206 protein-coding genes, 6 tRNA genes, 1 other RNA gene and 5 pseudogenes (2 of these 218 only partly in view) are annotated in these 230,686 nt (G+C 58.4%); 103 read left to right on the top strand and 115 right to left on the bottom strand.

What is annotated here, in order from left to right; translation table 11 throughout:
• The 8 genes from purL to AC1EJZ_RS02315 all read right to left on the bottom strand — a co-directional run.
• On the bottom strand, nt 1-2,065 hold the 5' portion of the coding sequence (gene purL / locus AC1EJZ_RS02350; protein ID WP_058237315.1) for a phosphoribosylformylglycinamidine synthase subunit PurL. Its footprint begins 335 nt before the window's first position; only the first 2,065 of its 2,400 coding nucleotides appear in the window; it begins with the start codon at nt 2,063-2,065; its stop codon lies off the left edge, out of view.
• A gap of 156 nt (nt 2,066-2,221) precedes the next feature.
• Nucleotides 2,222-2,956: a phosphoribosylformylglycinamidine synthase subunit PurQ gene (purQ, locus tag AC1EJZ_RS02345; RefSeq protein ID WP_257525574.1), complete on the bottom strand. Its 735-nt coding sequence runs from the start codon at nt 2,954-2,956 to the stop codon at nt 2,222-2,224.
• Nucleotides 2,957-2,964: 8 nt separating this feature from the next.
• Entirely contained in the window at nt 2,965-3,243 is a 279-nt protein-coding gene (locus tag AC1EJZ_RS02340; RefSeq protein WP_058237317.1) for a phosphoribosylformylglycinamidine synthase subunit PurS, read from the bottom strand.
• A gap of 58 nt (nt 3,244-3,301) precedes the next feature.
• The gene (locus tag AC1EJZ_RS02335) at nt 3,302-4,201 is read right to left on the bottom strand and encodes a phosphoribosylaminoimidazolesuccinocarboxamide synthase (RefSeq protein WP_058237318.1); all 900 of its coding nucleotides are present in this window, start codon (nt 4,199-4,201) and stop codon (nt 3,302-3,304) included.
• Between the two features lie 46 nt (nt 4,202-4,247).
• Nucleotides 4,248-5,585, bottom strand: a complete 1,338-nt coding sequence (purD, locus tag AC1EJZ_RS02330; RefSeq protein ID WP_058237319.1) for a phosphoribosylamine--glycine ligase — start codon at nt 5,583-5,585, stop codon at nt 4,248-4,250.
• Nucleotides 5,586-5,746: 161 nt separating this feature from the next.
• The gene (locus tag AC1EJZ_RS02325; RefSeq protein WP_092648848.1) at nt 5,747-6,937 is read right to left on the bottom strand and encodes a hypothetical protein; all 1,191 of its coding nucleotides are present in this window, start codon (nt 6,935-6,937) and stop codon (nt 5,747-5,749) included.
• Nucleotides 6,927-7,925 (bottom strand): VWA domain-containing protein, encoded by a 999-nt coding sequence (locus AC1EJZ_RS02320; protein ID WP_092648849.1) that lies wholly within the window; start codon nt 7,923-7,925, stop codon nt 6,927-6,929. Before AC1EJZ_RS02320 ends, AC1EJZ_RS02325 begins: the two co-directional genes overlap by 11 nt.
• A 295-nt stretch (nt 7,926-8,220) precedes the next feature.
• Nucleotides 8,221-8,946 (bottom strand): TetR/AcrR family transcriptional regulator, encoded by a 726-nt coding sequence (locus AC1EJZ_RS02315; protein ID WP_058237322.1) that lies wholly within the window; start codon nt 8,944-8,946, stop codon nt 8,221-8,223.
• A 111-nt stretch (nt 8,947-9,057) separates the two neighbouring features.
• Here AC1EJZ_RS02315 and AC1EJZ_RS02310 point away from each other — a divergent pair, with 111 nt between their 5' ends.
• Nucleotides 9,058-10,605, top strand: a complete 1,548-nt coding sequence (locus tag AC1EJZ_RS02310) for a carboxylesterase/lipase family protein (protein WP_480293875.1) — start codon at nt 9,058-9,060, stop codon at nt 10,603-10,605.
• On the opposite strand, the gene AC1EJZ_RS02305 is transcribed toward AC1EJZ_RS02310, so the two are convergent.
• From AC1EJZ_RS02305 to AC1EJZ_RS02280, 6 genes are all read right to left on the bottom strand, one after another.
• Nucleotides 10,602-10,733 (bottom strand): hypothetical protein, encoded by a 132-nt coding sequence (locus AC1EJZ_RS02305; RefSeq protein WP_480293874.1) that lies wholly within the window; start codon nt 10,731-10,733, stop codon nt 10,602-10,604. The genes AC1EJZ_RS02310 and AC1EJZ_RS02305 overlap by 4 nt on opposite strands.
• Entirely contained in the window at nt 10,718-11,773 is a 1,056-nt protein-coding gene (locus AC1EJZ_RS02300) for a vWA domain-containing protein (RefSeq protein WP_480293873.1), read from the bottom strand. The genes AC1EJZ_RS02305 and AC1EJZ_RS02300 overlap by 16 nt, the downstream gene beginning before the upstream one ends.
• Nucleotides 11,770-12,228, bottom strand: coding sequence for a hypothetical protein (locus AC1EJZ_RS02295; protein ID WP_058237325.1), 459 nt, complete (start codon nt 12,226-12,228; stop codon nt 11,770-11,772). Before AC1EJZ_RS02295 ends, AC1EJZ_RS02300 begins: the two co-directional genes overlap by 4 nt.
• On the bottom strand, nt 12,218-13,111 hold the full coding sequence (locus AC1EJZ_RS02290) for a DUF58 domain-containing protein (protein WP_058237326.1): 894 nt from the start codon (nt 13,109-13,111) through the stop codon (nt 12,218-12,220). The genes AC1EJZ_RS02295 and AC1EJZ_RS02290 overlap by 11 nt, the downstream gene beginning before the upstream one ends.
• A 21-nt stretch (nt 13,112-13,132) precedes the next feature.
• Nucleotides 13,133-14,131 carry an AAA family ATPase gene (locus AC1EJZ_RS02285; protein WP_058237327.1) on the bottom strand — a complete coding sequence of 333 codons (999 nt, stop codon included), beginning with the start codon at nt 14,129-14,131 and terminating at the stop codon, nt 13,133-13,135.
• A gap of 218 nt (nt 14,132-14,349) precedes the next feature.
• The gene (locus tag AC1EJZ_RS02280; protein WP_058237328.1) at nt 14,350-16,179 is read right to left on the bottom strand and encodes a phosphoenolpyruvate carboxykinase (GTP); all 1,830 of its coding nucleotides are present in this window, start codon (nt 16,177-16,179) and stop codon (nt 14,350-14,352) included.
• 320 nt (nt 16,180-16,499) lie between these two features.
• Between AC1EJZ_RS02280 and AC1EJZ_RS02275 the strand changes: the two genes are divergently transcribed.
• The 3 genes from AC1EJZ_RS02275 to AC1EJZ_RS02265 all read left to right on the top strand — a co-directional run bounded on the left by AC1EJZ_RS02275 (nt 16,500) and on the right by AC1EJZ_RS02265 (nt 18,925).
• Nucleotides 16,500-17,129 (top strand): DUF47 domain-containing protein, encoded by a 630-nt coding sequence (locus AC1EJZ_RS02275; protein WP_058237329.1) that lies wholly within the window; start codon nt 16,500-16,502, stop codon nt 17,127-17,129.
• Nucleotides 17,130-17,133: 4 nt separating this feature from the next.
• Nucleotides 17,134-18,198 (top strand): inorganic phosphate transporter, encoded by a 1,065-nt coding sequence (locus AC1EJZ_RS02270; protein ID WP_070727788.1) that lies wholly within the window; start codon nt 17,134-17,136, stop codon nt 18,196-18,198.
• A gap of 238 nt (nt 18,199-18,436) precedes the next feature.
• Entirely contained in the window at nt 18,437-18,925 is a 489-nt protein-coding gene (locus AC1EJZ_RS02265) for a septum formation family protein (protein ID WP_058237331.1), read from the top strand.
• Between the two features lie 188 nt (nt 18,926-19,113).
• Here AC1EJZ_RS02265 and pstB read toward each other — a convergent pair whose 3' ends face one another.
• The 7 genes from pstB to AC1EJZ_RS02230 all read right to left on the bottom strand — a co-directional run bounded on the left by pstB (nt 19,114) and on the right by AC1EJZ_RS02230 (nt 27,657).
• Entirely contained in the window at nt 19,114-19,893 is a 780-nt protein-coding gene (pstB, locus tag AC1EJZ_RS02260) for a phosphate ABC transporter ATP-binding protein PstB (RefSeq protein ID WP_058237898.1), read from the bottom strand.
• Nucleotides 19,894-20,028: 135 nt separating this feature from the next.
• Nucleotides 20,029-21,015, bottom strand: a complete 987-nt coding sequence (pstA, locus tag AC1EJZ_RS02255; protein ID WP_092648851.1) for a phosphate ABC transporter permease PstA — start codon at nt 21,013-21,015, stop codon at nt 20,029-20,031.
• Nucleotides 21,015-21,983: a phosphate ABC transporter permease subunit PstC gene (gene pstC, locus AC1EJZ_RS02250; protein WP_058237332.1), complete on the bottom strand. Its 969-nt coding sequence runs from the start codon at nt 21,981-21,983 to the stop codon at nt 21,015-21,017. Before pstC ends, pstA begins: the two co-directional genes overlap by 1 nt.
• Before the next feature lie 14 nt (nt 21,984-21,997).
• The gene (gene pstS / locus AC1EJZ_RS02245; protein ID WP_092648852.1) at nt 21,998-23,140 is read right to left on the bottom strand and encodes a phosphate ABC transporter substrate-binding protein PstS; all 1,143 of its coding nucleotides are present in this window, start codon (nt 23,138-23,140) and stop codon (nt 21,998-22,000) included.
• 232 nt (nt 23,141-23,372) lie between these two features.
• Nucleotides 23,373-24,416 carry an NUDIX hydrolase gene (locus tag AC1EJZ_RS02240; RefSeq protein ID WP_058237334.1) on the bottom strand — a complete coding sequence of 348 codons (1,044 nt, stop codon included), beginning with the start codon at nt 24,414-24,416 and terminating at the stop codon, nt 23,373-23,375.
• A gap of 121 nt (nt 24,417-24,537) precedes the next feature.
• Nucleotides 24,538-27,000, bottom strand: coding sequence for an RNA degradosome polyphosphate kinase (locus tag AC1EJZ_RS02235; RefSeq protein WP_092648853.1), 2,463 nt, complete (start codon nt 26,998-27,000; stop codon nt 24,538-24,540).
• A gap of 21 nt (nt 27,001-27,021) precedes the next feature.
• On the bottom strand, nt 27,022-27,657 hold the full coding sequence (locus AC1EJZ_RS02230; protein ID WP_092648854.1) for a hypothetical protein: 636 nt from the start codon (nt 27,655-27,657) through the stop codon (nt 27,022-27,024).
• Nucleotides 27,658-27,830: 173 nt separating this feature from the next.
• Here AC1EJZ_RS02230 and AC1EJZ_RS02225 point away from each other — a divergent pair.
• Nucleotides 27,831-27,906: transfer RNA gene (locus tag AC1EJZ_RS02225), tRNA-Lys, on the top strand.
• 867 nt (nt 27,907-28,773) lie between these two features.
• Here the strand turns inward: AC1EJZ_RS02225 and AC1EJZ_RS02220 are convergent.
• The 4 genes from AC1EJZ_RS02220 to AC1EJZ_RS02205 form a co-directional block, all read right to left on the bottom strand.
• Nucleotides 28,774-29,031, bottom strand: coding sequence for a GlsB/YeaQ/YmgE family stress response membrane protein (locus AC1EJZ_RS02220; RefSeq protein WP_058237337.1), 258 nt, complete (start codon nt 29,029-29,031; stop codon nt 28,774-28,776).
• 214 nt (nt 29,032-29,245) lie between these two features.
• On the bottom strand, nt 29,246-30,175 hold the full coding sequence (locus tag AC1EJZ_RS02215) for an EamA family transporter (protein WP_480293872.1): 930 nt from the start codon (nt 30,173-30,175) through the stop codon (nt 29,246-29,248).
• Nucleotides 30,175-30,555 (bottom strand): peptide-methionine (R)-S-oxide reductase MsrB, encoded by a 381-nt coding sequence (gene msrB / locus AC1EJZ_RS02210; RefSeq protein WP_070727990.1) that lies wholly within the window; start codon nt 30,553-30,555, stop codon nt 30,175-30,177. The genes AC1EJZ_RS02215 and msrB overlap by 1 nt, the downstream gene beginning before the upstream one ends.
• A gap of 133 nt (nt 30,556-30,688) precedes the next feature.
• Nucleotides 30,689-32,797, bottom strand: coding sequence for a mechanosensitive ion channel family protein (locus AC1EJZ_RS02205; protein ID WP_480293871.1), 2,109 nt, complete (start codon nt 32,795-32,797; stop codon nt 30,689-30,691).
• Nucleotides 32,798-32,925: 128 nt separating this feature from the next.
• Here AC1EJZ_RS02205 and AC1EJZ_RS02200 point away from each other — a divergent pair.
• The 3 genes from AC1EJZ_RS02200 to AC1EJZ_RS02190 all read left to right on the top strand — a co-directional run bounded on the left by AC1EJZ_RS02200 (nt 32,926) and on the right by AC1EJZ_RS02190 (nt 33,246).
• Nucleotides 32,926-32,998, top strand: a tRNA-Glu gene (locus AC1EJZ_RS02200).
• 73 nt (nt 32,999-33,071) lie between these two features.
• Nucleotides 33,072-33,145: transfer RNA gene (locus AC1EJZ_RS02195), tRNA-Asp, on the top strand.
• Between the two features lie 25 nt (nt 33,146-33,170).
• Nucleotides 33,171-33,246 (top strand) — tRNA-Phe (locus AC1EJZ_RS02190).
• 59 nt (nt 33,247-33,305) lie between these two features.
• Here AC1EJZ_RS02190 and AC1EJZ_RS02185 read toward each other — a convergent pair.
• The 3 genes from AC1EJZ_RS02185 to AC1EJZ_RS02175 form a co-directional block, all read right to left on the bottom strand.
• On the bottom strand, nt 33,306-34,697 hold the full coding sequence (locus AC1EJZ_RS02185; RefSeq protein ID WP_480293870.1) for a DUF2254 domain-containing protein: 1,392 nt from the start codon (nt 34,695-34,697) through the stop codon (nt 33,306-33,308).
• Nucleotides 34,698-34,998: 301 nt separating this feature from the next.
• Complete coding sequence (locus AC1EJZ_RS02180) at nt 34,999-36,759, bottom strand: ABC transporter permease/substrate binding protein (protein ID WP_480293869.1); 1,761 nt, start codon at nt 36,757-36,759, stop codon at nt 34,999-35,001.
• A complete protein-coding gene (locus AC1EJZ_RS02175; RefSeq protein WP_092648858.1) occupies nt 36,759-38,063 on the bottom strand; it encodes a quaternary amine ABC transporter ATP-binding protein in 1,305 nt (434 codons plus the stop codon). The genes AC1EJZ_RS02180 and AC1EJZ_RS02175 overlap by 1 nt, the downstream gene beginning before the upstream one ends.
• 524 nt (nt 38,064-38,587) lie before the next feature.
• On the opposite strand from AC1EJZ_RS02175, the gene AC1EJZ_RS02170 reads away from it, so the two are divergent.
• Nucleotides 38,588-39,556: a Sir2 family NAD-dependent protein deacetylase gene (locus AC1EJZ_RS02170; RefSeq protein ID WP_117394373.1), complete on the top strand. Its 969-nt coding sequence runs from the start codon at nt 38,588-38,590 to the stop codon at nt 39,554-39,556.
• A gap of 44 nt (nt 39,557-39,600) precedes the next feature.
• Here the strand turns inward: AC1EJZ_RS02170 and AC1EJZ_RS02165 are convergent.
• A pseudogene (locus AC1EJZ_RS02165) lies at nt 39,601-39,819 on the bottom strand (YdeI/OmpD-associated family protein); the annotation flags it as partial.
• Here AC1EJZ_RS02165 and AC1EJZ_RS02160 point away from each other — a divergent pair.
• The 4 genes from AC1EJZ_RS02160 to AC1EJZ_RS02145 all read left to right on the top strand — a co-directional run bounded on the left by AC1EJZ_RS02160 (nt 39,760) and on the right by AC1EJZ_RS02145 (nt 41,669).
• The gene (locus AC1EJZ_RS02160; protein WP_480293956.1) at nt 39,760-40,134 is read left to right on the top strand and encodes a hypothetical protein; all 375 of its coding nucleotides are present in this window, start codon (nt 39,760-39,762) and stop codon (nt 40,132-40,134) included. The pseudogene AC1EJZ_RS02165 and the gene AC1EJZ_RS02160 overlap by 60 nt on opposite strands.
• A 289-nt stretch (nt 40,135-40,423) precedes the next feature.
• Entirely contained in the window at nt 40,424-40,912 is a 489-nt protein-coding gene (locus AC1EJZ_RS02155) for a phage holin family protein (protein ID WP_082628598.1), read from the top strand.
• Entirely contained in the window at nt 40,909-41,217 is a 309-nt protein-coding gene (locus tag AC1EJZ_RS02150) for a DUF3618 domain-containing protein (protein WP_058237341.1), read from the top strand. The genes AC1EJZ_RS02155 and AC1EJZ_RS02150 overlap by 4 nt, the downstream gene beginning before the upstream one ends.
• A gap of 173 nt (nt 41,218-41,390) precedes the next feature.
• Nucleotides 41,391-41,669, top strand: a complete 279-nt coding sequence (locus AC1EJZ_RS02145) for a DUF3073 domain-containing protein (RefSeq protein WP_058237904.1) — start codon at nt 41,391-41,393, stop codon at nt 41,667-41,669.
• 536 nt (nt 41,670-42,205) lie between these two features.
• On the opposite strand, the gene purM is transcribed toward AC1EJZ_RS02145, so the two are convergent.
• The 8 genes from purM to AC1EJZ_RS02105 all read right to left on the bottom strand — a co-directional run bounded on the left by purM (nt 42,206) and on the right by AC1EJZ_RS02105 (nt 52,624).
• Nucleotides 42,206-43,423: a phosphoribosylformylglycinamidine cyclo-ligase gene (gene purM / locus AC1EJZ_RS02140; RefSeq protein WP_058237342.1), complete on the bottom strand. Its 1,218-nt coding sequence runs from the start codon at nt 43,421-43,423 to the stop codon at nt 42,206-42,208.
• A 27-nt stretch (nt 43,424-43,450) separates the two neighbouring features.
• Complete coding sequence (gene purF, locus AC1EJZ_RS02135; protein WP_480293950.1) at nt 43,451-45,196, bottom strand: amidophosphoribosyltransferase; 1,746 nt, start codon at nt 45,194-45,196, stop codon at nt 43,451-43,453.
• A gap of 152 nt (nt 45,197-45,348) precedes the next feature.
• Nucleotides 45,349-45,702, bottom strand: coding sequence for a monovalent cation/H(+) antiporter subunit G (gene mnhG / locus AC1EJZ_RS02130; protein WP_058237344.1), 354 nt, complete (start codon nt 45,700-45,702; stop codon nt 45,349-45,351).
• Nucleotides 45,702-46,181, bottom strand: coding sequence for an MrpF/PhaF family protein (locus tag AC1EJZ_RS02125; RefSeq protein ID WP_070727812.1), 480 nt, complete (start codon nt 46,179-46,181; stop codon nt 45,702-45,704). Before AC1EJZ_RS02125 ends, mnhG begins: the two co-directional genes overlap by 1 nt.
• Complete coding sequence (locus AC1EJZ_RS02120) at nt 46,178-47,236, bottom strand: Na+/H+ antiporter subunit E (RefSeq protein WP_480293868.1); 1,059 nt, start codon at nt 47,234-47,236, stop codon at nt 46,178-46,180. The genes AC1EJZ_RS02125 and AC1EJZ_RS02120 overlap by 4 nt, the downstream gene beginning before the upstream one ends.
• A complete protein-coding gene (locus AC1EJZ_RS02115; RefSeq protein ID WP_480293867.1) occupies nt 47,233-49,146 on the bottom strand; it encodes a Na+/H+ antiporter subunit D in 1,914 nt (637 codons plus the stop codon). The genes AC1EJZ_RS02120 and AC1EJZ_RS02115 overlap by 4 nt, the downstream gene beginning before the upstream one ends.
• Nucleotides 49,143-49,661, bottom strand: coding sequence for a Na(+)/H(+) antiporter subunit C (locus AC1EJZ_RS02110; RefSeq protein WP_070727822.1), 519 nt, complete (start codon nt 49,659-49,661; stop codon nt 49,143-49,145). Before AC1EJZ_RS02110 ends, AC1EJZ_RS02115 begins: the two co-directional genes overlap by 4 nt.
• On the bottom strand, nt 49,661-52,624 hold the full coding sequence (locus AC1EJZ_RS02105) for a Na+/H+ antiporter subunit A (protein WP_480293866.1): 2,964 nt from the start codon (nt 52,622-52,624) through the stop codon (nt 49,661-49,663). The genes AC1EJZ_RS02110 and AC1EJZ_RS02105 overlap by 1 nt, the downstream gene beginning before the upstream one ends.
• Nucleotides 52,625-52,878: 254 nt before the next feature.
• Between AC1EJZ_RS02105 and AC1EJZ_RS02100 the strand changes: the two genes are divergently transcribed.
• Nucleotides 52,879-55,170, top strand: a complete 2,292-nt coding sequence (locus tag AC1EJZ_RS02100; RefSeq protein WP_480293865.1) for a (Fe-S)-binding protein — start codon at nt 52,879-52,881, stop codon at nt 55,168-55,170.
• Between the two features lie 27 nt (nt 55,171-55,197).
• On the opposite strand, the gene AC1EJZ_RS02095 is transcribed toward AC1EJZ_RS02100, so the two are convergent.
• Together AC1EJZ_RS02095 and dcd are read right to left on the bottom strand one after the other, a co-directional pair.
• Complete coding sequence (locus tag AC1EJZ_RS02095) at nt 55,198-56,541, bottom strand: PRTRC system protein E (RefSeq protein WP_480293864.1); 1,344 nt, start codon at nt 56,539-56,541, stop codon at nt 55,198-55,200.
• Entirely contained in the window at nt 56,534-57,127 is a 594-nt protein-coding gene (gene dcd / locus AC1EJZ_RS02090; protein ID WP_058237351.1) for a dCTP deaminase, read from the bottom strand. The genes AC1EJZ_RS02095 and dcd overlap by 8 nt, the downstream gene beginning before the upstream one ends.
• A gap of 66 nt (nt 57,128-57,193) precedes the next feature.
• On the opposite strand from dcd, the gene AC1EJZ_RS02085 reads away from it, so the two are divergent.
• On the top strand, nt 57,194-58,078 hold the full coding sequence (locus AC1EJZ_RS02085) for an HhH-GPD family protein (protein WP_070727830.1): 885 nt from the start codon (nt 57,194-57,196) through the stop codon (nt 58,076-58,078).
• Between the two features lie 85 nt (nt 58,079-58,163).
• Here AC1EJZ_RS02085 and AC1EJZ_RS02080 read toward each other — a convergent pair whose 3' ends face one another.
• The 3 genes from AC1EJZ_RS02080 to AC1EJZ_RS02070 are packed head-to-tail and all read right to left on the bottom strand — an operon-like array spanning nt 58,164 to nt 61,529.
• Nucleotides 58,164-59,591, bottom strand: a complete 1,428-nt coding sequence (locus AC1EJZ_RS02080; RefSeq protein WP_480293863.1) for an ABC transporter permease — start codon at nt 59,589-59,591, stop codon at nt 58,164-58,166.
• The gene (locus AC1EJZ_RS02075; RefSeq protein WP_480293949.1) at nt 59,588-60,496 is read right to left on the bottom strand and encodes an ABC transporter ATP-binding protein; all 909 of its coding nucleotides are present in this window, start codon (nt 60,494-60,496) and stop codon (nt 59,588-59,590) included. The genes AC1EJZ_RS02080 and AC1EJZ_RS02075 overlap by 4 nt, the downstream gene beginning before the upstream one ends.
• A gap of 1 nt (nt 60,497) precedes the next feature.
• Nucleotides 60,498-61,529, bottom strand: coding sequence for an efflux RND transporter periplasmic adaptor subunit (locus tag AC1EJZ_RS02070; RefSeq protein WP_092648870.1), 1,032 nt, complete (start codon nt 61,527-61,529; stop codon nt 60,498-60,500).
• Between the two features lie 454 nt (nt 61,530-61,983).
• Between AC1EJZ_RS02070 and AC1EJZ_RS02065 the strand changes: the two genes are divergently transcribed.
• From AC1EJZ_RS02065 to AC1EJZ_RS02045, 5 genes are all read left to right on the top strand, one after another.
• Nucleotides 61,984-62,745, top strand: a complete 762-nt coding sequence (locus AC1EJZ_RS02065; RefSeq protein WP_480289527.1) for a hypothetical protein — start codon at nt 61,984-61,986, stop codon at nt 62,743-62,745.
• Nucleotides 62,746-62,757: 12 nt separating this feature from the next.
• On the top strand, nt 62,758-64,017 hold the full coding sequence (locus tag AC1EJZ_RS02060; protein WP_070727842.1) for an aspartate aminotransferase family protein: 1,260 nt from the start codon (nt 62,758-62,760) through the stop codon (nt 64,015-64,017).
• Nucleotides 64,018-64,193: 176 nt separating this feature from the next.
• On the top strand, nt 64,194-65,057 hold the full coding sequence (locus AC1EJZ_RS02055) for a transketolase (RefSeq protein WP_058237357.1): 864 nt from the start codon (nt 64,194-64,196) through the stop codon (nt 65,055-65,057).
• 1 nt (nt 65,058) lies between these two features.
• Nucleotides 65,059-66,063 carry a transketolase family protein gene (locus AC1EJZ_RS02050; protein ID WP_092648872.1) on the top strand — a complete coding sequence of 335 codons (1,005 nt, stop codon included), beginning with the start codon at nt 65,059-65,061 and terminating at the stop codon, nt 66,061-66,063.
• 11 nt (nt 66,064-66,074) lie between these two features.
• On the top strand, nt 66,075-66,860 hold the full coding sequence (locus AC1EJZ_RS02045) for a hypothetical protein (protein WP_070727851.1): 786 nt from the start codon (nt 66,075-66,077) through the stop codon (nt 66,858-66,860).
• Nucleotides 66,861-67,549: 689 nt separating this feature from the next.
• On the opposite strand, the gene ald is transcribed toward AC1EJZ_RS02045, so the two are convergent.
• Nucleotides 67,550-68,668: an alanine dehydrogenase gene (gene ald, locus AC1EJZ_RS02040; RefSeq protein WP_058237360.1), complete on the bottom strand. Its 1,119-nt coding sequence runs from the start codon at nt 68,666-68,668 to the stop codon at nt 67,550-67,552.
• Nucleotides 68,669-68,686: 18 nt separating this feature from the next.
• On the bottom strand, nt 68,687-70,099 hold the full coding sequence (locus AC1EJZ_RS02035) for an aldehyde dehydrogenase family protein (RefSeq protein WP_092649151.1): 1,413 nt from the start codon (nt 70,097-70,099) through the stop codon (nt 68,687-68,689).
• A gap of 310 nt (nt 70,100-70,409) precedes the next feature.
• On the opposite strand from AC1EJZ_RS02035, the gene AC1EJZ_RS02030 reads away from it, so the two are divergent.
• Nucleotides 70,410-71,165 carry a trimeric intracellular cation channel family protein gene (locus AC1EJZ_RS02030; protein WP_480293862.1) on the top strand — a complete coding sequence of 252 codons (756 nt, stop codon included), beginning with the start codon at nt 70,410-70,412 and terminating at the stop codon, nt 71,163-71,165.
• Between the two features lie 8 nt (nt 71,166-71,173).
• Here AC1EJZ_RS02030 and AC1EJZ_RS02025 read toward each other — a convergent pair whose 3' ends face one another.
• On the bottom strand, nt 71,174-71,971 hold the full coding sequence (locus AC1EJZ_RS02025; RefSeq protein ID WP_480293861.1) for an SDR family oxidoreductase: 798 nt from the start codon (nt 71,969-71,971) through the stop codon (nt 71,174-71,176).
• Between the two features lie 128 nt (nt 71,972-72,099).
• Here AC1EJZ_RS02025 and AC1EJZ_RS02020 point away from each other — a divergent pair, with 128 nt between their 5' ends.
• The 6 genes from AC1EJZ_RS02020 (at nt 72,100) to AC1EJZ_RS01995 (ending at nt 77,217) form a co-directional block, all read left to right on the top strand.
• Nucleotides 72,100-72,513, top strand: a complete 414-nt coding sequence (locus AC1EJZ_RS02020) for a hypothetical protein (protein WP_070727864.1) — start codon at nt 72,100-72,102, stop codon at nt 72,511-72,513.
• Nucleotides 72,514-73,305 carry an SDR family oxidoreductase gene (locus tag AC1EJZ_RS02015; protein ID WP_070727867.1) on the top strand — a complete coding sequence of 264 codons (792 nt, stop codon included), beginning with the start codon at nt 72,514-72,516 and terminating at the stop codon, nt 73,303-73,305.
• Between the two features lie 162 nt (nt 73,306-73,467).
• On the top strand, nt 73,468-74,499 hold the full coding sequence (locus tag AC1EJZ_RS02010; protein ID WP_083314555.1) for an ABC transporter ATP-binding protein: 1,032 nt from the start codon (nt 73,468-73,470) through the stop codon (nt 74,497-74,499).
• Nucleotides 74,496-75,323, top strand: coding sequence for an ABC transporter permease (locus AC1EJZ_RS02005; RefSeq protein ID WP_092648878.1), 828 nt, complete (start codon nt 74,496-74,498; stop codon nt 75,321-75,323). The genes AC1EJZ_RS02010 and AC1EJZ_RS02005 overlap by 4 nt, the downstream gene beginning before the upstream one ends.
• 5 nt (nt 75,324-75,328) lie before the next feature.
• Entirely contained in the window at nt 75,329-76,612 is a 1,284-nt protein-coding gene (locus AC1EJZ_RS02000; protein WP_480293860.1) for a sensor histidine kinase, read from the top strand.
• Nucleotides 76,609-77,217, top strand: coding sequence for a response regulator transcription factor (locus AC1EJZ_RS01995; RefSeq protein ID WP_092648880.1), 609 nt, complete (start codon nt 76,609-76,611; stop codon nt 77,215-77,217). The genes AC1EJZ_RS02000 and AC1EJZ_RS01995 overlap by 4 nt, the downstream gene beginning before the upstream one ends.
• A gap of 94 nt (nt 77,218-77,311) precedes the next feature.
• Here the strand turns inward: AC1EJZ_RS01995 and AC1EJZ_RS01990 are convergent, their stop codons facing one another.
• From AC1EJZ_RS01990 to AC1EJZ_RS01970, 5 genes are all read right to left on the bottom strand, one after another.
• On the bottom strand, nt 77,312-78,763 hold the full coding sequence (locus AC1EJZ_RS01990; protein WP_480293859.1) for a DUF4232 domain-containing protein: 1,452 nt from the start codon (nt 78,761-78,763) through the stop codon (nt 77,312-77,314).
• Nucleotides 78,764-78,875: 112 nt separating this feature from the next.
• Nucleotides 78,876-80,093, bottom strand: a complete 1,218-nt coding sequence (locus tag AC1EJZ_RS01985) for an ABC transporter permease (protein ID WP_058237370.1) — start codon at nt 80,091-80,093, stop codon at nt 78,876-78,878.
• A complete protein-coding gene (locus AC1EJZ_RS01980; protein ID WP_082628600.1) occupies nt 80,077-80,841 on the bottom strand; it encodes an ABC transporter ATP-binding protein in 765 nt (254 codons plus the stop codon). The genes AC1EJZ_RS01985 and AC1EJZ_RS01980 overlap by 17 nt, the downstream gene beginning before the upstream one ends.
• Nucleotides 80,838-81,992 (bottom strand): efflux RND transporter periplasmic adaptor subunit, encoded by a 1,155-nt coding sequence (locus AC1EJZ_RS01975; RefSeq protein ID WP_480293948.1) that lies wholly within the window; start codon nt 81,990-81,992, stop codon nt 80,838-80,840. The genes AC1EJZ_RS01980 and AC1EJZ_RS01975 overlap by 4 nt, the downstream gene beginning before the upstream one ends.
• Before the next feature lie 5 nt (nt 81,993-81,997).
• On the bottom strand, nt 81,998-82,564 hold the full coding sequence (locus AC1EJZ_RS01970; RefSeq protein ID WP_070727886.1) for a hypothetical protein: 567 nt from the start codon (nt 82,562-82,564) through the stop codon (nt 81,998-82,000).
• 248 nt (nt 82,565-82,812) lie between these two features.
• Here AC1EJZ_RS01970 and AC1EJZ_RS01965 point away from each other — a divergent pair, with 248 nt between their 5' ends.
• Entirely contained in the window at nt 82,813-83,481 is a 669-nt protein-coding gene (locus AC1EJZ_RS01965; protein WP_058237373.1) for a response regulator transcription factor, read from the top strand.
• Nucleotides 83,478-84,677 carry a sensor histidine kinase gene (locus tag AC1EJZ_RS01960; protein WP_480293858.1) on the top strand — a complete coding sequence of 400 codons (1,200 nt, stop codon included), beginning with the start codon at nt 83,478-83,480 and terminating at the stop codon, nt 84,675-84,677. The genes AC1EJZ_RS01965 and AC1EJZ_RS01960 overlap by 4 nt, the downstream gene beginning before the upstream one ends.
• 105 nt (nt 84,678-84,782) lie before the next feature.
• On the opposite strand, the gene AC1EJZ_RS01955 is transcribed toward AC1EJZ_RS01960, so the two are convergent.
• From AC1EJZ_RS01955 to AC1EJZ_RS01920, 8 genes are all read right to left on the bottom strand, one after another.
• Nucleotides 84,783-85,508, bottom strand: a complete 726-nt coding sequence (locus AC1EJZ_RS01955; RefSeq protein WP_285016335.1) for a hypothetical protein — start codon at nt 85,506-85,508, stop codon at nt 84,783-84,785.
• A complete protein-coding gene (locus AC1EJZ_RS01950) occupies nt 85,505-86,011 on the bottom strand; it encodes a hypothetical protein (protein ID WP_070727900.1) in 507 nt (168 codons plus the stop codon). Before AC1EJZ_RS01950 ends, AC1EJZ_RS01955 begins: the two co-directional genes overlap by 4 nt.
• Nucleotides 86,011-86,559 (bottom strand): MFS transporter, encoded by a 549-nt coding sequence (locus AC1EJZ_RS01945; protein WP_070727903.1) that lies wholly within the window; start codon nt 86,557-86,559, stop codon nt 86,011-86,013. Before AC1EJZ_RS01945 ends, AC1EJZ_RS01950 begins: the two co-directional genes overlap by 1 nt.
• A gap of 198 nt (nt 86,560-86,757) precedes the next feature.
• Nucleotides 86,758-87,885, bottom strand: coding sequence for a hypothetical protein (locus AC1EJZ_RS01940; RefSeq protein ID WP_285016337.1), 1,128 nt, complete (start codon nt 87,883-87,885; stop codon nt 86,758-86,760).
• Nucleotides 87,882-88,199 (bottom strand): hypothetical protein, encoded by a 318-nt coding sequence (locus AC1EJZ_RS01935; RefSeq protein ID WP_070727911.1) that lies wholly within the window; start codon nt 88,197-88,199, stop codon nt 87,882-87,884. The genes AC1EJZ_RS01940 and AC1EJZ_RS01935 overlap by 4 nt, the downstream gene beginning before the upstream one ends.
• Nucleotides 88,200-89,298: 1,099 nt before the next feature.
• The gene (locus AC1EJZ_RS01930) at nt 89,299-90,360 is read right to left on the bottom strand and encodes a YPDG domain-containing protein (protein ID WP_480293857.1); all 1,062 of its coding nucleotides are present in this window, start codon (nt 90,358-90,360) and stop codon (nt 89,299-89,301) included.
• Between the two features lie 28 nt (nt 90,361-90,388).
• Nucleotides 90,389-94,846, bottom strand: a complete 4,458-nt coding sequence (locus AC1EJZ_RS01925) for a G5 domain-containing protein (RefSeq protein WP_480293856.1) — start codon at nt 94,844-94,846, stop codon at nt 90,389-90,391.
• A gap of 335 nt (nt 94,847-95,181) precedes the next feature.
• A complete protein-coding gene (locus AC1EJZ_RS01920) occupies nt 95,182-95,364 on the bottom strand; it encodes an LPXTG cell wall anchor domain-containing protein (RefSeq protein WP_480293855.1) in 183 nt (60 codons plus the stop codon).
• A 131-nt stretch (nt 95,365-95,495) separates the two neighbouring features.
• Between AC1EJZ_RS01920 and AC1EJZ_RS01915 the strand changes: the two are divergent.
• A pseudogene (locus AC1EJZ_RS01915) lies at nt 95,496-96,656 on the top strand (IS3 family transposase).
• On the opposite strand, the gene AC1EJZ_RS01910 reads toward AC1EJZ_RS01915, so the two are convergent.
• Nucleotides 96,653-97,291, bottom strand: a complete 639-nt coding sequence (locus AC1EJZ_RS01910) for an IS3 family transposase (RefSeq protein WP_480293947.1) — start codon at nt 97,289-97,291, stop codon at nt 96,653-96,655. The pseudogene AC1EJZ_RS01915 and the gene AC1EJZ_RS01910 overlap by 4 nt on opposite strands.
• On the bottom strand, nt 97,288-97,767 hold the full coding sequence (locus AC1EJZ_RS01905; RefSeq protein WP_480293854.1) for a helix-turn-helix domain-containing protein: 480 nt from the start codon (nt 97,765-97,767) through the stop codon (nt 97,288-97,290). Before AC1EJZ_RS01905 ends, AC1EJZ_RS01910 begins: the two co-directional genes overlap by 4 nt.
• 163 nt (nt 97,768-97,930) lie before the next feature.
• Here AC1EJZ_RS01905 and AC1EJZ_RS01900 point away from each other — a divergent pair, with 163 nt between their 5' ends.
• Nucleotides 97,931-99,298, top strand: coding sequence for a glycoside-pentoside-hexuronide (GPH):cation symporter (locus AC1EJZ_RS01900; protein ID WP_480293853.1), 1,368 nt, complete (start codon nt 97,931-97,933; stop codon nt 99,296-99,298).
• The gene (locus AC1EJZ_RS01895) at nt 99,295-101,202 is read left to right on the top strand and encodes an alpha-glucosidase (protein WP_480293852.1); all 1,908 of its coding nucleotides are present in this window, start codon (nt 99,295-99,297) and stop codon (nt 101,200-101,202) included. Before AC1EJZ_RS01900 ends, AC1EJZ_RS01895 begins: the two co-directional genes overlap by 4 nt.
• 453 nt (nt 101,203-101,655) lie before the next feature.
• Here AC1EJZ_RS01895 and AC1EJZ_RS01890 read toward each other — a convergent pair whose 3' ends face one another.
• The gene (locus AC1EJZ_RS01890; protein ID WP_480293851.1) at nt 101,656-102,549 is read right to left on the bottom strand and encodes a TIGR01777 family oxidoreductase; all 894 of its coding nucleotides are present in this window, start codon (nt 102,547-102,549) and stop codon (nt 101,656-101,658) included.
• 549 nt (nt 102,550-103,098) lie between these two features.
• On the opposite strand from AC1EJZ_RS01890, the gene AC1EJZ_RS01885 reads away from it, so the two are divergent.
• From AC1EJZ_RS01885 to AC1EJZ_RS01825, 13 genes are all read left to right on the top strand, one after another.
• Nucleotides 103,099-105,099, top strand: a complete 2,001-nt coding sequence (locus AC1EJZ_RS01885; protein WP_480293850.1) for a SpaA isopeptide-forming pilin-related protein — start codon at nt 103,099-103,101, stop codon at nt 105,097-105,099.
• Nucleotides 105,100-105,768: 669 nt separating this feature from the next.
• Entirely contained in the window at nt 105,769-105,978 is a 210-nt protein-coding gene (locus AC1EJZ_RS01880) for a type II toxin-antitoxin system Phd/YefM family antitoxin (RefSeq protein ID WP_006548061.1), read from the top strand.
• Nucleotides 105,968-108,016 carry a type I restriction-modification system subunit M gene (locus AC1EJZ_RS01875; protein ID WP_480293849.1) on the top strand — a complete coding sequence of 683 codons (2,049 nt, stop codon included), beginning with the start codon at nt 105,968-105,970 and terminating at the stop codon, nt 108,014-108,016. Before AC1EJZ_RS01880 ends, AC1EJZ_RS01875 begins: the two co-directional genes overlap by 11 nt.
• Complete coding sequence (locus AC1EJZ_RS01870) at nt 108,017-109,300, top strand: restriction endonuclease subunit S (RefSeq protein WP_101486030.1); 1,284 nt, start codon at nt 108,017-108,019, stop codon at nt 109,298-109,300.
• Nucleotides 109,297-112,326: a type I restriction endonuclease subunit R gene (locus AC1EJZ_RS01865; protein WP_480293848.1), complete on the top strand. Its 3,030-nt coding sequence runs from the start codon at nt 109,297-109,299 to the stop codon at nt 112,324-112,326. The genes AC1EJZ_RS01870 and AC1EJZ_RS01865 overlap by 4 nt, the downstream gene beginning before the upstream one ends.
• Before the next feature lie 69 nt (nt 112,327-112,395).
• On the top strand, nt 112,396-112,773 hold the full coding sequence (locus AC1EJZ_RS01860) for a helix-turn-helix domain-containing protein (protein ID WP_004010839.1): 378 nt from the start codon (nt 112,396-112,398) through the stop codon (nt 112,771-112,773).
• A complete protein-coding gene (locus tag AC1EJZ_RS01855) occupies nt 112,770-113,441 on the top strand; it encodes an ImmA/IrrE family metallo-endopeptidase (protein ID WP_480293847.1) in 672 nt (223 codons plus the stop codon). Before AC1EJZ_RS01860 ends, AC1EJZ_RS01855 begins: the two co-directional genes overlap by 4 nt.
• Before the next feature lie 414 nt (nt 113,442-113,855).
• The gene (locus AC1EJZ_RS01850; protein ID WP_480293846.1) at nt 113,856-114,635 is read left to right on the top strand and encodes a sigma factor-like helix-turn-helix DNA-binding protein; all 780 of its coding nucleotides are present in this window, start codon (nt 113,856-113,858) and stop codon (nt 114,633-114,635) included.
• Entirely contained in the window at nt 114,632-114,886 is a 255-nt protein-coding gene (locus tag AC1EJZ_RS01845; RefSeq protein ID WP_480293845.1) for a hypothetical protein, read from the top strand. Before AC1EJZ_RS01850 ends, AC1EJZ_RS01845 begins: the two co-directional genes overlap by 4 nt.
• Nucleotides 114,883-115,290 carry a hypothetical protein gene (locus AC1EJZ_RS01840; protein ID WP_480293844.1) on the top strand — a complete coding sequence of 136 codons (408 nt, stop codon included), beginning with the start codon at nt 114,883-114,885 and terminating at the stop codon, nt 115,288-115,290. The genes AC1EJZ_RS01845 and AC1EJZ_RS01840 overlap by 4 nt, the downstream gene beginning before the upstream one ends.
• A complete protein-coding gene (locus AC1EJZ_RS01835; RefSeq protein ID WP_480293843.1) occupies nt 115,283-116,419 on the top strand; it encodes a DUF2800 domain-containing protein in 1,137 nt (378 codons plus the stop codon). Before AC1EJZ_RS01840 ends, AC1EJZ_RS01835 begins: the two co-directional genes overlap by 8 nt.
• Before the next feature lie 18 nt (nt 116,420-116,437).
• The gene (locus tag AC1EJZ_RS01830; protein WP_480293842.1) at nt 116,438-116,992 is read left to right on the top strand and encodes a DUF2815 family protein; all 555 of its coding nucleotides are present in this window, start codon (nt 116,438-116,440) and stop codon (nt 116,990-116,992) included.
• A 78-nt stretch (nt 116,993-117,070) separates the two neighbouring features.
• A complete protein-coding gene (locus AC1EJZ_RS01825; protein WP_480293841.1) occupies nt 117,071-119,038 on the top strand; it encodes a DNA polymerase in 1,968 nt (655 codons plus the stop codon).
• On the opposite strand, the gene AC1EJZ_RS01820 is transcribed toward AC1EJZ_RS01825, so the two are convergent.
• Nucleotides 119,035-119,979 (bottom strand): Abi family protein, encoded by a 945-nt coding sequence (locus tag AC1EJZ_RS01820; RefSeq protein WP_480293840.1) that lies wholly within the window; start codon nt 119,977-119,979, stop codon nt 119,035-119,037. The two genes, AC1EJZ_RS01825 and AC1EJZ_RS01820, sit on opposite strands and share 4 nt — an antisense overlap.
• 481 nt (nt 119,980-120,460) lie before the next feature.
• Between AC1EJZ_RS01820 and AC1EJZ_RS01815 the strand changes: the two genes are divergently transcribed.
• From AC1EJZ_RS01815 to AC1EJZ_RS01780, 8 genes and pseudogenes are all read left to right on the top strand, one after another.
• Nucleotides 120,461-121,225, top strand: a complete 765-nt coding sequence (locus tag AC1EJZ_RS01815) for a phage antirepressor (RefSeq protein ID WP_004010830.1) — start codon at nt 120,461-120,463, stop codon at nt 121,223-121,225.
• Nucleotides 121,222-121,659 carry a DUF7768 domain-containing protein gene (locus AC1EJZ_RS01810; RefSeq protein ID WP_004010829.1) on the top strand — a complete coding sequence of 146 codons (438 nt, stop codon included), beginning with the start codon at nt 121,222-121,224 and terminating at the stop codon, nt 121,657-121,659. The genes AC1EJZ_RS01815 and AC1EJZ_RS01810 overlap by 4 nt, the downstream gene beginning before the upstream one ends.
• Nucleotides 121,656-123,916: pseudogene (locus tag AC1EJZ_RS01805) on the top strand (phage/plasmid primase, P4 family). Before AC1EJZ_RS01810 ends, AC1EJZ_RS01805 begins: the two are co-directional and overlap by 4 nt.
• 135 nt (nt 123,917-124,051) lie before the next feature.
• On the top strand, nt 124,052-124,330 hold the full coding sequence (locus AC1EJZ_RS01800) for a VRR-NUC domain-containing protein (RefSeq protein ID WP_101486025.1): 279 nt from the start codon (nt 124,052-124,054) through the stop codon (nt 124,328-124,330).
• The gene (locus tag AC1EJZ_RS01795) at nt 124,311-125,687 is read left to right on the top strand and encodes a DEAD/DEAH box helicase (RefSeq protein WP_285321200.1); all 1,377 of its coding nucleotides are present in this window, start codon (nt 124,311-124,313) and stop codon (nt 125,685-125,687) included. Before AC1EJZ_RS01800 ends, AC1EJZ_RS01795 begins: the two co-directional genes overlap by 20 nt.
• Nucleotides 125,678-126,136, top strand: coding sequence for a hypothetical protein (locus AC1EJZ_RS01790; protein ID WP_004007626.1), 459 nt, complete (start codon nt 125,678-125,680; stop codon nt 126,134-126,136). Before AC1EJZ_RS01795 ends, AC1EJZ_RS01790 begins: the two co-directional genes overlap by 10 nt.
• Before the next feature lie 143 nt (nt 126,137-126,279).
• Complete coding sequence (locus AC1EJZ_RS01785; protein WP_004010825.1) at nt 126,280-126,657, top strand: HNH endonuclease; 378 nt, start codon at nt 126,280-126,282, stop codon at nt 126,655-126,657.
• 246 nt (nt 126,658-126,903) lie between these two features.
• Nucleotides 126,904-127,476: a P27 family phage terminase small subunit gene (locus AC1EJZ_RS01780; RefSeq protein WP_278614583.1), complete on the top strand. Its 573-nt coding sequence runs from the start codon at nt 126,904-126,906 to the stop codon at nt 127,474-127,476.
• A 22-nt stretch (nt 127,477-127,498) separates the two neighbouring features.
• Here AC1EJZ_RS01780 and AC1EJZ_RS01775 read toward each other — a convergent pair whose 3' ends face one another.
• Nucleotides 127,499-127,708 carry a hypothetical protein gene (locus AC1EJZ_RS01775; protein WP_251451831.1) on the bottom strand — a complete coding sequence of 70 codons (210 nt, stop codon included), beginning with the start codon at nt 127,706-127,708 and terminating at the stop codon, nt 127,499-127,501.
• A gap of 115 nt (nt 127,709-127,823) precedes the next feature.
• Between AC1EJZ_RS01775 and metK the strand changes: the two genes are divergently transcribed.
• The 7 genes from metK to AC1EJZ_RS01740 all read left to right on the top strand — a co-directional run bounded on the left by metK (nt 127,824) and on the right by AC1EJZ_RS01740 (nt 134,584).
• Nucleotides 127,824-129,014: a methionine adenosyltransferase gene (metK, locus tag AC1EJZ_RS01770; protein ID WP_285445075.1), complete on the top strand. Its 1,191-nt coding sequence runs from the start codon at nt 127,824-127,826 to the stop codon at nt 129,012-129,014.
• Entirely contained in the window at nt 128,986-130,242 is a 1,257-nt protein-coding gene (locus AC1EJZ_RS01765; RefSeq protein ID WP_480293839.1) for a site-specific DNA-methyltransferase, read from the top strand. The genes metK and AC1EJZ_RS01765 overlap by 29 nt, the downstream gene beginning before the upstream one ends.
• Before the next feature lie 3 nt (nt 130,243-130,245).
• Nucleotides 130,246-131,772 carry a DNA cytosine methyltransferase gene (locus AC1EJZ_RS01760; RefSeq protein WP_285445076.1) on the top strand — a complete coding sequence of 509 codons (1,527 nt, stop codon included), beginning with the start codon at nt 130,246-130,248 and terminating at the stop codon, nt 131,770-131,772.
• A gap of 82 nt (nt 131,773-131,854) precedes the next feature.
• A complete protein-coding gene (locus tag AC1EJZ_RS01755) occupies nt 131,855-132,070 on the top strand; it encodes a hypothetical protein (RefSeq protein WP_072509750.1) in 216 nt (71 codons plus the stop codon).
• Nucleotides 132,064-132,513, top strand: a complete 450-nt coding sequence (locus tag AC1EJZ_RS01750) for a virulence protein (RefSeq protein ID WP_278614601.1) — start codon at nt 132,064-132,066, stop codon at nt 132,511-132,513. Before AC1EJZ_RS01755 ends, AC1EJZ_RS01750 begins: the two co-directional genes overlap by 7 nt.
• Before the next feature lie 106 nt (nt 132,514-132,619).
• Complete coding sequence (locus tag AC1EJZ_RS01745; RefSeq protein WP_048707996.1) at nt 132,620-132,904, top strand: Nmad4 family putative nucleotide modification protein; 285 nt, start codon at nt 132,620-132,622, stop codon at nt 132,902-132,904.
• A 75-nt stretch (nt 132,905-132,979) separates the two neighbouring features.
• The gene (locus AC1EJZ_RS01740; RefSeq protein ID WP_278614602.1) at nt 132,980-134,584 is read left to right on the top strand and encodes a terminase large subunit; all 1,605 of its coding nucleotides are present in this window, start codon (nt 132,980-132,982) and stop codon (nt 134,582-134,584) included.
• Nucleotides 134,585-134,587: 3 nt separating this feature from the next.
• Here the strand turns inward: AC1EJZ_RS01740 and AC1EJZ_RS01735 are convergent, their stop codons facing one another.
• The gene (locus AC1EJZ_RS01735; RefSeq protein WP_143484522.1) at nt 134,588-135,262 is read right to left on the bottom strand and encodes a hypothetical protein; all 675 of its coding nucleotides are present in this window, start codon (nt 135,260-135,262) and stop codon (nt 134,588-134,590) included.
• 30 nt (nt 135,263-135,292) lie between these two features.
• On the opposite strand from AC1EJZ_RS01735, the gene AC1EJZ_RS01730 reads away from it, so the two are divergent.
• The 7 genes from AC1EJZ_RS01730 to AC1EJZ_RS01700 are packed head-to-tail and all read left to right on the top strand — an operon-like array spanning nt 135,293 to nt 140,192.
• A complete protein-coding gene (locus AC1EJZ_RS01730; protein ID WP_048707984.1) occupies nt 135,293-136,606 on the top strand; it encodes a phage portal protein in 1,314 nt (437 codons plus the stop codon).
• On the top strand, nt 136,603-137,472 hold the full coding sequence (locus AC1EJZ_RS01725; protein WP_480293838.1) for a head maturation protease, ClpP-related: 870 nt from the start codon (nt 136,603-136,605) through the stop codon (nt 137,470-137,472). The genes AC1EJZ_RS01730 and AC1EJZ_RS01725 overlap by 4 nt, the downstream gene beginning before the upstream one ends.
• Nucleotides 137,473-137,497: 25 nt before the next feature.
• On the top strand, nt 137,498-138,715 hold the full coding sequence (locus AC1EJZ_RS01720) for a phage major capsid protein (protein ID WP_480293837.1): 1,218 nt from the start codon (nt 137,498-137,500) through the stop codon (nt 138,713-138,715).
• Nucleotides 138,716-138,744: 29 nt separating this feature from the next.
• Entirely contained in the window at nt 138,745-139,062 is a 318-nt protein-coding gene (locus AC1EJZ_RS01715) for a head-tail connector protein (RefSeq protein WP_101486012.1), read from the top strand.
• A 16-nt stretch (nt 139,063-139,078) separates the two neighbouring features.
• A complete protein-coding gene (locus AC1EJZ_RS01710) occupies nt 139,079-139,411 on the top strand; it encodes a phage head completion protein (protein ID WP_465245940.1) in 333 nt (110 codons plus the stop codon).
• Entirely contained in the window at nt 139,411-139,848 is a 438-nt protein-coding gene (locus tag AC1EJZ_RS01705) for an HK97-gp10 family putative phage morphogenesis protein (protein ID WP_048707968.1), read from the top strand. Before AC1EJZ_RS01710 ends, AC1EJZ_RS01705 begins: the two co-directional genes overlap by 1 nt.
• Nucleotides 139,845-140,192 carry a hypothetical protein gene (locus AC1EJZ_RS01700; RefSeq protein ID WP_048707966.1) on the top strand — a complete coding sequence of 116 codons (348 nt, stop codon included), beginning with the start codon at nt 139,845-139,847 and terminating at the stop codon, nt 140,190-140,192. Before AC1EJZ_RS01705 ends, AC1EJZ_RS01700 begins: the two co-directional genes overlap by 4 nt.
• Here the strand turns inward: AC1EJZ_RS01700 and AC1EJZ_RS01695 are convergent.
• Both AC1EJZ_RS01695 and AC1EJZ_RS01690 read right to left on the bottom strand, forming a co-directional pair.
• On the bottom strand, nt 140,189-140,941 hold the full coding sequence (locus AC1EJZ_RS01695; RefSeq protein WP_101486040.1) for a GIY-YIG nuclease family protein: 753 nt from the start codon (nt 140,939-140,941) through the stop codon (nt 140,189-140,191). The genes AC1EJZ_RS01700 and AC1EJZ_RS01695 overlap by 4 nt on opposite strands.
• 161 nt (nt 140,942-141,102) lie before the next feature.
• On the bottom strand, nt 141,103-142,326 hold the full coding sequence (locus AC1EJZ_RS01690) for an MFS transporter (protein WP_048707963.1): 1,224 nt from the start codon (nt 142,324-142,326) through the stop codon (nt 141,103-141,105).
• 93 nt (nt 142,327-142,419) lie between these two features.
• On the opposite strand from AC1EJZ_RS01690, the gene AC1EJZ_RS01685 reads away from it, so the two are divergent.
• Entirely contained in the window at nt 142,420-143,121 is a 702-nt protein-coding gene (locus tag AC1EJZ_RS01685; RefSeq protein WP_048707960.1) for a TetR/AcrR family transcriptional regulator, read from the top strand.
• 312 nt (nt 143,122-143,433) lie between these two features.
• Here AC1EJZ_RS01685 and AC1EJZ_RS01680 read toward each other — a convergent pair whose 3' ends face one another.
• Nucleotides 143,434-143,946, bottom strand: a complete 513-nt coding sequence (locus tag AC1EJZ_RS01680) for a VanZ family protein (RefSeq protein WP_038109038.1) — start codon at nt 143,944-143,946, stop codon at nt 143,434-143,436.
• A gap of 60 nt (nt 143,947-144,006) precedes the next feature.
• Between AC1EJZ_RS01680 and AC1EJZ_RS01675 the strand changes: the two genes are divergently transcribed.
• Together AC1EJZ_RS01675 and AC1EJZ_RS01670 are read left to right on the top strand one after the other, a co-directional pair.
• Nucleotides 144,007-144,615, top strand: coding sequence for a major tail protein (locus tag AC1EJZ_RS01675; protein ID WP_101486039.1), 609 nt, complete (start codon nt 144,007-144,009; stop codon nt 144,613-144,615).
• A 15-nt stretch (nt 144,616-144,630) separates the two neighbouring features.
• Entirely contained in the window at nt 144,631-145,056 is a 426-nt protein-coding gene (locus AC1EJZ_RS01670; RefSeq protein ID WP_024058997.1) for a polysaccharide deacetylase family protein, read from the top strand.
• Between the two features lie 190 nt (nt 145,057-145,246).
• On the opposite strand, the gene AC1EJZ_RS01665 is transcribed toward AC1EJZ_RS01670, so the two are convergent.
• Nucleotides 145,247-145,870 carry an alpha/beta fold hydrolase gene (locus AC1EJZ_RS01665; protein ID WP_048707946.1) on the bottom strand — a complete coding sequence of 208 codons (624 nt, stop codon included), beginning with the start codon at nt 145,868-145,870 and terminating at the stop codon, nt 145,247-145,249.
• The gene (locus AC1EJZ_RS01660; protein WP_048707943.1) at nt 145,867-146,052 is read right to left on the bottom strand and encodes a hypothetical protein; all 186 of its coding nucleotides are present in this window, start codon (nt 146,050-146,052) and stop codon (nt 145,867-145,869) included. Before AC1EJZ_RS01660 ends, AC1EJZ_RS01665 begins: the two co-directional genes overlap by 4 nt.
• A 77-nt stretch (nt 146,053-146,129) precedes the next feature.
• Here AC1EJZ_RS01660 and AC1EJZ_RS01655 point away from each other — a divergent pair, with 77 nt between their 5' ends.
• From AC1EJZ_RS01655 to AC1EJZ_RS01585, 15 genes and pseudogenes are all read left to right on the top strand, one after another.
• The gene (locus tag AC1EJZ_RS01655; RefSeq protein ID WP_480289136.1) at nt 146,130-148,805 is read left to right on the top strand and encodes a phage tail protein; all 2,676 of its coding nucleotides are present in this window, start codon (nt 146,130-146,132) and stop codon (nt 148,803-148,805) included.
• A 2-nt stretch (nt 148,806-148,807) separates the two neighbouring features.
• Nucleotides 148,808-149,500, top strand: coding sequence for a hypothetical protein (locus AC1EJZ_RS01650; protein ID WP_072510116.1), 693 nt, complete (start codon nt 148,808-148,810; stop codon nt 149,498-149,500).
• A 71-nt stretch (nt 149,501-149,571) separates the two neighbouring features.
• A pseudogene (locus tag AC1EJZ_RS01645) lies at nt 149,572-152,169 on the top strand (phage tail spike protein).
• 16 nt (nt 152,170-152,185) lie between these two features.
• Nucleotides 152,186-152,608 carry a DUF1617 family protein gene (locus tag AC1EJZ_RS01640; RefSeq protein WP_101486037.1) on the top strand — a complete coding sequence of 141 codons (423 nt, stop codon included), beginning with the start codon at nt 152,186-152,188 and terminating at the stop codon, nt 152,606-152,608.
• Nucleotides 152,605-152,826, top strand: a complete 222-nt coding sequence (locus AC1EJZ_RS01635; RefSeq protein ID WP_072510114.1) for an acetyl-CoA carboxylase — start codon at nt 152,605-152,607, stop codon at nt 152,824-152,826. Before AC1EJZ_RS01640 ends, AC1EJZ_RS01635 begins: the two co-directional genes overlap by 4 nt.
• Nucleotides 152,827-152,906: 80 nt before the next feature.
• Nucleotides 152,907-153,362, top strand: a complete 456-nt coding sequence (locus AC1EJZ_RS01630) for a phage holin family protein (protein WP_101486036.1) — start codon at nt 152,907-152,909, stop codon at nt 153,360-153,362.
• Complete coding sequence (locus tag AC1EJZ_RS01625; protein ID WP_072510112.1) at nt 153,362-154,177, top strand: N-acetylmuramoyl-L-alanine amidase; 816 nt, start codon at nt 153,362-153,364, stop codon at nt 154,175-154,177. The genes AC1EJZ_RS01630 and AC1EJZ_RS01625 overlap by 1 nt, the downstream gene beginning before the upstream one ends.
• Before the next feature lie 532 nt (nt 154,178-154,709).
• The gene (locus AC1EJZ_RS01620; RefSeq protein WP_062614106.1) at nt 154,710-154,919 is read left to right on the top strand and encodes a hypothetical protein; all 210 of its coding nucleotides are present in this window, start codon (nt 154,710-154,712) and stop codon (nt 154,917-154,919) included.
• A 46-nt stretch (nt 154,920-154,965) separates the two neighbouring features.
• Nucleotides 154,966-156,216 carry a recombinase family protein gene (locus tag AC1EJZ_RS01615; protein ID WP_480293836.1) on the top strand — a complete coding sequence of 417 codons (1,251 nt, stop codon included), beginning with the start codon at nt 154,966-154,968 and terminating at the stop codon, nt 156,214-156,216.
• On the top strand, nt 156,213-157,790 hold the full coding sequence (locus AC1EJZ_RS01610) for a recombinase family protein (protein WP_101486043.1): 1,578 nt from the start codon (nt 156,213-156,215) through the stop codon (nt 157,788-157,790). Before AC1EJZ_RS01615 ends, AC1EJZ_RS01610 begins: the two co-directional genes overlap by 4 nt.
• A gap of 85 nt (nt 157,791-157,875) precedes the next feature.
• Nucleotides 157,876-159,663 carry an ABC transporter ATP-binding protein gene (locus AC1EJZ_RS01605; protein ID WP_101486034.1) on the top strand — a complete coding sequence of 596 codons (1,788 nt, stop codon included), beginning with the start codon at nt 157,876-157,878 and terminating at the stop codon, nt 159,661-159,663.
• Nucleotides 159,660-161,408, top strand: coding sequence for an ABC transporter ATP-binding protein (locus AC1EJZ_RS01600; RefSeq protein WP_062613093.1), 1,749 nt, complete (start codon nt 159,660-159,662; stop codon nt 161,406-161,408). The genes AC1EJZ_RS01605 and AC1EJZ_RS01600 overlap by 4 nt, the downstream gene beginning before the upstream one ends.
• A gap of 36 nt (nt 161,409-161,444) precedes the next feature.
• Complete coding sequence (locus tag AC1EJZ_RS01595; RefSeq protein WP_072510107.1) at nt 161,445-162,041, top strand: MptD family putative ECF transporter S component; 597 nt, start codon at nt 161,445-161,447, stop codon at nt 162,039-162,041.
• Nucleotides 162,034-162,720 (top strand): energy-coupling factor transporter transmembrane component T family protein, encoded by a 687-nt coding sequence (locus tag AC1EJZ_RS01590; protein ID WP_035757771.1) that lies wholly within the window; start codon nt 162,034-162,036, stop codon nt 162,718-162,720. Before AC1EJZ_RS01595 ends, AC1EJZ_RS01590 begins: the two co-directional genes overlap by 8 nt.
• Entirely contained in the window at nt 162,717-164,108 is a 1,392-nt protein-coding gene (locus AC1EJZ_RS01585) for an ABC transporter ATP-binding protein (RefSeq protein WP_072510106.1), read from the top strand. The genes AC1EJZ_RS01590 and AC1EJZ_RS01585 overlap by 4 nt, the downstream gene beginning before the upstream one ends.
• Before the next feature lie 149 nt (nt 164,109-164,257).
• On the opposite strand, the gene AC1EJZ_RS01580 is transcribed toward AC1EJZ_RS01585, so the two are convergent.
• Nucleotides 164,258-164,331, bottom strand: a tRNA-Gly gene (locus AC1EJZ_RS01580).
• A gap of 128 nt (nt 164,332-164,459) precedes the next feature.
• On the opposite strand from AC1EJZ_RS01580, the gene AC1EJZ_RS01575 reads away from it, so the two are divergent.
• From AC1EJZ_RS01575 to trxA, 3 genes are all read left to right on the top strand, one after another.
• The gene (locus tag AC1EJZ_RS01575; RefSeq protein WP_480289135.1) at nt 164,460-164,897 is read left to right on the top strand and encodes a (deoxy)nucleoside triphosphate pyrophosphohydrolase; all 438 of its coding nucleotides are present in this window, start codon (nt 164,460-164,462) and stop codon (nt 164,895-164,897) included.
• Between the two features lie 114 nt (nt 164,898-165,011).
• Nucleotides 165,012-165,782 (top strand): TetR/AcrR family transcriptional regulator, encoded by a 771-nt coding sequence (locus AC1EJZ_RS01570; RefSeq protein ID WP_480289134.1) that lies wholly within the window; start codon nt 165,012-165,014, stop codon nt 165,780-165,782.
• Between the two features lie 161 nt (nt 165,783-165,943).
• Nucleotides 165,944-166,309 (top strand): thioredoxin, encoded by a 366-nt coding sequence (gene trxA, locus AC1EJZ_RS01565; RefSeq protein ID WP_058237418.1) that lies wholly within the window; start codon nt 165,944-165,946, stop codon nt 166,307-166,309.
• 92 nt (nt 166,310-166,401) lie between these two features.
• Here the strand turns inward: trxA and AC1EJZ_RS01560 are convergent, their stop codons facing one another.
• The 10 genes from AC1EJZ_RS01560 to betT all read right to left on the bottom strand — a co-directional run bounded on the left by AC1EJZ_RS01560 (nt 166,402) and on the right by betT (nt 177,192).
• Nucleotides 166,402-167,481 carry an aspartate-semialdehyde dehydrogenase gene (locus tag AC1EJZ_RS01560; RefSeq protein ID WP_480293835.1) on the bottom strand — a complete coding sequence of 360 codons (1,080 nt, stop codon included), beginning with the start codon at nt 167,479-167,481 and terminating at the stop codon, nt 166,402-166,404.
• Nucleotides 167,478-168,794, bottom strand: a complete 1,317-nt coding sequence (locus tag AC1EJZ_RS01555; protein WP_058237420.1) for an aspartate kinase — start codon at nt 168,792-168,794, stop codon at nt 167,478-167,480. Before AC1EJZ_RS01555 ends, AC1EJZ_RS01560 begins: the two co-directional genes overlap by 4 nt.
• 101 nt (nt 168,795-168,895) lie before the next feature.
• The gene (gene recR, locus AC1EJZ_RS01550) at nt 168,896-169,492 is read right to left on the bottom strand and encodes a recombination mediator RecR (RefSeq protein ID WP_092648896.1); all 597 of its coding nucleotides are present in this window, start codon (nt 169,490-169,492) and stop codon (nt 168,896-168,898) included.
• 9 nt (nt 169,493-169,501) lie between these two features.
• Nucleotides 169,502-172,474, bottom strand: coding sequence for a DNA polymerase III subunit gamma and tau (locus tag AC1EJZ_RS01545; protein WP_092648897.1), 2,973 nt, complete (start codon nt 172,472-172,474; stop codon nt 169,502-169,504).
• A 68-nt stretch (nt 172,475-172,542) separates the two neighbouring features.
• An RNA gene (ffs, locus tag AC1EJZ_RS01540) (signal recognition particle sRNA small type) lies at nt 172,543-172,638 on the bottom strand.
• A gap of 129 nt (nt 172,639-172,767) precedes the next feature.
• On the bottom strand, nt 172,768-173,328 hold the full coding sequence (locus tag AC1EJZ_RS01535) for a TetR/AcrR family transcriptional regulator (protein WP_480293834.1): 561 nt from the start codon (nt 173,326-173,328) through the stop codon (nt 172,768-172,770).
• 709 nt (nt 173,329-174,037) lie between these two features.
• A complete protein-coding gene (locus AC1EJZ_RS01530) occupies nt 174,038-174,271 on the bottom strand; it encodes a hypothetical protein (RefSeq protein WP_070725231.1) in 234 nt (77 codons plus the stop codon).
• 4 nt (nt 174,272-174,275) lie between these two features.
• Complete coding sequence (locus AC1EJZ_RS01525; protein WP_070725233.1) at nt 174,276-174,512, bottom strand: hypothetical protein; 237 nt, start codon at nt 174,510-174,512, stop codon at nt 174,276-174,278.
• Between the two features lie 110 nt (nt 174,513-174,622).
• A tRNA-Ser gene (locus AC1EJZ_RS01520) sits at nt 174,623-174,707 on the bottom strand.
• Nucleotides 174,708-174,894: 187 nt separating this feature from the next.
• Entirely contained in the window at nt 174,895-177,192 is a 2,298-nt protein-coding gene (gene betT, locus AC1EJZ_RS01515; protein ID WP_480293946.1) for a choline BCCT transporter BetT, read from the bottom strand.
• Between the two features lie 244 nt (nt 177,193-177,436).
• On the opposite strand from betT, the gene AC1EJZ_RS01510 reads away from it, so the two are divergent.
• Together AC1EJZ_RS01510 and AC1EJZ_RS01505 are read left to right on the top strand one after the other, a co-directional pair.
• Nucleotides 177,437-177,820 (top strand): hypothetical protein, encoded by a 384-nt coding sequence (locus AC1EJZ_RS01510; RefSeq protein WP_480293833.1) that lies wholly within the window; start codon nt 177,437-177,439, stop codon nt 177,818-177,820.
• Between the two features lie 61 nt (nt 177,821-177,881).
• Nucleotides 177,882-178,556 (top strand): LytR C-terminal domain-containing protein, encoded by a 675-nt coding sequence (locus AC1EJZ_RS01505; protein ID WP_480293832.1) that lies wholly within the window; start codon nt 177,882-177,884, stop codon nt 178,554-178,556.
• Nucleotides 178,557-178,654: 98 nt separating this feature from the next.
• Here the strand turns inward: AC1EJZ_RS01505 and AC1EJZ_RS01500 are convergent, their stop codons facing one another.
• Nucleotides 178,655-180,127 carry a uracil-xanthine permease family protein gene (locus AC1EJZ_RS01500; RefSeq protein ID WP_480293831.1) on the bottom strand — a complete coding sequence of 491 codons (1,473 nt, stop codon included), beginning with the start codon at nt 180,125-180,127 and terminating at the stop codon, nt 178,655-178,657.
• A 281-nt stretch (nt 180,128-180,408) separates the two neighbouring features.
• On the opposite strand from AC1EJZ_RS01500, the gene AC1EJZ_RS01495 reads away from it, so the two are divergent.
• Genes AC1EJZ_RS01495 through AC1EJZ_RS01485 form a run of 3 tightly spaced genes read left to right on the top strand, consistent with a single transcriptional unit; the run spans nt 180,409 to nt 182,504 of the window.
• On the top strand, nt 180,409-180,861 hold the full coding sequence (locus AC1EJZ_RS01495) for a hypothetical protein (RefSeq protein ID WP_480293830.1): 453 nt from the start codon (nt 180,409-180,411) through the stop codon (nt 180,859-180,861).
• Between the two features lie 57 nt (nt 180,862-180,918).
• On the top strand, nt 180,919-181,656 hold the full coding sequence (locus tag AC1EJZ_RS01490) for a glutamine amidotransferase-related protein (protein WP_480293829.1): 738 nt from the start codon (nt 180,919-180,921) through the stop codon (nt 181,654-181,656).
• On the top strand, nt 181,656-182,504 hold the full coding sequence (locus AC1EJZ_RS01485; RefSeq protein WP_480293828.1) for an SIR2 family NAD-dependent protein deacylase: 849 nt from the start codon (nt 181,656-181,658) through the stop codon (nt 182,502-182,504). The genes AC1EJZ_RS01490 and AC1EJZ_RS01485 overlap by 1 nt, the downstream gene beginning before the upstream one ends.
• 4 nt (nt 182,505-182,508) lie before the next feature.
• Here the strand turns inward: AC1EJZ_RS01485 and AC1EJZ_RS01480 are convergent, their stop codons facing one another.
• The 4 genes and pseudogenes from AC1EJZ_RS01480 to AC1EJZ_RS01465 all read right to left on the bottom strand — a co-directional run.
• Nucleotides 182,509-182,946, bottom strand: coding sequence for an MFS transporter (locus tag AC1EJZ_RS01480; protein WP_480293945.1), 438 nt, complete (start codon nt 182,944-182,946; stop codon nt 182,509-182,511).
• A 12-nt stretch (nt 182,947-182,958) separates the two neighbouring features.
• Complete coding sequence (locus tag AC1EJZ_RS01475) at nt 182,959-183,612, bottom strand: MFS transporter (protein ID WP_480293827.1); 654 nt, start codon at nt 183,610-183,612, stop codon at nt 182,959-182,961.
• Nucleotides 183,613-183,757: 145 nt separating this feature from the next.
• Entirely contained in the window at nt 183,758-184,615 is an 858-nt protein-coding gene (locus AC1EJZ_RS01470) for a beta-galactosidase trimerization domain-containing protein (RefSeq protein ID WP_480293944.1), read from the bottom strand.
• A gap of 57 nt (nt 184,616-184,672) precedes the next feature.
• A pseudogene (locus tag AC1EJZ_RS01465) lies at nt 184,673-185,854 on the bottom strand (beta-galactosidase); the annotation flags it as partial.
• Nucleotides 185,855-185,995: 141 nt separating this feature from the next.
• On the opposite strand from AC1EJZ_RS01465, the gene AC1EJZ_RS01460 reads away from it, so the two are divergent.
• Nucleotides 185,996-186,982, top strand: a complete 987-nt coding sequence (locus AC1EJZ_RS01460) for a LacI family DNA-binding transcriptional regulator (RefSeq protein ID WP_092648903.1) — start codon at nt 185,996-185,998, stop codon at nt 186,980-186,982.
• An 82-nt stretch (nt 186,983-187,064) separates the two neighbouring features.
• Here the strand turns inward: AC1EJZ_RS01460 and AC1EJZ_RS01455 are convergent, their stop codons facing one another.
• The 4 genes from AC1EJZ_RS01455 to AC1EJZ_RS01440 form a co-directional block, all read right to left on the bottom strand.
• Nucleotides 187,065-188,009, bottom strand: a complete 945-nt coding sequence (locus AC1EJZ_RS01455) for a variant leucine-rich repeat-containing protein (protein WP_092648904.1) — start codon at nt 188,007-188,009, stop codon at nt 187,065-187,067.
• Nucleotides 188,010-188,126: 117 nt separating this feature from the next.
• The gene (locus AC1EJZ_RS01450; protein WP_480293826.1) at nt 188,127-188,951 is read right to left on the bottom strand and encodes an anaerobic ribonucleoside-triphosphate reductase activating protein; all 825 of its coding nucleotides are present in this window, start codon (nt 188,949-188,951) and stop codon (nt 188,127-188,129) included.
• Nucleotides 188,948-190,801 carry a ribonucleoside triphosphate reductase gene (locus AC1EJZ_RS01445; RefSeq protein WP_480289122.1) on the bottom strand — a complete coding sequence of 618 codons (1,854 nt, stop codon included), beginning with the start codon at nt 190,799-190,801 and terminating at the stop codon, nt 188,948-188,950. The genes AC1EJZ_RS01450 and AC1EJZ_RS01445 overlap by 4 nt, the downstream gene beginning before the upstream one ends.
• 330 nt (nt 190,802-191,131) lie before the next feature.
• Nucleotides 191,132-192,169 (bottom strand): phosphatase PAP2 family protein, encoded by a 1,038-nt coding sequence (locus AC1EJZ_RS01440; RefSeq protein ID WP_480293825.1) that lies wholly within the window; start codon nt 192,167-192,169, stop codon nt 191,132-191,134.
• A gap of 279 nt (nt 192,170-192,448) precedes the next feature.
• Here AC1EJZ_RS01440 and AC1EJZ_RS01435 point away from each other — a divergent pair, with 279 nt between their 5' ends.
• From AC1EJZ_RS01435 to AC1EJZ_RS01410, 6 genes are all read left to right on the top strand, one after another.
• Nucleotides 192,449-192,922, top strand: a complete 474-nt coding sequence (locus AC1EJZ_RS01435) for a type III secretion system chaperone family protein (protein WP_480293824.1) — start codon at nt 192,449-192,451, stop codon at nt 192,920-192,922.
• Between the two features lie 2 nt (nt 192,923-192,924).
• Nucleotides 192,925-193,413 carry a YbjN domain-containing protein gene (locus tag AC1EJZ_RS01430; RefSeq protein WP_058237450.1) on the top strand — a complete coding sequence of 163 codons (489 nt, stop codon included), beginning with the start codon at nt 192,925-192,927 and terminating at the stop codon, nt 193,411-193,413.
• 71 nt (nt 193,414-193,484) lie between these two features.
• Nucleotides 193,485-193,940: a hypothetical protein gene (locus AC1EJZ_RS01425; RefSeq protein ID WP_058237451.1), complete on the top strand. Its 456-nt coding sequence runs from the start codon at nt 193,485-193,487 to the stop codon at nt 193,938-193,940.
• Nucleotides 193,937-194,416 (top strand): YbjN domain-containing protein, encoded by a 480-nt coding sequence (locus tag AC1EJZ_RS01420; protein WP_058237452.1) that lies wholly within the window; start codon nt 193,937-193,939, stop codon nt 194,414-194,416. The genes AC1EJZ_RS01425 and AC1EJZ_RS01420 overlap by 4 nt, the downstream gene beginning before the upstream one ends.
• The gene (locus AC1EJZ_RS01415) at nt 194,409-196,979 is read left to right on the top strand and encodes a DEAD/DEAH box helicase (protein ID WP_074026218.1); all 2,571 of its coding nucleotides are present in this window, start codon (nt 194,409-194,411) and stop codon (nt 196,977-196,979) included. The genes AC1EJZ_RS01420 and AC1EJZ_RS01415 overlap by 8 nt, the downstream gene beginning before the upstream one ends.
• Before the next feature lie 309 nt (nt 196,980-197,288).
• A complete protein-coding gene (locus AC1EJZ_RS01410) occupies nt 197,289-198,173 on the top strand; it encodes a hypothetical protein (protein WP_058237453.1) in 885 nt (294 codons plus the stop codon).
• Here the strand turns inward: AC1EJZ_RS01410 and AC1EJZ_RS01405 are convergent.
• The 25 genes from AC1EJZ_RS01405 to AC1EJZ_RS01285 form a co-directional block, all read right to left on the bottom strand.
• The gene (locus tag AC1EJZ_RS01405) at nt 198,170-198,838 is read right to left on the bottom strand and encodes a CDP-alcohol phosphatidyltransferase family protein (RefSeq protein ID WP_257590319.1); all 669 of its coding nucleotides are present in this window, start codon (nt 198,836-198,838) and stop codon (nt 198,170-198,172) included. The genes AC1EJZ_RS01410 and AC1EJZ_RS01405 overlap by 4 nt on opposite strands.
• 216 nt (nt 198,839-199,054) lie before the next feature.
• A complete protein-coding gene (locus AC1EJZ_RS01400; protein WP_480293823.1) occupies nt 199,055-199,627 on the bottom strand; it encodes a hypothetical protein in 573 nt (190 codons plus the stop codon).
• An 82-nt stretch (nt 199,628-199,709) separates the two neighbouring features.
• The gene (locus tag AC1EJZ_RS01395; protein WP_480293822.1) at nt 199,710-202,421 is read right to left on the bottom strand and encodes a hypothetical protein; all 2,712 of its coding nucleotides are present in this window, start codon (nt 202,419-202,421) and stop codon (nt 199,710-199,712) included.
• A gap of 2 nt (nt 202,422-202,423) precedes the next feature.
• The gene (locus AC1EJZ_RS01390; RefSeq protein WP_193599953.1) at nt 202,424-202,774 is read right to left on the bottom strand and encodes a hypothetical protein; all 351 of its coding nucleotides are present in this window, start codon (nt 202,772-202,774) and stop codon (nt 202,424-202,426) included.
• 179 nt (nt 202,775-202,953) lie between these two features.
• Nucleotides 202,954-203,796: a prephenate dehydratase gene (locus AC1EJZ_RS01385; protein WP_480293821.1), complete on the bottom strand. Its 843-nt coding sequence runs from the start codon at nt 203,794-203,796 to the stop codon at nt 202,954-202,956.
• A gap of 123 nt (nt 203,797-203,919) precedes the next feature.
• On the bottom strand, nt 203,920-205,197 hold the full coding sequence (locus tag AC1EJZ_RS01380; protein WP_058237458.1) for a zinc-binding dehydrogenase: 1,278 nt from the start codon (nt 205,195-205,197) through the stop codon (nt 203,920-203,922).
• Between the two features lie 31 nt (nt 205,198-205,228).
• Nucleotides 205,229-206,269 (bottom strand): SDR family NAD(P)-dependent oxidoreductase, encoded by a 1,041-nt coding sequence (locus AC1EJZ_RS01375; RefSeq protein WP_092648911.1) that lies wholly within the window; start codon nt 206,267-206,269, stop codon nt 205,229-205,231.
• A gap of 43 nt (nt 206,270-206,312) precedes the next feature.
• Nucleotides 206,313-207,626 (bottom strand): PHP domain-containing protein, encoded by a 1,314-nt coding sequence (locus AC1EJZ_RS01370; protein ID WP_480293820.1) that lies wholly within the window; start codon nt 207,624-207,626, stop codon nt 206,313-206,315.
• A 139-nt stretch (nt 207,627-207,765) separates the two neighbouring features.
• Nucleotides 207,766-210,216, bottom strand: coding sequence for an alpha-ketoacid dehydrogenase subunit alpha/beta (locus AC1EJZ_RS01365; RefSeq protein ID WP_480293819.1), 2,451 nt, complete (start codon nt 210,214-210,216; stop codon nt 207,766-207,768).
• Between the two features lie 42 nt (nt 210,217-210,258).
• Nucleotides 210,259-211,629 carry a dihydrolipoyl dehydrogenase gene (lpdA, locus tag AC1EJZ_RS01360; protein ID WP_480293818.1) on the bottom strand — a complete coding sequence of 457 codons (1,371 nt, stop codon included), beginning with the start codon at nt 211,627-211,629 and terminating at the stop codon, nt 210,259-210,261.
• Nucleotides 211,630-211,634: 5 nt separating this feature from the next.
• Nucleotides 211,635-212,984 carry a dihydrolipoamide acetyltransferase family protein gene (locus AC1EJZ_RS01355; RefSeq protein WP_070725277.1) on the bottom strand — a complete coding sequence of 450 codons (1,350 nt, stop codon included), beginning with the start codon at nt 212,982-212,984 and terminating at the stop codon, nt 211,635-211,637.
• 11 nt (nt 212,985-212,995) lie between these two features.
• Nucleotides 212,996-213,748 carry a DeoR/GlpR family DNA-binding transcription regulator gene (locus AC1EJZ_RS01350; protein ID WP_058237464.1) on the bottom strand — a complete coding sequence of 251 codons (753 nt, stop codon included), beginning with the start codon at nt 213,746-213,748 and terminating at the stop codon, nt 212,996-212,998.
• Nucleotides 213,749-214,023: 275 nt separating this feature from the next.
• Nucleotides 214,024-214,455, bottom strand: coding sequence for an RbsD/FucU family protein (locus AC1EJZ_RS01345; RefSeq protein WP_058237465.1), 432 nt, complete (start codon nt 214,453-214,455; stop codon nt 214,024-214,026).
• 13 nt (nt 214,456-214,468) lie between these two features.
• Complete coding sequence (locus AC1EJZ_RS01340) at nt 214,469-215,509, bottom strand: LacI family DNA-binding transcriptional regulator (protein WP_257525584.1); 1,041 nt, start codon at nt 215,507-215,509, stop codon at nt 214,469-214,471.
• Nucleotides 215,484-216,890, bottom strand: coding sequence for a rhamnulokinase (locus AC1EJZ_RS01335; RefSeq protein ID WP_480293817.1), 1,407 nt, complete (start codon nt 216,888-216,890; stop codon nt 215,484-215,486). Before AC1EJZ_RS01335 ends, AC1EJZ_RS01340 begins: the two co-directional genes overlap by 26 nt.
• A 154-nt stretch (nt 216,891-217,044) precedes the next feature.
• Nucleotides 217,045-218,811 (bottom strand): L-fucose isomerase, encoded by a 1,767-nt coding sequence (locus AC1EJZ_RS01330; protein WP_058237467.1) that lies wholly within the window; start codon nt 218,809-218,811, stop codon nt 217,045-217,047.
• A 178-nt stretch (nt 218,812-218,989) separates the two neighbouring features.
• Nucleotides 218,990-220,009, bottom strand: coding sequence for a substrate-binding domain-containing protein (locus AC1EJZ_RS01325; RefSeq protein ID WP_480293816.1), 1,020 nt, complete (start codon nt 220,007-220,009; stop codon nt 218,990-218,992).
• 76 nt (nt 220,010-220,085) lie between these two features.
• Nucleotides 220,086-221,108, bottom strand: coding sequence for an ABC transporter permease (locus AC1EJZ_RS01320; protein ID WP_058237469.1), 1,023 nt, complete (start codon nt 221,106-221,108; stop codon nt 220,086-220,088).
• Nucleotides 221,105-222,622, bottom strand: coding sequence for a sugar ABC transporter ATP-binding protein (locus tag AC1EJZ_RS01315; RefSeq protein WP_058237470.1), 1,518 nt, complete (start codon nt 222,620-222,622; stop codon nt 221,105-221,107). The genes AC1EJZ_RS01320 and AC1EJZ_RS01315 overlap by 4 nt, the downstream gene beginning before the upstream one ends.
• 372 nt (nt 222,623-222,994) lie before the next feature.
• Nucleotides 222,995-223,381 (bottom strand): Rv3654c family TadE-like protein, encoded by a 387-nt coding sequence (locus tag AC1EJZ_RS01310; RefSeq protein WP_058237471.1) that lies wholly within the window; start codon nt 223,379-223,381, stop codon nt 222,995-222,997.
• Complete coding sequence (locus AC1EJZ_RS01305) at nt 223,381-223,698, bottom strand: hypothetical protein (protein ID WP_070725288.1); 318 nt, start codon at nt 223,696-223,698, stop codon at nt 223,381-223,383. Before AC1EJZ_RS01305 ends, AC1EJZ_RS01310 begins: the two co-directional genes overlap by 1 nt.
• Nucleotides 223,699-223,793: 95 nt before the next feature.
• Nucleotides 223,794-223,979 (bottom strand): DUF4244 domain-containing protein, encoded by a 186-nt coding sequence (locus tag AC1EJZ_RS01300; protein ID WP_058237916.1) that lies wholly within the window; start codon nt 223,977-223,979, stop codon nt 223,794-223,796.
• Between the two features lie 264 nt (nt 223,980-224,243).
• Entirely contained in the window at nt 224,244-225,407 is a 1,164-nt protein-coding gene (locus AC1EJZ_RS01295) for a type II secretion system F family protein (RefSeq protein WP_141757239.1), read from the bottom strand.
• 86 nt (nt 225,408-225,493) lie between these two features.
• Entirely contained in the window at nt 225,494-226,639 is a 1,146-nt protein-coding gene (locus tag AC1EJZ_RS01290) for a TadA family conjugal transfer-associated ATPase (RefSeq protein ID WP_480293815.1), read from the bottom strand.
• Nucleotides 226,636-227,616 carry a hypothetical protein gene (locus tag AC1EJZ_RS01285; RefSeq protein ID WP_058237474.1) on the bottom strand — a complete coding sequence of 327 codons (981 nt, stop codon included), beginning with the start codon at nt 227,614-227,616 and terminating at the stop codon, nt 226,636-226,638. Before AC1EJZ_RS01285 ends, AC1EJZ_RS01290 begins: the two co-directional genes overlap by 4 nt.
• A 126-nt stretch (nt 227,617-227,742) precedes the next feature.
• Here AC1EJZ_RS01285 and AC1EJZ_RS01280 point away from each other — a divergent pair, with 126 nt between their 5' ends.
• Nucleotides 227,743-228,546 (top strand): HAD family hydrolase, encoded by an 804-nt coding sequence (locus AC1EJZ_RS01280; protein WP_480293814.1) that lies wholly within the window; start codon nt 227,743-227,745, stop codon nt 228,544-228,546.
• Between the two features lie 14 nt (nt 228,547-228,560).
• Here the strand turns inward: AC1EJZ_RS01280 and AC1EJZ_RS01275 are convergent, their stop codons facing one another.
• Nucleotides 228,561-229,277 (bottom strand): hypothetical protein, encoded by a 717-nt coding sequence (locus AC1EJZ_RS01275; protein ID WP_480293813.1) that lies wholly within the window; start codon nt 229,275-229,277, stop codon nt 228,561-228,563.
• A 3-nt stretch (nt 229,278-229,280) separates the two neighbouring features.
• Between AC1EJZ_RS01275 and AC1EJZ_RS01270 the strand changes: the two genes are divergently transcribed.
• Together AC1EJZ_RS01270 and AC1EJZ_RS01265 are read left to right on the top strand one after the other, a co-directional pair.
• The gene (locus AC1EJZ_RS01270; protein ID WP_157886403.1) at nt 229,281-230,450 is read left to right on the top strand and encodes a hypothetical protein; all 1,170 of its coding nucleotides are present in this window, start codon (nt 229,281-229,283) and stop codon (nt 230,448-230,450) included.
• A gap of 85 nt (nt 230,451-230,535) precedes the next feature.
• Nucleotides 230,536-230,686: the start of an MFS transporter gene (locus AC1EJZ_RS01265; protein ID WP_480293812.1), read on the top strand. 1,070 nt of this gene lie beyond the right edge of the window; the window shows 151 of its 1,221 coding nt (coding positions 1-151); it begins with the start codon at nt 230,536-230,538; the stop codon falls past the right edge of the window.

Genomic DNA, 230,686 nt, shown 5'->3' with positions numbered 1-230,686 from the left:
GGATCAGACCACCATTCGACAGATCATGTGCCGCGCGGATCAAAGGCTGTCCATCAGGGCCGTCAGCCGCAGACAGTGCTTCCAGGACTCGGCCCAATGCCATCTCGGCTTCCAGATCAACCTTCGGGGGCAGGCCACCGAGGTGATCATGCACGATGCGTGCCCACGCCGACCCGTCCAGCTCATCGCGGGTGGAGCCGAGCAGCACCACAGCCAGCCCTTCAGCGGTCCAGCCAGACGGATTTGCGCGACGCACGTCATCCATCACGCCCAGCAAGCCGACCACCGGGGTGGGGTTGATCGAGGAATCAAACTGACCTTTTTCCGTTCCCGAGGAGTTGTACAGGGAGACGTTTCCGCCGGTCACCGGCACACCCATCTCCACGCAACCGTCAGCCAGGCCTTCCATCGCGGTGACCAGCTGCCACATCGCGTCCGTATCCTCCGGATTACCGAAGTTCAGGCAGTTCGTGATTGCCACGGGGCGAGCACCCACCGTCGCGACATTGCGGTAGGCTTCCGCGAGCGCCTGGCGGGCACCCTCGTACGGGTCAAGTTTGGTGAACCAGCCGTTCGCGTCCGTTGACAGCGCCACGCCCGCACCGGTTTCTTCGTCGACGCGCACCACGCCGGCATCATCGGGCTGCGCGAGCGCCGTGTTGCCCTGCACGTAACGGTCGTACTGATCTGTCACCCACGCTTTCGACCCCTGGTTGACGTCCGACAGCACCGTGCGCAGCGCCTCATCCAACTCGGCGGCAGTCTGCGGGCGCGCCAAGCCGGCTGCCTCCACAGTGTTGTCCTGCAGCTCGTCCTGCCATGCGGGACGCGCGTACGGGCGGTCATAGACCGGTCCTTCATTCGCCACGGTCTTGGGATCCACATCCACGATGCGCTGGCCGAAGTGGTCGATCGTCAGGCGGCCATCACCGGTGACCGTGCCGATCACGGCGGCTTCCACGTCCCACTTGTCGATGATTTCGAAGAAGCGCTCACGATCTTCAGGGGTCACGATCGCCATCATGCGTTCCTGCGATTCGGACATGAGGATCTCACCGGCTGTCAGGGTCGGGTCACGCAGCAGCACGTTCTCAAGATCCACATGCATACCGGAATCGCCGTTGGCAGCCAGTTCCGAGGTGGCGCACGAGATTCCCGCCGCGCCCAGGTCCTGAATGGCCTGCACCACGCCTGCGTCGAACAGCTCGAGGCAGCATTCGATCAGCACTTTTTCCATGAAGGGGTCACCGACCTGCACCGAGGGGCGCTTAGTGGGCATGCCGTCGTCGAAGGTTTCCGACGCCAGAATCGAGGCGCCGCCGATGCCGTCGCCACCGGTGCGTGCACCGAACAGCACCACCAGGTTGCCTTCACCGGACGCGTTCGCCAGGTGGATATCGTCGTGACGCAGCACGCCCAGGCACAGGGCGTTGACCAGCGGGTTGCCCTGGTAGGACGGGTCGAACTCGGTTTCGCCGCCGATGTTCGGCAGGCCCAGGCAGTTGCCGTATCCGCCGACACCGGCCACCACGCCGTGCACGACACGGGCGGTGTCCGGGTGGTCGAGTGCGCCGAAACGCAGCTGGTCCATCACGGCTACCGGGCGTGCACCCATCGACATGATGTCGCGGACGATGCCGCCCACACCCGTGGCAGCACCTTGATAGGGTTCCACGAATGAGGGGTGGTTGTGCGATTCGACTTTGAATGTCACAGCCCAGCCGTTGCCGACGTCGACGACGCCGGCATTCTGTCCCATGCCGACCAGCAGGTGTTCGCGCATGTCGTCAGTGGTTTTCTTGCCGAACTGTTCGCCCAGGTGTTTCTTCGAGGACTTGTATGAGCAGTGCTCGGACCACATCACCGAGTACATGGCCAGTTCCGCGTTGGTGGGGCGGCGTCCCAGGATCTCGCAGATGCGCTGGTATTCGTCGTCTTTCAGGCCGAGTTCGCGGTAGGGCATCGCTGTGTCGGGCGTGCGCGCGGCGTCCTCAACGGTGTCGGGGGTTTCGACCGGGATAGGCGCGCCTGCCGCGCCGCGGTCAGCGTCATGTGTGGGGGTCATGTCAAGCTCCAGATTCTCAGTTGTCCACAGGCTGTGTCCACATGCTTGTGGACGGTGGCGCCGTCGCGCCTGCTTCCCTGTGGATCAAATTGTGTATGGGTTGTGGATAGCGGGGTCATGGACGAGGGCGAACGCCGCTGCGTCGTCATGCCTCACTTACCCCACCAATGTGGCCAGTGCGGAAGCGAACAGTGTCAGGCCGTCGGTGCCGCCATGTCCGGAAACCTCAACGGAGCCGTCCCCGCCGAATGATTTCGAGCGCTGCGCGCGACGAACCGGTCCGAAACCGCTTTCCACGGCGTGCTCGGGGTGCGGCATGAGGCCAACAACGTTGCCCTGCTTATTCGTGATGCCGGCAATGTCGTGAGCCGACCCGTTCGGATTGACATCCACGTAGCGGAACACGACGCGACCCTCATCCTCAAGCCGCTTGATCGTGTCGGCGTCAGCCTGGAAGCAGCCTTCGCCATTCTTGAGTGGGACTGTGATCGTCTGTCCCTGCGTCAGGCTCGAGGTCCACGCGGTGTCCGCGTTCTCCACACGCAGCGTCTGATCGCGGCAAATGAACTTCTGGTGCGTGTTGCGGATCAGTGCGCCTTCCAGCAGGTGTGACTCACACAGAACCTGGAAACCGTTGCAGATGCCCAGCACCGGCATGCCTGTGCGGGCCGCGTCAACGATCGGCCCCATAATGGCGGACACCGCTGCAATGGCGCCGCACCGCAGGTAGTCACCGTAGGAAAAGCCACCGGGCAGAATTACTGCGCCCACGCCCTGCAGGTCCGTGTCCTTGTGCCACAGGCGCACCGGCTCACCTCCGGCCAGACGCACAGCGCGAGCCGCATCCTGGTCATCGAGCGTGCCCGGGAAAGTCACGACTCCGATTTTCACCTTCGGACTCATTGCGCATCACCGTGAGCGCCCTCGTCAACGAGAAGTTCTTCGACGCGCACGACGTCCTCAATAATCGGGTTTGACAGGACTTCTTCAGCGGCGCGGCGTGCCTGGGCGAGGTGCTCATCCGTGACGGCGCCCTCCACATCCAGGTGGAAGCACTTGCCCTGACGCACAGATGTGAAACTGGAAATTCCCAGTCGCGGCAGTGCGGATCCGACTGCTTTTCCTTGCGGGTCAAGGATTTCTGGTTTCGGCATCACTTCAACAATGATTCGGCCCACTGGGTCCTCCTGGTTTCTTAAGGTGTCGGCGGTTAATGTGGTAGCTCTGTCAAACGGTTCACTGACGTGGCTGGTTGCCCGGTTCCGGTGCCTGACCGGTGAGCAGCGTGTACGCATCGACGTAGCGTTGACGTGTCGCCTCAACGATCCGGTCAGGCAGGCGCGGCGGCTGCTCGCCACTGGCGCGATCCCACCCGGATTCTGCGGAGGTCAGCCAGTCGCGCACATACTGTTTGTCGAAGCTGGGGGTCACCTGGCCTTCAACCCACTGGTCGGCGGGCCAAAAACGCGACGAGTCCGGCGTGAGTGCCTCATCAGCCAGGACCAGCTCGCCACTGTCAGGATCCACACCGAACTCGAACTTGGTGTCAGCGATGATGACGCCGCGCTCGCGAGCGATGCGCGCCGCCTCCGAATACAGCTTGATGGACGTGTCGCGCAGCGCTGCCGCCACGTCGCGCCCCACCATGTCGGCTGCACGCTCGAAGGAGATGTTTTCGTCGTGTTCACCCAGTTCAGCCTTGGCTGCGGGGGTGAAGATCGGTTCAGGCAGTTTCGAAGCTTCGGTCAGGCCTTCCGGCAGGCGGATCTCGCACACTGTGCCGGACTGCTTGTATTCCGCCAGACCGGAGCCGGTCAGGTATCCACGCACCACGCATTCGATGGGATACATGGTGAGCTTCTTGCACACTACTGCGCGCCCTGCGACCTGGGCGGGCACCGGCTCATCAAGCAGGTGGTTCCCCACAATCGAATCGAGCTTGTTCATCCACCACGTCGACAGTCCTGTCAGCACCAGGCCCTTGCCGGGGATTTCGGTGGGCAGAATATAGTCGTAGGCGCTGATACGGTCCGACGTGACCATCAGGAGTACGCGCCCGTCCTCACTTTGGTACAGGTCACGCACCTTGCCAGAATTAACGTGTGTCCACCCGTCCAGTTCGACTGCCTCACTCATTTTCTTCTCCCTCACTCCTTGCGCTGAACTGCTGATATGCGTGCGCCTAGGCGCTGAGTCCGTCTGGCCATTGCGCGATGTCGCGCCGGAATTGACATTCAGGAAAGTCAATGCGCCCGATTGCCTCGTACGCTGCGCGCCGCGCCTCGTCAATGGTTGCTGCACGCGCCACGACGTCCAGTACGCGTCCCCCATCAGCGACGAGGGTGGCGTGCGCTTCACTGTCCTGCGCTGCGCCGACACTTTTCGTGCCGGCGTGGATGAGGTGGACTCCGGGGAGTTCCTCTGCGGCTTCGGCTCCGCGGATCGTTTGGCCGGTGCGCGCACGAACGGGGTATCCAGGTGAGGCCAGGACGACGGTGACTGCCGCATCGTCACTCCAGGTCGGGGCCGCGACTTGGTCAAGGGTACCGCGCGATGCTGCGTCGAGCAGGTCAAGCAGTGGGGATTCGAGGCGCTCCAGGACGACCTGTGTTTCCGGGTCACCGAAGCGGACGTTGAATTCGACGACACGCACTCCGTTCGAGGACATCGCCAGCCCGCAGTACAGCAGACCGGTGAACGGCGTACCGCGCTGCGCCATGCGGCGCACCGTTGGTTCTGCGATGGTGCGAACAACCTCGTCGGCAAGTCCGTCGTGGAGCCACGGCAGCGGCGAGTAGGCACCCATTCCACCGGTGTTCGGCCCTTCATTGGCGTCCTGAAGGCGTTTGAAGTCCTGTGCCGGAACCAGTGGGACGACGTGTGTACCGTCGCTGATGCAGAACAGGGAGACTTCCGGCCCATCGAGGTAGTCCTCGATGACAACGGCACCGTCGGGACGATCCAGACAGTGGCGCGCATGTTCGCGTGCAGCGTCAGAGTCAGCGGTAACCAGCACACCTTTGCCTGCGGCCAGTTGATCGTCTTTGACAACGTGAGGGGTGGTGCATGTGCGGAGCGCCTGGTCGACCTCATCCATTGTTTGACAGGTGAAGGAGCGGGCAGTGGCGACGCCGGCCTCGTCCATGACAGTTTTGGCAAAAGATTTTGATGCTTCGAGGCGGGCGGCTTCCTTGCCTGGGCCGAAGCATGCGATGCCCTGCGCGCGAACCGCGTCAGCCAGTCCGGCGACGAGGGGGGCTTCCGGTCCGATGATGACCAGGTCAGCGTTCAGGTCGCGTGCGCGCTGCGCGATGGCGTCCGAGCTGTTCGGGTCAGCGGGGTTGGCATCACCGAAGTCCACGGGCGTGGCGATGCGGTCGATTCCGGGGTTTCCGGCTTGAGCGAACAGTTCAAGCGGTGTGCCGCGTTCAGCCAGAACACGGGAGTGTGCGCCAGTACGGATCAGTGCGCGCGCGATGGCATGTTCGCGCCCACCATTGCCAATGAGCAGAACCTTCACACCTTCAGCCTACCGAACTGTCAGGCCGTAAACGACGCCTCAGTCCCCTACTTTCGGTTAGACCAGTCACCCCCACAGGCTTTGTCATGTCCTATGTCGAGTACATATGACCGGACAAATACGGCGGAGCCTGTACGCGATCTCTGTCTAAGCCGGTCGCGTCACCACTTGCCATTCGGCCTGGTGTCGCGGCTGCCATCCAACGGGTCGACGTCACTGTTGGTTTCCTTCGAGCGCCGGTTGAGTTCCTCGCGGCGATCCTTCTCCTCCTGGGTTTCATCCGCGTACGGATCTTCGCGCTTTTCTGGAGCAGGCGTGGAGTTCGGATCATTGCCTTGATCGGGCTTCGGCTGGGGCTGACGGGTGCCGCCACCCTGGCCATCAGAATCGTCCTGTTCCCCGTCCTTTCGATCCTTCTGACCGTCAGGCAGCTGGTCATTCGCACGATCGCGCTTAGGTGAAATGCGGTCATTTGTCTGATCCGCCGGCGAGGACTGCTGATCGGACTGCGAATCAGAACCGGAATCAGAGTCGGAATCTGAATCTGAGCCGGAGTCCGAATCCGATCCGCCACCGCTTTGCGACTGGTCGCTGCTTTGCGACTGGTCACTGCTCTGGGACTGATCACCGCTTTGGGAATTATCGCCACTTTGTGACTGATCGCTTTGCGGCTCGTCACCACTTTGAGACTGGTCACCACTTTGCGGCTGACTGGTATCATCGGGCGCCCGGCAGATCTGAATCAGTTCGAGCGCCTCGTCGTAGGTATCACGCGCGCCCAGATGATCACCCTGAGCTTCCAGCCCGTCAGCCATGATCTCTTTTCCAACGGCCAGGTTATTCCTGACCATGCATTCATAGGAGTAAGGCTCGATCGTGCCGTCCTCGTTCTTGACGGCCTTGGGCACCAGCTCGAACGCAGTCGACAACTGAGAAACACCGCCGTCAACCTCGCCTTCAGCCAGGAAAGTCGTGCCCTTGTTGTAGAACGCAAGCCACCGCTCCGGTCCGCGCTGAGTGACCGTCATCTGACCGTCGTAGCCGCCCATCGCTTTGTCGTAATTTCCGGAGCGGTATGCCACCCCAGATGCGTGCGACCACAGTGTCAATCCGATCAGGAATGCCGCTGCCAGCAAGACGATCAGCATGAGCGGCAACGTCCACCACAATAATGCGAGCGACCCGCGGGCACGGGTCTTCGACGCAGCTTTACCGACAGAGCGCCCACCGTGCGACGACGCACCTGCACGCGAAGGATGCGCGCTGGCATCGTCATGTGGAGCCTGCGCACTGGCGCCGCCCGCAGAGGATTGCGGACGAGCAGAGTCGTACGGTGGCTGATCAGATGACATGAGCCCTCCTCATCTTGCGCATGCGGGCCACGATTGCCGAGGCTTCCCATGCCAGCAACACGGCAAACACCAATGCGAACGGCCAGACGTAGTAGCGGTACACCTCAACTGTGTCACGTGACTCCGATATCAGCTTGCCCTCAGAGTTGAACTGAGCAGCATGGTCAATAATCGACCCGTTATCGGGCGAATGGACATAGTCAGCACCGAGCTGACTGGCGACCTCACGCAAGGCACCTTCATCCGCAGATGAGATCCCGTCCCTGGAAGGGTCCTGTGGGTCGGGGATGTAGCCGGACTGGGATTGATCGAGTGAACGCGCCTTCATCCGGCCCCCCTCGGCAGTTCCATACCCGATGACCAGCGCACCGTCACATGCCTCTGCCACTGAACGCCAGTCCCCAACTCCCTGCGAGGCATCCTCGGTGTTCTCCCCATCGCCCATGACGACGACATAGCGCGAGTTTCCGCCGCGCGATTCCTGAGCCTTGGTGAGGTAGCTGCGCAGGTCACTCACAGGGCGCGCCAATGATGAGCCCTGGGACGAGGAGGACAGTTCCTGGCCCATGCTCTGCATGTACGAGTCGATCGCGCCGATGTCGCTGGTGACGGGCAAAACCCGCTCAATGTCACGATCCCACGTGAAGATTGAGAACCTGGCGGCAGGCATGTGGTCAACGATCGTGGCAATATCCGCTTTGACGCCGTCGAGGCGCGGCAAACGGTCAGGACCATAATCTTCGGCCGCCATCGATCCGGTGCGGTCGATAACGAACCACAGTTCAACATCCGAGGTGGTGCTGTGCGACTCCTGCTTGATGGACGGGCCGGCAAGCATGAATGTCATGAGTGAGACGATCAGAAGGCGGCGAACCAGATTCACGCGCGAACTCATCGCACGTCTGCGAGCGCCCCAGACGCACAGTGCCACGCATGCAATAAAGAAGATGGCGAGGACCCACAGGGAGACAATGGGGCGGAAAATCACGCGTCTATCTCCTTCGCCTCAGCTCGGTTGCCTGGTGCGCCGACCCGTTCCCACAAGTGGAAACCTCCTGCGAAGAATGCTCCCCGTGAAGATCGCTTCCGCCACAGGGGACTTCTCGCGCAGAAACTCAGGTCTGCAAGTACCACAGTAGCGGAAATCTGAAAATTGGAACATCCATCACGACCCATGATGCTCAAGTCGTTTTCCATCCGTTACGCTCGTGTCATCACATGTGCCTCACCCTTGCGCGAGTACATTGGGGCGACCCACAAAGAAGCGCCCGACCAGTTTCGACTTACATGCCCCACGTACTGCGAATAGCCTGGGCAAGCATGCGGGTTTCGGTGACCAGGTCCGTGCCGAACACGGTGGCCTTGTCTTTGTCGTGGCACGCTCGGGCCGCCAGCCACTGCACCTGCAGCCCGTCAGAAAGAGCTACCAGACAGCGCGCGAGAGATCGAGACGGCGCATCCGGTCTTACAGTTCCCGCTTTCTTCCCCTCATCAAAAGCGCGGGTCAACATTTCAATCGTTGTGGCGAGGTGACCGGTAAACCATTCATGAGCCGGATGCTCATCGCTCACGGCAGCGCCACTCATCACCGAGTAGAGCGCCACCCCGGTGGGATCCTGCACATTCCGTTCAATCAGGTGCACCCACTGGTCAAGGAGCTTCCACGGGTCGTCGGTCGAATCGAGGAGGAATTCCTCGTGAGTTTTCTGGTCACGCTGGGTCAGAACGGCCGCGAAAAGCGCATCCTTGGACGGGAAGTAATGCAGCAACCCGGCTTTGGAGATCTCCGCTGCCCGCGCGATCTCCGCCAGAGATGTTCCCGCATATCCCTGATGAGCGAAAAGCTCGACCGCCTCGTGCAGGACTCGGGCGCGCTTGTCTTCACTGCCGGCGGGAGGACGTCCCGGCTGACGGCGCTTTCGTGGTTCTTCGCGTGTGGCCATAGTGTGATTGTTCCCCGAGGATGGCTCATTTTCAATCACCATGCGCAGCTCACCGGTTTTCGACATGCTGTCACGCTACAAAACAGCAACAAAGCGACCATATTGCGGGCGCCAATGCCTCCTCACGCTTCACGCTGACACAATGGGAACGTCCCACATGAAGGAGTGACACTGGCAATGAGTCCACGTGACACCATGATCGTCGATGCACCGTGCGGCCCCGTGCAGGGTATCTGCCGGCCAACATCCCACCCTGGATCCGACTCGTGGGCGTTCTACGGCCTTCCCTTCGCGCAGCCACCGACCGGTCCTCTGCGTTTCCTCGCCCCACGGCGCCGCTCACCCTGGGAGCAGCCCATCGACGCCACGCGCCCCGGCGCCACTGCGCAGAGGCATGCGCTCCTTGATGTCACCACCATCCCTGAACCGTCAATCGCCGGCGATGACACGCTTCTGGTCAACGTTTTTACGCCTCATCCCGGCCGCACCGATGCGCGCGCACCCGTCATGGTGTGGATCCACGGCGGTGGATACGTCGCAGGGTCTCCCTCGTCCCCCTGGTACGACGGGAACGCCTTCAACCGCGACGGCATCGTGACGGTCAGCGTGTCGTATCGCCTTGGCTTCGACGGTTTCGGCTGGGTCGACGGCTCCGATGCGCCCACGAACAGAGCGCTGCTCGATCTGATCATGGCGCTGACCTGGGTGCGAGACAATATCGCGAGCTTTGGCGGTGACCCCGATAACGTCACCGTGGCGGGTCACAGCGCGGGAGCAGCCTGCATCCACGCACTCATGGCATCCGGGCAAGCCGAGGGACTATTCCACGCCGCCATCTGTCAATCTCCCCTGCCCATCACGCTGACCGTTGACGACTCTCACGTCACGGCCGTACACATGGCCCTCGCAGCGGGTATCCCCGCCACCCTCGACGGTTGGTGTTCCCTGAGCGAGGAAACCATCTACTCCGCTCAACAGCACCTCATCATCGCGCTAGGCGAGACGGCGCAGATGCAGGTTGACGCTGACGGTTGCGATCCGCTCACCATCGAATGCCCGCAGCGTTCCCCCTTCGGCCCCGTCATCGGAGACCCGGTCCTGCCTGATCATCCAGCCGCAATTGCGCGCACGCCCGGCCACGCCTCGGTGCCACTGCTGATCGGTTCGACGGCGCACGAGTTCGCAGGTGAAAACGACACAGGCACTAACCCGGCCACCACCGAGCAGGCCGCAGCCATTGCCTCCGCTCTGCAGACGTGCGGCTGGACCGCGGACGATGCCCGCCGATTCGTCGCACGCTGGAGCGCCTTGCGCGACCCTCGCCAGATCCTGAACCAAGCGATCAGCACCGAGCCGCTCGTCCACGCCCCGCTTCGTCGCTGCCTGCAGTCCAGGGACGAGGGTGGCGCTGCTACCTGGCGCTACTGTTTTCAATGGCCGTGGCCGCGTCAACTCTCCCAGCACTGCTTCGATCTGCCGTTCTCATTCGATGTGCACCACAATCCAGAAGCTCAGACCGCGTTGGTACGCTTCCCCACTGACATCGAGCCGCCGCAATCCGCGCTCACCACGCTGCACAACAGTTTCGACGCGCCGGTTTATGACGGGGAACTGGATGAGGACAGTCTCTCCATGCATGAGGACTGGGTGTATTTCATTCGCCACCACAGTGCGCCATGGCCGCGGTGGGATCCGCATTCCGCGCAGGTGCGCCTGTACTTCTAGCGACCGGCAGCGTCCACGTTTTCAGCGCCATCTGCGCCCGCACTCTCAGCAACCACACGTGACAGTGGCGCCGCGGTCCCCTCGTCAATGACCCTGACGAGCGGTAGTGGTGCTAGATGCGCATCCATGCCGCCAATGCAAGCAGGCCGAGCAGGCACCAGCCGCCGAACGACAAAGCACCTTCAGGCCGGTCCGTTTCCACAACCTCACCCGTTGACAGTTCGGCGGTCTGCTCATCCTCGATCTCCTGCACCACCGAATCTGTCAAGCTCGGGTCACCCAGCGCGTACATCTGCCCACCGGTGCGTTCGACCTGCTCCTGCATCTCTTCTGCTTCACCGAAGCTCAGGGACAGGTCCGGGTACAGGCCCGTGACAGTCACGCCGTACTCGATCGCCAGGTCAGTGGCCTCCTGCAGGGTATACAAAGGCGTGCCCTGAATCATGTTGTCGGTGGCGAACAGGACCGTGCGTGAGCGCTCCTTGTCTGTGTGGTCGAAGCCGTACACACAGGACGCCAGGCCGTCACCCGACTGCGAGGAGACGATGTCGGAGGTGTCCGGATCAGGGTCGTTGGGGTCAATATCCCAGATCTTCGGGTCATTGATGTGGCGGAATAAACGCTCCACCTCCGGTGTCATGACCCAGAAACTGTCCGGCATGTTGAAGTTGCCGGAATCGATCGTGTCAATAATCTCGGCAAAGACTTCATGCACCATGTCGTAGTCATCGGTCAGAGGAAACACAATCCAGGAACGGCCCGACCACAGCTGCAGGGAGACACGCTCGCCGGCAAATCCCGACACAATCGAATCGAAGGTTTCAATGATCTGCATGTCGTATGGCAGCATCGACCCTGACGCATCCAGGCACATGATCATGTCACGAGACTGCACGCTCTGGTTATCCACTCGCCGATCAACCGGCGATGCCGCCACCACGGCAGTGCTCAACGTCAAACCCAGCAGCAGCATCACCACACCCAGCAACGCCAGGCGCGAAAGGTTTTGCAGCTGGCGGTACTTCGGCAACGTCCGCACGAACCCACTGTTGGCAACCCACGCTTCGTGGCGGTGAGCGCGCGACCGGTCACGAAAGAAGATCCAGCTGGTCAGCGCCCCTAAAACGACAATGCCGATGACGACGGCAATAAACAGTGGGAATTTCATGAGTCCACCACCCGCCGCGCCTGAGCAATCACGGCACGCGTGTCAGCCTGGTTCTCCTCCTGGAACGAGGGGTCTTCGCACGCGTTCAGCACGTCAGCCAGCTCTGTCCACGTGGGCACCAGCTGGCGGATCTCTTCAACGGTGGCCACTTCCAGGTCACGCCCCGTTCGCTGAGTTCCCAGCGCACGCATCAAACCGGCAACGGCCAGGTGCACGCCGCGTGTGTCCAGGTCGCCCTCGTCCTGCCGGGCGGCAATCTGCGTGAGAAGTTCGTTGTAGCGTTTCTTTTCGGCCTGTGAAATCGTCATCAGTTCGGGGTGGTCCGCTTCGCGCGCATTGCGCCACCTCCACAGGCAGATCGACAGCCATGCAATGACCAGCAGGATCAGGACGCAGCCGGTGATCCACATCCAATGCGGGTAGGTCAGCGTATCCTGCAGCGAATCAGTGGGCACGACCGCTCCTTTCAAGCGCTGTGACAAGGGCACCAGGCACCGCCGCAACCGAATCCATCGACACCTGAGTGACCCCCACTCGCGCCAGCATCTCCGACACTGCCTGCTTGCGTTGACGCGCCACGATCGCGGCCTGCTCCGCCAGTTTCTTGTCACCGATGACGAATTCAGGCAGCTGACCGGCGTTGACGTCGATCACTTCAGTCCCTTTCGGCAAGGATGCCGCCAGCATGTCCCCCACCTGCATGACGATCACGCGGTGACGCACTGTGAGGCGTTTCAGGGCCTGCTCATCGGACAACTGCGGGCGCGTCTCATCTGTCACGATGACGATCAGGGATCGGCGGCGGGTTGCGGCGAACGCCCTCGTCAATAGCCTGTGCATGTCCGAGGGAGGCGCTGTCAGGTCGATGTTCGCCTTGAGCTGGCGCAAAATCATCTCCGCATGCTGGTTGCCGGAGCGAGCGGGCACGTGCCGCAAACGACGTGAATCGCCCGCAACCATACCTACCTGGTCGCCGCGCATGGAAGCCAGCCACGCGACAATGCGGCACGCTTCCAGGGCAACTTCGTTCTTTGACTCCCCCGAAGGTGCGAGGGCGCCCATGGATCGCCCGGCGTCGACCACCAGCATCATCTGCACGTTGGCGGTTGCTTCACGACGCTTGACGATGGGTTCCCCGGCTCGGGCGGTCGCTTTCCAGTCAATGTCCTTGACATCGTCGCCGCGCTGGTAGACCGCCATGTCACGAAACTCCATGCCCCGCCCGGTTCGTTCGGACGAGTGCCGACCTTCCATCACCGACAGGAGACGCCGCATGACAGGCAATTCGACGCGAGTGCCGATTGCCTGGAGCGTGCCGCGAGACGTGCCTGATGCCATGATGCAGATCCTTCTGGGTGTTTACGGCACCGGGACGGCGTTGAAGACAGAATCGATCAGGCGATCCACGTCCACACCGTCAGCGATCGCATCATAGGTGCGGATCATGCGGTGACGCAGCACTGCATGGCGCATCGCTTTGATTTCCTCAGGGGTGACGTAGTTGCGACCTGACATCAAGGCGAGGGCCTGAGAGACGCGCATCAGGGCGATACCGCCACGCGGGGAGGCTCCTACGCGCAGCAGTTTGCTCACCGGCTCGACGTAGCGAGGACCCTGGCCGCGCGTGGTGTTGATGATGTCAACGATGTAAGCCTTCAGGGTGTGGTGAATGAAGACGCGGTTCGTCATCTTCTGCAGCGTTGTCAGATCCTCGAGGCTGATCGGTTCTTCCTGGATCTGCGCATCCATCGTGCCCGCGTCGATGCGTTCGAGGACTTCGAGTTCTTCACGAGGCTGAGGGTAGGTGATAATCTGCTTCATCAGGAAGCGGTCCATCTGAGCTTCGGGCAGAACGTAGGTGCCTTCTTCTTCGATGGGGTTTTGCGTAGCCATGACCATGAAGGGTTTGGGCAATGGGTAGTTCACGCCGCCGATCGTTGTCTGAGCTTCCTGCATGGCCTCGAGCATGGCTGACTGGGTTTTCGCTGAGGAACGGTTGATTTCGTCCAGGAGCACGAGGTTGGCGTGAACAGGTCCGAGCTGCGTGACCATTTCGCCTGTCGCCTGGTTATAGACCTGCGCGCCGATAATGTCATTGGGCATGAGGTCAGGTGTGCATTGGATACGCCTGAAGGATCCGGATACTGCTGAAGCCAGGGTCTGGGCTGCTGTTGTCTTGGCCAGGCCAGGGACGGATTCAAGCAGGATGTGCCCGCGTGCCAGCAGTGACGCGATCAGTGCACGTCGCAGGTCATCCTGTCCCACCACACGGGAAGCGAAAATGCGTTCCACCCGAGACAGCAGGTCTCTGGCGTGGGAGAGTTCCTCGTCAGTCAGATAGTTCGGGCTCTGGCTCATGAACAGTATCTTTCTTCTTCAACTGTGCGATCGACGCACTCATTGTCTCACTTTGGTTGATGCGCCGCTGAGGCTAGTCTACGTTCGAGAAGATCACGATGGCTAGATAAAGACGAAGGGGCCCGTCCGGTTTCCCAGACGAGCCCCTGAACGTTCAGGCTGCGAGTCTCACTGGGAGACTACGCACCACCGATCTGCGGGTTCTGCAGATCGCATCGTCACTTGGCAGCTGCAATGCGATCGCGGAACTTCTTGAGCTGCTCGGTAATTTCTGCCGGCAGATGATCACCGAACTGTTCGAAGTACTTCTCGGTATCATCCATTTCGGCTTCCCACGCCTCAGGATCGATGAAGAACAGCTTGTCCCAAGCCTCTTTGTCAAGATCGAGTCCTTCAAGGTTGAAGTCCTCGAACTTCGGGTACAGGCCGGTGACGCCTTCGATGGCTTCGACCTCGCCGGCTGCGCGGCGAACGATCCAGTCGAGAACGCGGGAGTTGTCGCCGTATCCCGGCCACATGAACTTGCCGTCCTCGTCCTTACGGAACCAGTTGACCTGGTAGACCTTCGGGAACCTGTCGCCCAGTTCCTTCTGCATCTCCAGCCAGTGGCCCCAGTAGTCAGCCATGTTGTATCCGCAGAAGGGCAGCATAGCGAATGGGTCGTGGCGCAGGGAGCCGACTGAACCTTCAGCAGCAGCGGTCTGCTCGGATGCAACGGATGCACCAATGAACACACCGTGTGCAGGCTCGTACTGCTCAGCAACCAACGGAACGTTGGAAGCGCGGCGGCCGCCGAACAGGATTGCGGTGACCGGCACGCCTTCTGGTGCTTCCCAGTCGGGGCAGATGATCGGGCACTGCGATGCTGGAACCGTGAAACGTGAGTTCGGGTGTGCTGCCGGTGCATCGGACTCCGGCGTCCAGTCCTTGCCGTGCCAGTCGATCAGGTGCTCAGGCACGTCGCCGTCGATGCCTTCCCACCACACGTCGCCATCGTCAGTCAGTGCAACGTTGGTGAAGATGGAGTTGGCCTTGGCGGTTTCCATTGCCATCGGGTTGGTCTTGTAGGACGTTCCGGGGGCAACACCGAAGAAGCCGGCTTCCGGGTTGATGGCGCGCAGGGTGCCATCGGGACCGGGGCGCATCCATGCGATATCGTCACCGACGGTCTCAACCTTGTAGCCGTCAATGGTCGGCTGCAGCATAGCGAGGTTGGTCTTGCCACATGCTGACGGGAAGGCAGCGGTGATGTGGTACTGCTCGCCGGTCTTCTCAGAGGTCAGGCGCAGGATGAGCATGTGCTCCGCCATCCAGCCGTCGCGGCGAGCCATCGTCGATGCAATACGCAGCGCGAAGCACTTCTTGCCCAGCAGAGCGTTGCCGCCGTAACCGGAGCCGTAAGACCAGATCTCGTTGGTCTCAGGGAAGTGCGTGATGTACTTTTCGTCGTTGCACGGCCACTCGGTATCAGTCTCGCCCTCGGCAAGCGGCTTGCCGACGGAGTGAACTGCAGGAACCCACGGCTTGCCCTCGTTGATGAGGTCCATAGCCTTGGCACCCATACGGGTCATGATGCGCATGTTGCACACAACGTACGGTGAGTCGGTGATCTCAATGCCGAGCTGAGAAATCGGGCCACCCAGCGGTCCCATGGAGAACGGCACCACGTACATGGTGCGTCCCTTCATCGCGCCGGTGAACTTCTCCTTCAGAGTTGCCTTCATCTCCTTGGGATCTGCCCAGTGATTCGTCGGGCCGGCGTCTTCTTCCTTCTCGCAGCAGATGAATGTGCGGGATTCGACACGGGCGACGTCAGACGGCAGAGAACGAGCCAGGAAGGAGTTGGGGCGCTTCTCTTCGTTCAGACGCGTGAACATGCCTGAGTCAACCATCTGCTCAGTCAGACGATCCCATTCTTCCTGGGAGCCATCAGAGAACTCGATGGCATCAGGTGTGGTCAGAGCAGCAATCTCGGCCACCCAACTCACGACGTCTTCGGGAGCATTTGATGGCGCTGCGGAGCGGACATCTTGTTCGGTCACGGACATACTTTTGCCTCCTGAGGCACTCGGTACTCCAGGGCGCGGTCACGCCCTCGATCTACGATCCCATCATCTCGCACCATAGGGGTTTTCGCTAGGGCGAATAGTCCCACCGCTGGTGTGTCCGACTCCACATTCACCGCCGGTTTGGCGCACGATTCCGCGCCAGCCTTAGAATAAACGCGTGCGAAAATCCTTATTTAGCTCGCCAGCACACCTGCACGTATGCGCGAGGATTTCGCGAAATTAACTGCTTGTGTGAAACTTGCAGCGATTTGCCCTAATGTTAACTATGTCTGACAGACATGTGAATACTGGGAGTCCGTATGCCTTTACGTAAGTCCGATGGGCCGTCGTTTTTCGATCTACTCACTAAGCAAGCAGCACTTTTAGTATCAGCTGTCGATCTTCTGGGATCCATGCTCGGCTCACTGCCCCTGGAGCGAGTCGCCCTCCGCGACAAACTTCACGAAATTGAACACGAGGCAGATGAGCTTAACCATGCGTTAACGAAAAAGCTCAATATGTCGTTCGTGACCCCGTTCGACCGTGAAGACCTCGGCTTCCTTGCCGGTCGGCTCGACGACTGCATGGACTACATGGACGAGGCTGGCGACCTGATCGTGCTGTACGGCCTCGACGACATTCCCGAGGACGTTGCCACGCTCCTCGCAGCACAGATCAACGTTCTGGTGCGCTGCGCAGATCAGACCGCGACCGCTCTGCCCGGCCTGAAGTCTCCACTTGACCTGCGTGACTACTGGGTGGAGATCAACCGCCTCGAAAACGAGGGTGACAAGGCCTACCGTCACACTCTGACAGCACTGTTCGACTCCTCTCTGGATCCAGTCACCATCATCAAACTCAAAGACGTCGTGCAGGTTCTTGAGCGAGGAACCGACGCATTTGAGGACCTCGCCAACGGTATTGAAGCCATTGCCGTGAAGGAGTCCTGAAGCGGTGGATCTCAATCTGATCCTTGTCGTAATGGTGATCGTCATCGCCCTGATTTTCGACTTCACCAACGGATTCCACGATGCTGCCAACGCAATCGCGACGTCCGTGTCGACCCGCGCGCTGACCCCCCGCGTCGCCTTGATCATGGCCGCCGTCATGAACATCTTCGGCGCGCTCATGGGCACGGAAGTAGCCAAGACTATCGGTGAAGGCATCATCGACATCTCTCACTACTCTCTGTCAACGGATACGGGTCTGCAACGCGAGGGCCTCGTCATTGTTCTGGCAGCCCTGGTGGGGGCCTGCACGTGGAACCTGATTACGTGGTGGTTTGGGTTGCCGTCCTCGTCATCGCATGCGTTGATCGGCGGTCTGGTCGGTGCCGGGCTTGCGTCCGCGACTGCCGTGAAGTGGACCGGCATCGTGCAGCACGTCATCGTCCCCATGTTTGCCTCCCCCGTCATTGGCTTCCTGCTGGGTTTCATCCTCATGAAGATTGTGCTGTGGCTGTTCGCAAACTTCCCGTATCACCGAACGATGCGTAACTTCCGTCTGGCGCAGACACTGTCAGCTGCAGCAATGGCATTGGGTCATGGTCTGCAGGATGCTCAAAAGACGATGGGTGTCATCGTCATGGCCCTCATTGCGGGCGGCTACGGTGAGACCCACCAGGTGTTCGACCCTGCCACCGGCGACATGCAGATTCCTCTGTGGGTCAAGCTCGCCGCTGCAGGCGCAATCTCGCTGGGCACATACTCGGGCGGCTGGCGCATCATGCGCACCCTGGGCCGCAAAATCATCGACCTGGATCCTGCACGCGGTTTCGTTGCGGAGACCATTTCTGCCGCCGTGCTCTACCTGTCGGCGTTCGTCTTCCACGCACCGATTTCGACGACGCACACCATCACCTCGGCAATTCTGGGCGTGGGTTCAACCCGGCGATTCTCAGCGGTGCGCTGGGGCGTGGCTGGAAACATCGTGATCGCATGGTTCCTCACACTGCCCGCTGCGGCGGCAGTGGCGGCAGTGATGTTCTTCGCCATCCACGGTCTGGTTGGCATCGTCTAGAAGCACGTACGCTCGCTGCGCAGCCCCCGCCGAATCACACGTGCTCGCGCTGAGCGTCCGCGCTGCGTTTTTCGACGAGTTCGCGCCGGTTTTCGTCGAAAATTCTCTATCTTTTTCATGCCCCGTTCGATACCATGAAAGTGTCCTGACAACTCAGCTGTCGCCTCCGTTGCAGGTGGCGTTTTCCTCTCATCCACTCATTTACGAGGGCGACTGCGCGACGCTAAGTGAGAACGATATGCTGAACTTTCAAGACCTTTCTTCTTCGCATCGCCCGACATCACGAACCGTGTGTGCAGCATTGAGTGCATGCGGGTTCGCAGTGGCGGCATCCATGCTGGCCGGGTGTTCGTTCCTCGGATCGGGTAACGACACGTCAGCTTTTGACCTGAAGGTTGGCCAGTGTATCGAGGCCCCGCCTGAAGATGAGATCGTGGAATCCCTGCCCGTGGTTGAATGCTCGGAACCCCATGTCGGCGAAGTCATGTACGACTATGAGATTGACGCCCCGGAGTACTCTGAGTCGCTGTCGGATGAGGCCACCGTTGAGTGCGCGAAGCACTTCGAAGAATATGTCGGTGTCCCTTTGGAAGCCTCGCAGTTGGACGTGGCGCCGTTGAGCCCATCTGAAGATTCATGGAAAGAAGGCGACCGCGTGGTTTCCTGCCTCATTTTCCACGAGACTGGCCAGACACTGAATCAGTCAGTTAGGGATTCCAAGATGTAATGCTCCGCGTAAAGGTTGAAAACGCGATAATCGTGGGGCGCCCTCGCCAGTGATTGACGTGGGCGCCCCACGGCATACAAAACCCGGCGGGCAACCCCTCACCCTATGTCTGACAGTAGGCCGCGAGGCCTCATAAGTGGTGAGAAGCTGCCCGCCGGAAGCATTGCCGGGCCAGGAAGCCCGCGATCTTATCCGAAGCGTCCGGAGATGTAGTCCTCGGTCGCCTGCTTGGACGGATTCGAGAAGATCGTCTCGGTGTCGTCGAATTCGACGAGCTCGCCGGAGCCGCCCGTTTCCTTCAGGTTGAAGAAACCGGTCTTGTCCGACACACGCGATGCCTGCTGCATGTTGTGCGTGACGATAACGATCGTGTACTCCGACTTCAGCTCGTTCATCAGGTCCTCAATGGCGAGCGTGGAGATCGGGTCGAGAGCCGAACACGGCTCGTCCATCAGAAGGACCTCGGGGCGCACCGCGATGGCGCGTGCAATACACAGACGCTGCTGCTGGCCACCAGACAGTGAAGATCCCGGGATGTCCAGCCTGTCTTTAACTTCGTTCCACAGGTTCGCACCGCGAAGTGACTTTTCAACGATCTCGTCCTGCATCGCCTTGTTCATACGTCGCGCGTTGAGCTTCATGCCAGCGAGCACGTTCTCACGAATCGACATCGTGGGGAACGGGTTGGCGCGCTGGAACACCATGCCGACATGGCGACGCACCTGGACGGGGTCGATCTTCTTGTCGTAGATGTCGACGCCTTCCAGCTCAACTTTGCCTTCCACATGCGCACCGGGGATCACCTCGTGCATGCGGTTCAGGGAACGCAGGAATGTCGACTTGCCACATCCTGATGGGCCAATCAACGCGGTGATCGCGTGGCGTGGAATTTCCACCGTCACATCTTTCACGGCAAGAAAATCGCCGTAGTAGATCTGTTCATCGGTGATATTGAAACACGTCGTCATCGTTTTAACTCCGTCTTTTTTCACTGTCAGATTTGAAGGCGACGCGTCACGTGGCTCATCGTGAGCGCGTTCCGTCTGCGTTGCCACGGCTGTCTGTGTGCCCTGCCCCGCGGGATTATCCATTGTGCTCATCGTTTAGCGTCCTCCCTTGGGAGCAAAAATCTTGGCGATCACTCGGGCAATCAGGTTCAGAACCATCACCAACAGGATGAGGACGAGGGCGGCCGCCCACGCGCGTTCATAGTTGATGGTGGGTACGCAGTTAGCGACACCTTCTCGACAGGTGGCCAGGCCCTGCGAGTACTGTCGGTAGATGTACACCGGCAGTGTCGCCATGCGGCCGTCCATCACATTGACGTTCATGCGTCCAATGAAGCCTGCGGTGATCAGCAGCGGGGCTGTTTCACCGATGACGCGGGCGATAGCCAGCATGACGGAGGTAGTCAGGCCTGCTGCAGCGGTACGCAGTACGACTTTCACCACGACACGCCACTTTGGCACGCCCAGAGCGTAGGCAGCTTCACGCAGTTCGTTAGGAACCAGGCGCAGCATTTCCTCACTGGAACGCACCACTGTCGGGATCATCAACACCGACAAGGCGATCGCGCCGATGATGCCTGCTCGATAGGAGGGGTCGTACAACATGAAGATCGAGGCGGCGAACAGACCAGCAACGATCGAGGGGATGCCGGTCATGACGTCGACGAAAAATGTCGTGGCCTTCGACAGGAGCCCGTTGTTACCGTATTCGACCAGGTAGATTGCCGTGAAGATACCGATCGGCGCAGAAATCAGTGTCGCCCACAGTGTCACGAGTGTGGTTCCGACCAGTGCGTGGGCGATACCGCCGCCCACTTTACCGCCGAACATGCCGACCATATCGCTGACGAGGAAGTCCCACGTGGTGCGCAGGTAGCCATTACTGATCACCGTGACCAACACCGTGACCAGCGGAATCATGGCAAGAGCGAATGCGACAGTCACCAGAACTGTCACGAAGCCATTGGTGAGTTTTCTTCCGATTGGCAGCGACTCATGGATCGGGCTCTGATGGCCGCGATTGTTGTCTGAATCGGAAACGTCCTTCGGCGAAGTGTTCGTACCAAGTGTTGCTGTGCTCATCAGTTCGCTCCTGAGAATGCGGCTCGACGCGAGACGATCCAGCGCGCAATCGAGTTGACGATGAGGGTGATCGCGAACAGAGCAAGACCCGTTGCGATCAGAGCCGACGAGTTGATGCCCGTTGATTCGGGGAACTGCAAGGCAATGTTGGCCGCAATCGTGGAGTGCTGACCTGCCTCGAGGATGTGCCATGAAATATTGCTGCCGACTGACAGCACCATGACGACAGCCATTGTTTCACCAAGAGCTCGGCCAAGGCCCAGCATGGACGCTGACACGATACCGGAGCGTCCGAACGGCAGAACGGCCATCTTGATCATTTCCCACTTCGTGGCACCAAGGGCCAAAGCAGCCTCTTCGTGCAGGCGCGGGGTCTGCAGGAAGACCTCTCGCGACACGGAAGTAATGATGGGCAAAATCATGACAGCAAGGATCACCACCGCGGAGGCGAGTACACGGCCCGTTGGGGACACTGTGCCGGCGAAGAGTGGGAACCAGTCGAAGTACTTACCCAGGAAGTCATAGAGCGGCATGAGGATCGGGATCAACCAGATCGCACCCCAGAGGCCGTAAATAACGGACGGAACTGCCGCAAGCAGGTCAACGAGGTATCCAAGAACCTGGCTGATACGCGGAGGTGCGTAATGGGAAATAAAGAGGGCGACACCGACTGCAACAGGAACGGACAGGAGCAGTGCCAGCACTGCTGCCAGGATCGTGCCGAATATCTGCGGCGCCGTGAACTTCCAAATCGTGACTTCCTCAGCCGACCCCATCATCTTGAAACGCAGGGAAGGGTCGGAAATCGCGGGCCACGCCCGCAGCAGTAGGAAGATCGCTACTGCTGCGAGCGTGCACAAGATTAACGAAGCAGCGGCGGTTGAGAGGCCAGCGAAAACCTTGTTACCGATTCTCCCTGGCGTTCTCTCCCAGCTCTTATTCTTCGTTGTTGTAGGTGTCGTAACCAACGCGAACCTGTACCTTACTTGATCTGGTCCAGAACGCCGTTGATTTCACTGCGCATTGCTTCGGAGATGGGAGCCGCACCAGCGTTGTCGGCTGCCATCTGCTGGCCTTCCTCGGAAGCCTGGTATCCGATGAATGCCTTGATCAGTTCGGCCTCGTTCGCATCCTCGTAGGTGGAGCACACGATTGAGTAGGAGATCAGAATCAGCGGGTAGGAGTCGTTCGTCTCGGGCACGCGGTTCACGGACAGTGCGATGTCGTTGGCATCGCGATCCGCAACGCGCTCAGCCGTTTCAGCGGCCTTGGCTGCTGTCTCAGCAGAGAAGGAGACGTAGGTTCCGTCGGCTGCTGCCAGTGCGACAGTTCCGAGGTTGCCGACCTGAGAAGCATCGGCGTAGCCGATGGTGCCGTTACCGGCCTGGACGGCCTGGACAAGTCCAGAGGTCTTGTCACCGGATTCGCCACCGGAGACTGGCCATTCCTTGCCTGGATCCGTCGGCCATGCCTCGGGAGCAGCTGAGTGCAGGTAGTCGGTGAAGTTCTCGGTCGTACCTGACTTGTCGGAACGGTGAACAGGGGTGATGGCGAGATCTGGGAGCTTCGCATCCGGGTTTGCCTTGGCAATTGCCGGATCGTTCCAGTTGGTGATTTCGCCGGCGAAGATCTTGGCGATGGTTGCGGCATCCATGTTCAGGGAGTCGACACCCTCAAGGTTGAAGATAACGGCAACCGGGGAGATGTACACCGGAAGGTCCCATGCAGGTCCACCACAGCGTGCTTCGGCTGCTGCGATCTCGTCGCCTTCAAGCGGGGCGTCCGATCCGGCCCATGCGACCTGCTTGCTGGTGAACTGTGTGATACCGGTACCTGAGCCAACTGCCTCGTAGGAAACAGTCACATCAGGGTTAAGTTCGTTGAAGCCTGCCTTCCAAGCTTCCATCGCGGCTTCCTGGGAGGACGCACCCGAACCGGCAACCGAACCTGAGAGGTCAGTCGCAGGTGCAACTTCATCCTGAGCTGACTGAGAGTCGCCGGATGCTCCGTTGTCCGCGCCTGTGCTTTCCGCTTTGTCTCCGCCGCCGCAAGCAGCCAGAGCGAGCGTCATGGTGGTGGCACCTGCCAGAGTGGCGAGAAGCTTTGTACGAGCATGCACTGTCATTGATCATCTTCCGTTCTGCCGCCACTGTGGCGGCGCGTTGACGATAGACCCGGAATGTCCCGGATATTGCTCACGCTAAGAGGGGGAAGTGACAGCAAAGCCGGTTAAAGATGAACAAATGGTGAACTTGCACGTGAGGGTGCCCACACAGTTATAAAGTTGTAACCTTTGCCCGGTTTTTAGGGCCTGAAATTCATTCAAACGTGACAATTCCGGACGCGATTTGCGCCCATCAGAGCGTCGCCAGCTTGGTGAGAGGGCGATACGTTTCCACGGCAACAACGCACGGGCCGCCCTCGTGCATGACGATATGAGCCAGGAGCATCTGAGCAGTCTTGAGCCACGGCGACTCCGCTGGGAACGCGGCGTGCAACGATGAGGGCGAGTACGAGCGTATCGGCTCAAACAGGGCAGGCAGCGTGGGCCTGTGCGCGCAGATAATCGTCGGCGCGGACCCGGGGTTTTCAATTGCTTCATTGACGAGGGCGGAGCCTGCGGCCGGGTTGTCTGTCATCGCGCTTTCATCCAGCTCGTCGAACAGCTCCATGCCGATGCCGGTCAGTGACGCGTACGGTCCGACGGTGGACGCACAGCGTCGCCACGACGAGGACAGGACCTTCGTGATGCCAAATGCTGACATGAGATCGATCAAGTCGATGCTCTGGCGAACGCCGATACGCGCTAGGGGGCGATCCGCATCCGACCCTTCCCAACGCCCGCGCTTCACGGCCTTTGAGTGGCGCACAATGGCCAGCGTGGAGCTGACAAGTCCACCGCTTTCAGCCAGAGCTACGAGCTCATCCAGCAGACGACGATCGCCTCGGCGGGTCAACGTGCGGCGTGCAAGTGACGGGCTCACCCAGCGCGTATTGTCGATCTCGCGGCGGGAGGCCTGATGGACAGGCGGGCGGCTGAGCAGTGCTGGAGAATCGGGCTGGCAGGCCTGTCCGACCCAGTAGTGGACCTCCTTGATGTGGCCCGCGCCAAGTCGGTAGCGCTGAATGGTCAGTGGCGCTCCCAGCGTGACCGGCAGGCCGGTTTCTTCTTCCACTTCTCGCACGGCGGCCACCGGCAGCGGCTCGTTGAGTTCAGTCTTACCTTTGGGCCACGACCAGTCGTTGTAGCGCGGCCGATGGACCAGCAGGACCTCTATGTCATCGGGATCAATGACGTCACCGAGGGTGGCGTCGCGGTCAGACTGCGTAAATCTCCACACCAATGCACCGGCGGCTCTGACTAGCCGGCTCGGTATCGGTGACGGATGGGAACGGGACACGTCATAAGCGTATCTGACCCAGTGCCATGATGCCGACGATGGGCAAAAATACGATCGACTCCACGCGGTGGGCGGGCCGCCGAGGCTGCGCGCTGTGGCGCAAACCCCGTCCGCGTGTCCCTTAGCTGCGGCCGACGACGCGGGCAGATGCCTCCGCCATCAGTGTTTCCTGCAGATCCTCCAGACGGTTGCCCTCGTCATCGCGGTTGTGCCGCTTCCACGTGCCGTCAGCTTGCAGATGCCATGAAGAGGTTGTCGACGCCACGCCTCGACGCACCAGGTCAGCAAGATAACTAACCTGCGACGGATCCACGATACGCACCAGAGCCTCCACGCGGCGATCCAGATTGCGGTGCATCAGGTCAGCCGACCCGATCCACACTTCCTCTTCGCCTTCCGGGCCAAACGCGTAGATACGCGAATGCTCCAGGAAGCGACCCAGGATGGAGCGAACCCGAATATTCTCCGATAAGCCGGGCACTCCGGCCTGAATTGCGCAGATACCTCGAACCAGCACATCCACCTGAACACCGGCCTGGCTGGCGCGATACAGAGCATCGATCACTGCTTCGTCAACAACCGAATTCACCTTGAAACCGATCCAGGCAGGCTGACCGTTCCGCGCGCGCTCAATCTGCTGGTAAATCCGCTCGATCAAACCGGGTCGGATTTCCAGCGGTGCGACCAGCAGGCGGTGGAACGTGGAGCGTGGCGCGTAGCCGGACAGCTGGTTGAACAGTCGCGTCAGATCCTGACCCACATCGCGGTTATAGGTCAGCAACCCCAGATCCTCGTAGCCGCGCGCCGTCTTCGGATGGTAGTTACCGGTTCCCACGTGGCAATAGCGTCGCAGCTGATCGCCCTCCTGACGCACCACCAGTGACAGTTTGCAGTGCGTCTTCAGACCCACCATGCCGTAGACGACGTGCACTCCGGCGCGTTCAAGCTTGCGCGCCCACTCGATGTTGGCTTCCTCGTCGAAACGGGCCTTGATCTCCACGATCGCGACCACCTGCTTGCCGTTCTCGGCCGCTTCGATCAGCGCCGACACAATCGGAGAATCGCCCGAGGTGCGGTACAGCGTCTGCTTCATGGCCAGCACATTGGGATCACGCGCAGCCTGCGTGATGAAGTTCTGGATGGAGGTGGCGAAAGAATCATACGGATGGTGCAGCAGCACGTCGTGCGACCGGATCGCGCCGAAAATATCCGTCGGGCGCGCCGATTCAACCTCTGCCAGTCCGGCAGGAGTCACCGGCACATACGGTTCATACTTCAGGCGCGGAATATCGAGTGCCTGCAGCTCATTGCACAGCGTCAGGTCAAGCGGTGCCGGCACCATAATCACGTCAGCGGGTGTGATTTCCAGCTTGCTGATCAGAAAGTCCAGTACGAAGCGTGAGATCGTATCCTCAACTTCGAGGCGAACCACCGGCCCAAACTTTCGGCGCAGCAGTTCTTCTTCCATCGCGGTCAGCAGGTTTTCCGCATCATCCTCTTCTACTTCGAGGTCCTCGTTACGGGTCAGTCTGAACGAGTGTGCCTCGACAATCTCAACACCTGGGAACAGGTGGTCCAGGTGCGCGGCAATGACTGATTCGAGGGTGATGAACGTGGCGCCCTCATCAGTGTCGACATAACTTTCCGCGTTCCCCTCGCCCATTGCGGAGTCGATGTTGATCAGGCGCGGCATCGACGGCGGCACCTTGATGCGCGCGAAGTGCAGCTTCGAGGTAATCGGGTTGCGCACCACGACCGCGAGGTTCAGTGACAGCCCCGAAATGTATGGGAAGGGGTGCGACGGGTCCACGGCAAGTGGCGTGATGACGGGGAAAATCTGCCTGCGGAAGTAGGTCGTCATCTTGGAGCGCTGGTCATCTGTGAGCTGATCCCACCCGCGCAGATGAATCCCTTGCTCGTCCAGCTTGGGCAAGATGTCGTTCTGGAACTCGCGTGCCTGACGCTCGCTGAGTTCGCGCGTGCGCATCTGGATACCGTCCAGGACCTGACGCGGCGACAGACCAGCGGCAGACGGTTTGGCGATGCCGGCGTTGATGCGGCGCTTCAGTCCGGCCACACGCACCATGTAAAACTCATCAAGATTGGAGGAGAAAATCGCGGAGAACCATCCGCGTTCCAGCAGCGGCAAATCCTCATCTTCACTTTGCTCCAGGACGCGTTCATTGAACGCCATCCACGACAGTTCACGGTCTGCGAAGCGTTTGTCCGGCAGCTCGCCGAAATCTTCAACGGTCGAGGCTGGTGCGGCGCTGGCCTGGGCATCTTCAGCGCGCTCCTCATAGGAGTTCGCGTCGGCGCCCACCGTGATGTGCTCACCATCCTGGATGCCGTCGGTAGCTTCGTCTTCCTCGTCGTATTCGGAGTCTTCGTGTTCGACACCGACGAGCTGTTCATTGTCGGCAGGGATCACCAATTCGCTCGCCAGGGCAGCTTCAACCGCGCTGCCACTGGTGACGTGAGCGCTGTGAGCGTCACCCTCGCCGTTGGTGTCGTCTGCTGGCCAGTGTTCATCTGGCGCCGAGAATGGTTGGTCCGAATTGCCTGCATGTTCCGGGTTCGTCATCATTCTTCCTCACACTGGCGACTAGTTGAGCGCACCGATGTGCGCTTCTTCAGCTGATCGGTCAAGTTCATCTGCGGTCTGAATCAGCGCGCGGGCGCGCGTGGTGACGGGGTATGCCAACGGGTCCCGCGGGTCGACGATCCATTTGCCGCCCTCGGCGTCTCCAGCTGCAACGATCCGCATCGCCCGTGACGTTGCAGTAATGATGTCAGCCAGGTCGTCGTCGTGGCGGCGCCCTTCGAGCAATTGGTCAACCTCGTGTACCACGTGCTCCAGATCGGGAATGTCAACGGGATGTTCAAGGCCGGGGATGATGTCCGCATGGCTTCCGCGCACAAAACGGTCGCGCACCAACGCAGTGTCGCGGTGGTACCAGCGCGACCACAGGTAGAGTCGCCACAAGGCTCCGGGCAATGTGAATTCCGGGCTGCGTGACCACATGTCGGCCAGCACGTCCACGCCTTCCGTGCGCACGGTGGTGCGCAGGCGTTCGATTTCGTCAGGCCCGAAGTCGTCGTCACTGACTCCCATCAAAGCCCATGCTGACGAGTGCGCAATCGCAGACATTTCCGCAGGGTCGGAGTCGCCGACGATTTGTTCGGCGTCGGCTGGGTCCAGCATTGCTGGCCGACGAGGGCGACGCTGTTGGCTGTTCATCTGTGACTCCTTCTCGGTGATATGACGAGCCTACCGCCTGAAGGTGAACGGCGTTGATCAAGTAGTTGAACGGAGTGGGCACCCTCGTCAATCCTGATCCGAGGAGGATCGTGGTTTTTCCCACGTCACGTTGATTAGTGCAACGTGGGACTGATGCATTACCATGCTCTCATGGGCCTATAGCTCAATTGGCAGAGCAACGGACTTTTAATCCGTGGGTTGGGGGTTCGATTCCCCCTGGGCCTACCATTATGATGTGTCGGGGCATCGTTGACAATCAGTTAGCGGTGTCCCGGTCTTTCACTATATGGCCGACCTTGCCGCGTATGCTCTAACCGCAGGTCACTCGGTGGAATGCGACTGCGGTCCGGCCACAACACACCAGAACGCGCACAATCCCCTAGATTTAAGCCCTCCGCGTGCACATACCCCTAGTTCTAACCTCGCCTCGTGCACATACCCCTAGTTCTAGCCCCGCCTCGTGCACATACCCCTAGATTTAAGCCCTCCTCGTGCACATACCCCTAAAAAGTCTTGTAAAAATGCACAATCCCCTAGATTTAACGCGTGAGGCTCGAGGCCGCCGGAAGCTACTGGCGGCTGACCTGCGGAAATAGGTTTTGTCCTTTTGGGGTGCCGACTTTAGCTAGGGGAATGTGCACCAAAGCAGGGAAGATCTAGGGGAATGTGCGCGGTCACGCCTAAGATCTAGGGGAATGTGCACAAATGCGCGTCTATTTGAGGGGATGTACACCGAGCTGTTTAAAGCGGAGAAAAGAGTACAACCTGCGCGCAGTGCTCCAAGACGGAGACGGCATCAATCCGAGACAGAGCCAGGCATCAATCCGAGATGCGGCCGAACGGACGCAGACGCCAAGGCCACACGCAGGTACAAAGCTTCGGAAGGTACGGCGATGCAAACACTCATACAGAAGCTCGCCAAACGAGCTTAATCGTCAGGCGAGCTGAAGCGCCATGCAGACGCCACGCGGGCTTAAGCATCGAACAGACGACAAGCAGGCTTAATCGCCAAGCGACCTCAAGCGGCGAGCAGACATAAAGAAAGGCCCGGCCATTTCTGAGCGAGCCTTTCCACAGTCTGCGGATCCGCTAACGTTACTTCGTCAGGGAGTTCGACTTGCCCTGAATTGCGAGGAAGACACCGATAAGCAGGAATGCCACGACTGCGCCGATGATCCAGCGAAGCACTGTGCCCACTCCAAGCGCACCAGCGATCCATCCGGCGATACCGTAACCGGCAGCACCCAAGATAATAGTCCAGATGATGCCCATACCCTCGTCGCCCTTCATGAAGACGCGAGCGATTGCACCGATAACGGCGCCGGCAATAATCATCCACAAGATGTCCAACATGATCGTTCTCTCATTCTGTTGATCAGCAGAGACATCTTCATGATCTCATACGTTTTGCGTCAATGCGAGACCGAATACGGCCAGTTCTGGTCTAGCGGACATCTCGCCCGCATCTGCCCCGTCAAGTCGGCGTTGACGCAAGCTGCTCGCGCTGCAAGGTCACAGCAAGGCAGTCGACCTGGAACAGCTCAGGCAGGTAGTAGCGGCGCTAGCGTCACCCTCGTCGATGAAGCGGCTGAGGCGGGTAGGAGGCGAGCCCGACAGCAACTGAAATCAACACAAGACCCACCAGAGACCAGGCACTGGGCAGTTGCCGCAATGTCACCGCACCGATCAGCGCCGACGTTGCCGGCAACAGGGAGTTGAACAGGGCAAACATGGCGGCACTGAGGCGGCCCATGGCGAGCGCCTCCAACGAGTACGGGATCACCGTTGACAAGACTCCGACACCGACCGCCATGACGACCAGTTTCGGTGAATTCAACGCGCTGACCGCTCCGACCGAAAAGAACGGGGCGAACACAAGTGCGGCAGTGCCACAGCCCAGCGCCAGATTCGTGATGCCTGAGCGGCGCGACGCGATCGACTGCCCCATCACGATGTACCCCGCCCATAGGGCTGCAGCCCCGAGCACCCAGGCCGCACCAACGAGCTGCTTGGTGTCGCTCAGATCCAGTCCGAGGCCACCGATGCAGGCCACTCCGGCAAAAGCCAGCGCTCCTGCGATACGTCCGGACCAGCCCCCGGAGGTCACCACCGCAACCGTGACCGGGCCGAGGAACTCTAAGGAGACCGCCACGCCCAGCGGCAGAATGTGGATCGCCTCGTAAAAGCAGATATTCATGCCGCCCAGCACGATGCCGAACAGGGCCGACGCAGCCAGGTCACGCGGATTGAAGCGCCATATACGAGGGCGGCGCCACGCCAGCAGCACAACCGCACCCGTTGCGATGCGGACCCATGCTACTTCAGCGGGTGTCATGACGGCGAACAGGGTCACTGCCAGCGCTGCACCGAGGTACTGCGTGAGCCCCGATCCGACCAGAAAGAAAGGCGCGGGAATCGCGATTGAAGCAGCTCGCAGAGCGGAGCCTTTACCTCGGGATGCAGGTCGGGGTGCCGGTAATGGTTCCGGTCCCGGCATCAGCGCTCTTCAAAGTCGAGGCTGACAGAGTTCATGCAGTAACGCAGCCCTGTTGGCTGACGGGGAGCATCGTCAAAGACATGACCCAGGTGAGAATCGCAGCGAGCGCACCGCACCTCCGTGCGCACCATGCCGTGTGAACGGTCCTCACTGGTGGTCACAGCTGCATCTTCTGGCTGATAGAAGCTCGGCCAGCCGCACAGAGAATCGAACTTGGTGGTTGAGCGGAACAGTTCCGCGCCGCACGCTTTACAGCGGTAGATACCCTCGCGATCCTCGTGGAGCAGTGCACCGGTGTGCGCCATCTCAGTGCCGCCCTCGCGCAGGACGTGGTATTCCATGGGGTCGAGTATGCGGCGCCATTCTTCCTCGCTGCGCACTACCTTGCCGTTAGTGTCGGTAACCGCTTTGCCGTTACTGTCAGCAACCGCTTCGTCGGCGTTGCCATTAACCGCCCCGCCGTCGTTGTCACCGCTCTCCCGCAGGTCGCGGGCGCCTTGATCATTCTGCGTTTCACTCACGGCTCGATCCTCCCAGTAGTCCTGAGCCCTTTTCCTGGCGGATCTGCGACTCACGTTTTCTTTCTTCCAGTACTTCCGGGTCAGGGCCCGAAAATGCGGCACTGCGCTCTTCCGCGTCGGGCGAGCCGGAAAAGACCCGCTCCCCCGTCGTGGTTGTCTCATCGTCCGAGTTTGCTCGACCAGTCGCGTCTGCCACTGCACCGTCGGGGTCGCTGCCGACCTGGTTCGCACTGGCCAGATCCACACTCGTATTGTCCGCACGTGCAGGGCTCGCATCGCCAGCCTGTGCACCGCTGGTGGGCGCACTACTGCCCGCTTCCGCGCCATCGTCATCGGCCTGCTTCTTGGGCTTGCCATCTGCCCCAATGGCCGGCATCACGGCAGTTTCCGCTACGCCTGACGCAGAACGAGCTATCTGAGCCGCTCCCTCTGCAGACGCTGCTTCCGACGCCTGGTTAGCCTGACCAGGAGCCCCGCTGCCAGCATCGGACTTGACACGCAGATGCCCCTGCGCCTGCGCAATGATCTTGTCAACCTCTTCTGGCGTGAACACGTGGGTCGTGCCCGTGCCGTTCGTCTGAGTAGCATCCGCTGCAGCGTTCGTTCCCCCGCGGCCAGTCCGTTTCACAGCTGCTGTTGGTCCGTCCTCCGCTCCAGACCCGGCGTTCTCTGCTCTTTCGAGGCGGTCGCGGTTGCGCTGCGACATGGCCCGTCGACGCGCCATCTTCGCGCGTTGGCGCGCCGCCAGCATACGAGCAGCGTGCACAGGGTCGAACGGGTCTCGCTTGTCACCATCATGCGTAGCAGCATCGCCGTGGTCACCCTCGTCAGTCTTGGTGTCCGAGGGGGACCCACCGGATGTATCTGAACCTGCAATACCGGATAGTTCAGTGGCCAGGCGCGCGATCAGTTCCTGGGACTCATCCTTCGTCACTTCCTTGACCTCGCGCGGCTGAATGATGCGGGCGGAACGCGCCCACGGGTATTCCTTCGAGATCCACGCGATGAGCTGCTCGCGCATGAAGCAGCGCAGATCCCACAAGTTGCCCGAATTCGACGCTGACAGGGAGACCCTGACGGTGACGGTCTGATCAGTCGAATCAGTCACCTGCACGGCCCAGGAGCGGCGATCCCACAGATCCGTGCTGTTCAGGAGCTGCTCAACTTTTTGACGCACCACCGCCACCGGCACTGCCCAGTCGGTGTAGATCTCAACCGTGCCGAGGAGCTTGGTGGCTTTGCGGGTCCAGTTTTCAAAAGCAGACGACGTGAACTTCGAGGACGGCACAATCAGGCGGCGATCATCCCAGATATGCAGGACAACGTACGTCAGAGTGATCTCCTCGACCACACCCATCGTTCCCTTGTCCCCCACGACGACAATGTCATCAACGCGGATGGCGTCCGTGAAAGCCAGCTGCAGGCCGGCGAACACGTTGCCGAGCGTGGACTGGGCAGCAAGACCGGCGATCACGGAGACAATGCCGGCCGAAGCAAGCACCGTCGTCAACGCCTGCTGAGCCCCGGGGAATGTAAACAGGACTGCGGCACACCCGAGGATCCAGACCACGACCTGCAGGACGCGGCGCAGAACCTGAGCCTGAGTCTTGAATCTGCGCGAGCGTCCGTGATCGGAGCGGTTGCGCACGTGCGCGGCGTCTTCGATCACCCACACGGCGGCGGCAACGACCCATGTCGTTGCCAGGAGTGCGAGGATCAACAACCCGTGGTCGAGATATTTCACCCACGTGGGCTGATTGCTGACATCGGTGCTTCCCAGCGCAACAGCGCATCCGGCAAGCGCGCCCCACGCCATGAGTGCCCAGTACGAAGGCGCGTGGATGCGGCGCTGTAAGGCTTTCAGCAATCGAAGTTTGCGGAGCGCAAATCGGCTGACGCGCGCAAGAATGAATGCGACCACAATTCCGACGAGGATGCCGACAACAATTCCGAGGAATACGCCAGCCACGTCGAATGCGGTTTCAACAGCTTCGGCAGGTGCAGAGGGGTCCCCGATCGGCATAATTGTGCCGAAAACGAGGCTTGACTGCGCGCGGCAGCCCGTGAGAACGGCGGAGAAATCAGGTCCGAAAACTGTCATACCCCTAGCCTAGAAGCTTCCAGGCTCATTTGCGTTCGGTGAGAGGCTTCACATGGATCCGTTTTGCACTCGGAGGTCATTCCTGCTTATTATTCTACTCGTCGCCGAACGACAAGTTCGTGGACAAGGCCCCCATCGTCTAGAGGCCTAGGACACCGCCCTTTCACGGCGGCGACACGGGTTCAAATCCCGTTGGGGGTACGATCCGTGTCAGCCCTGCTGGGACGGGTTCAACAAGTGAATAAGGTAGACTTTTCAGGTCTCACTTTTTCGAGGCCCCGTAGCGCAGTTGGTTAGCGCGCCGCCCTGTCACGGCGGAGGTCGCGGGTTCAAGTCCCGTCGGGGTCGCTGACCCACCTTTTGGTGGGGTTTTGGCTCTGTAGCTCAGTTGGTAGAGCGTTCGACTGAAAATCGAAAGGTCACCGGATCGACGCCGGTCGGAGCCACCACTGCTTCAGCTCGCGAGATTTACGCGAGTTTCTTTCTGATAATCAAGCGCCATTTCACGTCAGTCTTCATCGTCTTGCGCTTCCTCGTCGTCAATGATTTCTTCACGAGGTCCCTCAACTCTGAGCATGGAACGCACACTTTCGACGGAAGTCAGTTGCTGTGCGAGCTCCACATCGTGTTGATGAACGAATCCCTGCTCCGCCCCTTCGATCAGTCGCTGGCGTTCCTCCTCGACAAATTCCTGCACCTCTGCAATATCAACACTCGAATCTTTCTCCAGCGCTTCTTCAATGATGATCAGCAGTCTCAGCAGTTCGAATGTGACATCCGGGCTGGGAGAACAGAACCTTCGGATGGGAACGACAAAATCTTCCAAGAAATCTCGCACAGTCGGGGTCGGCACAGATGCAACGGGCTGCCCCTTATCGTTCAGAATCACCTCATGATTCGGAGGTGAGACAACCAGGCCTCGCAGCACCGGTGTTGCTCTGGTGATCACGTGTCGCCCAGTTGACGGATCGTTGGTTCCAGGGGACAAAGCTCGCACGACGATGTCTGCCAACTGGTGAAAAGACAAGCGCAAATCCTGGTCGGACACGCGTTCAGCTTCAACAGAGACCGCCGAGTCGGCCAGTTTGCGAAGCTCGTCGCCGCTGAGCTCACTGTCTGAGGAGTCAGCAGCAGATGTCCCACGTCGTTCGGCCCACGCCCACGCGTAGGTATGTCCGGCACTGACTGCATCGCCGGGCGCGACGGTGAACACGACGCGCTGTCCGTGTTTGCGAGCCCACCTTGCCGCCGCTTCCACATCAATGGAACGCACATATCCCGAGAAGTGCCCACGAACGTCGCGCGCGTGCGGTGGGATCTCGGGGATCTGGCAGGCGACGTCCCATTTCTCTCGGTGCGCATCCAGGAGACGTTCTGCACGCGTGGCTACCTGCTCAATAATTGCGTCCACTCGCACCATTCGCACCACCGCGCTGACATACCAGACGAAGGTCGCGATAGCCAGAAATACCAGCAGCATTGCGATCGCCATTGCGAGCTGCGGAGGGGTCTCGCGTGACTCGGCTGATACCGAGCGTTGCAACACAACAACGTAGACGAATACGCCGATGAATACGCCAAAGATTCCCTTCACAGCCCGGGACTGGATGTAGTCACGCAGCAACTGGTGCGAAAACTGACCAGAAGCCACCTGCAACACGATCAGTGTCATGGAAACCGTGGTCGTCAGCACCGTCAGCATGGAGGAGGCGATGAAGCCCAACAGAGAGGATGCTGCCGAAATATCTCCGGGCCAGAAGATTCGAGAAATGAGCCATTGAGTGGGCCATGAGATCGGTGCCAGGACTCCCGCCGCTATCGTGGCAAGGAGGGCGGCTACGAGCGGGGGCACCCACAGCTGATTCGATACCAGATACTTGATGCGGCGAAAGAAGGTCATAGCGCAATAGTAGTTAGAGACCGGATTGCGCCGACTTACATTGACCGAGCTTCGCTCAGACCACTCTGGAGGACGGCACATGAGCGAATAACTGCATGCTCGATATCCTGATGACGTCGAGTAACAGCTGCAACGTCAACACACAGCGTAGGCGATCACGTTGCCACAGATAGTACTGCGGCGGCACAGCCCCGGCACAACGCCGTGAGCCATACCGCCGCAGCAAACAATTCCCACGTCCACAGTTCAGTGAGCCAGACTTCCACTGCCAAGTGGACCTAGACTGCTCATGGACAAATCGTTACTGCTCCACGCGGAACAGATCCATCACGTCCGGATTATCCTCAAGCCACGCCTGAGTATCCCCGACCAGGTTCTTGCCTTCTTTCTCGTTCAGGACATAGTTTTCCAGCGAGTACAGCTGTTCGTCCGTCAACGTCAGGTCACGGATCATATCCGCGATTTCGGGGAACTCGTCGGAGAATCCGTCACGGGAGAAGGAGTGAACCTCCTCTGCACCGCCCAGCGCCTCATTCGGGTCCTCAAGATCACGGATGTCGAACGCGTCGTATGCCCAGTGAGGCGACCACAAGGTGACGACAATATCGTCTCCGGAATCCATTGCCCCCTTAAGGGCACCGAGCATGGTGGCGGTCGAAGAAATCTTGAAGTCCATTCCCTCTAGGCCGTACTGTGGGATGACCTCATCCTCAGTGACCTGAGTCAGGCCGGCACCGGCATCAATTCCGATGATCTCATTGTTGAAGACATCAGCATTGTCAGCCAGCTCCTCAAGTGACTGGATCGGAGCATCTGAGTTGACCGCGATGGTGAGCTTGGCGTTGTCGTACCACACGCCCAGGTCTTCAATTCGGTCACCATACTTTTCGACATAGTCGGCGTGTGTGATTGGCAGCCAGCCATCCATCAGCAGATCGAAATCGCCCTCGGCCAGCCCCGTGAAGATGACGCCGACTTCCGCGTCCTGCAGCTCGACGTTATAGCCCTGTTCTTCGAGGGCGACCTTAGCGAGGTTCGACATGACGATTCCTTCATCCCAGCCGGACGGAACGCCGATGCGGATGGTGTCACGTGCCGTCGCCGATGAGCCACCGGCAACGGTACCAACGATTGTCCACCCGAATGCGAGGACGAGGGAGGCGATCAGCGCTATCGGCTTCACCAGACGATCAGTCAGGCTTCTGGGTGCCGCATCTGACTGTGCGTGCCGCCCGCTACGCGACCCCGTGACCCTGTCAAGGAACATGGCTAGAATGACGACCGACAGGCCTGCTTCAGCGCCGAGAGACATGTTCACTCGGTTCAGCGCGGTCACCACGTCAGCACCGAGGCCGCCCGCACCGACCATGCCGGCGATGACCACCATGGACAGTGACAACATGATGACCTGGTTGATGCCACCCATGATCGTTTGCTTAGCCAGGGGCAGTTGTACCTGGAACAGCACACGTCGTGGAGTCGCGCCAAAGGCGTAGGCCGACTCGACAACTTCCTTGTCGACCTGTTTGATGCCTAGTTCTGTGAAGCGGACTGCCGGCGCGATTGCAAACAGGATCGTCGCCACGATCGCTGGCACGACGCCCACCGAGAAGAGAACCACGAAAGGAATCAGGTACACGAACGCAGGCATTGTCTGCAGGAAGTCCAAGATGGGTCGCAGCGTATAGGAGGCCCGTTTCGATCGAGCCGCCCAAATACCCAGTGGAATGCCGATCAGAACGGCGATCGCTGATGCCAACAGCACCAGTGACAGCGATTGCATGGCATTGGTCCATTGATCAATACCCCACACAATGCTGAAGCCAATGAAAGTGCCAAGGGCCAGCTTCCAGCCTTTGGCCCACCATCCGAGCAGCGTGAAGACCAGGAGCCAGACCCAGAACGGCGGGGTGAGCAGAATCGTCTGGAGAAGTTCGTTAATCGACTGGAAGATCCACGAAACAACGCTGAAGAATGCACTCCAGTTCGCGATCATCCAATCAACGGCGTCAGCAACCCAGCGTCCAAGCGGGATGCGGATCGATTCGAAAAATTCCACCATCAGTGTTTACCTCCCTGCTCGCTTGCAGGTACAGCATGGGCCGCATCAGCCATTTCAGTTGCCTGAGTGGCTTGTCCCGTCCGGTTTGCATCACTGGTGATGGGCACGCTCGTGTCTTCTTTTCCAGCGCCCTGTCCTAGTGCGCGCAGCAGCGCGACACGTGAAATGACGCCAAGCAGCTGGCCGTCATCTGCCACCACGGGTACGGGTATGGGTCGCGTGGCGGACGGCATGATGATGTCCGACAGAGACGTGTCCGGCGAGATTCCAGGGTGCGTGGGGTGCACGAGGTCGCTGATAGTTCGCAGCTGCGGATCATGGGCGAGGGCCGCTGCAATTTCATCGGCTTCCACGTATCCATGCAGATGGCGGTCCCCTGAGGAAATCACCCAGCCGCCCTGCAGATCCACTTCTTCGAGCTTGTGCAGCACGACGCGTGGACCGTCGTCAAGGTAGATGCGTGCAACCGGTTTGTTCATAATGGCCGACGCGGTGATCACGCGCGAGCGGTCCACGTCGCGCACGAAGCGCGCCACGTATTCGTTGGCTGGTTGCGTCAGAATCTCTTCAGCTGTGCCGACTTGGACGATTTCACCGTCACGCATCACGGCGATGCGGCTGCCCAGCAGCATGGCTTCGTTCAGGTCGTGAGTAATAAAGACGATGGTGCGCTGAGAACGTGCCTGAATTTCAAGAAGAAGTTCTTGCATATCACGGCGAATCAGCGGATCGAGGGCGGAGAAGGCCTCGTCCATGAGCAGGATGTCGCCGGGAGCGCACAGCGCGCGAGCCAGGCCCACTCGCTGCTGCATGCCGCCTGACAGTTCAGACGGATAGAAGTGTTCGCGGCCCTCCAGACCAGCGATCTTCAGCTCTTCCATAGCTTTTTCTTCGCGTTCCTGCTTGCCTACTCCGGCGATTTCAAGCGGGTAGGCAGCATTCTCCAGCACTGTGCGGTGCGGCAGCAGTGCGAAGTGCTGGAAGACCATGGACATGGATTCGCGGCGCACATCTCGAAGTTCTGCCGGTTTCAGTTTCGTGATGTCAGTGCCTTTGACTTTGACACTTCCCGCAGTGGCGGGTCCAAGGCCGTTTAGGGTTCTTAACAGTGTTGATTTTCCAGAACCGGATAGTCCCATGACGACGAAGATTTCGCCTTCTTCAATGTTCAGGGACACATTATTCACTGCGACAGTTGCATGTGTGATGGATGACGGATCTGCACCATTTCGTAGTTTGTCAACTACCTGCTGCTTATCTCGTCCGAATATCTTATAAACATGATCACATTCGAGGATACTCATAGTTCCCTTCGAGTAAGAGCCAGCTGCTCGAATACTGCTCGCACAGACGTGTCGGGGCTTCAGCCAGCTGATGGGCATTCAGTTTCCAGGCGCTAATGACCACCACCTTCCATTTCGTCAGGTACACAGATCCTTTCGAATATTTCAAAGAAATGTGCCTGCTTCAAACGCAAAACTGTCGCCACATACGCAGACGAATCGGACGAGTTCTCACGATCCAGGCGGCATGAAAGAGAACAAATTCACTGCTCCTGGGCGGTAAACTCCTAGGAGCGCAGTCCTGCCACACGGCGCTTCAGTGACTGATATTCACCTCCTCAAATGTGACAGATGCAACAGATTCCGATTCGAAAAGACACGATGTACTTTATCCTCATTGTGCTGATCAAACACGGTCCGTGTCCTTCGTGGGCAAACCGCCTCACACGCTAGGACCAGTCGTTGAACGGCTCCTGACGCATCCTGTTACGCCACGTAAACACTTCGAAATCACGCCTTCTGCTCACTCGCGATAGTCTGACAGCGTGGCTCACCATTCGATTGAGGATTACTTCCCCGACGGCAACATCCCTAACCTGCGGATCAAGAACACGCCCGTGCCTCCGGCTGAAGATGCGCGACCCGATCCCACGGATGTGTCGGCCGCCCTCGAACCTGTTGTCGAACTGCTCGACGGTAAGCTCATCGCGGTGATCACCGGTGCGGGAATTTCCACGGACTCCGGCCTGCCGGATTACCGATCCCCCGGCGCAGTTGACCGGCACCCTATGACACTGCAGCAGTTCATGTCAGATGAGTCGTACCGCCGTCATTACTGGGCGCGCAACCATTCCGGCTGGCTCGCGCCTCTGCGCGCACAACCCAACGCCGGCCACCTCGCCCTGGCGCAGATGGAACGTGACGGGATCATCGACGGCGTCATTACGCAAAACGTCGACATGCTGCACGCCCGAGCCGGCACCCACTCACTGGTCAACCTGCATGGCCGCTTTGACCGCGTCATGTGCACCAGTTGCCACAGAATTTTTCCGAGGGCGGCCCTGCACAAGCGCCTCGTTGAACTCAACCCCACGTGGCAGATCAGCATTGACGAGGGGGACGTCGCGCCCGATGCCGATCTGGATGTGGGCGACACAAGTGGTTTCGTCATCGCCAACTGCCCGGCGTGCGGCGGCATTTTGCGAACTGACGTTGTTTTCTTCGGCGGCACCGTCCGTCCACATATTGTCCGCGCGGCGCGCACCCTGGTTGAGAAAGCTGATGCGCTGCTGGTGGCAGGCTCATCCCTTGCCGTAGGCTCAGCGATGCGTTTCGTGCGCCAGGCTCATCACGAGGACAAGCCCATCGCGATTATCAATCGCGGCGCGACGCGCGGGGATCGTTTCGCGCAGGTGAGGGTCAACATAGGGACGTCAACGGCGCTGCCGTATCTGGCTGAACGGCTCCACGCTTCTGCCGCCCCGCGCCAGGCGCGGCCTGTTTTTTCGCGATGAGGGCACCCCGGCCAACAACACATGCGGCGTTTGCCTTCATCAAGCTCTTCAAGAGTGCGTCGGATGCGTCGCTGGCGCGTAGCTTCCTGCTTCGCACTGGTGACCCAGCAGATGAATTCGTTTCGCGCAAGGGTGGTGATGTCACGCCACGCGGTTTCAGCCGTAGCGAGAATTTTGCGACCCTTTCGGGGCACAATAGGTCTATGTCTGATTCGCGCGGCTTTCGGAAGCGGTGGTGGCGGCCCTGTTCGTGGTTCCGCCATTCATCAGTGGATCAGTCCGCAACCGACGATACCGCGTCCGAGTCGTCGACGCTGGAGCTTGAGCCGGACGGGTCATCGAACACGGAAATGGACGAGTCAGTTACCCCTTCGAGCAAAGATGGCGACTCGCCCAACCACCCTCGTCAATCTGACGATGCGGATAGTGGAGCGGGCGGCGACGGTGGTGAGCTGTCTGCGGCCGATCGCAGCACCCACAATCATATGAGCGAGTTGCCTGAGGAAAGCCGGCGCGTCCTTGAGAAAGCGCAGGAAGTCTTCTCGCAGCTGCCAGGGCCTATCGCACCTGAACGCTGACGCAGCAACCGCTCTGGCTGCCGGCGCCTGGCCTGGCTCTCGGTCGCGGATCGCCGCCTGCACACGAGCTGTCTCCCGGCCGCAGAGTACTCCCGCACAAGGCTTAGATCTCGCTTAAAACCCGCCGCCCGCGCACGACCTACCTCCCGTTGCGCGCATGGAGGAAATCCGGTCGGATTTTACTGTCCACTGCACCAAAAGGCTCCAAATCTGCAACACTTGGGTTTATACACTTCTAACAGGCGAGTTAGAAGGCCGAAATCACTGACGGCGCGAAGGAGAATCATCCATGTCGACGAACCGCTTCCGCTCGAACTCGAGCGCGCAGCCGGTCACTTCGACGTCCGATACAACCCGGACGTCCTATACAGCAACCGACGCGAATGCATCACGAAAATCAGGGCCGACCATCGGTGAGCTCTTTGCCACCCTGTCCGCTCAGCTCACTACGTTGGTGCGTGGTGAGATTGAACTGACGAAGACGAAGGCAACCGCATTCCTGGGAAAGATCGGCATGGGTGGCGGCCTGCTCGCTGGAGCAGCCGTTTTCGCCCTGTTCATGCTGGGCTGGATTTTCCACACGATCGAGCTCGGCATTGCACAAGCTCTGCCTCGTTGGGCGGCATCGCTGATCGTTGTCGGAATTCTCCTCATCATCGTGTTGATTCTGGCGCTGGTTGGTGTCTCCGCCCTGAAGAAGGCAAAGGAAGACACGCCTGCTCCTCAGGAAGGCCTGAAAGATGACGTCGATGCGCTGAAGAAGGGATTGGGTAAATGAGCCAGTCAGAACCCCGCAAAGCTGAAGGTCGTTCCCCCGAGGAGATTGAGCGCGAACTGGAGCGCACCCGCGCACAGATGAGCGTCACCGTTGACGAACTGGTGAAAACCATCAGCCCGTCCAACCAGGCTCGCCTCGCGAAGGAAGCTGCACAGGAGAAGGCCAAGGATTACCAGGCCAAAGCACAGTTACTGGTCGACGATGCCCGTGCGGGTGATTCAGACGCCATCATGAAAGTTGCGGCGGCAGCGGTGGGCGTGAGCGCCCTCGTGGGCCTCGTGATCTTCAGGATCGTCAAACGCTGAATCGCCACGTCATCCTCGTGTAGAGGTTCTCGGCCCGCAGGCGACACGATGTCTCATGTCACACGAATAGGTGACATGGCTTTGAACACGCTATGATGTGGACACGACAGAATTTTGACCAACATAGGACACCGCTTTACGCGGATCCGCACACCGTGGAGGGGGTCGACGCCATGGGGCGCGGCCGTCAGAAGGCCAAGCAGACGAAAGTCGCACGTAAGCTGAAGTATTTCAGTCCCGATACTGATCTGGAAGCCCTCCAGAGAGAGCTGGCTGCCGAGCGTAAGGGAGCCGATCCAGATGACCCATACGCAAAATACATCGACGATGACGATCAGCAGGATGATTCCTATGAGGATCTGTACGAAGACCGTTACGCCGACATGTTCGCGGATGAGGATGACGAGGACGACGACTACGGCGCATACGAAAGCGACCAGAGTTCACGCTGAGTGACGTCCACTGTGACGTACGTTGTTTCACACGATTGACGAGGGCGGCGCGCTACGCACCGTCCTCGTTTTATGTTTGCGCGCGACGCGGCGCCCGGAGTCCGCGGATTGACGGCACATTTCCCTTGGATCTAACTGAGCTGTGTGCACAACCCCCTGGATCTAAGCCACCGGCGTGCACGAACCCCTAGTTCTAACCCGTTCGCGTGCACAATCCCCTAGATCTTCCGATTTGCGTGCACAACCCCCTAGATTTAACCGGAGTTCATTTCTCGAGTTTTACATATGCGCAGGTCAGGAGCCAGATGTACTGCCGCGCGCATCCGCAGGTGGGGTTTATCTAGGGGATCGTGCACAAATCACTTTAGATTTAGGGGATTGTGCGAGAAAACTGTTTAAATCTAGGGGGTTGTGCATAGGGTGCAGCGAACGCGGGGCCTGGTGTGCGACAACCGGTGGACGACGGCCTGCACGCGGTGCAGCGAACGCGGCGCACTCCACCATAGCCGCTGGCATCAGCCTGCTACCGAAGCCGCTCAGCTCACGCGATAACTGCCGGATAGCGCCACGGCCCCGGCATCGACTCCCTTGGCACCGCAGATCAGTCGCGGCTGGGACGTGCTCAAGGCGGCTCCCGTTGTGGCATGGCCCGCTGCAGCAGTGCGTTCTACGGAAGAGCCTTCAGCAGCGGTGCGTTCTGCAGCAGGACGTTCTGCAGCGGAACCCTCTGAGGCGATGACCTCGCCCAGCACCCACGCCTCTATCCCAGCGTCGGCAGCGAGCGACATGCACTGGTCAGCAGTGGACTGCCCGACTACAGCGACCATGCCAACACCCAGGTTCAGTGAATCCTCCAGAGCTTCCCATGTCACGTCACCGTTGCGGCGCACCCACTCGAACACGGCAGGCACAGTCCATGAACCACGATCCACAGTCGCGCACAAACCGCTGGGAATGACTCGGGACAAGTTGGCTCCCAATCCCCCGCCGGTGACGTGGCTCAGGGCGTGCAGGCCACCCTCGTCAACACCAAGAGAATCCAGCATGTCGAGGCACACACGGGTGTACAGACGTGTGGGTTCAAGCAGTTCCTCCCCCACTGTTCGACCGAAGTCGGCGCACTGCGATTCCAGAGAGGTTCCGGAGATGTCCAGAACGCGTCGCACCAGCGAATAACCGTTGGAATGCAGGCCAGATGATGCCAGAGCGATCACGGCGTCACCCTCGCGCACGCGGTCAGGGCCGATCATCTTGTCCGCGTCCACCACGCCGGTTGCAGCACCGGCGATGTCGTAATCGTCCGGATCCATCACTCCGGGATGCTCAGCAGTTTCGCCGCCCACCAGCGGGCAGTCGACTTGTTCGCACGCCTGGGCGATGCCGTGCACGATCGCCGCGATCTTTTCCGGCACAACCTTGCCGCACGCGATGTAATCAGTCATGAGCAACGGCCGCGCACCCACAACGACGATGTCATCAACGACCATGCCTACCAGGTCTTGGCCGATGGTGTCGTGAATATCCAGCGCCTGCGCCAACGCAATCTTCGTGCCCACACCGTCAGTAGAGGTGGCCAGCAGCGGGCGCGTCATTCCGAGCAGAGCGCTCGCATCAACCATGCCGGCGAACCCGCCGGTTGCTCCTACAACGGTGGAGTTATGCGTGCGGCTGATGGCGTTCTTCATCAGTTCCACCGCGCGGTCACCGGCCGCAGTGTCCACGCCTGCTGTCGCGTAATCAAGATGCTCGCTCACAAGATCCTCCGAGTTGTAGCTGTGTGACTAGACCGTTGCGCCCGGCGTGCCGGGGATGGGTGTGCCGCGTGTGACAGGTTCGGGGTACGCGCCGGTGAAACACCCTACGCACAGGTTATCGCCTTGCCCGGTTGCGCGGACCATGCCGGGAAGTGAGAGGTAGGCCAGCGAATCAGCACCAATGGAGCGGCAGATTTCGTCCACATCCATCGACGAGGCAATCAGTTCCGCCCTCGTCGGAAAATCAATGCCGAAGAAGCAGGGCCACAGCACCGGCGGCGAGGAGATACGCACATGAACTTCCAGCGCGCCGGCTTCGCGCAGCATACGCACCAACGCGCGCTGAGTGTTCCCGCGCACGATCGAATCGTCGATGACGATGAGTCGTTTGCCGGCGATAACTTCCTTGAGCGGGTTGAGCTTGAGTCGGATACCCAGCTGACGCAGCGACTGCGTGGGCTGGATAAACGTGCGGCCCACATAGGAGTTCTTCACAAGTCCCTGCGCAAAAGGGATGCCTGATTCTTCGGCGTACCCGATCGCAGCGGGTGTTCCCGATTCGGGTGTCGGCATGACCAAGTCGGCCTCGGCCGGATTCTCCTTAGCTAGGATTGCTCCCATTTGCCGACGAGCCGCCACGATCTGACGATCCCCGATCACCGTGTCGGGGCGCGCAAGGTAGACGTATTCAAAGACACATGTTGCGCTGGCGGCCTGCGCAAACGTGTAGGAACGCACTCCAGAAGAGTCAATGACCACCAGTTCGCCCGGCTTGATTTCTCGCACGAACGAGGCGCCCACCAGATCCAGTGCAGACGTTTCCGAGGCGAGCACCCATCCGCGCGGCAGGCGTCCCAGCACGAGTGGGCGGTATCCGTGCGGATCACGCGCACCATACATGGCGTGCTCGTCCATGAACACCAGTGAGAATGCGCCGCGCAGCAGTGGCAGAACCTTGAGCGCGGAGGGCACCAGTGAGCCATGATCCTCATCGTCGCCGGCTTCCCTGGCCTGGCGTATCGCCTCTGACAGGGCGCCCGGATCGATTTCTCCGGATGCGCGGCGTGCGGCCTGGAATGCGGCTTCAGAAGGGCGGCCGGGCTGCGCGTTGTCTGCTCCTGCGGGCGCGGTATCGGCTTGTGCGGTGGGCGTGGTGGGCTCGGAGCCGAGCGCGGTCCGCGCGGCAGGCTTGGCAGAGGCTGGTGCGGTAGTGGGTGCAGCGGACGTGGCCGCGTCGCCCTCGTCCACATCTTCGACAGCCCCTTCTTCGCCGCGCCACGGGGCGGGCAACCGGTCAGCTTTACCCAGCAGGTCAGTAATGATCGAGGTGTCAGTGGTCGAATTTCGGTCTGCCCGGCGTTCACCATGACTGATTTCATCGACGAGGGTGCTCAGCGCAGCCGTGTTGATCAGGTTGCCGTTATGTCCTAGCGCGACTGTGCCCCACGGTGTCGGGCCGAGCGTGGGCTGGGCGTTGTGCCAGTTGTCTGCACCGGTGGTGGCGTAACGGACATGTCCGAGGGCGATGTGTCCACGCAGACCTGTCAGGGTTTGCTCGTTGAACACTTGGTTGACCAGGCCCTGATCCTTGTACACGAGGATGTTGTTACCGTCAGAGGCGGCAATACCCGCCGACTGCTGGCCACGATGCTGCAGCGCGTACAGGCCAAAATATGTCAGGCGTGAAACATCTTCGCCTGGCGCCCACACGCCGAAAACGCCGCAATGGTCGTGTGGATGATCGTCAGTGTCGTCAGGAAGCGACATGCTCATAGTCACGCCTCTACTGTGTCATATCCACTGGTCGCAGAGCCAATCTTCAGACCATGAGATTGCACCCTTTTTAGGACTGTCGGAGCGTGGCTGAAGTTGGCGGGACGCCAACCCATTCTGAGAGCAGGCCGAGGAAGCTCGACAGGAAACGATCAGGGCGCGTCAATCATCGACGAGGAGGACATGTCATCGGTCAGATCATCGACCAGAAGATGCTCTGAATCCCAATTCCCCGTGAGATAGGTCGCTCGACCCACGAGGTGCGACGACACGGGCGCGGTAATGACCTGCAGGACGAGGACTGCGACGGCGAGCACTGCCCAGCGCCAGTTATGTAATTCGACCGCCATGCCAACGCAGATGAACATCAGTCCGAGCAGCTGAGGTTTTGATGCCGCATGCATGCGCGTGAACAGATCCGGCATGTTGATCAGGCCGATCGCTGCAATCAATGTAAAGGCCACGCCGATAAAGACCAGGATGGCGCCGATCCATTCCATCACCATCAGTGTTCCTCCTGCGTGCCGTGTTCGGGGTCATGCACCAGTTCCAGGTCGTGCGCTGCGTCAACGGCTCCCGTCTGGCGGGCATCGTGCACGCTGCGCTGAGCGTCCTCAGTTTCTTCACGCTGAGCTTCTTCAGCCTGCCGCTCACGTTCAGCTACCTGCTCCTGGGCCTCTTCCTCACTCAGGATGCGCTGCTGGCTGCGGTCGATACGTGTGGCGAAGCGTGAGACCACGACGCCGGACATGAATGCGGTCAGCGCCAGAATGATGAGCAGGACGCTCAGGTCGTAGCGATGCCACCACACGATCATCACGGCGATCATCCCGATTCCCGCGGCCGTCAACACGTCGAATGCGACGGTTCGGTCCAGCAGACCGGGGCCTTTGGCAATGCGGATCGTGGCGAGTACTGCCGCGAGCACGGTCATAAGTCCTGTCAGGGCATGCAGGAGGTCAAGCGCTGAAAAGTCGCCGATCATTGATCCTCCTCACCGCGCGCGCCAGGTTCACCGGCAGTGTCCGAGGGATAAGCATCACCGGGCTCTTCGGCATTGCCCGAGGCATGGGCATCGCCAGGTTCACCGGCAGTGTCCGAGGCAAAAGCATCACCCAAGCCTTGACCCTCCCCAGACTTCGTCGTCTCTGTTACGTCCAGCCCACGCTCTTCTTCCGGCACGACCTTTGTCAGATCCACCATGCCGGAAATGTCTCCCTGCGTGGCATCGCGCAAAGCCTTCGCGTGATCAACAGTGTCTCGAACATCGTCGCCGTGATTCCTCTGCGTCCCTTCGCCGGATGCGGGTTCTTCATGATGGTCCTCGCCGGTGGGCGTCACCTCACGCAGCGGCGGCTGAGCCTGAGTCGTCTCAACTGTGTCTTCGACGGGAACGCACCTCTCCGAGGCAGTCGGAGATTTCTTGCTCCACGACCAAATCGGCTTCACCGGCAGGTCAATCCCCCACTGCTCCAGGTGCTCGCTGGCTGCAATGGCACGCAGCATGCGTGCTTCCTGAGCGCGAATCGACTCTTTGACCCCGTCGATACCGCCCTGAGCCGGAACGTCAAGCACATGCAGGTACAGCCCGGCTGAAAGCCTGTCCACGCGCAGCACGACGGTCCCTGGCACCAGTGACGTCATTGCCGACTGAATCGTCAGGTGTACCGGGTTCGATGATCGCAGATCGACTCGCACGATCGCATTGTCCACGCGCTTATTGAGCAGCACGACTTTTGACACCTGCAGCCCGGCCACGATGACATCGCGCGTGAAGGTCAGCAGCACCCACAGCACGTACAGCGGACGGATATGCCACAGGCGAGTGATGTGCGGCAGTGGGAACGTCACCTGGACGGCGAGGGCGACCAGCACACCTGAAATAATCGTCAACCAGTCAAAATGTCCAAAGATCAGGCACCACATGATCGTCAGCCACAGCGTCATCGCGATGGAGAGGCGCTTACCCAGGGGGGTGTGGCGTCGTGACACGTGCGGTTCCGGCCCGGCCGGGTTCGACGAGGTTAGTGAGGCTGTCATGATCGCCTCCCATCCTGCGATGTACCAACCTGCCCACGCGTTTCGCCACTTTGGTTACCGGCATCTGACTGGCCGCTTTGACCCGATTGTGCATCGCGCCCGGACTGGGCCGAATCCGACTGAGAATCGTGATCCGACTGAGGCGCGTCGCCCTCGCCCTCACTTTGCTGATCTTCAATGGGTGAAGCCGTGGGGTCAGGTGAGGGAACGACCGGCGTGGTGCCGCCCGATTCCGTATCTGACGTGCCGCTACCGCGCCCGTCGCCTCCCAGAACGGCGTTGATGTAGGGCGTGCGTGCCAGCTGGTCGCGCGCGCCTTCTTCCACATAATTCCAGATCGGTCCGGACAGTGCGGCCATCGCGATCTGCACGCCGACAAGGACGGCCACGGTTGCCGACATCAGTCGTGAGGTTCCTCCAGACTTCGCTTCCGCTTCAGTCAGCGCGGATCGAGCCATTTCCTGAGAGTGCTGGAGGGAGCTGCGCATAGTGCGCTGGGCTCGGTCAAACTGGCGTGACAGGCGCGACGAGCTATTCGATGACATACCCGGAATGGGCAGAGATGAAGCCAATGCGAGCGGCGCATCATCTTCTGTTTGCCAAAACGCCTGATGCCACCATTTGATGACGACGTACAGCGTGAGGAACGAGGTGATGATGCCGCCTGCCAGCAGTGCCCATGCGCTGAACGTGCCCGCTTCGACAGATGCCTGCGCCAGGGCGAACTTCCCGATGAAACCGGTCAGGGGCGGAACACCCACCAGGTTGACACCGGCGATGAAGAACATGATCGACACGATGGGGGCGCTCCTGGCAAAACCGGACAGTTTGGCCAGCGATGTCGTTCCCGCTCGTCGTTCGATAAGACCAGCAATCAGGAACAGTGCCGTTTGCACCAGAATGTGGTGGGCCGCGTAATAAATGACTGCCGCGACACCCACACGCGAGGAGATCGCCAGGCCCCACACCATGAAACCGATGTGCGAGACCAGCGTGAAGGACAGCAGACGTTTAATGTCATCCTGGGCAACAGCCCCCAGGATGCCGCCGATCATGGTCGCAATGCCGATGACCGTCAGTATCGGGGCGAAGCGATCACCGGGGAAAAGCAGGACTTCAAGCCTGATCAGCGCGTACACGCCTACCTTCGTCATCAAGCCGGCGAACACTGCCGTCACGGGCGCCGGTGCCGTCGGGTAGGAGTCAGGAAGCCAGGCCTGCAGTGGGAACAACGCTGCCTTGATGCCGAAGGCCACCAGCAGCAGCATGTGGATCATCGTGGCCACGTTCTGATCGATCTCCGGTAGGCGCAACGCCAGTTGCGCCATGTTGACCGTGCCGGTGGCAGCGTAGGTCAATGCGATGCCGGCCAGGAAAATCGACGATGACAGCAGGGAGACGACCACGTACACAGCGCCCGCACGCACTCGCCCTCGCGTGCCGCCCAACATGATCAGGACGAACGAGGCGGCCAGCAGGATCTCAAAACCCACGAACAGGTTGAACAGGTCACCGGTCAAAAATGCGTTAGCCACGCCTGCTGACAGAACCAGGAACGTCGGGAAGTAGATGGCGATCGGCATGTTCGGCTCGTCGTCAGCCAGATTCTGAGCCAGGGAATAGACCAGAACAGCCAGCGTCACGATCTGCGAAACCACCAGAAACGCGCCGGAAACCCGGTCAACGACCAGCGTGATGCCGATGGGAGCAGCCCACGATCCCACGTCGAGCACGACGCGACCGGTGTGCGCCGCACCTGCCAGAACGACCGATGAAACGGTGGTCAGTGACAATGCGACCAAGGCGATGAGCTGTTGAATCTTGGGGTGCCGTGACAGCGCCAGCGCCAGTCCTGCGCTCAGCAGTGGCAGCGCCACGGGAATGGGAACGAGCCAGTCCAGGGAGGTCATGGTCGGGCCTCCTCAGCGTCGTCAACGTCATCAACGCCGTCAGCGTCGTCAGTGCCGTCCGCGTCATCCTCGTCAGATTGGGAATCCTCATCGTAGTTAATGTCTTCGTCCTCATCACCGGAGGAGGCCACATCCTGAGCCTCGGTAATTTCAGCTTCGGTGCGGCGCGCCAGCAGGCGGTCTTCCACATCATCGACCACTTCATCGTGTCCGAGCAGTCGCCAGGAGCGGTACGCCAGTGCCAGGCCGAAAGCAGTGGTGCCCAACGAGAGCACGATGGAGGTGAGGATCATAGCCTGCGGCAGTGGATCAGCCATTGCCGTCGGGTCTTCACTGCCCAGCAGGGGTGGGCGTCCGGCTGCTCCACCGCCGGACAAAATCAAGACATTCACGCCGTGTGTGATCAGGCTCAGGCCGATGAAGATACGTGACAGGGTGCGCTCAAGCAGCAAGTACACGCCCGTGGCCACCAGAACTCCGGCGATCACCAGCATCGTCAGGGAAGCAACGCTCATCAGTGTTTCCTCCCTGTCTTTTGCTGTGAAATCGGGGTCGGAGCCTGCTGATCGATTTCAGCACCGGCAGAGGCCACCAGGTCCAGCACCAGGCCGACCACCAGGATGTACACGCCGACATCCAGGATCATGGCGGTGGTGAAGTGAATGTCGCCCAGCACGCCGACGTCAATGGTCAGCGGCGTGGATTGGAGCACCGAGTTGCCATACAGCAATGGCATCAGCGCACCGCCGGCAGCCACGAACAGGCCCGTGCCCAGGACGCGGCCCGCTGGAATCGGGATCGCTTCAGCCAACTCATAGCGCCCACCTGCCAGGTAGCGCAGGACAAACGCCAGGCCTGCGACCACACCGCCAGAGAAGCCACCACCCGGATTGTTGTGACCGATCAGCAGCAGCCACAACGACACGACAATCATGGTCGGGAACAGCAGGCGGGTCACTACTTCCAGAACAGTTGAGCGATCCTGGGAACGCAGGGCGGTTGCTGCAGGCAGGAAAGAGGCGGACTCCCTCGTCAAGTCACGCGGGGCACGCTCCACCCGTCCGACACGTGAGGACACGTAGATCAGCGAGGCGACACCTGTTGCCGTGACCAGCAGGACTGACAGCTCACCAACCGTGTCCCAAGCGCGGATATCCACCAGGATCACGTTGACGATGTTCTCGCCGTAGCCGAATTCGGAGGCCTCGTTAGGCATCAGCTCCGACACTGCGGAGTGGATACGCGCAGACGAGGCATACAGCCCGACAAACACAGTGCCGATCCCCATGAGCAGGGCGACGATGAAACGCCACCAGCGTGAACGTGCCAGCGGCCTGTCGGAGAAGAAGCGTGGGAGGCGGCGCAGCACGAGCACGAAAATCACCATCGACACCGATTCAACAACGATCTGCGTCAATGCCAGGTCAGGTGCGCCCTGCGATGCATACAGCACCGCCACACCCAGGCCCACACCACCGAGCGCGAAGACGGCACGCATGCGTCGCCTGGAGCGGGCGGTGAGCAGAGCACAGATAATGATGACAATACCGATGCCGACCTGCAGTATGGAGTCCCACGGACGAATGACGTAGGTGCTGGGTCGGAAGATCAACACCGCAGAGCCCACACCGATCAGCATTGTCACGACGATTGTCGACAGGTCCCAGGGCAGCGAACCGCGCTGGATAAGTCGGGTGACGCGTGTTGCGATGATTTCCAGTTCACGCACCGACCAGGAGTAGATGTAAATGGCGGACAGCGGGGAGCGTGGCTTGGGTGAGATTAGCCCACTCGAATATCCAAACGCTGCCAGCAGCGCGCCACCTGCGAAAATGGCGAGTGTGATCAGTGCCGGTTCCCAGCCCGACCACCAGGCCACGTGTGCCGAGCCGTCCAGGTCGTACGCCCCGTGTAGTCTGAGCACGTCTTCCAGCCCGGTCGGCGCCAGCCCGATCAGTGCGCCGAGGGAAAGCAGACAAATCGGGATCAGCATCAACAACGGGACGGGCTTGACGCGCACCAGCTGACCGTTCGCATCAACCTCAGGGGCTGATTTCTGGGTCACAGCAGCTGATCCTTCGGTGTTTTTCTTCTGCTCGGTCGGGGTCAGTGTGCGCGTCCCGAATGCGCCCCACCATGCGCGCCATGAGTATGCGACAGTCAGCATCGATCCGATTGCGATCACGGCAAGAACAATGAGGTCAAATAGGGTTGGCCCCGAGTATGCGGCCTGCGCCCCCGTCCACGGCGCTCCTGAACCTCCCAAAAGGGTGGAGATCATGGATTCTTTGCCGACATATCCCACTGTGATGGGAACACCCGCCATTGACAGGCATGCCAGCGCGGCAGCTACGGCAAGCACGGGAAGGCGTCGCGCCAGACCGGTCAGACGGCGAAGATCGCGCGTGCCGGTCGAGGATTCAACCGCACCGACTGTCAGGAACAGCGTGGATTTGAAGCACGAGTGTGCGATCAGCATGATCAGTCCTGCCACCATTGCGCCGTGACTGCCGAACCCGACTGTCGCTGTGATCAGCCCCAGTTGCGAGACGGTGCCGAATGCCAATACGAGTTTGAGGTCTGTTTGACGCAGTGCGCGCCACCCGCCCAGAACCATCGTGATCAGTCCAATAGTCACGATCAGCGGGGACCATAAAGCGATCTGGGTTGCACCGGGTGTCAGGCGGGCAACCAGGTACACACCTGCTTTGACCATTGCCGCCGCGTGCAGGTATGCGGACACAGGTGTGGGTGCAGCCATCGCGCCGGGCAGCCAGAAGTGAGCAGGGAAGAGCGCGCTCTTTGTGAATGCGCCGAGCAGGACGAGGACAGCCGCGGTCGCCACAAGCGGCGATCCGGCATCCATCGTGCCGTCGGCCAGGTTCGCGGCCAGCTCGGACAGGCGGAAGGAGCCACCGGGAGCCAGACCCCACATGACGAAGCCTGCGAACATGGCCAGTGAGCCTGATGTGGTGATCAGCAGTGCCTGCCGGGCTGCAGCTCGTGCAGGCCGGCGGTCAAAGTGGTGCCCAATCAGCAGGAATGACAAAAGCGATGTGGCTTCCCAGAAGGTGTATAGGCCCATCGTGTGATCAACGGTGACCACGCCGAGCATCGCTCCGGCAAAGCCGACAAAGACTGCTGCGAATCGCCCGCTTCCAACCGCTGAGTGCCCAAAATACCGTGACGAGTACAGCAGGACGAGGGCACCCATGCCTCCCACGATCATCGTCATCAGCCACGACAGCATGTCCATGCGGAACCAGATGTCCAGATCCAGTCCCGGAACCCACATCACGTGTTCAGCTGGAATCGTGTCAGCATTGCCCGACAACACCTGGGAGGTATGGACCAGTGCCCACACGAACGCTGATCCTGGCACCAGGGCCAACAACATGAACGCAGTGCGATGCAATCGCCCGACAAGCCACGGCGCTACAATTGCCGCGCATATATGCGCGGCAAGCAGCGTAATCATTCAGGACCTCCGCAGCGGTCGTCGTTCTCAGCGGGCAGATGGGCGCCGTGCGCGGGGCAAGCACACAGGTACGTCCCGCATTTACGAACGGTCACTTCTAGGATAATGCACCTGCTGATAATCTGCGTGCCCTGTCCAATAGGCCTCAGCCACAGGCAGAGCTGATCGGTCGCATGCGCGAGGGGCTCTGCGTGAGAGGATAATGAGACACATCAGGATCAACAGACCGATCATTCCAGGAGGAAAAAACTCACATGGCTTCTCCCGTCATCGTCACGGTTTCATGGGTTTTCGCCTGGCTGGTTACTCTGATTGCCCTGGTGTCACTAGGCCGAGGCATCGCCCATCTGGTTCGCCAGTTCTCACAGGGCCAGCCCGATCATACGAGGATGCGCCCTGTCGGGAAACGCCTGTGGACGATGTTCTCCGCGATCATCACACACCGCGAGTTCACACACAAACCAGTCGTGAAAGTCGCGCACTGGTTTGTCATGGTTTCCTTCCCCCTGCTTTTCCTGACTTTGATCAGTGGCTATGCGCATCTGCGCAACCCTCGCTGGTCGCTGCCGCTGATCGGCACGTGGGCGCCGTGGCAATGGCTCGTCGATATTTTTGCATGGGCCGGGTTGCTGGCGATCATCGTGTTGATGGTGATCCGTTACCGGAGCGAACACCGCCCCAAGCCGCTTCCGGCCGACACACCATTGCGTAAGCGCACGTCCCGTTTCTTCGGTTCGACCCGCTGGCAGGCCCTTTTCGTTGAATGGGTCATTGTCATCGTGTGCGGGTGCGTGGTGGTGTTGCGCGGATTGGAGGCCGCCCTCGTCGTTGCTGATGGAGGCGATGCGTCGTGGTGGCACTATCCGCTGACCGGTTGGATTGGATCGTTGGCGTCCTCGGCGGCTCCTTCCACGCTCGCCACGGCAATTGTGCTGGTCAGTCTGCTGAAGATTCTTGTGTCGATGCTGTGGATGATCGTGATCGGCGTGCAGACGTCAATGGGTGTGGCATGGCACCGCTTCCTCGCCATCATCAACCTGTATGCGCGGCGCAACGCCGACGGCGCGAAGTCACTGGGGCCGGCAGCACCGATGCTCGTTGATGGCGAGCCGCTCACTGACCTGGACCGCCTCGACGACCTGCCTGATGACGTGCCGCTCGGCGTGGGAACCGCGCTGGACCTGACGTGGAAGCAGCGTCTGGACCTGTATTCGTGTACCGAATGCGGCCGCTGCCAGGAATTGTGTCCGGCGTGGAACACGGAAAAACCGCTGTCGCCTAAGCTGCTCGTCCTGGCGTTGCGCGACCATGTGGAATCTGTTTCCCGCGTGGAACTGACCGACATGGACGTGCCTGAGGAGATTGATCCGGGCGAAGACAAGACCCTGATCGAAAAGGGCGTCCTTCCCTCCCCGCACACCAGCGACGTCCTGCATGCCTTGTCGTCCTCCGGTGCGACCGGTCCGCTTGGGGTGCGCGACACCGACGGGCCGCTCGTTCCCGACGTCATTGACGAGGGTGTCCTGTGGGACTGCACGATGTGTGGTGCGTGTGTGGATCAATGCCCGGTCGATATTGAACACGTTGACGACATCTTGAATCTGCGACGCCACCGGGTGTTGATGGAGTCAGCATTCCCACGCGACCTGGCGCGTCCGTTCCGCGGGATGGAAAAGAAGGGGAATCCGTATAACCAGTCGGCTCGCAAGCGCATGGAGTGGGCGAAGAACCTGGACTTCGACGTGCCGGTGATTGGAGAGGATATTGACTCTGCCGATGACGTGGAGTACGTGCTGTGGGTCGGATGCGCGGGTGCGTACGATGATCGTGCGAAAAAGACCACTGCCGCGCTGGCGGAATTGCTGCACACCGCTGGCGTGACGTTCGGGGTGCTTGGATCGGCTGAGTCGTGTACTGGGGATCCGGCGCGCCGTGCGGGCAATGAAATCTTGTTCCAGATGCTGGCGAGCGCCGCCATTGACACGTTGAACGAGGCTCACGCGAGGAAGATTGTGGTGACGTGCGCTCACTGCTTCAACACGATTGCCGGAGAGTTCCCGCAGCTGGGCGGTACTTTCGAAGTGATCCACCATACGCAGTTGCTGAACCGTCTGGTGCGCGAGAACAGGCTCACTCCCCTGCCGCCCGCACCCGGCGAGCAGCATCAGACGATTACGTATCACGATCCCTGCTTCCTGGGCAGGCACAACCGTCTCTTTGAGGCACCGCGGGAGCTGCTGGGATCACTGCCGAGTGTGGACATGGTGGAGATGCCGCGCAATCGCGAGCGCGCACTGTGCTGTGGTGCAGGTGGCGCGCGGGCGTGGATGGAGGAAACACGTGGCACGCGCATTTCGGATAACCGCATGGATGAGGCGCGTGAAACCGGAGCACACGTCGTGGCAACTGCGTGCCCCTACTGCTCGCAGATGCTGGGATCGGCGCACGGTGAGAATATGCCTGAAGTCAAGGACGTTGCAGTCCTGCTGCTCGAGGGCGTCCACCGCCACCGCGACGCAGCCGGAGACGACGGCGCCATCAGCTAACACCAGTAAAACAGGTCTGCAGGTGTGTCAGCTGTCCTGGTCGCTCATGGCGACCAGGAAGTCATCCTCGTCAACAACGAAGCCACCCACTGCGGAGACGATCAATCCGGCGGCGCGCTCAATGTCGCGTGCGGAACGTGCCCGCTCAAGCCTGGCTGTCCGGGTGAGCATATTCGTCGGCGCATGCACTTTCAGATCCGCATGGTTCAACCAGTGCAGCCTGTAGCAGATCACCGACTGCGATTCCCATATTTCCCAGCGCAGGACTCGAGGAATGTCGCGCGTGACGGTGACTTCGCAGGAAAACTCAGACCGGTTACCAGCCGGCGCGACCAGGCAGTAACCGTCAAGCACCTGGTCGCGGGTTGCCGCCTCGGCTCGGTCGCGTTTGAGTCTCTGAGCGATGTCTTCTCTCAATGCCGGCGTTGAGCTCTGGATCGCGCGCGCAGCTTCAACTTCACGCTGTGTCAGGCGGCGCTGCTGCCTGACACCCAATTCCCGCGAGTCAACCACCGTTGGGAAATCCCTGTGCAGCAGCTCCATCAGTTCATCGGGGTCCAGCCAGCGCCTCGAATACAGGGTCAGCCCCACTGCCGAATCCGGGTCAGGCTGAATGACATCACCGGACGTGTCGGTCGCGATGCGCAGCGCACCACCCAGGCGTCGAGCCATGCGATACAGGACCAGCAAGACTTTGTACTCCAGTCCTATCGGCATGCCGTCTGGGAATGCGCGCGCCCACCTGTCACGCTCTTTCATGTCCTCATCTGGAGCTTTCCCACGTGACGCGGGACAATTGAGGATCCACGCACGCGTCAGGTCCGCGCCTGATCCAAGCTCGGCGCGAGTCGCCGCATCCACGCTCCACGGGCCATTGAGCCGCGCGGACTGGCACAGCGTCAGGTTTCCTGCCCCGGCCCATCCGGCGTCATCCCACACAGAAATTGCCAGCGCTTCGAGTTCTTCGGGGTCGACCTCCGGGCTGAGCAACAGCACATGGTGCTCACGCGCACTGTCCACGTCGAGTGGGTGCGGGTCCTCCAGGCGTGTCAGCGGCGCACTGATCGGTGCTCCCGAGTCATCGCGGGCCGCGCGGCCCCCCTCGTCAATGCGGAACGAATCCGTCAAAACGTTCAGGCCGCTCAGCGCCGTCAATGACGTGTCAGCCAGAAGGCTGGGTGCCTCGCGCTGCGCGGCCCGTTCACTTTCGGTCGCGTCGGCAGCCTCCCCCTGCTGCTCTGCACGCTTTTCAACACGGCGGTCCGCCTGGGCGAAGCGGTCATGAATTGAAATGCGCGTGGGTCGGCCAGGCGCAGTGTTGTGCGACGAGGGTGCCTCTGCGCTACTGTCAGGTGATGACGTGTCAGTCATCAGCCCCACGCTCGATTCTGGTGCGGGTAAAGCGCACATGTGTGCGGGAGGGTGTTGGCCCGCGTTGGCCCTGATAGTGGGAGCCGGCTGCGGCTGAACCATACGGGTTCTTCGCGGGCGACGACAGATCAAAGAAACACAACTGTCCGACCTTCATGCCCGGGTGCAGCAAAATCGGCATCGTCGCCGTGTTCGACAGCTCCAGGGTCACATGGCCACAAAATCCGGGGTCAATGAACCCTGCAGTCGAGTGCGTCAGCAATCCGAGCCGGCCCAGCGACGACTTGCCTTCCAGGCGCGCGGCGATGTCATCAGCCAGGGTGACCTGCTCGTAGGTGGCTCCCAGCACAAACTCGCCGGGATGCAGCACGAAGGGGTCGTCCGGTCCCACATCAATCAGGTGCGTCAGGTCTGACTGGTCGGCCGCCGGATCGATCACCGAATAGCGGTGGTTGTTGAACAGGCGGAAGAGCCGGTCGAGGCGCACATCGATACTGGCGGGCTGAATCATCGAGCGGTCGAGCGGATCGAGATTGATCCGCCCCGAATCCAGGCTGGCAGCAATGTCACGGTCACTCAGGAGCATGTGTTGATTGTCCCACGTCGGCGCCCCAGCTCCAACTGAACGACAACTTGCCCGTAGGCTGTAGTCATGTTTGACGCGGTAACGACCTGGTACAGGCACAATCGGCGTGACCTTCCGATGCGTTCTGACCATGTCAGCCCGTGGGCCACCCTGGTTTTTGAAGTGATGAGCCAGCAGACCCCGATACCGCGGGTCCAGCCGATCTGGGAGCGGTGGATGGAACGCTGGCCCACGCCTGTTGATCTGGCCCGTGCCAGGCGCTCCGATGTTCTGGTGGCGTGGGACCACCTGGGCTACCCGTCGCGAGCCCTGCGTCTGCATGCATGCGCTCAGGTGATCGCCAACCGCCCCGGTTCGCGTGTACCGGCCGATATGGATGCCCTGCTGGAACTGCCGGGAATCGGCCCCTACACCGCTTCAGCTGTCGCATCCTTCTCCTTCCACCAACGTGTCCCTGTATTGGACACCAACATTCGTCGGGTCCTCACCCGAGTCTTTGACGGCCGCCAGTTCGCCCGCAAATCGGCTCCTTCACGGGCCGAACGTGAGCGCGCATGGTCATTGCTTCCGGACGAGGGCGACGCTTGCGCCTTGTGGAACGTGGCCATCATGGAGCTTGGCGCACTGGTGTGTACGCAGCGCGCACCGCTGTGCGATCAATGCCCGATCAGTGAGCGGTGCCGATGGCTTGCTGACGGTCAGCCTGCCGATGCGGTCAAACCGCGCGGCCAGGCGTGGGCGGGAACCGACCGTCAGGCTCGTGGCCGCGTCATGGCGCTGCTGCGTGATGCTCACGCTTCTTCAGCGGAGCGCGTCGGCCGCGATGCAGTCATTGAAGCGGCCACCTTGCCCGGCGCTCCAGCCGACCAGGCAGTGCAAGTGGTGGATGCCCTCGTCAATGACGGGTTGATCGAAGTGGATCGACGCGGAACGTATGGCCTGCCTGACTAGGGTGCGGACCGCCCATTAGAGGGCGCGCAATGGCCTCTCTTCTGGTCAGGACGGCCTGCGCACGAGCCAGTCCCTTGGTAGCTAATTAGTAGCGAATCGCGTCGATCGGGCGCACCCGGATGGCTGCCACTGCCGGAATAATGCCGCACAGAGCGCCAACTGCAGATGCGATCCCGACGCCGGCGGCGGCCGCGGAAGTGGGGAACGCCGGTCGGTCCTGCAATATGATGTCCATTGACTCGAGCGGAATGAACTGCAGGATCACGATCGCAATGCCTACCCCGATTATGCCTGCAACAAAGGTCGCGACCACTGATTCCATGAACACGGCGAAGAAGACTCTGCCGGCCGAGGCACCCATTGCGCGTCGGATGCCGATTTCCCGGATACGTTGACGCACCGTCACGATCGCCACGTTCAGCAAGCCCAATGCGCCCAGGGAGATGACGATCGCGCCGATGATCATGACTATCAGGCGCAGCGTCTGAGTCTGGTCCTGCACACTTTCGAACTGCTCGCCGCCACTCACATCCACGCGCCAGCCCTGACCCAGAATCGCACTCAGAGCCGCGGGCAGCTCGGTGCGTGCCTGGTCGACCTGGTCTTCACCGCTCCACACCAGCATCGTCGGAAAACCTCCGATGCCTCGTGCCATTGTCGGGTCGGCCGTGTCCTGTGGTTTGGTCAGCTGCCAGGCGTCGTAGTGCATGTAGATGATGGGCTGATCCCAGGCGGATTTCGCCCTGACCACTCCGACTACACGCAGCTGCTGTGTCTGCTTGCCGGTCACGTTCAGCACAATCGGGTCAGCAATGTTGGGCTTGCCCAGGTATTCCCACAAAATACTGTTGATAACAACAGGGCTGACCCGCTGGTTGATGTCACTGTCCTGCAGCCAGCGTCCCTGCACCGGCTTCAGGCGGAACAGCACCTGATAATTCGGATCCACCGCCTGCAGTGCCAATCCTCCAAATCCGTATTTAGGCTCCACAACCGGAACCCCGCGGAACGACCCGGTTTGCTGGGCTCGATCGACTTCTTCGATCTGAATGGAGGAATCTTCCAGTCGTGACCAGTACGGAATTGAGAAGCGGTCCGCCAGCGTTTTCATGGCGGTAGACACCGGGTCGGCCACGATACCGGTCGCCTGAGCGGACCAGCCCATCTGGTCCTGGTCTTCCGGCTCAGTTGAATCCGGTACCGCGTCTTCGGCATACGCCACGGCGCCACCGCTTCCCACGACCATGCCGCCACCAGGTGGCGCGCCCGCAGTGTCGCCACCGCCGTCTCCGGTTTTTTGCGGCATGAGCCGCAGCGTAATATCCCGGCCGTCGAACGCTTCATTCATTTCCTTGTCCGCCTGTCCGACGATGTCACCCAACGCAATTACCGTTGACATGGCGGCAACAGCTGCCACGACACCCACCAGGGAGAGGATCACGCGCGCTTTCTGCACGCGCACCTCACCCCACGCCTCGACGAGCGCGCCCACAATCTGGCTCAGGATCCTCATGGCGTCACCTCATTTCCACGGGGTTCCCCGTCCTCCGTGACGGTCACTTCCTCAATGGTGGCTGTGTCTGTTTCTTCGTCGCACAGTTCAGGCGCAGCCGAAGCCTCACCCTCGTTGCTCATTGGCATGTTCGAGGGCGACTGGGGTATTTGACTGCGATCAGCATCCTGCGACATGACGGGCACCCCGTCTGAAACGGCGGCAACGGTGTGCTCAGACAAATCGTCAACATTGTGCAGGATGCCGTCGTAGAGGGAATACGCGCGGCTCGCTCGCGCCGCCACATTCATGTCGTGCGTAATGACGATCAGGGCGGCATTGTTTTCCGCAGCCACGTCTTCGAGCAGTTCCATAATGATGCGGCCGGTGTGCGGGTCCAGTGCGCCCGTCGGCTCGTCGGCCAGAATGACGCGCGGCGTGCGCACCAAAGCGCGCGCAATGGCGATACGTTGCTGCTCACCGCCCGACATCTGCGTGGGATAGGAGTCAAGGCGGTCGCCCAGGCCCACGCGCTCGAGCATGTCAGCCGCCAGGTTGCGACGGTTCCAGAACTGGCGGCCTGCCGCATACAGCAACGGGACTTCCACGTTCTGCAGCGCTGTTCGAGCATTGAAAATGTTGAACTGCTGAAAGACAAAGCCGAAGGACGATCCTCGAAGTGCTGATCGTTTCCCCTCGCCCAGGCCCGATGTATCAACACCGTCGATGCTGTAGGTCCCACTGGTCGGCTTGTCCAACAGTCCAATAATGTTGAGCAGCGTGGATTTGCCGGTTCCTGATCGCCCCACGATGGAGACGTGGTCGCCAGGCTCCACAGTCAGATTGACACCCCTGAGGATGTGGAGATCATCCCCATCGGGCAGCGTGACTGTCCGTGTGACGTCATGAATGTCGAGCAGTGCCACGTCAGCACCCTTCACCTGTCATCGGGTCACACATGTCCTGTTCCTGCTGCTGGCCTGGGATGAATTCGAGAACTTCCTGATCCTCGGTCAGGCCCTCGACGATCTGCACGCGTTTGCCGTCAGTGATTCCCAGCTTGACTTCCACCTTCGTCGGGTTCGCCGGATCATCTGTCGGCATGTAGACGTAGCCGTTCTGGAAGCGTCCCTCAACTGCGGTTGCCGGCAGCGTCATCACGTCAGCTGCTTCACCGGCAACCACATCCATCGTCACCTGCAGGCCGGCAAACACCTTCTGGTCACCGGGAATGGTGCACGTGGCGCGAATGCCTGACTGAGTTGAACCTGAATTGCCATCCATCTTGGGGACAGACCCGGAATCCTGTCCCGATGCCTTGGGCGTATCGATACGAAGCCCCGTGCATTCGAACGGTGCCGGACCGTTCTTGATCGTGATCGTCGCCTTTTCAGGTGTTTGCTGCATCCGGTACATCTGGTCGGGTGTGAGGCTCGCGCTGGCAACAAAGGTAGGCGGCTGAATGGAGCCGATCGGATCCCCCACGTTGAACTGCTGTTCAACCAGCGCATTCAAGGCGAGCGCACCGTCTGCCGGCGCATAGACCACTTCGCTCTTCCAATACTTTTCACCCGGGATGACGGTCGGATTGCCTTCTTCATCGACGCCCTGCTGGTCTTCACCCGTTTCTTCGCGTTGAATCAGCAGAATCGGATCGCCTTTGGCAACGTTTTGGCCATCTTGCACGTATACCTCAGTCACTTCGCCCATCATGGTGGCTTTCACCGGCGTGGCAGCGACCGGTTCGATCGTGCCTTCCAGCGACAGCGTGTTCGTGATCGTGCCCTTTTCGGGCAGAACTGTCATCTGCCCGTATTGCGCGCCAGGATCCAGCGCGTCACCCTCGGGCTTGTTGGCCGAGGGGAAGAATGCGAACTTCACGAATGCGACGGCGATTACCACCCACGCCAGGACTTTGATGATTGAAAGCACCAACGCGCCTTTGGACCGGCCTGCCATATATCCTCCTTGAGACTTGGCACGTCAGCCCCGGCTCAAGATCCCCGTGGCGTTGGTGCGCATTATGACGAAACTGAGTGTAGAACGCGCGGAGGATCACCCTCGAACATTCTGCGACCCCCCGCCCAAAATCAGGGTTTTTTCAGGGACGGCTCAGGGATGAGGTGACGCCACGGTCACACACAGCGTCCGTGAGCGGTCGCGCCCGGCGACCTCGTACCCACCTGCACCCGCGCGCACCCGTCGCGGAAAATTCGTCAACTTTTTATTTTCAACTTGCCGTGCCGAGGGCGCCCGGCAGTGTAGTCTGAAACGAAGCGGCATTGAGTTCCCACTCATTCCACGGTGGGGGCTTGCCGGAGACGCCCTCGAACATGCGACAACTGGATACAAGACCTCCTGTGCTAGGAAGTCGTCAGGAATGGGCCTGAGTGATTTCAACGATGAGGTGACTATGACTAATCAGCAGAAAGTGAAGGCGGCGGTTTATCTTCACGCTGTCTTGCGAAATATTGAGCAGCTGTGCGAGCTCGACTCGCGCGCACGCTCCATCGTGGCGAACTCTGATACGAGTGTCGATTTCCACATCCCCGGTATTCAACCACTGACTTTGATCTTCGACCACGGATCCTGCACCGCAACGACCAAGCCGAAAACAAAGCCGACAATTTCGCTGGTGTTTGCATCATCCAAGCACTTCAACGGCATGATTGACGGGAAAGCGAACCCGATCCCCATCAAGGGCTTCACTCATATCAAGTTCCTGACGGACGAGTTCATGCAGATCACCGATCGGCTCACGGAGTTCCTGCGCCCCACACCCGAAGCTCTCAAGGACCCGGAATTCTCACGAATTTCAACGATCCTGACGGCCAACGTCGCCTTCTCAGCGCTCGGCCCGATCGCCCGATACGACGATCACGGTAAGAAGAACGCGGGGCGCATCCCCGATGGCAACATTCTGGTCCACGTTGAGGACGGCCCCGAACTGACGATCCATGCCGAGGGTGGCGCGCTGAGCTTGAGCCAGGGTCGGATCCGCCCCATCAGCGCACTGATGTCGTTCGATTCGATTGAGACAGCTCAGGGCATTTTGAGCGGTGAGCTCGACTCATTTGCGTGCCTGGGGAAGAGTCGCCTGAAGATTCGAGGGCGAATCGCCATGATCGACAATCTCAACAAGCTGCTGGGCCAAGTCCAGACATATCTGGCGTAGGAGGAGCACCCGATGAACACATATGAATACCCCAAGAGCCACGAGCTGTTCGACCGCGCCACAAAGGTGATTCCCGCCGGCATCTACGGACACCTCGGTCCTTCCGAAGGTTGCTTCATTCCGATCGAGGACTACCCGTTCTACGCTGATCATGCCCAGGATTCCTACATCTGGGACGTGGACGGGAACCGCTTCATTGACTACATGTGTGCGTACGGCCCCAACGTACTGGGCTACAACCATCCAAAAGTCAACGAAGCCTTCATCAAGCAGCTTGAGCAGGGCAATTGCACAACGCTTCCGACCACCCGCATGATCGAACTTGCTGAACTGCTGGTCGATGAGGTCGCCAGCGCCGACTGGGCGTTCTTCGCCAAGAACGGTGGCGACGTGACGAATATGGCGGTCCTGACCGCGCGCGCCGCAACCGGGCGTGACAAGATCATCCGCTTCTTCGGTGGCTACCACGGCGTGGCGCAGTGGATGCAGTACGTTGGGTACGCCGGCATCACCGACGCTGACCTCGCCAACGTCATTGACCTGCCGTTCAACGATATCGACGCCCTCGAAAAGACGATCGCGAAGTATCCGAACCAGATCGCCGGCATCATTTCCACGCCGTACTATCACCCTACGTTCGTGGACAATGAGCTTCCGGCACCGGGATACTGGCAGAAAGTTCGCGAGCTGTGCGACAAGCACGGCATCGTGCTGATTATCGACGACGTGCGATGCGGTTTCCGCCTGGATGAGCGAGGCAGTGACTATCACTACGGTTTCAAGGCTGATCTGATTTGCTTCTGCAAGGCTCTGGCCAACGGGTTCAACATTTCCGCGCTGTGTGGATCTGACGAGCTTAAAGCCGCAGCTTCCTCCGTGTTCTACACAGGCAGCTACTGGTTGTCGGCAGCACCGATGGCTGCTGCGATCGAATGCCTGACAATCATGAAGGAAATCGACGGTGCCACGGTCATGAAAGATAAAGGTCGCAAGTTGACCGAAGGCTTAAAGAAGGTCGCTGAGGAAGAAGGCTACAAACTGGTCGTGACCGGTGAGCCGTCCATGTGGTTCATGCGCCTGGATAATGACCCATCGTCAATGCTGCACCAGGCGTTCGTCGGCAACTGCGTCAAACGCGGAGTCTTCTTCACCAACCACCACAACCACTTCATCAACTGCTCACTGACCGATGAGGACATTGAGTTCACGTGGGACGTTGCCAGAGAAGCATTCAAGGAACTGCATACCCAGGAAGATGAGTTGATCCTGTAGGCAAGCCCATCGGCGCGGACGGACGCGGCCCGCCTGGCCATGCAGCCAGCACCCGCCCGCCTGTCCGCACCGGCGGCCTGTCTTCAGAAACACCTGATCTTCACCCGTTTACCTGCACGTCTGAGGCAGGCGTGCAGACTGACAGCACATATGAGAAAAGTAGTAAAGGAGCTACGATGCCCGTATCACTAGACGAGCTCAAGCGACTCGAGGATAAAGCAAATTTCCTGCGTCACGATATCGTCGATACCGTTTACCACGCGCACTCCGGCCACCTCGGCGGCGCACTCTCCATGATCGATGCAGTCACAGTGTTGTATTACCACGTGATGAACATTGATCCGAAGAATGCCAAGTGGGAGGATCGTGACCGTTTCGTCATGTCGAAGGGGCATGCAGGAATCGGATTCGTCACGGTTCTGGCCGACCTGGGATTCGTTGACCACGACGAGCTGAAGACCTTCAACCTGACAGGATCAAAACTCGGCATCCACCTGGACTGCAACAAGGTCAACGGCCTGGATGCTTCCACCGGATCGCTCGGCCACGGCCTGTCGATCGCGCTGGGCATGGGTTTGGCGGCAACGCAGCTCAAGAAAGATTTCATGACCTACTGCATGCTCGGTGACGGCGAATGCAACGAGGGGTCCATCTGGGAAGCCGCAATGGCAATCGCCAACTACAACGCGCACAACGTTGTCGTGATGGTGGACCGCAACAAGGCCATGATTGACGGCCCAACCGAGGACGTCATGAAGCTCGAGCCCTTTGCCGACAAGTGGACAGCCTTCGGTTTCAACACACTGAGCATTGATGGTCACGATCACGCAGCCATCATCGACGCCCTCGAAACGGCGAAGAACACAACAGACAAGCCCACCTGCATCGTGCTGAACACGGTGAAAGGCCAGGGTGTTGATTTCGCTGCCGGTGACTACAAGTGGCACTACGGCGCAATCAACGACGAGCTGCGCGATCAGGCGTTCGCCAGCCTCGACAAGTATCACGCCGAACGTCTAGCCAAGTTGGAGGAGAAGTAAGATGGCAGGCCTTGTTTACACCAGTATTGACACCACGAAACTGTCAACCGCTGAAGTTTACGGCGCGATGCTGTCCAAACTTGGCGAAGACGATCCCAGGATTGTTGTTCTGACCGCTGATCTGGCCAAATCCACCAAGATCGGCACGTTCATGGAATCATTCCCAGATCGCTTCTACAACCTGGGCATCGCTGAGCAGAACATGTACGGCGTGGCGGCCGGCATGGCGAGCTGCGGACTGATTCCGTTCACGTCCTCGTTCGCGATCTTCAACTCGTGCCGCGCCCTTGACCAGGTGCACACCGATATCTGCTACCAGAACCTCAACGTCAAGATGATTGGCTCCCACGCGGGCACCTCGTTCGGCCAGGCCGGTTCCACGCACCACTCGATCGAGGACATCGCGATCATGCGGTCGCTGGCGAACCTGACCGTGCTGGTGCCTGCTGACGGTATGGAGACGGCGAACGCAGTCAAGGCCGCTTACGAGATGGAAGGCCCGGTCTACATCCGCATCAACCGCGGATTCGACCAGATCGTGTACCGCGAGGCGGACTACGGCTACGAGATCGGCAAGGCTGTTCAGCTTGCCGACGGCTCCGACGCGACGATCATTGCGTGTGGCTGCACAGTCTTCTCTGCGGTTCAAGCAGCCCGCGAACTGGCCGCTGACGGCGTGAAGGTGCGCGTGTTGGACATGCACACGATCAAGCCGCTGGACGAGGAAGCGGTACGCAAAGCCATTCACGACACTCGACGCATCATCACCGTGGAAGATCACTCGATCATCGGTGGTCTGGGCGGCGCGGTCTCAGAGGTCATCGCATCTGCCGGTATGGGCTGCGCGTTCAAGCGTCTGGGAATTCCAGACCAGTTCTCCCCCATTGGCCTGCAGGAAGACCTGATGGCCTACCACGGTATCGATACTGCCGGCGTCGTCACGGCGGTCCATGAACTGCTCAAGATGGACTTCGAAGAAGACGACGACTGGGCGGATGAGATTTAGGGCGACACTCCATGGATAAAGAAGCTATTTACACTGCGAAGATCTTCCTGAACAGTGCGATCCCCTTGCTGAAAGTCATCATCGAGGAGACCTCGCTGCACAAGATGTTCGCCAAAAAGACCGGTATCGTCCAGTTTTCCTTCCCGCACGAGGGCGACAAGTGGGCCACTCACCTCGTTTTCGACGAGGGTGACATCTCGGTGAAGCTTGGACCCAGCGAGGACGAACCGACTGTGGAGTTGGCGTTCAACGATATCGATCACTTCAACGCCTTCTTCAAAGGCACGTCGATGAAGTTGCCGCAGTTCCGTCATGTGCATCACCTGAACTGGGTTGTTCCCGTAGTCATGGGGTTGCTCAAGATGCAGAAACTGCTCAGCGCTTCGGAACCGCCGGCCGATGAGGAAACCAAGGCGCTGATGGTCAAGCTCATGTTCTACCTGCTGCCGTCGGGTATCAGCCAGCTCAATAAGGCTGGACACCCGGAGGTGGCGAAATGGGCGAAGATGTCACCTGACCGTGTCTACGCCCTGGTGGTAGATGGCCGCGATGACCTGGCGGGCTACATCCGTGTAAAGGCGGGCAAGACCCGTTCTGCGCGCGGCGCATACAAGCGGTCGCAGCCCTTCTTCACGATGCGCTTCACTGACCTGGATGCGGCGCTCGGCGTGCTGCTGCAGACAGCGGACATGCTGGCGTTGACGGCGCAGAAGCGTCTGATCATGGAAGGTGCGCCTGAGTTCGGTGCTCAGATCGGTGATTTCATGATGCTGGTCGGGCAGTACGCCCAAAAGTAGCCGCACGCTCAGACTCGGCTGAGCAGCTGCTCTGTCCAGTCGAGACGGGCCAGCCAATAATCTGCAGCCCGGCCGGGCTGCTCCCAACGCCTGAGTTGCGCGAGGTGCCGGTGTTCGGATCATTCCGAACGCCGGCACTACTGCGTTGAGACCGCTTATCTGTTCATGTGACGCGCACGAGGCTCCAGATCGAAGCCGTTTTATGCACGAAGCCCTAGATTTAAGCCCTCGTAGTGCACATTCCCCTAGATTTAAACCCTCATAGTGCACATTCCCCTAGATTAACCGCGCTCCCCGACGCCCGCGATCACACACACCCTCTCTGACCTGCAGGTTTGCAAATCGTCTCATGAGAACTCCGTTTTTTTCTAGGGGTATGTGCACGCAGGGCGCTTAGATCTAGGGGATTGTGCACGTGGGCCTCTTAAATCTAGGGGCATGTGCGCGCGGTGCCTTGAGATGTTGGCGGTCGTTCGCGCAGTGCGTTGAGATTCATGGGGGCGCGTACGCGGGCCTCGAAAATCTAGGTGCTCGTGCAGGCACAGTCGCTTAGGCGAGGCCTTCGTGCGAGCCGACCCGGCATGATCTATTACGTGTTCGTCCACACTCATACATAGAAAGGGGCGGGTGTGCGGACAATTCTAAGCCCGCGCACCCGCCTGGCTGGAACCGTTGAGGTGGAATCCTCTTTACGCTCCGACGATCTCCTCCGCACTGGCACATTCCATGTCGAATGCCTCGGCAACGCCGGGGAAGGTGATCTTCCCGTCGAAGGTGTTCAGACCCTGACGCAGCGCCACATCATCGGCCAGAGCCTTCTTCCATCCCTTGTCCGCAATCGCATGGATATAGGGCAAGGTGGCGTTGGTCAGTGCCTGCGTCGAAGACACCGGGACAGTGCCCGGCATGTTCGTCACACAGTAGAACGTGGTGTCGTGCACCCTGAAGGTGGGCTCCTCATGAGTGGTGGGGTGTGAATCCTCGAAACAGCCACCCTGGTCAATGGCGATATCAACCAGAACAGATCCCGGCTGCATTGATGCAACCATCTCATTGGTCACTAGCTTGGGAGCTTTCGAACCTGGGATCAGAACCGAGCCGACCACCACGTCGGACTTCTTGATCAGGCGCGAAATTTCCAGCGGCGTGGAATAACGCGTGCACACGCGCCCTTCCCAGTGGTTCGTGATCTGGCGCAGCTTGTCGATATTGTTGTCGACAACCGTGACATCCGCGCCCAGTCCCACTGCGCCCGCAGCGGCGTTGATTCCGGCGGTGCCGCCACCGATGACCAGTACGTGTGCATCTTCCACGCCGGTCACTCCGCCCATCAGGACGCCTTTGCCCCCATGCGGCTTCTGAAGGAAATACGAGCCGACCTGGGGCGCCAACCGCCCAGCGATCTCTGACATCGGAATCAGCAGCGGCAAACGGCCGTCAGGCAAACGCACCGTCTCGTACGCAATGCCAACCGCTTTAGCTCCCAGCAGCGCATCCGTGCCGGGCTTGTCCGCAGCCAGGTGTAGGTAGGTGAAAACGATCTGGCCTTCACGGATATGACCGTACTCAGATTCGATCGGTTCTTTGACTTTCACGATCATGTCGGACTGTGCCCACACCTCGTCGGCACCGTCAACGATGGTGGCGCCCACCGCGGCATAATCCTCATCGGAAATTGCAGATCCGACACCCGCGCCTGCCTGAACCAGGACTTCGTGGCCGCCGTGCACAAGTGCAGAGACGCCACTCGGGGTCATTGAAACTCGGAATTCGTTGTTCTTCGCTTCGGTTGGAATTCCTACGCGCATTGAAACCTCCCTTGTGTGTTAACCCAGTATCTTTTTGAGGAATGAGAAGGACTTGGAATCATAGGGGTGGTGCCGCACCGGAATGTCGAAGCACCAGCTCTTATGCAGCACCGTTCGCTCGTGGCTCAGGGTTCTGAAGCCCGAGGCCCCGTGGTAGTTGCCCATGCCGGAGTTCCCGACTCCGCCAAAGGGCGCTTTCGATGAGGACATGTGCAGCAACGTGTCATTGATGCACACGCCGCCGCTGGATATCGCCTCGACAACGCGCTGAGCAAAGCGCTTCTTCCTGGTGAAGATATACAGCGCCAAAGGCTTGTCGCGATCCTGGTAGTCCGTCAGCACGTCCTCAATATCCGTGAACTCCTTGATCGGCAAGATGGGACCGAAGATTTCTTCCTGCATGACGGGGCTGTCCCATTCGGGGTCGTCGACCAACACCGGGATGATCTGCTGCGTATCCTCCAGCGTCACATCGGCCGGCTTGGCGTCGCGCGACTTCGACGTGATCAGGCGCTGCCCTTCCAGCAATCCGGACAGACGCTTGAAATGCTTGGGGTGAATCACCTTGGCGAAGGAGTTGCGACGATACTCCTCGGTCGGCAATGCGCTGTCGATCCCCCGCCTCAGCGCCTCGATCAGTTGGTCCTTGACGTCGCGGTGAACATACACGAAATCGACGCCCACACAGGTCTGCCCGCCGTTGGTCAGCTTGCCGAACAGGATTCGCTTCGCTGTCTTTTCGATGTCAGCGGTCTTGTCGACAAAGCACGGGGACTTGCCGCCCAGCTCCAGGACGACGGGCGTGAGGTGCTCCGCCGCAGCGCGCATCACCACTTTGCCGACGTTCGGGGAGCCGGTGAAGAAAATAAAGTCGAATTTTTCATCCAGCAGTGCCGAGTTCTCCTTGCGCCCACCTTCGATGACGCTCACGTAGCCGTCCTCGAAAATCTCCTCGCACATCTGTCGGATGAGGCGGGATGTGGCCGGCGAGTAGGCGGACGGTTTGATGACCACGGTATTGCCCGCTGCGATCGCCGCGGCGAGGGGACACATTGTCAGCTGGAAGGGGTAGTTCCACGGACTCATCACCAGTGCCACGCCAAATGGTTCATACGTCACGGACAGCACGCCGGGCATCTGCGAAAGCGCGGGAATCTTGTAGTGCGGCGCTGCCATGCATGACAGGTGCCGGCGCATGAACTTGATTTCATCCAGGACCAGCGAAATTTCCGTCATGAAGCTTTCGGTGTCCGACTTGTTCAGGTCAGCGTGCAGCGCATCCAGAATGTCACGTTCGTGGGCGCGTACTGATTTTTCAAATGCGGCCAGCGTGCGTTTGCGGTAGCTGAGGTCACGGGTTTTCCCAGTGAAGAAGAACTCCCGTGCGCGCGTGACTGCCTCGTGAATTTCCTCTTGTTTTGTGCGTGCCATATCCATCCTCTGATACTCATCATTGAATGACACTCATCAGTGAGCGACTACTCACATGCTACTAGCGAGGAACGCACGGCGCTGGGTCTTCCAGAGAATTTCCTCAAGGTTTTTCCGGTTCCGCTCCATCAGCGTCCCTACTCCCTTTCTGGGTTATAGCTCCGACCAGTTTCCAAGAAGGAAAAACTATGTCTTCAAGATATGCACGGAGGAATAAAGCAGGTGAGGAGCGCAAGTATCCAGCAGGCGTTGCCTCGCACTCACAGGCAGGGTTGTTAGAGTACATTGCATGTGGCTGACGGTGCTCTTTATGATTGGAATCACGGCCGAGGCCATGACAGGCGCCCTGTCAGCGGCCCGCGAGCGCATGGACCTGTTCGGCGTGATGATGGTGGCCGCAGTGACCGCCATTGGCGGTGGCTCCATTCGCGACGTTTTGCTGGGACACTACCCCCTCACCTGGGTGAAGAACCCCCACTACGTGGTCATTGTCGTGTGTGCCGCGGTGATTTCGGTCCTGATTCCCTCATTGATGAAGCATTTCCGCAAGCTGTTCCTTGGTCTCGACGCACTTGGCCTGGCGGTGTTCTCCATTTTCGGCACACGCATCGGCTGGGACGTCGGCATCCAGCAAGGCCCCACCCAGGCGTTCATCCTCGCCTGCGTCGCCTCAGTGATTACCGGCGTGATGGGCGGCGTGCTGCGAGACCTCCTGTGCGACCGCATCCCCCTGGTATTCCTGAAAGAGCTGTACGCCGCGGTGTCATTCCTCGCCACCTGCACGTACGTCACACTTTCCGAACTGGGCGTGCACGATGACTGGGCTGTGACCATCACGCTGATCGTCACCTTCGTCTTCCGCATTCTCGCGATTCGCTTCAGCTGGCACCTGCCTGTCTTCGACTATCAGGAACAGCACTACGAGCGCAGTCAGTCGGTGCGTCCCCGCCTATTCATCCACCGCCTCAAGCAGTGGAGGCCAAGGCGCCCTCGTCAATTCATCAGGAAGAACTCGAAGCCTGTGCGACCAGATTCCACCGCCCCCACCATCGACGAGGGTGACTAGTGGACCGCCTACTTACCCAATTTGCTGCGCGGCACGACCGGGCGAATTTCGAGGTTCTCCACCATTGCTTCCTCACTCGCGTCCACTGCCATGCGCACCGCGGCGGCAACTGACTGCGGGCGCAGGTGATCGCTGGGGCGGTAGGAGCGGCCGGCGCGCTGCTGAATGTCCACCTGCATATCTGTGTCAACACGACCCGGATGCACGGAAGTGACGCGAATCGTGCCGCGCTCCTGCTCACGCAACGCGTCAGTGAAGGCACGCAGGGCGAACTTGGAGGCTGAGTACACCGCGTTGTCAGCGCCCACGCGATAACCGGCTCCGGAGTTAATCGCAACGACCTGGCCACCGGCAGCGCGCAAAGCCGGCAGCAGCAGGCGTGTCAGCTCGGCTACGGCAACCACGTTCAGGCGCAGGACTCGGAGCCACTCGTCAGGCATGGTTTCGGCGATTGTACTTGAAGGCGCCATTGTTCCGGCACTGTGCACCAGTATGTCGAGGCGCTCCAGGTGCAGGTCTTCGACGGCTTGGTGCATCTGTTCGAAATCACTGAGGTCTGCGACAAATGGACGGACCGTGGCTGCTGCGTCTCGGCTGGAGGTGTCCGTATTACTGCCAGTGGCAGCTGCCTGGCGTGCTGCGATGAGCCTGTCGCAGGCGGCCGCCACCGATTCGTCCGAACTGCCACCAACGATGATGGTGTGTGTGCGGGACAGTTCCTGGGCAATGGCTGCACCTATACCGCGCGTTGCGCCGGTGATCAGGGCAATGGGTCGATCTGTCGAAAGCTCGTGCGTAATCGTCATGGGGTCAGCTTATCGATTCGGGCAATGCCTGTTCACCCCCTTCGATACACTGGACGCACGACACTCCTGTGTCGACTTGGCAATGATCGAGCACCAACAAGACGATCCTTTCAAGCGAGGAGGCCCCCATGAAACTTGCATCCGGCATCATGCGCACCATCACCGGCGCTTACATTCTGAACTCAGGTATCGGCAAACTGCATCTGGATGCCGAGGCCGCTGCCGGACTGCAGGAAATGGCCGCCACAGGCATTCCCCAGCTCGGTGAACTTGACCCGGAGGTATTCGGCAAGTTCATCTGCGCATCGGAAATCGGAATTGGCGCATCGCTTCTGACACCGTTTATTCCTCGCAAACTCGCCGGATTGGCGCTGACAGCATTCGCCTCGGGCATGCTCACCATGTACTTCCGCAACCCTGCGATGACCGAAGCAGACGGAATCCGCCCCTCGCAAGAAGGCCTGATGCTCTCAAAGGATGTCTTCATGCTGGCGATCGGTTTGGCTCTGATCACCATGAAGAAAGGCAAGAAAGCGCAGTAAATGCCTCGTGATCAGTTCCCGCTGGCCGGCCGAGTCATCGTCATCACGGGAGTGAGCCGGCGGGCAGGGATCGGATACGCTATTGCCCGGCGCGCCGCCGAATGGGGCGCTGACTTGGTATGCCACCACTTCAGCACCCATGACGACAAACAGCCGTGGGGCAGCGATGACATTGCAGCCGTGTGCGCCGGCATCCGATCCCACCTTCGGTCCGGCGCCCGCATGATCGACGTCGGTGGTGATTTAACTGACGAGGGAGCCCCCGCAGCACTGATCGATACAGCGCGCAGCGAATATGGCCGCGTTGATGCTGTTGTGTGCAACCAGGCGCTGTCTGGCAATGACGGCGCACTCAGTGACATCACAGCGGACGATCTTGATGCCCACTGGCGTGTCAATGCGCGCACGTCAATCCTGCTGGCGCAGGCCTTTGCGGCCGTTGCCGGCGACCAGGGGTCGATCGTGTTCATGACATCCGGGCAGGCGATGGGGCCGATGCGCGGCGAAATCGCCTACGCCGCCTCAAAAGCAGCAATCACAGGCATCACGCTGACACTGTCAGATGAGCTTGCGGCCAGGAACATCCGCGTCAACACTGTCAATCCTGGCCCTGTTGACACCGGCTACATGACGGACGAGGTGCGCCGGCATGTGCTCGAGCAGTTCCCCGGTGGCCGGATGGCCACCCCTGATGATCCGGCACGGCTGGTTGTATGGCTCCTCAGTGATGAGTCTCAGTGGGTCACGGGTCAGGTGATCAACACTGAAGGCGGGTTCTCACGCTGGAAGTAGCGCCACGCTCACCGCTGCCAGGCACCAGTGTGCACACCACCAGGAAGCACGGTGGCGAAAACAGGGCACGAGAGTGTCCGCACCCACCCCATGACATTTGTGATAGATAGATCGTGACAATCGCTCTATCCACATGCGGGTAATCATTTGTACTGTGAAGACATGAACACAGATGAGATTGCCACCACACGTGGCTCCACAGTGCGATCCGAAAACGCTCACACAGCACAGACGTCATCGCAGGCATCATCGGCGGCGCCTACACGCGCACCACAATCCGCTCCACCAGCAATCGACCTCGTCGACATTCACCGCTCGTTCGGCAAAGTCCACGCAGTCGACGATGTCACTCTGCGCGTTGAACAAGGTGAACTCGTTGCACTGCTGGGACGCAACGGCGCGGGCAAGACCACACTCATTGACATCGCTCTGGGTCTGGGCCATCAGGATTCGGGCACAGCCAGGCTTTTCGGCATGGCTCCTCATGACGCAATCAAGCGCGGCCTGATCGGAGTCATTCAGCAAACTGGCGGACTGCCGCCCGAACCGTCCGTTCGTGAAACAGTGTCAACACTGGCCAGCGCATACGTCGATCCCGCACCTGTGGATGAGGTGCTGGAGCTGGCCGGAATCACCGACCTGGCAACGCGCAGAATCGGCAAGTGTTCAGGTGGCGAACAGCAGCGCGTACGCCTGGCGATCGCCCTGCTTTCACGTCCGCGCCTTCTCATCATGGATGAGCCGACCGCCGGAATGGACGTGGATTCACGGATGCAGTTCTGGCAGACGATGGAGAAACTGACAACAGGCGGCTTGACCGTCGTGTTCGCAACTCACTATCTGTCAGAAGTTGAAGCAGTTGCTCACCGCATCATCATCATGAATCGCGGTCACGTTGTCACAGATGAAAGCTCCCGAACTCTGCTGAACACGGAGCGTGCCCATATTCGCGCAACCGTCTCAGAAGAGCATAGGGACGCCCTCGTCAATGAGATCACTGCGCTGCCCGGGGCCGACAAGTGGACCTACGAATTCGACGACGGGCAAATCGCGATCGACGGAGAAAAGCTTGAACCGGCTGCTCTTGCGGTACTGAACACCGCAGGCATCAAGGATTTCCAAATGAAACGAACCAGCCTGGATGAAATGTTCACCCGCCTGACCGGCGCGAACACGGAGGAGTCAGATTCATGAACACGCACGCCGCAACGACACATACCCTGACGAAACAAGACCTGACAGACCGACCTGTTCCCCCGCCGCTCAAAGGACTGGGTGCACAGTTCATGATGGCGTTGCGTGATAACACGCTGCGCAACCCGTGGTTCATCGGCGGTTCCATCGGCATCCCCATTCTGATGTATTTCCTGTTCGCAGTTGGCAAGGAATACTCAGATACCAGCGTGGGGCACGCGAACATTCAGGCAGCCATTCTGGCCGGTCTGACATGCTACGGAGCGCTCATATCGGCTGCAAGCGCAACATGCAACACCGCGCTGCAACGTCGAACCGGATGGTGGCGCACACTGGCACTGACTCCAATGAGCCTGTCAACATACCTGTGGGCTCAGATCTGTGCGGCAATCCTGGTCGGCGCTCTGGCTGCACTGGTGACCTATGGTGTAGGGGCACTCACCGGCGCTGAAATGTCAGGAATTACCTGGGTTGTGACGTTCGCGTTGATTGTCGTGTGCAGTTTTCCCCTGGCGGCATTCGGATTCGCGGTTGGCCAGCTTGTCGGTGAGAACGCCGCGAACTTCATCGTCTCAATGACGGTGCTGGTCAGTGCATTCCTGTCCGGCATGTTCATGCCGCTGGAGCAGATGGGCTCATTGGTCCAGAAAGTCGCGAAGTACACACCAATGTATGGGATCATCAATCTTGTTCGGGCACCGCAGCTTGGCTGGGATACCGCGTTCGAATGGAGCTGGGTCATCAATATCGCGGTCTGGTCGCTCGCAATGTTGGCCGCAGCTGTCTGGACGTTTACCCGCTCGAGCCGTACTGAAAGGAACTGACAGCGATGAGCTGGAGCTGGCTGTGGCACTCACCGGCGGCTTCAAGTTCGCTGCGCGAGCGCCTCAGCTCGTTGCCGTGGGCACTGCCGTACCTGATCTTCATGATCATCGGCATCATCCTGGGAGTGCGCAGCAGCCCGGAGCAGGCTGTGCCCATGTTCGCCTGGCTCACCGTGTTCATCCTGGTGTACGTTTCCACGTGGATCCGTTCCGACTCTGCCCCCGTTTCACGGTCAACGGACCCGTGGGTGGTGGCGACGATCGTCGTCATGAGCGTCCTGCTCGCAGGTATGATGCCGTTTTCGGATGCGGTGTCGGTGTTCTTTTTTCTGCCGTACATCAGCGCGGTGATTGTGCTGCAGCTTCCGCGCCACCTGTACACGCGGTGGGCGTGCGCGCTGCTGATCGGCTCAGTCCTGCTCGCAGTGCTTTTGGTGATTCTGCGTCTGGCCAACATCAATGAGGCGTCCTTTGGGCTGGCGATCCTGCTGTGCACGATTTTCATGACGTTCATGGCTCGTCGCGCCATCGACAATGACCGAGAAGACAGGATCCGTCAGGCCGAGCGCGTCCAGACCTCCCAGTCAGAAGAACGCAGCCGCATCAGCGCGGATCTGCATGACGTCCTCGGGCAGACCCTGACCGCCATCAACGTCAACGCGCAGGTCGTCGCCCGGTTCGCCCAGTTGGGCAAGATGGACGAGGGCGTCCCCTACCTTGAACAGCTCCAGGAATTATCACATGACGCCCTGGCGCAGATGAGACAGGTTGTTGCCGCCACGCGTGAAGCGGATCTGGATCAGGAGCTGGCGCAGGCCGCGCACCTGGCGGACGCTGCGGGCATCGTGCTGACGCTGAGCGATGAGGGGCATCCACCTGAGGGCAAAACCAGTCAGGTTGCCGCTCACCTGGTCCGTGAATCGATGGCGAATGTCGTCCACCATTCCGGTGCTGACCGGGTATGGGTGGAGCTCAGTCCGGTTCGCGTGAGCGTACATGACAACGGTCGGGGCAGCAGGCCGGCTGCCGCGGGTCGAAGCCGGGCCGCTGCCGGCCAGAAAACCATTGCGGACAGTCAGCAGAGCGCTCACGCGGGACAGCGCATGTCCACCGGTTTGGAGTCGCTGGAAAAACGTGCCGAAGGTGTGGGCACCGTGACCTGGGGGCCTGCTGACGGGGGCGGATGGCACGTGACGTTCACGGTAGATCCGGTCGATGGGGCGGATTCTCCTGCCCTGTCAATGGTGGGCGACACTATTCGTCCCGTCAGTGAAGGAGCACTCTCATGAGGGTCGCAGTTGTCGATGATCAGGGAGTTGTCCGCGCCGGTATCGCCGCGCTGATCGGTTTGGAGCCTGACATTGAGGTGGTCGCTCAGGCTTCGAACGGCAGCGAAGCGGTTGACCTTGCCGAGACCATGGGCGCAGAGATTGACGTGATGCTGCTGGATGTGGAGATGCCCGGTATCGATGGTTTGCAGGCGCTGCCGCGCGTGCGCGAGGTGAGCCCTCATACACGCGTGCTGATGCTGACAACGTTTGACCGTCCGGGGTGGGTGGCGCGTGCCCTGTCGCTGGGGGCGGCCGGCTTCGTGTTGAAGGACCAGCCGGCGGAGGCTCTGGCCGCGTCGATCCGCGCGGTCAACGACGGTAAGCAGGTTGTTGATCAGGAGCTTGCCGCGCGCACACTGGGCCTGGGGATCAATCCGCTCACCCCGCGTGAGATCGATGTGCTGCGTGCGGCCGAGGGCGGCGGCACCACTGCTGATGTGGCGCGTGAAGTCGGTCTGTCTCAAGGCACCGTCCGTAACCATGTCACCAGTGCCATGGCGAAAACCGGTGGCTCATCCCGCATGGATGCCGCGCGCCGCGCCCGCGACAACGGGTGGCTGTAGGGACTGCCCGCGGGGCTTGCGTAGGGGCCCGAGGGGCCCTGCCTCTGGTTCAGGCGTCGTGCTGACCGCTGCTGATCGGCACGATGAGCGTTTCCTATCGCCACGGCTCGCAGGTGATCTGGGTTCCGGTCTCCATATCCAGACTGCCGCCATCCTGGCCCTGTGCTACGTCGACCGGCACTTCACCACCTGCGATGCCCAGTGTCATATCAACCGTGTCAGATTCCTCCGTCCCCGCTCCGCGCCAGGATAGTTGCATCGCGGCGCTTGCACCTGCAGGAATATCCACTCCCCGGTCAAATTCGGCCGCCGAGGCGCGGGGCGATGCAACAGTGCTCACCGCTAGGTCTGCTCCACTCATCGTGATCTGCAGGTCGGGCACACCGCTCACAGAGCACGCGGTGTCACCATTGTTAATCACTGTCAGTATCGCGCCTCGAGCACCCAGCGCTCCCTGCACCGGACCGAGCACGGCAGTAAGAGAGTCCGGGCTGCACAGTGGCTCCACCGCCGACATCGCTTCACCCCCAGACTCAGCGACCGCTCCAGACTCAGCGACCGCCCCAGATTCAACAGCCACCGCAGCTCCAGACTCAGCTTCTTCCGGCGGCACCGAAGACGAAGCAGGTGGAGTCTGATCAATCGGGGTCGACCGGTCAGCCGGTGCAGGCAGAATCATCAGGGCGCTCACACTGACAATCCCCGCCACCGTGCACACCACCGCCGCGCATCGGGCGATAGGACGCCACGCAGCAGTGGTCGGGTCACCCTCGTCGATGATGATTGCCGAGGATGGAGCACCGCCTTCATACTCGACGGCAGAGTTTTCGCGAATGCTCTCGTAGGCGGCGGCGCGAGCCAGCAGCATGGCGACAATCCCGATAACAGGAACCGCGAACAGGCCCGGCCCAGTGAAAAGCAGCGCGATTCCGGAGATGAAGACTGCGATGATCGCTGTGAGCGCGACGGCTCCGCCTGCAATCCAGGCTGGTCGGGTTGTGCGAGTCTGAATACTGGTCGTGAGGGCGAACATCAACGCGAGCAGCACGCCGGCCACGCCCGCAAATCCAAGTGCCGCGGCGTATCCACCGAAGGTCAGCGCCAGGCCACCGACTGCCAGGATCGGCGGCGCAACGACGCATAGTGCCACATCAACGACGAGGGAGACCCATTGGCTGGTTGTCCGTGAACGCGTGGGGCTCCTGCGCGACTGATCCGATAATTCGGCAGAGCGGTCAAGAAGCGGTGTCCACGACCAGTTGTCTGTCAGTTGGCGCGCCAGCGCGACCCACAACCCGATAACGGCGATGATGAGCAGCAGCATCGCGATGAGGTAGCCGTAGGGGAAGGGGTAGTCACGGCACTGCCCGGGGAAGTCATTGCAGTCGAACTGGAGTTCGGGACCGGGCATGCGGATGTCCTGTCCCGTGATGACGATCAGTGCGCCCAGTGCGAGGCCGAGGAGCACTGCGGTGCCCAGCAGCTTGCGCCCGAGCACAGCGGAATCTGCATCTGAGTGAGTGCGTCGCCGCCTTGAGCAGTTCACAGTACCAGTGTGCCACACAGGCGGCACAGCCAACCGGATGTGCCTGTAAGAGATGACAGGCACATCCGGCAGGACATGCCACGCGGGCAGGACTGCAGCCTCAGTTCTGGATCTATTGCGAGTTCAGGGCAGCTGTGGGGGGTGTGCGTGCGGCGCGCACTGCCGGGTACAGGCCGGCGACAGCGCCAATCACCACGGTCACGGCCAGACCTGCGGCCACCACGTACAGCGGCATGACGAACAGCCATCCACTGACGGTGGCCACGACAGCAGTGATCAGTGTGCCGATGATGCAGCCGAGTGCTCCGCCGATACCGGCCAGCAGCAGTGCTTCAGACAGGAACTGGATACGGATGTGAGCGCGCGTTGCTCCCATGGCCCGACGCAAGCCGATTTCCTGGCGGCGCTCGAGGACCGAAATGATCATCGTGTTGGCAACGCCGATACCGCCGACCAGCAGAGCAATTGATCCGACGCCGGCCAGCAGCGTCGTGAATGCATGATCGGCAGCGGCTTTCGCACTGAGCGCTTCTGAAGGTCGCGACACTTTGATACCACCTGATGCCTGCGGTGAAATGGTCGGTGCCAGGAGGTCACGGATCCGGGCGACCTGGTCATCGGCGCTGCGCTCGTACACTGTGGTGGGATGGTCATCATGGCCGTACAGTCGTTGCGCCACTGTGCGACTGATCAGCGCCGCGGAGTCCAGTTCCGGTGCCAGTGGTACCGGTTTGAGGATACCGGCCACCGTGACGAGCTGGTTGCCCATCCAGATCTGTGTTCCGGGAGTGACAATGCCGAGGCGCTGGGCTGCACTCGCCCCCAAAACGGTTGTCGGATACTGCGCGAGCGCTTCGTTGAGCCACGTTCCATGCGCCACTTCGCCTGCCACCACGTCCAGCAGTGTCAGATCAGTGGAGACGGTCGCGATCCCACCTGTTTCTTCTGCAGGAATCAGCGAGCTGCGATAGACCTTGATGTCGGTCAGGGCAGCTGTGCTGGTCGCATCGGTGACACCCGGCAGAAGCGCCACTTTCGCTGCAGCGTCTGGTGGCAGTGTGGCAGCGGCTCCCGTCATGTCGCTTCCGGCAGTGACTGTCAGCAGATTTGTGCCGAGGGCATCCAACTGTCGAGTCAGTTGAGCTCTGCTGGAGGTGGAAATTCCGATCACCGCCACCATTGCTGCGATCCCGATCGCGATGCCCAGTGCTGACAGGAAGGCACGCATCGGGCGTGAGCGCAGCCCCACTGTGCCGAGCCGCACCGCATCTGATGCCAGAAGCGTTGACGCGGCCGGCGCTGAACGAATGTGATCAGATGTGTGAGTCATGGTGTTCCCTTCCAGCCACGCCGCCCGCCGGGCATTCAGTCGAACCGCCTGTCGCGCCGCCCGCCGCACCGTCGGCCGAGTCAGCCACGATCCGTCCGTCACGGATGGCGATTCTGCGCGGCAGGCGCGCAGCCAGGTCGTTGTCGTGTGTAATGACAACGATGGTTGTGCCCGCCTCATTCAAGTCATGGAGAAGCTGGACGATTGATTCACCCGAGCGTGAATCCAGATTGCCTGTCGGCTCGTCTGCCAGCAGCAGCGGCGGTTCAGCGACAACGGCTCGTGCAATCGCCACACGCTGGCGTTCTCCACCTGACATCTGGTGGGGTCTATGCTCCAGACGATGCCCCAGTCCGACGCGTTCCAGCGCTGCTCGTGCCCGCTCGCGGCGCTGCGAGCGCGCTACGCCCAGGTACAGTAATCCGTCAGCCACATTGTCCAGGGCGCTCACTCCCGGTGAGAGATGGAACTGCTGAAAGACGAATCCGATCATGCGGGCGCGCACCGCTGACACACCTGCATCATCAAGTTCACTGACGTTGATTCCATCAATGAGGACCCGTCCCGACGTGGGAGTATCCAGTGTGCCGATCATGTTGAGCAACGTCGTTTTACCTGATCCGCTCGGTCCGACAATGGCCGTGAATTCGCCGCGATTAATCGTCATGCTCACACCCGCACATGCTTGGACGGGCGGGGAGCCGAACGAACGAGTCACGTCATCCAGTTGCACCAATGCGTCGGTCATCGTGATGGCACCACCACATGCTGACCTTCGGCAAGGTCGTCTCCGGATACTTCCACGCGTCCGGCTGCAAACAGTCCCGTTTCAACAGGTATCTGTGAAAATGAGCCGTCCTCGCGTGCGATTTCCACGCCGAACTGTGTCGGTGTCAGGGCAAGCAGGGCGTTGACTGGAACGGTCAGCACGTTTTCGCGGGTTTGGGACGGTAGCGCAACTGTCACGGATGCTTCCTGGAGCGTTGATGTGGCTTCCGGGTCGGAGGGGGTCACAGTGATGGGAAGGATGCGTTCCTTGTTTCCCGCAGCCGGGCCTGCCTGGTTTGCCTGTGAGCCCTGCCCGTCGGCCTGGCTGTCCTGACCGTTTCCAGCGCCACGCTCAACCGGGGTGCCAACTGAGCTGATGGTGCCCGGCGTTGTTGACCCGTCGGGAAGCTGAATCGTCACCTCGCGGCCCTTTTCAGCCAGGTCCTGCTGTGCGAGCGAGACGTTCGCATCCACGACCTGTTGCATGGAGGACACGCTGAAAAGGCTGGTGTCCAGCGTGACTCGATCTCCCACACGGGTAGACAGTGTTCCGACGCGCAGGTCAGCTGGAGCAAAAATGATTCGTCCCAGCTGCAGGCGACCACTACGTGTCAGTCCGACTGCGTCCTGCCAGTTCCTGATCGCACTGATCGTCTGCGCATCGAAGCGCTCATCTGGCTCATCGGCAAAATAGCCCAGATCCTTGAGGGACTGTTCGAGCTGCTGAACGTCCTGCCCGTTACTCATACCGTCTTCAAAGTCACGCCACGCAGGGGTGGCACCGCGCATGAGGTAGGCCGGGTCGTCACCTACCTGGTACAGCTGTGCACCGGCGCTGATTTGAGTGCCCGGTTCAGGCAGCTGTGTCACGATTCCGTCGAATCCGGTACGAAGCTGGTGCGAATCAGCGTAATGTAACGTGCCGGCAACATTCACACTGCCATGCAGATCCTCGCGCACAACGGGTTCGGTGGCAATTGCAGAGCCTGCCTGCCCCGTTGCACCGCTCTGACCCGATTGTGCGGCATTGGCCTGCCCGCCGTGCCTGAGCCAGATGGCACTTGCCACCACCAGCGCCACAACCAGGATTGCCGCAATGCCGAGGACGACAAGCGTGCGCCGCTTCGTCATAGCTTTCACTTGGTGTTCTCCGTCCCGGTGTTGGAGGCATTGGCCGCATCAGCCTTGTCGAAGCATTGAGAAATGGCTGCTGGCGGCACGTCGTTGAGTCGGATTCCCTGGCCTCGCACTGGATCTTCCACGTGATAGCCGTCCTGACGCAGGCATTGAGCGACACGCACAAGCCGATCGAATTCTTGGTCAGTCATTTCACTGTCCGCACCTGCCGTTGGGCTGTCACCGACTTTTTCCCAGCAGCCCTGCACGGCGGTGTTCCACGCGTTCGCATCGACACCAAAATCTTCGCCCGGGCCGTAATTTTGAAGGTCGTCGGGCACATTCACACCGGCTTCGCGCATACAGGCAGCGAATTTGAGATTGTATTCTTCCACAGCTTTGGTCTCTGACTCTGATGCGCCAGCGCCCTTGCCCGCAGCGTTGCTGTCCGATCCGGCTGCGTCGCTTCCGACCGGCATATTGCTCGAACAGCCTGCAAGCGCGACCAGGCTCATCAGCGCAGCTCCAGTCACCGCGCGCGCCCTGAAAGCTTTCAGCACGCCTCCAACTGAGCTCTCTGCCGTCACGTTCGAAGCCCTACCATGTATGCGCAGTTGCATCGTCAATTTCCTCCACGTATTTGGTCCTGCAGTTTGCGCGAGGTACCCGGATCAGTACTCCACGCGTCTGAAGAGATTTAAACGCATCATGCGTTGCCGTAGCGTTGCGGTTTTTGTTTATGTTTTGCTAACACTGACATCGTTAAGATGTCGCCAGCGGAAGGGGCTCAACTGAGTCGCCCTCGTCAAGAGGAATGAATGAAAGGCACACCACTATGAAGGTTCTCATCGCCGAGGATGAAGAATATCTCGCACAGGCAATCGCCCAGGGGCTGAGGCGCGAAGCAATGGTTGTTGACGTGACTTTCGATGGCGATGACGCGCTGGAGATGGTGCGTAGTTCTTCCTACGACGCGATAGTTCTGGATCGTGATTTGCCGGGAACTCATGGTGACGAGGTGTGCAGGATTCTCGCGCACCACTACCCTGAGGTGCGCATCCTGATGCTCACTGCCGCCCGCACGCTCAACGCACGCGTCACGGGGTTCGAACTGGGAGCTGATGACTATCTGGTCAAACCGTTTGAGTTCCCGGAGCTGGTTGCCAGACTGCGAGCTCTCGGCCGCCGCTCTCAACCGGCACGAGAACCTGTCCTTGAATCGTGCGGAGTGCGTCTGGACCCGTTCCGTCGCGAAGTTTACCGCAATGGGCGCTTCGTCCGTCTGAGCCCCAAGGAGTTCGCAGTTTTGGAATTGCTGATGGAGGCTGACGGCGGGGTCCTCAGCCAGGAAACGCTGCTGGAGCGCGCATGGGACGCGAACGCTGATCCCTTCACCAATTCGATTCGCGTCACTATTTCACATCTGCGTCAGCGGCTCGGCTCCCCCTGGGTTATTCAAACCGTGCCGGGCGCAGGATATCGCTTTGGGGAGGCAGACAGATGACGAGGACACCGCGCGGGGAACGCCGCCTGACCCTGAGAATGCGCCTGACCTTGTCCTATGCGGGACTGGTGGGCGGTGTGGGCCTGGTGATGATTGGCCTGGTGTACGCCTATATGCGCCTGGTGCCGATGCGACTGAACACCACGTTCGCTCCTCCCGCGCCTGACGGGCAAAGCGCCAGTTTTGACCTGGTGATCCCAGTGGCCCGCTCCATGCTCAACACCATGCTGGTCACATCGCTTCTGGTTCTGACGATTCTGACGCTTCTTTCCGGCCTGGTCGGGTGGATCGTGGCGGGACGCGTGATGGCACCGCTGGTTGACATGAAGAAAGCTGCAGCTCTGGCAACATCAGGCGATTACAGTTACCGCCTGAACCTGAAGGGACCGGATGATGAGGTGCGCGAGCTGGGCGTTATGTTCGACGCGATGCTTGATTCGGTCGATCAATCACTGCGCTCCCAGCAGCAGTTCGCGGCCAATGCGTCGCATGAGCTGCGTACTCCTCTTGCCACGACTCAGACAATGATTGATGTGACGCTGTCTGATCCGGATGCGACCACTCAGGAACTGCGGGACCTTCTGCGACGGGTACGCGAAACCAATCACGCCAACGCTCAGACTGTGGATGCGCTGCTGGATCTGTCGGCAGCTCAAGGCGGGATGCTGGCGCGCGAAGAGGTGGATCTAGCCGAAATTGTTCGCCAAGCCATCCATGAAGTTGAATCTCTGGCGAAAGACCATGGTATAGCCATCCATATGAGCATCACTCCCGCTGCAGTTACTGGAGATCAGGTGCTGTTGCGCCAGGCAGTCTCGAACCTGCTGCGCAACGCCGTCACCTACAACCAGGCGGATGGATCTGTGAACGTCACCCTGCAGGTACACCATTCGTCTGATGCCAGTGCTTCCTGCGCAGTGCTGAACGTGACCAACACCGGCCCCCTCGTCGATGCTGATACCGTCAGCTCACTGTGTGAGCCTTTCGTGCGTGGATCCAGACGTACAGCCGGTACCACGCGCGGACATGGCCTGGGACTCGCAATCGTGCAGGCTGTCGCTCAAGCTCACCGCGGCAGAGTCACTATTTCCGCACTCGACGAGGGTGGTCTGAGCGTGACACTCACCGTTCCTGCAACAGTGCGCATTGCCAGCCGTTCAGTGGATGCGACACGGGCTACGCCCAGCACCACGTGAAGACATCCGGCCCCAGACAGTGATCCCGGTCAGTATTGCCACCCCAGAGATATGGCGGGCAGCTCAGCAAAGACCTGCGGCCTCACGTGGAGGCCGCAGGATCGATCAGGCGAACAGGTAGGGGTTGATCATCTGCCACGCGAGCGGCGATGTCAGCCCTGCCAACTCCACTTCCGGTTCATCGGCCTTGGTGCCGTCCATCGCGTACAGGCACGTCGGAGTACTCAGGAAGAGCAGGGATCCAGCGGGCGCCATCTGCTCGTCGACCGCGGCGAAAATGTCGAACACATTCATCGCCCAGGTTCCCTCAAGACCGGCCTTGCCAAATCCTGTGTCGTCGTGATCTCGGCATTCACTGGCGATGACGCGTTGCAGCTGATCGACATCACCTTGGTGTGCCAGACGAATGACGTCGGAGGGCAGGTGAAGTGGGCCGTCGAAAACATTCATGTGCGGCCCGAAAACCAGCCAACGCAGAATCAGTGAGGGAACTTCTTCCGGGTCGGAGCGGAACAGGTTCATCGAGTCACCCTCGGGCACGATCCACGTGACGTCCGTTGAAGAAATCCACACGGTGAGGGTGATCCGTTTGACGTCTTCCGACGGTGCGATGCGGGTCAGTTGAATCATGTGGGAACGCTGGAACAGACCGGCGAAGAGGCGTTCGGCACCGTCCGTCAGGGATTCCTCATCGCTGATGAACCCCAGGTCGACCAGATTCTTCCAGCCGTCTGAATTCGTGTCAGCTTTGCCGTCCAGCAAATCGGTTAGGGCTTCCCAATCGGCCTCGTTGAGAATTGCAGCTGATTCTTCCGGGTTAAAACGGCTCATTGTGGGTTCCTCAAGCTATTCGACATTTCAACAAACGTGTCGTACATCGGGTCAAATTCGCGTGTCGCGCATGTCAGGGTGGCGGTCAGTCCGGCCTCGCCGTTCACCCACAGCCACTGGCACGACGACACGGACAGATCTTCCATCATGTAGACCCCCATGCGGGCTACACCATTGAGGTGTTCGTTTTCCCATGCTGCGTTTTCCAGCACCAGGAATCCGGGGATAGATTCGACGAGTTGACGCAACGTGCCGTCGTACCAGTCGATCGGATCGTCCGAGCCGGTCGCGGCTTTCGTCACGACGAGGCTGGGGCGGAACCCTGATGCAGCTTCAGGACCAAGTGCGATCAGCGGGAAGGTGCTCTCAACTTCCTGGAGCATCTGCTGAGTCGGGCCTTCTTCCGGCACTTGCTGGGTGAATTGCGCTTTTTCTTCAGTGCTGAGTTCTTCCCAGTCTGCGGGAAGAGTGACGAACTCAGCGTCACTGCTCGTTGGACTCATCAATATCCTCCATCGCTTCGGTGGTTATTGTCGGACTTAAATTCTTGATGTTCGGGCTGGGTCAGGCGGGTCGGATCACTGTGGGAAGTAGTCGGATCACTGTGGGAAGGCGGGACGATACCTTCAGCAAAATGGCGATCGGCCGGGTACGAGCCCGGATCGACCTGAGTCAGGGCTTGCTGCTGACGTTTTTCCAACCGCTTCTCCGGATACATCGCGTCAGGCAGACGGAAGGGGATCACTGATATCAGCGCGACAACCATACAGGCCATTGCAACGATGACGATGATACGCATTCCCTGTTTGCTCATCCCCAGTGTTCCAGCAGTAAATGCAACTCCGAAAAGCAGGAACGCCAGACCGATGGCAGGAGTGGTGAGTGCTTCGGAGTTTTTCCACCATCCGAAGATGTTCCCAACTGAGCGGGCGAGTTTTCCGAGCGTGGAGTCTGAAAACATCGCAAGAGCCCATTGAGCCAGGATGAGGCCCCCAAACAGGAATGCCAGTGTGATCATCCAGAAGGTATCACTACTCGAAAAATCATCCATCGATTTCCTCATCCTCAGCTACAGAGCCTGTACTGCCGTGGCCGGAGCAGCGGCGGGACAACGCAAGAAGTGGTTTCGCCGTCAGTCCGCAGCCACATCCAAATCTTCGGCTCTCGTCAGATTACCTTGAGGTCACTACGCCTCGCAGCGTTAATCACCATGCACAACGCTCACACATCAGTATCGGTCTTGCTGGCGCTAATCGAACAGGCCGAAGGTAAAATCTGTTGCTTTTCCGCCAAGCCACTTACCGCCGGCACCACCCGCGACGCCACCGATGATGCCGCCAACGGCCGCTCCGATCGGTCCGCCAACAGCCATACCAATAGCTGCGCCACCCATCGCGCCAGCTTTGCCGCCAGCCCAGCCACCGCCGACTTCCAGCAGTGTTCGGGTTCCGGCACGTGCAACCTTTTCTCCGGTTCCCATATCAGGATTGAGCACACTGTCCGTCTTCCACTGGTCGTAAGCGGTGGTGCCAGCATCGACTGCGGTGAGCACACGCCCGGCATGCTTCGTGACCTTGCTGACTTTGTCGAGGATCTCTGGCGAATCTCCCCATCCCTTACCAAGGTTAACCTTGTCTTTAAATGTGTGGAACCGAACCTCTGGCGTATCTTTGAAATGCTTTCCGAGCCTCTTCGGATCGAACGTGGCACCGTTGAGCTTGAAGTTGATGCCCTTAATAAGCTTGACGGCATCGCAGGTGCGAGACTTCAGCATCTTCAGGAAGCCCAGCGTCGTACCGCCACCTGAGAACATCCCAGTGAAAGCCTTGACCAGCCAGTTGGCGGAAGTAACGGCACTGCATGCGTTCTGCAGCTCACTGTGAGCAACGTCCTCATCGCGGCGGACGATGCTCACCTCTCCCGCGAGGGTCGAATAGAGGGCCTGCTTTTCCATGTACTCAGTCCACGCCTGGATGAGAGTCGCATTCGTCACCGGATCCGCCGGAACCGGCAGCGGAGGCGGAGGCGGAGGCAGTTCGATTGAAGTCTTGGGGATAACAATCAGCTTGCCTGTTGCCGCCCGACCTTCAATGTCTTTGAGGCGGGTCTTACATGAACGAATCAACGTCACAAATGAGTCAACGGCACCAGCAAAAGTTTCGATCTCATCATGGATCTCCTGCGCTGATTTAGTGGCAGACTGGATAGCCGCGGACGCTTCAGCTGCCGTGTAGCCCACCAGCTCAGACTGCACGATGCTATTGGCCCGATCGAGGTCCTTAATACCGTCGTACACTTGGCCCCTGCCATGCAGGAGGACTCCACTCTTCCAGGAGGAGAGCGTTTCGGGTTCTATATCGAGCTTGGTGTCAATCATTTACCCATTCCTCCTGACTGGGGGTAGTAAACCCCGCCCTGGGGGTAAACCGAGGTAAGTTCGCTAAAGATTCGAGCTTCTGAAGCTTCGAAATTCTGATCAGCGGTCGACAGACTGCCACTCACCTTCGCTGTTCCATCAGCTAGGGCTTTCAGGCCTTCAGTAAACTTGCTCAGTACAGCATTCACACTTGCCGTGGACTTGCCAAAATCAGGCGGTGCCCCAAAATTCACTCCCGCGAACGTGCTGTTCGCCTCGTTCAATCGCCCTTGCGCTGCTTGCGACCGATCCTGCTTCCATTTCAGATCGCCCATACGATCCCCTTACATGTCTCATCGCAGATACGTCGTGACCAACGCGCCACGCCAACTCTTCGATTGCCGCACTTAGGTTAGGGATTCAGATTAAACAGTGGGTAAACAGAATGTGAGCAGTTTTCAGGCGCCCGTCACAAGCGGGTCGGCCGCCCTCGTCAATCACGCCAACACTGAGCGAGACCTTGCCGCGTCTGGCATCCACCGGGCTGCATAATCCACGTCCGCGGGCACCTCTCTCACGAGGAAGAACACACATCGACGCTCCTACCTCACGCGCGAGCGTTACGATTATTGAGGAGGGGGAACCGCAGGCCCTCACAGCCCAGTCCCCGACACGTCATAGTGAAATCGACCACATCAAAAACATCTACATCGAATCGGGCATTTCTGGCTTCCGCACTGGAATTTCACTATATGGACGGGCGTGAGAGCCGAAGACAGATCAACCTGGCACGCCCCGCCAGTGCTCCACCACGCAGCGACATGCCCTGTTAAGTGAACTAGCCCCTGAAAGTTGGACTGGTTTAATTCTAGGCGTTTAGGGCTTCAAGGCCGTAGTTGAATTCGCGGTTACCAGCACCCACCGCATCGTATTTCAAGTAGTTGAACACACTAGCCATCGGGTCAACAGTGCTATCTGTCCGGTTCGAGTGGTACACCATTTCGATTCATGAGCCCTGCGCAGCGTCGCCGTTGTCTAGAAGCAGCACGGCGTTCTTACCTTTTTCTTCACGAACGTTTGGATTGCCGTTGAGGGGTGATCCATACCGCGAACATTTTGGGGTTTGGAAGAGCCAAAGGGCTGCCCGGTGAAGTAGTCGTGGTCCACTAGGGTGCCATAAATGAAGGTTTTGGTTTTCAAAACAAAACAGGCAAGGTTACTTTTGTACTTTAACTTCACTTGAGATGCAGGTCTTACAAATTTGCGCTCGTACATATCACGGATTTGGCCGGGCGGAGCAAACAACGTTGTTTTGGTGCCTCACCGCAATTTCGTTCAGCACTGTTCGGACTATAGGAGAAATTGGCGACGGGGGTGAGACCGTTTAAGGTCTCACCCCCGTACTGTTATGCCGGTGTTTCGTCGGCTAGGCGATTAGTTCTCCTCGCCTTCTCGACGGCGTCGCACGAGCGCCAGGCCAAGGCCTGCTACGCCCATTACGGCTGCGATACCAACGAGTCCTCCTACCTGCGCGCCGGTGCGTGCAAGCTTAAACTTCTTGACTCCCGGCTCGGTGGTCATATCGCCAGCGGCAGACTTCTCAACGGTGACCGTCACGCGATCAATCTCGTTGCCGTTCTTGTCCTTGACGATAACTACGATCTTGTCACCAGGCTTAGCGTTGTCGTCGATGTCAACAACGAGGTTGCCGTCGCCATCGATTTTTGCCTTGCCGGGGCCGTCGGTGTCGACCGTCGTGCCGTCCTCAACAGGGCCGCCATCGTTCGGGATTACGACCTTGCCACCCGGTTCGCCAGAGCCGTCCTTCCAGTCCGGAGTCTTGGTGTCAGGTTCGCCAACCGCGACAGTGACAGTCACGTTGTCGGTGGTGCCATCAGGGTAGGTCACAACAACAGGAACATCAAACTCCTCAACAGTGTCCTTATTCAGCTTCGACCCATCCGGGAACGTAACCGTAATCTCACCAGTGTTCTCATCAATCGTCACTACATAGCCCTCAGGAGCCTTGTAATCACCAATCGAGAACTTCGAACCCTCAGGAACATCTACACCCTTACCATCCTTACCAGTAAAGGTCGGGGACGACTTGGTCTCCTTACCAGGAACAACCAACTTACCCTCATACGCAGGCTCGTATTCGTCTGATTCCTTGGTCACCAGAACAGTCCATGCGGACACATCGTTACCACCAGAAACTAGAACCACGTTGAAGTAGTCGCCCTTCTTGGCAGTCTCGGGGATATCAAAGGTGCAAGCTGCAACCTGAGCCTTGATGCCCTTGGACTGGTCAAGTTCACAGGTCTTTAAGACTGTGCCCTTGGAGTCACGCCACTCAACCTTCGAAGGCAGAGCTGACAGGTCACCGCTAAACGCAGGAGTAACCGTTACGCCAGGCGCAGCCGGCTTATCCGTTGCATTGTAGTCGGCGGTAATAGTGACCGGAGTGTACGGCATTATGCCGTACACTCCGGTCACTCTTACCCTAAGGCTCGCTACTACTCGTTTAGCGCTGGGAGTTTCGCCTGCGCATCGCGGTGAGGCCTGCGCCTGCCAGTAGCAACGCTGCGGCCGCTGCTAGTGTGCCCTCGACGCTCACACCGGTGCGGGCCAGTGATGAACCGCTCTGAACGCCCGACTTAGCAGACTTGCTGCCCTCAGTGCTCGGAGTAGTCACCTTGTCGCTTGGCGTCGTGCCCGGCGTTGTCTCACCTGGGTTGTCACCAGGTTGCGTCGGGTCAGACGGGTTAGCTGGGTCCGTCGGGTCACACGGGTTAGCTGGGTCCGTCGGATCTTCACAGACGCACTTGGTGCCAACGCGTAGCTTGCGCGTTGTCGGATCCTTGATGATCTTCTCGGACGTTTCCGGATCGCCTACCGGCTCTCCATTCTCGAGCTTCCAGGTCTTGGTGATTTCCTTCTCGCCGAATACACCGGCCTGGTCCTCAACAATCTTGCCAACTTCGAGGTTCGGATCGAACTCAATCTCAGTGTCATACGGAGTTTTCTCCGTGTGCTTGTCCGTCAACGTTGTCTGAGTCTTGGCAGGGCCAACCTCAACGATGTGCTTAACCGGATCGCTGATCTTCTCGGAGGAATCCTTCTTGGAGACCTCCCCGTTCTCAACATTCACCGTGACGGTGTGCTTGATCTCGCCCTGCTTGCCTTCCTGAACAACCTTGGTTTCACCAGGCTTCAGTTCAGGGTTGACCCGCACCTCGACCTCGAACGGAGTCTTTTCCGTCCACTCAACCATGGTTGAGGCAGGCTTGCCCTTGGTGCCGACCTTGATGATCTTCTTGACCGGCTCCGCCACGCGCTTGGTTTCGGTCTTGGTATCCACAACCTGCGAGTTCTCAATGGTCCGGGTAGTGGTTACCTTATCCTTGCCAAGAACACCTTCCTGCACGGTTTCCTGCTTGCCAGCATCCATCGTGTCATCGAATTTGATCTCGGTTTCGAACGGAACATCCACCTCGTATTCGGAGGTCTCAGTGCCGGTGGTCTTGGTGCCAACGCGAATGATCTGCTTGACCGGCTCTGCAGTGCGTTTGGTGTCGACCACTGGATCACCGTTCGGCTTTCCATCAACAAGCTTCTGCGTCGAGGTTACGGTGTCCTCGCCAAGCTTTCCTTCCTGGTCAACCTTCTGTTCACCAGCTGCCAGAGTGTCGTCGAAGACAACTTCAGTCTCAAACGGGACAGGCTTCTTCACCGTGGTGACCAGTTCGCTAGCACCCAAGCGTGGACCGTACTCAATGATGCGAGGCTTCGCATCCTTGGTGGTCTGTTCCTCTGCAACCTGAGCCTCGGAACCATTAGCGGTGAACTTAGCGGTGTAGGTCTTCTCGCCGTTCTCACCTTCCTGGACAACCCTTGTCTCACCAGGGGCTAGATCCGGGTTTTCGCGAACCTCGGTTGGGTACGGGATCGGAACCGTCCAGGTCACGTCCTTGGCGCTCTCAGCAGGCTTGGTACCGACGAGGACAACCTCGTTGACCGGCGCCTTGGTGCTCTCCCACGTGCCCTCCGCGTTCATCTTCTCAGCGCCAGGCACGCCCTTAGTTTCAACCTTGTACTCGCCGGCAGGAATGGTGTCGTCGTACTTGTACTCGACCTTGAACGGGACTTCACGCTCCGGAACTTTAACAACGTTGACCACAGCGGATGTGACGTCCTTAGAACCGTCCTCATAAGTCACGGTTACGGGAACCTTGACCTGGTCGCCCGGCTTCGCGGTCTTAGGCGCGGTGGAGATGACGTGGCCATCTTTATCCAGGCTAACGATCCAGTCGCCGTTATCAGTCTTCAGCGTGTAGGTCGGGTTGCCAAACTCGTTCGTGTCGCCGGTCGGAGTGATGTGCTCCGGTAACGGAGCAATCTCGTAAGGCTTGTTCTCAGCAACCTTGATGTCTTCCGGCTTTTCGATTGCCAGCGGCGATGTCACCGTGTCGCCCGGGTACACCGTCTTCGGCGGGATAACCGGGTTGGACTCCCAGTTGTTCATCAACTTCACCACTGTGGTTACAGGAACCTCGGTGGTCAGACCGCCAGGCGCATTCACCTTGACAGTAACGGTGTTCTTGTCACCCGGCTTCGAATTGGCCGGCGGAGTGGAGGAAACCACACCGGTATTAGGATCGATAGTGTACTTCCAGCCGTTATCCGTGGTCTGCGTCAGCACGGGCTTGCCGTCCGCGTAGCCGAACGAGAACGTGGAGCCGTCTGGAGCACCATCAACATGGTGGTCGACGGCCTGATTCGGCCCGGTCACCTGGACGTCGTATGACGCTTTCAAGTCACCCTTGATGACGACGACAGTGCCTACAACCGTCTGCGGCTTCTGCTTGCCTTCCTCACTGTAGTGGGCCTGGACGGGAACGTTCAGGATGTCGCCTTCCTGCGCTCCCTTCGGAATCGTGGTTGTGATCTCGCCAGTCTTCTCGTCGACGTAAACGGTCCATGTCTTACCGTCCTTGCTGGTAAGAGTGGTTTCGTTCGTGCCGTCTTCGAAGGTGTAGCGCTGCGGCGCCTCATCTGACGTGTTACCACTCAGACCGCGCTCCGGGATTTCCGGAATAAGGCTGACGTTCGCGTTTGGCTGCCCCGTAACCGTGTCATAGTTCGGGATCTTGATGTCCATGATCGCCTGGAACTGGACCTCGATCTCATCCGTGGTCTGGTCCGGGTAGGTAGCTTTGAGCTTCGGCGTAATAACCGTGCCCGGGACAACGGTGTCATCTGCCTTCGCGGTGACCTTACCGGTCTCATCGACGGTCACGGTCCAGCCGGCTGGAATGGTGGCTGGGTCGATCTCGAACTTGGCCGGGTGGACAGGCTTGTGGCCCTTCATGATGGATCTAGTGCCCACCTGGGACGTGATTTCCTGGTTGAGTTTGCCCTTGGACAGGCCCGGGCGTACCAGGTCGGTCACCTGCGTGTTGTTCGGATCAACAACTACCATAAGCTGTAGCACGTCAGTGGAGCCGTTAGAGTACTCCACCGTGATCTTCGGCTGCGCGAAAGCACCCGGTTTCGGGTTCTCTGGAGCAGTGACGGTGACGTTGTAGTCACCGTCCATCTCAACGGTCCAACCCTCATAGACGTACTTCTCGTCCAACTCGACCTTAGCCTCGAAGCCGCCGTCAGCCTTCTTCTTTTTCAGTTCCTTAATCAGATCAGGGGTCTGGGTGAAGACGACCTTCTGCGGCGCAGTAGCCAACGGGCCAGTTTCGCTATCGACGCCAGAGATGATGGAGGCATCGGTCTTGTCATACTGCGGATTGTGATACTCGGTGTCGTCCAGAGAGAACGCCTTGGAGTCGATGACGTTTGCCTTGTTGTAACGGCTCAGCGAGTTGGAGCTTTCGAACGCTTTAGGTTCTCCATCCGGGTCGTTGTTTTCGCTAGCAGCTTGCAGCTGGTCCACGCTACGCGGCTTTGCCAGAACGGAGAAGTTCACGTTCTTGTCAGTGGCCAGGCCCGTACCGCGGTACTCAGGCCAGGTGAAGAAGATCTCGCCGGTCGTTTCGTCGATACGCGGGTTCTGAGTACCACCGGACGCCTCCGTGTCCGAGGTGCCGATGAATTTGCCGTTGCCGTCGTAGGCCTCCACGACCATACGGGACATTGAGTCATCCATACCCTGGCCGCTCACAGCCGGGATGTTGATCTTACCGACCTTGGTCTCTTCGCCTGGGACGATCACGTGCTTCTCAAAGCTTTCCCAAGACACCGTAATCGGGTTACATTCGATGTTCTCGCTTGGCCACGGATTCACAACTGCGGAGAAATAAACACTGCTGCCTTTCGTCGCTTTGGCACCACCTGGCGAGGTATTTTCCTGCGTGTAGTCACTCTTCCACGCGTAGCGCACGGGATTTTCGGAACTAGCCTGCGCGTACTGACTTACCTTATCTTCCGTCAAGTCCGCTACAAGCACAAGGGCCCTTTGAGCCCCTTTTCCGGTAATCTGAATGTCTTCATCGGCCTTGTGGGTAACCAACCCATCACCGTCGAAAAGGACCTCGCCAGCGTCCAGAGAAGACACAGGAGCCGCATTCAAAAACGCGGAGAGGCGACCCGAATTAGTAAAAATCCAATCAGCGAACGTGCGGTCCTTCGAGTTATCGAAGGAAAGACTCAATCCCCAAGCGGTCTTAGAAGGGCTGGTGGCGCTCGGTTCCAATGTATTCCAAGTGAAGCCTGCCTGCCTGCCAGACGGGGCCGAGTCTTCAACAACACATGAACCGGCCGGCAAGTCGGAGGCCAGCTGAGCATCCTTCTCAATCGCTCCGGATTTTTCGCGGATGCCGCCGGTAAATGGTGCCGCAGCAGCTGACTGCGGGGCGATAAAGCTTGGTGCAACTCCAAGCGCGCTTCCTACCAAAGCTACGACTGATAGCGTAACCCAAGAAAGACGCAAAGCGCGTTTTGGTTCGGTGGCGGGTTGTCGCATACGCATGTATTTTCCTTCCTCCAACTAGTCCTGGGACATTCCGGAAGTCTCAATGGCCCCAATGAAGTCAGTATTGTCTTGTGGCCGCCCATATACTCCGACGCACTATGACTTCGTTCTCGTCCGTGGGGCACCCGTATACTATACCATTCGCGGACAACGGCTTTACAGGCGAGTGTATACATTATGCAGGCGATATTACGCACTGTATGGGACGAATAGCCTATTGACCTCTGTCCCGGTAGCACGCCTGTGGTTTGAGGTTTTATGTGAGTACGGGGGTGAGACCGTTTAAGGTCTCACCCCCGTACTGTTATGCCGGTGTTTCGTCGGCTAGGCGATTAGTTCTCCTCGCCTTCTCGACGGCGTCGCACGAGCGCCAGGCCAAGGCCTGCTACGCCCATTACGGCTGCGATACCAACGAGTCCTCCTACCTGCGCGCCGGTGCGTGCAAGCTTAAACTTCTTGACTCCCGGCTCGGTGGTCATATCGCCAGTGGCAGACTTCTCAACGGTGACCGTCACGCGATCAATCTCGTTGCCGTTCTTGTCCTTGACGATAACTACGATCTTGTCACCAGGCTTAGCGGGTCTGCTGAGGGTTTGGTTGACGTCTAGCTTGTTTCGCTGGGGCGGGGCAGGGAAGGATGTTGATTATGTCGAAGTTGTATTCAGAGCAGTTCAAAGCTGATGCTGTGGCGTTGGTGGAGTTTGGGGTTGCTCGCCGTCAGGTGTGTGCTGATTTGGGGATCTCGCGTTCCTCGTTGCAAAAATGGATTACTGATGCGAGGTTGCAGGCATCAGGGGATGCAACCGTGTGCTGATCCGGTAGTGGCTAAAGAGATGAGCCAGGCTTTGAAACGGATTCGCGAGTTGGAGATGGAAAACGAAGTGCTACGTGCCGCGGCGGCGTACCTGTCTCTAGAGGTGATTCGCCCAAAAGGGTCTTCCCGACCGTGGAAAAGCTGATCAAGGCGGGTAAGGCGACCTTGACGGTAGCGGCTCGGGTACTGGGGTTTTCCCGCCAAGCATTTTATAAATGGGCTGCTAAGCCAGTTTCGGACAGGCAAGCCCAAGAAGTAGAGCTTATAGACAAGATTCGCCAGATTCACAGTGACGATCCTGAATTTGGTTACCGCCTGATAGCAGACGAGCTCCATGATCAAGGGATAGAGATTTCTGAGCGTCGAGTATGGCGTTTGTGTTCTCATGCTCAGGTGTTCTCGGTGATCGCTAGGCGTAAGCTGCGTGGGAAGAAGTCGGGTGCTCCAGTACATGATGACCTGTTACAGCGTCACTTCCACGCTGATGCGCTCAACGTTGCGTGGGTTACAGATATTACGGAGCATTGGACCAAAGAGGGCAAGCTGTATCTGTGTGCGATCAAAGACCTGTGCTCGCGAAGAATCGTGGGCTATGCGACCGGTGGGCGAATGAAATCACGCCTCGTGGTGGCGGCGCTCGATGATGCGATGAGGAAACGAGGCAATCCCCATGGCGTAATCGTTCACTCTGATCGTGGCTCGCAATTTCGTTCTAGAATATTCCGTGCCGCGCTGAAATCTTACGGCGCGAGGGGATCTATGGGCAGAGTTGGAGCGTGTGGGGATAACGCTGCGATGGAATCTTTCTTCGCTCTTGTACAAAAGAACGTTCTTGATCGTGGCTCTTGGAACAGGCGCCGTGAATTATCTGCCGCGATCACTCACTGGATTGAACGGACATATCACAGGAAAAGACGGCAACGAGCACTGGGTAAATTGACACCAATCGAATACGAAACAATCATGGAACCAGCCGCATCCCTTGCGGCCTAAAAATCAGAAGGAAAACTGTCAACCAAACCCTCAGCAGACCCCTGGTATTGGAATCCTTGGTCGGTGTGGACTACCAGACCCGGGCCCGGCTTAGCCTTGTTCAAAGCCTTGCGGAGACTGGTGTTGGTCAGTTCAAGATTGGCTGTTTTCCCGACCGTGTAGGAAACGACTGAGTGATCGAACAAGTCGATGATTGGTGAGAGATAGATCTTGGACGATCCGAGACGGAACTCGGTAACGTCAGAGACCCATTTTTGGTTCGGGCTAGTAGCAGTGAAGTCGCGGGCTAACACGTTTGGGGCAATGGTCGATAGTGTGCCTCGGTAAGAGTTATAGCGTTTCTTCTGACGGACCAGGCAGGTCAGTCCTTCACGCTTCATAAGCTTGGCGACGAGTTTACGAGAGACCACCAGACCCTGGCGGTGTAGGGCGAGTCGGATCCTACGGTGACCATACCGACCGCCCGAAGCTTCAAAAATTGTTCTGATCTTGGCTCGAAGATCAGCATGTTTATCTGGCTGTCCTAGGCGGGCTTGATGGTAGTAGAACGTTGATCTGGCCAATCGCGCTACCCGCAAAAGAACATCGAGATCATGGTGGGACTTGAGTGTAACGATTACTCGAGCTCGGTCTATTGCTCGTTGTTCATCAAGTCCCTTAATGCTTTTAGGTAAGCGTTCTCCGCTTCTAAGTCCCTGATCCGTTGTTCAAGTTCCTCAGTTTGAGATAACACCCTGGGACCGGTCTTAGGTCGCCTGCCCTTAGGCTTAGGGCGCAAGCCGTCTTCGCCTTGGTCGCGATAGATCCGCACCCAGCTCGTCACCACGTTGACAGAAGCCAATCCCAAGTCCTGCGTGATACTCATCCGGGTCTCGCCGGCCAGAAAGCGTTGAACAGCATCACGTTTGACTTCAAAGGTAAAAACTCGCTTATGTGACTTATTCACAAGAACAAGCCTGCCATGAATACGCCACCGATTATAGAAACGATCGCACGGCTTGAAACTCAAGCCAAGGCAAGAAGCAGCCGCTGCGGCACCACACCCCTGCTCAAACAAAGCAACTAAACGCGTCTGATCAGACTCAGTCAATGAAGATAAAGAAGAAACCATGAAAATGTCCCCCGAAAAAGAAACTGAATAATCCAGTCCAACTTCCGGGGGACACTTCATAAGCGACATGCTCCATTAAAGGCCACGCGGCCTGCGTACTCAGTACAATGGTGGCGCTACCTGCCGCTGGCAGGCTGCGCATCAAACAGTGAGGATTGACGCCATGAAGAACGCCTTGGGTTTCGGTTTAGGGACGCTGGGGCGCGACATGATGTACGGAATGGTGTCGATGTACCTCATGTTCTACCTCACCGACGTCCTAGACCTGTCCACCGGTGCGCTCGCAGCGGTCACCGTCGTACTGGTGCTCATGCGGATCTTCGACGCCGTGAATGATCCGTTTATGGGTTACGTCGTCGACAATACGCGCACGCGGTGGGGCAAATTCAAACCGTGGATCACGATCGGCGCATGCGGATGGTGCATTGGCACGGTGCTGCTGTTCACCGACTGGGGGGTGCGAGGCTGGCAATTCATCACGCTGTTCATCGTGGTCTACCTGGTGTTCGAGGTCGCCTACACGATGAACGATATCTCCTACTACGGGATGATGCCGTCGCTGACCCGTGACAAGGCTGAGCGTGAACGCATCGGAGTGGTCACACGTATCTGCGCGAACATTGGCCTGTTCTCCATCGTTGTCGGCATCGTGCCGGTGACTCAGTGGCTCACAGGTGTGCTGGGGGATGCGCAGCGTGCCTGGCAGCTGCTGGCGATCGTGCTGTCGATCATTGCGATCGCTTTCCAGTCCATCACGCTGATCTTTGCGCACGAGACCGTGCATGTGAAGTCGGAGTCGACGCCGCTGCGCGAACTCGTCAGCGTCATCTTCAAGAACGATCAGCTGCTGTGGGTGTCGCTGACGTTCCTGCTGTATATGTCCGGCTACACCCTGCTGACCAGCCTGGGCCTGCATTACTTCAAGTACCTGGTGGGAGACGAAGGCAAGTACCCGGTTTTCGCGCTGGTTCTGGGCGTGACCCAGTTGGGCACGCTGCTGGTATTTCCCTTGATTTCTGCCCGCATGCCGAGGCGACAGGTCTTCACCCTGGGGTGCGGCGCTTCCGTCGTGGGATACGTGGTGTTCATCTGTGCCGGCAGCAACATGGCCGTCATTTTGTGCGCCGGGTTGTTCCTGTTCTTCGGGGAGGCACTGTTCCAGGTGCTGCTCATGATGTACATCGCGGACAGTGTGGAGTACGGCGAATGGAAGCTGGGGCGGCGCAACGAGTCCATTACTTTTTCCCTGCAGCCCTTCATCTATAAGCTGTCCGGTGCAATTTCTTCGGGCCTGATGGGTATCTGCCTGATCTGGTCGGGTGTGGAGAGCGCCACCAGTTCTGCCGATGTCACCGAGTCGGGCACGTGGATTTTCCGGCTGTTCATGATGGTCGTCCCCCTGATTTTGACCGTCGCGGCGTTCCTGGTGTTCCGGCACGGCTATCGCATTGACGAAGCCACATACAGCTCAATTGTCGCAAGCCTGCAAGACAGTGAAAGAACCAGCACACCCAAGGAGGAAGCACGATGACCCGACACCCTGTGCGCACCCTCGGTGATGTGTACGACCACCCTGTTGGACGCGACGTCCTGGACAAGATCGCGTTGCAGATTGGAGTGTCACCCTCGTTCATCGTGAACCCGCTGACGCGCCGGCTCCCATTGGCGGTTCTGGATCGCGTGGCTGGGCGAGCAGCGCCGGGGCTGGTCGCGGCGCTCACGGATTTGTTGGAGATGAATCCCGACCGGCTCGATGATACTGACACTCACACCGAGGGGCAGTCCGAGCCCCTCTGGTGGCAGGGCGCCGTGTTCTACCAGATCTATCCGCGCAGTTTCGCAGACTCGAACGGCGACGGGATCGGTGATCTGCGCGGCATCATCGGCAAACTTGATTACCTTCAAACACTGGGCGTCGACTGCCTGTGGCTCTCCCCCATCTTCGATTCACCTAACGACGATATGGGCTATGATGTACGCGATTATCGCGCAGTCATGGATCTGATGGGGTCGATGGAGGATCTGGACGAGCTCATCGAACAGGTTCACGCGCGCGATATGCGCATTATTTTGGACCTGGTTGTCAACCACTCCTCCGCCGAGCACGAATGGTTCCAGGAAGCGCTGCGGGATCCAGACGGCGACAAGGCAGCGTACTACTTCCTGCGTGAAGGCGCTCCCGACGCGCCGCCCAACAACTGGGTGTCGTTCTTTTCCGGGTCGGCCTGGCGCTGGTTTGATGACATCAAGCGTTGGGGCATGCACCTGTTCGCACCCTCGCAAATGGATCTGAACTGGGACAATCCTGCGGTTCGTCGCGAAGTTGCCGACATTGTGCAGTTCTGGCTGGCTCGAGGCATCGACGGTTTCCGCATGGATGTCATCAACTACATTTCGAAAACCGCGGGCTTGCCCAATGGCGTGCCGGCAGTGGGTGAGCTGGTCGGATTCACCGGCATTGAGCGCTACTTCATCGGGCCTCACCTGCACGATTATTTGCGTGAGCTCCGTTCGGCCGGTTTCACACGACCGGACGGCTCCCACGCCCTCATGGTGGGTGAAACACCCGGTATCGGCATCGAGGTAGGTCGTCTTCTGACCAATCGGCAGCGTCGCGAGATGGATCTGATCTTCAACTTCGACGTCCTTGAGCCGCCCGGAAAGATCCGCTGGGATGACTACCGCTATCCCCCCGCCTATTTCCTGGATTTCTATCTGCGCTACCTGCGCCGTCTGGGACCCGATGACCAGATGGCGATTTTCGCGGAGAATCACGATAATCCGCGCATCGTCAGCAAGATCACCCTCGATCCGCGCTGGCGCGGCGCGGCGGCCAAACTGATAGCCACGATTTCACTGACCCTGCCCGGCACGCCCTTCATTTTCCAGGGGCAGGAGCTCGGCGCAGTCAACCAGGATTTCACCAGCCTCGACCAACTTCGCGACGTCGAATCACTGAACTATTTCCGTGAACTCATCGACGGCGGTGCGACCCGCGACGAGGCATGGGATCGCATCCTCGCTGGTTCACGCGACCATGCGCGCGTCCCCATGCGCTGGACTGACGAGGGTGGCTTCACGACTGGCCAGCCGTGGATTACGGGGACCGACATGGAGGCGGGATGGAGCGCCGCCGAGCAGCTGGACGATGAGCATTCGGTTCTGAACTTCTACCGCTATCTAATCAGTGTGCGCCAGTACTTTGCACACGATGACTTCACGCTGCTCACACGCAGCGGACACTATGCGGCGTGGACGCGCGGACACTACCTGGTTGAGGTCAACTTGTCAGAGCGAACGATCAGGCGTCCCCTGAGCGTGAGACGGATGCCCGGCCGAACGGTGATGACATCACTGGGATCAACGGTTAGGAGCGAACGCCCTCGTCCCGATGAGTTGCCGCCGTACGGGGTGCTGATCCGCCTGCTCGACTAGCGCTCAGGAGCGATCCGCGATCCGGCACGTAGGCGCCTGCGCCCCGAACCCGCGACGGCAGTAACTTTCGATCCTGTGCGGTTCCCCGACGCAACTCCGCCTCCGCCGCGGCTATGCACATACCCCTAGATTTACACCCCTGGCGTGCACATACCCCTAGATTTATACGCGCTTTGTGCACATACCCCTAGTTCTAAGGCCTTGTATGCACATACCCCTAGATTTAAGACCTCGAGCCGCGAGCAGTGAAATCCGTACACACTCTGACCAGCAGAAATAGAAAAATGCCATAACGAGGAGCCGTTAGATCTAGGGGTATGTGCACGCAAGCACTACTTTTTAGGGAGATGTGCACGAGGCGGAGATGATCACGCCACGCTGGTGCCATAAGCGGCCCGGTCCCAATCTGCAACCGACTCAACCGCAGGGCGGGGATACTCTCGACGACCTCCGTCACAGAGCAAAGGACATTGCGCGCGACACGGTCGGGTGCACAAAGGTGAAGCCAGCTTCTTCCAGGACGCGCGCATGCACACGCTGGTCGGCCATCAGTAAGGAATCGGCGGCATCACGCGTGAGCGACATGCGCAGCGCCCACTTCGGAACCGGGAGCCAGAAGGGGCGGCTCAGCCGATCAGCCAGCTCAGAGCCAATGTCATTCATGGTTGCCATTTCGGGCGCCGTCAGGTTGATCGGTCCGCCAAGGCGTTGGTCGATCACGCATCGCAATGCGCGCACCTCATCAATCAGAGAGATCCACGGAATATGCTGCTGGCCATCTCCCAGTGGCCCACTCACGCACAACTTCGTCAGAGGAATCAGCGGTTTCAACAGGGCTTCACGGTGGATGATCGAGGATGTGCGGCACCTCGCCACGGTCGTCACGTCTTCAGACTGGCGCGCTTCGTCTTCCCACGCGCGACAAATCGACGCCAGATAGGTGTCACCGCTACTCGACTCTTCATCAAGTTCTTCACCGGGACGATCCCCATAAATACCCACGGCCGATCCGGCCACGAACTGCGGCGCACCCTGCCCGATCTGCGCCAATGCCTGAGCAACAGTGCGGGTGGGATCCACACGCGAATGCAGCAGCGTCTCACGGTACCGTTTCGTCCACGGGAAGGACGCGATGCTCGCGCCGTTCAATGTGACAACGGCTCGAGCACCCTCGATCACGCGAGGGTCAAGCGGGGCTGAGCTGGGTGCCCACTGTACTTCGTTGGCGGTGCGCGCCGGACGCCTGACCAGCGCAATCACCCGGTACCCGTCTTCGTGCAACGATCGCGACAAGGTTCGACCGATCAGGCCTGACGCGCCGGCAACAACCACAGTTTCCTGTACCATCAGTGCTCACGCTACACGACGGTTCGTGCTCGGTGGCGACGATCGACCACGCGACTTAGACGCGCGCTGCGATAATGACCCCATGACTTCACAGCCCCTTCTCCACGCCGACGGAAGGCCTCCGCGTCCTGATTGTCGATGACGTGGTCTCTCTGGCCGACCTGCTCTCCTCGGCACTGCGATACGATTGGTTCCTACGCATACGCTCCTACGTGAACTCACACTCTGCAATACTTACAGTTCATTTACTTTTCAAACGATCGATAATAAGGAAATTCTCTCCAGAATCTGCGCAGACTGGTATAATTTTTCTGCATCCCATCTAGACCTGATGACATTCAGTGCGGGTTTTCACAGACGCCCTCGTCACTGCACATGGACGATAAGACGCCGTGGCGCTTCACACACGATGCCCATCGGGTGCAATGGGACTCAACAGATTCTTTAACTCAACTGTGAGCGCCCGACTATCCCGTCTCGTGCTCACTGACCTACGACGTTGCGATGCCAGCAGTCGGCAACGCAACAGGCGAAAGGGCTGAAAACGCCATGAAATCTCACTTCACAGTGCGTGCCAGAAAAGTCGCGGCGCTGCTCGGGGCGTCGATCGTAGCTGCCACAGCGTTTGTTGTACCGGTACAGCAGAGCAGCCAGGCTGCAGAGCGACCATTCCCTAGTTATGAGCTGTCGTACCAACGCATCGTTGGACAGAAAGATCCAAATTTCAATCCTGAGACCGATGAGGGTGACGGATGCATTCACTCAGCAAATCCGGAGCTGGCGCCCCTCCCCTTCTTTGGCTTCGAATCGGCCGCCATCAACCAGTGTGACGGCATGCGCGTAAAAGTTCGGTGGTTCTACGACAAGAGCCTTGATTCCGAAACTACTGCTCCTACGCTCGAATTCCGCTTCGGCACGACGTGGCAGTACACGCAGGTCGATAATCCCGATTCCAATGCGTATATCTGGAAGCCCGTGGAGAATTTCCTCTACGACGGGCAGCCAACCGACATTTATAAGGCCGACGATCCGGTGGTCAAGGACAGCAACGGCAATTTTGTGCGTATGCACAACGGCAAGGGGTTCTACGAGCCTATTCACTTTGTCTTTGAAGACACCTTCGGCCCGGGCGTTGAGCACACCATGCAATACGACGTCTATTTGCCGTACAACGCTGACTGGGGCGGCATGACTTTTGGCACCGGGTCCACGGGCGACACACACGGCGGATCGATCGGCGCGAAGGCGAACGGTATGACTGTGCCGATCGCTGCGAGCATGGATGTACGCTACGTCCTCGACTCCGAGTATCGTGCAGCTCGTGGTTTTCCTCAGGCATCCAGCAGCCCGACCGATGAATCCCAGTCGGCAGGTCTTCCGAACGAAATTGCCGGCAAAGACGAAGTATTGAAGAACCAGTATACGGCACGCCCACAAGCCGGATGGGGTGGCCAATTCGAGGGCTCAACCTACACAACGCTTGACTGCCTTGAAGGTCAGCAGCTTACCGAGCTTGCCAATTCAGTGCCGATCAACAAGATTTACCCGAACCTGAATTCTGACGCGGCTGTTCCGCTCGAGGCAGCGCCGGGTACTGCGTTCTTCGCACGATATCCCTACCAGTATTACCTCACCGGCGGACGGACGTGGGATTCCCTTTCGGGGCAAAGGTACATGAATCTCAATTCTGAGACAGGGGAATTTGAGCCATTCACCGATAAAGATGGTAATCAGCTTGTTTTCCCATATAGGCCGACGCCGCAGTCCCTCATTGCCGACATTCCGGGATACAAGTATGTCGGCTTCGACCTGCCGACGATGAAAGACGGCGCATATAAGGGCCTGACCAGTAAAGGTTATCCTGAATACCAGGACGGCCCGAACGTGGCGTCCAGATATCACAAGTCGAATGAAAAGACTCAGCACTTCTACTACACCTATGAGAAGATCAAGGGAGCCTTCAACTTGTCGAAGGTGAGCACGCTCGATAAGACTCCCATTGCCGGAGCTGAGTTTGAGCTCTACCAGGTTATCGATCCCACGGTCAGTGCCTGCGGCGTGCAACCGGATCTGACCGATACGAGTACGGTGAATATCTGCCCGCTCAAGAACGGCGCTGAAAACACTGCCCCCGAGTGCAGCAAGACGGTTCGCCGCATCACTTTGGACAACATGACTGATGGCAAGATCATCACTGACGCTGAGGGCGCTTATGCGGCACCTGAACAGTCACTGGCGTCTGATGCCACCTACCTGCTCAAGGAGGTCGCTGTTCCCGATCCCTACCGCATCGACAACGCGTGGACGCAGTTCAATGTTCCGTTGCAGACATCTGACGACCAGACTGTGTCGACCCCGACGGTGACAGTCAAGAACCCCGAATCGGTTCCTCCGCCGGAAGTGCCTCCAACACCGCCGACGAAGACCCCGCCCACAAAGATCGTCCTGTCGAATACAGGCGCCAACGCTGCAGATCTTGCGACTGCGTGCGTCGCCCTGATGGCTGCAGGTGGCGCGACGCTGACGCTTCGCCGCCGCTCGTCCAAGTAGCTGTTGCCGAGGGCGTCGTCAACTGACCGCCCCTCAACGGCATCGCTCAATATCCGCCGGGTTCGTTACCTTCACGGTAGCGAGCCCGGCTTTCATATCTGCAGATCATGATTCGTAGCTTCTGGAGGTCACACATCCGCACAATGCGCCCCACACTGATTCATTCGGTATGCCAGTCAAGAGTTGCATGATGCAGACCTATCTGCTGGACGCCGGAAACAGCAGCGCATCATCACGCCTTTTCGTTGATGCTACGCAAGAAACGTGGATACTTAGACGTCGAAAATGATAAAAACCACTTTAGCCCTTGAATCCCTGTTGAGCAGGGGTTTTGTCGTTTCTGGGGTTGTTCGCTGGCGTGCTGGAGGTTCAGTAATCGGGTGCTCGTCCCCGATCTTCCCGTTGGATTGGTGCATATTTCTGGTTGAGGGGGTCTGCTGGTGGGCTTGCGTTAGCGGATATCTGGCGAGGGGGCGTGCCCTCAATTGTGATTGATAAGACCGTTCCCACCTTCGACCTTGTGGGGCGTCCTGGCTCGCGCGCATGTCTCCATCTTCACGAAGAATCACATGCAAAATTACATGTAGTATCTCGCGCATATTGTGACGATATTTTGCATGCATTTATGGTAAAATGAGGCGTTGACGGTAACTCGTGGTGAAGGAGGCGATGGTGCGGAAGCGTACGGCGAAGAAGTCGATGAAGCACATCAACATCGGCGACCTTGGACGTGGTCAGGCATCGAAGCTGCTCAAGGAAGTGGCTGATGGTGACGATGTGGCCTACGTGTTGCGTTACGGAAAGCCTCTCGTGGTGGTCATGTCGCATGAGCGTTACGAGCGATTGATGGAAGATGGAGTTGACCCGAATGAGCACTGAGAAAACAACGAACTATGTCAGCTTCATTTGGAAGATCGCCAACCTGCTGCGCGGTGACTACAAGGAGCACGAGTACGGAGACGTGATCTTGCCGTTCACGGTGCTCACCCGACTCGACTCCGTGCTCGTTGACACGAAGACCGACGTGCTTGCAATCCGTGACCAGAAGGGTGTCCCGGCTGAGGTCAAGCGCATCCAATACGCGAGAGCTACCGGCTATCCGTTCTGGAACGCCTCCAGGTTCACGCTGCACACGCTCAAGAACGATCCTGACAACCTGGAGGGCAACCTGCGCTCCTACGTGGAGGGCTTTTCGCGGAACGCCCGCGACGTGCTGAAGTCCTACGACTTCTACACCGTGATCGATCGGCTGGATCGCTCCGATCTGCTCTACCAAATCGTCGATGCTTTCACCGACCCAGCCGTAGACTTCTCACCTGCAGCGGTCTCCAACGAGGATATGGGTTCGATCTTTGAAGAACTGATCCGGCGCTTCAACGAACTGTCGAACGAAACCGCAGGTGAGCACTTCACCCCGCGTGAAGTCATCCAGCTCATGGTCGAGGTGCTGTTCGACCCAGACATGAACGCGATCTGCGAGCCCGGCTTCATGGCATCGCTGTATGACCCAGGGGTCGGCACCGGTGGCATGCTTTCTGCCGCGATTGAACGAGCCCACGAGCTCAACGAAGGGGCGCGGATTGAGGTGTACGGGCAGGAACTCAACCCGCAAACCTACGCGGTGGCAAAGTCCGACATCCTCATCAAAGGTGACGACGCCGAACGCATCTACTTCGGCAACTCGCTGACCGCTGACAGAACAGCTGGACGAACGTTCAACTACATGCTGTGCAACCCGCCCTTTGGCGTGGAATGGAAGAAGTACGCCGACCCGATCAAAGACGAAGCCGAGAAGCGAGGGTGGAAGGGCCGGTTCGGTGCCGGTCTGCCGCGTATTTCGGACGGGTCGTTCCTGTTCTTGCAGCACATGATCTCGAAGATGAAGCCCTACGATCCGGCTGATACTCAGAACGCGCCGGGCACTCGGATCGGGATCGTGTTCAATGGATCGCCCCTGTTTACCGGCTCGGCTGGGCAAGGTGAGTCGAACATTCGCCGCTGGATTCTTGAAAACGACTGGCTGGAAGCCATCATCGCCCTGCCTGACCAGATGTTCTACAACACCGGTATCCTCACCTACGTTTGGGTGCTCTCCAACCGCAAGGCATCGATCCGCAAAAACAAGGTGCAACTGATCGACGCCACCGGACTCTTCGCCAGGATGCGCAAACCGCTCGGCGAAAAACGCAAATACCTTACCGCTGACAACATTGCCCAGATCGCGCGCATCTACGGCGACTTCACCGAGGACGAGCACTCCAAGATTTTCGACACCTGCGAGTTCGGCTTCCATGAAGTCACGGTGGAACGTCCGCTACGTTTGAACTTCACCGCCACACCCGAACGAATCGAGCGACTCTGGGAGCAGACCCCGTTCAAGAATCTGGCCACCTCGAAGAAACGCAGCGAACCCGCCCGTAGCCAAGAGATCAAGGACGGCAAGAAGACCCAACGAACAATCATCGACGCCATCGAGACTCTCGGCGACCAGCGGGTGTGGAAGAACCGAGACGAGTTCACGGCCGTACTCAAGACTGCCTTCAAGGGCGCTGGGTTGGCTGTGCGTGCCCCGCTGCTAAAAGCAATCGTGACGGCCCTGGGTGAAACCGACCCGAGTGCTGACATCTGCCGCGACGCCAAGGGCAACCCGGAACCTGACCCGGCGCTACGTGACACCGAACAGATCCCGCTCGCCGAAGACATCGACGCTTACATCCAACGCGAAGTCATCCCCTACGCGGCTGACGCCTACGTCGACCCCGACAAGACCAAGATCGGCTACGAGATCCCCTTCACCCGCTACTTCTACCAGTACGAAGAACTCGGCAACCCCACCCAAACCCTGGCCGAAATCCAAACCCTCGGAGCCGAAATCCAAGCCTCCATCGCCAAACTATTCAACGAGCAGGTGAACTAAATGGATGCCTACGAACACTACAAAGACAGCGGTATTGACTGGATTGGGAAGATTCCAAATAGCTGGCATTCTCGTTCTCTGAAATCTCTGTTGACCCGTAAATCGCGTAAGGGTGAGCCTTCCTGGAGAGTTCTTTCTGTTGAACGTGAGCGTGGGGTTGTAGATCGTGAACTTGAAGGGTCGCCAGATAACAACAACCGTCTACCAGATGATTTGAGTGGTTATTTGGTAGTTCGGAACGGTCAATTTGTTATGAACAAAATGAAGGCTTGGCAAGGATCATATGGAGTGTCGCTGTATGACGGGATTGTCAGTCCTGCGTATTACACCTTCGATTTAGCGTCTTCCGTGGATTCTGAATTCTTCAACTGGGCTATACGGTCAAAAGCATATATTCCCTTCTTTGGCAGGGATTCTTACGGAATTCGCACAGATCAATGGGACTTTAAGGTACAGGCGCTCCGAAATATTCCACTATTTGTTCCTCCGGTGGAAGAGCAAAGGCAAATCGTTGATTACCTTGTTCAACGGCTGAAAGGGATCGATGGTTTGATTACCGATTTGGATCGTCAGGTTGAGTTGTTGGAGCGTTACAAGCGTGAGTTGATCGCCCACACCGTCACCAAAGGCCTCGACACTAACGCTCCAATGAAAGACAGCGGTATTGACTGGATTGGGAAGATTCCAAATAGCTGGCATTCTCGTTCTCTGAAATCTCTGTTGACCCGTAAATCGCGTAAGGGTGAGCCTTCCTGGAGAGTTCTTTCTGTTGAACGTGAGCGTGGGGTTGTAGATCGTGAACTTGAAGGGTCGCCAGATAACAACAACCGTCTACCAGATGATTTGAGTGGTTATTTGGTAGTTCGGAACGGTCAATTTGTTATGAACAAAATGAAGGCTTGGCAAGGATCATATGGAGTGTCGCTGTATGACGGGATTGTCAGTCCTGCGTATTACACCTTCGATTTAGCGTCTTCCGTGGATTCTGAATTCTTCAACTGGGCTATACGGTCAAAAGCATATATTCCCTTCTTTGGCAGGGATTCTTACGGAATTCGCACAGATCAATGGGACTTTAAGGTACAGGCGCTCCGAAATATTCCACTATTTGTTCCTCCGGTGGAAGAGCAAAGGCAAATCGTTGATTACCTTGTTCAACGGCTGAAAGGGATCGATGGTTTGATTACCGATTTGGATCGTCAGGTTGAGTTGTTGAGGCGGTATCGCAAGCAGGTTATTAACGATGTGGTGACGGGCAAGGTCCGCGTTAGTGAGGAGGCATGATGGATACGTCGGAGCGCAGGTTTGAGTCCGAGATCGAATACTGGCTGACTACCCAGGGATCGGATTTTGACCGGTTTGAGACGCGTGACCCGCAGGGTTTTGATCGCGAGCTGTGCCTGTATCCAGCTGACTTGATTGAGTTCGTGAAAACAACGCAACCGGATCAATGGGCCAAACTGGAACGCACTTACCGGGGTAACGCGGAGCAGAAGTTTCTGAAGCGTGTCGCTGCGCAGCTTGATCAGCGTGGTGTGATCGACGTGCTGCGCCGTGGCATTGAGGATGTGGGTGCTCGGTTCAAGCTGGTGTACTTCGCTCCCGGCACCGACTTGAATGAGGTTCTTGCTGAAAAGTACTGGGCGAACGAGATGAGCATCGTGCGCCAGCTACGGTATTCAACGCGTAACGAGAACTCGGTTGACACGGTGCTGTTGGTGAACGGCATCCCAGTGGTGACACTCGAGTTGAAAAATCAGCTGACTGGGCAGACCTATCGTGATGCGATCCGACAGTACAAGATGGACCGTTCCCCGTCGGAAAAGCTCTTCGCCCTGGGTAAACGCGCGGTGGTACACTTTGCGGTTGACACCGATGAGGTGTGGATGACTACGAAACTTGCCGGCCAAGATACGGTGTTCCTGCCGTTCAACCGTGGTTTCAGCAACGGTGCTGGTAATCCGCCGGTGGAGGGCAAGTTCAAGACGTCCTACTTGTGGGAGCAGGTGCTTGCGAAAGACTCGTTGCTCGACATTCTGCACCGGTTCGTGCAGTTCGTGCCCGGCAAGACCCCTGAGGGGCGTCCGGCGAAGTCGAAAGACAAGGTGATCTTCCCGCGCTTCCACCAGCTCGATGCGGTCCGCAAACTCATCGCGGACGCGAAGGCGAACGGTGCTGGGCACAACTATTTGGTGCAGCATTCGGCGGGCTCGGGCAAGTCGAACACGATCGCGTGGCTCGCTCACCACTTATCGAATCTGCACGACGACCAGCAGCGGGTGGTGTTCGATTCGATCATCGTGATCACCGACCGGCGCGTGTTGGATAAGCAGCTCCAAGACACGGTGTTTTCGATGGATCACACAGCAGGCGTCGTCGTAAAGGTTGATAAGAACGCCCGCCAGCTCACTGATGCGCTGGGTCGGGGTGCTCGGATCATCATTTCGACGTTGCAGAAGTTCCCGTTCGTTGACGTGTCCAACATCGCGACGGCTGGGAAGCGGTTCGCGGTGATTGTGGATGAGGCACACTCGTCGCAGACCGGGCAGGCGTCTGAGCGGCTCAAGCAGGTGCTGGCTGACACTGCCCAAGCGGGTCAGGAGTCCGAGGCAGAGCTGCTGGATCGTTACGCTCGAGCTGAGGCTCAGGTAGAGGCCGAGGAGCTCGAGGTTGACGAACAGATCGCGGCGGATATGGCGACCCATGGACGGCAGGCGAACCTATCGTTCTTCGCGTTCACGGCCACCCCGAAGCAGAAGACCCTCGAAATCTTCGGCACCCCGACTCCTGGTGGCACGCCGCGCCCGTTCCATGTGTATTCGATGAAGCAGGCGATCGAGGAAGGATTCATCCTCGACGTGCTGGCAAATTACACCACCTACCAGACGTACTACAAGGTTGGTAAGGCCACCGCTGAGGATCCGGAGTACGCCAAGAAGCAGGCCAACAAGGCGCTGGGCAAATACTTAGCCCTGCATCCGCACAATCTGCGGCAAAAAGCCGAGATCATCATCGAGCACTTCCGCAGCAACGTGGCGCACAAGATCGGCGGCAAAGCCAAGGCAATGCTGGTGACCGGCTCCCGGTTGCACGCTGTGCGCTACTACTTCGCGTTCGCCAACTACATCAAAGCCAAGGGCTACACCGACCTGGGTGTGCTGGTGGCGTTCTCCGGCACCGTCGAAGACGATGGGCAGGACTACACCGAGGAGCAACTCAACGGCTTCCCCGAAGCCGAGCTGCCCGATCGGTTCGACACCGGTGAGTACCAGATCCTGTTGGTGGCCGAGAAATACCAGACCGGATTCGACCAGCCCCTGCTACAGACCATGTATGTGGACAAGAAGCTCCACGGGGTCAAGGCCGTGCAGACCCTGTCGCGGATCAACCGGATGTGCCCGGGCAAGTCAGATACGTTCGTGTTGGACTTCGTCAACAGCGCTGACGACATTCAGGCGGCGTTCCAAGACTATTACGTGTCGACCTCGATCAGCGAGGAAACCGACCCGAACATCGTCTACGACCTCTACCACCTGATCGCCTCCTACCAGCTGTGGCGAGACGAAGAGATCGACGGATTCGCGACCGTGTTCTTCAGAGAGCAAAAGCAGCAGACCAACCTCGACTTTGGCAGGCTCAACGCCTACCTCGACCCTGCGGTCGGCCGCTTTGATGCGCTTGACGATGAGGAAAAGCTCGAGGTGCGCTCGGCGTTCAACAAGTTCAACCGCAACTACGAGTTCTTGACTCACATCATCCGCTTCGACGACGAGCAGCTGCATAAGTTCGCCGCATACGCGAAGCTGCTGACCCGCAAGCTCCACATCGACGGCGACCCTGCCCCACACCTGGATGATGAGGTCACCTTGCAGTACTACCGGCTCCAGTCGGTCTACGAGGGTTCCATCGACCTACAAGACCAGGTGGGTGAGTTGAACAACTCGCCCAAGCTGGGCATGCCCACCGAAGACGACCGCGAGCGACTCTCCAAGATCCTCGACTCCCTCAACGAACGATGGGGCACCGAGTTCACCAACATGGACAAAGTGCTCGAACAGGTCGCCGACGACCTCGCCCAAGACAACGAGATCCAGCTGCGGGCCCATAACCCGCTCGACCTGTTCAAGATCATCTACGACGAGAAGATGCCCGACGTCATGCTGGCGCGGATGACCCAGAATCACGACTTCTCCATGAAGTACCTGTCGGACAAAGCCTTCCGCGCCGACGTGGACGCGATCCTGCTCCCGCTCATCCACGACCGTCTCAACCGACCCCGGCACGAGGGCAGCCAGCGAGACGGCTCCTGATCCGTAGACTTGCACCAGTTAACTTCACGTGTTAGCTTAGTTGCTAACAGACGTGAGGAGGCTGTTCCAATGACCAAATCAGAGAGCTTCGGTGCCTTCCTGGAAGCACATAGGAAGACGCAGGGCTTAACCATGCGCAAGTTCGCGGACGCCATCGGTGTGACCGCTCCGTACCTGAGTGACATCGAGAAAGGGCGCCGTGCTGCCCCGGACGGCAAGCTGGGGGACATCGCCGAGACGTTGCGACTCTCCCGCTCCGAGAGGGAGCGGATGTATGACCTGGCAGCATTGACTCGTGAGAACCAGGTGTCTACCGACCTGTCGGGCTACATTATGCAAACCGACATGGCTCGCGTCGCTCTTCGCCGGGCAAAAGAACATGACCTGAGTGACCAGCAGTGGCGGGACATCATCGACATCATTGAAGGCGGGGAAGCTGACCAGTGAGCCTTGACCCCAAATACCTCAGTAAGGAGCGACTCGAGGCTCGCGCAGAGAAGGAGCTCGAGAAATTCGCCGGTGGCGCTCAACTGGTAGCGCCTATCCCGCTCGACGTCGACAGATTCGCCGAGTTTCACCTGGGAGCGGCACTGGACTATCAGCGGCTTTCGTCGGACGGCAGCGTGCTTGGAATGTCGATCTTCCAGGAGCTGTCCATCCCTGTCTTCGAGTCTACCGGCGCAAGGGTTGACATCGTTTTTCCAGAACGAACAATCGTTATCGACGACGATGCCTTGCGTGACTCCCCGGACAGTCGACTGCGTTTCGCGATTGCCCATGAGTGCGCTCACCTCCTCCTGCATCGGCATATCTACTACCGAGACCCTCGGATGAAGTGCAAGGGAGGAACAGGGTATCGCCCGTTCACCACTACCTCGGAGGGCGTTCGCACTGACAAGGTTGATCGCGCCGAGTTCCAAGCCAACTACCTCGGGGCTGCGCTGCTCATGCCCCGTGACCCGTTCTCGCAGGCATTCACCGAGCTTGCCCCCGAAGGCTGGCGATCATTGGATGAGCGACGCAAGCGCCGTGTCGTCCGGGAACTCGCTGGGACTTTCGAGGTTTCTAAGCAGGCTGCCGCAATCCGCATCAAGAACCTGAAGCTCGCCGCGTAATTCATTCGCTACGAGTCGGGTTCTCTTTTTTACCCATTTTGTAAGCAACTTAGCTAACTAGTGAATAGGAGGTGTTATGGAAACAGTAAAGAACGCGGGAGGCAAAACGATTTGCCGTGTCGACCTAGAGCGTAGGCAGATCGAGATCGTCCATAAGGGATGCCTCTCCCGGCTCTGGTTCGACGACTGCGGGGGCTTTCATCAATGTCACGAACGACGGCCCCTACCTGAACCGCACTATCGATAACCCACTGAAACACAACTGAATACCGACATAAACAGTTCGATCCGCAGAACCGCTAGACGGGCAAGGATCACGCATCACCTCGACTTTGAGGCGCGTGAACCTGCCCGTCTTGCCGTTTCTGCGGCGTTGCGGACTCCTGCGGATCCCAATCCGACAGGAGATCCCTAATGTCCAAGCGTACGGACGCGCAGGAAACACAGAACAACAACGCTGCGCTCACAATCCGCTTTAGGCACGAAGCCGACAACAACAAGCATGAATCCGTCACCGACGTCTACGAGATCGACTCTGGTGAGTTTGCCGTGATGGTGGAAACCGACCGGCGTGAACGCGCCGAACAGGCAGGCCGTCCGGTCGATGAGATCAAGCCGAGGTATCCGCAGCAGATTCTCGATGAACTGGCTCGGCAGGAAGAGGCCGTCTTCCACGAGGCCTATCGGGGTGATCGTGGCCCCGGCGCTCGCAAGTGCAGCTGCGGTGCCGGGTGCGGTCCGCGCCGTGGCTGCCGGGTGCCGAAAAACGCGCCGTGGTCGCTCGACTGGTTCATGGAGATCGACCGTGAACCGGAATTCGTTGTTGACAAGTCCGACGATCCATCTGCGGTTGTCGAGGATATCACCGCGTCGCCCGAAGACCAACTGATCGCCGCTGAAGACACCGCTCGGAAGGCCCGCGAATTCCAAGCGCTGCGGGAGGCGATCGCTGGCCTGGAGGGCAAGCACAAACAAGTGATGGAGCTGATGCTCGCCGACGCGGACATGAAGCAGTCTGACGTTGCCCGCGCCCTGGGCCTGTCGCGAGCCCGGGTCTCACAACTGTTCAAGGAAGCAGCTTCGGTCCTTCGCGCAGCGGTGGAGGCGACGCGATTTAACACTTCCGATGGTGTCGGCAGTGGGGTGAAGGGAGCAGCCACCCGGGCCACTCCCACCAATAAGGAAGGCAGGTGAAGGAGATGACCCAGCATCGGCTCAAGCTCCATATCGCCAAGCACATCCCCGATGATCCGGGGATCGTCGGCACCCGCACAGTCACCCTGCGCGAACGCATCATGCGCAAGCTCCTGGGTAGCAAGCAGCGCGTCACCATCGTCGTGCCCGGCAACTCGGTCAAACAGATCGACATCGCCGAAACCGACGACGATCTGATGGCGCTGGCCGACGCGGTCGGCGTCACCCACAAGGGCGGTGATGCGGCGTGAATGTCACCGACGCGAACAAGCATATCGCGGCACTCAACCGGATCGCCGAAGGCGTGACCATGCTCGCGGCCGCGATCGAGGAGACCGCGTGGGGCTCATTTGAGGATCATGCCGAGATGCCTGGTGCGCGTCCGATCGCCGCCGCCGGGCTTGCCCAACCCGACCTTGAGCAAGCAGCCGCCGAGTACGAGGTCACCCACCAGCAGTCACCCGAACCGGCACCTGAGCCGGATCCGGTATCGCTGGCGCAGGTGCGTGGGGTGCTCGCCGGGCTCTCCAGCCAAGGCTTGACCGAGCAGATACGTGAGCTGATCGTCGCCACCGGCGCAGACAAGTTGTCGGTGGTCGACCCGGCCAAATACTCGTGGCTGCTCGCCAAGGCGAAGGAGCTGTCCGATGCCTGACCAGCACTCGCTGCTCTCGGCGTCGGGTGCGCACCGTTGGCTGAACTGCCCACCCAGCGCAGTCCTGGAGTCACGCGAGCCGGATGCCTCGTCGGCGGCTGCCGAACAGGGCACCGCAGCACACGCCCTCGCAGAGTGGAAACTGCGGCGCGCCCTCCACCAGGCACCAGCCTTCAAACCGGAATCCGACTGGATCGATACCGAGATGGAACACCTGACCGACGACTACGTCGCCTTTGTCCAGGAACACATCTCGATCGCGCGGGAAACCTGTGATGATCCGCAGGTGCTGATCGAGCAGCGTCTCGACTTCTCCCACATCGTGCCGGGCGGGTTCGGGACCGGCGACGCCGTTATCATCGCTGAACCCACACTCCAGATCATTGATCTGAAGTACGGGCAAGGCGTGTTGGTTGAAGCCGAGCAGAACCCGCAACTCATGCTTTACGCCCTCGGAGCGCTCCATGCGTTCGGGAGCCTGTATGACATCGAGACGGTGGAGGTGACGATCTTCCAGCCACGCCGATCCAACGTCAACACCTGGAGCATCACCGTCGCAGAACTTGAAGCCTGGGCTGAGGCCGAGGTGAAACCTAAAGCCGAGCTCGCTGCTGCAGGTGAGGGTGAGTTTTGTCCAGGCTCGTGGTGCCAGTTCTGCAAGATCACACCCACGTGTCGGGCACGAGCCGAAGCCAATCTTCAACTTGCCAAGCTCGAATTCGCCCCACCAGCAGAACTAACGGACGTAGAGATTGCTGACGTGCTCACACGGATTCCGCAGCTCAAAACCTGGGCGTCGGACGTGGAAGCCTACGCGCTGTCCAAGGCCGTCAATCAGGGCGTGGTCTTTGAGGGGTTCAAGCTCGTCGCCGGACGGTCGGTACGCAAATACACCTCCGAAACCGATGTTGCGAAGGCTGCTGAGGCTGCTGGCTATAGGGACATCTGGGATCGCAAGCTCATCACCCTCACAGCCATGGAAAAGCTGATGGGTAAACCCGCCTTCAACGAGATCCTCAGCGAGTACGTCACCAAACCTGCAGGCAAACCCACGTTGGTTCCTGCGTCCGATAAACGGCCAGCGCTCGACCTGGTGAGTGCGGCCACCGATTTCAGTAACGACAACTAGAAGAAAGAAGAAAGAAACATGACAACCGCTACTAACCCAACTCGCATTGTTACCGGCGAAGTACGCCTCAGTTACGCGCATGTATGGGAGCCGAACTCCATCCAAGGCGGCAAACCGAAGTACTCCGTCTCCCTCATTATCCCCAAGTCCGACACCGCCACGATCACTGCGATCGAGAAGGCCGTGGACGCAGCCATCGAAGCAGGTATTGGGAAGTTTGGGGGCAAGCGACCCAACAAGGCCGCCCTCAAGCTCCCGCTGCGCGATGGGGATATCGAGCGTGACGACGAAGCCTACAAGGGCGCCTACTTCCTCAACGCCAACTCCCTGACGGCTCCACAGATTGTCGACGAGCATGTGGCACCAATCCTGGACCGCGCCGAGGTCTACTCAGGCTGCTACGCCCGCGTTTCCTTGAGTTTCTATGCGTTCAACACGAACGGGAACCGTGGCATCGCCTGCGCACTGGGCAATATCCAAAAGACCCGTGACGGCGAGAGCCTTGGCGGCGGACGAGTTTCCGCTGAGACCGACTTCGGTGCCTTCGCCGCTGATGACGACTTCCTGAACTAACCATCCCCACACGTGGAGGGAATCAGCACATCTTGTTGGTTCCCTCCACTTTTCCTCTGATGTGAAAGGAACCCCGTCATGCGAACACTCTTCTGCGATATCGAGACTTTCAGTCCTGTTCAGCTCGCCAAGGCGGGTGTTTACCCGTATTGCGAGCACCCCGACTTCGACCTGTTGCTCTTCAGCTATTCGGTCGACGGCGGCCCGGTCGAAATAGTGGATCTCGCCAACGGACAATCAATGCCCGACGAGGTGCTGGCGGCACTGGTGGATCCGGATGTGGTCAAGTGGGCGCATAACGCCGCCTTCGAACGAGTCTGCCTCTCAGCATGGCTACACCGCCATCATTCCGAGCTTCTCGGTGATGGGTTTCTTGACCCAAGGCAGTGGCGCTGCACTATGGTGTGGAGCGCCTATTTGGGGTTGCCGATGAGCCTCGACGCGATAGCCGCGGTTTTGAAGCTTGACGTGCAGAAAGACAGCGCCGGACGCAAGCTGATCAAGCAGTTTTGTACACCCGCCACGCCCTCGGTCTTGAATGGCGGCAAACACAGGAATCCACCATCAGCGGATCCGACCGGATGGGCACATTTCATTGACTACAACCGTCGTGACGTCGAAGTCGAACAAGCCATCCACGACAGACTGGCTTGTTTTCCGATGCCAGAGTCCGAATGGGACACCTACGCTCTTGACCAACGCATTAATGATGCCGGGATTCTTCTCGACCACACGCTCGTCGATAATGCCGTTGCCGTGGACGAGCACCACCGCAACGCGTCGCTTGCTCGGGCGCAGAAGCTCACGGGGTTGGACAATCCTAACTCGCCGATCCAGCTCAAACAATGGCTCGCATCGCGTGGCTGCGTGCTGGAGTCGTTGGCAAAGACCGAGGTCGACGTCGCCCTCGATACTGCCACTGGCGCGGTGAAGGAAGTCCTCGAACTTCGCGGCGATCTGGCTAAATCTTCGGTGAAGAAATACCAGGCGATGCAAAACGTCGCAGGAGCCGATGACCGGGCGCGTGGTCTTATCCAGTTCTACGGAGCAGGGCGCACCGGGCGCTTCGCCGGACGCCTCGTCCAAGTCCAAAACCTGCCAAGGAATTATCTGCCTGATCTCGACCAAGCACGAACCTTGGTCAGGGTGGGTGATCTTGATGCGCTTGAGCTGCTCTACGAGTCCGTGCCCGACACGCTCAGCCAACTCATCCGCACCGCATTCATCCCCAGCACCGGCCACAGGTTCATCGTCGCGGACTTTTCCGCGATTGAGGCGCGCGTTATCGCCTGGCTCGCCGGAGAAACAACCACCCTCCAAGCCTTCCGTGAAGGTAAAGACCTCTACTGCGAGACCGCGTCGCGCATGTTCGGCGTCCCGGTCGAGAAGCACGGCGTTAATGGCGAGCTTCGTCAGAAGGGGAAGATTGCGGTGCTCGCCTGTGGTTATGGTGGCTCGGTCGGTGCGCTCAAAGCCATGGGAGCCCTCAATATGGGACTCGCTGAGCATGAGCTCAAACCGATCGTGGACGCCTGGCGGCAAGCTAACCCGCACATCGTCCAGCTCTGGGCGGACGTCGAAGAAGCAGCCATCGCTGCGATCTCGTCGCGCCAGCCGATCCGCTTGCGTAACCTGCGATTCTCCGTTGAGTCTGGGATTCTCTTCATCGAACTACCCTCGGGAAGACGGCTTGCCTACGTCCAGCCGCGTCTGGGTGAGAACCGTTGGGGTGGCACATCCATCACCTACACCGGCACCACCACAGTACGCCGCTGGGGACAGTTAGAAACCTACGGCGGAAAACTCGTCGAGAATATCGTCCAGGCGATCGCTCGCGACCTTCTCGTCACTGGCATGCACGCAGTCGCTAAGGCGGGGCATCGGATTGTGATGCATGTTCACGACGAGATCGTCATCGACGAACCCGAAAATTCCGGCTTCACCGTTGCTGACGCGTGCGAGCTCATGTCCACCCTCCCAGCATGGGCCAAAGGGTTACCGCTGGACGCGGATGGGTATGAGTGCGCCTATTACCGTAAGGATTAGCTGTTGATTGTCCAGATGGGATCTTGTTTCCAGCTGGGGCTGGCACCTATGTGCGTTAGATCGACGCCAGGAATTTCGGTGGGGAAACTGTCTAGGACGTCGCTGATGGCCTGTATTTCAGCGGTGAAATTTCCTCGTCGCAAGAGGAATGCGGTGAGCACCAACGCGGTGTACATACGTCCTGAAGAATGTGTCACGGCCGATAGCGTTTGGTCGTTGCGGCGGTGTTTGACCAGTGGACGGATGACGAGTCGCCTGTTCCAGAGTCTAGCGTGGTGAGCGCATATGTTACGAACGAAATTCACGGTGCGCATCCACGATTCCAACTCGTCGGCACGTGCCAAGTACTTGTCAGCAATGCGACGACGCTGTTCGAAGGGAGCCAACGAAAACAGGGTCACGAGTTGTCCGAACTCAAGAATCTCGGTAACCACCCACACCGGCAAACGACCGTCGTGGGTCTGGTTGTAATGCTTGACGAAATCTTCTGTAGAGCGCGACTGTGTTTGGGTGAGCTTCTGCGTAAAGAATGCTGCTCTGTGATTCATCGCCCCCGATGGCCAAATCCGTTCGAGGTCGAGGTGAATGAACGGATCGATCTCACCCAGCACGTGCCCCACGTCAACTCGCAGGCACACCTCCAGCTTGCATAGCGCCTGCCACACAGCCAAGCGTAGCCGCTCATCAAACTCGTACAGCTCTACCACATGCCCCATACGTGCACCGAGAACGAAATGGTCCAAACGCCGTTGCGGCGAATCAGATGGAGCGATCTGACGCAACGGGTAGGAGTATCCCGAAAGCCGGTAATAGCCGACAGTAGATAACTCGCGGCGGTAATCACCGGCATCCAATAGGCCACGACGAGTGAGAATATTAATCTGCTCATCGATACTGGCCCACGGTTTATCGACCACCAGCCCACCTGCTTCCAAAAACATGAAGACCGGCTCTGACCTGTCTCGGAAACCGATACAAGCGAGCCGGTACTAGTGGTAATCACTATACCGCGAAAACAGCGACAGAATCAAGAACTCGGCGAAGTATCACCATCAGAGAAGAAAGCTTATCCAAGACCGCTAAGAAACGAGAACCGACCCTGCGCTCCCACCGAGGCGGGCAGCGGAACCGGTCATGTTGTCTAAAAGACCACCGTGTCGGCACCGCTGTAGCAAGAGAATGATGGTTCTTCCACACAGAGCACTCGAGAAATTTGTCTATGCCCCGGCGAGAATACCTGCCAGATTGCTCTAACAGATAGCGCTCCACCGGGGCTTCAACACCAATCGTGCCAGAACGAGAAGCGATTGAGTACCCGTGATTTAACACTTTCGGGCTCGTCGGCAGTGGGGTGAGGCCCTTAACTCCTTGTGTCGACCGGCACGATTTTTTCTCGACGGGGTCTCGGGAAGGAACCCCGCCATGGGAAACCAGATTCAAACATTCACCAACGACGTGTTCGGCACCATTCGCACCATCACCACTGATGGCCAGATCCTTTTCTGCGGCAAGGACGTCGCCACCGCGCTCGGCTACCAGGATCCGACGAACGCGGTGAAGCTACACTGCAAGGGGGTGGCAAATTACCACCCCCTTGAGACCGCTGGTGGAATCCAGCAGGTCCGCTTCATTACCGAGGGCAACCTGTACCGCCTCATCATCTCCTCAAAGCTCCCGGCAGCGCAGAAGTTCGAAGCCTGGGTGTTCGATGAGGTGTTGCCGACGATTCGCCGCCACGGCATGTACGCATACGACGAACTGCTCGCTGATGATGAGTTCCTCGAGCATGCCATCGCCACGCTGCGTGCTGAGCGGGCCAAGCGCCTGGCAGCAGAGCAAGCCTTACTTGAGGCGGCACCGAAAGTCTCGTACTACGACCTCGTGTTGCAGTCCGATTCGTTGTTGACGACGACCGCGATTGCGAAGGACTACGGACTTTCCGCGAAGAAACTCAACCGGATCCTGCGTGATGCTCACGTGCAGTTCCATCAGTCGGACCGGTGGTTCCTGTACGCGAAGTACGCCGAGCAGGGATACACCCAGTCCAAGACCCACGAATACGGCGAGGGGCAGACCCGCACCCACATGTACTGGACGCAAAAGGGGCGTCTGTTCATCTACGACCTGCTCAAGAACCAGCTCGGCATTCTGCCTGTCATCGAGCGTCAAGGTCAGGTGCAAGCATGACCGCCACGACACTCGATATTGGGTTTTCGAAGAAGAACACCGAAGGCTACCTGGACCTAACCAGCTACCACGCGCTCAAAAAGCTGCAGCGCGAACAATTCGGCTACCGGCCCTTGATTTATATCTGCTCGCCCTACTCAGGCGACGTGCAAGCGAACGTTGAGCTCGCCCGCCAATTCTGCTCCTTCGCAGTGAGCGCGGGCAAAATCCCATTCGCCCCACACCTGTTGTTCCCGCAGTTCATGGATGACGCAGACCCTGATCAGCGGGAGCTGGCGATGTTCTTCAACAGGGTGCTGCTCGCTAAATGCGAAGCCCTCTGGGCATACGTGGGACGCGTCAGCCTTGGTATGCGCTTAGAGATCGGGTGGGCGCGCGACCTCGAGTTGCCGATTAAGTTTTTCGATTCTGATTTCAAGGAGGTCACGCCATGACCACGCCCTTCACCCTCTATGCCGCGAATGTGAGCGGCGTGCAGAACAACAACCACTACCCGAACCAGCAAACCATCGCCGACGTGGCTCCCTGTCTGCAGTCGCGGGCTTCGATCACGTAGCCGCAACCTATGCGAATGATCGCCGCTCAACTGCAGCCTTCATAGCCTCGGACTGCGTGGTGATGGATATCGACAACGATCACACCGACACCGAGTCCGAGTGGGTCACGCCTGAGAAGCTTGGCGAGGTGATGGCGGGCGTGGAGTTCATGGCCGCCACGTCTCGTAATCACATGAAGGCGAAGGGTGTGTTGTCTGCGCGGCCGCGTTTCCACGTTTACTTCCCAATCCGAGAAGTACAAGGCGCAGACGAATACGCAGGATTGAAACACCGCCTCGCGTCGCGGTTTGCTTTCTTCGATCGCAACGCTCTTGACGCAGGACGCTTCATCTACGGCACCTCTAACCCACAAGTTACGGTGCGTGAGGGCGACCAGTTGCTCGATGCGTGGCTCGATAACGCTGATGAGCAGGACGTGTTCGCCGCATTTGATGCTTCCACTCTTGTGATTGGTGAAGGCTCGCGCAACGCTACGTTGTCGCGCTTCGCAGGCAGGGTCCTCATCCGCTACGGCGATACCGACCAAGCACGAGACCTCTTCAATCGCAAAGCCAACCTTTGCGAACCACCGCTCAACGAGGGCGAATTACAGACGATTTGGAATAGCGCGTGCAGGTTCGCTTCGAAGGTCGCTGCTGATCCAGGCTATCTGCCGCCAGAGGCTTATGAGGCGTTGGCGGGTTTGCGTCCGGATGATTTTTCCGATGTCGGTCAGGCAGACACATTAGCTGGCGAATACGCGAACAAGATCCGCTACTCACTGGCTACCAAGTGGCTTGTCTACGACCATGGCGTGTGGGATGAGAACGACTTATCTGCACAAGGCGTCGTTCAGGAATTGACCTCCCGCCAGCTCGAGGAAGCCGACCGCTTGATCGCGTCCACGTGGGAGACCATGACGGCAACCGGTGCAGATCTCGTGATGGCCTCCGCCTCGTCGAAAGCACGCGGCATCGCCAAGCTCACGCCTGTGCAAGCGACCGCGTTCCGGGCGTGGGATGAGGCAAAGAACTACCACAAGTTCGTTCTCTCCAGGCGTTTGTCACGCAACATCACGGCCACGTTGAAAGAAGCCGGGCCGATCTTGCAGGTACGTATCCGTGACCTTGACGTCGACCCCTACCAGCTCAACACCCCGGCAGGCACCTGGGATCTGCGCGACGGCACAAGCCACGAGCACAACCCAGCCGATCTGCTGACCAAGCAGACCGCTGTCAGCCCCAGCGATGAGGGTGCACAGATCTGGGCCGACGCGCTCGACGTGTTCTTCCAAGGAGATCCTGAGCTGATTAGTTACGTGCAGCGCATTGTTGGCTTGGCGGCTATCGGCCAGGTTTTCGTCGAAGCGCTCGTCATCGCCTACGGGGACGGGCGAAACGGCAAATCCACCTTCTGGAACACAATCGCCCGCGTGTTGGGGACGTATTCGGGCACGATCTCAGCCGACGCGCTCACGGTCGGGGTGCGCCGCAACGTCAAACCCGAACTCGCCGAAGCCAGAGGCAAACGTCTCTTGATCGCGGCTGAAACCGAAGAAGGTATGCGCCTATCAACCTCGAACGTCAAACAGCTTGCCTCGACCGATCAGATCTCGGCAGAGAAAAAGTTCAAGGACCCCTTCGCCTTCACCCCCTCCCACACCCTCGTGCTCTACACGAATCACCTGCCGCGTGTGGGAGCCATGGACGCAGGCATCTGGCGCAGGCTCATCGTCATCCCGTTTAACGCCACCATCGAAGGTGATACGGACGTGAAGAACTACGCCGACCACCTGTTCGAAAACGCGGGCGGAGCAATCCTTACGTGGATTATGGAGGGCGCGCGCCTCATCCACGCCGAGGGCTACAAGCTCAAAGCCCCGCCTCAGGTGGTTCAAGCCTCGCAAGCATATAAGGAGGATAACGACTGGTTCTCGCAGTTCCTTGAGGACTCATGCGACGTCGAGGATGGCTTATCGGAGAGGGCTGGTGACCTCTATCAGACGTATCGGGCGTGGGCGCAAAACACCTCAGGATGGGCGCGCCCGATGGTCGACTTCAACGCTGCGGTCGAACAAGCCGGATTCGTGCGGAAAAAGACCAAGCACGGCATGTACGTCTACGGGCTCGCGATCGCATCCGAGTTCGGCAACTAACCCCATGGTGACGAGCTGTGACGAGCCATTCCCTACCTTACGCATGTGAAATTACATGGTGTTTTTCTCTATATAAAAGGTTAGGAACGACTCGTCACATGCCGTCACCCCTAAAAGTGAACTCAAGGAGTGACCATGAACGAACGAACCATAGAACACCAACTGAAGAAAGCCGTCGAAGCCTGCGGTGGCTTGTGCTGGAAGCTTGTCTGCCCTGGAACCAGCGGCGTACCTGACCGGATATGTCTGATGAACAGCCGGGTTGTTTTCGTTGAACTCAAAGCAGCAGGCAAACAACCCAGGCCAATCCAGCAGCGTCGGATGAGCCAACTGCGCGACCAGGGTTTTCAGACCTTCGTTGTTGATTCGGTGGACGGCATACGGGAGGTGCTTGATGCACTACACGCCGCATAACTACCAATCCACCGCCACCGAGTTCATCATCGACCATGACGAGGCCGCGATTCTCCTTGGCATGGGTTTGGGCAAGAGCGTGATCACGTTGACGGCGATCTGGCAGCTCATGCTCGACTACTTCACCATCTCCCGCGTGCTGGTTGTCGCACCGCTTCGAGTAGCGCGAGACACCTGGCCCGCCGAAATTCGCAAGTGGGATCACCTTGACGGGCTCACCGTCGCGGTTGCTGTCGGCACCAAAGCTGACCGGCTGGCGGCGTTAGCCAAGTCTGCGATGGTGACCATCATCAACCGTGAAAACATTCCCTGGCTCGTGAACCAGATGGGCGGTAGCTGGCCGTTCGACATGGTCGTCATCGACGAACTCTCCAGCTTCAAAAACCACCGTGCGAAACGGTTCACGGCGCTGGTGAAAATGCGCCCCTTCGTTAAACGCTGGGTCGGGCTGACCGGCACGCCAGCCTCGAACGGGCTCATGGACGTGTGGGCGCAGTTCCGGCTTCTCGACGGCGGCGAGCGTTTGGGCCGGTTTATTACTCGTTATCGGGAGCGTTGGTTCGTACCCGATAAACGCAACGGGATGCAGGTGTTCACCTATAAGCCCCGCGCGGGTGCCGAAGATGAGATCTACGGTGTGATTGGTGACATGACGTTGTCGATGAGAACCACCGACCACCTGCAATTACCGGAATTGACGGTGACGACAATGCCTGTGGTGCTGGAGCCGAAAGAGCGCAAGGTCTACGAGCAACTCAAAGCTGACCTCGTTCTCGACCTTGATGGGGCGACGATTGATGCCGCGAACGCCGCAGCTTTGTCCGGCAAGCTACTCCAACTCGCGAGCGGCGCGATCTACACCAGCAACGGTCAATGGACGGCGGTTCATGAGCGCAAGCTCGACGTCCTCGAAGATCTCATCGAGGCAGCCAACGGCAACCCACTGCTCGTGGCCTACTGGTTTACCCATGACCGTCAGCGCATCACCGCCCGCTTCCCGCAGGCTCGCGAACTTAAAGCAAGCGCGGATATCGAGACATGGAACAAAGGTGAGATCACCCTCGGCTTGATCCACCCAGCATCGGCGGGTCACGGATTGAACCTCCAGGCAGGCGGGCATCTGCTGGTGTGGTTCTCGTTGACGTGGAGCCTGGAGCTTTATCAACAGACGAACGCTCGCTTGTATCGGCAAGGTCAATCCGAACCTGTGACGATCACGCATCTGGTTGCGGAAGGGACGCTCGATGAAGCCGTGCTCAAAGCTCTTGATGCGAAAGATGCTACGCAGGCTGCGTTGATCGACGCGGTCGCACACGAAATCCACACAACCACTGAAAGGACAAGCTCATGCATGTGATGACGAAATACCTCGACACAAGGAAAGCCGCGATCGCAGCTCTGCAGGATTATGCGGTGATGGAACAGATCATCGAGAGTACTGACGAGCAGATCAAGGCGGCTTATGCTGATGCTGCTAGTCCTGCTTCTCCGCGTATGGACGGCACACCACCCTCGGGTGATCTGCACGCTTCGGAGAACAGGATCGTTGCGAGCATTGAGCGGATCGATGCGTACAAGGCTCGCTACCTGCAGGCTCGCCAGTACATGGACTGGTTTCTGCCTGCGTGGGAAGTCATCGCTGAAGACGACCGCTTCATCCTCGAAGGCTTCTTCCTCAGCGAGGGGACGCAAGATGAGAAGGTGTCGATGATAGCCGATCATTTCTACGTCGAGCGTGACACGGTCTATCGGCGCAAGAACCGGGCCCTCGACAGGTTCGCCACCGCCTTGTATGGACAGCTCTAGCGTTAGCGGGTATCCGAAACATGCGATAGAAAACCGCATATCAGTGTGAGAACATATAAGTGATTGAAAACTAGGTGAAGCCCCAAGAACCCACACACGGGAATCTTGGGGCTTCACCACATCCGGGGGGGAAGGAGCCAGCGATGCCGGTCAAACCAGCCTCCCCGTGCTCTCACCCTGGTTGTCCCGAGCTCACCCACGACCGCTACTGCGAACAACATGCCAAGGCAGAGGACGCCCGGTATCGGAAGTATCAGCGTGATCCGAAGATCAATCGCCGCTACGGCTCACGGTGGCGCAAGATCCGCGCCGCCTACGTCGCCGCCCACCCGCTCTGCGAAGACTGCCTAGAGGCCGGTCTCTACACGCCAGTACAAGAGGTTCACCACATTCTCCCGCTCGAACACGGCGGCACCCACAACTTCGACAACCTCCGAAGCCTGTGCAAGCCTTGCCACTCCAGGCAGACCGCGCTCGATGATGACCGATGGCGGCAACAACCTCGGGTCTACACCTACTGACGAGCACCCACGTTGTCCACTGTTGCGCCGAAGTTCTGGAACCTCAAAGTTACCCACCTTGATGGTGTTCGGCGGACACGGGGCAACGTCGAAAGCCTGGTGAGGGGGTGGGGGTTCTCAATCTCTAACCGCAGGTCAGAGGTCAGCGGGCGGGGCCAACCGTACACAAAAAGACCGAATCAAACAGGGTATTAACCCGCAAGCCCTCCATCACCGGGCTAACCGCCTGGAAGGAGGCGAGATTTCATGGCGAAAGACGGAACCAATCGCGGTGGGCGGCGCGTGAGGGCAGGCGCGAAACCCGACCCACTCAACGAGAAACTCGCCAAGGGTCTGCCTGCTACTCGCCTGGAAGATCCGCTAGCGAGCCCTTTCGATTTTGAGGGTGCAGATGTTGGTGATGGCGCGGTGCTTGCTGGTGAGGTGATGCCGGAGCCGTCTGAGTATCTGTCGGAGGTTCAACGCGATGGCAAACCCTTGGGTGCTGACCTTGTCTACAAAGAAACCTGGCGGTGGTTGGATGAGCGTGGCTGCACGAGGTTTGTTTCTAAGCGTCTGATTGAGGCCTACGCCCAGGCGTTCGCCCGGTATGTGCAGTGTGAGCAGGCGATTTCCAAGTTTGGTTTGCTAGGTAAGCACCCGACGACGGGGGCTGCTATCGCTTCCCCGTTTGTTGCGATGAGCCAGTCTTTTGGTAAGCAGGCGAATGTGTATTGGTATGAGATTTTTGAGATTGTGCGGGCTAACTGCACTAGTGACTATTCGGGTGCGGCTCCTGGTGATGAGGTTATGGAGCAGTTGTTGAAAGCCCGCTCCTAGATGCGTCCTAGTGTTTTTGAGCTTATTTGGGGCGTTTTGTTGCGCTGAAGCCTGCCCCTAGCGCGATTCCGACTCCCGTGCCAATAGTTATCGCTAAGGCATTATCGTCCATAATGAACCGAAAAATTATGGCGGTCATTATCCCGGCAATCATTCCGTAAGCCACGGCTTTACCATCGCCACCAGAAGGCTCCTGCTCCTGCGGATTAGGTTTACTCGTTTCGTCTTCCACGTATTCCAGTATCACACACGATTCGGGTTTTCCTCGTTTTCTTCGCTCCCTGCTCCTGGCTGTCATGGTGGGGAGTTTTTGTTTCTTTTGATTTTTCTACTGAAAGGGCATTCCTATGACTATGGTTCGCAGCGCTGAAGCAGTGTGTATCGGTCACCCCGATAAACTGTGCGATTTAATTGCTGATCAGATTCTCGACGAGATTCTCTACGCCGATCCCAACGCCCGCGTCGCGGTAGAGGTCATGGCTACTGGGCGACGCATTATTGTCACTGGTGAAATCAGCACTAATGCTCGTGTGGACTTGCGTGATTGCGTACGCACAGCCCTGACTGCAGCTGGCTATAAGCCGTGGAGATTTTTGGTATACGTATGGGTGAGGCGTCAATCTAACGATATTAACGACGGGGTGAGCACATCTTTAGAGGCTCGCCATGGCGATGAGTCCGCTTATTGTCTTCAGGGGGCTGGTGATCAAGGCACGGTCTATGGTTATGCCTGCACTGATACTCCTGAGCGTTTACCGTTGCCTCTTGTTTTAGCCCACGAGATTTGTAAGCGGCTAGATGCCGCGCGCAAGCAAGGAACCATCACTGGGATCTTCTCAGATGGTAAAGCACTAGTTTCGGTGCGCTACAACGACGCAGGAAAACCGCAAGCCGTAGAGACGGTGGTGGTTTCCGTCCAGCACGATAAATCCAAGGATTTCGAGGTGTTGCGCCGTGAAATCACCTCGATGATTATCGGTCCAGCTTGCTCTTCGTATCTTCCTGTCGATGAGAACACGACTATTTTGGTGAATCCTTCTGGGCGGTTCGTGGAGGGCGGCCCTAAAGCTGACACCGGACTCACTGGCCGAAAACTTATGGTTGACGCCTATGGCGGGCTGGCCGGACATGGTGGTGGAGCTTTCTGTGGTAAAGATGCTTCTAAGGTTGACCGGTCGGGTGCTTATATGGCGCGGCTGATCGCGAAAACCGTGGTGGATGCGGATCTTGCATCCCGGTGCCAGGTGGCGATTAGTTACGCGATTGGCAAAGCCGACCCGGTTGCTTTCAGTGTGGACACGCTCGGCACCGGCCAATACAGCGACCAGATTCTCACGGCTGCAGCTCAAGATGTCTTTAATCTTCGTCCGGCTGCGATCATCGACCAGTTTGGGCTGCGAGCACCCGGCTATGTGCGCTATTCGACGTATGGGCATTTCGGGGATTACACACGCAAGTGGGAAGACACCTGGACTACTAGCCGTGAGCTTATAAAGGCGGTGAAAAACCATGCGCATCAAGCAAATAGCGCTAACTGATCTCACCCCTGCTGACTACAACCCCCGCAAAGACCTACAACCCGGTGACCTCGACTACGACAAACTCAAACGCTCGCTAAGTGAGTTTGGGTATGTGGAGCCAGTCATCTGGAACAAAACCACCGGAAATATTGTGGGTGGGCATCAGCGTCTGAAAGTACTCGCTGATCTGGGCTATAAAACCGTGGACTGCGTGGTCGTTGAGCTAGACGAAACCCGCGAAAAAGCGCTCAACGTTGCTCTAAACAAGATCAGTGGCGATTGGGATGAATCCAAACTCGCCCCACTCATAGCCGACCTGGATGCTTCCGATTTCGACGTTGAACTCACCGGTTTCGACGAATCCGAAATACAACAGTTAATAGGTTCTCTTGACGGCGACAGTATCGAGGATGACAACTTCGACCTGAACGCCGCCCTAGAAGCAGCAGCTTTCGTCCAGCGCGGCGATATCTGGACTGTTGGTAGGCATCGCCTAATGTGCGCGGACGCCACAAACCCAAGCAACGTCGAAACCTTGATGGATGGCAAACAGGCTAACCTGGTGGTCACAGACCCGCCTTACAACGTGGACTTCAAATCGAACAGCGGCCTGAAAATCGCAGGCGACAAACAAGACGCAGGCACCTTCTACCAGTTCCTACTAGCTGCATTCACCAACATGGCGGCATCCCTAGCTAAGGGCGGGTCAGCCTATGTTTTCCACGCCGACACCGAAGGCCTCAACTTCCGTAAAGCGTTTCTTGATGCTGGCTTCTACCTGTCGGGCTGTTGTATTTGGGTCAAAGACTCCCTCGTACTTGGTCGTTCCCCATATCAGTGGCAGCACGAACCGGTGCTTTATGGGTGGAAGAAAGACGGCTCTCACGCTTGGTATGCGAATCGCAAACAAACCACGGTGTGGAATTTCGCCAAGCCCCGCAAAAACAGCGACCATCCGACTTCCAAGCCACTAGACCTGTTGGCTTACCCGATTCGTAACTCCACCCAAACCAACGCGATAATACTAGATACGTTTGCTGGCTCTGGTTCCACGCTAATGGCTGCACAAGCCACAGACCGCACTTGCTATTGCATGGAGCTGGATGAGAAATACGCTTCCGTGATTCTGCGCCGCTATGCCGAAGCAACCGGAGACGCAGCAGGGATCACGTGTGAGCGAGGCGGCAAACAATACGCCTACCTGGATCTGGTCAAAGAAGTCGACCGTCCCAAGCAGAAAGGCTAACTCGTGAGACAAACTTTAAGGCTTGGCTCGCTTTTTGATGGCTCAGGTGGTTTCCCACTCGCCGCCACCAAGGTTGGTATCGAACCTGTGTGGGCAAGCGAGATTGAGCCCTTCCCGATCCTCGTCACCACCACGCGCCTTCCGCAAATGCAACACCTAGGCGACATCTGCGAAATTGACGGCAGTCAGCTAGAGCCGGTGGATGTGGTCACGTTTGGCTCTCCTTGCCAAGACCTGTCGGTAGCAGGTAAAAGGGCAGGCTTAGCTGGCGAACGCTCCGGTCTATTCCACCAAGCTGTCAGAGTCATCAGAGAAATGAGAAAGGCAAGTCATGGTCTATATCCAAGATTCGCTGTTTGGGAAAACGTGCCCGGAGCCTTCTCAAGCAATAAAGGAGCAGACTTCCACAGCGTCCTGCAAAACCTCATCTCGGTTGTCGACGGGCAAGCAGCGGCTGACCTACCTCGAGTACAAAAGTGGCAAAAAGCCGGAGCGATCGTGGCAGACCAATGGAGTATTGCGTGGCGAGTATTGGACGCGCAATTTTTCGGAGTACCCCAACGACGTAGAAGAATCTACCTTATCGCAGATTTTGCAAGCGAGCGTGCCGGACACATACTCTTTGAGCCCTCGTGCAGCTCAAGGGATCTTGCGCAGGGCTGCAGTGAAAAGCAAAACCCTCCCACCAATCCTCGAGCAGGCACTCACGAGGCAAGCAAATCTTTAGATGTGTTCGCCTTGCGAATGCGGGCAGGTAAACCAGGTGGTGGTAAAGGCCCGCTCGTGCAAACAAATCTGTCAGGCACGCTCGGATGCAGTAACGATCAGAGTATTATTGAGCCGCTACTATTTGACCATCATCCTCATGATGCCAGAGTGGGCGGACCATGCCAGATAGCACCAACCGTGACCGCTCGTTACGGCACTGGCGGAGGCAATACTCCCATCATCGCTACCGCCTACGGTTTCAATGCGTTACATGAGGGACGCGGCGCGGCAGTGGGCAGGTACGGTTATTCAACCGAGGTATCAAAGACGCTCGATACGTCAGGGATAGCTCCGACCTGTAACCAAGGCGGCATCGCCATCGTCGAACCCGACGTTGTGAGTGCCTCGAAGGCAGACTTCTTCTGCCGAGGCAACGTCAATATTGCAGGAGCATTGTTGGCTTCGGACCCAACTGAGCCACCCCTGGTCACCGACCCTAGAATGCCCGAATACCGCGTGAGACGATTAACCCCCACCGAATGCGCCCGCCTACAAGGATTCCCTGATGATTGGACACGAGATTTAGCAATCAGCGATCCTACAGATTCACAGTTGGATTACTGGTGGCAGGTCTGGGCCAGCTGGGCCAAGGTGCAAGGATTGAAAAATCCTAAAACCCGCAACCAAGTACGCTCCTGGCTCACCAATCCTGGAACCGACCGGGCGTTATACAAGCTGTGGGGAAACGGGATAGCTTTGCCGTGCGCCAAACTCGTACTTTCCCAGATAGTCGCCGAGAACACTAAAACTCCTGGATTTTAAGGCGAAAATGACTGGATAAGCCCGCGAACCTATGGCTGTATGTACATGACCAAACAAAACACAAGAAAGAGAGGGTTTGGTGATGATGGGACAGCTATACGCCGATCTAGAAGAAATCGAAAGCCTCGGAGTCGACCTGACCTGTATTAATGCGGTTAAACACGCTGCTAAACAGCGCGGTTATGGGCAGGTAGAAGCCATCGTGTCCAACTTCCCACACGACTTCATGCGCCTCATCCGCACATGGATGGACGTTCAAAGCATCGAGTTTGATGGTGAGGAGGATGAGCAATGGTGAACACCAAAAAGGCTGAAAACTACGGGCTCGTAGTCACCCTGCCCGCCACGCTTGATGAGACTGAGCTGGCAAGGCTGCATGGACTTATTGCAGCCAAGAAAGACTTGATCGCTAAAGCGCTCGGCGCGAGCCGGCTCGACATCACCACCAGTAGTGAGGGGCTGAGTTTCCCGTGGTGGGATGAGCTACCCGAGTTCGAGAAGATCACAGCCTACACCGAGTTCTTAACGAAGCTGATCGCCTACGCCAAACAGATCCACCGCACCGTAACCCGCAGTACAAGACAGGTAAGTAATGAGAAGTATGAACTGCGCTCCCTGCTTTACCGCATCGGACTTTCTGGTAAAGAACATAAGGAAGTACGCAAGATTTTACTTGCACCATTAAGCGGTGATTCTGCGTGGAAAACCCCGCCACTAATAAACACTAACCAAGAGATGTAAACCACTATTTATTAGGCAAAATAGGTGGCAAAATGACTGGATAAGTAGCGAAGTCTATGGCTGTATATACATACCAAAACGGTACGCGAAGAAAGGAAATACAGCGATGGAAACGACAACGATGGAACGCCTGCAAATGGCCACCGATAGCTACGGTGCGGTGGTGCGCTACGGCAACCTAGTGATCGCCACCAGCTACAGTTGGCACAAGGGCGGGGTTTATGGCAACGACGCCTGCATCTACCACCTGACCGAAACCCCCTCCGAGAACCCCTGGCAGGGTAAGTCCTTCATCGAATGCGGCCTCGAACTGATCAAGCAAGCCGACCAGATTTTCCCTGACGACGGTCACGCGCTCGCCTGGGCGTTAGCTAATCTGCCCGAAGCCTAGCCCCACAAGGCTTGAGGGCGCCTGTTATCGCTGGTAGTAACTGATTTTTTAACCAATAGAAGGTAACTGATTCGTATGCGTGAGCTAGCTGATTATCACCCGACCCGGTTCATGGCTGAAAGCTCGCGCTATGACAAGCGCCGAGCTGATTTTGCGGTCGCGTTTATCGAAGCTTTAAAGCATACGAAAGGCCGGTGGGCAGGAAAACCTTTTAAGTTGATTGATTGGCAAGAACAAATCATTCGCGACCTTTTCGGGGTGGTCAAACCTGACGGGTTTCGCCAATTCACTACGGCTTACGTGGAGATCCCGAAGAAACAGGGCAAGAGTGAACTTGCCGCCGCCGTCGCACTCTTACTGTGTTGCGGCGATGGCGAGGAACGCGCTGAAGTTTATGGGTGTGCTGCCGATCGGCAACAAGCATCCATCGTGTTCGAAGTGGCAGCCGACATGGTGAGAATGTGTCCCCCACTAGCCAAGCGGGTAAAGATCCTTAGAAGCCAAAAACGTATCATCTACTCCCCCACCAATTCCTTCTACCAGGTACTATCGGCCGAGGCTTATTCCAAACACGGATTCAATATTTCCGGCGTGGTATTCGATGAGCTACACACCCAACCCAACCGGGCGCTCTTCGACGTGATGACCAAAGGCAGTGGGGATGCGCGCACCCAGCCGCTGTACTTCTTGATCACGACAGCGGGTACCGATACGCATAGCATTTGTTATGAGCAACACCAAAAAGCCCAAGACATCCTAGATGGCAAAAAGCACGACCCCACGTTCTACCCGGTGATCTATGGGGCGGCGCAAGATGATGATTGGACCGATGAGGACGTGTGGCATAAAGCCAACCCATCCTTGGACGTGACGGTGCCAATCCAGAAAGTTAGGGACGCTTGTAATAGTGCCAGGCAGAATCCGGCTGAAGAAAACACCTTCAGACAGTTGCGTTTGAACCAGTGGGTCAAACAGTCTGTGCGGTGGATGCCTATGAATACCTGGAACAAGAACGATGGCCCAGTCCACTTGGATGAGTTAGAAGGCCGTGTTTGTTACGGCGGCCTCGACCTCGCCTCCACAACCGACATCACCGCGTTCGTGCTCGTCTTCCCACCCACGGATGACGATGACAAATACACGGTTGCGCCGTGGTTTTGGATTCCCGAAGACAACCTGAAACTGAGGGTCGCCCGCGATCACGTCCCCTACGACCTATGGCATCAGCAAGGCCACCTACTCACGACTGAGGGCAACGTGGTGCACTACGGGTATATCGAGAAGTTCATTGAGGATCTGGGCACCCGGTTTAATATCCGAGAAATCGCTTTCGACCGGTGGGGTGCGGTCCAAATGAGCCAAAACCTTGAGGATGCTGGTTTCACGGTAGTGCCGTTTGGGCAAGGCTTCAAAGACATGTCCCCGCCATCCAAGGAACTGATGAAGCTGGCGTTGGAAGGCAAGCTCGCGCACGGCGGGCACCCGGTGCTGGCCTGGATGGTCGATAACATTCACGTACGCACCGACCCAGCTGGCAACATCAAGCCAGATAAGCAAAAATCCACGGAGAAAATCGACGGGGTGGTCGCCACCATCATGGCCTTGGATCGGGCTATCAGGTGTGGCAACGCACTTAGTGGTGGTTCGGTTTACGACTCGCGGGGACTACTTGTGCTCTAATACTTACAAAAGTGGTCGGTCAGTCTTGATACTTTGAACTCGAATTTCTCCGTTACCGTCACGTCGAAGTAGAAGAAACTCGGAGGAATCTGCAAGTTGAACAATGTGGGATTCAAGCAGCTCTCGCAAAAATAGGCACAAAGCTCTAAGTGCTTCGAAGTTCTCTTCAGGAGAAGTCTCATTCTTTTTGAATGGATTAGGTGCATGGAGGATCGCGCTGACAAGACCAAAACTGCGTCCGACTTCGGATTCCTGGAGTCCAACTTCCGGTCGTACGCCTTGCCCCACAGTTCCATCATGGGTAACATATCCGAACGAACATGGCCAATAGTTTGGATTAAGCTCCTTCAAACGTTTTCGCATCTCTCCGAAGTCTTTTGCGCTTTCCATCTTTTTCTGTGCCTTGTCGAAAAGCCTTTTGCTAGCGGCAAAGGAAGCTGTAACTACGCGCTCCAAAACGAGACGTAGGTGAGCAGCTGCGTGAATTAGATTAGCGAAATCGACGCGACTTCCTGTCAGCTCGACTTCTGCATGGTCGAGATCCCAAAATATTCGGTCATAAATCCACCGGTACAGGACTGGGGTACCCGTTTCTATGTTCTCAAAGCCATCGATTCGTTCCGACTGCATTGAGCCTGGTTCGTTTATGCGTTCTTCCGGTGATCTACGTTTATTCACATAACAAATTATCCATGCAAGGAGTGCTCCATGGGGATACGCAACTGGCTACGCGGTAGACCCCGCGAGACCGAAAACCATACGATTGGCTCGTCTTACTCGTTCTTGTTCGGACCTACGTCTTCTGGTCGTCCGGTAACAGAACGCAGCGCGATGCAAATGACCGCTGTGCATTCATGCGTGCGTATCCTGGCTGAGGCTATCGCGGGTTTGCCACTGCATGTTTACCGACATACGGAAGGTGGCGGTAAAGAAAAAGCTACCGATCATGGTTTGTATCGGCTTCTTCATGATGAGCCGAACCCCGAGATGACGTCGTTTGTTTTCCGCGAAACTTTGATGACGCATCTGCTTTTGTGGGGTAACGCGTTCGCCCAGGTCGTACGCAACGGCCTAGGTGAAATCATAGGGCTCTATCCGTTGCAGCCAAACCGCATGAGCGTAGGCAGAGACTTGGACACTAAGGCTTTGTATTACGAGTACCAGACCTCCTGGGATGAGCCGGCAGGCGAATACAAAACCATCCGGCTGACCCCAGCAGACGTCCTGCACATCCCAGGTCTCGGCTTCGACGGTTTAGTGGGTTATTCACCGATTGCGATGGCCCGCAATGCTATCGGCCTGGCACAAGCCACCGAAGATTACGGGGCGTCGTTTTTTGCTAATGGTGCTGCTCCTGGTGGGGTGTTGGAGCATCCTGGCACGATTAAGGATCCTTCTCGGGTGCGTGAGTCTTGGCAGGCTACCTTTGGTGGTGCGAAGAACGGCAATAAGGTCGCTGTTTTAGAAGAGGGCATGAAGTACACGCCTATTAGCGTGTCTCCGGAGCAGGCACAGTTTCTTGAAACACGGAAGTTTCAGCTCAACGAGATTGCCCGGATTTTCCGTATTCCGCCGCACATGATCGGCGATCTGGAAAAGAGTTCCTTTTCTAATATTGAGCAGCAGTCTCTGGAGTTTGTGAAGTACACGCTTGATCCGTGGGTGATCCGCTGGGAACAAGCAATCACGAAAACTCTCTTGAACCCGCGTGAAAAGCAGCAGTTGTTTGTGAAGTTCAATGTTGAGGGGCTGCTGCGCGGGGATTACCAGTCGCGTATGGAGGGCTACGCGGTAGCCAGGCAGAACGGGTGGATGAGCGCCAACGACATCCGCGAGCTAGAGAATCTCGACCGCATCGATGAGGCCGATGGCGGGGATCTCTACCTGGTCAACGGCAACATGCTGCCACTCGATATGGCAGGCGCTTATGCCGCCACCAAACAAGCCGACGCTGTCGCAGCTAACGATGAGCAGCTGGAAGAACAACCTGAAAAGAACCAAATTTTGAGGAGGAGAATGTGAAGCGTTTTTGGAACTGGATACCACCAGAAACAACCAACCCGGACACCCAAGAGGATGTTCGGGTTTTGCGTATCAACGGGGCTATCGCCGAAGAATCCTGGCTCGACGATGACGTAACACCCGCCATCTTCGCATCTGAACTAAATGCCGGATCAGGACCGGTCACTGTTTGGCTCAACAGTCCCGGTGGCGATGTCGTGGCGGCAGCCAGGATTTACAACATGCTTCTGGACTACCCAGGAACCGTGACAGTCAATATTGATGGCATCGCAGCATCCGCAGCGAGCGTGATCGCCATGGCAGCAAGTCATGTGGCGATGTCGCCGGTGTCGATGTTGATGATCCACAACCCAGCAACGTTGGCGATGGGCGATAAAACCGAACTCTCGCGTGCCCTCGACATGCTTGAGAGTGTCAAGGACTCGATTATCAATGCTTACCAGCTCAAGACTGGGTTGAGCAGGGCGAAGTTGTCGAAGTTGATGGATGCCGAGACCTGGATGGACGCAACTGCAGCCATCGAACTTGGGTTCGCCGACGAGCTGCTGACTGGTAAACGAGCACCAACCCCAGAAAAAGAGGACGAAGAATCTGAAGAGCCGGATGAGGACGATTCCGGCGGGGATGACGAGCAAGGCCCTGCCCGTAAGAAGCCGCCGTTGCCGCCCAAAAACAAGGGTGGTGTGGTGTTTTCCAGAAAGGCCGCGGAACAGCGCCTCGTCGCGCAGTTAGCTGGCCAGCGAAAAGATAGTGCTCCGCCTGGCTCACTGCCATCTCCTGATACCCGTTGTTCTTTGCAGCCCGCTGTCTCTTGTGGTCGGCGGGTTGTTGATTTATACGCCCAACGAACTGATCAACCCCACTAAACCCTTAAGAGAGGAACTTTTTATCATGACTACTGTTACTGATCTTTATGCTCGCCGTGCCGAAACCTGGAATAAGGCGAAGGCTTTTCTGGATGAGCGCCGTAACTTTGAGACCGGCTGCCTGAGCGCTGAGGACGATGCGGCTTACGCGAAGATGGAGGCTGAGATCGAGGCGCTTTCTAACGAGATCGCTCGATCCGAGCGGGCCGAACGCACAGAAGCCAACCTCGCGCAGGCGACTCGGGCACCCATCACTGCTACACCCGGCGCCAGCCCTGATGAGGACGGCAAGGCGAGACCGGCTCGCGCCACCGTTTCCTACAAGCGCGCGTTTTGGGATGCGATGCGGCTTAACACCTCCCCCATGGAAGTAAGGAATGCGCTAAGTGAGGGGGTGGATTCTGAGGGCGGATACCTAGTGCCTGACGAGTTCGAACGCACCCTAGTGCAGTCTTTAGCTGACCAAAACATCATGCGAAGCCTCGCCAAGGTTATTCAGACCACTAGCGGGGATCGCAAGATCCCTGTCGTGTCTACCCATGGCACCGCTACCTGGCTGGATGAAGGCAAACCATATAGCGAATCCGATGAAGCCTTCACCCAAATCTCCCTGTCGGCGTTCAAGCTGGGTACCTTCCTCAAAATCAGCGAAGAACTGCTCAACGATGCAGCGTTTAACGTTGAACAATACCTAGCCAGCGAGTTTGCTCGCCGTATTGGAGCTGCTGAAGAAGAAGCCTTCCTGATTGGAGATGGTAAAGGTAAACCCACCGGCATCTTCAACCCAACCGGCGGAGCAGACTTAGGCGTGACCACCAGTAAGCCTACCGACATTAGCGCTGATGAACTCATCGATCTGCACTATAGTTTGCGCTCCCCCTACCGGGCGCGCGCGGTGTGGCTGATGAACGATGCAACAGTAAAGACCATACGCAAGCTCAAGGACGGTAACGGGCAGTACCTGTGGCAGCCAGCCCTGACTGCTGGGAATCCAGACATGATCCTTGACCGACCCGTCTACACCAGTGTTTTTGTGCCTGAGCTTAAAGCGGGGGCGCGCACAGTAGCGTTCGGTGACCTCGGTTTTTATTGGATTGCTGACCGGCAAGGCCGCTCCTTCAAACGCCTAAACGAGCTATTTGCAACCACCGGGCAGATCGGGTTCCTCGCCTCCCAACGCCTAGACGGCAAGCTAGTCTTGCCCGAAGCGATCAAGGTTCTTACCCAAAAGACCGCCGGGTAAACCAGAAAAATAGTTAGGAGGTGGCAGCCATGAAAACAGACGAACTCATGGCCTTAGTCAAGCAAAATCTGCTGGTTGAACATAGCGAGGATGATTCTTTGATTGCCTCGTTTGTTTTGGCTGCCATCTCCTACGCTACCGCTTACCAACATCTGCCCGAGGGCTACTACCAAACGGAGCCCATGTCGCAGGCAACCCGGCAAGGCATTATCATGCTCGCCACCCATTTCTACGAATCCAGAGATGGAGCAACCGCCGGGTTTTGGGCAGACAAAACCGATGCTGCCCGCGCCGTGTGGAACGCAGTCAACACCCTGCTTCGTCTGGATCGGGACTGGAAAATCTAAAGAAAGGACGCGCCTTGTGGCAACGCTAGGAAAAATGAGCGAGCACATCGACCTAATACAACCTGTAGTGGTTAAGGACGCTGCCGGGTTCGCCACTACTGGTGACGAGGTTATTGCTTCGGTGCGCGCATATATGGAAGTGCGGCACGCAAGTGGTGCGTGGGTCAACCGCGCCGCCTACACCAAAGCAGACCTGTTATTTAGGATCCGAGCAATACCCGGCATAAATATAACCGAGGCGATGGAAATCAGCTCCGCACGTGGCAGGTACGTTATTGATGCGGTCGAATACCTCGGCCGCTATGTCGAGATTTTGGCTCACCGCACCGAAGCAGAAGGAGCACCCTGATGGCTCGCGTACAAATCCGGCTTCCCAACGATTTCATTGACGCACTCGACTCAGCCAGCAGCCTCATTGATAACTCCGCTGAGCAAGTACTTAAAGCCGGGGCTAATATTGTGGAGCCGCGTATGCGCTCTAACCTTTCTGCAGCAATCGGCAGCTCAACGAAACAGCCCTCCCGCTCTACCGGTCAGCTCGCCAAAGCGTTAGGAACCGCGCCAGTAAAAGTCAATAGCCGCGGAGACTACAACGTCAAAGTTGGTTTCGCCGAGAACCGAGACGATGGTAGAGCTAACGCACTAATCGCTAACGTTCTTGAACACGGGCGCTCCAACCAGCCCGCTAGACCCTTCCTAGCCCCTACGCGTTCACAAACCAGGCGAGCCGCAATCACCGCAATGAAACAAACCCTAGCCGCGCGAATCCAGCAGGTGAAACCATGAGCGGGCTTTTAGAAAACATAAGCCACATCGCTAAACAACTTGGGCTCGCCTATGCAGTCAGCTGCTACACCGATTCCCCAGCCCCAGACACGTATCTAGTATTCACCCCGTTAACAGATTCTTTCGAGATCTTCGCCGACAACACCCCAGGCGTCGAAATAGAAGAAGCTCGAATCAGCCTGTTCACGAAAACCAACTACTTAGCTCTAAGAGACCAGATCACGAAAGCTCTAATTAGCGCTCGCCTGGTTATTACAGGCAGGCGCTATATCGGATACGAGGACGATACCGGCTACCACCACTATTCAATCGACATCGCGAATTATTCACCGACTACTTTCTAGGAGTTGTTGCTTTCCTCCCAGACTCCATAATTTTGTCCCTCATCATTGACCCAGCGCGCTCTACCATTGGCGGAGGTACCTAACACTATGGCCGCTGCTGCAGAAGGAGAAGCAAAAGCAATATCCCGGGTAACCACGCCCCGCTTATTTTCTAGACGGATTGAACCGTCACTAACTAGCTTTTGGTGACGACTAGCTATAGTCGCATACGAGTTAACCGTTGCCTGACTTCTGGCTTTACTGGTTTCCCAATTCGCAACCACTATTAATCCCTTGAGGAGGAAAAACTCGCCATCAATCAGCTGCATCGAGGCGTCTATCTGATCTTTTTGTCTGCGCAGATGGAAAACAGGCGAAGAAACTATCTGAGCGGTAGCTGCTTGCACAGTATTTTCTAGGGAACGCAAAACATTGACTCCCAGGATCGGCAAAATCAGCTTCACATTATCTAAGAACGACTCGGCTGATGCTCGTTGCGCTTCAGAAAGCTTCCTAACCCGAGGAGTTTGTCTGTTATCAGGCATAGAACAACGCTCAGCATTCTTAGCGATTTCAACCAGACGGGCTTCTAAATAACCCCAATGCCCCTCGTTAAAAGACCGCTGCAAGCTAGCAATAATAACAACCTTTTCCCACTGCGGCTTCTTTTTGTCATGATCACGCAGGCGCTCTACAAAGTCTTCTGTCTTGCCTATATAGCACCAAGTGTTCTCAATAGCTTCAGGGTCATTACCAAGAAGAATATACACACCATTACAAGCGATTGAGCTGAATGACCCCGTGTTTGCATGGGGTTTTTGAGACGTTTGAGTTTGTTTGAACCTCGTAGCGACTAGACATCATAGTTCTGCTGAAGTCAACACCGCTTTAGCAGGAATTTTTATGGTTTTTGCTTCTAATCATAAAGAGATTATTTGCGGAACTCGGGATGGTAAAAACTCAGCAAAATTGCCGCAGCTATCAGGACTGCGCAACATGTCATTGGTAGCCACGGAGAGAGTCCGTAAAGTGCGGTAGAGGCTATCGGTGCCACTACATAGGCAGCACCATTGTTAGCATTAATCAACCCGGCCAGCCCACCTTGTTCTTCGGGCTTCATTTGCAAAGTAGGCGCCGTGTTGTAGCCAGGCATCGCCAGGCCTAGACCAAAGCCTGTCAAGATGCTGGCCACGATGAACAGTCCAAGATTTAGTGGATAAACCAAGAGTAGTAACCCGAGAAGAACGATTATTAATCCTCTTCTAAAGAGTTTTTTAGCACCCCAGTTTAACCTTGGAGCCACCAAGGCCTGCGCCAGTATCATCACCACACCCATTATTGACATGCACAAAGCGGTGAGCCCTGCTGTTGCGCCGGCCGCTAGCTTCAAAACATCCTGCAGTAAAAAGCCGAAAAGTGTAGCCACGGTAGAAAAAGCGGTAAACATTAGGAAACCGCAAGCCAGGAACACGAATACTCTTGAATCAAAATAGGAAACTTTTGCCGGTTGAGCGACTTTTTCTTCGCTACCTGTGGGTTTGAATGTTAGCAGCAAAACGGCAACGCCTAAAAGCATGACCAGAGGCATCACCAGCAAGGGCATCATGAAACCTCCTATAGCTGCAAGGCTGCCGCCCAATAAGGCTCCAAGAATAGACGAGAATCCTTGTGCAGCACCCAAGACTCCCAGACCCTTTACCCGTTGCGTCTCATTGTAGGTATGAGTCACAACGTAGGTTTGCGCGGCTGGGGAAACTGATGCGATGGCACCGCCGTACAGCACTCCCCTAGTTATGACTACTCCTATGATCAACGCTATGCCGGTGAGCAGACCCTTAAATCCTAGCCACACCACCATAGCGAATCCGCTTAGAGCCAGGATTCCGGCAAGCATGCCAATAAGCAAGATACGCCGAGATCCCCATCGCAATGAGACCCGTCCCCACCTGGTGGAGGTAAGAGAAAACATTATGGCAGCTAACGAAATGGTGGCGCCAATGTGCCATTCCTTCAGCCCGATTTCGCGCGATAGCGGAGCCAGAATTGGATTAAGAATCATCTGCCCCATATATGCCAGTAACACCGTCAAAAACAAGGGAAACAGTCCCGCTATTTTTGATTCGACTTTCTCGTTTCGTTCATTAGTGGCGCACATTAAAACATCCTTTCCAAAGTGAGCTACCAATCAAGCTGAGACAATACTAGAACAATGTTCTAGTATTGTCGAGGTTGAGGGTATGCTGTTTTCGTGGGGAATAAAGACAAGCGGGTAAACACGGGTAGACGCGCCTGGCTGACGCAGGAAAAGATCATGTACACCGCAATGGAACTGACCCGAGAGTGCGGTCTAGAAAAATGGTCGATTCGTGACCTTGCGCAGCGTCTGGGAGTAGTTCCCTCTGTCATCTACCACCATTACCAAAACCGTGACGCCATTACCGCTTCTGTAATAGGCGAGATCACTAGCACCATCGAACTACCGGACGAGCAGCTGGAATGGAAAGATTGGTTCATCTCCCTAGCAAAAAATGTCAGGCCTGTCTTTCTTGAATTCCCCGGAGTCACCGACAAACTGATGTATGGACATATGAACGCCGCGTTGATACCAATCTTGGAGGTGGCTTACGAAAAACTACGGGATGCTGGTTTTAGCAAGTACATTCACATCGCATACTCAATTATCATCAACACGATGCTATGGAGCATTACTGCTCGCAACTTGCGCAGCCCAACCAAGCAGGAACAGCGCCACGACCTAGGCCAAATGATTACCCAACTTCAGCCCCTAGCTGTCTGCTCCACAACGCTGGCTGACATCATCCAGGGCTACTTAATTCCGCTAGCCAACCCGAAAAACGAAGACCGCATGAGTCAGGAATACTTTGAAATCATCATAGAAGTCGTACTCGCCGGTTTAGAGATAGCAATCTTGCCTCGCGAAAACGCCTAACGAACCCGTGAACAAGAGAAATCATCAATACTCATAAAATATTTCCCAAAATCGCAAGGCATCCAGCTAAGAGCAAAGCTTTTCAGCCTCTCCCTCTATTTCCTGCGATTTTCCAATAAATACAAGAAGATCCACTATATCCAGAGCTTCCCAAACAACTGGTACGACTACATCAAATACTGCACTACCAATGAACTAGCTATCGCCCTTCACAGTACACAGGCTTCTCCCAGGAATCCGCTATATCGGATACGAGGCGGATACCGGTTTTCACCACTATTCCATCGATGTTTCGAGTTTTAGAGCCTGTCCTTAAGAGTTTGCAATGATCAGGAAAGTCAAAAATCCGATGAACAAGATCTCCAGGACTAACCCGATGACGTTAATGACTTTTTCGCTCTTTTCAGGCCAGAATCTGGCTAGCAGAGCAAAAACTACTAAGCCAGTAGCGGCTCCAGCAGTGTTCATTATGACATCGGTGATATCGCTGACCCCAATAGCGAAAACGTACTGAACGACCTCGAATGCCACGCTTGCTAAAAACGGTGGGAGCAATTGAATTAACCATGAGCGCCGTTTCAACAACATCCTCATGTACAAGCCAAACGGGATGAAAATAAGGAAGTTGACCACGATCTCATCAAAGAAGTTCGACCCGTAAAGATTCGCAGAATCTGTAAATGGGATCAGATTTAAGTAGCGCGCATGCCGCATGCTCAGTATGTCGTCAACGCTGGTGGCGAATTTGAACAGCACCATCCACAACAACAAGAGCAGATAAATCCCGAACACCGCATAGGTCAAGCGTCGCGTTTTCTCTCTCATGCCCCAATTCTATCTCTCGATGACATCTAACGAAAATTACTACCCAAAAGGAGAAACATCATGGCAACTATTGGTTTAGACAAGCTCTACTACGCGAGCATTAGCGAAGATCCCACTAGCGGTGAGGAAACTTATGCCGTTCCTAAACCGCTGGCTAAAGCAATATCTGCAGAATTGTCTGTGGAGGTGGCTGAGGCAATTTTGTATGCCGATGACGGGGCATCCGAGATTGTCAAGGAATTCAAATCTGGAACGCTCACTCTTGGGGTTGATGATCTCGGGGCTGAGGCTGCAGCTGCCTTAACTGGTGCGAGACTGGACGCGAACGGGGTACTTATCAGTACTTCTGAGGATGGTGGCGCACCCGTGGCTATTGGTTTTAGAGCTGCACGCTCTAACGGGAAGTACCAGTATTTTTGGCTTTACCGCGTCAAATTTGCTCTGCCGGGAGCCACGCTGGCGACCAAAGCTGATTCGATCACGTTCTCTACCCCGAGTATTGAGGGAACGATTCTGCGGCGTAACAAACCAGACGCTACCGGTAAGCACCCGTGGAAAGCCGAAGTCACCGAAGGAGCCACCGGCGTGAAAGCTGAGACGATCTCCAGCTGGTACAGGCAGGTGTATGAGCCTGCCGCTACAACCAGCATTAAACCGACAAACAACTAGAAATGCAGGTAAGCCATGACAGCGAAAACCCAAACCAGCCCGGCCAGCACCTCTTTAAAAAGCGCGACAATCACTATCGCAGGTCAAGAATACGAGCTTGTCCTCACTACCCGTGCGACCCGCCTTATAGCTCAACGTTACGGAGGGCTAGAACATTTAGGTCAAGCCCTGGAAACTAGCGAAGATATGGATAAGTCACTCGGTGAGGTAATCTGGCTCATCGCCCTGCTCGCTAACCAGTCCGTACAAATACACAACCTCACCCATCCGGACGATAAGCGCCCAGAGCTGACCGCAGAAGCAGTGGAGTTACTAACTGTGCCTGCAGATTTAGCTGACTACCGAGAGGCTATCGCCCAGGCACTCCAACGCGGCACCCGGCGAGCAATCATGACCGAGACCCCAGACCCAAAAGGGCAAACCAAGAAAAAGGACACTTAATAGATAGTGACGAGGCAATCTTTACCCGCCTGACCTATATCGGGCTCGCCCACCTGGGACTGACCCGCATGCAAATCGAGCTGACCATATTCGGTGAACTATTGGACCTGGTGGATTGCTGGCGTATCGAAACCGGCAGAGCCCAGCCGAAACGCATCTGGTTTATCGACGATATTATTCCTGCTGGGGTTTAGCGATCTAAATGTTTCGTGAGATAACAGGCGAATAGCTGAGGATGGGCGGCGTGCCACTGGTGCCCTGCACCTTGGATCACTTCTAGGTGAGCTGTGGGGATAAGGCCGGCGATTTTGCGGGCTGCAGGCAGGTTTGCTTTATCTTTGCTGCCGCAAACCACAGTTACGGGCATAGATAAAGCTGGAAGCTGCGAAGTAAGGTCTAAATCTTTCAAACTATCGAGCACACCCACCAGCTCAGGTTTGCTAAGCTGCGGCGGACAGACCCATTTTGTTGGTAGAACTCGCATTAGTGTCTTTTGCAGATTCATCAACAGTTTTGGGGGTTTAGCTTGCGGAGCTGAAACAAACAGTGAGGACACCTTGCCCGGATGGGTGAGCGCGATATTTAAAGCAATCACTGCGCCCAACGATACCCCGACCAGGTGCACTGGTTCGGTCAGCGAGTTAGCAATCTGGGCGCATACGTCTTCAAGCAACCAAGAAGCCAGCGGCGGTTTCGTTGTCAAAACGTCTAGAGATATGCACTCGGTTTGTGGCAGCTGTTTTATTACTGGGTTCCAAACATCACGGGTTTCACCCAACCCGTGCAAGAACACTACCTTTTGCGCATCGCTCATTTACGCAGCGCGAAAAAACCTGCAACCAGGCTAGTTATCAGAAAACCAGCAGCATTTCCGATAGCGGTGACCGGTGAAATCACGTGCGTGAACCCGAAAATAGCAAAACAGATAGCTGCAAATAATAGCCCAACGGCTACCAGCATTAACCAGTTACGCACTCGCGCATTGTTCTTTGCCATATATGCCCTTTCGCTTTTACGTGTTCGTTCACTGATTATCCCATAACTGTCGTTACCGGAAAGAAAGGTAAACACTCATGGCTGATTCGTCTTTTGGTTTGAAGATTGGTCTTGAGGGTGAGCGGGAGTTTAAGCGCGCGATCACGGATATTAATCGTGAGATGCGGGTTTTGGGATCCGAGATGAAGTTGGCGGCTTCTCAGTTCGATAGGAACGATAAGTCCGCTTCAGCGCTTACGGCTCGTAACCAAGTGCTGGGCAAAGAAATCGAGGCTCAAAAGTCGAAGATTGAGACCCTGCGCGCCGCACTCGAAAACTCCGCCACGAGCTTTGGTGAGAATGATAACCGGACGAAGAATTGGCAGATCCAACTCAATAACGCAGGCGCTGAACTCAACCGGCTTGAAGGCGAGCTGAAAGCCAACAACGACGCCCTGTCGGATTTCGGGAACGAGGCTGACGGTGCCGGTGACGATGCCAAGGGCGCGGCAAAGGACGCAGGACGTCTTGAGGGCGCGGTGGATGATCTCGGGGACGAGATGGACACCACCAGCTCCAAGACCCGCATTTTCGGCGACGTGTTGAAAGCCAACCTCGCCTCCGAAGCCATCATTGCCGGGGTGAAGGGTATCGGGCATGCGATCGCCTCGATCGGTCGCGGCATGGCCGGAGCCCTCAAAGCGGGCGTGGAGTACAACGCCCGTATGGAGCAATACTCCACGTCCTTTACGACGATGCTGGGTGACCAAGCCAAAGCCCAACAACTCGTTAACGACCTGAAAGTTCAGGCGGCGAAGACTCCGTTTGGTATGGAGGACCTCGCGGGCAACATGCAAACCCTCCTGAGCTTTGGCATGTCGTTGGAGGATGCGAAAAAGCACCTGAACGAAATCGGCGATATCTCCCAAGGCGATGCGGTGAAGATGGAATCGCTAACGCTCGCCTTCGCCCAAATGTCCTCGACCGGCAAGCTCACGGGTCAGGACTTACTGCAGATGATCAACGCCGGATTCAACCCGCTCGAAGAGATCTCCCGCAAGACCGGCAAGTCCATCGGTGAACTGAAAGAGGATATGGCCAAGGGTGCTATTTCGGCTGACATGGTCGCTGACGCATTCGCCAGTGCTACTGCTGAAGGCGGGCGTTTCTACGGGGCCATGGACGCCCAATCCAAGACCTTCTCCGGGCAGCTTGCCACGATGCAGGACGGGGTGGAAAATCTCAAGGGGTTGTTGGCTGGTGGCCTGTCGGAGGCGTTGGCTGGTTCGGTGTTGCCGATGGTCAACGGGTGGATCGACGAACTCACCGCAGCGTTTGAAGAAGGCGGAACACCCGCACTCATCGACGCCCTCGGCCAAGTCTTACAGGAAGCCCTCGCATTTATTGCTGAGCAGCTACCGATGGTGGTTGAAACCGGCATGAGCATTTTGACCGCCCTGCTCGAAGGCATTATCAAGGTGTTGCCACAAGTAGCGGAAACAGCGGTAACGCTGATTATCGCGCTGGTCGAGGCAATCATCGAAGCCCTACCGAGTCTGCTTGAGGCAGCGGTGCAGATTATTGCCACCCTCGTCTCAGGTATCGGTGAAGCCTTGCCAGAACTGATCCCTGCGGCGGTGGAGATGCTCATGGCTTTGGTGCAGGGCCTGGTGGACAACCTCCCGTTGCTTCTTGATGCGGCGTTGCAACTCATCACCGGACTCGCCGAAGGCCTCATCGCATCAATCCCCGTCATCATCGAAGCCCTGCCACAAATCATCACGGGGATTGTCACGTTCCTTGTGGATGCTATCCCGCAAATCATCGAAGCAGGAATCCAACTGCTGACCGCCTTGATTGGTGCGCTACCGCAGATCATCACAGCGATCGTTGCTGCGCTCCCGCAGATTATTACCGCGATCGTCAGCGGCGTGGTCGGCGCGATCCCACAGCTCATCGACGCTGGCATTCAGCTACTGACGGCGTTGATTGGTGCCTTGCCCCAAATCATTACGACGATCGTGGCCGCGTTGCCCCAGATCATCGGCGCGATTGTGTCGGCGATTGGTGGGGCAATCCCGCAACTCATCCAAGCCGGAATTCAACTCTTGACCGCGTTGGTGCGAAACCTACCGCAGATTATTTCCACGATCGTCGCAGCAATCCCATCGATTATTTCTGGGATTGTGTCTGCTGTTGGGCAGGGCGTGTGGCAGATGGTGGAGGCGGGTAAAAACCTCGTCTACGGCCTGTGGAACGGAATCCAAGGCTTGGCGGGCTGGCTGTGGAATCGGGTCTCGAACTGGGCAAGCGGGATTTGGGACTCGATCACTGGCTTCTTCGGCATCCACAGCCCGTCTCGCAAGATGGCCTGGGCTGGACGGATGCTCGTTGAAGGCCTGGCAGGCTCGATCAAAACCGATGGCAACAAAGCCGTCACCGCTGCCACTGGTTTGGCTAGGGACACGATGGACGCCTTCGCCGACCTTGAGGACGGGCTGGCCGTGCCGATCGAGGCGGTCGCTGACCTGCAGGTACCTGCCGTTGACCTCACCCCACAGCCCGTGACTGTATCTCAGCGGATCAGCGACGTCTCTGACGAGCGTGTGGATGTCGCTGGGATCGTGGATGCGACTGCAAAGCGCATCCTCGGGTCTTTGGATATTTCGGTGACTTTGTCGGATGGGACGCTGGTCGGCAAACTCGCACCCGCCCTCGACAAACAACTTGCTCGTCTTGATCGGCGGCAGACCGTGATGGCAGGAGGCTACTGATCATGTTTGGCTTCACCCTCAACAGCGCGGTGACCTCTACGTCGCTTGGTCTGCGCTTGACCGCCCCGGTGGCGATACCCGCAGCCGTCCGTGCGGTGGAAGATATTGAGGTCGAAGGCCGCGCCGGGACCCTGACCAGGTTCACGGGCTGGGAGGACACCGAACTTGAGCTTGAGCTCGCCGTTCCTATCCGTGATGGGCTCGACCAGTACCGGCGGGCCACTCACGAGCTCACCAATGCCCAGACGATCGCGTTCACTGGTGAGTCGGGTGTGTATCGGAAGGTTAAGCACTGCGAAGTGAGCGAGCTGCGCCGGGAGTTGTCGGGGTGGGGGTTCTTCACCGCACGCCTGACCTGCCAGCCCTTCACTTACCTGACCGAGGGCTTGAAGCCCGTAACTATCTCGGAGTCGGGGACGATCACCAACCCCGGCCTACTCGATGCCGATCCGATCATCACCGTTACTGGCACCGGAGCGTTGTCTTTGACGATCAATGCGCGCGTCTACCACGTGAATTCGCCAGCAGGCTCTATCACGCTCGACAGCGCGCGTCTCGTCGCACACGTATCAGGTCGCGTGCAGACCGATGCGCTCACCGAAACTTTCCCAACCTTGAAGCCTGGGTTGAACAGGATCACCCTCGGCACCGGCATCAGCAAGGTCGTCGTCGTGCCGAATTGGCGCAACCCCTAACCACCCCGTTCGCTCAATTGTTCCTAGCCGTCCTGTGGTGGGCGGCCTTCATGCTGTTTGGAGGCATTTTGATGATTACGGTTCACGACCGCACCGCCACGACATTCACCGCCACCGGGCTAGGAGTCTTGGATCGGGAGATCATCAACCCGATCGTGACGGAAGAACTGGGTGGCGAATTCTCCCTGACCTTCACCTACCCGGCAGATGGACCTGCTGCCACGCACATCGTACTTGAGAACATTGTGGCAGCGCCCGTGCCAAGGCTGGAGCAACGTCAGGGTTTCCGGATTAGCGAGGTCGTCACCACCCTCGAAGGAATGCTCGAAGTAACGGCGTTTCATGTCTTCTATGATTTGGCGGCGAATCTCATCGCCGACACCTACGTGGTCAACAAAACCGCGAAAGGCGCACTGACGCAGATCCTTGGGGCGGCGAACACTAAGCACGGGTTTACTGCTACCTCATCGGATACGGTGACTAGGTCTTCGGCGCGGTTGGTGCGCATGCCCATCGCCGCCGCTCTCATGGATGCGGGCGAGGACAATACGTTCGCTGCGCGTTGGGGCGGCGAACTGACCCGCGATAATTTCCATATCCATCACGCGCCCATGCGCGGAGCCAACCACGGGATGGTCATCAGTGATCGGAAGAACCTCACCGGCTTCGAATCATCCATTGATTTTTCGACGGTGGTGATGCGGATTTTGCCGATTGGCTACGACGGCCTGCTCTTGCCTGAACTCTATGTGGATAGCCCGAAATTGGGGGACTATGTGGTGCCGCGTATCCGCGTCATCCGCTACGGACAAGTCAAAGCCATCACGGATAAAGACAACCCACGTGAAGGCGAGCTTCCACTCGACCAAGCACACGGCGAACTACGCCGACTGGCGGCAGCAGAATTCAACGCCAAGCATGTGGATGAGCCGTCCGCTTCGTACAAGATCCACTTCACTGACCTTTCACAAACCCGCGAATACGCTGACCTTGCACGCCTGGAAACCGTCGAAATTGGCGACACCGTGACCGTCCGCCACGCTGATCTTGGTGTCGCGCTCACGGCACGGGTGGTGGCATACGAATACAACCCGCTCACAGGTCAATACATCTCGGTCGAACTTGGAACCGTAGCTCGGAAGTTCACGTCTGTCACCCGGCAAGTCAAGACCGCCATCAATACGGCGGTGGCTGCGTCGGATACGGCAGGATTCGCACTTGCCTCAGCGGATGGGAAGAACACCAACCACTACGGCAGTGCCCAACCCGAGAAGGCACAGCTCGGCGACACATGGTTCAAGCAGAACGGCGAAACCACCGAAATCTGGATCTACCGGCTCACCGACACCGGGCAGCCCGACTGGGTGGCACTCGCTACTGATCTGAACCATGCACAGATCAGCGCGTAACTCGACGCAGCACGCGCAGAGGTCGACCAAGCCAAGACCGCAGCCGCTGGTGCTACCCAGTTGGCGCAAGATGCCCACGACGTTGCGATGACTTCGGATGGGCGGCTCACGGTTGCCGTTGTTGACCCGAGCGTAGCGGACGCGGCTGGCCGACCGGAGGGCTCGCTATGGCAAGTGCGCGTAGACGGCGTGATCGCCCGCCAATACATCCTCACCAACAACCAATGGGAACAAACACCGGTTGGGGCTGCGATGATCGGGTCGAAAGCGATCAGCCAAGCACACATCGCAGACGCCGCCATCGGCACCGCACACATCGCAGACGCCGCGATCACCGACGCGAAAATCGGGTCGCTCTCGGCCTCGAAGATCACCTCCGGGTATTTAGCTGCTGGGCGGATTGCCGCCGGATCGATTACATCCGACAAGTTGACGATCGCCAACGGATACATCACCAATGCGATGATCAAGGACGCGGCGGTCACATCCGCGAAGATCGCCTCGCTGGATGCTGGGAAGATCACCACCGGCACGTTGTCGGCGGCTCGGATTGGGGCGCGCTCGATTACGGCCGACAAGCTCGCGACCAACGCCATCCAAGTAGGCCTGGCAGGCTGGACGCAATCTATCCGCATCACCCCGTATCAGATCGCTTGGTATAACGGCTCGACGTTGGAGGGAAAGATTACGAGCGCGGGCATGCAGTTCTGGTACGGCACCCGCTACATCGGGGAGATGGCACGCCGTGCCCACAAGGACAAGCCCGACGTGCAAGGCGTCGTCAACCAGGTCGCCTATCAAGGCGACTATGTGGCCTGGACATACCAGACGGTTTCCGGCGGTGGCTACTTCACCTGCCTCACCCTGGATCCGAAGGGACGCTTCTACGGCAAGGCCGGCATTCATCTTGGTGCTGACTTGCGCACCAACGGCTACAAGTTCTACACCACCGGCTCACGCTACGTGACCTTGCAAGACTGCACGCTCACCGGGAAAGGCACCTACGCCGGGTGGGTGTCGAGCAATGGGCTGGCGAAGATCGTCTTCCACACCTACGACGTCATGGTCGTCACCAACGGCTCGTATTACAACATGACCCGTCTCTTTGATCGCACCAAAGATTTGATGTCGCGGATGAACGCGATCCTCAGCTTACTCAATCAAGGGTGGATCACATCCATATCCGGAACCGGCTCGAACATCACGTGGCGGTACTTCTCCAACACAGGCCTGTCGGCCATGTCCACCAACCTCGCATAAGTAAAAGGAAACCCTGATGAAGATCATGCTCGCCAACCACCATTTGCAACCCATCGCCGACCTACTCGAGAACATGCCGCTCAAAGCCGCTCAATCCAGGGCGCGCTCCAAACTCCTCACGCTAGTGAAGGAAGCGATTGCACGGTTCGGGGAAGACGAATACGACCTCGTCACCCACTATGCAACACTCGACGATCATGGTCGCCCAGTGTTCGCAGATGACGGCACCTTCATGCTCGCCGACCCCGACAAAGCCAGTGAATTCCTCGATGCCCGTCAGAATCTGCTGGCATCTGTTGCGGAAGTGTCGGGGCCCACCTACGACGGCCACGACAAGGACGTGAAAGCACTTCTTGACGGCTATGAGGGTGAACTGTCTGGCGTGGCGGCGGAAGCCTACGACGTCCTCTACGACGCCATCACCAAGGGTGGCCAATGAAGGACAAGGAAGAAAAGGACACAGAAATGACCGACGTTTCAGATGATGAGTCAACGTCTAGCGAAGAAGTACAGCTACCCATCGTCCCAGTTGAGTCCGATGCCACGCCCGCACCACCAGCAGAGGCCATCGAAGCCCAAGAACTCCCAGCGCCCAAGGTGGCGTCCTTCGACTTGAGCCTGCCAATTCTCGAGGTCCTCACTGACCCGACCATGTAACACGCTGCGCTACACCAATTTTTGATGCCTTCACCCCAGATGGGTGTGGGCAATTTTTATGCCCACAGAAAGGAATACCCATGTCCCTACACGCCATCTGGCACGCCATTCAAGCCGGCATCGCTGGTATTGGTGCGTGGCTCGCCGCTTATCTTGGAGGGCTCGACGGCCTCGTCTATGCGCTGATTGTTTTCACTATCGCCGACTACATCACCGGGGTGCTGGCCGCCATCAACGAACGCCGCCTCAGCTCATCCGTCGGTTTTAGGGGTATCAGCCGCAAAATCCTCATCTTCACCCTCGTCGGCCTCGCCCATTTGATCGACGTCCATATTCTCGGAGCACCCGGCGTGCTGCGAGCGGCGGTCATCTTCTTCTACCTATCCAACGAAGGCATCTCCCTCGTGGAGAACGCCACCCGCCTCGGCCTACCCGTCCCATCCCAAATGCGTGGGGCGCTCGATGCGATCGCCAACCGCGCCGAAACAAGACCCTCACTGACCGAACCACCAACCACTGAAAAGGAGATTCACTGATGAAGAATTGGAACACGCTTGAGGCTGACATCGACCTCATCATGAACACACACTACACGCCCGGCAGGAATGGTAGGCGGATCGATAAGGTCATCATTCACCACAACGCCGGAAACCTCACCATTAGGGGCTGCTACGACGTGTGGCAAACGCGTCCAGCTTCCGCCCACTACCAAGTCCAAACCGACGGACGCATCGGCCAGTTGGTGTGGGATCGCGATACCGCCTGGCATGCAGGCAACTTTGCCGCCAACACCACCAGTATCGGCATCGAGCATGCGGATGTGTCCTCGAACCCGTGGGCTGTGTCGGAGGCGTGCCTCGATAACGGAGCACACCTCGTGGCGGCCGTTTGCAAGTTCTACGGTCTTGGCCGCCCGGCTTGGGGCAAGAACGTCTTCGGGCACAAGGACTTTTCTGCGACTGCTTGTCCGGCTTCTCTTGCTGGTTCTCAGCATGCTGCCTACATGTCCCGCGCACAGTCTTGGTATGACCAGATGAGCGGTAGTGCACCAGCACCCGCTCCTGCAGCGCCGAATATCGACGCTCTCGCTGATGCAGTGATTCGCGGCGATTACGGGAACGGTGAGGAGCGTAAGCGTTGCCTCGGAGCCAACTATGCGGCTGTCCAGCAGCGCGTGAACGAGAAGCTCTCTGGCAACGCACCTGCCGCGAAGCCAGCAGGGCCGAACATTGATGCTCTTGCCGATGCCGTTATTCGCGGCGAGTACGGCAACGGTGAGGAACGTAAGCGCCGACTCGGAAATCTCTACAGCGCCGTACAAGCTCGCGTGAATGCCAAGCTCGGCTACTAAACATCCGCGCCACGTCGGAGCGACTGAGCCCCGTCACCACTGTGACTTCCCAATCCTCGGGGAGCCGGTGGTGGCGGGGCTTTTCGTCGTTTCATGGACGGATTTAACAATCGGGGGTTTGTCGGCAGTGGGGTGAAGGGAGTGACCCCACTGTGAATGATCTTGATGAACAACGTATCCGCAACCTGCGCACGGCGGGCTGGGGGTATAAAGCGATTGCCGAGTTTTGCGCCCTAACTCGTGACCAGGTCCGCTCGTACTGCACAACCCGAAACCTTGACGCCGCTCCGGTGATGGCCTGGCAGGTATGCCACTGGTGTGCCAGCCCTATACAGGGAGCAGCTCGGGCTCGGTTTTGCTCGCCCGCCTGCAGGCATAAAGCGTGGCGGCATCGACAGAAAACCGAGCCTGCGCGCGAGCAGACCTGTACGCACTGCGGACGCCGCTTCGCGATCGTGGACAAACCAGGTCAAAAGTTTTGCTGTCACGCCTGCTATGTACGTGCTCGCTTCGGCACCCGTGGCGGACAACCATGAACACGCTCGCCGCTCCTGTTGATCAACTGGCCCAACCTGACGTGTTCGCCCGAGAACTCGCCTTCATCACGGACTCTCACACGTTGAGCGTGCTGGCGGGGCGGGGCGTGCTCACGCCCGCAGAGTATCAGCGTGCTCACCGGTTGTTATGGAAGGCGTGGACGCCGATCTATCAACCACAGATTGTGGGCGAAACGACTGGATAAACACTTGGTTTAGAGCGTGTATAGACCTAACGCGAAAGGAGAAAACGTGGCACACATCAGTGTGGTGACACCAGTTCGGTCGCCTGCCCCGAAACTGGTCAACGTGGCGGCATACGCGAGGGTCTCAACCAACGGCACAGAGCAGTTAGCATCCCTATCGGCGCAGGTTTCGTATTACTCGCGCCTGATCCAATCCACACCCGGATGGGCCTACGTCGGCGTGTTCACCGACGAGGGTATCACCGGCACGTCAACAAAATCCCGACAAGGCCTGGCCGATCTGATGGACGCAGCCAGGAGTGGGGGTGTCGATATTGTGTTGTGTAAATCAATCTCACGCCTAGCCCGCAACACAATCGACCTGCTCGCTACGGTCCGTGAGCTGAAAGACCTTGGCGTGGCCGTACGGTTCGAACGCGAACGCATCGACACCCTTAGCGCTGACGGGGAACTGCTGTTAACCTTGCTGGCCTCATTCGCCCAAGAAGAATCACGCTCGCTATCCCAGAACGTGAAATGGGCGATCCGGAACCGATACAAGAGCGGGGGCACAAACTCCTTCGTTGTCTATGGATACAAATGGGCAGACGGCCAGTTCACCATCATCGAAGAGGAAGCCAAGATCGTGCGCTTACTGTTTGCGAATTTCTTGGACGGGATTAGCCCGGAGAAAACCGCGACGATGCTCAATGCTGAAGGTAAACGCTCTCGGGGAGGGGGACGGTTCTACGGGTCAGTGTTTCGTCGCATGCTCGAAAATGAGCGCTACAAGGGCTGCCAAATGCTACAGAAAATGTACCGCCCCACAATCCAAGCACCCACACGCTCCCTCAACGACGGGGAGCTGCCGCGATACTGGGTCGACAATGCACTACCAGCCATCATTGACGAAACAACCTTTGACGCCGCTCAGAAAGAAATCGCGCACAGGCGTGAGGTGGGCCCGGCTGCCACCCCGTCAAAAAACACGGGCGTATTCACCGGGCGGATCTGCTGCGGCGCGTGCGGGAAGAACTATCAACGCAAAACCCGCACCTACAAGTCTGGAACCTCATACAAGTTCTGGCGCTGCTGGAGTGCCTGCACCGGAAACGGAAACCCCTGTAGGGGGCACAACCTGCGCGAAACGCTCCTCGAACACGCCTGCGCAGACATGCTCGGCACCCAGGGTTTCGACCCTGTCCAGGTTGGCGAGCAGGTCGTGATGATCGAGGCCTTCGAGCATCAGCTCACCTTCCACCTCGCAGATGGAACCATGATGCCGGTGGGCTTAACCAGTGAGGGGTGGTTGGCATGAGTCGCACGGTCACAGCGATACCCGCAACAAAGAAACTTGGGAATGTCACAACCCCGTCCGGGGTACCAGCGCGCAGACGGGTGGCGGCGTATGCTCGCGTTTCTACTGAGATGGAAGAACAAACCTCCTCGTATGAGGCTCAGATCGACTACTACACCACCTACATTCGCTCACGTAGTGATTGGCGGTTCGCGGGCATGTACTCCGATGAGGGCATCTCTGGCACCTCTATGAAACGTCGCGAAGGTTTCCAAACCATGATCAATGACGCCCTGGCAGGCAAAATCGACCTGATCCTCACCAAGAGTGTGTCCCGGTTCGCACGCAACACCGTCGACTCGCTCACTACCGTGCGCAAGCTCAAGGATGCAGGCGTCGAGGTCTATTTTGAGAAGGAAAATATTTACACCTTCGACGCCAAAGGCGAACTACTCATCACGATCATGTCGAGCTTGGCGCAAGAAGAATCACGTTCCATCTCTGAGAACGTCACCTGGGGACACAGGAAGCGTTTTCAAGATGGGAAGATTATGGTTCCCTATGCATCACTACTCGGATATAAGAAAGGAGCGGACGGCAGTCTCGTCATCGACGAGACGCAGGCTCCGACCGTGCGGTTGATCTACCAGCTTTTCCTTGACGGGATGGCGATCAGTGAGATTAAAACCGAGCTCGCTGCTCGCAAGATTCTCACCCCGCGCGGGAAAGAAGTGTGGTCAACCTCGACAGTGCGCTCCATCCTGTCCAATGAAAAATATAAAGGCGACGCCCTGCTGCAAAAGACGTTCACCACCGATTTCCTTACTAAAAAGATGAAGGTCAACGAGGGCGAAGTACCCCAATACTACGTAACAGGCAATCACGAGCCGATTATTGCTCCACGCATCTGGGATCAGGTGCAATACGAGCTCGCCACCAGGCATGGCAACATATCCTCAGCGAAGGTCGGCTTGTTCTCCACCAGGCTCAAGTGTGCGCAGTGTGGGTCGTGGTATGGGCGTAAGACGTGGGCGTCGAACACGAAATATAAGTACACAGTCTGGCAATGCAACCATAAATACGCAGGCGACAAGCCCTGCAGCAGCGCGACTGTGAAGGACGAAGATATCAAGAACGCTTTCGTCCAAGCGCTCAATCAACTGATCGCCCGCCAGCCACGGCAAAGCCAGCTACTGCAAATCTTTGACTCCATGTTTGATACGAGCCGTTTGGAAGAACAAGCCGCCGCCTGCCAAACAAAAATCGTGGAACTCACTGAGCAGATCGAAGCACTGATAGCGAAAAACCAGCAACGCGCGCTCGACCAAGACGCCTACCAAAACAAGTACACAGAGCTCGATACTGCCTGCCGTAAGACACTCGCATGCAAAGCGAGCCTAGAGGCAGATATTGCAGCGAACACTGCCAAGCATGCCGCCGTCACCACAGCCCTAGGCGATCTGGCGGGCGAACCTGTGAACGATTTTCGCCCCGCGCAGTGGAGCGCACTGATCGACCACGCCATCGTAGACGAGGACGGGATCCGGTTCGTGTTCCGCACCGGTGAACAGGTGAGGATTGCCCTGAAAGGGTGATGCTCATATCAGTTGACGTGCACGGTTAGGTACACCTCCCAGAAATAAAGTAAGGTTACCCTTATCTAATAAGGATGGTGTTTGCGTGAACGATAGTGTAATGGATCAGGTTGTTGAAGGCGAGTATGAGTCGGCGAAGGAAAAATCTGTCGCTGGCCAGAACGCGATCCGTCAGCTATCGCAGCCGGTGAAAGGCAAACTGTTTATCGCGCAGGTTTTAGCTTTTCTCTCTGGTGTGTTGGCTATCGCACCCTATGTGGCTTTGGTGGAGCTGGGAGCTGCGCTGATGCAAGACCGGGTGGACCCGGCGCGGGTGAACTGGATCGTGATGCTCCTCGTCAGCGCATACATGGCCCGGTTGACCTTATATTTTGTTGCATTGGGCGTGACGCATTTTATTGACCTGTCGTTGCGTAATCAAATGCGCCGCCAGATTGCCGCCCGCATGTCGACTGCTCCGCTGTCGTGGTTTACCCGCGAGGGTGAGGGGAAGATCCGCAAGACCATTCAGGATGATACGGCCACGGTGCACACAGTGATCGCGCACGGGCCGATTGAGAAACTGAACGCGATCGTATCCCCGCTCGCCTTGTTAGCCTATGCGTTCGTGGTGGATTGGCGGCTCGCTCTGCTGTCGATCGCGACGATTCCGATCTATGTGGGCATGTATGGCATGTCGATGCGTGGGATGAATGAGAAGACCGCACAAATGGATACCAAGCTCGCTCAGGTTTCGGCAACGATGGCCGAGTTCGTTGCCGGTATCTCAGTGGTGAAAGCGTTCGGCAAGGTCGGCCAAGCACATAAAGCCTATTTAGATGCAGCTAACGAGTTTTCTAAGTTCTACCGGGCATGGTGCATGCCGCTGGTGTCGATGTCGGTCGCCTCATTTTCGTGGGTGTCGATCCCGGTGTTGTTGATCGTGAACCTTGGCGGTGGCGCGTTGATGATGAACGCCGGTTGGGTGAGCATCTACGAGGTGATAACGACCACGTTGATCGCCTTGGTGTTGCCGGGAGCGTTGATGGCAGTCGCAACCATCGCCTGGTCGTACCAGCTCGCAGGGTCTGCGGCAGTACGGCTGGTGAACGTCATGGAGCTACCGGCATTGCCTCAGCCAGATATGCCGCAGACGCCAAAGGGTCATGATATCGAGATTCGGGGTGTGTCGTATGCCTATGACGAGACCCAAGCGTTAGACGAAGTGAGCCTGAGCATTCCGGCAGGCACGGTGACCGCGCTGGTTGGGCCTTCGGGCGCGGGAAAGTCGACGTTGGCGAGTTTGATTGCCCGCTTCGATGATCCAGATGCTGGCACGATCACTATTGGCGGGGTTGATCTAAAGAGCATTTCCCAGGATGTGTTGTATTCGACGGTCGCATTTGTCCTGCAAGATGCACAGCTTATTCGCGACACCATTCGAAACAACATCGCTCTTGGCGCGCCAGACGCAACCTTGGATCAGGTGCGGCAGGCGGCGCGGGCGGCGCAGATCGATGAGTTCATCATGAGCCTGCCAGATGGTTACGACACTGTGTTGGGTGAGGATACCCACGTTTCGGGCGGGCAGGCAGCCCGTATCGCGATCGCCCGGGCGCTCATGGTTGATGCCCCAGTGTTGGTGTTGGACGAGGCGACGGCGATGGCGGACCCGGAATCGGAATCGAAAATCCAACAAGCTCTCTCGACTCTTGCCAAAGGCAGAACCGTGATTGTGATCGCCCACCGACTGGCCTCGATCAGAGGGGCAGACCAAATCGTCGTCATGGAACGCGGGCGCATTGCTGTGGTCGGTAAACACGACGAGCTGTTGGGTAATGCGCACTATCAGGCACTTCTTGCCCAAGGTGCATGCGAGGAGATGACACGATGAATCAACTATTGCTGCCACGCTTTAAGCGTTTGATGGAACCCGCCTCGTGGCGAGACCTCTCGGTCGGTCAAGCGTGGGGTGCGGTCTCAGGACTGTGTCACGGCTTTGCCCTGCTGACTTTGCTTCCCGCAGCAAGTGCCCTAGCGACCGGAATGCCGGTGTGGGGGCTGTCGTTTTGGGGCTGGCTCATCGCCTTGGCGGTAATCGCGATGCTGGGCGTGGGCACGGAGTTTTATGGCATGCGCACCGGCTATATCGGCGCGCTCGGGTTCATTCACGACGTACACCAAGCGGTCGGCAACAAGGTAGCCCGCCTACCGTTGGGAGTGTTTGATTCGGGTAGTTCTGGACGGCTGTCGCGCATGGTCACCCAGGAAATGATGAACTTGGGCGAGTCGGCGGCACATTTCATTTTCTCCCTCGTCCAAAAACTCTCAGCCGTGCTGGTGATCACTGTGGGCACGTGGTTCTGGGATTGGCGACTGGGACTGACCTTGACGATCGCCTTCCCGATCATGCTCGCCTTCCTTCATATCTCCCGTGTGCTTCTCGATAAGGGCAAACAGGTTTCCGAACCAGCAGAATCGGAGCTGGCGGCTCGCATGGTCGAATTCTCCACCTGCCAAGGCGCGCTGCGCTCCTGCCATGTCGCCGACGACTACCCGGCCCTTGATCGGGCATTCAAACAGGCTGACCGCAAAAGCCGCAAAGCATTGTGGATCGAAACATTAGCGAACCTGATAAACGGAATGTTCGTCCAAGCCCTTGTCGTGGTAATGATTTGGCTGACCGCCCAACTCGCCCTCGGCGGGCAGATGAATGCGTTGAACGCTGTGGTCACCATCGGCATGTGCCTGCGGTTCACCACCATGCTCCAAGACATCGGTGGCTGCATGACCGGGCTGGAAGAACGCCGCCAGCAAATGAATCACGTCGACAAGATCATGGACGCTCCCGAACTGTCCGAACCCGATGTCTCCACACCGGTGAGCGCTCCTGGTGATGTTCGTTTCGAGGACGTCGCCTTCGGCTACGATCCGGACACCCCGGTTCTCCGTGATATTTCCTTCCATGTCCCGCAAGGCGGCATGTGTGCCCTGGTTGGCCCTTCCGGCTGCGGAAAAACCACAATCGCGAGGTTGGTTGCACGTTTCTGGGATGTGCAGTCCGGCAGCGTATACGTTGGCGGGGTTGATGTGCGCGAGCAGACCACCGAAGATTTGATGCGCCAGGTGTCTCTCGTTTTCCAAGACGTCTATTTATTCAATGACACGCTCGAAGCCAACATTCGCCTTGGCAACCCAGAAGCTACCGATGAAGAAATCAGGTGGGCCGCTGACCTGTCGGGCGTGACCGAAATCGTCAACCGGCTCCCAGACGGCTGGAATTCATTGGCGGGTGCTGGCGGGCGCGCACTGTCAGGTGGGGAACGCCAACGCGTCTCTATCGCCCGCGCCTTGGTGAAGAAGGCCCCGATCGCGCTGTTCGATGAGGCCACCAGCGCGTTGGATGCGGAAAATGAAGCCAACATTGTTGCGGCGATGAACGAGCTACGCAAGCACTCCACACTGATCGTGATCGCCCACAAACTTGAAACCATTCGCCAAGCTGACCAAATCATTGTGCTCTCCCACGGTGGGCGTATCGCCCAGCGCGGGTGCCACGACGAGCTGGTCAACCAGCCAGGTCAATACCGCGATTTCTGGCAAGAGCGCATCAACGCCGCCGGATGGCAACTCGTCTAAAACACAGCACTGTTCACAATCATGAAAGGAATAACTATGTCCACACCCACGTCCTCGCGCCTAAACACGCGCGACTTCATCAATATCGGCGTCTTCACCGCTTTGATGTTTGTCATCGTGTTTGCATTCGGAATGCTCGGGTTCATTCCGGCTGCCATGTATGCCGGTTTCCTGCTTTCTATCCTCGTTAACGGCATCGTCTTTGCGCTGTTTACTGCCCGCACTCCGAAGATGGGGGCATTGACAATCATGCTGATCCTCATCGAAGTCCTCTTCTTCGTAACGGGTCACTGGGTGGGAGGAATTGCGATCGCCGCTGTGTTCGGCCTGCTCGCTGACTTGGTGATCACCAAGGGGCCGAAGAGCGTGAAAGTTCGTGTCCCGCTGGCATATGCACTGTTTATCCTGCCGATCTATGTTTCCCCGTGGATTCCGCTATTTATGAACCAAGACGCATATATGTCGCAGATCGCCGAACAAATGGGTGCCGAGTATGCCGCGAAGATGGCGCAGGTTGTCACGATTCCGATTCTGTTGGGCTTCTTCGTCGTGATGCTCATCGTTGGCTGGCTTGCTGGTCTGTTGGGAACCCGGGTGGCGCGCAAACACTTTGAACGGGCCGGTCTTGTCTAAACTTCCCGACCCGCGCACGATTATCGTAGCGCTCGTCATCGTCTCCACCACGATCTACAGTGCCTACTCGCCGTGGTTCGTGTGTGCTCTGGGCGGATTCGCCGCCGTGATGCTGGCGAGCGCTACGATCAACCCCAACACGCTCGTGCGCCCGAGCTGGGTTGCCGTCTACCTGGCCACGTTTGCGGCTCTCGGCACACTCGTCTTCGTGATACCACTGGTGTGGAAGTCAACGGCCAGCGCGTTCCTCGTGCTGTTTTTGCAGTGGATGTGGCGATTCAGTGTCAGCGCAGGAATGGGAGCCTACGCGATCGGTGTGATCCGACCTGCCACCTTGCAAAAAGCACTCGCCAGCTCACGAATCCCGACCTGTTTCACGATCCCGATCTCAGTCGCGTTACGTGTGCTGCCCGTGATCGGCCACGAGGTTAAAGCGATCTCAGATGCCATGAAACTACGCGGCATGTCCGCGCTTTCCCTGCGTGCGGCGCAATACTTCACAATCCCGCTGCTATCGACCGTGGTACGCAGCGGAGACGAACTGGCATCTGCTGCCCTTGTACGCGGACTGGGCGGAACCGCAAAGCCCACCTCAGTCACGGTCGTGAAATTCCGTGTGATCGACGCGGTCATTCTGCTCATCGTTATCAGCTTCGCGATATGGAGAATCGTCCTATGACAATAGCCCAAGCAACTGGGGTCACCTTCACCTATCGAGGAGCAGACCACCCCTCAATCAATGGCGCCAACCTCACTATTTCGCAGGGAACTGTCACCTTGCTGTGTGGCGCGTCAGGGTCAGGAAAAACCACCGCACTACGGCTATTTAACGGGCTCATCCCGCACTTCCACGACGGCGACCTTACCGGAAGCGTCACAGTCGACGACATTGACGTGGCACGAGTAGATCTATCAGAGCTTGCCCACCACTGTTCGACAGTGTTTCAAAACCCGCGCACCCAGTTCTACACCACCCACGTGCGCCAAGAACTCGCCTTCGGCCCAGAAAATCTCGGCCGCGACCCGCAGGAGATCTGTGCCCGCATTGACGAGGTTGCAGCCGAGTTAGGTATCGCCGACCTGTTGGAATCCCGCGTCACACAACTGTCGGGTGGGCAGATGCAACGCGTGGCCTGCGCCGTCACCATGTGCAACAACACGTCGATGATCGTCTTTGACGAGCCAACCGCGAACTTGTCCGCTGACGTTATCGACCAACTCGCCACACTCATCGCCAGGCTCAAAGCTGATGGACACACCATCATCATTGCTGAACACCGGCTAAGTTTCCTTTCCGGGATCGCTGACCGTGTCTACTGCTTCGATAAAGGTAACATCGCCCTCACCGCAACCGGCGAAGAGTTCTACGCTACCTCGGATGAGGAGCGCAAACAGCTTGGGCTGCGATCCCTAGTGACTGTGCCTATGCCACAACTTCCGCAACCGGCAGGAGATGGGCTTGAGATTGACAACCTCACCTTCGCCTACCGCCACGGAAACACGGTTCTCAACATCGGCCATCTGCTCTTTCCGGCAGGGAAAATCACAGCGCTCCTCGGCCCGTGCGGGTCAGGCAAATCAACACTGGCACGCATCATCTGCGGACTCGAAAAAGCCAAAGGTGCATCCATCACACTCAATAGGCAAAAATTCACCAACCGGGACGCATACCTCGTAATGCAAGACCCCACCCGGCAGCTATTCTCAGACACCGCTATTGACGAAGTCACGCTCGGGATAACGAGAGCCGAAAAACAACACATCGACGCCCAGGCGATCCTTAAAGAACTCGACCTCACCGACCATGAGGCTGATCATCCCCAAGCACTCTCTGGTGGGCAACGTCAACGTCTGGTTATTGCTACAGCGCTTGCCGCGAACAAGAAGGTCTACATCTTCGACGAGCCGACATCAGGTGTTGGCTACAAGCACCTTGTCGCGATTTCCCGAGTAATGCGTAAACTCGCTGACACTGGTGCCGTCGTCATCGTCATCACCCACGATGCTGAACTCGTTACCGAGGTCGCCGACCACGCTATCCACCTCGACCAAATCAACGCCTGCTAACGCAAACGCTCGCTCGGTCGAAAGAGAGGAAAGCATTTCCGCAGGTCAGGGCAAACGCGCTATACACTCGCTAACGCAAGCGATTTTCTTGACCCCCTTGGGGCGTACTCGCTAACGCAAAAGGGTACTTATCATTTTCGACGTCATAGTGGAGCGGGCGACGGGAATCGAACCCGCCTTTACAGCTTGGGAAGCTGTCGTTCTACCGATGAACTACGCCCGCAATGGCGTCACTTTCTTCTCAAAGACGCTTCACGATGATAACTGTTTCCGAGCGCTAACACCAATTCAGAACACAAAGTGGACACCCACGCAAATCGCGCCACACGCATTACGCCTACCATAGAGGCCGTGACCATCACGCAGCATCAACCGGTACGCCCCGTCGTGGGCGCAGCAATCGTCGACAGTCTTGACCGGCCCCACCAGCTCCTGGCAGCGGCACGCTCCTATCCACCCGAGTTGGCCGGCCGGTTCGAACTTCCCGGCGGAAAAGTGGAGCCAGGTGAGAACGCGATGGACGCCCTCGTCCGTGAGGTGCGTGAAGAACTAGGGACGACTATTGAACTGGGCGCCCAGGTCGCAGGACCGCTCGACGGATGGTGGCCGATCCTTGGGACACGCACAATGGCCGTGTGGCTGGCGCAGGTCTCGCCGGGTTCCAAGGCGCCGCGAGCTGGATCCTCCCATCAGCGTATTCAATGGGTTCCGCTCGAGGAAGCGCTGAGGTTGAACTGGCTGGATCCTGATTTTCCAATCGTGCAGGCGATCGTTGACCAGTGCACATGAACCAACACGGGTGAATCCGCGCTCTCATTTTCCGCTGGCACCGCGCTATTCGTGCACCCAGCAGATTTCAACATAATTTGACGACACACAGTACGCTTCTGTCAGAATACGATTATGCCGAAGATTATTGGATCGACTCTTGCGGCTCATCGCGAGCTGACTCGCAGCCGACTTTTTACTGCACTGTCAGAACTGCTGTCCGAAGAACCGTTCGATGCCATCACCATGTCACAGATTGCCGAACGTGCCGAAGTGGGTCGAACTGCCGTGTATAACCACTTCAGCGACAAGGAAGCGCTGCTGCTGGCATTCATGGAGGATACCACCGCCAAGTTCGCTAACCTCCTCAGGGACAAGCTGGCCGGAATTGACGATCCGATCGAACAACTCACCGTATATCTGCGCTCCTATCTCGATCTCAAAGATCAGTTTCATCTCGCATCGAGCATCACGCTGAGCAAGCAGGTATCGTCACAGCACACTGCCCGCCTCCATGACCACGCCGGAATCGTTGAGCATATCCTGTTCCACATCCTGGAAGCAGCAATGACACAGGGGCGCATTCCACAGCAGAACTTGTTGACGCTGGTTGCGCTGATTCACTCATGTCTGGCCGGCGTGCGAGTACCGACACATTCGTCTGCAGACTCACCGGCAGATGCGCCTGACAACGCGCGCGCAGGAAGCGACGAGGATGCCGCGAGCCTCACCGATGCCCGAGAAGCCACAATCGGCACCGTCGTGGCGTTTATTCTCAAAGCGGTCGGTGTAGCTGGCGACGAAGTTTCCCTGCCTCCAGCTGAGCAGCTTGAACGAGCACACTCGCAAACCTCCGGCAGCACCGATTCTCTCGCGATACTGCGCTGCCCTGTTGCGCACGGCTGATACTCACAATACGGCCACTCAGCACGAGTTTCCTGACTCACAGTGAGGCGAGGATCTTCACAGCCTGATTGCTCCAGTCATGGAATAATCGTGCATACAGCACAGTTGAGATAGGTGAAAGGCTGCGGACCGACCGTAGACCACTCATGATGGGAGGCCCTATGAGCACTGTTGAACTGACCAAGGAGACATTCGAGCAGACTATCAAGGACAATGACATTGTCCTGGTCGACTTCTGGGCAACGTGGTGCGGACCGTGCCAGCAGTTCGGCCCTGTTTTCGAAGAAGCGTCGAACAAGCACGAGGACATCGTCTTCGGCAAGATCGACACCGATCAGCAGCAGGAACTGGCCACCGCCATGCAGATCAGCTCAATCCCCACGGTGATGGGTTTCCGCGATGGTATTGCCGTTTTCCGCCAGTCCGGCGCTCTGCCGGCAGTCGCGCTGGAGGATCTGATCACTCAGATTCAGAACCTCGACATGGATGATGTGCGCGCCAAGATCGCAGAGCAGAAGAACCAGTAGGCTTTTCGCACTCACGCGTGAACGCAGTCGCCCTCGTCAGTAAGTAATTGACGAGGGCGACGCTGTTTGTCTGGGGCGCAGGTGGATGGAAGCTAGCCGGCGAGCAGCTCCTGAGCGACCAGTTCGGCCAGCTGCACCGAGTTCAATGCTGCGCCTTTACGCAGGTTGTCACCGGCCACTACCAGCACAAGCCCCTTACCGTCATCAACGGCCTGATCCTGGCGGATCCTGCCGACCAGCACGTCATCAATGCCGGCGCATTCGAGCGGTGTGGGCACATCCACCAGGCGCACTCCGGGAGCCTCGGCCAACAGTTCGCGCGCACGGTCAGGAGTGATCGCGCGGTCGAATTCGGCGTGGATCGTCAGAGTGTGGCCAGTGAACACGGGCACGCGCACACACGTTCCCGACACCTTCAGATCCGGGACGTGCAGGATGCGGCGCGACTCATTGCGCAGCTTCTGCTCCTCATCGGTTTCGTCTGACCCGTCATCGACGAGCGCCCCCGCGAAGGGCACCACGTCAAAGGCGATCGGTGCGACATATGTGGACGGTTCCGGCAAGGTGACGGCCTGGCCGTCCAGTGTCAGTTTGCTCAGATCCTGGTGCGCACCGGCACGAATACCTTCTTCCAGTTCACGCACGCCTTTCAGCCCGGATCCGGAGACAGCCTGATAGCTGGAGACGAAGAGGCGGCGCAGGACACCCTCGTCGTGCAGGACTTTCAGTACCGGCATCGCGGCCATCGTGGTGCAGTTCGGGTTCGCAATGATGCCTTTGGGACGCTGCGCGATATCCTCGCCGTTAACTTCGGACACGACCAGCGGCACGTTCGGATCTTTGCGCCAGCCGGAGGAGTTGTCCACCACGACTGCGCCTTTTTCAACGAAACGTGGGGCGTAGATGCGTGAGGCGGTGGCTCCGGCGGAGAAGATTGCGATGTCGATACCGGACAGGTCAGCGGTTGCCACGTCTTCGACGACGATGTCCTGGTCACGCCAGGTCAGTGTCTTGCCTGCTGAACGTGCGGTGGCAAAAAAACGCAGGCTGGTCAACGGGAAGTCGCGCTCATCGAGCAGGGTGCGCATGACGGAGCCGACCTGGCCGGTGGCTCCTACGACGGCGACGCTCAAGTCGCGCTGGGTGTGACTACGGGTTTCAGGCGTGGTCATCGTCCTGTTCCTCCATATACGACGGCTTCAGATTCGGTGGAATCCAGACCGAAAGCGGTGTGCACTGCCTGCACGGCGCGGTCAAGGTCTTCCAGCTTGGTCACCACAGAGATGCGGATCTCTGAGGTGGAAATAAGATCAATGTTGATGCCGGCCTGGGACAGTGCGCCGAACAGTTTGGCCGATACGCCGGGGTTGGTTCGCATGCCAGCTCCAACCAGGGACAGTTTGCCGATATCGGGGTTGTACTTGAGTTCCTTGAAGCCCAGTTCTTCGCGCGCAGCTTCCAGCGCCTGCATGACGTGGTCGGCGTCCTCGGCGGGCAGTGTGAAGGAGATGTTGGCGCGATTTTCCAAGGTGACGGGAATGTTCTGCACGATCATGTCAATGTTCGCACCTTGCTGCGCCACCAGCTCAAACAGGCGTGCGGCCATGCCGGGTGAATTCGCAATGCCGACCACGGTGATCTTGTCCTGTGACCGGTCGTGAGCAATGCCGGAGATAATCGGCTCTTCCATTGGGTCCTCCTGGTTGGCAGCTAACGCAGCTTGAGGGACGAGGCCGGCCAGTGCAGGGTTTGCGGGTCTGTCGGAAATCCATGTCCCATTCTTGTCGGAAAAAGATGAGCGCACGTGCAGCGGAACGTGGTATCGACGAGCGAATTCCACTGCCCGAAGGTGCAGAATCTTTGCTCCATGTGCGGCAAGTTCGAGTGTTTCTTCCTGGCTGATGGTGCGCACGCGCCGCGCGGTCGGCACAATGCGCGGGTCAGCAGTGAACAGCCCGTCAACGTCGGTGTAGATTTCGCACACGTCGGCGTGCAAAGCGGCAGCCAGGGCGACCGCTGTCGTATCGGAGCCGCCGCGACCCAGCGTCGTTGTTTCGTCATCTTCTGATATTCCCTGGAATCCTGCGACGATGGCGACCTGACCGTCACGGATGGAGCGCGCTACGCGTTCGGGCACCATGCCGACGATTTGTGCTTTACCGAAGTGAGTGTCGGTACGGATGCCGGCTTGTGCACCGGTGTAGGCCTGTGCAGGCACGCCGCATTCATTGACCGCCATTGCCAGCAGTGACATGGAGATTCTTTCCCCGGCTGTCAGCAGGATGTCGAGTTCGCGGTCAGGTGGTGCGCTGGTGATCTGGGCGGCTGTGTCCAGCAGATCATCTGTTGTGTCACCCATCGCTGAGACCACCACGACGACCTGGTGTCCTGCATTTCGAGTGTCCACGACACGCTGGGCGACCCTCTTCATCGCGTCTACATCCGCGACAGATGAGCCACCGTATTTCTGAACAATCAGTGCCACTTTGTCTCGTTTCCTTGTGATCAACCTGGGATGGGTTTCCCCTTCATCCTATGAGTCTGCGACTCGTGACGGAAAGGTGCCCGCTATGCGGTCGCGTGGAGTTATTCGGCGCGACGGCGGCCTTCGAGCGCGCGCCCCAACGTCACGGGATCGGCGTATTCCAGGTCGCCCCCCATTGGCAGTCCCATAGCCAGGCGCGAGGTCATCACGCCGATTGTGGACAGGGTGCGCGAGAGGTAGGAGGCGGTTGCTTCGCCTTCAATGGTGGGGTTCGTGGCCACGATAACTTCTTGAACCGTGCCGTCCTGAAGGCGAGTGAGCAGTTGACGCACACGCAGTTGATCAGGCCCCACGCCATGAATCGGGTCGATCGCTCCGCCCAGGACGTGATAGCGCCCTTTGAACACTCTCGCATTCTCAATGGCACGAATATCTTTGGGCTCTTCGACAACGCAGATCACTGATCCGTCGCGCGCGGGGTTACGGCAGATGGTGCACTGGTCGGCTTCGGTGAGATCACCGCAGATTTCGCAGTGGTGTACTTTTTCGCGCACGGCCTGGATGGCGTCTACCAGGTGCGTCACGTCATCGGGTTCAGCGTCGAGCAGATACAGGGCCATGCGTTGAGCTGACTTGGGTCCGACACCGGGCAGCATTCCCAATTCATCGATCAGGGTCTGTAAGGCGCCTTCAAACACGAGTCACACTCATCTTTCTTCGCTCTGGTCTTTTTCTTCGATCACTGTACCGCCGAGTATCTCCAGTATGGCCGGCAACCCGACGCTGGTCGACATCTCCAGATCCACGTCATCCATGCTGGCCGAGTCATCCTCATTGGGCGGCACGATAACTGGGTCAGGTTCACCACCAGGTGCGTCGTGGCCGTACGGGGCAGCGAAATGGTCCTGCTGGCGATGCGGCCGTGTACCGCGCACCTCTGCCTCGTGGGCGTGAGTATCGCCTGTGCCCTGCTCCCCTGCTTCGTCAGCTCGTTCCTGCTGCACTTCACGGATCGCTTCGGCGCGCATCTCCTCCACGCTGCCTGGTGAAAAGGTGTCCTCACCCTGCGGTTCAGGTGGTGTGGATGAGTGAGCTGTCGACGGGGCGGCCGGTTCTGTGTCACCACTGTCTCGCACATCCTCAACAGCGTGTGCCACTCCTTGAGGACGACCGCCGATCTTCTGCTCCACTAATTGCGCGGCGTGCTCGGCGTTCTGCTCGTCATGGTCACGGTCGCGCAAGGGTTCGGCGCGACCGGAAGTCGCTCCGTCTCCCTCGCCCTCGTCGTTTTCGTCGTCCTCGTCATCAAAGATCGGGCCATGTGCGGCTCGAGGTGGCTGTTTTGTGCCATTCTCGCGCCCAAATGGACGATGCTGGCGTGCTGCCGGATGAGCGTCACGCTCTGACTGGTGATCACGCGCTACCGGGTCAGAGTGGACAGGCTCGGAGGAAGACGCCGATGCGGCCGGTTCAGATGCCTCGGCACGTCCGCCACCGGGTATGGCTACCGGCCCCCAGCCGTCATCATCGTCATCGTCGTCAACTGTCGGAGTCGAGGGTGAGGCCGGCGCTGAAGGCTGGTCAATTTGTGGGCGTGACGGCGCGTTCGCTGCCTGTGCGTCGTGCGTTGCCTGTTCAGAGCGCATCGACTGTTGGCCGGGCATCGCACCGTGCTGCTGATTGGACGAAGGCGGCTCGTGACCTGCAGTGCGCTGGGGCGTGCCCTCGTTACTGGGCCCGTGTGCCTGATGATCAGTGCGTTGTGATTGCTGTGGAACCGATGCAGGCGTAGTCAGCGACGCGCCGCCTACTGACTGCGCGATCTGAGCCCTGACCTGCACGTCTGCACCGCACACGTCGTGGACTGCGCGGGCGACGTCCTGGGCTCGGGAACCCGAGTCGAATGCCTTTACCAATCCTGGAGTGGTGAAGCTGAGGATCACGGTAGATTCGTCCACGCCTCCCAGCTGGGCGTGAGAGTCCACGAGCGACCATGTGGCTCGGCTGAGCGAAGCGATACGATCGACAATTTCCTGCCAGCGCATGCGAATCGAATCTGCAACCGCGCCGCTTCGATGAGGTTGTTCGGACGCAGCGTGCTGTTCAGGCGCAGGGTGGTGGCCGGGGCGGTCAGGTTCAGGACGCCTCTGCTCAGTCGGGCGCTGCTCAGCCTGGCGTTGGCCATTTTGGCTGTGTTCTGGCTGATCGCGCTCGGCCCCCGGTGCGGCGTCAGATTCCCGCGTTGCGTGTGTCGGCTTGCCCGGCGTGCCGGCTTCGGGCCTAGGTGCTCCCTGCGTCTCCCCGGTTTGCTGGGAATGCTGAGATTGTTGCTCGCGACGACGACGCAGATCCGCTTTCGCCTGAGCCGCGCCATAAGTTCCGCCGCGCTCGTGGTCATACTGACCATCGCCAGCACCACTCGCACGACCAGACCCGCTGCCACTTCCGGCACTGCCATGTCCAGCATCACCGCCTGGCGACTGGTAATTCGGTGCGCCTCCGCCGACTGTTCCCACTGTTCCGGGGAAGCCCTCCTTGCCCTGCGACGCTGCCACCTCTGTGCGGGATGCAGGTGAAGTCTGTGACGGCACCAGGATTCGGCCCAACAACAACTCCAGCTGTATGCGCGGAGATGTCGCGCCCACCATCGAACGCAAGGCCATATCAGTCAGATCGGCTGCGCGCGACAGGTGGTACGGCCCCCAATTTCGGGCCTGCACCTGCATGCGTTCAAACTGGTCACTGGGCGTTCCCGCCAGGACATCGACTGCCGCATCTCCCGACACGGCGATAATCAGGAGGTCACGCAAACGCTGCAGGAGGTCCTCAACGAACCGACGAGGATCATGGCCCGACTCCACCATATGCTCCACAACTCGGAAAGCGGCAGCACCATCACCGCCCGCGAGCGCATCAACCGTCTGATCAAGCAGAGCAGTGTCGGTGTACCCCAGCAACGCAACAGCAAGGTCATAGCTCAGCGCCCCCTCCACTGCGCCAGCCATCAGCTGATCGAGGACCGACAACGTGTCGCGCACAGACCCTCCACCCGACCGCATCACGAGGGGGAGCACGCCCGCGTCTGGATGAATCCCTTCTTCCTCACACAGATGCTCCAGATACGGTTGCATCACGTCCGGCGGCACCAGTCGGAACGGGTAGTGATGAGTACGCGAACGAATCGTCCCGATCACTTTTTCGGGCTCAGTCGTGGCGAACACAAACTTCACATGCTCAGGGGGTTCTTCAACCAGCTTCAGCATCGCGTTCGAGCCCTCTTTGGTGACCATGTGGGCTTCGTCGATAATGAACACCTTGTAGCGGTCGCGCACGGGCGCAAAGGTGGCGCGCTCACGCAGATCCCTGGCATCGTCAACGCCGCGGTGTGAGGCTGCGTCAATTTCCACAACGTCGAGGGAACCGGGCCCGCCAGTTGCCAGTTCGCGGCATGATTCGCACTGTCCGCATGGGGTGTCGGTCGGCCCCTCCGCGCAGTTCAGACAGCGTGCCAGGATTCGTGCCGACGTGGTCTTTCCACATCCGCGTGGACCTGAGAACAAGTAGGCATGTGTCACTCGGTCGGCACGAAGAGCTGCACGTAACGGCTGCGTCACGTGGTCCTGGCCGATCATCTCATCAAACGTATCGGGCCGATAGCGGCGGTACAGAGCTGTGGTCACACTCGAACCTTAAAGGTATCCATAGGCATTTGGCGACACCAACCGTCCTGAACAGCAACGACGATGATAATAAAGATCCTCCGCGCACCCGGCAGAGCGCCCTTATCCTTGCTGCCTTCCAGCCCTGGGGAGGTTCGGACGGTACCGTCACGCGGAGGACCGCCATCTAGTCTACACAATTCCATCCCGCTCAGCGCGCCGCGTCACCCTCGTCAGCTACTTCGACCAATGAGGCCATGAGTTGCCAGCTGATAATTCAGGAATCGTTTCCTCATACCCTTTCTCGCTGGCATTCACGAGGCGGTCACATGCTGGATAAAATCGCGCATCGTTTCAGCAATATCCAGAGAGGGGTCATTGAGCCACAACAGCTGCAAACCTTCGACTAACGCCCTAATTTCATGCGCCAACTGCTCAACATCAACGTCGTTTGACAGCCTGCCAACACGCTGTTCCCGAAGCAGTTCGATACACAATGATTCTTGAAAGTCCTCCTCGCGCTGGCGGACGAAGTCATGGGCGGGATGCTCAGCGTCGATCGCCTCCAGCGTCAAAGTTGTGTCCAACCTGATAATGGCCGGCATGGTCATATTGTGTGCCAAGACCTCAGGTAGAGCAGCTAAGAGCCCCCGCTGTTCAATCAATTCAGATCGCCAGTCTCTCTCACCTTCTTCGCGCTGCTCCAGCACAGCTTGAAGCAAACCGTCTTTTGAACCGAAATATCTCAAGAGCGTCGTATGCGAGATGCCTATTTCATCGGCAAGTTGACGCATCGAGAGGTGACAAAATCCGTTTTCACCGATGGCCTTAACAGCAGCAGCAATAATCCTTGTTCGTCGACGCTGACTGTTCATATAAGGGAGATAGCGGCCATTTTTGGTGTCTAAACTATTGACTTTTCGTTGGTATACTGCCGAAAATCGTGTTTCTAATGATTGTGAACCTTATGGTGAGGTAAAGCTGAGCAAATCCCACATATCGCGGTTTTGTATGCTAAACGTCTTTCTTGGTCTGCTTCCTGCATGGCACGACCTGCATCAACAAGAAAATACCCAACGTGTGGCGAACCTGGGCTCACATGTAACGGGACTCGGGGCGGCAAAACCCGATGACGGAACGTCAAGTGCGGCTCCAGCACTTTACGGCTCCGCGAACACGCCGGCGAGCTGACAACATTCCAACGCTTCCTAACACGGGTCAAAGACCAACGCCCCCAAAGGGACTGTGACGCCACCACAACAGGACGCACCCTACGCCGCCACAGCGCATGGTGCTGGAATATCCCAATCCCCCCGCCACCTTGCACAGGCCAGGTCCATGATCAGATCTTCATTGACGGGACCTACCTCGCCTACGGCTGATGCGTCCTCATAGCCTGAGCAAGCACAGGACCAGTAGTGGCCTGGCAATGGTGCCACACGGAAAACAGCACAGCCTACGGAAAACTCCTGTCCACCATCCCAGCCCCGCGGGTCATCACAATTGACGGCAACGGCGGTACACTCAAAGCCATCGCACATCACTGTCCAAGAATTGGGGTTCAGCACACACATTCAGGTTTGGTTATCCGAATCGTTTTTGTGCGCCTTGTCGGGTGATGCCGAGCGCGGCTCCGATGATGGTCCACGAGTCGCCTGCCTGGCGTGCGTCGTCGACGGCTTGGCGTAGGCGCCTTTCGGCTTCTTCTACTTGCTTGTTGGCTGCGACTATTTTCCTGAAGTTTTGTGCGTCTCGCGCGTGGTGTGTGGTGACGTCGAGTTCGTCAAGCCCGGTGTCGGTGTCGGTTGCGTATGTCATGTTTTTACCTCAAAAAGTCGTAGAACTTTGCTCTGAGTCTGTCAGCGTGAATGATTCGGTCGGGCGTTGGGGCTGGGACTGCGACGAGTTCGAGCAGTGTGCCGTCGGCGGCGGGCCCGATCAGGAGTATGCGGTCTTGTCCGTGGTATTCGTATTCGATTATCCGTATGGCGTTTTCCCACGCGTGTGTGATGTCAGCATGTGTGATGCCGTGCTTGTGGGCGCTGGGAAGAACTTTCACACTGTCAACTGTAAGTTGACGGCATGGGGGTGTCAATCCTTGCTGGCTTGGTGCGCTGGCGTGGGGAAAACGAAAAACCCCGCCATTTCAACGAAACAGCGGGGCGTTTGCGGAGGATGGGGGATTCGAACCCCCGAGGGCTTGCACCCAACACGCTTTCCAAGCGTGCGCCATAGGCCACTAGGCGAATCCTCCAAGGCGCTGCACCGATTCGACCACACAGCTGATCAATACGTGCAACAACATAGGAGCATATCTGATTGACCGCCCTTTCGGCCACCTCGCAGCGTTCACATCAGGGTGTAATCGCTCACGCAGCGCCAGCCAGGTGCAGCGTGGTCGCCCTCGTCAATGCAATCAATCAACGAGGGCGACCCATGTGCTACTCGTCGTACACGCCCAGGTAGTCTAGCCACCCTTCGTAATGATCCAGAACGTCGTGCGCGATCTGGTCAGAGGACCACCCCACAATGTCGTACCCCTGACCACCGCCCGAGGGACGCACTTCCAGGCGCACCGTCACGTCATTCGCCTCAGCAACCATCGCGGTGCCCACAGACGGAACGGGAGACTCGACCACTCGCACGGTGTAGCGGAACGGATGCTCGGTCAGCAGGCCCGCGATGCTCGGTTCAGCTCCGTCAGCAGAAGTACTCCCGGCCGTTCGAGGCTTCGCATCATCAAACATTTCATTGATCTGCTCGTGCAGCTCAGTGGTGGAATCGGTCTGCGGTTGCTCGCCCGTATCAGTGGTCTGAGCACCTGAATCCCACTCCTGCGCGCCCGATGCCCTGGCCTCCGATTCGCCGCCAACTGTCAGCGTGACGCGGCCCAGGAAGTTACGCTCGTCATCCGGATCCTGTGCTTCGGGACCCTCAACAACCACCCATGCGGGCAGATCTTCCTTGTGGAGTTCATCGGCCACAGCCTGCAATGCGGGAACCACTCGCCTGTCAAGGACACGCTGAGCGCGCACAGGGGTGACAACGTCGAATGTCTTGCTCAGACGGTCACGCCAGGAGCGGCGAGCCATCGTTCCGGCTCCTGATGCGAGCACGCGGTTTTGGACGATGCGGCGACGACGCTGAGCCATCGACGCCTCTTGCGACAGCGAGCGCCACAAGCCGATCATCACCAGCACAAGGACGAAGGAGAATGGCAGCGCCATAACGATCGTGGCCTGCTGCAGAATCGTCAACCCACCGGCAACCAGCATCGCAATGGTCAGCACACCGGTCAGCGTCGCCCAGAAGATACGCAGCCACGGCACAGCGTCCTGGCGAGCGTTCGTGATGCGGCTGGACAGGTTTGACATGACGAGGGAGCCTGAGTCCGCGCTGGTGACATAGAACAGGATTCCGACGAACAGTGCGACGGCGACAACCACTGTTGAGCCAGGTACTCGTTGCAGCAGGGCGTAGAACCCCTGTTCCGGAGCGTTCACAGTGATTTCTGCGAATTCCCTGTCACCGTTCATCACGAGTTCCAGTGCAGCGTTACCGAAAATTGACACCCACATGATGACGTAGTTCAGGGGCAGGATCAGTGAGCCCATGACGAACTCACGGATGGTGCGGCCGCGTGAAATACGTGCCAGGAACATTCCGACGAATGCGGCCCAGGTGATCCACCACGCCCAGAAGAACAAGGTCCAGCTATTGAGCCACGTGTTGATCACATCTGCCGTTGCCGGGTTCTCACGCAGGTCAGCGTAGGTTTCCAATGTGAGGGCGGGGAACATGCGCACCAGGTCGCCCACGGAACGAACCAGCGAGTCCAGCAGGTACGCGGTGTTTTGGGTGACCAGAACCCACACAGCCAGACCGATTGCCAACAGTACGTTCACGTTGGACAGAACGCGCACGCCGCGATCGACGCCGGAAACAGCGGAAACTGTCGCCATGATGACACTCAGTGCGATCAATCCGATCTGAGTGGAGGTTGCCTGCGGCAGTCCGAACAGTATCGTCAGACCGACATTCAGCTGAATGATGCCCACGCCCAGGGATGCGGCGATACCGAAAACACCGCCCACAACGACTGCGCCGTCAATGATGTTGCCCAGCGGGCCGTCCACGTGTTTGCCGAAAAGAGGCCGCAAGGCTGACCGCACCGCGAGGTGGTGCTGGTGACGGTAGGCGAAGTATCCCAGGGCAATTCCGACCAGCGCATACATGCCCCACCCTGTGATGCCGTAGTGGAAGAGCGTGTAGACCACGCCGGCGCGGGCAGCTTCCACTGTCTGAGCTTCACCGGTGGGAGGCGCCATGTACTGCGCGATCGGCTCTGCGACAGCAAAGAACATGATGTCGGTACCGATACCTGCGGCAAACAGCATGGCTGCCCATGAGAAAGTCGAGAAGTCAGGTGTCGCGTTATCTGGCCCCAGCCTCACGTTGCCGAACTTGCTCAAAGCGAGCACAACGACGAACACCAGGATGGAGGTTGCGAGAAAAATATAGAAAGATCCGAACCAGTGACTGATCCAATCCACCGCCACGGTAAACCCTGCCTCCACGCTTTGCGGTGATGCGATCGCGATGATGGCAATGACCGCAACGATCAGAGCTGATCCGATGAATACCGGGTAGTTGACTGGTGGTGATTGGGGTGTGGGTCGAGTGGCGATCTCCCCTTCGCGAGGCCGTCCGTCCGGTGAGGATTCTGCCTGCTCATCCATATCGTGACTTGCGCTGTTTGTGTTGATGTGCGCGCTCACACATCGTCCTTTCGCTCGTGTGCGCGACAGCTGGGAGCCGCACACTGCTCTATCACCATAAGGCGTTGATGGTGACAACTGCATATCAACCTTATCGACGAGGGTTCTCATGGCGCCTTCGTCGTGACAGACTCCAAAATGTGAGAAAACCGACCAAAATTCTCGCGCTCCTGAGCACAGTCGCCATCACCATGACCCTGAGTGCATGTGGACCACTCGTCAAAAAGGACCCCACTGCACAGGGCATCCAACCCACACCGCAAAGCACGCAGCCCGTTCCAACTCCAACTCCCGCCCCGGCGCCGGCTCCCTCTCCGTCCCCCCCCCAATCCACGGGCCTCACGCCGGGCGGCTCACAGACGACGATCGCACGAAGAAGAACCTACTCTCACTGGCCGACAAGGCTGAGCAGGGCGATGACATGGGTATTGTCAACGTGTCGATGGATCAGGCACAGTTCTGCTATCCAGACACTTTCTCGGGCGACTTCGAGAACCTCACGAGTGACCTTGACGAGCAGTTCGCAGAATTGGATGAGCAGCTCGAGGAGCTTGACAAGATGCTCGAGGACTTGGACAGCGGCAGCTGAGCTTTCACCGCCCGTGCATGGCGAGGTCACATTCACAGTGTATTTCGGCTAAGTTAGTGACGTGAACCCGCAGCAATCTCGGCGTCGAACAGCACGTCAACGCTTCCTTGATGCCCGACAGAGTAAGCAGAATCTGACATTTTCCGTCGTGGCATCCGTCATGGCAGTACTGGTCATTGCTGCGCTCCTCGTGATCACGAACATCATTTCGATGCCCTCCGAAGAGTTCTCCAAGACGGAAAAGACGGCAGGTCTGGGCGACATTGTGTGCCCGACGGAAGGTACGACACCGCTGCCGGCAGACACGATCCATGTTCAGGTTCTCAACGCCACCTCACAGTCGGGCCTGGCCAGCTCGGTGACGACGATGCTGGCCGAGCAGGGATTTGTCATGCAGGATCCTGCCAACGCGGCAAGTGAGTTGACCGGCACCGTCGAAATTGACGTCTCCCCCAAGAACATTGATGCCGGCTACACGGTTGCGCGCTTCTTCCCTGATGCGCGCGTGGTCTTAAGTGAAGGCACTGACGAGGTTGTCCAGGTCATCCTCGGTGCATTCTTCGATTCACTGCTGCCTAAGGAAGATATCGAGAAAATCGCAGAGGCTCAAAGCGCCCTCAAAGGCAGCGACTCGTGCCTGCCTGTCGACCCGGAGCTTCTTGCGCCCCCGACCACCCAGACCGGCGACGATGATCAGTCAGGCGAGGGCAGCCAGTCAGAGGGACAATCCGAGTAGCGTCGCCGCGGTGTCACAGCAGTGGTGTTGCGTCCGCTTTTAATAGGAACGAGGGCGACTCACGTGAGCCGCCCTCGTTTAATACCTGAAGAATTGGCTTAGCCAGCCTGTTCAGCGCCGCCAGCCTGTTCGGTGCCATCTGCCAGTTCAGCAGCGTCCGCCAGTTCCCCTCGTGAATGATGACGGGTCGAATAGGCCGTCGACTCCAACTCGGTACCTGACGGGGCTGACGCAGGTGAAGCAGCCTCAAGCGTCGTGCCGCGCAGCTTAGAAATCCAGCGCATGACATGGTAGATCAGCAATGCTGCACCTGAACCCAGTGCAATACCTTCGAACTGCATGCCGCCGGCAACCCACGTGAAGTTCGCGATTGCGACGATCAGGGAAACCGCAGCGGTGTTGAGGTTAACCGGGTCAGAGAAGTCCACCTGGTTCTGCACCCAGATACGCACGCCCAGCATGCCGATCATGCCGTATAGAACCGTTCCCGCACCGCCCAGAACGCCAGCCGGAATCGTCGAAATGAGGGCGCCGAACTTGGGCGTGAGAGCCAGAAGGAACGCCATGCCTGAGGCGACCAGGTACGCGGCCGTGGAGTACACGCGGGTCGCAGCCATCACACCGATGTTTTCTGCGTACGTCGTGGTACCTGAACCACCGCCGGCACCGGCAAGCATGGTGGAGCAGCCGTCAGCGATCAGTGCGCGCCCGGTGATGCCGTCAAGATCGCGCCCGGTCATCGCTGACACCGACTTCACGTGACCAACGTTTTCAGCAATAAGGACGAAGACAACCGGGACAAACAGGCCCAGCGTCGATGGATCAAAAGCAGGTGTGGAGAACTCAGGCAGACCGATCCAGGAGGCTTCAGCAACGCGTGAGAAGTCAACCTCGTTCTGGAGGATTGCTGCAACGTAGCCGATCAGCACGCCGAACAGGATGGACAGGCGTCCGATAATACCCTTGAAGAGCACGGTGATCAGGCAGATTGACACGATGGTGACCACTGCCGTCAGTGGGCCTTCCTTGACCCAGTTCCATGCGGCTGGCGCAAGGTTCAGGCCGATCAGCGCGACAATTGCGCCAGTGACGACTGGGGGCATCACGACGTCGATCCAGTGTGCGCCGGCGAAGTGCACGATGACGCCGACCAGGGTCAGGGTTGCACCGGTGGCGATTACGCCACCCAGGGCATAGTTGTGGCCGAGGGTCTGTGTGACAGCGGTGATCGGCGCAATCAGCGCGAAAGATGATCCGAGGTAGGACGGCATGCGTCCGCCGGTGATCAGGAAGAACAGCAGTGTGCCGACTGCGCAGAAGAACAGCGTGGTCGAAGGTGGGAAGCCTGTGATCAGAGGGACGAGGAACGTCGCACCGAACATGGCGACAACGTGCTGCGCACCGATTCCGATGGTGCGCGGCCACGACAGACGCTCTTCGGGGGCGACAACCTCGCCGGGAGCGATTGACGTGCCGTCACCGTGCAGTCGCCATGAAAAAAAGCCGCCCCGAGGACGACTTGACGAATGGGAAGACTCGCGCGAGGCGCGAGGGGTAGCTGAACCGCTCATGCGAATGTCTCCGATCAGTTGATAAGGATGCAAAAGTGCAGGCCGTTCACCGGTCGGAACATCACAGTATCGAACTTGCCGACAAAAGGCTAAATTCCGCGGCAAATCATGGTTGATTTCACACGGGTGAACTGATGGGCGAGTTGCCTGAGCGTGCAGATAAGCTGTGACCATAGATGAACCCAGTCGTCATGCCGTAGGGTGGGACGTAGCAGGATCGTCACAAGGGGATACCAAAGATGCCCTCGGTCAGCACAGGGCCGCGGGGAGTGAGGGGGGAAATGGTGAGTCAGCCAGCGACAGGTTCGCAGTTGCACGTGCTGGATCCTTCTCTTGATTCCTCACACAGTGCCACAGAAAATCCGACGCTGGATCCGCCCTTGGATCCATCCCTTGATCCTGCACTGGATCCCTCGTCGCCCCAGTTCGTTTTCCCCGGAACCCAGGACATTGACCCAGCCATGGTTTTCTCGGCCCCCGGATACAACGCCCCTCGCCATAACTCCAACACTGCCGCCACGATTGGCCTGTGGATGGCAGCCCTTTCCCTGCTGGCGTTCCCTCTGACAATCTTCGCCCTGATCTTGAGTATTGCCGGACTCATCACCTCGTTTTCACGCGGTGGTCGAGGAAGGCACGAGGCCGTCGCCGGGCTTGTTGTATCGGGCATCGTGATCATCTCGATCTGTCTCGTTGTCGGCATCTTCGTCATCGGTTTCACGGCCGGTCTGTAGATCCCATGTTTCGACCGTAAGGGTACCGGAAATTCTTTCTTTGCCTACACTTGAAGCATGAAGCCTTTCTTGCTGGTATCAACACGCCCCGAAGAAGAAGCGATCGACGCTGAATACCATTCGTACCTCCTGGTCAGCGGTTTGACGCCGTCCACGCTCGAACAGGTTCGCATGGATATGCTGGGGCTGCCCGAAGTTGACGTCAATGCCTACAGCGGCATCTTCGTGGCTGGATCGCCTTACGGCACCACTACTCCCACTGAGAAGAAGTCATCGTCCCAGCGCAGAACTGAGGAAGATCTGGCTCACTTGTTCCATCAGATCCTCGAGGCGAAAACCCCATGTCTGACCACGGGTTACGGAACGGAGGTTGCCGCGACGGTTCTGGGCGGCACGGTGACGACACGGTGGGCTGAACCGGCTTCGATGGTGACAATCACCCTGGCTGAGGAGGCCGAGGATGACCCGCTGCTTGAGGACTTTCCGCGCACATTCACAACCTACGTCGGCCACCACGAAGCAGTAGAAGAAGTGCCGCCGGGCACGACGGTTCTTGCTAAATCAGTCACGTGTCCCACGCAGATGATGCGTTTTGGGCCGGCTTTTTGGGCTACGCAGTTCAACCCTGAACTTGACTCCGACGCGATCAATCAGCGCCTGGCGATCTATGCCGATGCCGGCTACTCAGGCACTGACGATCTGGAGACCCTGGTGCAGATCGGGCACATGGGTGAAGGAACCCACCAGGCGGGACAAATCGTGAAGAAGTTCGTTGAAAGGTTCAGGCAGCAGTAATGCCACGGTCGTCATCCTCGCTGCCTCACCTAGATGAGCTGGTCGAACTGTGTGCGGGTAAGCGTCTGGCTGCTCTGACAGGTGCCGGAATGTCCACTGATTCAGGGCTTCCGGACTATCGCGGAACCGGATCGTCTGGCACGCCGACAGTGGATATCGACCTGTTCCTGTCGGATCCGAAATGGCAACGCTGGGTGTGGGAGCGAAACCAGGTGACATGGCGAGCGTTGCAGGACCTGCCCGCCACGCGCGGACATGAGGCGCTCGCACGCATGGAGCGGGCAGGAATCCTTCACGGCGTTGCCACTCAGAATGTGGATGGCCTAGATGAAAAGGCTGGGATCCACCAGCTCGCTCTGCTTCACGGCTCGTTCTTGACGGTTGACTGCATGCAGTGCGCAGCGCGGTATCCTCGAGAATGGCTCGATGGCGAGTTGCGCGCCGCCAATCCGAATCTGGTCGACGACCCTGATCCCACTCACGTTGCGATTCTGGCTCAGGTTGATCCCGAGGGCGCCACGGCTTCCGCGATCACGCTGGTTCCCTGTCCGCAGTGTGGTGGGATCCTCAAACCGAATGTCGTCTTTTTTGGCGAGATGCTGCCATCAGACCAGATGGACGAGGGACTGACCTTTGCTGCGCAGTGTGACGTACTCCTGGTTGTGGGCACGTCAGTGAAAGTGTCAACCGCCGTGTGGATTGCTCATCAGGCGATCAGCAGCGGCGCTGACCTGATCGTCATCAATCGTGGGCCGTGCGACCTCGATCATCACTCTGCCGTTCGCCTGCGCATCGACGGTTCTGCCAGTGACTATCTCGAGGCGCTGGCAGACGCCCTCGGTGCGTAAAGCCCTACCGCACAGACTTGATCCGCATGATAAATACGCACGCAATGACAGCAAATGCGATCGCTGTCGGGAACACAAACGAGTATGAGGACATGGCCGTGACAAGTACAGACGTGATGATCGGGCCAACAGCCTGACCAAGCGTCGTCGCTATGTTCAAAATGCCCAGATCTTTACCCGCAGTTTCCTTCGATGGCAGCACATCGACATTGAGCGCCTGATCAACTGACGAATACGTGCCGTATCCGAATCCTGCAAATGCGGCAAACAGAATCATGCCTGTTGTTGTCGGCATCACCCACGGGATCAGGTATCCCACTGCAAGCAGAATCGAGGCGACGACAACAGGGATCTTCCTGCGGTGAATCAAGTCAGATAGCGGTCCTGACGTAACCGTCGCAATCGCCGATACAATCAGCGTCACTATTGCCATTGTCGCGATCGTCGCCGAGGCCTAGGCATCTGTTGCACCAATGTGATCCTGGAGGATGTACAGCTGGTAGTCGAGGATCATGTAGTAGCTCAGAATCAGCAGTGAACGGCCGACAAAGGCGCGCCAGAAATCCGGGGCATTGCGAGGTGGGCGGAAGGACTTGAGCAAGTCAAGCAGGGTTTCTTTTTCATGCTGCGTTTCGCCATTGCGGGAGGAGTCTTCCCGTGGCCACACCATAACCGTGAGAATTCCTGCCAACCCCATGAGGATTCCTGCCGTAACGAATCCGGGCAATGTCTGGCCGAGGAAACGTGCACCTACCAGCTGGCCCACTGATTGGCCAACCAATGTACCTGCTGCGATAAATGCGGACATAGTGGCACGTTGACGCTCGGGGATTCTGTCCGACAGTGTTGCGATCACCGGGGCAATCATCATATTGAGACCGACCATGGAGATGGAGTAGGACAGTCCGATCAGGAATGCATTGGGTAGAACCTGAATCAGGAACAGCGAGGCGCCACCTAAAATGCCGCCGGTGAAAACCCAGGGCGTACGTTTGCCAAACACCGAGCGAGTACGGTCTGAGAGGTTACCGGCAATCAGATTCGACAGGAGCGAGACGATTGCAGTAATGGTGTTGAGGGCTCCGAATACTGCCTCTTTATTCGCCACGCCAATGTCTGTGAGCCGCTGCGAAGCGGATGGTGTCAGCTGTCAATTTCGGACGGGTCACCTGTGGCGTGCCCGTCGTGCCGGTATCAGTGTTCATCTTGCTTTCTTTCTTCGTTATTCGTTAGTTGGAACCGGAAACAGTGGATCAGTGAGAGAGCGTGTGAACGACTGCAACGTCCCATGCGCCAAGCTTGATTTCTTCCCCGGCCTTGTAAACTGCGCCGTCAAGTCCCGTCGCACGTTCAGGCACAACATAGGTACTGGGCTTCCAGGACCAGTTGTGTATGAAGTGCAGCGTTGTGTTCTGAGTGCTCGTAGCACGCATGTAGGTTTGCTGTTCGCCTGCATGTGCTCGCCACTGATCCGGCTCGAGCGACGTGGAATCGACCCATTCGAACAGGTGACGCGCCAGTTCACGATCCGGGTAGCACCCCACGGTGGTTACTCGCCCTTGGCCCGTTTGCTGGGTCGTTGCAGCTGCGTAGTCGTCCAGGAATGGGTCATCGTAGTGACCAAGGACGAGGACGTCGTCGCTGTCCAGAATCAGGCAGTCGGCATACCACTGCGCATGTCCTTCCCACTGCCCATGAACTGCAACGGGGTGCAGCAGCGTGGTTGATTCGTCGTAATGGACACCAGCATCTGTTCGAAGTACGCCTGGCTTGGTGCAATCACGAACAATTGCTTCTGCATCTGCCAGCCCTGTACGCGGCATAACGACAAGGTGGCCACCTGCAGCGACGTATTCGCGCAGCAGCTGCAGATCCTGGTCGGAAAGCACGTAGAGGAAAGCGCTAACCAGCACCGGCCAGCGTCTGACCATCTCCTCAGGGCTCGTACCGAGTTGATCAATGCTGACAATATCGGTGGTCAGGCCGGCATCCTGGATACCTCTCATGAGAAGTGCCATGCCTTTGTCGTAGGCACCCTGGTCGCCGCGAATGCCTTCACCAATGGGCGGTTGGAATTCAGTTGCCCAGCGCGATTCAGCCGTGACAATCACTCCGATGTCAGAATGCGGTGTGAGCCCTGAGATGAGTTCGCGTGAGCTTTCCAGCTCGTGGGCCACATCTGACAACTCGTGATAGGCACGGGTCGGTGTCAGCGAGTGACCGAGGATTCCTTCCCACCATGTCTCGAATCCAAATCTGTTGGTGTGCCAGTGCCAGTATTCAATCATCTGAGCACCGCGGGCAATCATCTGCCATACGACCTGTCGGCGTTGGCCAGGCCACGGCACGATCAGGTTATGGGAGTAGCCAATTGAGGTTGCTCCCGTTTCGGTGACGACAAAAGGTGCGTCTTTCATACCGCGGGAGACGTCAAGAAGCATTTGAACATAGGCGGGGCCAGACCAGGGAATCCAACCGGGAGCACCTTGAGGATCCAGTTCGTCTATACCAGGCTTTTCTAAGCCGACCTGTGCGGCAAAGTAGATGTTCGATCCGGCGATATCAAGTGCGCTGGCCACCTCTGTAATGTCTTGTCCCGGCTGGTTGGCTGCAATACACGTGGCAACGATGTGGTGATCGGGGACCATCTGGCGAACCAAGTCAGCCTGCCATTGAATCATCTCGTGAGTGATTTCTGCCTGGAATCGCCGCCAGGCTAGGTCATAGGAAGGTACCGTGTTACCGTCGGGCGTCCACAGCTCATCCCACGAGGTGATTCTGTGGGACCAATAAGTCAGGCCCCACTTCCGGTTGAGGGTGTCGACGTCACCGTAGCGTTTCTGAAGCCATTTCTTGAAGTCGGCGAAAACATCCGGATTGTACATCAATGCCAGACCGGGCTCATTATCCACTTGCCATCCCACCACAGCAGGATGATCTTTGTAGCGCTCAACGATTTTCCGTATGACGCGTTCGGCCAGACGACAGAAGGTTGCGTTGTGGTAGTTGATGTCCTGTCACCCGCCGTATGGCTTTTCCACACCTGTCGCGACCTGCAAGGTTGTCTCGGGGTATCGCACTCTCATCCACGGAGGCGCGGCATATGTCGGTGTCCCGATGATGACATCGATACCACGCTTATGGGCACCATCAAGGATCGGTTGAAGCCATTCAAGATTGAAGACCCCGTCTTCTGGCTCCCACGTTGACCAGACGGATTCACCGACTCGAATGATGTTGAAACCGCCCTCGACCATGAGATCCAAGTCCTTATCGAGACGGTCCTCGAAATGATACTCGTGATAATACGCAGCACCGAACCCTATCTTGTTCTGCCATGGGTGCGTCATTGTCTGTCCCTCTTCATTGATTGGTGTTCACAACCGGACTTACACGCGTAAGTAACCGTTAGCTCATAACTTAAGCGCGTAACCCAAAATCGTCAAGCGATATCATTTGATTGCCCCAGCAGTCGCAGGAAATGAGCAATCATGGCTAACGTCCGTCGCCGCCCCACCAGTGCCGATGTCGCAAGATTGGCACGCACCTCGCGCGCCACGGTGAGCTACGTTCTTAATGACAAGCCTGGGCAGAGTATCTCGAGTGCCACGCGGGCACGCGTCCTTCAGGCGGCGCAGAAACTGGGCTACACACCCAATTCTCTTGCCCGCGATCTTGCAATGGGACATTCGCGGGTCGTCGTGATCGCCATGCCACCTTTTCCCTCAACATTCAAGTTAGGGCAGTACTACCAGCAACTCAGCACCGCAATCACTTCATGCGGATTGACCCCGCTTCTATGGTACGAAAATGAAGAGCTAACAGCGTCGCTGCTATCAGCGATCACTCCAGCCCTGATAATTGCTCCATATGGCTTGGATACAGACGATATTGAAACTTTCGATTCTTTGTCGATTCCACATGTCGAAGGAGGACATTCTCAGGAACTTGCCGGCTTAGAGGTAGGCAGGGCTCAAGTCCACTATTTGTTCTCACGAGGTTCTCACACGATTGCTCTCGCAACTACGGACAATCCCCTGATGCAGATCTTTTCGGCTCCGCGTGCACAAGGCGCTCGAGCTGCACTCAACGAAGCGGGATACCGTAGCCCATTCGAGCTAGTGCTCCCCATCCCACAAGGAGGAGATTCGGCTGAACTCACACAGATGGTAAACGACTATCTCGACTTGAATCCTGAGATAGATGCGTTCGCCTGTTACAACGACGTTCACGCAATGCCGATCATGAATGCTGTACTCAGCAGAGGCATGTCGATCCCCGATGATATCGCAATCATCGGTGTGGATGATGAGTTATTCGACTCGTATCTGCCGATTCCTCTCACCACTTTCACACTCGCTGGCGACCCGACAGCAGCTCAGCTTCTTACTGATGGACTGAACATGCTTGGAATCACAGCGGACATTGAAATCCCCAAACCCCCTATCGCTCGTCTCGTCGAACGTCAATCAGCTTAAGAGACAGTCCAAATTACTAATGAGAATCGCTTCGCATCCCCGAGACACTAGGCTATTCAGACCGTGCTGCAAGTATCGATACTCACCACCTGAACTGGTCTTCACCGATGGGGCCTTGCTCCCCGACCATCCATCCTTGACGGGCAAGGGCAAATGAAGCTCCGGACTTCACGTTCCAGCAGCTCATGCCGTTCTGCGTCGACTGACATGCGACGTCACCACTGGTTGCAAACTTGCCGTATTCAAGGGCCTGCCCACCACCTTGTGCGGACTCCACGCATTCGCGCGAAACTCCTTCGGCGGTGGCAACCAGATTTGTCAGCCGGTCACCGCAGCTCTCAACTCCGGCAGCTGCGTAATCGTCATCAACAATGACACATGAGACAGTTTCGTCGGACAGGGTGCAGGCAATATTGCCCGAGGGCGCCATGATCTCGCCGGCCTGAACTGCACCCGCCGGTGCCGGGTACACGATCGGTTGTTCATCTGACTGAGCCTGCTCTGGTTCGGCCTCCGACTGCTCTTCAGCTGCCCCGTTGCTTTCAGGCTCGGTCGACTGCGCAGACGACTGCGGAGCCGGCGCGGGGCTGGGATCAACCGGACGGGAGGGGAAAATCCCTTTGAATACCACGATCGAGATCACCACAAGCACAAGAGCGATGGCGATGAGGATTCCGAGCACCAGTCCCACTCTGGACTGCGACGATCCATCAGATTCACCGCTTCGATTCCCCTGCTGGCGGCTGGCCTGGTCGAGGGCGGCCGTACCGGACGCCGCCTGAGAAACAGGTGGAAAACGCCCCACTCCCTGCTGTCCGTATGCACGCCTCTGGGCAAGCGCCTGGTCCACCGCGGGATCTCCCAACGATCCCAACCACTCGAGCAGCCCCGAGTAGGTGTGCGGATTCTGAGCAACGACGGCACGCAGCTCCGGGTGACGGTAGGCGATATCCCTCAGCGTCTCATAATCCGTACCGGGGTCAGCGGCCAGTTGATGCAGGTTGCGAGGATCTGACTGATTGTTCATCGCGTTTCCCTCCATCAGCTCCAATGGTGTTGCTGACAAGCCTAGCGCACCGCTGCACGCCTGACGATCGCGCGGGCGAACTCTGCCCTAATGTCCGAGGTCACCGCACTCACCTATTCAGTGCGCGGGCCGATAGGCGAAGGTGTCGAACCCGATCTGTTCGATGTCGCGGGCCAGCGCCTCAACCTGGTCATCCCACCCCACCGCGTCGGAGCGGAAACTGTCAGGCGCACCCATCGCCCTGGCCTGCTGCAAGGCAAAGCGGCGAACGCCGCGCCGGAACGCCTCTCTCGCCACCGTCAAACCGTCACGCGGCCCATCGGGGTACACCGTCAGGCGCACTTCGTAATCCACCGACCGCGAGCGCGCATGACCGCTGCCACCGCCCTCGCAATTCACCTCATCTGGATCTGCGCCCGCACTGCCCGAACCAGGCTCGGCATAGTCAAGCAGCACGTCCAGCGCCTCCCACGCTTTCGTGCCGGCTCCCTGGCGTCCCGCCACGATCTGATACGTGTCCGGCATCGCTTTAATATCAATCCCGACCCAGTCAACCAAGCCCTCAGCCAGGACCTCGCGCAAACGGTGCGGGTACGGCCCTGCGGTGTGCAAACCAATCAGGAATCCCATCTCGCGCACCCGACGCATCGCCGGTATCAGCGCCTGCTGGCGTGTGGCCTCCCCTCCGGAAAACACCACGCCATCGAGCAGTCCGCGGCGCCGTGACAGCAGATCCTCCACCGATGCCCATGCGACCACGCCCGGGATCGTCGGATCGATGATCGCGTGGTTATGGCAGTACGGGCACAGCCACGGACATCCCTGGCAGAACACCGATGCGACCAGCTTGCCAGGCCAGTCCACCGTTGACATCGGGGTGAGCCCAGCTATTTGAAGGTCGTCGGCGTTGACAAGGCGCCCGCGGCCTGCCTCGTCCTTCATGAAAGGGAGACGGGAGGAAAGGCGCTGACCAGTTCGCCGTGCTGAGAGGCGGCTGATTCAGTGAACATTGTGCGTTCGGCGTACTCACCCTTCTTGCCGATGTTGAAAGACTGGACGGGGCGGAAGTAGCCCATGACGCGTGTCCACACCTCACACGTCTGCGGAGCACTGTTCGGGTGGGCATCCGCGCAGCGTTCACACGTGAAGTGCTCGCCAGCCAGATACCCGTGGACCGGACAGATCGAGAAGGTCGGCGTGATTGTCACGTACGGCACCTTGAAAGCAGTCAGAGAGCGACGGACCATTTCCATGCAGGCCTTCGCAGATGAAACACGCTCCCCCATGTACAGGTGAAGCACAGTGCCGCCCGTGTACTTGCCCTGCAGCACTTCCTGCTCTTCCAGAGCCTGGAATGGGTCGTCGGTGTAGCCGACGGGCAGCTGCGAGGAGTTCGTGTAGTACGGCTGATCGGCGGAGCCGGCCTGCAGGATGTCAGGGTAGCGTTTGCGGTCTTCCTTGGCGAAGCGGTACGTCGTACCTTCGGCAGGGGTGGCCTCCAGGTTGTACATGTGACCGGTGGATTCCTGCAGCTGCACCATGCGGTCGCGCACGCGATCGAGGATCTTTTCGCACATCTCGCGTCCACGCGGATCCGTGATGTCCATCTGGTCGTCGGTGAAGTTGCGGACCATCTCATTCATGCCGTTCACACCGATGGTGGAGAAGTGGTTATCCAGTGACCCCAGGTAGCGGCGCGTGTAGGGGAACAGGCCGTGTTCCATGTGGTAGGAAATGGTTTCGCGCTTGCGCTCCAGCGTGTCGGAGGCAATGTCGATCAGCTGGTCCATCGCACCGATCAGTCCGTCCAGGTCACCCTTGTACAGGTAGCCCAGACGCGCCATGTTGAGCGTGACCACGCCCACCGATCCGGTCAGCTCGGCCGACCCGAACAGGCCGTTGCCGCGCTTGAGCAGTTCGCGCAGATCCAACTGCAATCGGCAGCACATTGATCGGATCATATGCGGATCCAGATCGGAATTGATGAAGTTCTGGAAGTAGGGCAGGCCGTACTTCGCGGTCATTTCGAACAGGCGCAGCGTGTTGGGCGAATCCCAGTCGAAGTCCCTGGTGATGTTGTACGTCGGGATCGGGAACGTGAAGACGCGTCCGTCAGCGTCTCCCCCGGTCATCACTTCGATAAACGCCTGGTTGATCAGGTCCATTTCATGCTGCAGGTCGCCGTAGGTGAAGTCGCAGATCTCGTCGCCAATCAGCGGAGCTTCATCCATCAGATCGTCGGGGCATGTCCAGTCGAACGTGAGGTTCGTGAACGGGCACTGCGAGCCCCAGCGTGAAGGAACATTCAGGTTGAAGATCAGTTCCTGCATGCACTGGACGATCTCCTCGTACGTCATGTTGTCGAGGCGAACGAATGGCGCCATGTAGGTATCGAAAGATGAAAACGCCTGCGCACCGGCCCACTCGTTTTGCAGCGTGCCCAGAAAGTTGACGATCTGACCGCACGCAGAGGAGAAATGTTTGGGTGGGGCCGAGGCGATCGCACCGGGCACACCGTTGAAGCCTTCCTGGATGAGGCGTTTGAGCGACCAGCCTGCGCAGTACCCGGAGAACATGTCGAGGTCGTGAATGTGCAGGGCTCCCGAGCGGTGCGCTTCACCGGCTTCCGGTGAATAGATCTTTTCCAGCCAGTAGTTTGCGACCATCTTGCCGGAGGCGTTGAGGATCAAACCGCCCAGGGAGTACCCCTGGTTTGCGTTCGCATTGACGCGCCAGTCGGAGCGTTCCAGGTATTCATCAATTGTGCTGATGGCATCTACGTCATAGCGCACGGTTCAGTCTCCTCTGCCTTGATGTGGGGTCGACGCGCGGAAAGCCCGCCACGCGTCGGGGGTTTCGTCACAGGGAAAACAGCCCGCACTCGGGCTGCTGCGGCGTCAGGCCGTCGTCCTTGTCGACGTTGCGTGAACACCATATCTAGTTGCCGTTTTAAATTCCACCCACTAGATGTCGTGGTTCGGCGTGTCGCATGCGTCAGCTTTGATTCCCTCGTCGAGCATGGGCCGAAAGTCCCCATCTCGCCCAGTGGGCGTTGCACAGCGTCCCCCTCGTCGGTCACTTTGTGCGTGTTGTCATTGACGAGGGCGACCGCGCCCGCTGTTTCACCGACTGTTGCGAGATTGCGGCTGTGCCCACGACAGGCGGTCCACCTCGCACATCACGGCTCCCGCGACACCACTGAGCATGAACATGACGGCCAGGGCGAGCCACCTGGTGCGCGCCGGGTCACTGGCAACGAACTGTGCGTAACCCAGGTCCCACGCGCCCGGCGCAAAGTGCGAGACGATGTCGACGTTGGGCATGAAATACCATGCGATGAGGAGCGCGAAGATGATCGCGCAGCCGCAGAAGAAGGACAGCATGCGTCGCGCCATCACGCCGTGCCGCCTGCGGTGTTCAACGGGTGCGAGCAGCTGCGCCCATGCGCCGGCCACCAGCACTGCGACCAGAACATCGGAAGGGCGATGCCAGCCATACATGATGACGGTCATGGCCATCAGCGTGGTCCAGATCCACCCGACGTAGGCGGCCGGGGTGCGCACCCATCGAGGCGCCACGATGATCAGAGCGAGCGCGATGGATGCGGCAAACGTTGTGTGGCCGGAGGGAAGTGAGTTTGCGATGTGGATCGACGATCCCAGATCCGGTCGCGCGATCAGGAGTTTGACCAGCTGCGTGGTCAGATTTGCCGCAACGACGACGACGACGGCACGCACGGCCAGGTGCCACCGCCTGCGCGCAATCGCAACGACCACGACAACGACACACATGACAACGACGGCCTGCCAGGAGGCCAGGTGAACCAGGATGCGGCCCACCGGCGCAACAGTGGGGCGCCACGTGGCCAGCGTTTCCATCAATGCCGTATCCCAGGCCTGCCCAACTGCCGTGAAGACGGCGCCGCGAATCGTCACCACGATCACGACGATATACACCACGGCTGACACAATCCGGCGGAACAGCCGTGCGCTGTATCCATCCGGGCGGGCGGCCCACTGCTGCGCCGGGCGAGATGATGGCCCGATTTGGTCGGGCGCGGACGACGATGTGGATGAGGCCGGTGGTCCGGCTGCGCGCTGACCAGCACCATCTTCGGGCACCTGCCGCACGTCAGGGCGAGGCTCGTCAGGCATGGCCATCTCGCTTACTCCTCGGTTCGTGTTGAGCATTCCCGATAGAAACTGTATTCCATGATGCGCCAACTTCCGAGCACGGTTTCACGGCCGCGCGCCGCCCAAGCGCGCGAGTCACACTCGTCTAGACATGTAGGATCTTGCGGCTCTTCGCAACGAAGTTCTGCCGCCCTCTTTTCCCTCACGTAGGATGAAGAAAATGAGGCCTGGGCACCTCGCTCAGGAAACGGCACGATAAGCGCATATGATGAAAATGCATCGGCAGCTGGCAAGGGAGGGATGAGCGTGTCACCATCACAGACGTCGCCCGTCACATCGACCCGACTGGATCGGACTCTGACGGATCTTCATGTCGATTTCCGCCCCTCCTCAACCGATGACGCAGTGTTCACCAGCCTGGAACAAAACGCGTTCTACTTCTGGGATCTGTCCCACCCTGATTTCTTCCGTATCCGCGCTCACTGGCGCGGTGAAGCTCCTGATGAAGACAGCCGCACCGAACTTGAACTGGTAGCCGCCAAGATCAATCCAGTCGAGTTCAGCCCCAAGCTCTTTATCGTGCCACTGGCTGACGATGAGGGATACCAGCTCGTAGCCGAGACGACCCTCATCATTGCGGACGGCGCCAGCGACGAACAGCTGACCGGGTTCATCACGCGCTCGGTGGCATCCATTGCTGAAGTTCTGCACGCCCTCGAACGCCAATTGCCGGACATGGTGACCTGGGATGTGGACGCGCCGCACGAGGAGGATCGCTGACCATGTCTGACGCACCTGCAATTCTTCCTGTCGACCTGGATCGCATTGAGCGCGCACTGCGCGACGTGGGCACACATCCGCGTCCCTCCGCATCCAACCCGACACAGCTTCAGGTCAGACTTGGCAGTGACCTGTTTTTCGTCTCCCTTTCCGAGGGCGACGATCCGTGGCTGACTGTCAGTGCTGCGCGCCTGATCACACGCCTCTTTTCGCGCCAGGCTGGCACGTTAATTGAACGAGCCAACCAGTGGAATGCGCAGCGGGTGACACCCACGGCGTTTGTCCAGACCGATGCTCAGGATCGTTCCTTCGTCTTTACCCGCCTACGCGTCTCAACAGCACACGGCCTGTCAGATGCGCAGCTTCGAACCAATGTCAATGTCGGACTCAAGGGCGGCAGACAGGCTCTGGACTTCATTGACGGCGTAAGCCAGCCGCCAGCCACTACGGCCCCGACATCTCAGCGCGCTGAAAGCGATGACGTGTCATAGGGTGTTGGCAATGCCAGTGCGTCCACTTTTTCCACGTATCCGCCACTCGTCCTGAGTCAGAGGAGGTCGTCATGGTTGCGTTGTCCCGTCCCATTGATGTCCAGCGCATACGCACATTGCTTGCGGGCAATCACGTGCATTTTGATGACTGGGAAAACAACCAACTCGTCGTTCCCACCCCGAACGCGATTTACCTGTGGGATGCGACGTATCCGAATGTGCTGATCATGCGGGGCATCTGGCGAGGCATCGCACGCAACGACGCTCAGTTCTACGCACTCGAATGTGAAATCGAAGCCTGCAACTCGATGCGTACGGCACCCAAGGCTTACCTGGCGCCCCTGGAAGATCAGACGAGTTTCGGCCTCCACACCGAATGCGCCATCCTCACGTCAGCAGGTCTGACCGACCAGCAGCTCTCCACGTTCTACGAAACTTCGATGGCGATGACCATGTCGTTCTTCCACGATCTGGAGGCAACACTGCCCGAATTCATCACATGGGAACGCGAGGAGGAGGCACAATGAACACGTCGCTGCATTCAGTGCCTGATTCAGCGGATTCCGCGCGCCCCACACCGGTCAGCCTGGATCGCGTCATCAGCTGCGCCCACGCGTTGACATACGAGCTGGGTGTCCTCGTCAAAGATCAGGCAGCCGGAGTAGTGATCGAGGAGGTTCCTTTCCTCTTCTCCTTCGATGCGAGCGAGCGTTTCCTGTGTGTTCGCGCGGTGTGGGATACCGATGCGCAGCCTGATCGGTGCAAGAAGCAGCTCTTTGCCGCATCCGACTGGTGGAATCGTGAGAAGTTCATTCCCACCGTCTACACGATGAACAGCCCCGATCACCACGTCCAGGTGTGCGCTGACTTTACCGTTGACACGCAGTGCGGCCTCACGGACGCTCAATTGTCCGACAACCTCGCAGCAGGGGTGAGCGCCGGCCTCGAAGCCATCGCCTACATGCGTCAAGCGTTCACCCATACGTCGTGTCCCAATGGCTGATGTCGCAGGTGCCGGTTCGACGAGGGCGCCCTCGTCCCTGAGCGCGGGCATCGACGACCTTCTTGCGATGCTGGAGCGCATTGGTGCGCGTGACGATCGGCTGGTCCACGTTCACAGCATTCCTGCACGACCGGCACGCACCGCACCGTGGCCTGGGTGGATCAACCCCTCCGTCACACACGCAGGCGCTGACCTGGGTATCGAGCACGTGTGGGAGCACCAGCGGCGCGCACTGGACGCCGTGCACGCCGGGCAGGACACAGTTGTCGCCACCGGGACTGGCTCCGGGAAGTCTTTGGTCGCATGGGTGCCGATTCTGTCCGATCTGGCCGACCACGCCGCATCCGACAGGCCGGCGCGTATCTCCGAAGTGCACCACCGGCCCACACTGTTGTACCTGTCCCCCACGAAGGCGCTTGCCGCCGACCAGTTGAGCGCACTGCACAAGTGGATCAACACGGCGCAGGGCACGCAGTGGGGAGTGCGCGTGAGTACGGCGGATGGTGATACACCACGCGAGGCGAAGGACTGGGCGCGCGCTCATGCCGACATCGTCTTGACCAATCCTGATTACCTGCATTTTGTCATGCTGCCTGGACATCAGCGGTGGACACGACTGCTGGCTTCCCTGCGTTACATCGTCATCGATGAGCTGCACTACTGGCGCGGCATGACTGGCTCCCACATTGCCCTGGTCATTCGCCGCCTGCTGCGTATTGCCCGCCACCTGGGTGCGAACCCCACCGTCATCATGTTGTCCGCCACTGTGCGTGACCCTCACGATGTCGCCCGTCAGATGACGGGGCGTGAGAACATCTGTGACATTACCGAGGACGGCTCACCTGCCGGTGAGCATCAGCTCATACTGTGGCAGCCTGCGTTGCGCCCCGACCCGGACGATATCCCCATTGACGCATTCCTGGACGCGCTGGCTGACAATGAGCCGGTCGTGCTGGAGAAGGCACCGTCCACGTGGCGTATCAGCGCCACGTCCGAAGCTGCCTCGCTCATCGCTGCTTTGGTGGAGCGTGGCGCTCGTCTCCTGGCATTCGTGCGCTCACGCGTGGGAGCTGAAACCCTGGCGGCGCATGTGCGCGACATACTGTCTGCCTCATTGTCTCCGCTGGTTGGGTCCGTTGCCTCCTACCGGGGCGGATACCTGCCTGAAGAGCGCCGAGCATTGGAACGTTCTTTGCGGTCTGGGCAGCTGAGGGCGGTCGCCACGACAAATGCACTGGAACTGGGCATGGACGTGTCCGGACTGGACGCGACCATTACTGTCGGCTGGCCGGGTACGCGCGCATCCTTGTGGCAGCAGGTGGGCCGTGCCGGTCGGGCCGGAGCGCGCGGCCTTTCGATCCTCATCGCCAGCGACAATCCGCTCGACTCCTACATCATCCATCACCCCGACGAACTCACCCGGGAGGTTGAAGCCGCGGTCATTGATCCGCTCAATCCGTGGGTCCTGGCGCCTCACCTGTGTGCCGCCGCTCAGGAGCTGCCGCTGACCGCTGACGATGCCGCTTGCTTCGGTCTGCCTGACGGTGACACCTCTATGTTCGATGACCTGGCTGATCAGGGGCTTTTGGTGCGCCGCCCGGCAGGCTGGTACTGGGATGTCACGCGCGGCGACCGCGCAGCTGATCTGACCGATTTACGAGGGGGAGGCGGCGAAGTCCAGATCATCGATCAGGCCACCGGCACCGTCATCGGCACAGTCGACGAGGGGTCCGCCGACGCTCAGGTTTTTCCAGATGCCATCTACCTGCATCAAGGGCGCACCTATCACGTACTGAGCCTGGCACCGCTGTCACCTGGTGACGGCGGACGGGTCGCCCTCGTCGAACCTGTCTCAACGCAGCTGCGCACCCGCGCGAAACAACACGTTGCTGTCTCCATCGTAAGTACATCCCAGGAGTGGCACAGTGCAGATGGCGCGGTCACGTGGCACACCGGCGAGGTTGACGTCACCACTAGAGTCACTGACTACGACCTGCTTCGACTTCCGGGCCTGGAATTCATCCGTAACCGCGAGCTTTCGTTGCCGTCCCACACGCTGGAGACCGTAGGCGTGTGGTTCACTCTGGCTCCCGGTGCACTGCGCAGCATTGGCCTGACGCAAGCTGAACTGCCGGGCGCTTTGCATGGCGCTGAGCACGCGATGATTGCACTGCTACCGCTGCTGGCGACCTGTGACCGCTGGGATTTGGGCGGGTTGTCGACCGCACTGCACGAGGACACTGACGCGCCTACCGTCTTCGTGTTCGATGCCTATCGCGGCGGCGCTGGTTACGCGATGTACGGGTGTGCGCACGCTGCGCGGTGGGTGCAGGCAACTGTGACGCGCCTGCAGGAGTGTCTGTGTTCGGACGGGTGCCCATCGTGCGTGCAATCTCCCAAGTGCGGCAACGGCAACGAGCCGCTGTCGAAGGCCGGCGCGATCGCGGTGCTGGAGTTCCTGGCCAGTCACTGCCCGCCGGAGGAGGCGGCGCCCTCGGATTCGCCCACACCGTCTGCTTCTCCCGATTCTTCGTCTTCCTGCCCCGCGACCGTCCGATCCTGAGTCGAGGATCTCACCACAGGACCAAAATTCACAGGGATTTTTAAGGTTCGCTCAAAGCTATTCCAAGGTAGGGCCCGTAGTGTTGACACCATCGAGCCAACGAGGTTCTATAGCGACTGTTTCAAGGGAGCTGTTTCTCGATTAGACTCGCACTGTGTTGATGGGATGCCTGAGGGGCCGGTCTGCTGACCGGCCCCTCAGTGCGTCTGCACATCGCGTCTGCTTACCTCCAACACCTCAGCCTTGCAGATACGTCACTACCGGCGCACCTTTTGCCGCGCGAGAGGTCTCGACATGTACTGTGTGTAGGTGCATCTTCTTCTGGGAATCTCATTCGCCAGCGACATCAGCCTCGACCCGGTGTCCGTGCGCGAAGCTGCAGGTGTCGAACGCACAGGCGACCTGCGGGATCGCCACGTCCGCGAATTCTCCCGCGTCATTGATCCCACTCACCCTGACAATATCCGCGAACTGCAGGTCACGCTGCGTGACTCGGTACGAAAACGCGAACGGCTCTGGCTTTTGATGATGACACCCACCGATCGCGCGCACTGGGAACAGTGGCTGGCCCCCGACCTGCTCCACGAGCTCGGACCCGTGCAGACCTACGAGGGGCAGCAATGCCAGCCCATCGGCGTAGCCCCGCGTCTGTTAATCCCATTCCTTCTGGAACGAGGCAGACCTGAGGACCTGGCGTTCCTTCACCATGCCCTCACGGGCCTGGATGCACTTTTGGTTTCAGCTTCCACTTACCGCGGCCTCACGCAGGCAGGTATCCGCCTACAACACCGTTTCATGGTCACGCGAATACTGACGAATCCGAAGTTCCTGGCTTACGCGGTTGTGCTGATCTACTCGGCGCTGCGCGTGTTGCCCGTGTCGTATGTGCGCGAATTCCACGGCTCGCTTCTGTTGTTGTGGCTCATCGACCTGACGACGGCGATTCCCTACACGTGGGGCGTGCTCACGATGGTGACGGCCGCGCATTTCCTCAAACGCATGGCAGGACTGGCCGTCACCGTCATCACCTTCGTCGCGCCCTACGTGTACTTCGGGCTCAACGGAAAAGACTACCCCGGGTACGTCATCGTGATCATCGCACTGCTGATTGCCTCTGCCTTCGTGCTCGAAGGTTTCAAGTACTGGCTGGACCGGCGTGCCAATCGCCAGCTCTCCAGCATCGAGCCTGATTAGGACACGTGGCGTTTGGAGGGGCGCCCTCGTACGGTACGTTCTGCGCTGACGACCATCAGCCACACGCCAGCCACGAGCCACACGATCATGAGCCACAGCGGGCGAGCCGGGTACAACCCCACCATCACCGCAGTTGTCACGACCCACAAGGCGGCGGCAGTGGCATTGAAGATGCGCAGGTGAGTGACTCTGAAGGGATGGATCCACTTGAACGGGATAACGGCCAGCACGGTGAAAATCACGACGATCAGCCAGTTGAACCACCAGGGCGTCGCGAACAACCACATGATAATAGCGACGACGTTCCACGCTGCCGGGAACCCTACAAAATACCAGTCCGAGGACTTCATCTTCGTGTTGGCGTAACAGAACATGGATGAGCCGAGGACCAGTGCTGCAGCAAGGATTGGCCATTTGCCCGGCCCGAGCGGAATGTAAAGGAACATGAACACCGCTGGAATGAATGTCCACGTCAGATAGTCCACGACGTTATCCATCATCACGCCAGAGAACCACGGGACCACTTTCGTCACGTCAGCCGCGCGTGACATTGGCCCGTCAACAGCATCCACAATCAGCGCAATTCCCAGCCACAGCCACATCATCTTGATGTCGCCAGAGCGCAGTGAGTCGACTGCCAGCAGTGCCCAAAGCAGACCGCTCATGGTGAAAGCATGGATGCACCATACGGTCACTCGTCGTTCAATGGACCACTGTGTCTCGTTCACCGCGTGAGTGTCTGCGCTCATGTTTCCCTCGATTGTTGCCTACAACGATGCTGAACGAGACAATACACGAAAAAACTGCTCATTCCGGCGATCGTTGGGCACATCACCTGCGATGGAGCCAGATGATCGGCTCCGGTTACCTGCGCCGCGCGTTCAGCTCCACGTCACGGTGTCGAGGGCGGCCACGAGTTCGTGCGGCAGCGCCTCGTTCGGCGCACTTCGAAGGGTCATCACCCACATGCCATCAGGTCGAGCCACGTACACAATCATGGTCTCGACAGCACCCTCATCCTCATCCGCAACGAAAGCCAGTCCCGTGGCTTGACAGCCGTCGATACTCCGATCAGGCAATGCCTCAGTGTTGGACACGCGAGAGTTCTCCTCAGCGAGTTTGATTCTGTCTTCTCGCATGTCAGCAGGGTCCGGGATCAGCTCCATCGGATCAGAGCGAGGTTCTTTTGTGTCGATGTCTCCCCAGTCGAAAATGTGGTAGCGCACGACTTCGGCCGTTGCGTTTGAATCCGGATCAGTGGACGCTTCAATCCGATAATCCACTGTCGGATTATCCGGAGTTTCACGGATGACCCACCCGCTGGGCAAGTCAATATTCATGGTGTTGACCTCCTTGGATTGGTCATCATCGGATGATTGCATGCACTGCGTCGAATCCGACATCGATGATTCCGACTGCCCCAACGTAACGTCGCATCCAGTCAAGTGTCCCATTGAAACAAGTCCAATGGTGACCAGTGCATACCGCCACAGTCTCCTCATCTTTCAACAGCCTTCCATGCGATTCAATGAGTCCTTAGTTCCCGCCTTGCGCGTTCTTTTCATTTTGCTGAGTGTCATTGAACACCGAATTGACTTCGTGCTCAATATTCGCAGTATTCTCATTATTGTTGATGAAATTCTGGAAGGCTGTGCGTTGTTCCGGTGAAAGATCCTCGTAGTCTTTCAATGTCCCATCAGAATTGTAATAGTCGTCCAGACCGGCGCCAGAGCGAGTGCTCAAAAAGCTCCCATCAGGCTGTTTGCCCATAACTGGCGCGCCCATGACTTCCGAATCGGCATAACGTGAGTACAACGACTGAGCCATCAAAGTACGCGCAACTTCCTGATCATTAATGCGTGAAGCCTGCGCCAATTCAGCGTGATTGGTCGGCAGAAATTGGTCAAGAGCCATGTCAGTTCCGGCACCGAGTGCCTGACCCGCGATAAACTGCGTAACTTTGCCGGCGCCGGGAATTTTGCCCGGCAGTCCTGCTGCACCAAGACCCCCCTCAGCGAGCTCTCGCCAGCGTTTGTTGGTTTCGTCAAGCCATTCGGCATGAGCCCCGTCTGCGGCTCCGTGCGCACCGAACAATTGATTGAAACCGGGCGCCCATTTTTGAGCAATGTTTTGTACGCCTGCTGTTGTCGGCGACGAACCATCGACGTCTTCCTGGAACTTCTCAATTGCCGAAAGTCGCAGATTATCAATTGCGGGTCCGCGTCCACCGATGTACGAACCGTCATCCATTTTTACCGGATGATCAAATGCCAAATCAGTCAGCAGGCTCTTCTCACCTAGAAGCGATTTCCTGAGATCTTTAGAGAACGCAAACGATGCCCGATCATCATTCAGCCCCATTTCCGCTACGGTGTTTTCAGCACCCGACCCAGAACCGATTTCGAACAGAAGATTATCAACTCGAGGCGCAAGCGCGACGCCAGCCCAGCTTCTCAGTTGACTGTTCATCATGCCGAAGCGATTTTCGCCTTGTGATTCTCCAAAGTCTTTCAGGCCATCTTGATACCCCTGAACAAAGTCCATGGTGATTTGCGCAGACTTCCTCTCACGATCCGCCCATTCTGCATACGCTGGATCGTCGGGAGAGACGTCAGGCTTGTCAACAGGCATCGCATTTTGCGCAATGACCTCACCAAATGCATCTCCCTGATCAGTCCACCCGCTGAAGATATCAGGGACAGCGCGGTGGCCTGTCAGGTACTCCGTCATCGACATCGCCCGACCGTCAACAGCAAAATCTGTATTACTGGCAAGCAGGTTACGCACACCATCTGCGCGTTCAGTTTCTGCGGCAGACAAAGAATCCGGTGTCCCATCGGCAAAAGAGTCGGGCATATCCATCAATTTCATCATGGAGGTGACAGGATCAAGTGTCCAGCCGTAGGCACCATAGCTGCCTCCAGGCATGTGCGAGCCATTCCATGAAGAGTACGGGAAAGCGTTTTGTCGCAACTCAGGATGCTCATTATCCCAGGTGATAATGTCGCGAGCTATCGAGTCTTTCCCGTTGTAATCTTCAACGAATCCTCCACCAAGTGAAATGTTTTCATTTTCTGACGCTACGCCGAGCATGTGCCCAACGTATTCATAGCCATAATGAGTTCCAGCCATCCCCGCGAAATTGGGGTCAACAGGTTCTCCGGAAGAGTCGACAAGCGTGTGGCCATACTTCTTCAAGCCATCCAGATTATGCTCCTGAACAGCGGAATAATGCTGTCCATCAGATGCCATCAGGCCGTCTTGCACCACATTGAAACTGTTCTGGGCGCTCTGGTATGCAGGATCACCATTCATTCCCCCAGTTGACAGAACCATGGCTGTTCCCAGCGAACGCGTCACATTTTCGATTGCTTTATCGAAATCGGTGTCAATTTCATGAGTCCCTGGATCAACAATCTGTCCCTTGAAATCCCCCATCCTCGCCACAAACCGGGCCATATCCTCAGGAGGTACCCGTTCGGCCAGCACATTGGCAAAGAACGGGTTATCCAGATCGTCGGCGTATTTCTTATTGAATTCCTTGATGTTTTCAATGAGATCCGGGGAAGACATATCAAGAAGATCAGCAGCGTCGTCCGCTATGCCCTGACAGTATTCCCATTCGGCCTGGCCATCTACCAGCGGCATGTCGTCGAATAGGCTCTTTCCTATCGAGTCTCGCCCACCCTTGCGATCAGCAGCCGATACGATTGAATTGATTGATCCGGTTAAAGCGGACGCAGTAGCTGACGCCTCACTATCCAGTCTTTCCATCTCATTTTTATATGATTCTCTCAGACGAGTCTGCTGAATATCTTTTGACTCAATGATCTCTCCATGGCTCCGGCTGTACTCAAGACGATCCATCGGATTGTTTGTGTTTTGTCGGGCGTCTCTGTCGGCATTGAGCGCGTTGATTCTCTGCGTAGCTTCTGCTTCAGCGTCATCCCATTCCTGCTGCCACCGCTCAACCTCGCGGATGGCTTCGCCTACAGTGTGAGCCCAGTCCCGTAGTGAATTCACAGGATTTGAAAATGATTTAGCCAATGTGGAGACGTGTGTCGACAGTGATTGAGCTTCCGAACAGTACTTTTGAGCAGCCTGGCCTTCCCAGCCCGGCACCTGATCTGCTCCAGATGCGATTTGGGTGTTCGCGATACGTTTACTCACCATCTCGAAATCGTCGGCATACGCGTTCGCGCCTGCCTGGATATCAGGCGGGGTGGGCAGTTCGTCAGCACCAGCCATAGTCAGCCCCCCAACCTCTCACTCAGCACTGCGATACCTTCGCGGACATCTCGTATGAAGAGATTTCCATTCGCCGCTTCAGTTTTGTCATAGTTGGCAATTGCTTTTTCCTGACCTGATCCCAGAACAGCGCAGGCATCCGAAAATTCAAAGATCACGTCCTTCATGCCATCGCGATAGTTCCTCACTGCATCGCGCAGGGATTGAACACCTTCGTTCGGGCCTTCTGGCAGATTCTTCGCAATTCCCACTATGGAAATCTGTCTGGCAACAGCACCGATTCTCCCGAATTCTTCAGAATCGGTCCAATCTTTCTTCGCGCTCACACCAACGGCAGCGCGGTCGAATTCCAAGTCAGCCATCGAACTGTCAATCTCTCGTCTCGGAGGAACTCAGGCGTTACTACATTAAATGGAGAATTGACTGTCAGTCAATAGTTCTGACTATTTTCTTTTCATGTTCCTCGCCGATCATGAAAAGGAAAGGTTACAAGGCACGGATGAAGGCCCGAGACACCCGCAACGATAGGGAACTACGCCAGTTCCTCGCGGTAGGGGTCCGCCGGGTAGCAGCCCATGACTTTCATGTCCGCGACGTAGAAGTGCAATTCATCGAGGGCACGCTTGACGTTTGGATCCTCCATGTGCCCATCGAGGTCGACATAAAACTGCGTGGCGCAGAAAGAGCCCCCCAGCTGGTAGCTTTCCAGCTTTGTCATGTTCACCGAGTTCGTCGCGAATCCGCCCAGGCATTTGTACAGCGCGGCAGGCACGTTCTTGGTGCGAAACAGAACCGTTGTGATGGCTGGCCGTGTCTGGCTCACCTCTGGCTTGGGCGACAGGACAAGGAATCGCGTCGCATTGTTGTCGTTGTCTTCGACATGGCTTTGCAGCACCGCCAGATCGAATTTGTCTGCAATTCCCGAGGGAGCCAATGCCGCTACGGATCGGTTCCCCATCATCGCAACTTCACGCGCAGCCCCTGCCGTATCGGCACTGATGTGGCGCGTCCACTTCCAGTTGGCAAACAGTTTCGTACACTGGCCGAATGCGTGGACGTGGGAGCGCACGGAGCGGATCGACTCCAGTGTCGCACCCTGGGGTGCCACCAGATCGAAGTGGATCGGCAGAAACAGTTCACGGGTGATGTACAGGCCAGAGTTGGGCAGCAGCTGGTGCGGGTCTGCGACGCGACCGGCCGAGGAGTTTTCCACCGGTATTACTGCTACATCAGCTGCCTGGTCGTGCACCGCATCGAAAGCGGCGGTAAACGTCTCGCAGGGCGCAATCATTGCGTCCGGAAAGAGTTGGAGAGCACCCACTTCGGAATTCGATCCGGCCTCTCCCTGTATCGCAACTGTCATCCCGCGTGTCATGAAAATTAGGCTATCAGGGCGGCAGCGTTCTTCTCACATCGTGTGAGCAGGATCTACAGAAGCGATTATGGGTCGCCCTCGTCCATCACAATGAACGAGGGCGACCCATGACGCGCGACGATGCTACTCGTCAATCGACGGCGCGTGCTCCAGGAGGTATTCTTCAGCCTGCTTGTTCCACAGACCGTTGTTCGCCTTGCACAGGCGATCCAGCTCCGCATAGAACGGATCCGTCTTGCCGCGCTCAGCGAAATCGTCAATTGCGACCAGATCCAGCCTCTTGTGGGTGTAGATCAGCTTCTTGCCACCGGGAATGTTCGGCAGATTCAGCGTCGTTTCCTCGACCACGTTCAGACCACCGATGTGGGTGACCAGGACGGCCGGGTTCAGCTTGCCTGATTCAAACATATCGATCGCATCAGCGACGTCCTCGTACGTGCCACCGGTTGTGGCCACGTAGTGGTGACCTGAGTAGTGGATATCGTAGAAGTTGATCGTCGCCTCAAAATCGTTACGCGGCGGGCCGGCGAAGAAGTTCATGCAGCCTTCGCGAGCCAGCAGCTTCGAGCCGAGCTCCACGACCGGACGCACCGGAGCGAACACGAAGACGTCATCAAACAGTTCGCCCTCGTTGATCTTTGTCAGCTCCGCGACCGGATCCTCCATGTCGCCGGTGTTGACGTAGTGAAGCTCGATGCCGTTCTTCTTCGCATCTTCAACGGTCAGCAGCGCGGCTGCACGATCGAGGCGATCCTGTGCAATGTCGGTGACGACGATACGGCGCGGCTTGCGCTCCTGATGCAGTGCCACGTCCAGGCCGGCCAGTCCCATCGGGCCGACGGATGCGAGCATGGCCAGTGTGCCGCCCTCGCGAATACCCATGTAGTGCGTGTAGTCGTTCGGCTTCATGTGGTACTGCGCCTTGAATGCGCCGATGACGCACGAGTACGGCTCGGTCAGGGAGCCGGTGAAGAAGCTGTCTTCCTTGTATTCGAACAGGCAGTTGGACTCCATGACCTCACTGGGGATCACGACGTAGGTCGCGTCGCCGCCGATGTACTGGTAGGAGTATCCCGGTGCCCACAGTGTTCCCTTGTAGTTCAGGGCGGGCTGAATGGCGAACTTCATGCCGGGTGTGAACTGGTCAGCCCACTTGGAGCCGACCTTCTTGATCGTTCCGCAGAATTCGTGCCCGACCATTGTCGGGGTTTCCGCCAGCGATCCGCGCACGCGTTTGTGCGCCTCGCCCTGGTGCGCGAGCTTGTTGGTGGACATGCAGATCGAGTCTGACGTGACTTCAGCGAGGATTTCGTCCTCACCGATTTCAGGCAGGTCGAACGTTTCCAGGCGGAGGTCCTCCACTCCGTGGATACGCACTGCAGTTGTTGTCTGAGTGGACATTGAAATGTGTTCCTTTCGGCCTGTGGCCCTGTTAATTCATCATGACCTGACCGCCGGTGACGGGCACCGCCTGGCCAGTTTCATAGGCTTGCTCAACGATGTAGTAGATGGCGCGCAAAACGTCGATGCCCTGTGCGCCGCGGTGCATCGGCACCTTCGCTTCGTAGTATTCCTTCACATCGGCAACGGTCTTTGCGCCTGGTACCTTCCCTGAGTTGAGGTACTGGACGAACAGTCCGCGATCAGGGTCTGACCACAGTGGTCCGTCGAGGAAGTTGCCCGGGCACACAGCGTTGACTTTGATGCCGTGGGCGACCAGTTCGAGGGCGAAGGACTGCACCAGTCCGAGGCCACCGAACTTCGACCCGGCATAGGCGGCGTTCTTGTTGGATCCTTCCAGGCCGGACTTGGAGTTGACCTGGATGATGTCAGTCAGCCACTGGGGTGCAGCCTTGTGCTGGCGGGCCAGAAGATTGCCGCACGCCTGAGTGACCAGGAAGAACGCAATGTAGTTGATGTTCGTGGACAGGCGGAATGCGGACGGGTCCTGCGTCAGGACGCTTCCTGCGCGCACGATTCCGGCGTTGGAGACCACCAGGTCAAGCCCGCCGGCCACGCGCTCAATTTCCTCAGCCATCGCTGCCACTGATTCCTCGTTGGACACGTCTACCGTGATCGGCCATGCGTGTTCGCCGAGTTCTTCGGCCTTGGCACGGGCGCCTTCTTCGTTGAGGTCAGCAATGAAAACGAAGCAGCCCTGGTCGATCAGACCGCGTGCGATTTCAGCACCGAAGCCCTGCGCGCCGCCCGTTACGACGGCAATCCTGCCGGAGATCTCGCGTTCGCCGCGTTTACCTGTTTCGGTGACCTCGAAGATGTCCTCTCCGCATCTGACGGTGACCGGTAGGTTCACGCCGCCCAGAAGCTCGTTCACCTCCGAGTCATTCATCTGGATCAGGCTGTCTTCGTCTGCAGGCAGCGTGATCGTTGCTTCCTTGCCGCTGCGGCTGACCAGAACCGGTCGACCTAGTGCGCGCAGAAACACTCCGCGCACGATAGGTGCAACGCTCATCTTTCATTCCTCCACATCACTTGGGTCTTGGGTAAGCCTGTGATCACGCCGTCAGGCGTGAAGCTATGTCCTCGGCGGGCGTCCCGTCGGCGTATTCGCGGCCAAGCGGCGCGTATTGTTCGATGCGGGCCGCCAGGTCCTGCGGGCTCAGTCGACCTGATCCCAGCAGGTGCAGCTGCGGGTCCACACTGGTGAGCGCTTCGTGCGCCACGAGTGCCCAGGTCGCCTGGTTGAGTCCGGCAAATTCCTCTCTGCGCAGCTCAGGGCAGTTGAAGGATTGGCGCGGCTGGTTGATGTCCACACCGGAGATTTCCAGCATGCCGTGCTGCGTGGCCAGTTCATGAATCCGGGCAAGCTGCTCATCGGTGTTGCGTGGCGGCATGTAGGTCACTGCCCTGAACCCGCGTTCCTCCAAAGCTTCGAACAGCTCATCAAGGAAGGAGTCTTCAAACTTCTCCGCCTTCTTGTCTCCTGTCGGTGAGGCTGACACGTCTCCCAGGTAAGCGTAGGTCGCGATCGCGCCGATCGAATCAGCAAAGGCGACGACCTCGCGGGCGGTCGGGCATTCCTCGTGAGAAGGCTGAATGTAGATCTGCTGCAGGTATTCAGATTTGAGCAGGCCGAGCAGGTCGTACATCAGGTACGGGTTGGCCTCGTCTCCCAGTCGATCGACGAGGGGGGCCGGCACCTCCACATTCATGGTCGCCAGGCCGTCAAGCAGAGCCTGTCCCTTGCCGAAACCGTTGATCAGTGCGCGCGCCATCGCTGCAAGCAAGTGGCGTTCCGTGATTCCGCCGCCGTTGGCATATTGGGAGTGACCCACCATGTCGCGCTGTGGATCGAAGGGAGTCAGATTCAGGCCGGCCAAAATCTTGTTGGCACGTTCGGCCATTTCGAGGGTGCGCTGCAGGCGTGCCACTCGCTTGGGTGCAAGCCACTGATCGGCCTTTTCACGGGACGGCGCCGGAACTCCCTGGACGGTCAGGTAGGCCATACCCGCTGAATCAGGGTTGTTGAGTTTGCGCGATGCAAACGGGCCGTCGACCGTATCGTCGAAGAACGCGCGGATTTCAAAGCCGGTCACCGAACCCATCGACAGGATACGGCAAGCCTCGCTCATTTCCGGGGCGGCAGCGATCGAGTCGTGGTCAACGGATCCGACAACCCGCAGCCCTGCCTGCCTGGCTCGCAGTGCAGCATGGGTCGGTGTGTACGGGCTGAAGGAGTAGCACGTGTGGATGTGGTTGTTGGATTCTGGCGCCCACGCAGGGAACGTGAAGTGCGCGGCGCCCTCACGCAAAGCATCAAGGCGCTCACTCTGAGTGAGGCTGACATCGTTAGTAACTGGGACGCTCATATTTCCTCTGCTGGGTTCGTTGTTGGCCAGGTGCTCACGGCATCGCTCAGTGAGCACCGTGGCCGTTGGATATGTTGTGGCTGCGGGTGGGATACGGCGGTGAGGCGGCAGCAGCCTTTTTGCCGCCTCACCGCATGTCTCAGATTCCGAGGCGGTTGCGACGTGCCAGTTCACCCTCAGTCTGGTTGGTGGTGGGGGTGTGTCCCGGCAGTGGAACAATGCGCTCGTGAATGGCATCGATCATCCATTCAGGCTGCGGGAAGAAGGTCTTTTCCAGCTCAGCAGCCGGGATCACGGTGTTGCGCGATCCCACGATGGTCACCGGTGCGTCAAGTGCGTCGAAGGCCAGTGACTGCACGTTCTGTGCGACGTCCTGCAGCACCGAGCCGCGTTCACACGCGTCCGAGCTCAGCAGCAGGCGGCCTGTCTTCTTCACTGATTCGATCAGCTTGTCGTAGTTCAGCGGGCAGACGAAGCGCAGGTCGATGACCTCAGCGGACATGCCGTACTTTTCTTCCAGAATGTCGGCTGCTTCAAGCGCACGGTAGAGCGTTGCGCCCAGGGTTGCAATGGTGATGTCCTTGCCTTCGCGGCGGATGGCGGGCTCACCTTCAGGTGTTTCGTAGTAGCCCTCGGGCACGCCACCTTCTTCGAAGTCTTCACCCTTGTCGTACAGCTGCTGGGATTCGAAGAAGACCACGGGATCCGTGCCGTGCAACGCCAGGTTCAACATGCCCTTTGCGTCGGTTGGCGTGGCCGGGAAGTATACCTTCAGGCCAGGGATGTGAGCAGTCAGCGCTGTCCAGTCCTGTGAGTGCTGCGCACCGTACTTGTTGCCGACAGACACGCGCAGCACCAGTGGCATCTTGATCAGGCCCGCGGCCATTGCCTGCCACTTGGCCATCTGGTTGAACACTTCGTCACCGGAGCGGCCCAGGAAGTCGCAGTACATGAGTTCTGCAACAGCGCGGCCACCACAGATCGCGTACCCAACACCGGCACCGACAATCGCTGCTTCCGAAATCGGCGAGTTGAACAGGCGACGGTACGGCAGTGCTTCGGTCAGGCCACGGTAGACGGCGAATGCGCCACCCCAGTCGCGGTTCTCTTCGCCCCATGCCGCCATCGTCGGATCGACGGAGAAGCGATGAATCATGGCTTCGAACAGGGCGTCACGGAACTGGAACATCTTCATCTTCGAGACGGGCTTGCCGTTCTCGTCGCGCGAAGAGCGGATCTTCTTGGACAAAGCCTTGATACGCGGGTTGTCCTCGAGGGTGATTTCAGATTCGCCCTCCTCCATCGCTTCGGTCGGCGTGTTGGAGAACATGGCGTTTTCGACGTACTCGGGTCCCACACGCGGGCACTTCTCATCGTCGGATGCCAGCACCAGCACCTTGGTGAGCTTCTCGGTGAACTTCGCGGAGAAGTCATCGATGTCGCCCTGGGAGACCAGGTCGTTGGAGATGAGCAGCTCAGAGTATGTCTTGATGCAGTCGACTTCCTCCCACAGATCCACTTCAGCCTTGTCACGATAGCTGGAGGCGTCGGACGGGGAGTGGCCTGAGAAGCGGTAGGTCAGGGTGTCCATGAGGACAGGTCCGCGACCTTCTTCCAGGATCTTCTTCTTGCGCGTGACGGCATCTGCAACGGCCAGCGGGTTGATGCCGTCGACGCGTTCGGCGTGCATGGCTTCGGGGTTGACACCTGCGCCAACGCGAGCCAAAACGTCGTATCCCATTGTTTCGCCGGAGGTCTGGCCGCCCATTCCGTAGAAGTTGTTGAAGAAGTTGTACATGATCGGCGGGTTGCCGCCGTCTTCTTCGCGCCACAGCGTGCGGTACTGATCCATCGATGCCAGCTGGATGGCTTCCCATACCGGGCCACAGCCCAGGGCTGCGTCACCGACGTTGGCCACCACGATGCCGGGCTTACGGTTAATGCGCTTGTAGAGCGCTGCGCCCGTGGCAATGGGTGCCGAGCCGCCAACAATGGCGTTGTTCGGCATGGAACCGAAAGGCTGGAAGAAGGCGTGCATCGAGCCGCCCATGCCGCGGTTGAAGCCTGCCTTACGGGCGAAGATCTCCGCCAGCGTGCCGAACAGGATGAAGTTTTCGGACAGCTCACGCAGGTTCTCGTACCCGATTTCTTCGGCCAGTCCCAGCGTTTCACCGTCGAGGAAGCCCTTCATAACTGCTTCCAGATCAGCGTCCTCGTACTGGCGTGCAGCTGAGAAGGACTTGGACAGGATCTCACCGTGTGAGCGGTGAGAGCCGAAGATGAAATCGTCGGGGGTCAGCACAAAGGACTGACCGACGTATGCGGCTTCCTGACCGATTCCCAGGTGGGCGGGGCCACGGTGGTTGTATTCCACGCCCTGCCATCCGCCGGTCTTCTTGATGGAATCAAGCATGGATTCAAATGTGCGCACCGCGATCATGTCGTGGAGCATCTGCACCATGCCATCTTTGCCGTATCGGCCGACCTCGGTGTCAAGGTCGAACGTGTATTGGTTGATCGGAATATCTGGAATGGTGATCTTTCCGGACGCGCGGACCTTCGCCGGGTCAACTGTCAGTGACTTCGTCATGTTCTTTCTTTCGCCTACTTCTAATCAGTTACGTCGGTGCGCTCAGGCTTTGACAGCCCAGGCAGCTTCGCGGATGAGTTCAGATACTGTCGGGTGCGGGACGACAAGCTGACGCAGATCGTCCAGTGTCAGTTCGGTTTCGAGGACGGCGCATGCGCCCCAGATCATCTCGGATGCGTATGTGCCCAACACGTGAATGCCGAGGACGTGGTTCGTCTCAGCATCCACAATCACTTTGGCGCTGCCGGGTGCTTTGAAGCCGTTCTCAGCGATGAACCGGCCGGACATCTGGCCAGGCACGGACCCGACCTTAATGGCGCGTCCCTCAGCCTTGGCCTTCGATTCGGTCAGTCCCACACCGGCTGCTTCCGGCAGGCAATACACAGCCCATGGGATCGTGTTCCAGCGCATCACCTGTCCACGCTTGTAGGCCTGGTCATCCAGGATGTTCGCCGCCACGACCTCGCCCATGCGGTATGCAGCGTGTGCCAGCAGGGAACGACCCGTCACATCACCGATGGCCCACACGTTGGGAAGGTTCGTGCGCAGGCGGTCATCAACCGTTATGCCGCGGCGCCCGATTTCAAGTCCCGATTCTTCAGCTCCCCAGCCGCGCGTGGCTGGGCGACGACCCACCGCCATGAGAACCAGGTCGGCCTCCACCGTGTGCTTCTGGCCTTCCTTGGAGAAGACGACGTTCGACCCTTCGACCGCCTCCACTTTGCAGCCGAGGTTGAAGGTGATGGCGGGCATCGCCTTGCGCAGCTGAGCTGCCATGTCGTCATCCATGAAGGGCAGGATCTCGTCCATCATTTCGACGACGGTCACTTCACTGCCCAGGCTGGAGAACAAGGAGGCGAACTCCACGCCGATGACACCGCCACCGATGACGGCCAGTCGTTTCGGCACGTCGGAGATAGATAACAGTCCGGTGGAATCCACGACCTTTTCGTTGTCGGCGCTGCCCGGGATGGGCGGCATCGCAGGAACTGAACCGGTCGCGATGATGACGTGTTCAGCGGTGTAGTGCGTGTCATCCACGCGTACCTTGCCGGGGCCTTCGAAGTAGCCACGCCCGTACACGACGGTGCAGCCGGCTTTCTTGACGCTGGCTCCCACGCCTCCGACCAGACCTTTGACGACCTGGCCCTTCCACTTTTGCATCGCTTCCCAGTCATAGGAGGCACCCTCGATCCCCACGCCGTAGGCGCCGGCCTCACTCGCGTGCACGTAGTGCTTCGCGGAGTTCAGCAGGGTCTTGGTGGGGATACATCCCACCGTCAGGCATGTGCCGCCGAGATCTTTCTCCTCGATCAGCAGGACTTTCTTGCCGCCGTTGCCGAGGCGTTCGGCTGCAAGATATCCGCCCGGGCCTCCGCCCAGTACGATGACGTCGAATTTTGTCTCTGTCATGGCGCTCATCCCAATACTGTCAGGTCGATGTTTTCGATGGCGTTGACCAGGTCGCGCAGGAATCGCGCTGCGTCAGCACCATCAATCACCTGGTGGTCAGCGGTCAGCGAGAAGCCGATCCTCTTTTCCACCACAACATTTCCGTCATTGTCGAGGGCGGCCCGCGGCGTCACAGCTGCCACGCCCAGGATCGCGACCTGCGGACGGTTGATGATCGGTGTGAAGGTCTCCACGCCGAACGATCCCAGATTCGTCACGGTGAAGGTGCCGCCGTTGAGCAGGTCGGGGCTGATAGTGCCGTCAATCGAATCACCAGCCACCTGCTTGGAGGCAGCGGAGAATTCCTTCAGGTTCATGGCGTTGGCTCCGCGGATCACCGGGACCAGCAGGCCACGCGGAGTATCGACGGCCACCCCGAGGTGAATGTTCTGGAACTTCGTGTAGGTGCCGTCAGCCAGATGCGCGTTGAATGTCGGGTACTTCGCGATCGTCTTGACGACTGCGTATCCGACCAGGTCACCGATCGTAATGGCATTGACGCCCAGTGATTCGTCGGCCTGCTTGAAACGCTTGCGCATGGCCATGAGCTTGTCGGCCTTCGCGCTGACCGTGTAGGACAGCTGAGCGGTTTCGGCCAGGGACTCCATCATGCGCGTGGCGACAACCTTGCGGATGCCCTTCAACGGTGCCGCTTCGGAGGGGCCAGGGAAGTCGGCGTCGGCACTGATCAGCGGCGCTGCGGCTGCCTCGTCGGCTGCCGGGGAAGCCAGGTCGGCGGTCGTGACGCGTCCACCCAGTCCGGTTCCAGTTCCGGTTGCGCCCTGGGCACGAGCTGCGTTGGTGGCAGGGTTCTCGGCAAGATAGGCCTTTACATCGCGTTCGAGCACGCGTCCGTGGGGGCCGGATCCTTCGGACACTGCCGACGGGTCCAGTCCTTCACTGTCGGCCAGTGCGCGGGCGCGAGGCGAAATCGCTCCGCCGGATGCTGCCGTCTGGAACGAGGGCGCCTCAGGCTTTTCTTCTTCAGCGGGTGCTTCCTGTTCGGGAGCACTGGCGGCTTCGTTGGAGTCACCGGAAACACCGGCCTGCGCGAGAACTTCCTCGCTGATCTCTTCGCCAGGCTCGCCCAGAATCAGCAAGGGATCCTTGACGGGGACTTCATCACCGACTTCCCACAGAAGTTTGAGGACTGTGCCGGCATCGGTACTGGGCACGTCCATTGTTGCTTTGTCCGTCTCAATTGAGCACAGCACCTGGTCAACGGCGACCGCGTCGCCAACGGAGACCTCCCACTCGTTGATCAAGCAGGACTCCACTGAGTTACCCAGTTGGGGCATCACCACGATGGTGGCCATGTGTTCCTCCCTTACACCGCGCGAACGCGGGTGTGTTCTTCCAATTCCTTCATCGAGTCCGCCGTGAGGTCATCATCGGTAATGATCCCCGTGACGTCATCAAGTCCCATGAAACTGACAAATCCGCTCTTTCCGTATTTCGACGAATCTGCCAGCAGCCACGTCTCTTCTGCACGCGCCCTCATCAAGGTGGCGACTTCTCCGCCTTCAACCAGCTGAGTTGTCAGACCACGCTCGACTGTGAATCCGTCCGTCCCCAGGAACGCGATGCGTGCATTGAACGAGTTAATTGAGCGTTCCGCCAGCGGTCCGGTCAGCGATTCTGATTCAGCGCGGAACTGGCCACCCGTCAGCGTGATGTTGAGCTGTGGATTCGAGCGAGCGTTGGCGAAAACAAGCACCGAGTTGGTGACAATCTGCACGCCGCGTTTTCCGGCCAGGTGCCGAACGATCATCGCACAGGTCGTGCCCGCTTCAATCATGATGCGGTCGTTGTCCCTGACCATCGCTGCCGCTGCACGCACGATGCGCTCTTTTGCGTCGACGCGATCCATCTGGCGCAGTCGAATATTGCGGAACGCGGTCGGACGCGCACCGCCGTGCGTCCTGACCAGGTAGCCGTCTTCTTCGAGCTGTTTGAGGGTGGATCGGACGGTAACTGGAGAGACATCGAGCTCAACGGCAAGAGTGCTCACAGAGACTTCACCCTCAGCCGCCAGCTGGTCGAGAATGAAGCTGTTACGCTCGTGTTGCGCTCTCGTCATCTCATCGCATCCTTACGTTTCGATTTGCCTATGATGAATTTTAGTAAATCAATCGAAAGTATGCAACACTCGATATGTGAACTTTTCTCCGCCATTTTTCCGCTGAATCACGCCCTTCCAGCCGTCAGATAACAACTGGAAATCAACGGAAGGCAGAAAACTAAGTCGCCCTCGTTGAAGAAAAATCTTCACGAGGGCGACGAAAGTCCCAGATACTCACCTCAGATCAATCGTCACTCAAACGAAAATCCGGTGAACGGAGGGTTACGGAGCGGCTACTCACCAGGCTGGCGCACGCCGATTGTCAGCAGCAAGTTCGCGTACAGGCGCTGATCGCCCGTCGCCACAATAATGCCGACATCCTCACTTCGAGCCGCGTCGTAGAACTTGAAGCGCGGAATCTCACCGAATTCCACATCCGGCAAAGCTGCCTTGTAGTCGGCGTGAGCCGGAATGTCAATCGTGTCCTGATCATCCTCAGGCACCATGATCTCCGCTTTTTCAATCGGGATCGTGCGCTTGAGAACTTCGAGGATCTCGTTGACGCCCAGCAAGCCGGGCGCAAGGTTGAGGGAGATCAGTTCGCAGCGCTCGTTCACGCCGGTGGTGTGCGGGTAGTTACCATCGGCCAGCAAGATCTTCGAGCCGTGTCCGGCTGCGGCAAGTGCGCGTAGGAACGCGGGGTGAGTCATAGGTCCGTACAGCATCAGTGGTGTCCTTTCATTCGTAGTGAGTGACAATTTGGGAGCTGGTCCGAATGACCAGTTCGGGGGGAATGATGAAGTCCTGCGGTGGGCGTCCGGCAATGAGGTCGACGATCTGACGAATCGCCGTGCGGCCCACCCGGTCAAAGGGCTGTCGAATAGTTGTGAGCGGCGGCGAGAAGCACTGCGCGCCCGCCTCATCGTCAAAACCGACCACGCGGGTGTCGTGGGGGAGCTCTCCGCCGAGCTCGCGAACGGCGCGCATGGCGCCCAGCGCAATCTGGTCGTTGGATGCGACGATTCCCTGAGGGATGCGCCCCATGCTGTAGGTGGCATCGAATCCGTCCACAGCATTCCACGAGCCACATTCGATGATCTCGACATTTAAAGAGGCGTCGGACTGCGCACACGCTTCTTCGAATCCCTTGCGCCGCTGATGTGCGTCGTTCCAGCCTGCCGGCCCCATCAGGTGAACGATGTCAGTGACTCCGCCACGCAACAAGTGGTCGGTGGCGACTCGTGAGCCCAGCACGTTATCGACAGAGACGGTCGATACGCCATCGATATTCGTTTCCGATGACAGCAGCAGCGTCGTCGGCGTTGTGCGAGCCAGCTTCATCGCCATTTCGATGACGGGGTCCTGACCGCCCAGAATGACGATTCCGTCGACTCGAAATGGGATCGCGTCACTGGTGACGTGCCCGTTGGACATGTAGACACTCGAAATCGACACGCTCAGACCGGCATCGCTGGCAGCGTTGAGCACATGCAGCAACGTCTGGCCGTGCCCGTGGAACATCGGCGCCGCCATCAGCACATGGATGACCCCTGTGCGCTTGCCGGCAAGAGCCCTGGCCGCATAGTTCGGCCGGTACCCCATCTCGTGGAGCAGCGCGGTGATTTTCGCTCGTGTGGAATCTGCGACTTCAGGGTCGCCTCGTACCACGCGCGAGACCGTGTTGGCTGACACGCCGGCATGGCGCGCCACGTCTGCGAGCGAGATTCGCTTGTTCTTCGCAGGTGGTCCGTTCTTAACGCGCAGAGGGTTCGTGGACACGGGTCTTCGCTGTCGTTGCAATGATGTGGGGCCTGTCGCCTGAAGCGATGTTCCCCATTATTTCCAGTTGCGCGATGAGGGAGCCCAGGATCGACGCTTCGATCGGGCCGGCCACGACACGCAGCTGAGCGGCCTGCGCGGTCAGATCACACAGAAGGTGGTTGCGTGCACCGCCTCCTACCAGGTTGAGTTGATCGGGCCTGCTTCCAGCGATCTGCGCCAACTCGTCGATGCCGCGCGCATAACGCTGGGCAAAGGATTCAATGACCAGTCGTACGTACTCGGGCTTCGTCGAGGGAGGCTCACCGCCGGCTTCCCGAATCACGGTGTCGATCTTTTCAACCATTTCACCGGGTTCGGCAAAACGGGAGTCATCCGGGTCAAACAGATGTGCGGACGGGGCGCATGTGCGCGCAGCGGCCACCAATTCGTCGGTGTCGGTCGGCATTCCTTCGCGCTCCCACTGACGCTGGAGTTCCTGCAGGATCCACATGCCGGTGATGTTGAACAGCGGACGAACTCCTCCGTCACTGCGTGATTCATTGGTCAGGCCCAGTTTGAATGCTGCGTCAGTGAGCAGCGGGCGGTCCAGCATGCCGCCGAGCACGGACCATGATCCGCAGGACAGGAAGTACGCTTTGACGCCTTCTTCGACAGGCAGGCCGTGGACTGCACATGCCGTATCGTGTGCGCCGCCGCGCACCACCGTGAGCGATTCGAGCCCTTCGACCGTGCACGGGCCGACTGTGGTGAGGTCATCGTTGAGATCACCAACCCATGAACGGGGAAGACCAAGGCGTGAAAAGACCGTGTCTGACCAGCGTGGCGAACCAGGTTCGCACAGTCCTGAGCTGGAGCAGATAGAACGAGACCAGCCTTTGACGCCGGACAGTTTCCACGCGAAGTAATCAGGCAGAAGCAGAATCGTGTCGATGTGCTCAGCCAGTTCCGGTTCTTCGCAGGTCAGTGCAACGAGCTGGTTTGCGGTGTTGATGGTGGCTGGAGCGATCCCTGTCAGATGAAAGAATTCTTCATCATCAATGCGTTGACGGAATTGTTCCAATGTGCGTGCGGTGCGCTCATCGCGGTAGGCGCGTGGTGGGCCAACAGGATGATCGTCGCTGTCCAGCGCGACGAAGTCGACGCCCCAGGTATCCACAGATACGGATTGTGCGTCGGGATATTCCTGGACGGCTTTCTGCAGACCTTCAACGGTTTGATCCCACAAACGCTCCAGGTCCCACACCAGTGAGCCGTCACGTCGGATCGCTTCATGTGAGAACCGATGCACCTCGTGGATCTCAATATGGTCGCCTTCCAAGCGTCCTGCAACAACGCGGCCTGACGACGACCCTAAATCGACAGCAAGCGCAGTGGTCATGAAACGTCCTTCTTTTCTCAGTATTTTCAGTGTGATGTCAGTGGTAATTGTCCGAGGGTGACAGTGCATTCGCCCAGTGGGTGCAGTGATGGGTGGGGCGCCTTGACGCCCCACCCATCGGGCATCCTGATGTCAGCGGCGAGAGCCGGATGACTCAGCGGTACAGCGGTCCGAAGTTCTTGCAGGCACGGTAGTCCGCGCCTTCAACGTCGGCTGTTCCGAACAGTGTCCATGCGCGCGGACGGAAGATATCATCTTCCGGCACGTTATGCATGTTAACCGGGATACGGAGCATGGAGGCCAGCGTGATGAGCTGAGCGCCAATGTGTCCGTATGAGATTGCACCGTGGTTGGCGCCCCAGTTATTCATCACGTCGTAGACGGAGGCGAAGGCCCCCTCGCCGGTCAGACGCGGTGCGAACCAGGTGGTCGGCCATGCCGGGTCGGTGCGCTGCTCAATGGTTGTGGCGACCTCGTCGGGCAGATCAATGGTCCAGCCTTCAGCGATCTGCAGAACCGGGCCCTGTCCGTAGACAAGGTTGATACGGCACATCGTCACGGGCATTTCGCCGCTGGTGCGGAAGTGGGTTGACCACCCACCACCGGGGAAGTATTCGTACCCTGAGGGGTGGAAGGTTGTTGCCTCAAGGGCTGCCTTCTGGTCCTCTTCGGTTACTTCCCACCACGGCTTGATGACAGGCTTGCCGTCACGGGTGGCCTTGCCGGCACCATCCAGTGTGGTCGAGCCGGAGTTGCGCAGATCCAGGAAGCCGTCCTTTGCGTGTCCTTCCAGCTCATAGCCGGTGACTCGCTTGACCGATTCCGGGCTCCAGTAGGTGCGCACGTCGGAGAAGATCTGCGGGGTGTTGGTCAGCAGATATCCGAACAGCATGGATGCACCGTTCAGGGAGTCATTTTCGGTTGCGACAACTCCGACTGGCTGACGTGCGCCGTTCCAGTCAAAGTTGGTGTTGAGGACAGTTTCCATGACGTCGCCGTTGGGCATGCCGTCTGTCCACTGACGCTGTCCCTGGAATCCGGCTGCGATTGCACCATGGCCGCCGGCTTCTTCGGCCCATCCCTTTTCTGCCAGCTTGGGGTTGCCTTTCATCAGGTCGTGGCCGATCAGCACCATCTTGGCACAGGTTTCCCACCAATCTTCATGGCGCTCGGGATGCTGGTTCTTTTCCGGGTTGTAGTCCTTTCCGATGGTGAAGTTTTCCTTCATCCACTTCAGGGCCTTTTCGTACTCTTCTTCGTCGTAGATCTTCTCGTTGATACGGCGGTAGAACTCGGACATATCGATGTACTCATTGCGCATGCCAAGGTAGGGGCCGAAGAATTCGTCCTTGACCGTTGATCCGGCAATGCCCATGGCAACCGAGCCCATCGACAGGTATGCTTCACCGCGCATCTGTGCCACAGCCAGACCTGCCTTCGCAAAATCGAGCAGACGGCCACGCACGTCATCGGGGATGGTCTCGTCGTCAGCATCCTGGACCTGCTTACCGTAGATGCCGAATGCCGGGAAGCCGAGTTGTGCGTGTCCTGCCAGTGCAGCGGCAAGGTAGACGGCGCCTGGACGCTCTGTGCCGTTGAAGCCCCAGATTGCGTGCGGGGTACGGGTGTCCATCTGCAGGGTTTCTGTGCCGTAGCACCAGCACGGGGTCACCGAGACAGTCAGACCAACGTTTTCAGTGTCGAATTTCTTCTGGCATGCGATGGCTTCGGAAACGCCACCAATGGTGGTGTCAGCGATGATGCATTCCACAGGTTCACCATCGATGTAGTGTAGTTCGTCCGTGTACAGCTTCGCCAGACGCTGAGCCATGCCCATTGTCTGATCTTCGAGGCTTTCACGCACTCCCCTGCGACGTCCATCGATAATTGGTCGGATGCCGATCTTGGGGTGTTCAGCCATGTTTCCTCATTCCTTCATTGGTTTCGTTTGTCTTAGTTGGTCCCCTGCGTGGCAGTAAGGACGGTGACGTTCGGCCGAAGCGTCACGTCACTATTATGTCCCGTTGGTCAGGAGGTGGTGGAGGGGGATCAACGGGTTTTCCCCCTCCACCTGGGCTATTATCCGGTGGGATGTGAAATCACTCGTAGAGGTTGGCCTTAATGTCAGGATCGTCCATATTGGTCTTGTCATACCAGGCGAAACCGGAGTCAATGATCTTGGGCAGTTCTTCACCCTTGATGGCTGCAATTGCAGCCTTGACAGTTTCGTATCCCATCTTGACTGGAGCCTGAGTCACAGCGCCGGCCTGCACGCCGCTGCGAACGGATTCGAGCTGTGCCTTACCGGAGTCGATACCAACCATCTGAACCTTGCCGGCGTTGCCGGATTCGGTCACACCCTGCATCGTGCCGATGGCTGATGCTTCGTTCGTTGCGCCAATACCTACAACATCCGGGTTGGCAGTCAGAATGCTCTTGGCAACGTCAGCTGCCACACCGACCTCGCCGCCGATCTGGGGATCGAGCAGTTCGATGTCAGGTTCATTCTCAGCCATGTATTCCTGGTATCCGGCGCAGCGGTCCTTACCGGTCTGGGAGGTGTCATCGTGGCAGACCAGAGCAACCTTGCCCTTGTGGCCCACGAGTTCCGCCAGGTGCTTGGCGGCTTCAGCGGCAGCGGCCTTGTTGTCCGTCTGAACGGTTGTCACCGGAATGTCGGACTCAACGCCGGAGTCGAATGCGACCACCGGAATGTTGGCGGCCTTGATCTGCTCGAGGATCGGGGCGGCAGCTTCTGAATCCAGTGCTGCAAATCCGATTGCAGCAGGCTTGGTGTCCAGTGCGGTCTGGAGCTGCTGGAGCTGCTCAGTGATGGCTTGCTCGTTGGCGGGTCCGATGAATTCAACCTTGTAGCCGAATTCTTCACCTGCCTGCATTGCGCCTTCCTTCACTGCCTGCCAGAAGCGGTGCTGGAAGCCTTTCGAGACGAGGTAGATGGTTTCACCGCTGGCAGCACCGCCGGCGCTTTCACCGCTCTGTGTTGCACCGGCGTCGCCGGAAGCGGCGTTTGTGTCGCCGCCGCCTGATGAGCAAGCGGTCATTCCCAATGCCACTGCCCCAGCGGCAATGAGGCTCACGATACGTCCAATTGGGCGCATTGCTGTTCCTTTCTTTCGGGCGAAGGTCTTTCTTCGCCGTTGTGGTGGTTGGACGGTTGTCCGATTCAAGTAATGCTTACACTGCCTGAGCACGGGCTCGGCGGACGTTATCGATAAAGACTGCCAGCAGGATGACCAGGCCGGTCACCACGAGCTGCCATTCCTTTGCAACACCCATCATCTGCAGACCTGTCGTCAGCGTGTTCATCAGCAGCGCACCAATGAACGTACCGATGATTGTGGCGCGACCACCGGCAAGTGAGGTACCGCCGATGACGACCGCTGCGATTGCCTGCAACTCGAGTCCGAGACCTTCAGCTGGTTGTGCGAATCCGAATCGTGCTGAGTACAGGATGCCGCCGATGGCCGTGAAGATACCGGCTGCGATGTACACCATCAAGGTCCAGAAGCGCACGTTCACGCCTGACAGGCGTGTGGCTTCGATGTTCGATCCCATCGACAGCGCGTAGCGGCCCAGGACCGTGCGCGTCAGCAGGATCGATGCGATGACAGTCAAGATAATGAAGATCAACGCTGCGTTGGGCAGGGAGCCGATCAGTTTGCCGTTCGACAGGTTGTAGTAGAACGGCGAGGGGATCTTGATCGAGCTCTTACCCGACAGAATCAGTGACAGACCGTTGGCTGCCATCATCATGGCCAGTGTGGCGATGAAGGGAGGAATACCCAGGAACGCCACGTTAAAGCCGTTGACCAGTCCGATCACTGCGCCGACCACCAGGACGAGCAGCAAGCCGATACCGACGGGCAGCCCCAGATATCCGGATTCGGGTGAGCCCATCAGCAGACCTGCCGACACTGCTGTCAGCGTCATGCCGGTGCCCACTGACAGGTCGATGCCGCCGGTGGCGATGATGAACGTTGCACCCAGCGCCATGACGCCGATTGCAGAAGCTGCCATCAGGACGTTCATGAACACGCCAATGGATGCGAAGTTCGGGGCTGCGAACAGGAAGTAAATGTAAATCAGGATCAGTGCAGCGAATGCGAAAAGCTGCTGAATTGATGACTTCAGGAAAGTCACGACTTTGCTGTTGGACTTTTCTGACGCTTGGTCTTTCGTTTCAACCTCGGTGCTCACGCGTCCACTCCCATTGCTTGCTCTTGGCCAACGGTGGCCAGTTCCATGATCTTTTCTTGGGTGGCTTCCTCGTTATCGAGGATGCCGATAATGCGGCCCTGTGCCATCACTGCGATGCGGTTCGACAGGCGCAGTACTTCGGGCAGTTCCGATGAAATCACAACGATTGCCTTGCCTTGCGCCGCGAGGTTTTCCAGCAGTTGATAGATCTCTTCTTTTGCGCCCACGTCGATACCGCGTGTTGGCTCATCGAAGATCAAGACATCACTGTCTCGAACCAACCACTTGGCAATAACAACTTTCTGCTGGTTACCACCAGACAGGTTCAACAGGGTCTGATTGATTGAAGGGGTGCGAATCCGCAATTTGTCCACATAGTCGAGTGCGGTCCTGCGGATCTTGCGATCGTCGACAAAGCCCGCTTTCGCATAGTCCTTCATGTCGGCCAGCGTGACGTTGGCTTTCACGTCAGCATCCAGCAGGATTCCGAAGCGTTTACGGTCTTCGGACAGGTAGCCGATACCGTTCGTCACCCCGTCTTTGGCGTTCGTAATCCTGACCTTCTTGCCGTGCACGTAAATGTCACCTTCGGTGCGCGGATCAGCACCGAAGACGCATCGCGCCACTTCGGTGCGACCTGCACCCATCAGACCGGCGAATCCGAAAATCTCACCCTTCTTCACGTCGAAGCTCACGTTCTTGATGAGATTCTTCGTGGACAGGTTCTTGACTTCCAGAACAGTTTCGTCTGTCTGCGGCTTCGTGACGGGACGGACGTCAGACTTCAGTTTGCGTCCCACCATCATGGAGATGATTTCCTGCATCTCCACTTCAGCCGTGTTCACCGTGCCGACGTATTCACCGTCGCGCAGAACGACCACGCGGTCCGTAATCTGCTTGATTTCAGGCATACGGTGCGAGATATATATCAGACCGGTTGACGGCGTGACGAAGTCGTGGATCAGGTCAAACAGTGCGTCCGTTTCTTCGATCGTCAACGCCGCAGTCGGCTCATCCATAATGAGAATGTCTGCGTTATACGACAGCGCTCGGGCGATTTCCACCATCTGGAGGCGCGCCACTGACAGGTCGCGACAGTAAGCCTTGGGGTTGATATCCATCTTCAGATGATCGAAAAGCTCCTGAGCATCCTTGTTCAGTTTCTTGTCATTGACGATCCCGGCTCTAGTGGAGCCTGGGCGCCCCAGGTACAGATTCTGGGCAACCGTCAGGTCGGGAACGATGTTGAGTTCCTGGTGAATGATGGCCAGGCCAAGGTCACGTGCGTGGTTGATGCCCGTCACGTGGACCTTTTCGCCCTTGATCCAAATCTCGCCGCCTGGATCAGGCTGATAAATACCGGTCAGGACCTTCATCAGCGTCGACTTTCCGGCACCGTTTTCACCGCAAAGCCCCAGCACTTCTCCTGCTCGAAGATCCAAATTGACATTCGATAGTGCTTTGACGCCCGGAAAGGTCTTCGACATACCTTTCAAGTCGAGCAAATGTGTCACGTCTCACCCCTTCGTGCGTGGTACATAACGCCTGCGACAAATAAGACCTAGACCGTTAGCGCTAACGACTCCAGTGTCACATTTGTACAACAACGTGCTTGACAGTGTAGCTTGGTTCGTGCAAAACGACAAATAAAGTGTTAAATCTGCCAAAAACGATATAAAAACGTAATTTTTCGTCCTCGTATCAGCACGACCGCTGCGCAACGCCGACCGTTTACGTGATCGTTAACGATTGAAGGGTCACAGCGTGCCTTTGTCGTGATTCATCAGGCAAAACCAGGATTGAGCGACGCTCTGCCGCCTCGGGTTAAGCGTTTTTCACCGTGAATCTTCCCGGATTAGGGGACTTCCTCGTGTTAGTCGTCTCGCTCACTGCTTCAGCGTGTCACGCCTGACCGGCCCTGCGCGTGCCCTCGCGCGAATATCCACACTGATCCCCGCAACAAGCACTCTCTGGCTCACCGTCACATAGGTGTCATCTCCGCGCACCTCGCAGCCGGCGTGAGCCCCATTGCGCTCGACGACCTCACTGGCCACCGTGCAGGCATTCATCCCACCTCCGGTCCACTGTGCAACCGCCGACCGATGCCCACCGGCCAGGGCTGCAACGTCAGCCACTGCCTGAAGACGGGTCTGATGCCCGTACACACTCCCTGCACCAGCAATCACCACACACATCATCACGGTGCATGCGATGACCGCCAGCGCGGAGATGGTGCCTGATCCTTCCTCGTTCCCCCTGTCGCCGTATACCATCAGGGCACCAGCTCGGAAATGGTGGTGATCGTGCACGATGCTGTAGCACCGACCCATCCAGCCGGCGCAGCCACACTGGCGTGCCCGGTGACCGTCATCCATCGCCCTGATTTGTTCGTTGTGACAGTAACGGGCCTGCCGTACGCCTGGGAAACACTGAGAGCTGGATCCTGGCCACCTATGGCTGCTTCATGTGCACCTTGACGAACCGCCGAACACAGTTCAATGCGCGTGTGAGCAATGCTGACGACGCCAAGAACGAACGCCACCACGATCATCACGGCGAAAAGTGAGAGCGCATGTTCGACTGTCACCATGCCGTCCTCGCTATGCCCGCCCGTTTCGCTGCCACCAGCGGGGTGGTCCCGTAAGCACTCCCTGGCACTTACGGGACCACGTGTCGCATGCCTGTTCACAGTGAAAGCGCCTGCTGGATAATGCCCTGAAGCAGGGATTTCACTGCGCCTGACTTGAGAACGACGAGCAGAAGTCCGGCGAAGCCGGCTGCTGCGACCGCCCCGATCGCGTATTCCACGGTTGTGGATCCTTCTTCCGGATCGGCATCATGATCCTCGACATGGTGAGCACGTTGGATCATTGCGTCGTATTGACACCACGTGTCACACGCTGCCTTCGTCGCTGCATCTTCGATGCGTTGGGTGATTGCCATGTTTGTCCTTTCGATCAGTAGTGACTGTCCGCCGTTTGACGGTGTGACCACCTTCCGTGACACGCACTGCGATCTCCATCGACTGTGCGCAAATTGTGGAGCAAGAAGCGCCTGGAAGGGCAGCTGTGGATTCAACGCATCTGTAGATGCGCGGTGTGGATAACCAGGGGCTGTCAGATGCCGACCCGTCAGCTACCACAACCCGCCAAAAGTGTTCGTGCCAATATGCAGCAGGATTGGCACGACGCCCAGGGCGATGAAGGACGGCAGCAGTAACGCCCCCAGCGGGATGACAAGGCGCACCGCCAGGCGTTCAGCCTCACTTTTTGCATGTGCGATGCGCCGTGCCCTGACCTGGCGCGCAGCACGCGTGAGCAACGGCACCGGCGACGTGCCATCGCTCCATGCCGGCTCGAGGACATCAGCCAGCAGCGCGGCGTTGGCTGGATGGGGATTCCACGCATCACCCCACCGTGCCCCCAGGACCAGTTCGCTACCGATCCGTTCCAGTTCCGCGTCATTACCGACGCGGCCCAGCGTGCGCACAATGGAGGGCACTGAGGCACCCGCATTCATTCCCGCGATCGTCAGATCGCACATAGTGGCCGGATCGACGCCCTCGCTTATGTCAATGGTTCGGGTGATCATGCGAGTGGAGACGAGCCGACCAACGATCAGGCACACCGTTCCGATGATGGCGCTGATGGTGCCGATCCCACCGTCACAGAAGCGCTCAAGAGGGTTCGCCCCAATCAGCTGACCCAGCGCAATACCCGCCACAGGCAATGCGGTGAGAATACGTGCCGAGGTCAAGGGGCCAGACCGTGCGATGGCGCGCGCATCTTCGGCGGCTGCAGCTTCATCGATACTGTCAGCCACAATATCCAGTACCTCAGCAAGCGGCGTTCCCAGTTCCTGCGTCAGGCGGCATGCGACACTCAAGGTATGAGCTGAGCGCCGACTGACCCGTTCGCTCACTGTGCTGCGTCGCCGCAGCCGCCCACACGAGGACACTAGGTGGCGCCACGACAACGCGTCTCGCTGCCGCACCAAACCCAGCACATCACGCCGCACATCGCGCCACGAGGGAGCGCGCGCCAGCCTCGCCACGGATCGGGGAACACCGTCCTCGGCAATCCCCTCCCATGAACCCAGGTGCGCAGAGCCAACTCTGTCCCACGCACGCATCCACGCCTCGGCAGTCGGCATACCGGCACGCAGCCGGGCTGCCACCTCGGCCACCAACATCGACAACTGGGAGCTGCTGTCCTGCCCGGCCGGCACGACATTTGACGAGGGAGGCACTGGCTTCTGTGCGCGAACTGCCTTCAATGATTCGTCGAATCTCCAGGCCACGATCACAGCCTGAGCGCGCCAATGTTTGGCGGCCGATATGCCAATCGCCGCGACCAAACAGGCACTCATCAAGCACAGTAGCGCCATCATGGAGCAGCACTTTTCGCGTCCAGATCGATGTGCAGCCGTTCAGCCAGCAGTGGCCAGGCGCGATCAGGGTAGAGCCGGCCATCACGCTCTCTCAGCGCGCATTCACATTCACAGGCAACGCCACCTGCTGTCCGGGTCAGAACACCAATCTGGCTGACCCGCCTTCCATGCGCATCGCGCCTCATCTGAATCACCGCGTCAAATGCGGCCACCGCCTGCGCTGACAGCGCGGCATCCGACAGGCCGGCCAGCGATCCGAGGGCAGCCAGACGTGCCGGGACATCTTCCACCGCGTTGGCGTGGATGGTAGCCATTCCCCCGTCGTGTCCGGTGTTGAGCGCCGTCAACACGTCACGCACTTCGGCGCCTCGACACTCACCGAGAATCAGTCGGTCGGGCCGCATTCGCATCGCAGCGCGCACCAGATCCGACAGGCTCACCGCTCCCGCGCCCTGAACATTGGCCTGCCTTTCCTGCAAGTGGATAACATGCGGGTGACAGGGACGCAATTCCCGTACCTCCTCGATACACACGATCCGTTCGTCATGCGGCACGCTGGACAGCATGGTCGACAGCAATGTGGTCTTACCCGACCCGGTCGCCCCGGATATCAAAATGTTGGCCCGCAGTGCCACCAACTGGGCCATCACGCTCGCGATGGAACCGTCCATCAAAGACTTGCTCACCATCTGCTCCAGCGTCATGGAGTGAGCGCGCGAGGTCCGCAGGGAAATCACCGTTCCTTCATCAGAAACTGGTGAGAGCACCGCGTGCAGGCGCACGCCGCCGGGCAGCGTTCCATCCACAATCGGACTGGCCTCATCCAGTCGTCGTCCGCACGCAGCTGCCATGTGGACCGCGAGCGCCCGAACCTGACTTTCCGACCCCAGCTGCACGTCAACACGCTCCACCCCCTGCCCGCGATCGATCCAGACACTGGTGGAGTTGACGAGCACATCTGTCACATCGGGGTCCGCCACAAGAGGAGCAAGGTCCGGTCCGAGTCCGCCGGCGCGCGCCACCAGATCGTCAAAATCGGTGGCCAGTTCTCTCACTCCTGCACCCTCGCGAGCATTGTCACGCACCGCCCGGACAGCTGAGTGCCCCTGAGCGAGCGCGCGCCTCATGGTGTGACGGCTCATCGCGCACGCTCCATGCCCGACCTGAGCGCGGCATACATTCGCTTGACGGCAAAACCCCTGGGCATCCCACCTCGAAAAGGACACTGCATGGCCTGAATCGACTGGAAGCCGCACTCGCGGATACTGCCCAACAGTTGCGTCGTCGTCCCGTGCGTCGTGGCAATCACGACGGGCACAGCAGGTGGCGCATAGCGGGATATGCCGGCCATCAGCGTACACACCCCGTCCAGGTCGGCGCGTCCGACCAGGCACAGCGCATCGATTCCACATTGGGAGGCGGTGCGCATTGCGTATTCATCCCACCGTCCCAGATCGACCACAACATGCGCGCGGGAGCTCACGCTGGTGAGCACCCGCACCAGCCTCGTATCTGAACGTGCCGGCCCACCACGGCAGTCAGCCGCGAGGATTTTCACGCCGTCACGCACGGGCAGAGCGTCAATGAGCGTGCCAGTCCATCCGGTCTCGTCTGCGCGCAGGTCACCCCAGTGGATACCGTCAGCGGCCACGTCCTGCGCCGCGCCCACGCCTGGCCCATACTCGGCGGTGTCCACGACGATCACGGGCGGAGGGGGAGCCTGAGGCAGAACCGGCAGCGGGTGCGACCGGATCTGCTGAGCCAGCGCCCGCGCGATTGCCGTCACCCCCACCCCACCTTGCCATCCGGCGCAACCGATGCGTATCAGGTCAGGGGAAAATACCGGTGACGGTTCACATGAGGCGACAATGTCGGCCAGCATCATCTCATCGCCGGGCAGGCGCAGCGATCCGGCAGGGCCGACAACAATGACCGGCACCTGTGCAGACGCACGGACTGACGAGGGTGGCCCATCCGGATCCGAGGTCAGCCACATGTCGCAGGGCAGTCCGTCGCTGGCAACCGTTCCGCCTGCAAGCTCGATGATTTCACATGCGCTACGCCTGGCACCCTCGTCCAGTCGATCCAGTCCGACGCGCACGTTCCACTGTGTACTCATGCCGTCACTTCATCTCACGTGGCTTCCCTCGTCCACCTCGCTCAGTCAACCTGTGGAAGACTGGAGAAAGACACCACCCTGTGGATAACGCGCGCAGTTTTTCGACTCGACGATCAGGAGACCCGCATGAAGCGATCACAGCCACGCTCAAGGTCCGCTGCCTTTTTCGACCTCGACAAGACAATCCTGGCCACGTCAACCTCCGTGGCGCTGCGCGCTCCCCTGCGTGAGGCCGGCCTTCTGACCCGGCGCGGCGCACTGCTGGGTCTGCTCATCCAACTGCCCTACCTGATCAAGGGCGCTGACGAGCAGGCGACAGAGAAAATGCGCGAATCACTGGGTGAAATCGCTGCCGGATGGGACGGAGTCTACCTGGAGTCCACCGTGAAGGATGCGTTGAGCAGGTCAATTGACCCGGTGTGCTTCGTGGAGGCGCTGGAAGAAATCGCCATTCACCGCGCGGCTGGTCGGCGCATTGTCATCGCCTCAGCCTCGATTGAAGAAATGGTGCGCCCGGTTGCTCACATGCTGGGTGCTGACGCGTCGATCGGTTCCTACGCGCAGCGCAATGAGGACGGGACGTTCACCGGCGTGATTTCGCGTTTCAACTACGCCGATGAGAAGGCGCGCGCCTGCATCGACATGGCACAGCGCAACGGGTGGGATCTGAGGGAGTGCTTCGCGTATTCAGATTCCATCACTGATGTGCCGTTACTGGAGGCAGTGGGGCACCCCGTCGTCATCAACCCTGACCGTCAGCTGCGTGAAATCGCTCAGGAACGCGACTGGCCGATTCGCAGTTTCACGCACACGGTTCAGGTCCGCACCTCGCCGGCTCGACTCATTGTGCCGGGCATGATTGCCGCTTGCTCTGCTGCAGGCACGGCGTGGTCGTTTTACCGCGCGTATACCAGTTTGCGCGGCAAGTAGCCCGCCCTCATTCCCTATTGCCGAGGGTGGCCCGCCTGAACACTGAGCGCAATATCCAGGGCATCGTCGACACCGGCGATCAGTGATGACAGGAAGAATGCGAGCACGTCGTGCGCGTAGGAGTGATCGGGCGCTGCCCAGCCGGACACAATGCGCGCAACGCGCTGAGGGTCTGTGGCGCTCAGCTTGCTCACAGTCACGACCCCTGTCGGGTCCGTGCCGCGCACGGTCAGAATCCATCGCGCCACAGCCGCCCCCACGGAGCGTGAACCTGGTTCGAACAGTGGATGAGCTGCACAGTCGGCCCACACTGCGGCCGCACTCGCCACAGCAGGCACATCACAGGTGACATGCGACAAAACGTGAGCGAGACGCCGAGGCGAGGCAGGAACGGCAATTCGGGAACGTTCAACGTGGCCTGAGGTAGCAAGAAGTGACGTGATGTCGCGGTGCAGTCCGGCGACCAGGTTCGGCAAAGCGGGCTGCGATGCAGGCCTGGTGGTGGGCGTGCGGTTCAGGGGCGGCATGAGCGTCATGACGTGCCATTGGCTGCGCCAGATCCCCAGCGCGAACTGTTCACCTGTGGTCAGGGTGCCGGCTTCGTGTGGCCCCTCGCGCATCGTGAGGTCACGCAGATCGCTGGTGCTGATCGGTGAGCCTTCCCAGCGAGAAAGATAGGCAGCTTCATAGATGTTGGTCAGGGCGCGTACTTCCTGCCACCGGCGGCGCAAACTATGATGGAAACGGACGCGCGTCAATGCGCTGTCACATTGTTCGCGCAGCGCGCAGATATCTGGGGTCTGCCACGCTTGAAGCAGGAGGCGCATGCGCACAATGTGATCGGATTCTTCCACGTGGTGAGCTTATCGGGTGAGGTGAACGTGAGCGAGACGAAAGTGGCACAGACTGGGGTCAGGTCGATCCCTCGGGCCACGCTGTCACAGCACCTGCGTTCAGCGGTTTTCTCAGCGGTTTTTTCACCTGTCGCGCTGATCATCATGGGATTTGCGGTCGCTGACACTCAGGCCGCCACCGCGCAGGGACAGCCATTGTCATCGTCCGAGGGCACCGTCGGTATCGTCATTACGACCCTGTTGCTGGCACTCGTGGCTGCCAACTCTGATGAGTCCTCAGCCGGCCTTGCCGTCACCACTGTCAGTGCGGTAATTGTCGGAGTGGGCCAGCTGACCGGCGCGTTGCGCGCTCCCCTGTGGATGGGAATCGCTATGAGCGAGGCGGACTCACTGACATCGATGCGGTGGAGTCTGTATCCAATATGCGTGGTCTTCATCTGCCTGGGGGCGACGGTGGCAACCATTGCCACGCGGCGGTGGACGGTTCACGCCACGCTGAGGGAACTGGAGCAGGCCAGTGCCGAGAGTTCTCAGGGAGGGTCCTCCCGCGTGCGTCCCTTCAACGGGCAATTCCACAATGCGCGCAACCGGACGTGGGTCGCGGTCTTTTCCTGTGTTGCCCTGATTCTCGGGTGCATCATGATGATGGTTGCCGCGCCCGAGGAATCACTGCGCGTAGCGTCACAGGGGTTGGAGGGGCTGATGGCAGAAAACACGTTCCGACCAGTTCCGGCGCTGATCTGCGCCTTGTGTTTCGGCCTGGTGGCGTGGATTTCGCAGTGGTCAACGTCCGGACCCATTGTAGCGTCCTCAGTTCTGGTGGTCATACCGTTTTCGTTCCTCATCCCATTGTGGTCAAGCCTTACCGGCGCGGTGGTCACACCGCATTCCCCCGCCACGACGCAGATTTCTCTGGCTGCGCCGGTGCTGTCCGCGCTGGGGTTACTGCTTCCCGCACTGGTCATGGGTCCGCTGCTGACGCGCCGCCATGTTCGCGCACAGGTGTTGCGGGCAACCGGGCACCGCCACGGTTTTGTGGATGAGATGTAACACGATCAGAATCGGCCGTTTCGGCACGCCCATCGCAAGATCGGGCAGTTCTCACGCTACATTAAAGGTCTAAGGAGGTAGCACCATGTCTGATCAGGAACTCCACGACCGCCGCCCGGAAGGTGAAGTGGGAGACGATGAACTCATCGTCGATGAGAGCCCGACTTTCGAGGGCGCAAGCGGATCAACGGCTGCGCCGATGGCACCGCGCCCCGAAGAAACTGACGAAATCGCTG

The sequence above is a fragment of the Pauljensenia sp. C0170B5 genome, assembly GCF_056590195.1.
This window is presented reverse-complemented; position numbering and strand designations above follow the sequence as displayed.

Coding starts and splice junctions, on each gene's coding strand:
- AC1EJZ_RS02335 (WP_058237318.1), bottom strand. CDS start 4,201: ATGAGTGAGGCAGTCGAACTGGACGGGTGGACACACGTTAATTCTGGC.
- AC1EJZ_RS02325 (WP_092648848.1), bottom strand. CDS start 6,937: ATGTCATCTGATCAGCCACCGTACGACTCTGCTCGTCCGCAATCCTCT.
- AC1EJZ_RS02315 (WP_058237322.1), bottom strand. CDS start 8,946: ATGTCGAAAACCGGTGAGCTGCGCATGGTGATTGAAAATGAGCCATCC.
- AC1EJZ_RS02310 (WP_480293875.1), top strand. CDS start 9,058: ATGAGTCCACGTGACACCATGATCGTCGATGCACCGTGCGGCCCCGTG.
- AC1EJZ_RS02305 (WP_480293874.1), bottom strand. CDS start 10,733: ATGGATGCGCATCTAGCACCACTACCGCTCGTCAGGGTCATTGACGAG.
- AC1EJZ_RS02300 (WP_480293873.1), bottom strand. CDS start 11,773: ATGAAATTCCCACTGTTTATTGCCGTCGTCATCGGCATTGTCGTTTTA.
- AC1EJZ_RS02290 (WP_058237326.1), bottom strand. CDS start 13,111: ATGGCATCAGGCACGTCTCGCGGCACGCTCCAGGCAATCGGCACTCGC.
- AC1EJZ_RS02285 (WP_058237327.1), bottom strand. CDS start 14,131: ATGAGCCAGAGCCCGAACTATCTGACTGACGAGGAACTCTCCCACGCC.
- AC1EJZ_RS02280 (WP_058237328.1), bottom strand. CDS start 16,179: ATGTCCGTGACCGAACAAGATGTCCGCTCCGCAGCGCCATCAAATGCT.
- AC1EJZ_RS02275 (WP_058237329.1), top strand. CDS start 16,500: ATGCCTTTACGTAAGTCCGATGGGCCGTCGTTTTTCGATCTACTCACT.
- AC1EJZ_RS02265 (WP_058237331.1), top strand. CDS start 18,437: ATGCTGAACTTTCAAGACCTTTCTTCTTCGCATCGCCCGACATCACGA.
- pstB (WP_058237898.1), bottom strand. CDS start 19,893: ATGACGACGTGTTTCAATATCACCGATGAACAGATCTACTACGGCGAT.
- pstA (WP_092648851.1), bottom strand. CDS start 21,015: ATGAGCACAGCAACACTTGGTACGAACACTTCGCCGAAGGACGTTTCC.
- pstS (WP_092648852.1), bottom strand. CDS start 23,140: ATGACAGTGCATGCTCGTACAAAGCTTCTCGCCACTCTGGCAGGTGCC.
- AC1EJZ_RS02235 (WP_092648853.1), bottom strand. CDS start 27,000: ATGACGAACCCGGAACATGCAGGCAATTCGGACCAACCATTCTCGGCG.
- AC1EJZ_RS02230 (WP_092648854.1), bottom strand. CDS start 27,657: ATGAACAGCCAACAGCGTCGCCCTCGTCGGCCAGCAATGCTGGACCCA.
- AC1EJZ_RS02220 (WP_058237337.1), bottom strand. CDS start 29,031: ATGTTGGACATCTTGTGGATGATTATTGCCGGCGCCGTTATCGGTGCA.
- AC1EJZ_RS02215 (WP_480293872.1), bottom strand. CDS start 30,175: ATGCCGGGACCGGAACCATTACCGGCACCCCGACCTGCATCCCGAGGT.
- AC1EJZ_RS02205 (WP_480293871.1), bottom strand. CDS start 32,797: ATGACAGTTTTCGGACCTGATTTCTCCGCCGTTCTCACGGGCTGCCGC.
- AC1EJZ_RS02185 (WP_480293870.1), bottom strand. CDS start 34,697: ATGACCTTCTTTCGCCGCATCAAGTATCTGGTATCGAATCAGCTGTGG.
- AC1EJZ_RS02180 (WP_480293869.1), bottom strand. CDS start 36,759: ATGGTGGAATTTTTCGAATCGATCCGCATCCCGCTTGGACGCTGGGTT.
- AC1EJZ_RS02175 (WP_092648858.1), bottom strand. CDS start 38,063: ATGAGTATCCTCGAATGTGATCATGTTTATAAGATATTCGGACGAGAT.
- AC1EJZ_RS02160 (WP_480293956.1), top strand. CDS start 39,760: ATGTCTGATTCGCGCGGCTTTCGGAAGCGGTGGTGGCGGCCCTGTTCG.
- AC1EJZ_RS02155 (WP_082628598.1), top strand. CDS start 40,424: ATGTCGACGAACCGCTTCCGCTCGAACTCGAGCGCGCAGCCGGTCACT.
- AC1EJZ_RS02150 (WP_058237341.1), top strand. CDS start 40,909: ATGAGCCAGTCAGAACCCCGCAAAGCTGAAGGTCGTTCCCCCGAGGAG.
- AC1EJZ_RS02145 (WP_058237904.1), top strand. CDS start 41,391: ATGGGGCGCGGCCGTCAGAAGGCCAAGCAGACGAAAGTCGCACGTAAG.
- purF (WP_480293950.1), bottom strand. CDS start 45,196: ATGAGCATGTCGCTTCCTGACGACACTGACGATCATCCACACGACCAT.
- mnhG (WP_058237344.1), bottom strand. CDS start 45,702: ATGGTGATGGAATGGATCGGCGCCATCCTGGTCTTTATCGGCGTGGCC.
- AC1EJZ_RS02125 (WP_070727812.1), bottom strand. CDS start 46,181: ATGATCGGCGACTTTTCAGCGCTTGACCTCCTGCATGCCCTGACAGGA.
- AC1EJZ_RS02120 (WP_480293868.1), bottom strand. CDS start 47,236: ATGACAGCCTCACTAACCTCGTCGAACCCGGCCGGGCCGGAACCGCAC.
- AC1EJZ_RS02115 (WP_480293867.1), bottom strand. CDS start 49,146: ATGACCTCCCTGGACTGGCTCGTTCCCATTCCCGTGGCGCTGCCACTG.
- AC1EJZ_RS02110 (WP_070727822.1), bottom strand. CDS start 49,661: ATGAGCGTTGCTTCCCTGACGATGCTGGTGATCGCCGGAGTTCTGGTG.
- AC1EJZ_RS02105 (WP_480293866.1), bottom strand. CDS start 52,624: ATGATTACGCTGCTTGCCGCGCATATATGCGCGGCAATTGTAGCGCCG.
- AC1EJZ_RS02100 (WP_480293865.1), top strand. CDS start 52,879: ATGGCTTCTCCCGTCATCGTCACGGTTTCATGGGTTTTCGCCTGGCTG.
- AC1EJZ_RS02095 (WP_480293864.1), bottom strand. CDS start 56,541: ATGACTGACACGTCATCACCTGACAGTAGCGCAGAGGCACCCTCGTCG.
- dcd (WP_058237351.1), bottom strand. CDS start 57,127: ATGCTCCTGAGTGACCGTGACATTGCTGCCAGCCTGGATTCGGGGCGG.
- AC1EJZ_RS02085 (WP_070727830.1), top strand. CDS start 57,194: ATGTTTGACGCGGTAACGACCTGGTACAGGCACAATCGGCGTGACCTT.
- AC1EJZ_RS02080 (WP_480293863.1), bottom strand. CDS start 59,591: ATGAGGATCCTGAGCCAGATTGTGGGCGCGCTCGTCGAGGCGTGGGGT.
- AC1EJZ_RS02070 (WP_092648870.1), bottom strand. CDS start 61,529: ATGGCAGGCCGGTCCAAAGGCGCGTTGGTGCTTTCAATCATCAAAGTC.
- AC1EJZ_RS02065 (WP_480289527.1), top strand. CDS start 61,984: ATGACTAATCAGCAGAAAGTGAAGGCGGCGGTTTATCTTCACGCTGTC.
- AC1EJZ_RS02060 (WP_070727842.1), top strand. CDS start 62,758: ATGAACACATATGAATACCCCAAGAGCCACGAGCTGTTCGACCGCGCC.
- AC1EJZ_RS02055 (WP_058237357.1), top strand. CDS start 64,194: ATGCCCGTATCACTAGACGAGCTCAAGCGACTCGAGGATAAAGCAAAT.
- AC1EJZ_RS02050 (WP_092648872.1), top strand. CDS start 65,059: ATGGCAGGCCTTGTTTACACCAGTATTGACACCACGAAACTGTCAACC.
- AC1EJZ_RS02045 (WP_070727851.1), top strand. CDS start 66,075: ATGGATAAAGAAGCTATTTACACTGCGAAGATCTTCCTGAACAGTGCG.
- ald (WP_058237360.1), bottom strand. CDS start 68,668: ATGCGCGTAGGAATTCCAACCGAAGCGAAGAACAACGAATTCCGAGTT.
- AC1EJZ_RS02035 (WP_092649151.1), bottom strand. CDS start 70,099: ATGGCACGCACAAAACAAGAGGAAATTCACGAGGCAGTCACGCGCGCA.
- AC1EJZ_RS02030 (WP_480293862.1), top strand. CDS start 70,410: ATGATTGGAATCACGGCCGAGGCCATGACAGGCGCCCTGTCAGCGGCC.
- AC1EJZ_RS02025 (WP_480293861.1), bottom strand. CDS start 71,971: ATGACGATTACGCACGAGCTTTCGACAGATCGACCCATTGCCCTGATC.
- AC1EJZ_RS02020 (WP_070727864.1), top strand. CDS start 72,100: ATGAAACTTGCATCCGGCATCATGCGCACCATCACCGGCGCTTACATT.
- AC1EJZ_RS02015 (WP_070727867.1), top strand. CDS start 72,514: ATGCCTCGTGATCAGTTCCCGCTGGCCGGCCGAGTCATCGTCATCACG.
- AC1EJZ_RS02010 (WP_083314555.1), top strand. CDS start 73,468: ATGAACACAGATGAGATTGCCACCACACGTGGCTCCACAGTGCGATCC.
- AC1EJZ_RS02005 (WP_092648878.1), top strand. CDS start 74,496: ATGAACACGCACGCCGCAACGACACATACCCTGACGAAACAAGACCTG.
- AC1EJZ_RS02000 (WP_480293860.1), top strand. CDS start 75,329: ATGAGCTGGAGCTGGCTGTGGCACTCACCGGCGGCTTCAAGTTCGCTG.
- AC1EJZ_RS01995 (WP_092648880.1), top strand. CDS start 76,609: ATGAGGGTCGCAGTTGTCGATGATCAGGGAGTTGTCCGCGCCGGTATC.
- AC1EJZ_RS01985 (WP_058237370.1), bottom strand. CDS start 80,093: ATGACTCACACATCTGATCACATTCGTTCAGCGCCGGCCGCGTCAACG.
- AC1EJZ_RS01980 (WP_082628600.1), bottom strand. CDS start 80,841: ATGACCGACGCATTGGTGCAACTGGATGACGTGACTCGTTCGTTCGGC.
- AC1EJZ_RS01975 (WP_480293948.1), bottom strand. CDS start 81,992: ATGACGAAGCGGCGCACGCTTGTCGTCCTCGGCATTGCGGCAATCCTG.
- AC1EJZ_RS01965 (WP_058237373.1), top strand. CDS start 82,813: ATGAAGGTTCTCATCGCCGAGGATGAAGAATATCTCGCACAGGCAATC.
- AC1EJZ_RS01960 (WP_480293858.1), top strand. CDS start 83,478: ATGACGAGGACACCGCGCGGGGAACGCCGCCTGACCCTGAGAATGCGC.
- AC1EJZ_RS01955 (WP_285016335.1), bottom strand. CDS start 85,508: ATGAGCCGTTTTAACCCGGAAGAATCAGCTGCAATTCTCAACGAGGCC.
- AC1EJZ_RS01950 (WP_070727900.1), bottom strand. CDS start 86,011: ATGAGTCCAACGAGCAGTGACGCTGAGTTCGTCACTCTTCCCGCAGAC.
- AC1EJZ_RS01945 (WP_070727903.1), bottom strand. CDS start 86,559: ATGGATGATTTTTCGAGTAGTGATACCTTCTGGATGATCACACTGGCA.
- AC1EJZ_RS01940 (WP_285016337.1), bottom strand. CDS start 87,885: ATGATTGACACCAAGCTCGATATAGAACCCGAAACGCTCTCCTCCTGG.
- AC1EJZ_RS01935 (WP_070727911.1), bottom strand. CDS start 88,199: ATGGGCGATCTGAAATGGAAGCAGGATCGGTCGCAAGCAGCGCAAGGG.
- AC1EJZ_RS01925 (WP_480293856.1), bottom strand. CDS start 94,846: ATGCGTATGCGACAACCCGCCACCGAACCAAAACGCGCTTTGCGTCTT.
- AC1EJZ_RS01905 (WP_480293854.1), bottom strand. CDS start 97,767: ATGGTTTCTTCTTTATCTTCATTGACTGAGTCTGATCAGACGCGTTTA.
- AC1EJZ_RS01900 (WP_480293853.1), top strand. CDS start 97,931: ATGAAGAACGCCTTGGGTTTCGGTTTAGGGACGCTGGGGCGCGACATG.
- AC1EJZ_RS01895 (WP_480293852.1), top strand. CDS start 99,295: ATGACCCGACACCCTGTGCGCACCCTCGGTGATGTGTACGACCACCCT.
- AC1EJZ_RS01890 (WP_480293851.1), bottom strand. CDS start 102,549: ATGGTACAGGAAACTGTGGTTGTTGCCGGCGCGTCAGGCCTGATCGGT.
- AC1EJZ_RS01885 (WP_480293850.1), top strand. CDS start 103,099: ATGAAATCTCACTTCACAGTGCGTGCCAGAAAAGTCGCGGCGCTGCTC.
- AC1EJZ_RS01880 (WP_006548061.1), top strand. CDS start 105,769: ATGGTGCGGAAGCGTACGGCGAAGAAGTCGATGAAGCACATCAACATC.
- AC1EJZ_RS01875 (WP_480293849.1), top strand. CDS start 105,968: ATGAGCACTGAGAAAACAACGAACTATGTCAGCTTCATTTGGAAGATC.
- AC1EJZ_RS01870 (WP_101486030.1), top strand. CDS start 108,017: ATGGATGCCTACGAACACTACAAAGACAGCGGTATTGACTGGATTGGG.
- AC1EJZ_RS01865 (WP_480293848.1), top strand. CDS start 109,297: ATGATGGATACGTCGGAGCGCAGGTTTGAGTCCGAGATCGAATACTGG.
- AC1EJZ_RS01860 (WP_004010839.1), top strand. CDS start 112,396: ATGACCAAATCAGAGAGCTTCGGTGCCTTCCTGGAAGCACATAGGAAG.
- AC1EJZ_RS01850 (WP_480293846.1), top strand. CDS start 113,856: ATGTCCAAGCGTACGGACGCGCAGGAAACACAGAACAACAACGCTGCG.
- AC1EJZ_RS01835 (WP_480293843.1), top strand. CDS start 115,283: ATGCCTGACCAGCACTCGCTGCTCTCGGCGTCGGGTGCGCACCGTTGG.
- AC1EJZ_RS01830 (WP_480293842.1), top strand. CDS start 116,438: ATGACAACCGCTACTAACCCAACTCGCATTGTTACCGGCGAAGTACGC.
- AC1EJZ_RS01825 (WP_480293841.1), top strand. CDS start 117,071: ATGCGAACACTCTTCTGCGATATCGAGACTTTCAGTCCTGTTCAGCTC.
- AC1EJZ_RS01820 (WP_480293840.1), bottom strand. CDS start 119,979: ATGTTTTTGGAAGCAGGTGGGCTGGTGGTCGATAAACCGTGGGCCAGT.
- AC1EJZ_RS01815 (WP_004010830.1), top strand. CDS start 120,461: ATGGGAAACCAGATTCAAACATTCACCAACGACGTGTTCGGCACCATT.
- AC1EJZ_RS01810 (WP_004010829.1), top strand. CDS start 121,222: ATGACCGCCACGACACTCGATATTGGGTTTTCGAAGAAGAACACCGAA.
- AC1EJZ_RS01800 (WP_101486025.1), top strand. CDS start 124,052: ATGAACGAACGAACCATAGAACACCAACTGAAGAAAGCCGTCGAAGCC.
- AC1EJZ_RS01795 (WP_285321200.1), top strand. CDS start 124,311: ATGCACTACACGCCGCATAACTACCAATCCACCGCCACCGAGTTCATC.
- AC1EJZ_RS01790 (WP_004007626.1), top strand. CDS start 125,678: ATGCATGTGATGACGAAATACCTCGACACAAGGAAAGCCGCGATCGCA.
- AC1EJZ_RS01785 (WP_004010825.1), top strand. CDS start 126,280: ATGCCGGTCAAACCAGCCTCCCCGTGCTCTCACCCTGGTTGTCCCGAG.
- AC1EJZ_RS01780 (WP_278614583.1), top strand. CDS start 126,904: ATGGCGAAAGACGGAACCAATCGCGGTGGGCGGCGCGTGAGGGCAGGC.
- metK (WP_285445075.1), top strand. CDS start 127,824: ATGACTATGGTTCGCAGCGCTGAAGCAGTGTGTATCGGTCACCCCGAT.
- AC1EJZ_RS01765 (WP_480293839.1), top strand. CDS start 128,986: ATGCGCATCAAGCAAATAGCGCTAACTGATCTCACCCCTGCTGACTAC.
- AC1EJZ_RS01755 (WP_072509750.1), top strand. CDS start 131,855: ATGATGGGACAGCTATACGCCGATCTAGAAGAAATCGAAAGCCTCGGA.
- AC1EJZ_RS01750 (WP_278614601.1), top strand. CDS start 132,064: ATGGTGAACACCAAAAAGGCTGAAAACTACGGGCTCGTAGTCACCCTG.
- AC1EJZ_RS01745 (WP_048707996.1), top strand. CDS start 132,620: ATGGAAACGACAACGATGGAACGCCTGCAAATGGCCACCGATAGCTAC.
- AC1EJZ_RS01740 (WP_278614602.1), top strand. CDS start 132,980: ATGCGTGAGCTAGCTGATTATCACCCGACCCGGTTCATGGCTGAAAGC.
- AC1EJZ_RS01730 (WP_048707984.1), top strand. CDS start 135,293: ATGGGGATACGCAACTGGCTACGCGGTAGACCCCGCGAGACCGAAAAC.
- AC1EJZ_RS01720 (WP_480293837.1), top strand. CDS start 137,498: ATGACTACTGTTACTGATCTTTATGCTCGCCGTGCCGAAACCTGGAAT.
- AC1EJZ_RS01715 (WP_101486012.1), top strand. CDS start 138,745: ATGAAAACAGACGAACTCATGGCCTTAGTCAAGCAAAATCTGCTGGTT.
- AC1EJZ_RS01705 (WP_048707968.1), top strand. CDS start 139,411: ATGGCTCGCGTACAAATCCGGCTTCCCAACGATTTCATTGACGCACTC.
- AC1EJZ_RS01700 (WP_048707966.1), top strand. CDS start 139,845: ATGAGCGGGCTTTTAGAAAACATAAGCCACATCGCTAAACAACTTGGG.
- AC1EJZ_RS01690 (WP_048707963.1), bottom strand. CDS start 142,326: ATGTGCGCCACTAATGAACGAAACGAGAAAGTCGAATCAAAAATAGCG.
- AC1EJZ_RS01680 (WP_038109038.1), bottom strand. CDS start 143,946: ATGAGAGAGAAAACGCGACGCTTGACCTATGCGGTGTTCGGGATTTAT.
- AC1EJZ_RS01675 (WP_101486039.1), top strand. CDS start 144,007: ATGGCAACTATTGGTTTAGACAAGCTCTACTACGCGAGCATTAGCGAA.
- AC1EJZ_RS01670 (WP_024058997.1), top strand. CDS start 144,631: ATGACAGCGAAAACCCAAACCAGCCCGGCCAGCACCTCTTTAAAAAGC.
- AC1EJZ_RS01665 (WP_048707946.1), bottom strand. CDS start 145,870: ATGAGCGATGCGCAAAAGGTAGTGTTCTTGCACGGGTTGGGTGAAACC.
- AC1EJZ_RS01660 (WP_048707943.1), bottom strand. CDS start 146,052: ATGGCAAAGAACAATGCGCGAGTGCGTAACTGGTTAATGCTGGTAGCC.
- AC1EJZ_RS01655 (WP_480289136.1), top strand. CDS start 146,130: ATGGCTGATTCGTCTTTTGGTTTGAAGATTGGTCTTGAGGGTGAGCGG.
- AC1EJZ_RS01650 (WP_072510116.1), top strand. CDS start 148,808: ATGTTTGGCTTCACCCTCAACAGCGCGGTGACCTCTACGTCGCTTGGT.
- AC1EJZ_RS01640 (WP_101486037.1), top strand. CDS start 152,186: ATGAAGATCATGCTCGCCAACCACCATTTGCAACCCATCGCCGACCTA.
- AC1EJZ_RS01635 (WP_072510114.1), top strand. CDS start 152,605: ATGAAGGACAAGGAAGAAAAGGACACAGAAATGACCGACGTTTCAGAT.
- AC1EJZ_RS01630 (WP_101486036.1), top strand. CDS start 152,907: ATGTCCCTACACGCCATCTGGCACGCCATTCAAGCCGGCATCGCTGGT.
- AC1EJZ_RS01625 (WP_072510112.1), top strand. CDS start 153,362: ATGAAGAATTGGAACACGCTTGAGGCTGACATCGACCTCATCATGAAC.
- AC1EJZ_RS01620 (WP_062614106.1), top strand. CDS start 154,710: ATGAACACGCTCGCCGCTCCTGTTGATCAACTGGCCCAACCTGACGTG.
- AC1EJZ_RS01610 (WP_101486043.1), top strand. CDS start 156,213: ATGAGTCGCACGGTCACAGCGATACCCGCAACAAAGAAACTTGGGAAT.
- AC1EJZ_RS01600 (WP_062613093.1), top strand. CDS start 159,660: ATGAATCAACTATTGCTGCCACGCTTTAAGCGTTTGATGGAACCCGCC.
- AC1EJZ_RS01595 (WP_072510107.1), top strand. CDS start 161,445: ATGTCCACACCCACGTCCTCGCGCCTAAACACGCGCGACTTCATCAAT.
- AC1EJZ_RS01585 (WP_072510106.1), top strand. CDS start 162,717: ATGACAATAGCCCAAGCAACTGGGGTCACCTTCACCTATCGAGGAGCA.
- AC1EJZ_RS01570 (WP_480289134.1), top strand. CDS start 165,012: ATGCCGAAGATTATTGGATCGACTCTTGCGGCTCATCGCGAGCTGACT.
- trxA (WP_058237418.1), top strand. CDS start 165,944: ATGAGCACTGTTGAACTGACCAAGGAGACATTCGAGCAGACTATCAAG.
- AC1EJZ_RS01560 (WP_480293835.1), bottom strand. CDS start 167,481: ATGACCACGCCTGAAACCCGTAGTCACACCCAGCGCGACTTGAGCGTC.
- AC1EJZ_RS01535 (WP_480293834.1), bottom strand. CDS start 173,328: ATGAACAGTCAGCGTCGACGAACAAGGATTATTGCTGCTGCTGTTAAG.
- AC1EJZ_RS01530 (WP_070725231.1), bottom strand. CDS start 174,271: ATGACATACGCAACCGACACCGACACCGGGCTTGACGAACTCGACGTC.
- betT (WP_480293946.1), bottom strand. CDS start 177,192: ATGGATGAGCAGGCAGAATCCTCACCGGACGGACGGCCTCGCGAAGGG.
- AC1EJZ_RS01510 (WP_480293833.1), top strand. CDS start 177,437: ATGTGGACCACTCGTCAAAAAGGACCCCACTGCACAGGGCATCCAACC.
- AC1EJZ_RS01500 (WP_480293831.1), bottom strand. CDS start 180,127: ATGAGCGGTTCAGCTACCCCTCGCGCCTCGCGCGAGTCTTCCCATTCG.
- AC1EJZ_RS01495 (WP_480293830.1), top strand. CDS start 180,409: ATGGTGAGTCAGCCAGCGACAGGTTCGCAGTTGCACGTGCTGGATCCT.
- AC1EJZ_RS01490 (WP_480293829.1), top strand. CDS start 180,919: ATGAAGCCTTTCTTGCTGGTATCAACACGCCCCGAAGAAGAAGCGATC.
- AC1EJZ_RS01485 (WP_480293828.1), top strand. CDS start 181,656: ATGCCACGGTCGTCATCCTCGCTGCCTCACCTAGATGAGCTGGTCGAA.
- AC1EJZ_RS01460 (WP_092648903.1), top strand. CDS start 185,996: ATGGCTAACGTCCGTCGCCGCCCCACCAGTGCCGATGTCGCAAGATTG.
- AC1EJZ_RS01455 (WP_092648904.1), bottom strand. CDS start 188,009: ATGAACAATCAGTCAGATCCTCGCAACCTGCATCAACTGGCCGCTGAC.
- AC1EJZ_RS01450 (WP_480293826.1), bottom strand. CDS start 188,951: ATGAAGGACGAGGCAGGCCGCGGGCGCCTTGTCAACGCCGACGACCTT.
- AC1EJZ_RS01440 (WP_480293825.1), bottom strand. CDS start 192,169: ATGGCCATGCCTGACGAGCCTCGCCCTGACGTGCGGCAGGTGCCCGAA.
- AC1EJZ_RS01430 (WP_058237450.1), top strand. CDS start 192,925: ATGTCTGACGCACCTGCAATTCTTCCTGTCGACCTGGATCGCATTGAG.
- AC1EJZ_RS01425 (WP_058237451.1), top strand. CDS start 193,485: ATGGTTGCGTTGTCCCGTCCCATTGATGTCCAGCGCATACGCACATTG.
- AC1EJZ_RS01420 (WP_058237452.1), top strand. CDS start 193,937: ATGAACACGTCGCTGCATTCAGTGCCTGATTCAGCGGATTCCGCGCGC.
- AC1EJZ_RS01415 (WP_074026218.1), top strand. CDS start 194,409: ATGGCTGATGTCGCAGGTGCCGGTTCGACGAGGGCGCCCTCGTCCCTG.
- AC1EJZ_RS01405 (WP_257590319.1), bottom strand. CDS start 198,838: ATGAGCGGTCTGCTTTGGGCACTGCTGGCAGTCGACTCACTGCGCTCT.
- AC1EJZ_RS01400 (WP_480293823.1), bottom strand. CDS start 199,627: ATGGGACACTTGACTGGATGCGACGTTACGTTGGGGCAGTCGGAATCA.
- AC1EJZ_RS01395 (WP_480293822.1), bottom strand. CDS start 202,421: ATGGCTGGTGCTGACGAACTGCCCACCCCGCCTGATATCCAGGCAGGC.
- AC1EJZ_RS01385 (WP_480293821.1), bottom strand. CDS start 203,796: ATGACACGCGGGATGACAGTTGCGATACAGGGAGAGGCCGGATCGAAT.
- AC1EJZ_RS01380 (WP_058237458.1), bottom strand. CDS start 205,197: ATGTCCACTCAGACAACAACTGCAGTGCGTATCCACGGAGTGGAGGAC.
- AC1EJZ_RS01375 (WP_092648911.1), bottom strand. CDS start 206,269: ATGAGCGTTGCACCTATCGTGCGCGGAGTGTTTCTGCGCGCACTAGGT.
- AC1EJZ_RS01370 (WP_480293820.1), bottom strand. CDS start 207,626: ATGAGCGTCCCAGTTACTAACGATGTCAGCCTCACTCAGAGTGAGCGC.
- AC1EJZ_RS01365 (WP_480293819.1), bottom strand. CDS start 210,216: ATGACGAAGTCACTGACAGTTGACCCGGCGAAGGTCCGCGCGTCCGGA.
- lpdA (WP_480293818.1), bottom strand. CDS start 211,629: ATGACAGAGACAAAATTCGACGTCATCGTACTGGGCGGAGGCCCGGGC.
- AC1EJZ_RS01355 (WP_070725277.1), bottom strand. CDS start 212,984: ATGGCCACCATCGTGGTGATGCCCCAACTGGGTAACTCAGTGGAGTCC.
- AC1EJZ_RS01350 (WP_058237464.1), bottom strand. CDS start 213,748: ATGACGAGAGCGCAACACGAGCGTAACAGCTTCATTCTCGACCAGCTG.
- AC1EJZ_RS01345 (WP_058237465.1), bottom strand. CDS start 214,455: ATGCTGTACGGACCTATGACTCACCCCGCGTTCCTACGCGCACTTGCC.
- AC1EJZ_RS01335 (WP_480293817.1), bottom strand. CDS start 216,890: ATGACCACTGCGCTTGCTGTCGATTTAGGGTCGTCGTCAGGCCGCGTT.
- AC1EJZ_RS01330 (WP_058237467.1), bottom strand. CDS start 218,811: ATGGCTGAACACCCCAAGATCGGCATCCGACCAATTATCGATGGACGT.
- AC1EJZ_RS01325 (WP_480293816.1), bottom strand. CDS start 220,009: ATGCGCCCAATTGGACGTATCGTGAGCCTCATTGCCGCTGGGGCAGTG.
- AC1EJZ_RS01310 (WP_058237471.1), bottom strand. CDS start 223,381: ATGGTATACGGCGACAGGGGGAACGAGGAAGGATCAGGCACCATCTCC.
- AC1EJZ_RS01305 (WP_070725288.1), bottom strand. CDS start 223,698: ATGGTGACAGTCGAACATGCGCTCTCACTTTTCGCCGTGATGATCGTG.
- AC1EJZ_RS01300 (WP_058237916.1), bottom strand. CDS start 223,979: ATGATCCAACGTGCTCACCATGTCGAGGATCATGATGCCGATCCGGAA.
- AC1EJZ_RS01290 (WP_480293815.1), bottom strand. CDS start 226,639: ATGAGCCGTCACACCATGAGGCGCGCGCTCGCTCAGGGGCACTCAGCT.
- AC1EJZ_RS01285 (WP_058237474.1), bottom strand. CDS start 227,616: ATGAGTACACAGTGGAACGTGCGCGTCGGACTGGATCGACTGGACGAG.
- AC1EJZ_RS01280 (WP_480293814.1), top strand. CDS start 227,743: ATGAAGCGATCACAGCCACGCTCAAGGTCCGCTGCCTTTTTCGACCTC.
- AC1EJZ_RS01270 (WP_157886403.1), top strand. CDS start 229,281: ATGATGGAAACGGACGCGCGTCAATGCGCTGTCACATTGTTCGCGCAG.